The sequence below is a fragment of the Ruegeria sp. CDSA034 genome (assembly GCF_059612275.1).
In genome coordinates this window covers 1-225,327 of record NZ_JBXWQH010000004.1, presented here as the reverse complement: position 1 = coordinate 225,327, position 225,327 = coordinate 1, and the positions used below count along the sequence as shown (strand labels likewise).

Sequence of the window (225,327 nt, the reverse complement as noted above, 5' to 3'; positions counted from 1 at the left end):
GCAGCTTTTCGTTCAGGTAGGATGTCGTGCTTCCGCCCAACAGTTCTGCCAACAAAAACAGAGCAGCCGCTTTTTCCTGTTCGCCCGGATCACGCTCGGGTGCCAGATAGCTGCGCTGCACATAGGGCTGCGACACGCGCGCATCTTTATATGTCAGACGGCGTTCTGCCGTTTGCGGCGGTTCCTGCGACCGGACCCGTTCTGGCAAGTCAGGGTTGGCGGGGATCACGCCGTAATACTGCTCGGCCAGCGATTTGACCTCGTCAGGTTCGACATCACCGGTGACGACCAGAATGGCGTTATTGGGCGCGTAGTGGGTCTGGTAGAAGGACAGCGCGTCCTCCATGTCCAGCGTTTCCATCTCGTGCCGCCAGCCGATGATTGGCACGCCGTAGCGATGGTTGAGGTATTGCGACGCGCTCATCTGTTCGCCAAACAGGGCACGCGGGCTGTTGTCCGTGCGCTGGTTGCGTTCCTCAAGGATCACGTCGCGCTCGGTGACAATATCATTTTCGCTCAGGCGAATATTGCGCATCCGATCCGCTTCCATCCGCATCATCAATTCCAGCCGGTCGGCGGCAACGCGTTGGAAATACGCGGTATAATCATACGAAGTGAACGCGTTGTCGGTACCGCCATTGGCCGCAACGGTGGCCGAAAATTCGCCCGGGGCCAAAGTGTCAGTGCCTTTAAACAGCAGGTGTTCCAGGAAATGCGCCACGCCCGATGATCCCACGGGCTCATCTGCTGACCCTGCGCGATACCAGACCATATGCTGCACAACCGGTGCGCGGTGATCTTCGATCACGACGACATCCATGCCGTTGTCCAGCGTAAAGGTAGTGACCGCTTCGTGCCCCTCGCTTGCAGCAAGAGGGGTTGCGGCCATCAGGGCTGCCGACAATGCCAGGGCCCGAACCATAGGGCGTCCTCCGTTTGATTTATGCTGTTCAAACTACGGTGGCACCACGCGGGTTCAAGGCCAATGACGAAAAGTTAAAGATTATTCATCTACCGGTGGCGCCGATGGTGTTTCGATCCCGGCTTGGCGTGCAGCCTCATTCTGACGGTCGGGATTCAACGTTTCGCGGCGGTAGACCTGCGAATACCGATCCACGTTGAACAAGCGCAAGCGCGTCAGGCGGCTCTGCTTTCTGCGGAACTCTGCATCCTCGGCATCAACCACCTGCCGGGCATTCGCCGGAACCCCATACCGGCTGGAGGCCGTCACAAGGGCCGCGTCCGTGGACGGGATGGCCGTATTTGCGTTCAGCGAAGATTCGTTCCCGCCAAGGGCAACGACAGCTTCCGCCTTAGGGTTCGGATCGGTCAGGTTATTCCCCCCCAGCGTAGGCGCAGGCAGGAACTTGTAATCCTTGGGCTGAGTCAGCGGTTTGACAGGCAGGACCGAGAATTCGTCCGGCCCTTGCCCAGGCGCTTCAAGATGGCGCAGTCCGATATCGGAACAGCCTGCAGCCGCAAAGGCCAATGTCAAAGCAAATATGGAACGCGGCAGCCGCATCAGAGTCTCCAGCCTGTTTCAGGCGCTTTTATCGCATTTCAAATGGCGCGTCACGAGGCCTTTTTGCCTTCGAACAGCACCAGACCAATCGCTCCCGCAAAAATGAACACATCAGCAAGGTTGAACACGAAAGGGTTGTTGATGCCGCAACAGGACATGTTCAGGAAATCCAGAACATAACCATAAAGCAGGCGATCCACGACGTTGCCCAGCGCCCCGCCAATCAGCAACCCGCCGCAAACCAGCATCAGTTTCGACGGGGCTGTGCGCATCAGCCAGATCAGCACACCGATTGCGATGACTATGGAAACTCCGATCAACGCCCATCGGGCAGCATCGGTATTGCCCTGAAACAGGCCGAAATTGATGCCCCGATTCTCACCGTATTTGAACACCAGCAACGGCGGCAGGACATCGATGTTCCCATCAGCCACGCGCATCACGCGAACGACGAGATACTTGCTGATTTGGTCGATCAGTAACGCAGCCAGTGCGGCCCAGAGAAGCAGACGATAGCGCATCAGTGGCGGAAGTGGCGCATGCCGGTAAAGACCATGGCCAGACCGGCCTCATCCGCGGCTGCGATCACCTCTTCATCGCGCATCGAGCCACCCGGCTGGATAACACAGGTCGCGCCGGCCTCGGCCGCTTCCATCAGACCGTCCGGGAACGGGAAAAACGCATCCGACGCCACGGCGGACCCGATTGTCAGTGGTTGGGCCAAGCCCAGAGCATCGGCCATGCGCTCGGCTTTCTTCGCTGCAATCATCGCCGAGTCCAGGCGGCTCATCTGCCCGGCACCCACACCCACGGTTGCTCCGTCTTTGACATAGACGATGGCATTGGATTTGACGTGTTTCGCCACTTTCCACGCAAACAGAAGATCGCGCATCTGTTCCTCGGTCGGGAATTTCTTAGTGACGACCTTCAGGTCATCCAGGCCAACAAATCCGTTGTCCTTATCCTGCACCAGAAGGCCACCGGCTACCTGACGGACGGTTTTGCCACCTGTGGTCACGTCTGGCAGGCCATCGGTTGTCAGCAGACGCAGGTTCTTTTTGGCGGCAAAGATTGCCTTGGCCTCATCCGACGCACCCGGAGCGATCACAACTTCGGTGAAAATTCCGGTGATTTCCTGCGCGGTTTCGGCATCCAGCGGCTGGTTCAGCGCAATGATCCCGCCAAAGGCCGAAGTGCGGTCACAATCAAACGCGGCCTTATAGGCCTCGATCAATGTCGCGCCCTTGGCAACACCGCAGGGGTTGGCATGCTTGATGATCGCGCAGGCTGCGCCTTGCGCCGGATCGAACTCGGCCACCAGTTCAAATGCCGCGTCTGTGTCGTTGATATTGTTGTAGCTCAGTTCCTTGCCCTGATGCTGCACCGCTGTCGCCACACCGGGGCGGTTGGTGCCATCGGTGTAGAAGACCGCCTGTTGGTGGCTGTTTTCGCCATAACGCAAGGTCTGCTTCAATTCTCCGGCAAAGGCGCGACGGCGCGGGGCCTCGGCGGCCAGCGCATCGGCCATCCAATTCGACACGGCCGCGTCATAGGCGGCGGTACGAGCATAGGCTGTCTGCGCCAGGTTCTGACGGAAAGCATAGGAAGTCTGCCCATCGTTAGCCGCCAGCTCAGCCAGCAGCGCGTCGTAATCCTGAACATCCACAACCACATTTACAAAAGCGTGGTTTTTCGAGGCCGCGCGGATCATCGCCGGGCCACCGATATCGATGTTTTCGATGCATTCGTCGTAACCCGCACCTTTGGCTACCGTGGCCTCGAACGGATAGAGGTTCACCACCAGCAGGTCGATCGCGCCGATGCCATGTTCGTCCATCGCCGCCACGTGGCTGTCATTGTCGCGCAGGGCCAGCAGCCCGCCATGCACCATCGGATGCAGCGTTTTCACGCGGCCATCCATCATCTCGGGGAAGCCGGTAATCTCGCTGACATCCTTCACCGCAAGCCCTGCATCGCGCAGCGCCTTGGCTGTACCTCCGGTAGACAGCAATTCGACCCCACGCTCGGTCAGTGCCTTTCCCAGCTCGATCAGCCCGGTCTTGTCGGAAACGGAAAGCAACGCGCGGCGCACGGGGTGAAGATCGGTCATGGGGTCAAAGGTCCTTTTGGCGTCAGTCAAACTCGGGCTCGACCCGGTGTATATCCCGCACGGCATAGGCTGTGTCCTGGGCCTTGCTCAGCGTCCACCGGATGCGCGTCGCATACTCCATTGCGCGGCCAGATAGAACGATCTGTTTTGTCGCGCGTGGTTTTAAACGCCCGTTTTCCAAATAAACGCTTGGTTCTACAGACAATTTTCCGACGCCATCATGGCGGAAAACCCAGATCTCACCACTTTTCAGCGCCATCGACACCGCAGCGCCCCCCAGATCCAGTGCCGCATCCACGTCCGGATGCAGGTGAAATCGGATGTCAAAGGCGATACCCTTCAGACCCGAGGCGTCCATCGCCTTGTCAAATTGGCGCTTCGCCTTGTCGGTGGCCGTCAGCAGAATATCCTCGCAGGCCAGCTCACGCCCATCAAAGCGCAGCTCAAAGGTACGCGCATGAGTCAATCCGAAGACCTTGGTATACCCGTCATGCCCGGCCATGAATCGCGTGCCTTCAAAGGCATCCTCGAAATCAATGGGAACCTCATGCGGCGCATCCACCAGTGCCTCGCGTTCGGCGCCCTGCGTCGGTGGCGCCAGCCGAGCGCTTGAATACCCATCAAGGCACAGTGTCGAATGCGACGGTGTCGCCCGACCCGCACGCCGCCATTCCGTCCCAAAGCTTTCGCCCGATCCGCAATTGACCACCAGTGGTCTGCGGCCCGACGTCAGTTCGAAAGCGAGGGTCGAAGCATGGGCGTTGTATGACGCCGCCCCCTTGGGTGGAGTGGCGGCATCCACAATCACGCTGGTTCTGGCCGCATAAAGTCGCGCAAATCCCATGGACAGCCCCGTGGTGTGATGTGGCCTGACACCGCTTTGCGCCAGTGCCTGATCCAAACGCCCTTCGACACCGCGCCCACCGCCGTGAAACCGGGCCAAAGCCCCGTCCGCATGGCGCAGGCTGCGCAAGGTGGGGGCCATGCGTTTGATCGCACTTGCCTGCGCCCCGGGCGTGCCCCGGCCCAACGCGCTGAGCGCGGCCGAGGTCCATGAAAGCAGCATAAAGACCTCAAGCAGCTCTTCGGGGTTGCGGGTTGGGATACCGCCCTGTTCGTCTACCTGACTGTCACACTCGCGTGCCAAAGCACGAAGGGCAGGATCAGCCATTTGCTCCAACCCCTCCAGCGCCAGACCAGCCTGCACCAGCCCGGCAAGCGCCTCAAACCGGGGAAGACCGGGTGTCGCTGCCTTCCAACGCTTGGACAAAAACCATGTCTGTTGGGCCAACGAACGGAAAAACATCCTGCTTTGGTGTTCATCTGCGCCGCGCAACAGGAAAATCGCATGGTTAATCCAGCGTATGACGCGCCGGCCGGTCAGATCAGGTGCCCAGCCCGGCCCCTGACCGCGACCATGCGCGTTGATCCAGCCCCAGACCCACCGCTGGGCCTTTTCACGCGCGCGCATATCGCCAACAGCCGCCAGATCGTCGAGCCAGGCAAAGCCGTGGCGTTCATTGTCAAACCCGGTACTGGGCGCGGTCACATCCCACAGCTCGGTATCCTGAGCCTCGACCAAAAAGCCTGCGAACAGCAGATTTCCGGCGACCAACTGACGCCCGCGCGCAAATGAGCCGACCGTGCGTGGTTCCGGCTCGCCAACAAACCCCGAGACCGCTTTGCGACGCTGGCTGAGCCGCGCGTAGAGACGGTTCTGAAACCGTGTCCACTGATTGGTCATGGTATCTGTCTTCGACATGACGCTCGTTACTCTGCCCCTTGCGCTCTGCTGGCGCCTGAGACCCAACGATAGACCGGGGCGATCGTCAAGTCATCGAAAAGCGTGCTTCTACGCCGATTTGTTCAAGCGTGCGATGTAGAACCCATCCATTCCACCAAGATCAGCCCAGTAATCGGGCCGCAGACGCAGGCCGCCTTCCTCGGTGATCCATTCGGACTCGATTCCGGCAATGTTCACAGCCGCCCGATCCACCGACATATCGGGGTGTTGGTCCAGCGCTTCTTCGACCTGCACCTCGCCCTCATCCGGCAGGAGAGAACAAGTGCAATAGACCAGCCGCCCGCCGGGTTTCAGCAAGCTCCAGGCGTGGGCCAGCATCCGCGCCTGCAGCTCGATCAGCTCACCGAATTCCGATCCGTCTTTGGCAAAAGGCAAGTCGGGGTGCCTGCGGATCGTTCCCGTGGCAGAACACGGCGCGTCCAAAAGGATGGCGTCATACTGGCCCTGATGTTCAAGCGCGTCGCCCGCGACGACAGTGGCTTTCAGCCCGGTGCGTTTGAGGTTCTCATGCACCCGCGCCAACCGCGTTTCCGAGACGTCGAGCGCCGTAACATCGGCCCCAGCTGCCGCCAGTTGCAGTGTTTTTCCACCCGGAGCGGCGCAAAGGTCGAGGATCCTTTCGCCCGATTTCGGAGCAAGTATGCGCACTGGAATAGCGGCTGCCGCGTCCTGCACCCACCAATCACCTTTGCCATAGCCCGGAAGGGCAGTGACCTGACCGGCATCGTGCAGCCGCGTCGAACCGGTCGGCAGGACTTCACCGGGTCCGCTGGTGCCTGGCTTCACAGTCAGGTCAAGCGGTGCGCCAGCAAATTGCGCCTTTTCCATTCCCGCGATTGCATCCTCCCCCCAGGCCATGATCAGCGGATCACGCAGCCATTCGGGCAAACGCGGCACGCGCATTTTGGGCCATGCTTCGGGCCCTTCGGCGGCCACTTTACGCAACACGGCATTCACCAGGCCTTTCAGCCGTCCGTGCTTGCGTGAACGCCCTACAATGTCGACCATTGAATTCACCACACCATGTGCCGCTTCACCGTGGCACAGCTCGACCGCGCCAAGGCGCAGGGCGTTATGCACAGTCAAAGCGGGGGTGCGGTTCATGTGGTTTTCCAGCAGACGATCCGCACGCTCCAACCCGCGCAAGGTTTCCAGCGTCAGACGTTGCGCCCGCGCGCGATCTTCAGGGGCCAACCGGTCCAGCGCACCGGCGGCCAGACATTCGGACAGCAGGCGTCCTTCGCCCAGTATCTGATCCAGCAGATAGATCGCGCTGCGTCGGGCTGCTGTTGCGTTGTCGGACATGGAATCGCCTTTGAATAAATCCTCGCCCGCATTGCCAATGGCGGACGCGGGCGTATATCAAGCCCATGCACGGAAAGGAACCCGATGTCATGAGTGACGACCGCAAAGACCTGCCGCCTGCCGCCCAGCGCGCCTTGGCCGAAGCCGAAGAGCGCCGTCGCAAGGCCGAGGCCAAAGCGAAAGAGATGCCAAGGGAACTGGGCGGTCGCGACGGTCCCGACCCGGCCCGCTATGGCGATTGGGAGAAGAAAGGCATCGCGATCGATTTCTGATCGCCTATCCTCGCAGAGCTTCCAGAAAATCCGCTATCAGAGCGCGCTGCTTCTTTGATTTCGCCCGTTCTTCCGGCCATGTCAGCCAATACCCATCCTTCGTTTTCAGCTCGGGCAGGTGCAACCGGCGCAACCGTCCGTCCTGTAGATCCGCCTTGGCCAGTGGCACCGACCCCAACGCTACGCCCATGCCCTGACGTGCCGCGGACAACGCGTGTTCCATTGAATCGAAGCTGATGGTCGACGTCGTCACATCGCCCTGCTCTGCCTTTCGCGCCCAATCTCGCCACCCCGGCCGTTCTCCGCGCAGATCAATCAAAGGCGCCCCCCATTCAACACCCGGAGCCGCCATCGGCACCAACACTTCGGCTGCGATCAATTCGGAATCCCGCCCGGGCCAGGCATCGCGACCATAGCGGATTTGCAGCCATGTCCGCTCTTCATCCAGCGACGACCGCCGCGCCACGGAATCGGTCAGGACACGCACCTTTGGCTGCACCTCCTGAAACCGGGAAAGACTTGGCACCACAAGCGCATGGATGTGCGATGACAAACCGGCCACCCGCAATTCGCGGGGGGATTTTCCAAACAGATCCTCGGTATTGCGTTCAAGCGCCTGCAAACTGTCTTGCACCAGTGGCAGATAGCTTTCCCCTTCGACAGTCAATGACACGCCACGTGCCTCACGCACAAACAACGTGCGCCCAAGCCAGGCCTCAAGGTTACCGATGCGCTGGCTTACCGCCGCTTGTGTCAGACCAAATTCCCTCGCCGCTGCCGAAAACCCGCCCAGACGCCCCGCCGCCTCGAAAACGCGCAGCCAGTCCAAGGGCGGCAACCCGATTTTTTTCTTAGCCATAAGTTTTTCCAAGCCTCAGCAGAAAGAAGGATTAATTGTCGTAATGCCACAAGAGGCGTATCTCCTCAACCAAAGCCCGCGCTGAACAGGAGACCCCCCATGCTGCGCTCTGCCACCCATGACGCCTCGGTTGTGACCGTAGAATTCGACACCGGCACAAAGGCTCGCTTTCACGCCATCTGGCTACGCGACAACGCGCTGGACCCCGAAACGCGCGCGCCCGGCAATGGCCAACGTCTGATCACCATCGGTGATATCCACTCAGACATTTCGGTTAGCGCCGCCGAAATCAGCAATGGTGATCTGACAGTCACCTTTCAGCCAGAAGGCAAGACCGTCACCTTTCCCGCCGGCTGGTTGGCCGAGCACAGCTATGACCGCGATCAAAACCGCCCCATGGGTCGGACGGCTCCCGACATCACCACCTGGGGACGCGGCATCGACGCGCCCAGCGCTGATTGGGATGAGGTCCACGCCAATCCCAGCGCCAAACGCGGATGGCTAGCTGCGGTGGCCGAATACGGCTTTGTCAAGCTGACCGGCGGCCCGACCGAACCGGAATCCCTGCTGAAAGTCGCTGACCTGTTCGGCTATGTGCGCGAAACCAACTATGGCCCCTATTTTGAGGTCCGGACCGAGGTGAACCCGACCAACCTCGCCTATACCGGCCTTGGTCTGCAGGCGCATACCGACAACCCCTATCGTGATCCGGTTCCGACGCTGCAAATCCTCTATTGTCTGGAAAACAGCGCCGAGGGTGGTGATTCCATCGTGGTTGACGGCTTCCGCGCCGCTGAAAAGCTGCGCGAACAGAACCCGGAAGGCTTTGCCTTGCTTGCAGGCTATCCCGCCCGGTTCGAATACAAGAGCTCGGACGGTATCTGCCTACGGTCACGCCGCCCGATGATTGAGCTGTCGCCGGATGGTGAATTGGTCGGTATCCGGTTCAACAACCGCTCATCCGCGCCGTTCGTCGACGTGCCGTTCGACCAGATGGAGGCCTATTACGCCGCCTATCGCCAATTGGGCGAGATCATCGACGACCCCGCCATGGGCGTGTCGTTCAAACTGGAACCAGGCGAGAGTTTCATCGTCGACAACACACGCGTGCTGCACGCGCGTCTGGGCTATTCCGGTGCGGGCTCACGCTGGTTGCAGGGCTGTTACGCCGACAAAGACGGGTTGCTGTCCACATTGGCCGCGATGGAGATGAGCCAACCGGAGGCCGCAGAATGAAGCCCGATTTCTCGACCCTGAGCCGGGACAATATCGTGGCCTTCATCGGCGATATCTTCGACCGCCGCGGCGGTGAGGAATATCTGGGTGAGCCCGTCACCATGGCTGAACACATGTTGCAAGGTGCCACGATCGCCGAGCAGAACGGCCAGCCCGAGGAAATCATCGTTGGCGCATTGCTGCACGATATCGGCCATTTCACCTCCGAGTTCGGCACTTATCACCCAGATGACACCGAGGACCGTCATCACGAGGATGCAGGCGCTGAGGTGCTGGAACAGTTCTTCCCCTCGGTTATCACCGATTGCTGCCGCTATCACGTGGCAGCCAAGCGGTATCTCTGCGCCACCAAACCGGAATATTTCAACCGTCTCTCCACCGCCTCGGTCCATACGCTTGAATTACAGGGCGGGCCGATGAGCGCTGAAGAGGTCGCAGAGTTCGAAAGTAATCCGAACCTGAAAGAGATCGTTCAGGTGCGCTATCTGGACGAGGCGGGCAAGCGGGCTGACATGGACACACCGGATTTCACCCATTTCGCACCGATGGTACAGCGCATGGTCGACAGGCATCTGGGCACATCATGAGCGCGCCTGAATATATCTTCGAGGCCAGTTCAAAACCGTCCCTTCCCTGGCACGAGGTTCCGCTGATCCGGGCCACGGACACGTCGGTCAAAGGCTATGGCTGTCTGGTCGACGACCCCGAAACCTTCGAGATTGAAATCGCTCGCTGGCCCCAACAAGGCTGGCGGCCGATTGACGAAGGAACCGGCGACGAGGGCGGCTGGGTCGAAGGCACGTTCAAATGCGATTGGCAGGGTGACGTGCTTTATGGTGAGAACGAGGCCGTCAAAGGCCACTATGTTCTGGGTTGGTCCGCTGATCCACAACAGGCGCAGACCGACCTGCAGACGGCACCGCGCGATCAGGTTCTACTGTGGCACATGAACTACCACCCCGATGGCGGGCAGATGTTCTGGCCGCTGGACAACAAGCCCTTCATCGTGCCTGTCGCCCTGCCCGGCGACAACCTGACGCCAGAAAAGGTGGTCGCATTCTGGTGTGACGGCACGCGTGGCCTCTATATTCATCCCGGCATCTGGCACGAAGGGATATTCCCCGTCGAAGACAACCAACGCTTCCTTGATCGGCAGGGCCGGGTGCACGCCCGGGTCAGCGCCGATATCGGCAAAGAGTTCGGCGTTTACCTTGCCTGCCCCTTGCGCGCGGACAAGATACGCGATCTGTAGCCAAACCTGTCGCTTCCGGGCGGCGCTTTTCAGATTCCCTTAACCTTTGCCGCAAACTTCTGCGATACTCACCCTGTGTGTGCATAAGGGAGGCGCAGATGGGATTGAACCGTCGGAAATTGGTACAACTAGGCACCGCAGCCACCGCGAGTGCGGCGCTGCCGCGATTTGCTGTCGGCGCAACTGGCCAGAATGAGGCGTTCGAGGCAGAGTTCGCCGAAACACTGGCTGGTCTCAAAGCCGCGTTCGCCAAGCTCGGGTTTTCCGAGTCGCAGCCTTTTTCGATTGTCACCGGGAACGTCGACTATAATGGCGGGCTGCGGCACGATTTCGAGCAAAAGAAATTGCAACCAAACGCTTTCGTCATACAACCGCTGGCTCGCGTCGCAGATGTGGAAGAAAAAAACCGCCCCGGTGTCCTGCCCCTGTTTCACGAGGTTGGCTGCCATCCAGAAGGCGTGGTCAGCGGGCGTGACACCACGGAACTTATGGTGCGTCTTCTGACTGAAGAGTTCAGCCTTGACCCATCCCGCATTGCTTTTGTCAGCGTGCCTCAGGCCGATGACGTGCGCCCGGTTCTGGATGGGATGAACTTGCCGTTCTCGCAAAAGGTCCTGCTGCGCGATGAGGCCGAGGCATTGGCCGCCCGTGACGCCTCAGGTTATTTCTTTCCAGATCCTTTTGGCGAGGATTATCTGGTCACGATGGGCGTTTATTACCGCGTCGGCAATCAAACTGAACCCGCACCCGAATCCTATCCACCATCTGCCAACTGGACGGAAATCGGAGAGATCATCATCGGCGGCGAGGCCGCACCGTTAGGCATATCAATCGGAGCAGAGCGTCTGACCTATGCGTTGACAGGTCAGTTCCCGACATGGGACCAGCGTTTGGATGCTCTGTTCGCGCATATCGACTTGGGGCATGCAGAACCGCCGGGAATCGCCGCGTTCAGGTAAAATCCCTTACAGCCCCAATACATCCAGCATGTCATACTGACCGGGCGCTTTGCCCTGTCCCCACAGGGCCGCCTTCAAAGCGCCGCGGGCAAAGATGGCGCGGTCGGTGGCCAGATGGCGCAGGACGATGCGTTCTCCGGGGGCTGCGAACAGCACGTCGTGTTCGCCCACGATGTCACCGCCGCGAATAGCATGGAACCCGATATCGCCCCGCTTGCGCGCGCCGGTGATTCCGTCGCGGCCCCGATCGGACACATCGGCCAGATCAACCCTGCGCCCTTCGGCGGCGGCCTCGCCCAGCATCAGTGCTGTACCCGAGGGCGCGTCGACTTTGTGGTGATGGTGCCCTTCGATGATCTCGATGTCGAAATCTTCATCCAGCGCTGCGGCGACCTTTTTGGTCAGCTGCACCAGCAGGTTGACGCCAAGGCTCATATTCCCTGCCCGCACGATGACCGCATGGCGAGAGGCCGGTTCCAGCGCTGCGATCTGCTCATCCGACATGCCAGTGGTACCAATCACGTGGACGCACCGTGCCTGCGCGGCCAGTGCCGCAAACTCCAGCGTCGCCTCGGGCGCCGTGAAATCGATCACCGCCTGCGCCTGCGAAAACGCCTCTAGCGGGTCGTCTGTGACGTTGACGCCCAGCGCCTGACCGCCCATCGCCTCGCCCACATCCTGACCGATCCAGTCATGGCCGGTCCGCTCAACAACACCAACCAAACGCGCCTGATCGCTGTCGGTGACGGTCTTGATCAGCATCTGCCCCATACGGCCCGAAGCCCCTGTGATGACGATCCCCGGAATATGGGTCATTGCGCTGGTCCTTTTGTTGAATTCGGCTCAAAGCCTCCTACCCCGTTCGCGCCCGCTTGGCAAAGCCCTGCTTTGGGCTTAGATCGGGGATATGGCAAAGAACAAATTCCACGATGGCCCCGGCCCGTCCCAACGACAGCTCCGTGTCGGCGAACTGATCCGCCGCACCCTGTCCGAGGTTCTGGCGCGCGGAGATGTCCACGACCCCGACCTGAACCGCATGTCAATCACCGTGGGTGAGGTGCGCACCTCGCCCGATCTGAAGATCGCCACCGCCTATGTGTTGCCCTTGGGCGGCAAGGGGCAGGAGGATGTGATCGCGCTGCTGGCCCGCAACAAGGGTGAATTGCGGCGGGCGGTCGGCAAGAAGGTCGGTCTGAAATTCTCACCCGATCTGCGGTTCCGGCTGGATGACACCTTTGACCGAATGGATGACACGCGCCGCATGTTCGATCAGGACGCGGTGCGCCGCGATCTGGACGAGTGATCCGCGCATTTGTCATTTTGGGCGCGGTCTTCTGGGCCGCGCAGGCCTCAGCGGTCACATGCGAGAAGGTGACCCATGAGGACAAGCGGTACACCATCTGCGAGGTGGATGCCGCCAGCGAAGAGTTGCGCCTCTTCCTCAATGATGAAGACGGTAAGGTGCTGGGCCATTTCTCATCGGTGAACGAGACCCTGGCCCTACAGGGAAAGCGTCTGGCATTTGCCATGAACGCGGGCATGTATCATGACGACCGCTCGCCCGTCGGGCATTATGTCGAAGGCGGCCAGGAACAGATGCGGGTGATCCCCAATGCCGGGCCGGGCAATTTCGGTTTGTTGCCGAACGGAGTGTTTTGCATCCGCGAAGGCCGCGCCGACGTGTTTGAGACATTGGATTATGTGGATCAGGCCCCGCAGTGCCGTTTCGCCACGCAATCCGGTCCTATGCTGGTCATCGACGGGGAATTGCACCCGCGATTCCTGCCCGATTCGACCTCGCGCTACGTGCGCAACGGCGTTGGTACAAGCGCGGATGGGACACGGGCAGTATTCGCGATCTCGGATGACTATGTCACCTTCCACGAATTCGGCAGCCTGTTCCGCGATGTCCTTGAAACGCCGAATGCCCTGTTCTTCGACGGCAATATCTCTCGTATGTATGAACGCGCGGGCAATCGGTCGGATATCGGGTTTTCGCTTGGCCCTATTGTAGGTGTTGTCGAAGATACGCCCTGAAATTGACAGTGGCAGAACGATCCGTTAGGTCGCGCGCCTCGGTAAGATTCAGGGTGTAGAATGGGACGCAAACGCAAGGGTCGCGACATTTCCGGTTGGCTGGTGGTGGACAAGCCCGCGGGCATGACCTCGACCGCTGTGGTCAACAAGGTTAGGTGGGCGATGGATGCCAAGAAAGCGGGCCATGCAGGCACGCTTGACCCCGAAGCAACCGGCGTTCTGGCCGTGGCTTTGGGTGAGGCGACCAAGACCGTTCCCTACATCACCGATGCGCTGAAGGCCTACACCTTCACCGTCCGTTTGGGTCAGGCGACCAACACCGACGATGCCGAGGGCGAAGTGATCGCACAAAGCGACGCGCGCCCTTCGGATGACGATATCAAACAGGCGCTGGCCCCGTTTCTGGGTGATACCATGCAGGTCCCGCCCAAGTTCTCGGCCGTGAAAATCGACGGCCAGCGCGCCTATAAGCTGGCACGCGATGGCGAAGATGTGGAATTGGCCGCGCGACCGCTATGGGTCGAGGAACTGATTTTGGTCGACCGCCCCGACGAAGACCACGTGACGTTGGAAATGACCTGCGGCAAGGGCGGCTATGTCCGCTCAATCGCCCGCGATCTGGGCGCAGCGCTGGGGTGCCACGGACACGTCCGGGAACTGCGCCGCGTCTGGTCCGGCCCGTTCGAGGTTGAAGACGGGTTGAGCATCGAACAGATCGATGAAATGGCCAAGACAACCGCACTGGACGACTACCTGCACCCGCTGGAAACCGGCCTCGCCGGTCTGCCTGAATTGAAATGCACACCCGAAGGCGCAACCCGCCTACGCAACGGAAATCCGGGCATGGTTCTGGCCTCGGACGTGGAATACGGCGATGAAGCCTGGGCTTCGCTGGACGGCAAGGCCGTGGCGGTGGGGATCTACAAATCGGGCGAATTGCACCCCAGCCGGGTGTTCGTTACCTAAGCCACGTGCTAGGCGAAGGGCATGATTACCCGTTCCCACACCAAGGGCGACGCGCCCTCGACCGCCATCTATTCCGACTGCGAGAAATATCGCTATAGCCTGACCCGCATCTGGGATCCTGCGGGGCGCAAAGCGCTGTTCGTGATGCTGAACCCGTCTACCGCGACCGAGGTTCAGAACGACCCGACGGTGGAACGTTGCGAACGCCGCGCGCGGGCGCTGGGGTTCGGAGCATTTCAGGTAACCAACATCTTTGCCTGGCGCGACACCGACCCGCGCAAGATGCGCGCTGCTGCCGACCCGGTAGGACCCGAGAACGACGCGGCCATATTGGATGGTGTTCAATGGGCCGATCAGGTCATCGCCGCATGGGGCACCCATGGTGCACATCTGGACCGCGGCCCGGCGGTTGAGACGCTGCTGCGCGGCACCGGTCAGCAACTGTTTCATTTGGGGCTGACCAAGGCCGGACACCCCAAGCACCCGCTTTACATCGCCTATACCCAACAGCCCGAACCGTGGTGACCGACGGTTAACCACAAGTTCAGCTTGGCTTTGACCAACTGACTGATCACATGGGATATTTCACCCTCGGAGCAGTGCGTTCTCGGAGGGTTGCCATGTTTCTGTTCGGATTGCTGAGCCTGGCCGCAATGGGCGGAGCAGCCTATGCGATGGGCGGTATTATCGAGGCTGACGACGACACCGAAGAAGACGAGATCATCGAAGATGAACCGCAAGAGGTCTCTGACGGCAGTTATCTTGAGATTGGTGAAAACATCGACGAAGTCGAAGAGTCCTCGACCGGGACCACAGTCTCGGAATTCGAAGGCGATTTGGTTGTGGCCGGGGACAACAACACAAACATTCTGGCCGGGCAAGATGGCGACGACCAGATCAACGGCTACGGCGGCGACGACACTGTGCTGGGGGGCATGGGCGATGACACCCTGCATGGCGGCGATGGCGTTGATACAATCCAGGGCGGCGAAGGCGATGATGTTTTGCATGGCGAAGGTAACGATGACGTCCTGTCCGGTGATGATGGCGACGACAAGCTTTTTGGTCATTTCGGCGACGACAGGCTGGACGGTGGCGATGGGGATGACGATTTGTACGGCGGTCAGGACAACGACACGCTGACCGGAGGCGCGGGCGCCGATGCGCTGCATGGGGGCTATGGCGACGATGAGCTTGCTGGTGGCGCAGGTGAAGACGTCTTGTTTGGCGGCGACGGTGACGACGTGCTGACCGGTGAGGATGGCGAAAACGAAGACTCCGTGGATTTTCTGAATGGCGGTGCCGGCGACGACATTATTGCTGTCCATAGCGGTGATATCGTGACCGGAGGCGAAGGCGCCGACAGCATCCACCTGAACCCCGAGGATGACGACGATGCCGTCAAGGTCATGGATTTTGAACCCGGGCAGGACAAGCTGTTGATCTCGTGGGAAGGCGAGGAATATCCGGAGATCAACATTGAAACAGACACTGAAAACGAAAACCTGACCCGTATCATGGTCGACGGACAAGACGTCGCCCAACTGCTGGGTGCCAAAGGGTTGACCCTGGACGATATCCAATTGATCAACGGTCAGGAACTGCCGCAGCTCAATGCGCTGAGTTGAAGCAATAGAATCCCTTTGCCATTTGCCTGAAATCCGCTTATACGCGCCCATCCGCATCGGAATCGGTGCGGTTTTCTCCATGGGCCTGTGCTGGACGACATCCCGGCCTGCGCCATCAACTCTAACCTTTTAAAGGAGACCCCGATGTCGATTACTGCCGCTGAAAAAGCACGCGTCATGAAAGAATTCGGCACCAAGGACGGCGACACCGGTTCGCCAGAAGTCCAGGTTGCCATCCTGACCTCGCGCATCACCACCCTGACCGAGCACTTCAAGACCCACAAAAAAGACAACCACGGTCGTCGTGGTCTGCTGAAAATGGTCGCCCAGCGCCGTAAGCTGCTGGACTACCTGAAGGGCAAAGAAGAGGCGCGCTATCAGGACCTGATCAAAAAGCTGGGCATCCGTCGTTAATTTCGGATCTTACCGCTTTTGGATTTCGGACGCCCGCCCTAATTGGCGGGCGTTTTTTGTTGGATCAGGGAACGCGCGCTCAGAGTAGCGGTATGGTGGGGCTCAATCCGGCTTGCAGTTCACTAACTCTGTCGGCACTATCCCGGGACCTGATCAACAGCTGCTCAATACCTCAGTCCCCCAAGCACACATCCAGTGTGTGACGACAAGTAAAATGGAACCAAATGAAGCTGGAATTTCATCATATTAACCTGGTGGCAGACGACGTTGACCGCCTACACGACTTTTATACAAACGTCTTGGGTTTGGGTGATATTCCGCAGCAGAATTTCCCGCGCTCTGAAGCAACCGAAGACGCCGGTTATGACGGCCAGATTCGCTTTGCAACGGACGGCAGCATGCAGATGCACCTTGCGGAACGGGACTTTGACGTCGCTTTCAAAAATGATCAGGTCATCAATCCGGTGAGCCGCGGACACATTGCGTTCCGAACGGATGATCTTGCCGCGGTCCTGAGGATACTTGATGAAAACGCGGTTCCTTATTCGGACTATGGCACAGCCTTTTCGAAAGAGTGGCACCAAGTGTTCTTTCGCGACCCCGAAGGCAATGTTGTCGAAGTTCACCAACAGGTAGCGACTTTAGGCTGACCCTGAGCCTGAAGCTCCCCGCGCTGTTCAGCTTGTGACGGCGCGCTAGACCAAATCGTACTCTACGCTCTTTGCTCCGATGTCGCCCATGTGGCCGGTGATGCGCTGCACCAATTCCTGCCTGGACATGTCTGCAAGCGCCTCCGGAAAACTCTGAAGCTCTTCCTTTCTGGCGACAACTGTCAAAGTGCGTGAAAGGCCCGAGACCGGAAGATCTTTCAACTGCAGACTCATATTCTCGACCAAACCATCAATCAGCAATGTCGGCGTCAAAAGGCTGAACCCCTGGCCTGCGGAAACACAGGACGTAACCATGCTGGACCGGTCCGCCTGGATGACCTTGTCGGGCTCAAACCGCAATCGGCGCAGATGCTGCGCTATCTGGCGGCCCGCATTGGTTGTATCTCCGAACCGCACCAGAGGAAGCCGCTTTTGGATTGCTTCCAGGCTGTCTGTCGGGCCGTCATATGCTTCGGGAAGAACCAGAAGGTATCTTTCGGTCAGAACGTGATGACGCTCCAGACCATCCATATCCAGAAACGGGTTAGATGTGATCGCGAGGTCCGCTTGTTTCGTCCGCAGCAGGTGTTCATGGTTACCGCTTTGACCGGCGTGCAGGGTGATATCTTCGACGTTGAACTCACGCTGCGCAAAATCGACCAAAGAGGGCGTCAGCGTTGTGGCGATTGAGGCTTGAATGCCGACCCGCAGCAAGGTCAGGGATTTCTGGCCAACGTGGCGCAGTTCCGTTTCCATGTCGGAAAGTGCATCCAGAATTTTCTGCGCTTTCCCATGCAAACGCGCACCCGCATAGGTCAGCCGTGCCGGTCGCGTACTGCGATCCAGAAGCACAGTACCAAAAGCCTTTTCCAACGCAGTGACGTGCTGGGAAGCCGCCGGCTGCGACAAATTCAGAAGTTTTGCGCCCGCCCGCATCTGACCCGTTTCCGCGACGGCGACGAAAACCTCAAGTGAACGCATCAGACTTGGTGACAGTTTGCGATGACCCAGCATTACTCATCCTTAGTATAAATGATATTTATACTGTTGGAATTTTCTTGGTTTACGTCAAGCACTCGGACAACGCTTTGACCATGACACGTTCGCGCTCATCTCGACGCCGCAGGGCCGCTGGACCTCGCACTCTTCCCGAGGCGCGCGCGCCGTATATTTTGCGCAAGCTTTCGACCTTCAATGTCCTCAGCGAGGCAGGGTTGGAACAGATCGAGGCCAATGCTGACACCATTCTTGCTGAAACCGGGATGGAGTTTCAGGACGACCCGGAAATCCTGAGCATTTTTGCCGATGCAGGCTGTGACGTCGACGGCTCTCGCGTTCGGTTCGCGCCGGGGTTCTGCCGCAAAACGATCATGGCAACCGCACCGGGGCAATTTACTCAACATGCCCGGAACCCGGCCAATAGTGTTCAGCTTGGCGGCGATGCCAGCGTGCTGTGCCCGGCCTGGGGACCACCCTTTGTGCACGATCTGGACCGCGGGCGGCGCTATGCCTCGCATCAGGACTTCGTCGATCTGGTCAAGCTGCATCACAGCCTGCCCTGGCTGCACCATTCGGGCGGCGTGGTTTGCGAGCCGGTGGATTTACCGGCCAATAAACGCCATCTCGACATGCTTTATGGTCATATTCGCCATTCTGACCGCGCCTTTATGGGGGCCTTTATCGGGGCCGAACGCGCGGGCCACGCAATCGACATGGCACGGATTGTGTTCGGTGATGATTTCGTGGCGGAAAACGCCGCCCTGTATTGTGTCTCGAATACAAACGCGCCGTTGGTGATGGACAGTCACATGTCGGGCGCGCTGAAAACCTATGCCCGGGCCGGGCAACCGGTCGCTTGCACCCCTTGGGTTCTGACCGGGGCCATGTCGCCGTCTACCGTTGCCGGGACGTTGGCTCAGGTGTTGGCCGAGACCATGGCAGCGATGACGTTGACCCAACTGATAAACCCCGGGGCACCCTGCATGATGGGCAGTTTTGCCTCAACCATGTCGATGAAATCCGGTGCGCCCACTTTTGGTACGCCCGAAGCCGGGTTGATGGTTTTGGCGGCCGGTCAGCTTGCCCGCAGGCTGGGGGTGCCGCTGCACACGGTTGGCACGCTCAGCGCCTCAAAAGTTCCGGACGCCCAAAGCCAGCAAGAGGCCACATGGGGCCTGATGATGTCGATGTTCGCGGGTGCCAATCTGATCAACCATGCCACGGGATGGCTCGAGGGTGGGTTGGTGACCTCGTTCGAAAAAACGATCTTGGATCATGATCTGTGTGGCAAGGTCGGACGGTTCTTCGATGGAATCGACATGAGCGAGAACGCTCAGGCGATGGAGGCAATTGCCGCGACCGGCCCGGGGCAACACTTTCTGGGCTCTGAGCATACGCAGGCCAATTTCATGTCCGCATTGTTCCGGCCCTGGACCCCGGATGACAATTCATTCGAACAGTGGCACGCGGCCGGAGAGTTGGATGCCGCAGCCCGCGCCAATGCAATCTGGAAAGAGCGGATTGACGCATATCAAGACCCCGGTCTCGACCCCGACATCGACGCCGCGCTGCAGGACTATATCGCGCACCGTAAGGCCGAGAAGCCAGATCAGGATTACTTCTGATGAGCCGTATCTTGATCATCGGAGGTGGCGCTATTGGTCTGAGCCTGGCCTATCATCTGGCCAAACGCGGCTCGACTGACGTCACTGTTCTGGAGCGTAACCAGCTGACCTCGGGCACGTCCTGGCATGCGGCGGGGATTGTCGGCCCGCTGCGCGCAACGCCAAACATGACCCGATTGGCAATGACCGCACTTGAGGTTTTTCCGACCCTTGAGGCTGAGACTGGCATGTCCACTGGATATCGCCAAACCGCTGGCTATTGGCTGGCACGCGACCCCGCCCGCCTGGACGAGCTGCGCCGGATTGCAGATCTGGGCCAGGTGCTGGGATTGACCCCACGCATGATCGAGGCCTCGGACGTGCCCCTGTCACACCTTGATGTGAGGAACCATGTCGGAGCGCTGCATGTGCCGGAAGACGCCAATGTGAATCCGGTCGATTTGTGCATGACATACGCCAAAGGTGCACGGGATCGTGGCGTTTCAATCCGCGAACATACCGGGGTTCAGTCCCTGCGAAAAAAGGGTCAGCGGATCACGGGTGTAACTCTAACCGATGGGACGGAACTGGACGCCGATCAGGTCGTTCTTGCCACCGGCGCTTGGTCACGTGAGCTGGCCGCCAATGTTGGCGTCGCGCTGCCATTGCAGTCAGTTGAACACATGTATGTGGTGACCGGACCCATACCTGATCTGCCCAACCCGTTCCCGGTGATCCGAGATCTGGATCGGGGCATCTACATCAAGGGCGATGCGGGCAAACTGGTCATTGGAGGCTTTGAACCCAACGCCAAATGCTGGGACGCTTATGGCCCCGAAGGCGACCGACCCTTTCTTGAACTGGCTGAGGATTGGGATCAATTTGCCCCTTTCATGGAGGCCGCATTAGAGCTGTGCCCCAGCCTTGAAACGGTCGGCATTCAGCATTTCATGAATGGCCCAGAAAGCTTTACCGCGGATACAAGGCCGCTTGTTGGTGAAACCACGGTCGATGGATTGTTTGTGGCTGCGGGTATGAACTCGGTCGGGGTCATGTCTTCGGCGGGGATTGGGCGGGCGCTGGCGGATTGGATGGTCGACGGCCACCCCCCGATGGACATGTGGGAGGTCGATGTCGCCCGGGTCGACCCGCACACAGCCAGCGCTGAACATATGGCCGACCGCATGGAAGAGGCCGTCGCCGATCTCTTTGCCCTTCATTGGCCATATAAACAGCCCAACGCCGGCCGAGGTCTACGCACCACAGCACTGCACGATTTCTGGGCTGAGGCTGGGGCGCATTTTGGCCTGACGGCCGGTTGGGAACGCGGGCTGTATTACGGACCGGCACAGCCCTATTCGACGACAGATCAGGGGTGGTGGCCGCTGGTTGAGGCCGAAGCGGCGGTCTTGGATCAGGGCACTGCGCTGATTGACCTGAGCCCGTTTACCAAACTGGAAATCACCGGGCCGGATGCTCTGAAGGCATTGAACCTCCTGACGACCGCGCAGATGGACGTGCCCATTGGTCGGGCTGTCTATACGCAGATACTTAACGCGCGCGGTGGGATCGAAATGGATGTGACCATCACGCGGCTGGCTCGGGATGCGTTTCATCTGACCTCGGGCGCCGCCACGCGGATGCGCGATCGGATGTTCCTGCGCAGGCATTTGAAGGGCGATGTGTCTTTAAAGGATTTGACCGAAGCATTCTGCACAATCGGTGTAATGGGAGGTGGCAGCCGAACGCTGCTACAGGGTCTTGGCAGCGTTCCAGAAATGGCATTTGGCCATGCCGCCACAGCCAAAATGGCAGGCATTACTTGCCGCGCCACGCGCGTTAGTTTCGTCGGAGAATTGGGCTGGGAATTGACCGTGCCCAACGGTCAAACCCCGCAACTGTTCGCTGCACTGCACGGGGCAGGCGCGCGCCCTTTGGGCCACTATGCGGTGGATGCTTGCCGGTTGGAGAAGGGCTTCAAACACTGGGGGCATGAACTTGGCCCCAAGATCACTCCGCTGGAAGCCGGTCTGGGGTTCACCATCGACTGGTCCAAGGAGTTTCAGGGCAAAGCGGCGCTGGAACAACAAAAGTCCAACGGCTTGCAACAGCGCCTGATCCTTCTGCAGGTTCACGGCAATGCCCTGATGTTGCATGACGAACCGGTGTTCGAGGACGGCACCCATGTGGGGCTGACAACCTCGGGCGGGCGCGGGCCGCGTACGGGGCTGAACCTGTGTTTCGCCATGGTCGCGGTCCAATCGGGCGAGACGTTGACCCAGACATGCGATCGAAGATTCACGGTTCGGGTCGCCGGGCAGGACTATCTGGCGCAGCCCTTGCGACGTCCGCCCTTTGATCCCTCAGGCGAAAGGATGCGCGCATGATCAAGGCGCAGGTTGTCATCATCGGTGGTGGCGCAATGGGCGTGTCGCTGATGTATCATCTGATCAAGTCGGGCTGGTCCGATGTGGTGCTGGTTGAGAAAAACGACCTGACCCATGGGTCGACCTGGCATGCGGCGGGGCTGTGCACCCATTTCGCGCATAATCCCACCATTCAGGAATTGCGTGCCACATCTGTCCGACTCTATCGCGATATCTTGCCTCAGGAAACTGGACGCGATTGCGGCTTTCACCGCTCGGGGGCGATGCGGATCACACGCAACCCCGACCGGATGGACGAGTTTCGCCATGTGGCCGGTCTGTCTGAATTCACCGGCTACCCGCTGGAGGTGCTAACGCCCGACCGGATCGCCGAGCTTTTCCCTCTGGCCAAACTGGATGGGCTGATCGGTGGGATCTATGAACCCGATGACGGTCACGTAGACCCGACGCTGGCAACCCACGCGATGGCCGAAGTTGCCCGGCGCGGCGGAGCGCGGATCATGCGAAACTGCCCGGTCACCGCGATTGAGCGTCAGCGAGATCATTGGCGGATTGAGACTGCGAAGGAGATCATAGAAACCACCCACGTGGTCAACGCCGCAGGCACCTGGGGCTGGGAAATCGGGCATATGATGGGACTCAACATCCCGTCTGTTCCGGTGCTGCACCAATACCTGGTGACGGACACGGTGGAGGCCGTATCGTCCCGGATCAAAGAGGGTCTGCCCGAACTGCCGATCATTCGCGACCCTGAAGAAAGCTGGTATGTGCGGCAGGAACGCGATGGGCTGATCCTGGGGCCTTATGAAAAGGACGCCAAGGTCTGGTCCGTTGATGGTGTGCCACCCGAGTTTGGCGCGGACCTGATGCCGCCGGATCTGGACAGTGTGGAACACATCATCATGGCCGCAATGGAACGAATACCGGCGCTGGAAACCGGTGGTGTAAAATCGGTGATCAACGGGCCGATTACCTTCACCCCGGATGCAAATCCATTGATCGGACCTGCACACGGGCTGGAAAACGCCTGGATTTTGACCGGCTCGTCCATGGGGGTGATGGAAGGTGGTGGCGCAGGTTGGTTCCTGGCCCATTGGATGACCCACGGCGCGCCGCCGATGGATGCGCTGGCGGTGGACTCGCGCCGTTTTGGGTCCTGGGCAGATCGTGATTATCGGGTTGCCAAAGCCGTCGAGTGTTTCGGCCTGCAATTCGGCGTGCACTATCCGCATGAGGAACGGCCCGCAGGGCGCGGCCTGCGGCTGTCTCCGCTGCACGACCTGATGATTAAACGTGGCGCGGTGATGGGCGCGGCTTATGGGTGGGAACGCCCGAACTGGTTCTCGGATACGCACGAAGCGATTGCCGATGAAACCTTCCGCCGCGCCAATTGGTTTGAACCGGTCGCGCAAGAGGTCGAGGCCGCGCACAAGCGGGTCGCCATGGCCGATCTGTCCGTGTTCTCAAAATTCGACATCACCGGCCCGGATGTTGCGCCATTCCTCGAAGCATTGGGGACAAACCGCGCGATCCCGCCGGGACGCATCGGCTTGACCCATGCGCTGACCCCAGCAGGTGGTGTTCTGTCAGAATTTACCGTCACCCGTCTGGCGGAGGATCACGCCTATCTGACCAGCGGCGCTGCTGCTGAGCAGATCGACCATGATCTTCTGACACAGGTTGCCAGAGGCTTCGACGTCACTGTCCGAAACGTCACAGAGGATCTGGCGGTCATCGGCGTCATGGGCCCCAGATCAGTCGACGTGTTGCCCGAGCTGGATCATATGCCCTGGCTCACCGCGCAAGAGACCAATATTGCCGGGTTTCCTTTGCGTGCCCTGCGAGTGTCTTATCTGGGCGAATGTGGCTGGGAATTGCATGTAGCCAAAGAATATGCCGTGCAGCTTTTCACGACGCTGGAAGAGGTCGCCAAACCGCTTGGTCTTGGGTTCTATGGGGCTTATGCCGCAAATTCCATGCGCCTTGAAAAAGGGTATCGCGGTTGGGGTAGTGACTTGACGACCGAACGCAGCCCGCTTGAGGCTGGCCTTTCCTCATTTGTCCGAAAAGACCTGCGCGACGGGCTTGCCCGAGACAAACCGTGGGACATGGTATTGCTTGAGGTCGAAACCGGTGAGGTTAACCCGTTCTACTCCCACACGATCTGGAAAGACGATCTGCCCGTCGGGATCGCAACCTCGGGCGCCTATGGCCACCGGACCGGTAAGGTCCTGGCCCTTGCTTATCTGCGCGACGCGACTGCGCGCGAGGGGCTGACCCTTTCAATCCTGGGCCAACATCGTGCCGCATCCATTCTGCCCAACGCCCCTTTCGACCCCGAAAACTCACGCCTGAAAACCGGAGGTTCCAAATGACCAACCATCCCCTTCACAACGACTGGGACTTCTCGAACACAGCCGCGCGACGGGACCAGTATTATGCCGCCTCGCTGACGCGCTTCACGCCGTTTCGCGAACCGATCGTTTTCAAGAAAGGTCAGGGCCAATACCTTTGGGATACAGAGGGGCGGAAATACACTGATCTGTTGGGCATGAATGTCTGTATCTCGGTCGGACATTCGCATCCGCGCGTGGTGGCAGCGGCGACCGCGCAAGCGCAAGAGCTGACCCATTGCACGACAATGTTCTATCACCCGACACCTGCGCACCTGGCCGAAGAATTGGCCGCGACGATGCCCAAAGGACATGACTGGGTGGTACATCTGACCAACTCAGGGTCCGAGGCGGTTGATCTGGCGATGACCATGGCGCGCACTTATACCGGCAATCTGGATTTGCTTGCCTTGCGCACCGCTTATCACGGGCCAACGGCTGCAGCGCAGTCGATCACCGGTATCTCGGGCTGGCGCCACCCGGGCATGCCCGGCAACGTGGCCTTCGTGCCGGAACCCAATCAATACCGCGGCATCTTTGGGCCGGGCACGCAGCCCTATTTGGACGAGATCAACCGCACCATCGCCACAGCCACTTCCGGTCAGGTGGCGGGTATTTTCGTCGAAAGCGTGCAGGGCTATGGCGGCATTATTGAAATGCCGCCCGGTTATATGTCCGGCGCAGCCGAATGCGTGCGCGCGGCAGGAGGTCTCTATATCGCGGACGAGGTGCAGTCGGGCTTTGGCCGCACTGGCGAAAACTTCTGGGGGTTCGAAGCGGACGGCGTCGTACCCGACATCGTCGTCATGGCAAAAGGTCTTGGAAATGGCTTCCCGATTGGGGCGGTTGTGGCCAAGAAACATATCGCCGAACCCATGGCAGAGAGGTTTATGTTCCACACCTATGGTGCCAACCCGACCTCGGCTGCGGCAGCCCGTGCGGTTCTTGCGGTCATGCGGGACGAAGGGTTGCAGGAAAACGCCCGCGTTGTAGGGGCCGCCTTGCTGGAAAGGCTGCATGGCTTGAAAGACAAGTATCAGGTCATCGGCGATGTTCGAGGGAAAGGCCTTATGCTTGCGCTGGAATTCGTGAAAGACCGGGATAGCAAAACGCCGGACAAAGACATGACCACAGAGGTTTTCGAAGCCTGCCGCGCACAAGGAATTATCCTGTCAAAGTCCGGTCCGTTTCAACAATGCTTGCGGATGGTGCCACCGTTGTGTTTGTCGTTGGACGACGTGGATCAAGTGGCGAACAGTCTTGATCAAGCGCTCGAAACTGCAGTGAGTGTCGCGGAAGTCTAAGCTACAGGGCCTTTAGCCTTCGCCTTGCTTTTTGTCCGCGAAGTATCCGGGCTTTTTCGGTTGTCCGGCGACAAAAGAACGCCCGCCAAAAGGCGGGCGTCCGGAATGTATCAGATCAAGCCCCTACATCTTGGCTTTTTCTGATTTCAGCGCCAGCCACAAGCAGTAGCACATGATCAGAACCACCAAGGTGAACGGGATACCTGTCGAAACCGCAGCACCTTGCAGTGCAGAGAGGCCCCCGCCAAGCAACAGCGCAATGGCGACCAGACCTTCCAAAGTGCACCAGAACACCCGCTGAACCACCGGTGCGTCCATCTTGCCACCCGCAGTAATCGTATCGATCACCAGCGAACCAGAATCCGACGAGGTAACAAAGAACACCACAATCAGAACCAGGGCGATTGGCGCAACAATACCGTAAAGCGGCAGCTCCTTGAGGAATCCGAACAGCGCACCTTCAGGGGCGTAGCTGTCGATCACTGTGGCACGTACACCTTCCGCTCCACCTGCGTTCAACATGTCGATGGCGGCACCGCCAAAGGTCGACATCCACAAGGCACAAACAGCCGTCGGTGCCAGCAGGGCGCAAAGGATGAACTCGCGCACTGTGCGACCTTTTGAGATGCGGGCGATGAACATGCCCACAAAGGGCGACCATGCGATCCACCATGCCCAATAGAAGGTCGTCCAGCCGTGGAAGTAACTGGTGTCTTCGCGTCCGAACGGGTTCGACAGCGCCGGCAGGTGGTACACATAATCCACCATCACGTTGAAATACCGTGCGATGGCCGTGCCGACGCCAGTAACAACAATCACGAAGATAAACAGGCCCACGGCCATGATCATGTTGATTTCGCTCAACCGTTTGACGCCAGCATCCATCCCCATCAGGACCGAGCCCAACGCGATCAACGTGATACCGATGATCAGAAGCACTGTGACGGTTGGACTGGGTTCGATACCAAACACTTCGTTCAGGCCCGCCGCAACCTGCTGCGCGCCAAGACCCAACGAGGTGGTCAGGCCAAAGAGCGTCGCAAACACCGCCAGAGTATCGATGATATGGCCCCACCAACCCCAGACACGTTCGCCCAGGATCGGATAGAAAGCCGATCGCAGGGTCAAGGGAAGATCAAGGTTATACGCAAAGATGGCCAGGCTTAGACCAACAGCGGCATAGACCGCCCAGCCTTCCAGCCCCCAGTGATGGATTGTACCGACGACTCCAGCATATTCATTGCCCGGAACGGCGATGTCGATGCCCAATGGCACGGCGTTGCCGTCTTCGGCAAAATTGTAATAGACGGGCTCCATCACTCCAAAGAACAACAGCCCGATGCCGATACCAGCCGCGAACATCATCGCAATCCATCCGGCATAGGAATAGTCGGGCTTTGCGTCCTTGCCACCGATCCGCACCTTGCCAACCGGCAACACGATCAGAACAAGACAGAACAACGTGATTGCGTCGACCGACAGGACCAGGAACCAGTCAAACGTGCTGGTTAGCCATGGTCGTAGCCAGCCAAACAGTGCCGCGGTACCTTCTTGGTTGGCCAAAGCGATCAGAACGAACGCGAAGATCAGGATACTCGAGATCAAAAAGACCGGGTTGTGGATGTCCAGACCGAATGGCCGGACGTTGTCTTGCCCAAGCTCGTATTCGGTCTCGAAGTCATAAATCCGGGGGTCCGGATCCAGCATTTTCTTGGTTTGTGCCATTCGTCTGCCCTTCTGTTCGCTAAATGCAAACGCCAAGGTATTCGACCAGCGGACGGAAACGAGATTTTGTCCCTTGGCGTTTCTCCGTCAATTCGACCGCGGGCTTCGTGATAACAGCTTACACTGACGACATAATTTCACCAAACGCATTCCTGTTAGTGAATGCAATGGCGTTGCACTCACCCCTTGCAAACCAATCGCCTTCAGGTAGTTTTCGCGCTTTGATACTTTCGCTATATTAACAGGCCCTGCCCTATGACGCTTATCTTCAACTCTCTTCTACTGTCGATGCGGGTGATGCTGCACATGATCGTCCCCGTTCTTGTGATTAGCCTCGCCTCAGTTGTTGTTTGGACGGTTCTGGGTATTTTCACCCTCGGGATGGCCAATTACATTAGCGGACCGGTCACAACCGCATTTTTCACCCTTTTCGGAATTCGCACAGCGCTTGCGCTGAAAGGGGATAAGCGACACACGGATTACAGGGCCATGGCCCTGTATTCGGTAATGTACGGGTTGTTTTTTGCTGCTGTACTATGGGTTCTGAAACTGATTGTGGCTGTATCGGGCATTGCATATGCCCTGTGGCAGATCGGGGAACCGATATCTTGGGCCGCTTTCCAGAACGTTCCCAAGCCGGCTCTGGGCGCTTTTGGCCTGCTTGCCGGAGGTAGCAGTCTGATCGTGATGTGCTTTGTATGGGTTGCGTTCTACGCGATCATGGCCGTACCGATAGCCAGAGCCGCACAATCCGCCGGGCGCCGTGCGCCGAGCCACGCCTTCTTCAATGGGCTGGGGCGTAGTTTCATACCGCTGTTCTGCGTCTTCTTCGTTTCGATCTTCCTGCAGCTCTATTTTGGCTTCTACACAGCTTTCTACGCCCTGCTTCCGATCCTTATGTCGGTAGTCTCGATCCTGACGGCACAGAGTTTGCCAAATTTCGATCTTGAGATCATTCTTAGGGGAGCCGCCGCAGGTGGGGCTTTGCTATGGCTGAATTCGTGGCTCTGGTCAGTGTGTGCTCTGGCGTTTTTGAAATTCGAAGGGGATGACACAGTAGCCGTGACTGCCCCGTCCCCGGATCTGGAAACAGCAACGGATTTGCGGGCGTTGCGAAAGTCGCGCGAGCGTTCTTTCTGAATTCCGGCGGGAACCCTGCTGTAAGCGAGACCTCTTTCAATCCGCCCCAATCTCATGTATGCGCGCGGTATCTGAGACGTTGTGCCCTGATCCCGGCACTCAGACGAAAGCTAAAATGGGATCGGCGGCAATGGGGTCGCCATGCAAACGGGAGACCCGCAGGGGCGGGAGTGCTCCCATCTAGGATACGCATATGTTTGATGTAACGAAAAAATCTATGCAGTGGGGCGAAGAGACGCTCACACTGGAAACCGGCAAGGTTGCCCGTCAGGCCGACGGCAGCGTGATCGCGACACTGGGCGAAACCAGCGTCATGGCGAACGTGACCTTTGCACGGCAGCAAAAACCGGGTCAGGACTTTTTCCCTCTGACCGTCCACTATCAGGAAAAATACTATGCCGCCGGTAAGGTTCCGGGTGGCTTCTTCAAGCGCGAGGCGCGCCCGACCGAAAAAGAGACACTGACTGCGCGTCTGATCGACCGTCCGATCCGCCCGCTGTTCGTTGACGGCTTCAAAAACGAAGTTCTGGTGATGTGCACCGTGCTGTCCCACGATCTGGTCAACGACCCCGACATGGTTGCGATGATCGCTGCCTCGGCCGCACTGACTATTTCCGGCGCGCCGTTCATGGGTCCGATCGCCGGTGCCCGCGTTGGTTTTGAGGACGGTGAATACGTTCTGAACCCGACCGTTGACGACATGCAGGACCTGCGCCTGAACCCTGAACAGCGCCTGGATCTGGTTGTTGCCGGTACCAAAGACGCCGTGATGATGGTTGAGTCGGAAGCCTACGAGCTGTCCGAGGCCGAAATGCTGGGTGCGGTCAAATTCGCACATGAGCAGATTCAGCCGGTCATCGACCTGATCATCGCGCTGGCCGAAGACGCCGCGAAAGAGCCGTTCGACTTCCAGGCACCGGATTATTCCGAGCTATCCGCCGCTGTCAAAGCTGCCGGTGAAGAGCAGATGCGCGCCGCTTTCGCGATCACCGACAAGCAAGAGCGCACCGCCGCTGTTGCCGCTGCGCGTGAAGCAATCAAAGCAGCACTGACCGAAGAACAGCTGGAAGATGGCAACCTCGGTTCGGCTATGAAAAAGCTGGAAGCTGGCATTCTGCGCGGCGACGTCGTCAAAGGCGGCAAGCGGATCGACGGTCGTTCGACCACCGATATCCGCGGGATCGTTGCAGAAACCTCGATGCTGCCTCGTACACACGGTTCCGCGCTGTTCACCCGTGGTGAAACGCAAGCGCTGGCCGTAACCACGTTGGGCACCGGTGACGATGAACAGTTCATCGACGCGCTGCATGGCAACTTCAAATCGAACTTCCTGCTGCACTACAACTTCCCTCCCTACTCGGTTGGTGAAGTTGGCCGCGTGGGTGGCCCGGGCCGTCGTGAGATCGGCCACGGCAAGCTGGCATGGCGCGCCCTACAGGCGGTTCTGCCTGCGGCGACCGACTTCCCCTACACGATCCGTATCGTGTCGGAGATCACTGAATCCAACGGCTCCAGCTCGATGGCGTCGGTCTGCGGCGGTTCTCTGTCGATGATGGATGCGGGGGTTCCGCTGAAAGCACCGGTTGCCGGTGTGGCCATGGGTCTGATCCTGGAAGATGACGGCGACTATGCCATCCTGTCGGACATTCTGGGTGACGAAGATCACCTGGGCGACATGGACTTCAAGGTTGCGGGTACCGAAAACGGCATCACCTCGCTGCAGATGGACATCAAGGTTGCGGGCATCACGCCCGAGATCATGGAGAAAGCCCTGGCGCAAGCCAAAGACGGCCGGATGCATATCCTGAGCGAGATGGGTAAAGCCCTGTCCGAGACCAACGATTTCTCGGTCCACGCACCGCGCATCGAGACCATGAACATCCCGACCGACAAGATCCGTGAAGTGATCGGTTCGGGCGGTAAGGTCATCCGCGAGATCGTCGAAGTGTCGGGAGCCAAGGTCGACATCAACGACGATGGCGTGATCAAGATCGCCTCGCCCGATGGGGAATCGATCAAGAAGGCCTATGAGATGATCCACTCGATCGTAGCCGAGCCGGAAGAAGGTCAGGTTTACACCGGCAAAGTCGTGAAGATCGTCGACTTCGGTGCCTTCGTGAACTTCTTTGGCAAGCGCGACGGTCTGGTCCACGTGTCCCAGATCGAGAACCGCCGCCTGAACCATCCGTCAGATGTTCTGAAGGAAGGTCAGGAAGTAAAGGTCAAGCTGCTAGGCTTTGACGATCGCGGCAAGGTTCGTCTGTCGATGAAAGTGGTCGATCAGGAAACCGGCGAAGAGATCGTTCCCGAGAAGAAAGAAAAGAAAGAGGAAAGCGCAGAGTAATCTGTTCTTCTTTCAATTGATCAAGGCCCCGGTGGAAACGCCGGGGCCTTTTTTCGTTTCGAGCTATGACCGCCCAGCCAAGGACGGATCGGTCAATTATTGCCATAAATATCTGAATGTGTGCGAGTTCACAGTCAGATGTATTTCTTCATGAAAGGTTACGCTAGGGAAGCAATCCATCCCTTAAGACCACCCGTATTTCAGCGGCCGGGCAATCCGCTCGGCTGAACGGTGATCCTGTGTTTTGAAAGGCGTGACATGACCCTGAGGACCTTCAAGGAACGCGTCATCCAGACCGGCAGCTTCGAGATGATCGGGATCGCTTTTGTCTCACCCGTATACGCTTATTTGACCGGCGCATCGATGGTGCACGGGTTCGCTATGATCGCCATGCTATCGATTGTGATCATGATCTGGTGCCCGATCTTCAATACTATTTTCGATCTGATTGAGCGGGGCAAAACGGCTCGGTTGGCCTGCAAACGCCCCCAATCGGTGCGTGTTCTTCATGCCACATTGCATGAGGTTACGGCAGTCATGATCACCTGCCCACTTTTGATGATGGTTGGTGGGCATTCTCTGGGATCAGCGCTTTCGCTCAATGTCGGTCTGACACTGACTTACACGGTTTACACCTACCTGTTCCACATCATCTATGATCGCGTGCGGCCGATTAAGCCAAGCTTGGAAAAGAACGAAGCTGGCCAAAGCGAACATCTGACTGGTGAAGCCGCTGCAGCCTGATCCATGCTGACAAGTCAAATACCCAGAACGTCAGTGTGCCACGCCAGACGGCCCGTGTTTCATCACATGCCACTGCCCATAACTGTCGTTCAAATCCAGTTTGATCGCCGCATCTGCCTTGGTCGAGGCGCTGCCAATCTCGGCCAGGGTGAATTCTATACCACCGGGAATGTCGATCCGTACACGATGCGGACCACCACCATGTGGGGCCTTGATAGGACGGCCAGTTGAGCTCAGCACCTCACCGATTGAGACTTTGGCGGTGCGCCCATCCATGTCCATCTCAAAATCAATCGGCACATACAGGGTCTCGTGAACGGTGTCGCACATCGTGCGGAAGACATGCCAGTGGGTTGCCATTTCCTCGGTCTCTTCACCGTGAAAGACCTTTTCCAATGCGGCCCGTTGCGCGTCCGAGGCGCTTGGGTCGATGATCACCTGCATCTGGCCGCCGCCCTCAAAGATCGGGCCAGGCCAGGCATAGATCAGCGCAGCTTTTGTGCCCGCAAGGTCGGTGTCGCCAAAATGTCCTTTGGAAACCTCAAGCACCTCAAAGCCGCGGCAATTTCCGTGGGTTGGTAATTCTTCGAATTGGCAAGGGCAGGCATAGCCGCAATTGCAGTTCCCGAATGCATCGCCTTCAACGTACCAATCTGTGAATGCCATCGTCTTCTCCTGTTTTACACAGTCTGAACGCCCGACGTCTTGGTTATATGCCTGTAGAACTCCGCCGGTCTAAACCTAACACAATTCGGGCAAATGCAGAACCAGGCGGCCTGAAACCGCATTTTACCGGGATAAACTTTGGTCCAATTCCTTGCGTTTCAACCAAAAGCCAATCGCAGCGCACGCGCCCTGTTCCCAGTTTCACAACATCGCCACAACGCAAAAAGGAGATGCAAAATGGAAACCTTGAAACTGCTGACACTGACCGGATTGATTGCAACAGCGCCGGTTCTTGCACTGGCCAATGTCGGGCTGGGCGACAAACTGGGCACCACCGAGTCCGATATCCGCACGGCCCTGGAGGCGCAGGGATACGAAATCAAAGAGATCGAATTCGAAGATGGCGAGATCGAGGTTGAACTCATCAAGGATGGCGTGGAAACTGAACTCGTCCTGTCCGAGACGGACGGCATGGTAACTGCCATCGAACTCGAAGAGGACGACGATTGATCGGATAAAATCACAGGAGCCTCATGAAGCTTTCACAAACGTCATTGCTTTGGCTCCTTCTGGTGGTCCAGGCCGTCTGCGCCGCCTTTTTCGTGACGGACGCGATGCTGGACTGGACCGGCGGGGAAAGCGCGGGCTTTCGCCACCTGCATAGTTTCGAACTGGTTCTGGCCCTGGCATTGATCGGCGGTCTTGCCGCGACGATTGCATTGATCCGGTCCCAGAACAGGCGTGTGCGCGACATGCAGCGACAGCTGAGCGTCGCGCAGGGCGCGTTTGCTCAACTCATTGCCTCTCAATTCACTGAGTGGAACTTGAGTGATGCTGAGCGCGACGTTGCCCTGCTTTCTATCAAGGGTCTGCCAATCGCGGACATCGCGACATTGCGGCAAACCAAGGAAGGCACGGTCAAAGCGCAATGCGCGGCGGTGTATCGCAAGGCAGGAGTTACGGGACGCGTGCAATTGCTGAGCTACTTCATCGATGAGTTGCTTTCCGAACCTTTGCTTACAAACAGTTCTGAAAGGTCGAATTCGACCACATAGACCGTGAATCAAAGTGTCAGCTCGGTACTGATCTTATTCACTCACACACGCCCAATATCCTGTGAATTGAAGTGAAGGGCTGGCGCCTTTCATTCCTGCCTCTACTGCCCACATGTGCGCCATACCAATTGTGGAACAAAGGACATGGTCATGGTTACGCGTCTTCTTCTCGCCTCGACAGCTTTGACGATCAGCGCGTCCGCGCTGGCCGCACAGAGCCTGTCGGATGGTCTCTATATTCAGGGTTTTGCTGGGTACAGCCAGCTACAGGACAGCGACTTTAGCGGCACGATCAATGGATCGTCGCAGTCAGTAGATACCGATTTCGATGGTGGCTATGGGCTGGGCATCGCAGTCGGCAAAGAGATCCCGCAGTGGTCGAACGATCAGTTTGGCACCCGGATCGAGCTGGAGCTGTCCTACCGCGACAACGACGTGGATGGCGTCAATTTTTCAGGCAACGGACCCGGCGCAGAAGGCAACATTTCGGGTGACGTGTCGCAGACATCGCTGTTCGCCAATGTGCTGGTCGATTTCAAACAGGCAGGGGCCTTCACGCCCTATGTCGGTCTGGGTCTGGGTGCCACCTATTCTGATCTGGACTTTGTCTACGGGCCGGGCGTTGAACTTAACGACACCGACACCACCTTTGCTGCGCAAATTATTGCCGGTGTAGCCTATGAGATCAGCCCAAATACCTCTCTGACCCTGGACACCCGATATGCCCGCGCATTCGACGTATCCTCGGCACGTTTGGCACCAAACGGTGCGTCTACGGGTACGGTCGAGGATGATATCGACGCCTTCAGCGTCAATGTCGGACTGCGTTACGGTTTCTGATGGATCACGGGGAAGTGTTTCTTTCGGGTTTCTCTTCCCCCTTTCGTTATCGTGTTCTATGCACTGTGGCATGAGGACTTTTGTCATCCATATGACAGCAAGCACAGCGCGGCGACCCAATGCCGAAAGGCTGTGTGCCAGTCTGCCCGATGCGGAACTGTTCGAGGCCGTCGATGGGAAGGACCCTGCTCAAATCGCGGATGTACAATTGTTTCCAGGCGATCTGTATCGCCCCAGATACCCTTTTCCGCTGCGCCCAGCGGAGATCGGAGTTTTCGCGAGCCATCGGCGAATCTGGCGCAAGCTCGTTGATGAAAAGATCGACCGCGCTATCATTACCGAGGATGATTTGCGCATAGATCCGTGTCGTATGGCCTATGCGTTAGAGATGCTGGATCCGCTTGCAACCCCGGATCACTATATCCGAATTCCCGTGAAACAACGCGAGGATGCGGCACGAACGCTTATAAAGCAAAATGGATTGCGTCTGATCCTGCCAAAAGTCATTGGCTTGCAATGCGTCTGCCAGGTGGTCGGGCGGCGTGCAGCTGAGCGGTTGCTTGCCGTAACCGACCAGATTGACCGACCGGTCGACACGTTCCTGCAAATGCACTGGGTGACTGGGCAGCCGATCCTTTCCTTGCAAGGAAGCGGCAATCAGGAAGTCGCACAAGAAATCGGCGGTTCGACCATACAGGCAAGCCCGCCGCTGGCCGACAAGCTAACGCGTGAGTTCAAACGCGCTGCCTACCGTCGGAAACTGTATCAGCACCCTCAACGATACGCAGCTTAGTCACCCTTGAAGGCGGATTGGAATCGGGCAGAACTTATCGCCCTGCCCGAGCTACTTTAGCTGGGCGCTTTGGTTTTACGCAGATACGGAAAGATGGTTTCAAACTCACCGAACTTTTCTTTTGCCTCATCATTCGACACGGCCGGCGGGATGATCACGTCTTCGCCCGGCACCCAGTTCGCGGGGGTGGCCACGCCCTTGGCACTCATCTGCAGACCATCCAGCGCGCGCAGGATTTCGGCAAAATTTCGGCCCACGGTCATCGGGTAGGTCATCGACAGTTTCAACTGTTTGTCAGGGCCGATGATGAACACCGAACGCACGGTTGCACTGTCGGCAGGCGTGCGGCCATCGGGCAGGTATGCCTCGGCGGGCAGCATGTCGAACGCCTTGGACACGGCCAGACCGTCATCAGCGATGATCGGAAAACCGGGGTTGGCGTTGCCATACGCCTCGATGTCCTTCTTCCACTTCTTGTGGTCCTCGACGCCATCGACTGAGACGCCCATCACCTTGGTGTTGCGGGCTGCCCATTCATCGTTCAACTGCGCGACCGCAGAAAACTCGGTAGTACAGACCGGAGTGAAATCTTTAGGGTGCGAGAACAGGATCGCCCAGCTGTCGCCGATCCAGTCATGGAACTGAACCGTGCCCTGATCCGTTTCTGCGGTGAAATTCGGAACGGTGTCATTGATGCGCAAACCCATGGGGCATCTCCTTTTTTGTGAAACAAACCGAGTCGGTTGCTGGAAACCTAATAACTCTGCGCCATTGTTAAACCATTAGCTGCTTGAAAGGGTATTCATTTTTGAGGAAATTAATTTGATCAAATTGCGCCTTGCCACACCGATATGCCGGTGCCAGAGTGGCGCAAATTCCCGCCATCCGGGCCACGGGATCAGGAGGATACGTGATGATCGAGAAACGCAATTTCTACATTGACGGAACATGGGTCGCCCCATCTGCAGCGAAAGATTTCGAGGTGATCAACCCCTCGACCGAGGAACCCTGCGCGGTGATCTCACTGGGCACGCAAGCTGATACAGACGCCGCAGTTGCTGCCGCAAAGGCCGCCCTGCCCGGCTGGATGGCCACACCGGTCGAAGATCGCATCGCGCTGGTCGAGAAACTGATCGAGATTTACCAATCCCGGTCCGAGGATTTGGCACAGGCGATGTCACTTGAGATGGGCGCGCCAATCGACATGGCGCGCACCCAGCAATCTGGCGCGGGCATGTATCACCTTTCGAACTTTGTGCGCGCAGCCAAAGCGTTCCAATTCGACCGCCCGCTGGGCGATCACACGCCCAATGACAGGATCATCTATGAGGCCGTCGGTGTTGCCGCCCTGATCACGCCATGGAACTGGCCGATGAACCAAGTCACGCTCAAGGTTGGCGCGGCGGCGATTGCAGGCTGCACCATGGTTCTGAAACCCTCCGAACAAAGCCCGCTGAACGCGATGATCTTTGCCGAGATGATGGATGAGGCCGGCTTCCCCGCCGGTGTGTTCAATCTGGTGAACGGCGATGGCGTGGGCGTCGGTTCCCAGCTTTCCGCGCATCCGGATGTGGATATGGTCAGCTTTACCGGCTCGACCCGCGCAGGCACAGCGATCTCAAAAAGTGCTGCAGACACCTTGAAGAAGGTACATCTGGAGCTGGGCGGCAAGGGTGCAAACGTGGTCTTTGCCGATGCCGATGAAAAGGCCGTCAAACGTGGTGTTCTGCACATGATGAACAACACCGGCCAAAGCTGTAATGCGCCCAGCCGCATGCTGGTGCAGCGCCCGATCTACGATCAGGCCGTGGAAACGGCGGCTGAAGTGGCCAGCATGGTTTCCGTGGGCAGCGCGCAGGAAGAAGGCCGCCATATCGGCCCCGTCGTGAACGAGGTGCAGTGGAACAAAATCCAGGACCTGATCCAGAAGGGCATCGATGAAGGCGCCCGGCTGGTAGCAGGCGGCACCGGTCGGCCCGAGGGGCTGAACAAGGGCTATTATGTACGTCCAACCGTCTTTGCTGACGCCAATAACCAGATGACCGTCGCGCGCGAAGAGATCTTTGGCCCGGTCCTGACCATGATCCCCTTCGACACCGAAGAAGAAGCGGTCGAGATTGCCAACGACACGCCATACGGCCTGACCAATTATGTTCAGACACAAGACGGCGCGCGGGCTAACCGAATGGCGCGGGTACTGCGGTCCGGAATGGTCGAAATGAATGGCCAGTCGCGCAGTGCAGGATCACCGTTTGGCGGCATGAAACAGTCCGGAAACGGGCGCGAAGGCGGCTTGTGGGGGTTGGAGGATTTCCTTGAGGTCAAAGCCGTCGGTGGCTGGGCGGCAGAGTGACGCCAGACCAGAACTTAACAAAAGGGCGCGGCGGTGGTTACCCGCCGCGCCCTTTTCTTTACGTGGGTCGCACGATCAGTTGCGGTTGGCCGTCCGAGGTATGCCGCGTGGATCGACCATCCCAGCCAATCTCACCGGTTACGCGCTGACGATAGGCCGAGAAGCTGTTGAACTGAACGACATCCACGGGGGTGTCAAAATGTAACGTAACGCGCCGATGCGACCCGTCACCCAATAGGGTCATACCACGGATTTCCGCCCTGAAGGGCTGCCCTAAATAGAACCCTTCAACCCGGTCACCAACACGCAAATGCATGCGATTTCCGGCCATGGCGTGCAACGTATTCCAATCGCGCACCCCATGTTGATGCGCCAACAATTCCAGCGATTCACTATGCGAGAGCGTGACCCCCGCACCGCGCAACCTCTCTCTTAGTCGCTTCGCTTGCGCTTTTAGCTCCTCAAGTGGAGCAATATTTTTTGAACGTGTCATTTCTTGCCTCGTTTCCTTAAACGGGCGCCAAGTCAGGACGGGGTTCGCATTGCCATCCGCGCGCCAGGAAAGGGCAACAGATGTTCATCAACCGGGTTTCACCAATGCCAAATGGCTGCGAACGGCAGGGGACCCGAACCTGGAGGCGACATTTCGCACTGGCGGATGTGTCTGTCAATCAGGCTCTGGTACTTTTTAACTCGCTGTCCGGTTCCAGATGGATGACAAAGACTGACCCAGGAAACTTCCTGTTCAGGGCCGTCTCGATATCGTCGCAGATGTCATGCGCGGCCGCGACCGACATGGCACCGTCAACCACGAGGTGAAACTCAACGAAAATCATGTTGGCTGACCTGCGACCGCGCAGATCATGATACTCCAATGCCGGGCCCAAATTGGCTTCGATTGTTTCGCGCACAGACGTCAATTCCCCATCGACCAGCGAAGCATCCATCAATCCGTCGACCGAGCTGCGGATGACCTTCCACCCCTCCCACAGAATGTTCAACGCCACCAGAATCGCGATGATCGGATCAAGGACCAACCAACCTGTCGCCATCGCTATCAGCAACCCGACAACAACACCGACCGAGGTCATAATGTCGGTTAATATGTGCTTTCCGCTCGCCTCCAACGCCGGTGAGGATTCTCGTCGCCCAACCCGCAACAGCAGAAACGCCCAGATACCATTCAGGCACGTCGCGCCCACATTTATGGCAATGCCCAGGAACGGTTCCCCGGCCAGATGCGGATCAGGTAATGCGAAAACAGCTTCACGAATGATCAGCAGTGCGGCCAGAACAATCAGCGTCCCTTCGACCACAGCCGACAGGTACTCGGCCTTCTTATGCCCGAACGGGTGCTTTTTGTCTGGCGGCATGCCAGATATCCGCACCGCGAAAAATGCAAGCAGAGCGGCCGCCACATTCACCACCGATTCTAAGGCGTCCGAGAGCAGGGCGACCGAGCCCGTCACCCACCAGGCCAGCAGTTTCAGCAGCAAAACCGCCACTGAAACCGGAATGGCCCACGCCGCGAATGTCTGTGTGATCTGCCTGCTGTCCTGCTTCATAGAATCTCACTATCACAGGATGCAGCAGCGCAAAGTTTGTTTTTGACGTGACTATGCGTCGGCCTGAGCGGCCTCGAATGCCAGCATTGCGCGTTTGACCGGCAAGCCCCAATGATAGCCACCCAGCCCGCCGGATTTGCGTAGCGCCCGGTGGCAAGGGATCAGCCAGCTGACCGGGTTGCGGCCAACCGCAGTACCCACGGCGCGCACTGCTTGTGGCGATCCCACACGTTGCGCAATCTCAGAATAGGTGGTGACCTGACCCGACGGGATGTGCATCAGCGCCTCCCAAACCTTGATTTGCAGGGGCGAGCCAATGAGGTACAGCGGCGTAGGTTCCAACCGGTCGCTTGCCGCGCCAAAAGCACTTAGAACCCAAGGGCGCAGACGCATCGGATCTTCTATGAACTCGGCCTTGGGCCAGCGTGAGATCATATCCTCCATCGCGGCCTCTTCGCCAGTTTCGGCCCCGAAGGCAATGCCGCAGATACCCTTATCGGTTCCCATGACCAGTGCCGGGCCAAAGGGGCATTCGAACCAGCCCCAATAGATCGTCAGCCCCACGCCTCTGCGCGCGTATTCGCCGGGGCTCATGGATTCCCATTTCAGGAACAAATCGTGCAGACGGCCACTGCCGGACAGGCCGACGTTGTGTGCGGTTTCCAACGTGGTGAACCGTTCCCGCAACAATGCCTTGGCGTGGCCCAAGGTCAGATATTGCTGGTAGCGTTTCGGCGACACCCCCGTCCAACGCGAGAACAGGCGCTGGAAATGCGCCGGGCTCATATCCATCTGGCGGGCTAGCTCTTCCAGGCTCAGGCCTTCTCCGCCTCGATCAATCAGGTCGATCGCGCGGCGCATGACGTTGTAGTGGTATCCGCTTTCCGGTGTCTGGACGTTCATGGCTATTACCTCATATTCTTGACCAAACCATAGCGCGCAGGTTACGCCCTCGCGACCCGGAACTTGCGCATTGGCTTTGGACTTGTATCGACGCGCCCCGAACGGCATTAAGACGCGGATGGCAAAACAACTCGGATATCACCGGATCCGCGAGATCTTTACGCGCTTTCAGGAAGCCGACCCCGAACCCAAGGGCGAGCTTGAGCATGTCAACGTTTATACTCTGGTGGTCGCCGTGGCCCTGTCTGCGCAAGCCACAGATGTCGGTGTGAACAAGGCGACACGCGCCTTGTTCAAGATCGCTGACACACCGCAAAAGATGCTGGATCTGGGCGAAGAAGGTCTGATCGAACACATCAAGACCATTGGTCTGTTCCGCCAGAAGGCCAAGAACGTCATCAAGCTCAGCCGTATTCTGGTCGACGATTATGACGGCGAGGTACCCAATTCCCGTGCAGCACTGCAATCGCTGCCGGGAGTGGGCCGCAAAACCGCCAATGTGGTGTTGAACATGTGGTGGCGATATCCGGCGCAGGCGGTGGACACGCATATCTTTCGGGTTGGCAATCGCACCGGCATTTGCCCCGGTAAGAATGTGGACGCCGTCGAACGCGCCATCGAAGACAATATCCCGACTGATTTTCAACTGCATGCGCATCACTGGCTGATCCTGCATGGCCGCTATCATTGCAAAGCGCGCAAGCCTATGTGCCCTACCTGCATCATCCGCGATCTCTGCGAATTTGAGGACAAGAACCTATGAAAACCTACCAACTGACCGGCATCGGAAACGCAGTTGTGGACGTGATTTCCCAAGCCGACGACAGTTTCCTAGAGCTGATGGGCATTGAAAAAGGCATCATGCAGCTGATCGAGCAGGAGCGTGGCGAGGTCCTCTATGCCTCGATGGAAGGTCGGGTACAGACGCCGGGTGGTTCGGTTGCCAACACCATCGCTGGCGCAGGTGCGCTGGGGCTGGATTCAGCGTTTATCGGGCGGGTTCATGATGACGCTCTGGGCCGGTTCTACGCGGACGCAATGAACGAGGACGGCGTTGATTTCGTGAACCCTCCGGTTCCGGGTGGCGAGCTGCCAACGTCGCGGTCGATGATCTTTGTCTCGCCCGATGGGGAACGGTCAATGAATACCTATCTGGGGATTTCCTCGGAACTGTCGTCGCAGGACGTATCGGATGACGTCGCAGGCAACAGCCAGATCATGTTCCTTGAGGGCTATTTGTTCGACAAGGAAAAAGGAAAGGCCGCGTTTCTTGAGGCCGCGCGCGCGTGCCACAAAGGTGGCGGCAAGGCGGGTATCGCCATTTCCGACCCCTTCTGTGTGGAACGCCACCGTGTCGATTTCCTGCTGCTGATCGAAAACGAACTTGATTTCGTCATCGGCAACGAGGCCGAAATCAAATCCCTGTTCGAAACCGGCGATCTGGAAGAGGCGCTGGCCAAAACCGCCGCGATCTGCCCGCTTGTCGTATGCACCCGCTCCGGCGACGGCGTGACTGTCCTAAGCGACGGGCAACGCGTCGACGTACCGGTCGAGAAAGTCGTGCCCGTGGACGCAACCGGTGCGGGCGATCAGTTTGCCGCCGGCTTCCTGTTTGGCATGGCCACAGGCCGCGATCACGAAGCCTGCGCCAAGATCGGCAATATCTGCGCCCGCGAGGTCATCAGTCACATCGGCCCGCGCCCCGAGGCGAACATGCAGGACCTGCTGCGCGCCGAAGGGTTGCTGTAATCCGCTGATTAAGATCCAGCCGCCGCGTCGTTCAAAGCCCAGTCATACTGATACGCTTTGACGCGCGGCGTCTGCTGAAGACGGGCGCGCAGCTCGGGTTCCGCTGCGGTCGCGATGTAGGCCAGCACGGATTTTTCATTCGGTCCGAAATCCTCGCGGAACCAGATAAAGATCTTTGACAGGATCAATCCGCCGCGTTGGTCGAACTGCACGCCACGCGGGTCGTTGATATAGGCGTGCTCGGCAGCAGCGAAATCGCGCTCCAATGTCTCGGCCTGCCAGGCGCGATCCATCAGGTTAGGGCAGCCCACAGCGGCGCAGTTCAGCGCATAGTGGATGCGCGGTTCGCCGAATGTGGGCCGAATAATGCGGTGTTCGATGTCATTGAGGGTCAACTCCTGCCCGGCCACCCGCGCCAAAGGTTGATTCCACGGCCCAATCGATAATGGCCCATCCTTGATGTCGCGGATCGAAGCAACGGGATAGTTTTCGAGAACCACATCCGCCGTCAGCGCATTGTACAAGTTTATCCAATACGCCAGTTGCTGATCACGTGTCAGCCGCGCGGGGTCAATGGCTTGCAGATCGACCAGATATTCGTCCAGGCGCGCGCGATCTGCCTGTGTCACCTGCCCGTAAGTTACCCGGTTCACGCCCTTCCCGTCGGCTACGACATAACGGTGCAGGAAAGCTGTCCAGTCGCGGTGATCAACCTTTTCGCCCGGCGGGGACCCAAATCTGGTCAGGGTCTGTCCTGGCAATGCCTCGGGGGCGGGCAAGGCCAGACGCTCGACACTTGCGCAAGCGGTCAAAACCGGAAGCAGAAGCAGGATCAGAAGTTTTCTCATGAGACGTCCTTTTGGTTCCGGCGCGTGGCGCGCATCTGCCCCTTGAGCCGCTTGAGCGGGGCCAGACCCGGATCGCTCAGGTCCGGCAGATCGGGTCCAGCGGACAGGTGGGGGACGGCGGCGTTCCACCACCTTGGGCCAGATGACCCGTCGACCCGATCCGGTGCGGCCAGATGCATGTCACGCTGCGCGTTGTGAACGCACATGGACAACGGCCCGTTTGCGGTTGCGACCATAAAGACGCAAGAGGCACAGCGATCATCCTCCAACGCGTCGGCGGCCATGAAGTTATGAATGAAGACCGATTGCCGGCGGACAGGTCCCCGCAACAAGCCGCGACCTAAACGCAGCACGCACCTCAGCAGATGCAACCCGGCCCGCAGCGCCAAAAACGGGTTGCGCCGCGCCATACGCCGGACGCTGTCACGGGTGTCGATATGACCGTCAGTTGATTGGTCGGCCCGGCTTAGCGCGGCGATCACTTTCTGCGTCAGGCGTTTGGCGGACAGAACCGAAACCGCACGCCCGCCGGCAGTCACAACACTTGCGTAGCGATTGCATTTTGCATGGCCCACGGCGGCCGTGTCAAAATGCAGGGGCGTTTCATATCCGACCTCGACGGCACGCATGACACTGTCCTGCGTGATCGCGTCGGGACGTTCGCGTAACACCCCGCGCCCGGTATCCGCTTGCATCTGGAAGGACACAAAAGCCACCTCGGGGCGGTCTCGCATGAATCGTGCCAGCGCAGACAGTTCAGCAATATTGCCGCCGAAGACCGTCGTGTTGAACAATACCCGCAGGCCCAGTCCGCGCGTGTGGCGGACATAGGCGCGGCGCACCACATTTAACTCAGTCTCGCTGTTGAACCCCTTGCGCTCCTGCGTCATGTCGACGTGAAAGGCCACGTCATCCAACCCCGCCGCCGCAAGCCGCGTCAGAAACGCCCGGCTGGCGCGAATGCCGTTGGTCATCAGGCACGACCGCATGCCCAGGCGGCGAATTTCGCGGCACAGTGCCTCGAGGTCTTCCAACTTGCGCAGGGTCGGATCACCCCCCGTCAACTGGACCGAGACACCGGGGCCATAATGGCTGTGGATCGTGGCAAGACGCGCAAACAGAACCGACAGCGGTGGGTCATAGGTCATCTCGGCTCGGTCCGAGAGGTAACACAGTGTGCAATCCAGATTACAGCGTTGGGTGACCTCAAGCGCGACGCAGGCGATGGGGTAGAACCGGCCTGCCGTCTGCCCTGCGCCATATTCCCCGCACCCTTGCAGACCGCCGCGCAAAGGCGCGCGACGGTCGGTGCCGGTAAACTTGCGTCCGGCGGGTTTTACAGAAGAGAGAGTTGGGGCCGTGTCCTTCATACCCGTCAAGCTAGACAGGTCGATCAGATGCGGCCACGCCCCCTCACGCCAACGTGCGGCTTAGTGAGTGAATCACCCACAGCACCCGCCGGATTGTTTCACCTGAGCGGTTGCAGGCGCTTCGTTCAGGTTCGCACCCCGCCCCAACCACGTCCGGTCTGCGAGATAGAAATCGGTGAACCGGGGTACAAAATCCTCGGAAACGGTTTTCTGCGGGATGCCGGTCGCCATCAAAGCCTGTTGCCACGCTTTCACCTTAGGATAGTCAGCCAGCATATCGTGCCCGCTGTGATCGGCCACGATTGCAGCCCGGTGAAGCAACGGCAACCAAGCCATATCGACATTGCCCAGCGCCTCGCCCGCAAAGAATGGGCCACCGCTAAGCTGCTTCTCGGCTTGCGCGAACGAGGTGTTCAACTTGGTCGTCCGATCCGCAAAGATCGCCTGATCCGCGCTTTGCATTGCGCTGCACTGAACCAGATAATGCTTGCTGGCCTGATAGCTCCACGCGCGGCTCAGGGCGCGCTGTTCCGGTGTCAGGTCGGGCTGCAGCGGCGCGGTCACTTCGTCGAGGTATTCTGCAATCGCGTCCGACTCGAACAGTGCGGTGCCGCCCTCGGTCACCAGAACCGGTACCTGGCCTGTCGGCGACAGCTCCAGAAACCAATCCGGCTTGTCGCTGAGGCTTATGTAGTCGATCTGATAGGGCACCTGCTTGGCTTCCAACAGCGCAGTGACACGCTGAACGAAGGGGCAGATTTTGAAACTGATGATACGGATCATTTGTCTTTCCTTTTGCTGGTTTCATCTGTCAGACGAAGCCCGCATCAAAAAGACGACGATCAGATCAACATTTTTTGCAGGATTTCGGTTTTTTCTGCACGTCCGCGATATTGCCTCGCACATCCATTGAGATATTGCAGCAATCCACGAACGCTTTTCGCAGCTCTGCCCGGCCCTTTTGAACCCGGGATTTAAGCGTTGAATACGCCAGCCCCTGCGCCTGTGCATAATCCTGTTGGGACATGCCATTGATGTCGATCTCCATCAGCATGTCTGCGGTTTCCTGCGGCAACCCGCGAATGAAAGGTTCGACGCATCCCTCAAGGTCCTGACGCGTTTCCGGATCATCCCGGTGATACCAAAGATCATCCGGATGCGCCTCGACACGGCCGGATTTTCGGTAATGGTCGATGATCGTGCGGTCGGCCGTTTGAAACAACCACGGTTGCAGTTTGGCAGGGTCTTTCAGGTTGGACAGACCGGTGAAGACCTTGACCGAGATCTCTTGCAACAGGTCTTCCACATCCGCGGGGTTGGACACACGCGAGTGCAAGAACGCCTTCAGGCGCGCGCGGTACTTGGGCCAGATGTCTTCAATCTGCATGCCGCTTTATGACAGGTGATCGGCAAAGGCGGCAACCACCTGCTCGTACTCCGCACGTTTGTAGGAACCGATTTTGCAGGTCTGCCGGCGCGATTTTTGGCAAGGCGAGGTTGCCAGCTACAACGCCAAAAATTTGCCTCAGTGTCGATGTATCTCATCGCCAATTAGATTAATTCCGGATTTTTTATGACACTTCGCGTAGCTGTTTTGGTGGACGGCGACAATATCAGCGCCACTTACAAAAAATACGTTGGCCGGATCGCTCAGAAATATGGGCGTATCGACGTCGCACGGGTTTATATGAATGCTCAGGTTTCTTCGGCGTGGCATGAGGCCAGCGAATATCACCTGATCCATAGCGGCACGGGCAAGAGCGCCTCAGATATTCTATTGTGTATCGACGCAATCGAGTTCGCCTTGAACCGGGGCATCGATGCCATGGTGATCGTCAGCTCGGACGGCGACTTTACGCACCTGCATCGGCGGCTACGCGAATTCGGCGTCAGGACAGTCGGCGTTGGCGAAGCCAAAGCACCACAGCACGTTCGGGATAATTGCACTGTGTTTGTTGAGCTTCAGCAAAGCCGAGCCTCCGAGGCGTCCGACCTCGACAGAAAAATCCAGACTGTAATTTCTCAGGGCAGCCAGAATGGGCAAGGCATACCCATCGCCGATCTAAACGTGCGTATGCGTCGGTTACACGATATCAAGATCAGTACGTATCCCGAAAAGAACTGGCGCGGATACCTGACCGCGCGCGACGATTTGTTCGAACTGGACCCCAAAGGACCTGCCGCACGCGTTCGCTTCAAGCCCCAAGGCTTTGGTTAGCGCCCAAAGCCCAAGTAATCGGCGAAGGCGGCAACCACCTGTCGGTAAACCTCACGTTTGAACGGCACGATCTCGTCAATCAGCTGACCGGGCTCCTGCCATTTCCACTTGATGAATTCCGGGTGCTCGGTCCGGATGTCGATCTGATCGTCGCGGCCGGTGAACCGCAGAAAGAACCATTTCTGTTCCTGCCCGCGATAACGGCCTTTCCAGATTTTCGGCACGATGTCGTGTGGCAGATCATAAGGCAGCCAGCCGTCTGTTTCGGCGACGATCTCGACCAAGTCCGAGGTTACGCCGGTTTCCTCCCACAGCTCACGCAGAGCTGCGTCCCGTGGATCTTCGCCCTTGTCCACGCCGCCCTGAGGCATTTGCCATGCATCCTTGTGGCGATCATTGCGCTGACCGACGAGAATCTTGCCCTCGGTATTCATCAGCATAAGCCCCACGCAGGGGCGATAGGGCAGTTTGGCGATCTCTTCGGGGGTCATGTGCAGCCTCATAAACATGCTTTGCAGGTTCTGTAGCAAGCAGCGGAGTGAAGGCAAAGGGTGTGACGTTAGGTTTCGCGTGACAACGTTGACGCGAAGGTCAATCTAGCGTCGACAAATCGGGAGGGAGAGTTCGCCATGACTGCGTACCCAAATATGCTGGCCCCGCTGGATCTGGGCTTTACGACTTTGAAGAACCGCGTCCTGATGGGGTCGATGCACACAGGGCTTGAGGAAACCGGCGACTGGAACCGTGTGGCCGAATTCTATGCCGACCGCGCCCGTGGCGGTGTCGCATTGATGGTGACAGGCGGGATTGGCCCGAACTTTGAAGGATCGGTGCTGCCCGGCGCGTCGATGATGACCAATGACAAAGAGGTCGCGAACCACTCCATCGTGACACAGCGGGTGCACGACGCGGGCGGCAAGATCGCGATGCAGATCCTACATGCGGGTCGCTATGCCTATGGTCCGAAATGTGTGGCCCCCAGCCCGGTGAAATCCCCGATCTCGCCCTTCCCGCCGAATGAGCTGGACGAGGAAGGTATCGAGAAACAGATCAGCGACATCGTGAACGCTGCCGTTCTGGCCCGGAAAGCGGGTTATGACGGGGTCGAGATCATGGGGTCCGAGGGATATTTCCTCAACCAGTTCATTGTGAAACACACCAACAAGCGCACCGACCGTTGGGGCGGGTCCTATGAGAACCGCATGCGCCTGCCGATCGAGGTCGTTCGCCGCACGCGCGAGGCCGTGGGCACCGATTTCATCATCATCTACCGCCTGTCGATGATCGACTTGATCCCGAACGGCTCGACCCATGAAGAGGTCGTTGAACTGGCCCAGCGCATCGAAGAAGCCGGTGCCACGATCATCAACACCGGCATCGGTTGGCACGAAGCCCGGATTCCGACCATTGCCACCAGCGTTCCTCGTGCGGCCTTTGCCTGGGTGACAAAAAAGCTGATGGGCAAGGTTTCGATTCCGGTCATCACCTCGAACCGGATCAACACACCCGAGGTCGCCGAAGAAGTCCTGTCGACGGGTTGCGCTGACATGGTATCTCTGGCCCGTCCGATGCTCGCCGATGCGGATTTCGTCAACAAGGCTATCGCAGGTAACGCCGCACAGATTGCGCCGTGCATCGCCTGCAACCAGGCCTGTCTGGACCACACATTCAGCGGCAAGTTGACCTCGTGCCTTGTGAACCCGCGCGCCTGCCATGAGACCGAATTGGAAATCACCACAGCTGAAGCGCCAAAGACGATTGCCATTGTCGGCGCCGGCCCCGCGGGATTGTCCACCGCGATGACCGCAGCCCAGCGCGGACACGACGTGACCCTGTTCGATCGCGCCTCGGAGATTGGCGGCCAATTGAACATGGCCAAGCAGGTTCCGGGCAAAGAAGAGTTCTGGGGACTGGTCGATTGGTACCGCACCATGATGACCGATCTGGGTGTGAAGGTAGAGCTGAACCGCGAAGTCATCGCTGACGACCTGACCGGCTTTGACGAGGTGGTCATCGCCACAGGTGTCATGCCGCGCGATCCGCAAATCCCGGGTCAGGATCGGGACGACGTCATCAATTATATCGACGTGCTGCGCGAAAAAGCGGATGTCGGTAAGTCAGTCGCCGTGATCGGTGCGGGAGGCATCGGGTTTGATGTGTCCGAGTTTCTGCTGGAAGACGGCCACAGCGTTACCACCGACCTGACCGCATGGATGAAGGAATGGGGCGTCACAGACCCGGCCGAACACCGCTCGGGTCTGGCACCTGAGGGTCCGCAACCTGCGGCACCTGCGCGTGAGGTCACTCTGTTACAGCGCAAGAAACAGGCGCATGGGAAAGGTCTGGGTAAAACAACCGGCTGGATTCACCGCGCTACGCTAAAGATGAAGGACGTCAATTTTGTGGGCGGTGTGAATTACGAGCGCATCGACGAAGACGGCCTGCATGTCAGCTTTGGTGAGGAACGTGCCGACCCGACCGTGATAGCCGCGGATACCATCGTTCTGTGTTCTGGTCAGGTATCCGAGCGCAGTCTGGCGGACGCGCTGATCGAACGGGGTATCACCCCTCACGTGATCGGCGGCGCGGATGTGGCGGCAGAGTTGGATGCTAAACGGGCGATCAATCAGGGGACGCGGTTGGCGGCTACGTTCTGACGCCATTGTCACAATTGCTCTGACGAAAGCCGCTTCGAAAGAGGCGGCTTTTTTCGTGCTGCTTGACTCTATTGGTACTTATGTACATATGTACTTCATGAGTCAAAAAATTGAACGCACCCAAACGGGAATTCGTATCGAAAAACGCCTGCTGAAAGTCCTCAAGGGGCTGGCAGAGTCGCTGGACATGACCCTTGGCGATCTGATCGAGGGGATTGCTCTGCATAGCTTTGAGAACAAACCAGCGTTTTCCGAGGAAACGCTGGAGAAGATCAAACAGCTCAAAAGTGTCTACGACCTCGACTGGACAGCCGAGGACAGCCACCGTTTCAAGGAGGACGGAGAATGAGCACCGACATCACCAGCGCGTTTGAGGCACACGCCATCGATAACACAACGTTCGGACATGCCGAACATGTACAGGTCGCATATGACCTGCTGCGAAAGTACGATTTCATCGATGCTGCAGCGATCTACGCCAAAGGGATCCGAACACTTGCGGCCAAAGCCGGCGCCCCGGATAAGTTCAACCTGACGATCACTTACGCATTCATGAGCCTGATCGCAGAGCGTCTTGCCAGTTCACAATCCAGTACTTTCGAGGCATTCATTGCGGAAAACCCCGATTTGATGGCCAAGACCGCCCTCAGCCAATGGTATCCACAAGAACGGCTGAATTCGGCGCTGGCGCGCCGCATTTTCCTATTGCCCGACGTGGCATAGTTGCCTGAGCCGTAAAGGCACGTCGGTTACTCGACCGTAATCGTAATTACCTGGGACACAATAGGCGGGGAGTGTGGCACATGCCCGGCGTCGCCCAGCACCAATTGCAGCGTGTGCGCTCCTGGGGCCAATTCCGTTGTCACCTCGGTCTGTCCCCCGCCGAAATGCAGATGGTTGTCGTCCGCAGGCAAACCATAAGCCAGCTCATCCACACCGTCCTCGCCTTCACCAATGGGCGGGCGGTCGATCAGCAAATGGTGGTGACCGGTGTTTTCAGCTTCGGTTCCAGCGGGGGCCACGCCCATCCCGCTTAACCCAAAGACCACGGTCACCGGCGATGAAACCGTGTCGCCGTCCGACAGGTTTACAAAATTAACCCGTGCGTCCGGGTTCGACGGCGTCTCGCCACCAGCCCATGTGAAGGTCGCGGACAGACATATGGCTGCGATGGTATAAATGGCTTTCATGATCTCCTCCGTGGTCACAAATTTGCCATTGTCATCCTAGCATATCCGGCCGAAATCACCCAAAACCCTTGACTTACAGGCTTTGTGGCCATCTGGGAAACCATCGTTTCCGCGTTTCCCAATCGCAAACGATCCGAATTGAAACCCTGATATTATCCCATGTCCGCCCTGTTTCCGCCTAGATTGGACGTCAGGTTGGAAAAAAGAACTAAGACCTGGGGAATGAGAATGGACCGACTGACCGAAATGGAAGCCTTTGCCAATGTGGTGGACCAGGGTGGCTTTACCGATGCGGCCAAGAAAATGGGCATCTCCAAATCGGCCGTGTCAAAGCATGTTTCCAGCCTCGAGGCCCGTCTGGGCGCACGGCTGCTGAACCGCACGACCCGGCGCGTGTCGCCGACGGAAATTGGCCTGGCATATTACGATCGCGCGCGGCGCGTTCTAAATGATGCGGGCGAAGCTGATGCGCTTGTGACTTCGATGCAATCCGCCCCCTCGGGTCTGCTTCGGATCAGCGTTGCGACGGATTTCGGCGTCAATCACCTGTCTCCGGTTCTGTCGGATTTTCTGGCGGCCTATCCTGATATCACAGTGAACATGGTTCTGAACAACCGGTACGTCGAGTTGATTTCAGAAGGGTTCGATGTGGCCGTCCGGATTGGTGAGTTAGAAGACAGCACCCTGCGCGCACGCAAACTGACCGAAACCGTCAAGCGGATGGTCGCGGCACCCAGCTATGTCGAGAAATTCGGCCGGCCGCAGAAAATTGACGATCTGAACGAACACAAGCTACTGCATTACTCCAGCCAGTCCTCTGGCAATGTGTGGAGGCTGACCGCGCCGTCGGGTGAAAAAAGACAGGTTCGCACCGCAGGGTGGCTGAGCGTGAACGATGGGCAATCCCTGTTGAACGCCGCCATCTCTGGTTTGGGGATCGCATATCTGCCCAGCTATCTGTACGCAGAAGCGCTGAAATCCGGTGCTGTTGTAGACGCCATGCCATCGCTGCCGGACGAAGTTCAGGGCGTATACGCCGTTTACCCGCCCGGACGCTTTACACAGCCCAAGGTGCGGGCATTCATAGATTTTCTCGTCGATGCCTTTCACGAAAAAGGCCCGATGGATTGGTGAATTAACCTCGGTAAACTGTACGGCCCGCGCCAATTGCGTGGGCCCTTTTTTTTGCAAATCATGATTTGATGGGCACCCCAGGCGTCAGTTGATCAGCAAGACCGCCTCGACCCGACGATTCAAGTCGCGGCCTTCCGGCGAGGCATTCGAGGTGAGCGGGGCCAGATAGCCGATCCCACGCGCTTCGACCCGGTCTGCCGCGATCCCATGCGCCTCGATCAACCGGGCACGCACGGCCTGGGCACGGCCGGTACTGACCGAGATATTGGCATCCAGCGCGCCCGTGTCATCCGTGTGACCCACAAGTGCCAGCCGGATGTTTGGGTTTTTGTTCAGAAACTCCGCAACCAATTTCAGCGACGCAAAAGGCCCTTCGCCCAACGTCATCTCTCCGGTGCGGAAATGAAGATCTTCCAATATTGCATGGCCGTTTTGCTCCAATTCGGCCAACAGGTCGCTGGACGACGTAACCGGCTCGTCGATCACAAGCGGCGGCGGAGCCTCTGCACCCACCGGTGTGACGCGGATCATCTGCACATACCCGTCAGGCGGATTGCGGCTGACCAACAGGCTGACCACGTTGCCACCCCTAATGGCGGACAAAAAGCGATAGTCCTGAATGGCCACATACATATCCGGTGTGGGCACGACTTCGGTGCCAAATCGAAAATCGAACCCGCCACACGTTTTGGCCTGACACTCAAGCAGGATCTCGTACCCCTGCGCGGCGATCTGATCCCTTAGCGGGGCCAGTAATTGCAGCGTGGTGCTGGAGCCCGATTGCAGCCGCCAGGTAAACCGCTCGACCTTTCCTTCAACCTCTCTTGCGGGCACTGCACCGTCAGCAAAAGGACCGATTGGCAGCTCATAGCTGTCCAATTCACTCGTCCGGTCGCTGACCAGCCGTGCGCCAGAGGGCAACGTCAGGTTCTGTGCAAGACCCTGACTGGCCATCATCATCAGAAAAAGGGCTGCGGTTCGTATCATCGGGCCTGCGTATGGTATTCGTCGTTCGGGGCCATCGCTGTTGCGCTAGCCACCCGGTTCGACATGTTGAAAAAGCCGGTCACATTGGCAATGTCCCAAATGTCCCGATCGCTGAAACCAACATCGCGCAGACGTTGGCGATCAGGTTCTTCGATCTCGGTACTGGCGGTCGTCATCTTGGCAGCAAAATCCAGCATGGCGCGTTGACGATCGACCAGAGGGGCCACGCGGTAGTTCATAACCAGCATCTCGCCCAATTGCGGATTGCCCGACAATTGCCGAACAGCTGCACCATGGGCCACCAGACAGTAAAAGCATTTGTTGATCGCGGACACGACCACCGCAATCATTTCGCGTTCCAGTTTTGACAACCCGCTGTCACCCAACATCAGGTCGTTATAATTCGCCGTAAACGCGTTCAGCTTCTCGATGTCGAACGCATAAGCCTTTAAAACATTGGGCACAAAGCCCAGTTTTTCGACACAGATATCAAAGTACTTCTGCGTCTCAGGCGGCAGCGGATTCACCATCGGCAGGTCCAGCGCGGTGGGCAAGGTTTGGTCGGTCACGGTGGTCACTCTCCTTGGACAAGCTGACGGTAATGGTATTCTCCGGTGATCTCCATCCCGAGCGCATGGTAAAGACCATTTGCCCCGTCATTGGCCTTGGTGCAGATCACGCTCAGCGTTTTTGCGCCGTTCTTCTGCGCCCAGATTGCAGCCGCGCGCATAGCCCATTTTCCCAAGCCCTGACGGCGATAGGCCGGTAAGATTTCTAGCGCATGAACCATGGCGACGTCGTCGTGAATGGCGACAAAACCGGTCCCCGCCGGGTGATCGGAATGACGTAGGAATATCCCCGTTTTCGGCCCCTCGGCGCGGTCCATGATAGCCAGCCGCTCTGGCCTGATCCCGCCCTGCGCCCAGATCTCGTTCATGATCGCCAGCGGACTCCAGATGGTAAAGGCGGTGACCCGGGGGATCGGAGTATCTGTCAGGTGCTCGACCGGGCATTTGTAGATGTTGACGGGATCAAGAATGTCATAGCCCCGATCCGCAAGCTGCTGATCCAGCCGTTCGTCGCCCGGTCGCAAGCAGAATATGGGCCGCTGACCCATCGCGCGCATCGCCCCTTCAGCGGCTTCAATATCCGCGTCGGTCGCCGATGCCAGAGCGCTACCTGCGGAAACGCGTGAGCCACCACCCAACCCTTGCCGCAGGCGAAAAGGGCCAATTGTCTCGAACCGAGCCGCCGGCCATGTGCCGTCGACAACGTCGGCCCAGTTCGGGCTCAAAGCTCCAGCTCTTTCGCCAACCGGGTCGTGGCCGCATCGACCTGTGACCCATTCGTGCCCCGAACCACCACGTTAGAGCCGAATACACCATTTACCTGAAACGGATAGCTGCCGATGGCGAGATCAGGGTAATCCTCAGCCAAAGCCGACAGGGTTGAGGCGATATCACCTTCACCCCGGTTGATCCTAAGCGTCTGTGACAACAGGGGATCGCCGCCGGTCAGCCTTGGCAGAACACTGGCGACCATAGCCTGAAAAATTGTGGGGATTCCCGCCATGACGTGCACATTGCCAAGGGTGAATCCCGGCGCGGTTGAGACCGGGTTGTCTATCAATGTCGCACCTTCCGGAATACGTGCCATCCGCAGGCGCGCGGCGTTCAGTTCCAGCCCCGAATTCTCATAGTGTCGCTCCAGCAGCGCGCGGGCGTCGGCGCGCACGTCGATCGAAGCACCAAAGGCCCGGGCAATGCAGTCGGCCGTGATATCGTCGTGGGTCGGGCCTATTCCGCCACTGGTAAACACATGATCAAAGCGGTCCGACAGGGCGCGCACGGCCTGTTCGATGGCTGTGGCGTCATCGCTGACCATACGAACCTCTTTAAGATCAATGCCCTGTTTGGTCAGTTCCTGCGCAAGGTAATGCATGTTCGCATCCCGGGTGCGACCCGACAGGATTTCATCCCCGATCACAAGCATTGCTGCGGTTGGGTTCGGCATGACCTGTCCTTTCCTGATATGGCACAGGCCGCAAGATATCGTTCCTGCTGAACCTCGCAAGGCCCGTTTGTCATTCTCGCAACGCTTGGGCGGGCAAATCGGCAGTGACGCGTTGGAACAGGTCCATATCGTTCATCGACCGCGCCAGGATCATCGCCCCTTCCAGGCGGGCAATCGTTTCCCCTGCTCGGGCTTCAGGATTTGCGGCGCCAGCAGCCCGGAATACCGTTTCAAGCCATACGAGGTTGCGCTCGAAAAACTCGCGCGTCCGTCTGGCGACCGGGTCCGGCAACCTTGCGAATTCAGCACCGAACATACCGCACAGGCACATCAGATCCTGTTCAATCAGCGCTTGCCGATACGCTGCCACATATTGTTCAAGAGATTCCATAGGCGTGGCTTCGTCCAACCGCCCCAACGCCCCCAGGAACCGATCAGTGTACCGGGTCACCAGCGCCTCGCCCAAAGCTTCCTTGGTGGGAAAATGGTAGTGAATGCTGGCCGATTTGATGCCGATTTCAGACGCGATGTCGCGAAAACTGAAGGCATAATACCCGCCTTGCCGCGCCATACGCTCGGCCACATCTAAAATACGGCTGGCAGTTTCTGACAGGGGTTTTTCCGTTTTGGGCATCTGCTCATCAATCTATAATTTACCTACCACTAGATAGGGGGTTGAATTTCAATTTCCAAGCTCAATATATCTATCTATCAGTAGATAGGGAATCTAATCATGACACAGACAACAACACTTATCGTCGGCGGATCCAGCGGAATGGGTCTGGCCACAGCGCGCCAAATCATAGCAAGCGGCGGGCACGTGACCCTTGTCGGGTCATCCGCTGGCAAGCTGGACACGGCGAAAGCGGAACTTGGCGGCGCCGCGGACATATACCGCGCGAACCTGCGCGACGCGGCAGACGTCGAAAGGCTGATCAACCAGATCAAATCGGACACGCGTCACATTCAGGGATTGGTGAATGCAGCCGGGACATTCGCGCCAAAACCGTTCATGGAACACACCGCCGAGGATTACGATAGCTATCTGGACCTGAACCGCGCGACCTTTTTCATCACGCAGGCCGTGGCCGAAAACATGAAAGCCAACGGAGGCGGAAATATCGTCAACATAGGCTCTATGTGGGCAAAACAGGCAGTTCGCGCCACACCGTCCTCGGCCTATTCGATGGCCAAGGCCGGACTTCATTCCCTGACGCAGCATCTGGCAATGGAGCTGGCGGAACATAAGATCCGAGTGAACGCCGTTTCTCCGGCGGTGGTGGTGACCCCAATCTATGGTGCCTTCATCGCACCGGACCAGATAGAGGCGACCTTGACTGGTGCTTTCGACGCTTTCCACCCGATCGGCCGCGTCGGTCGGCCCGAGGATGTGGCGCATACGATCACCCATCTTCTGTCCGATGATGCGGGTTGGGTCACCGGGGCAGTCTGGGATGTGGATGGTGGCGTAATGGCGGGCCTCGTCTGACACTTCCCATACGGACGGGCGCGCGTTAAGCCGGGTGGCATGAAGTTTGCCACCCCATTGATCCCCGCCCGCCTGATCCGCCGCTACAAACGCTTTCTGGCCGATTGCCAGTTGGAGGACGGGTGTGAAGTAACCGCCCATTGCGCCAATCCGGGGTCAATGATGGGTCTGGCGGAACCCGGCGAGAAGATCTGGTTGGAACCCAACGATGACCCGAAGAAAAAACTGAAATACGGCTGGCGTCTGGTCGATCATGAGAACGGGCATTTTACCGGTGTTGACACCTCGGTGCCCAACAAAGCCATGCGCGCGTCCCTTGAGGCCGGTGAAATACCTGAGCTTGCGGCCTATGAAACCGTCCGTCCCGAGGTGAAGTACGGCGAAAACAGCCGTATTGATTTTCTGCTGACGCAACCTGGCCTGCCCGACGCCTATGTCGAGGTCAAAAGTGTGACCCTGTCCCGTGAGCCCGGCTTGGCAGAATTCCCCGACAGCGTTACCGCGCGTGGCACCAAACATCTGGGTGAGTTGTCGGACATGGTGGCGCAGGGACATCGCGCGATCATGCTGTATCTGGTGCAGCGCACGGATTGCGATCGGTTTGGTTTGGCGGCGGATATAGACGCGGCCTATGCGGCGGCATTTGAGACGGCACAGGTGAAGGGTGTCGAGCGATTGGTGTATGGTACGCAAATTTCGCCCGACGGTGTTTGGGTGGATACCACACGGTTCGGGGACTTTAACCTGCCCGGGTAATATCACTTGCCCCCGTCAGGTCCGGTTCACCCCTTGTTTCGGCATTCGAACTGGGTTGCTGAAAGGGGCATCACCATATCACTGGCCTCAAATCTGGACCGCAGCGCCGACAGCATTTCGGCCACAACCGCATCCGGATCGACACCTCCGCGCGCTCTGATTTCGTCAATCAACGGATTTCCATACACCAGGGCTGTCGCAAATTTCTCAAGGTCGGCGATTGGTTTGTTCAACCTGATGGTTTCGTGCGTAACGGTCCCCCAACCTGCGGCCGCAAGGTCCGCGTGTACGACGTCGGGGTCGCCATAGTGGAACGGGACCTTGTAGAATCCCGGTGGGTTTTCGGGAAAGAACGTCATCGCCGCTTTGTGAGCTGTCTCGGAAAACGGGTTTTCGGACATATCGCTCCAGACGTTGAAAACGTACCGGCCACCTGGCTTCAGAACACGGGCAGCTTCGCGATATGACGCAGTTTTGTCTGGAAAGAACATCACGCCAAACTGGCAAACGATCAGGTCAAAACTGTTGTCTTCGAAGGGCAGTTCCATTGCGTTCGCTTGGACAAACTCGACATTCTCACTGCCGGAGAACTTTGCTTTTGCAATCTCCAACATGGGCGGATTAAGGTCCGAAACCGTCAGCGAAACAGACGGGTTTAACGCGTTGCGCAGCTTACGGCTGACAATTCCCGTTCCTGCGGCAAGCTCCAGAACGCGACCCGTTTCAAGGCCGTCACACAGCCCGGTTAACCTGTCGGCATAGTCTACGAAAATGTTCGGTCCCAGACCCTGATCGTAATGGTGTGGAATTTCACCGATAAAACTGGCAGAATTGCTGGACATTTTGACCCTCCAAAACGATCTCACTGGGAAAGAACAACATTCTATCTGAAATTATGATTTTGAGCGAATTTGATAGACTTTGCAGCCTTGATCCGGGGGCGTTCCGCGCCATCTAACACTCGCAAACGCGCACCCTCTGGAACTTTCTGCACAAGCAGCGTAAAAGGCAGGCTGCGCGCAACATTTGGAGCTTAGCGTCGATGAAAGAACATCGTGGCCGTCTGACCAAGGACGGCATCCGCATTTACGAACAGGGTGACTTTGCCGGCATGCATGCGGCAGGGGCCTTGGCCGCGCGGATACTCGACGATATTGCAGAACATGTCTTTCCGGGCCAGACCACTGGCGCGATTGATGGCATGATCACGCAGATGGTCGAGGATGCAGGCGCGACATCGGCAACAATTGGCTACAAGGGCTATCAGCATGCCAGCTGTATCAGCGTGAATCACGTGGTCTGCCACGGCATTCCCGGCGACAAGAAGCTGAAGGATGGCGACATTCTGAACATCGACGTTACGGTCATCGTAGACGGCTGGTTCGGCGATACTTCGCGCATGTATGTTGCGGGCAAACTGCCCCGCAAGGCTGAGCGTCTGGTCCAAGTGACACATGATGCCCTGTTCAAAGGCATCGAGGCGGTCAAGCCGGGCAACACCTTCGGTGATATCGGCCACGCCATTCAGGCATATGTCGAGGCGCATCGGATGAGCGTCGTGCGCGATTTCTGTGGTCACGGCCTGGGCCGGGTATTCCACGCGCCGCCAAACGTGCTGCACTATGGCCGTCCGGGCACTGGCGCGGTTCTGGAAGAGGGCATGTTCTTTACCATCGAACCGATGGTGAACCTTGGCCGTCCTGAGACGAAAACACTGGCCGATGACTGGACTGCGGTGACCCGCGACAAGTCGCTGTCTGCGCAGTTCGAACACTCGGTGGGTGTGACGGCTGATGGTGTCGATATCTTTACCCTGTCACCGGGCAATAAATTCCATCCGACCTATTCGTCCTGATCGGCGGCCTGCTCGCGCAGCAGTTTCAGCAGCAATGTCTCCGTGCCCCACGGCGTAATCGCGTCGTGGATGAACACAGGCGCGCGCAAAGGCTTGGGCGCGGGTCCGGTGTGGGTTTCAGCGGCGTCGGAAGGGGTCCAGAGCGGTGGAGTCAAAGCGCGGTCCATAAGCCGAGCTTACCACGGTCAAGTCAAATTCCCAAAAGGGCTGGAACCTCGGCCATGTCGGTGAAAACCTCTGCTCCGAGGTCCGCCAGAAATGCACCTTTTCCATCAGGCACATAGCCCAGGCAGCGCATATTGGCACGGATTGCTGCGGTAACGCCGCTGGCACTGTCTTCAATTACAACTGGCGCGGTGGCCTCAAATTGACGGGCTGCTGTAAGGAACATGGTGGGGTCAGGCTTACCGACTCCCAAAGTGTAGGCTGAAAACATCACATCCTTGAAGCGATCCCAAAGACCATTCTGCCCCAGCGTGACTCGCATTTTGTCAGGCCCGCCATTGGACGCCACGCAGAAAGGAATTCCGCGCGCATCCAAGAGCGTCAGCAATTCCGCTACACCCGGAACAAAAGGAACACCCTGACGCAGTCGGGCGTCGGTTTCGGCATCGAATTCCATAATCCAGTTCTCGGGCAGGTCGGCCCCCAAATCGCGCGCGATATCCTGCACTTCCGGCATGGTCCTGCCGGTGAAAACCCTGTGGCACTCCTCCGCCGTCAAGGACAGTCCATGTCGGGCAAAGTTCGCAACCATCACCTGATTGGACAGGGGCTCACTGTCGACCAAAACACCATCGCAATCGAAAATGACCAGGTCGTGCATATCAGACCTCTGTCCGCCACATCAGCGAAATATGCGTGTCGCCATACTTTCGCGCATTGTGCAGGTCAAACCCTTCGGGCGCTTCCATGGGGGCGTTTTCTTCCCAGACGATCAAGGCGTCTTTTGCCAGCCACCCCCCTTGAGTGACCGTCGCAAGCGCCTTTTGTCCCAGGCTTTTGCCGTAAGGCGGATCAAGAAAAATCAGATCACAAGGCGTGCCCGTATTGTCACCCAACCGTGTCGCGTCGCGACGGATTAGATCGGTACGATCCTTGCTGTGGGTCAGATCAATGTTCTTACGGATCAGTCCCTGAGCCACACGCCCGTCATCCACGAACGTCACATGCGCCGCGCCGCGCGACAGCGCCTCAAGCCCCAGTGCTCCGGTGCCGGCGAAAAGGTCCAGAACACGCAGCCCATCAAAGTCGATCTGATGGCTCAGCACATTGAACAGGCTTTCACGCACACGGTCAGTGGTGGGACGCAGATGCGCCCCGGCATCTCCTTTGCCGACCGAGGCCAAGGCGCGACCTCGGAACTCTCCGGCGATGATCCTCACGCTTTGAGCAGCGGTTTCAGGTCTGCGTCTGGGTCGGCCACGACGGCCGGGTCGGCCGTTTTGCCCGCGTCTATCAGGCGTTTGCCGACCATGTAAGCGCGCGGGTCGTTCATGGCGTCGACCGCGATCAGCTGGTCGCCTTTGTAGTACCAGAAGGACACCGTCTGCCCGTCACCCTTACGGGTCACCACGCTGTCATAGCCGGTGTTCAGACCTGCGATCTGTAGTTTGACGTCATACTGGTCCGACCAGAACCACGGCGTCGCCACATAGTCTTTGGCGGCACCCAGCATGTTCTGAGCAACGATCTCGGCCTGATCGATGGCATTCGGTACACTTTCCAGCCGGATACGGCCGCCGCCATGCGGGAAGGACGCACAATCGCCTGCGGCCCAGATCGACGGATCAGACGTGCGACCATGAGCGTCCGTTTTGATGCCGTTGTCCAGCTCCAGCCCAGCCATCTCGGCCAGTTGGGTCGACGGTGCAATGCCCACACCAACCACGACGAAATCAACCTCAAGCTTGGTGCCATCACTCAGAATGGCCCCGGTGACCTTGCCGTCTTCGCCGACCAGACGATCCAGCCCGACGCCTTCACGAATGTCGGCACCGTATTCGGAATGCAGATCACGGAAGTAGTCGCTGGTTTCCGGTGCTGCGACGCGTTGCAAAATCCGTTCCGCCATCTCGACCAGAGTAACCTTGACCCCGCGCTTGGCACAGACGGCGGCCGCTTCAAGCCCGATATAGCCACCACCAACGATCAGGGCGCGGGCGCCCTCTTTAACGCGGGGCTCCATCTCGTCGATATGGGTCAGGTCGCGCACGACATGGACGCCTTCGAGATCACCGCCAATGGCAGCAGGCAGGTAACGCGGGTCGGAACCAGTGGTCAGGGCCAGTTCGTCATAAGAAATCACCTCATCGCCCAGGGTCACGGTCTTGGCCTTGGGGTCGATCGCAGTCACGCGCTGACCCAGACGCAGGGGGATGTTGTTTTCGGCGTAGAAACTTTCGGGGCGTAGGAACAGGCGTTCAAGCTCCATCTCTCCCAGCAGATAAGCTTTGGACAGTGGGGGACGCTGATAGGGCAGATGCTGCTCGGCACCGATCAGCGTGATATCGCCTTCAAACCCGTCCTTGCGCAGTCTTGCAACAAGAGATGATCCCGCCTGCCCGGCTCCGATCACAACAATATGGCTCATGTTCGTCCTGCCCTGTCAAATTCCCGTGGTTTCATTCTCTGGCTCACCTATATTGCGGCTGAGGCCGACTCTGCAAATCCAATCGACAGGAGGAACAAGATGATTTCAACCGGTGATACGCTTCCCGACGCAACGTTGACTCAAATGGGGGCAGAAGGGCCCGAAGAGGTTCGGATTTCAGACAAGACCAAAGGCCGCAAGGTTGTGATCTTTGCAGTGCCCGGCGCATTCACGCCGACCTGCCACTCGGCCCATGTGCCCAGCTTTATGCGCACCAAGGAACAGTTCGACGCCAAGGGCGTGGACGAAATCATCTGCGTCTCGGTCAACGACCCCTTTGTAATGAGCGCATGGGGCGAAGCCACTGGCGCGACAGGCGCAGGCCTGACCATGCTGGCCGACGCCGCATCCGAATTCACCAAGGCCATTGGCATGGATTTCGACGCCCCGCCCGTCGGCCTGCTTGCGCGCTCAAAGCGCTATGCGATGTTGGTCGAAGATGGCAAAGTCGTTGCATTGAATCTTGAAGAAAACCCAGGTGCCTGCGAGATTTCCGCGGGCGAAGGTCTGCTTGAGGCTATCTAAGTCACTCGGGCCCCGGTACAGCCGGGGCCACGTTAACCCTATTTCACTTGATGCAACTTCCTGATGTGTCGATACTTGCCCCATTCATTCAGGGAGTTTTTTGATGAAGCTCAAAGTCATCACAGTCATTCTGGGTGCTGCAGGCGCGCTGGCAGCGTGTGGCCCGGCCCCGACACCTCAACAGCAGCAAGCACGACAGCATGAGATCGCCTGCCTCGGCGGCACACTAGGCGGCGCACTGATCGGCGGGGCGATTGGCAATCAATTCGGCGGTGGGTCCGGCAAAGACATCCTGACCGCGGCCGGGGCCGTCGCGGGCGGTGTCTCGGGCCAGCGTTACACGTGCTGAGGAGAGAATGATGATGAAAACAGTTATTTTAACGACGACGATCATTCTGGTAGCCAGTGCAACCTTGGCGGAAACAGTGGCTGAACTGCACGAAAAGGAACTGAACGCCATTGATTCCAACAACGATGGCTTCCTGTCCAAGGACGAGTTCAACGCTTTTTCGGATTATGCTTTTCAGGCCATGGACGAAGACAAGAACGGAACGCTGGGTCTGGAAGAAGCTAAGCCGTTTCTGGACATAAAGCGGTTTCAAAACGTTGACCGCAACAACGACAGCTTTATTTCACGATCAGAGTATGACCAGCAGATGGGCGATGATTTCCTGGCCGCCGATCAGGACGGAAACGGCCAGTTGGATTGATCGCACGACCGGGCTGAACGATAGGAGCGTGGGATGAAAAAGTGGATAGCCATCGGCATTCTGGGGTTTCTTGCCGCCTGTGATGCGCCGCAGGCCCCCGTGGTGACCGGACCGAACGGACAGCCCCAGATCCAGATCAGTACTTCGGGCCTGACGTGCTATGATACGCGATGTTTGGACATCAATCCGGCGGCGCGCAGCGTTCGTTCGGTTGGGAATCGGACAACCGGTATTCCACGAGACATAGACGTCAGCAACGGCACGGTCACACCCGCCGATTTCCGTCGTCTGGGTGAAATAGCTTCTCTGGCCGGCGGCATGGGATCCAGAGGAGACCGTTAAACGAGGCTGTCCATTTTACGCGCCAACTTGGCATCCAGCGCTGACAAACCGCCCACATCATGGGTGGACAGGACGACCTCGACCGTGCGGTACACGTTTGACCATTCGGGATGGTGGTTCCATTTCTCGGCAAAGATCGCCACCTGGGTCATCCAGCCAAAGGCATGAACAAAATCTTCGAATATGAAGGTCTTGGTGATCGCGTCCCGGTCCGTGACCATGGTCCAGCCGTTGTCGAACAGCGGGTCAAGAAGAGGGCCGCGAGTTTCGGTCGACAATAGTTCCGTCATTGCTGTTCCTCCGGATTCGATTTTCTGAACGGACCGTAATCCGTCAGAATCTCGATCTCTTCTCCCACTGCGTGGGCCTCGGCGTCCAGATATTTCTTGATCGCATCGGCAAAGCCCGGGTCATTGACCCAATGCAAGCTATGCGTGCGCGTGGGCAAGTAACCGCGCGCCAGCTTATGTTCACCCTGTGCGCCTGCTTCTACCCGTGCCAGATCTTCCGCAATGGCAAAATCGATCGCCCTATAATAGCACAGTTCGAAATGCAGGCAGGCGTGATGCTCAGTGCAACCCCAATACCGGCCAAAAAGCGTTTCGCGGCCGATGAAATTCAAAGCCCCTGCGATAGCGTATCCGTCCCGTTCAGCCAGCACCAAGGCCATGTCGCCTGCCATGGTTTCATGCGCAATATCAAAGAATTGGCGGGTCAGATAGGGAACGCCCCATTTACGGGACCCGGTGTCCTGATAAAACTGCCAGAAGGCATCCCAGTGTTCGGGGCGCAGGTCATCCCCTGTCAGAGTGCGGATTTCGCCGCCAAAATCGATGGCCTGCGCGCGTTCTTTGCGGATATTCTTGCGCTTGCGCGATGACAACGCCGCAAGAAATCCGTCGAAATCTTGATATTCGTCATTCAGCCAGTGAAATTGCTGTGACTGGCGCAGCATAAGGCCCATCTGCTCACCCGCCAGCGCCTCGGCTTCGGTGCAGAAGGTTGCGTGGACCGAAGACACCTGATTATCCGCAGCCAATTGCACCGCCCCCTGCACCAGCGCAGACATGCCAACCGAGTCATAGCCGGGGCGCACCAGAAAACGCCGACCTGTTGCAGGGGTGAACGGTACGGCGATCTGCAGCTTGGGATAATAACGACCCCCGGCACCTTCATAGGCATGCGCCCAGTTGTGGTCGAAGATGTATTCGCCCTGACTGTGGGATTTGGCATACATCGGCGCCGCCGCGATCAGCATCCCGTCCAGATAGGCCGTCAGGTATTGCGGTTGCCAGCCAGTTCCGCGCCCGACCGAGCCGCTGTGCTCAAGTGCCAGCAGATACCGGTGGGTGGTGAACGGATCAAGCGGACGGCCGCCATCGGCAACCTCGGGGCAGGCGCAGCTGTCCCATTCCGCCGCAGATATCTGCGACAGCGAGCCCAGCACCCGAACCTCGATCTGTGCCTGATCCATTTGCCCTCCGCCTCCGATCTTTATCTGTGACGTTGCAGGGCTGGTTCAACCCGGTTGTGCAGCCAGATACCCTTCGAACGTCACATTGTTCGCAACTTCGCGGGCCTCTGCCTCTTGTTCAGGCGACCGCACAGTCCAGCACAGGATCGGTACACCGCGTGCCTTCAGTTCGGCCACGCGGGGGCGGTCAAGGTCTTCGACCTCATGGCTGATGAAACTGGCCCCGACACGGTCGAAATCCGGAATGTCGCGCAGGTGATCACAAACACTCTGAGATAAAAGCTCGACCTTGGGCTGGTACGATCCTGTCACGATGCCACGCGGCAGATGCGGTGCCAGCCGCGCCAGTTCAGCGACCGAGTTGGGATTGAACGACATCAATGCCACCGGCCCATCGTAACCTGACAATGCACGTACGGCGTCTTGTTCCAGCGGGCCCACTGATGTGCCCATCGCGCCGTCCTGATCCTTGAATTCGATCAGCAGCGGTACTTTGCCTGACACGATGTGCAGCACCTCATCCAGCGTCGGGATGCCATCGTCCGCGTGCAACAGCGTGGTGCCTGATGCCTGAACCGACGTGATCAGCTGGATCGGGCCGGGCTGTCCGGTCAGGCGGGTCATGTCATAGTCATGAAACACCATGGCCCGGTTGTCCGAGGTCCGTTGCAGATCAATCTCGATCCCATACCCGGCGTCCACGGCGGCGCGAATGGCCGCCCGGCTGTTTTCCGGGCGGTTGTCCTGTTTGTCGTGCAGCGCGCGATGCGCCAACGGGACTTGAAGGAATACGTCAGGCAGCGCGGGCGTCATTGAACTTCGAAGATACCTTCGATCTCAACCGCGACGCCCAAGGGCAGTGCCGCCGCACTGACGGCCGAACGCGAATGGCGACCTGCATCACCCAGCGCTTCGACCAGAAAGTCTGACGCACCGTTGATGACTTGCGGCTGCGCGGTAAAATCTGCCGTCGAGTTCACAAACCCGGTCAGCTTGATGACGCGCACCAACTTTTCGATATCGCCACCGCAGGCCGCTTTGACCTGGGCCAGAAGGTTGATCGCACATACCTTGGCCGCAGCAGCGCCTGCTTCGACTTCCATGTTGTCGCCCAGCTTGCCAGTGATCAGATCATCCGCCTTCGAGATCTGCCCCGAGACATAGACGATATTGCCCACGCGCACGAAGGGCACGTAGTTGGCCGCCGGCGCAGGCGCGTCCGGTAGGTTGACACCCAAGCTTTCCAGTTTCGCCGCGATGCTCATGAGGTCTCCTCCCAAATTTGAGTCGGGGCGAAGCTAACCGGGAAGGCAAGGATCGAAAAGTGCGAAAACGGCGATGTGACCTGTACCGGTTGTGGGCGTAACTTTTCTTATTCTGAACTGTTGAACCCGTGTCACTTTACGTTGACCTATTCGGCGGGTTAAACGCTATCTGTTTCATATTGGTGGCGAAACGCCTATGTGACTTTGGGTAGGCCGGGCACAACGGCCAAAAAGAGTATTGATTAAGTGTTCGGGCACGGACTGTCCGAACGTTTTGGAGTGGCAAAGACCGTGTTGAGCAGAATCAGCCTAAAACCCCTGATCGTTGTGTCCGTATTGGCAGTTCTCAGCGCCTGCACCACACGCCCTCCGGAGGGTGTTCAGCAGGGTGAAGCATTTGATCCGTATGAACGCAACAACCGGGGCATCCACAAGTTCAACCTTGGCGTCGACCGGTTTTTGTTTCGTCCGGCCTCGAAAGGGTACGTAAAGATCGTGCCCGACCCGATGGTGACCAGTTTCAACCATTTTGCCGAAAACCTGACGATGCCGGGCCAAGCCGTGGATTACCTGCTGCAAGGCAACCTTAAGCAGTCGGGCAACGCACTGCTGCAGTTTGTGATCAACACGACCGTTGGTGGTCTGGGGTTGTCAGCCCCTGCCGACGAACTGAACCTTCCGCCTGTGGATACCGATTTCGGTGAAACGCTGCACGTCTGGGGTTTTGGCGAGGGCGCTTATGTCGAGCTGCCGCTCTATGGCCCGTCAACGCAGCGGGACTCGATTGGCGTTATCGTCAACCTGTTCTCGAACCCGATCAACTTCTCTCCGGTCCGTCCGGTCGACAATATCGGTGTCTATGCCGAGGTCGTGCGCCGGATGGGCGATCGGGGGCGTTTTTCGGACACGGTCGACTCGATCCTGTATGAAAGCGCCGACAGTTATGCGCAGGCGCGGACCATTTACCTACAAAATCGCCGCTTCGAACTGGCGAGAGACGACGAAGAAACCTATCTGGGTCTTTACGACGACCCTTATGCAGACAATGGGACCGACCCTGTCAGAGATCCCTATCTAGACCCATACGAGGACCCCTATGAGGACCCCTATGCCGAGTAACCAAATGAACCGACGCGGTTTTGTCGCCACTGGCCTTGCCGGTCTGGCACTGACCGCCCTGCCTTTTTCCGCCTTTGCCCAGACTGAAGCCAGCGCCAAGGCTCTGGTCGTCAGTGTCGTGGATGACATCAACCGCATCATCGCCTCGGGCAAATCCGAAAAGGCGATGATCCGCGATTTCGAAAAGGTCTTTGTGCAATATGCCGATGTGCCGATCATGGCACGTTATGTGCTGGGGGCGGACGCCCGTTCGGCCAGCCCGTCGCAGTTGAAGCAGTTCACCAAAGCGTTTCAGGGCTATATCTCGAACAAATATGGCCGGCGTTTCCGCGAATTCATTGGTGGGCAAGTCACCGTCAGGAAGGCCCGGAAAATCAAGGCCGGTTACGAGGTACGCACCTCGGTTAAGCTGCAGGGCTCGTCCCCGTTCGAGGTGACATTCCTGGTTTCGGACAAATCAGGCCGCGACAAGTTCTTCAACATGTTCATCGAAGGGGTGAATATGCTGCTGACCGAACGAACCGAGGTTGGCGCGATGCTGGACGCCCGCGGTGGGGACTTAAACCGTCTGATCAAGGACTTGAGTTAGAACAAGGTCAGCTGACCCAGTTCAAACGCAAAGAAACGCCGCGCGAACTCAATCGCGCGGCGTTTTTTCTTTTAATTCAGGCGCTCGCCGGTTTCTTTGGCGAAGTACGATACTTTACTCATATCAAACGCCAAGTTCAGCATCTTGCCCGCTTGCGCGCTGGTTTCGGCATGTAACCTTGCGGTCACCTGCTTGCCGCCCAGTTCTGATACGACATAGGTGTCGGCCCCTGCAGGTTCGACCATATCGACCATGCACGCCGCTTCCTGCACGCCATCACCCGCACGGAAACCCGCCTCGGCGATATCCTCGGGGCGCAGGCCCAGGATTACATCCTCGGGCAACGCCAGATCGCGCGCATCGTTCAGAACCAGCGTTTCGCCGGCATCGCGCGAGATGACGATTTGTGTACCCGACCCGTTTTTGGTGACCTGCGCAGGGATCAGATTCATCGCCGGCGAGCCCATGAAATCAGCGACAAACAGATTGGCCGGGTTGTTATAAATTTCGGCCGGGCTGCCGATCTGCTGCACGATACCGCCCTTCAAGACCACGATCTTGGTGGCCAGCGTCATCGCCTCAATCTGATCGTGGGTCACGTAGACGATGGAAGCGTCCAATGTCTGGTGCAGCTTCTTGATCTCGGTCCGCATCTCAACCCGAAGCTTGGCATCGAGGTTCGACAGCGGTTCATCAAACAGGAACAGCTTGGGATCGCGCACCAGCGCCCGGCCCATCGCCACACGCTGACGCTGACCACCGGATAGCTGGCTGGGACGACGGTTCAGCAGTGGCTCGATTTGCAACAGCGAGGCCACATCGTTCAGCTTGGCCTCCTGCGTTGCCTGATCAACCCCGCGCACCTTCATGCCGAAAGTGATGTTCTTGGCCACGCTCATCGTCGGATACAGCGCGTAGGATTGGAACACCATCGCGATGTCGCGGTCCTTGGGGCTGACATGGGTCATGTCTTTGCCGCCAATCGCCAGTGTCCCGTCGGTGATTTCCTCCAATCCCGCAATGCAGTTCAGCAGCGTGGATTTACCGCAGCCCGAGGGGCCGACCAGCACCAGGAAATCACCCGGTTCGATCGAGATGTTGATGTCCTTCAGAATTTCGGTTGCGCCGTAATTCTTGTAGAGTTTGTTGATATCAAGGATGGGAGCCATGGGTTATCCCTTCACAGAGCCAGCGGTCAGGCCGCGGATGAAATACTTACCGGCAACGACATAGACGAGCAGCGTCGGCAGCCCCGCGATGATCGCGGCGGCCATGTCGACGTTGTACTCTTTGACGCCGGTGGTGGAGTTTACGATGTTGTTGAGCGCCACAGTCACGGGCTGCGTGCCCGCCTGGCTGAACGACACGCCGAACAGGAAGTCATTCCAGATCTGCGTGAACTGCCAGATCACTGTCACCACGATGATGGGCAGCGACAGCGGCAGGAAGATCGACCAGAAAATCCGCAGAAAGCCTGCCCCATCGACCCGAGCGGCTTTGGTCAGCTCGGCCGGAATGGTGACATAGTAGTTGCGGAAGAACAGCGTAGTGAAGCCAAGGCCATAGATCACGTGGACAAAGATCAGGCCCGGAATGGTTCCGGCGATCCCCATCATGCCCAGCAGCCGCGCCATTGGCAGCAGAACAACCTGAAACGGAATAAAGCAGCCAAACAGCATCAGCGAGAAGATGATGTTCGCGCCTTTGAACCGCCACTGCGCCACGACATAGCCGTTCAGCGCACCAATCAGGGTGGACAAAAACACCGCAGGCACCGCGATCAGGACAGAGTTCCAGAAGTAAGGCCGCAGACCTTCACACTGGATACCGGTACAAGCGCCGGACCACGCGGTTTTCCAGGCATCGAAGCTGACTTCGCGCGGCAGTGAGATCAGGGACCCAGTGCGAATTTCCTCAAGGCTTTTCAACGATGTGGTTAACATCACGAACAGCGGCATCAGGTAGTACAGCGCGAACAGGCCCAGCAGGACGTAAAGCAGCCAACGAAGGGCAATCTTGCCTGTGGCGCTCTGCGAGCGGGTTTGGGTTTGGGGCATCGACAGATCAGTCATTTTTCGCCCTCAGCTCTGAATAAAGATATGGAACCACGATGGCAAAGACGACCAGCATCATGATCATCGCGGAAGAGGCCGCCTGACCGATATCGCCGCGCGAAAACGCCATGGCATACATGTATGTGGCTGGCAGATCAGTCGCGTATCCCGGACCGCCACCTGTCAGCGCGATGACAAGGTCAAAGCTCTTGATCGCTAGGTGGGCCAGCACGATGAAGGCAGAAAGGAAAATCGGTGCCATCGACGGTATGATGATCGCCGTATAGATGCGCCATGTGGGGATACCATCGACTTGAGCGGCTTTGATGATTTCACCATCTACCGAACGAAGCCCGGCCAGAAACAGCGCCATAACAAAGCCCGAGCTTTGCCAGATCGCGGCAATCACAATGGTGTAGATAGCGTAATCGGGGTTCACCAGCCAATCGAATTCGAAATTCGGAAAGCCCCAGCCCTGCACCATGGATTCAATGCCCAGACCTGGGTTCAGGATCCACTTCCATGCGGTGCCGGTCACGATCATCGACAGTGCCATCGGGTACAGATAGATGGTGCGAATAACCCCTTCGACGCGGATCTTCTGATCCAGCAGGATGGCCAGCAACAGCCCCAGCACCATCGCGATCACGATGAACAGCGCGCCAAAGATATACAGGTTGTTGATTGCCGTATCCCAGCGAGGGGAATCGAACAGGCGTTCATACTGAATGAAGCCATGGATCTCGTATTTCGGCAGTAGTTTCGATCGGGTCAGCGACACCCATGCGGTCCATCCGATAAATCCGTAGACAAAAATCAATACGGCGATGAACGACGGTGCCAGCACCACCTTGGGCAGGTGGTTTTCCAGCCATTCGGACATTTTTTCCTCCGGGGAAAAGTGCTCTGCCCCTCAGCATAGGGGGCAGAGCGTTTTGGATCAGTAGCTGTTGGCCACCGCGTCCGCCAGTTGCTGAACCGCGTCAGCCGAGGACATATCCGAGTTGAAGTGCGCGGTCACAACGTCGGTGATCGCACCGGACTGCGACCCGCGCAGCGCCATGCCATGGGCGTAAGACGGCAGCAGGGAACCACCTGCCGAGGTCGTACCCATGTCTTCTGCCGAGATTTTCGCACAGATATCAAAGGCATCCAGCGCTACGTCGGTCCGTGCAGGGATCGAACCCTTGTTCAGGTTGAACACTTCCTGGAAGTTCGGTGCGACGATCAGTTTGGCCAGCAGTTCCTGGCCGGCGCGGTTGTCGTCACCTTCGACTTCGAACATGGCAAAGCTGTCGACGTTGTACAGATAACCGTCACCGGGGGTCGAGGCACACAGGAAATCTTCGCCGGGCTTCTTGCCAGCGGCCAGGAATTCACCTTTGGCCCAGTCACCCATGATCTGGAATGCGGCCTCGCCATTCATCACCATGGCGGTGGCCAGGTTCCAGTCGCGACCCGAGAAGTTCTCGTCAACATATCCACGCATGGTACGCATCTGGTCAAAGACCTGTACCATTGTGTCCGACGTCAACGCTTCGGGGTCGAGATCGACCAGGGCTTTCTGGTAGAATTCTGGTCCACCAATACCCATGACAACCGCCTCAAACACGGTCGCGTCCTGCCAGGCCTGACCACCGTGGGCCAGCGGGATCACACCAGCGGCCTGCAGTTTTTCGGCTGCTGCGTTGAACTCTTCCCATGTGGCGGGCATTTCGATGTCGTTTGCCGCCAGAACATCAGCATTCGCCCAGATCCAGTCGATGCGGTGCACGTTCACGGGTGCAGCGCACCAAGTGCCTTCGCACATCATATGGCCCGCGATCGACGCAGGCAGGACATCCGCCCAGCCTTCGGCCTCGGCAACGTTCGAAATGTCGGCCAGAACGCCTTCTTCGTACCATTCCTGAATGGCAGGGCCTTTCAGCTGAACGGCGGTCGGCGCATTACCGGAGAGAACCCGGGCACGCAGCGCGGTCATTGCCGCATCACCACCGCCACCCGCGACGGGCATGTCGGTCCAGGTGCCGCCGTTCGAGGCGAATTCTTCCTGCAGAACGGCAACCGACTTGGCCTCGCCACCCGAGGTCCACCAGTGCAGTACTTCCGCCTGCGGCTCGGCCACAACGGACGATCCGGCCACAACGGCCAAAGTCGAAACGGTGGCAAATGCAAAACGCTTCATTTTTTGTCTCCTCCCTGAGAACTCAGTGACTGCCAAAGCAGCGATGGCGCTATTACTGTGGTCTGATCGCCGTCTGGCAAAGCGGAATTCATAGTAAAGTACGGAAACGGCCCAAATTTTCACCACTTCTGTTACAGGGTGTTACGTTGGCATTGAATCTGTTTCCATTCGTTACAATGGACAACGACAGAGGGAAAAGATCGGGAGGAAAGACAGAGTGAGCATTCCGCGGCTTCTGGTGGTGGATGACGACCCTGAGATGCGGTCGATGATGACGCAGCTATTGCAGCAAAACAGCTTCATCGCCCTTCCCGCCAGTTCCGAGCGGGAAATCCGGGCGCACCTGTCCAATGGCCGGATCGATCTGATTTTGTTGGACGTCATGCTGGGGGACGAGAACGGGATTGATATCTGCGCCCGGTTACGGCGCGAACAGGACGTCCCGATCATTCTGGTCTCTGCCCTGTCCGCCGACCATCAGCGCATGGCAGGGTACGAAGTTGGGGCAGACGACTACATTGCCAAACCGTTCAACCCCCAATTGATGCTGGCCCGTGTCAGGGCAGTGATGCAGCGCGCTCGGCGGTCGTCTTCGCTGGCGTATCGCCGAAGAACCCGCACCTTCCGTTTTGACGGCTGGGTCTTTGACGGAAAGCGTGATGATTTGCATTCGCCAGAAGGCTATTTGGTCGCGTTGTCACAGCGGGAAACCGCCCTGCTCAAGGTCTTGCTGGCCAATCCACATATTCCGCTTACGCGCGATGAAATCGTCACGGCACTGGATGTCACGGGGGACAGTGACAAGTCCGAAGCGCAGGGCCGCGCCATCGACATGCTGGTCGGTCGCCTGCGATCTAAGATCGAGACCAACCCGAAAGATCCGCAAATGCTGCGCACGGAACGTGGGGTCGGGTATATCTTTGCCGCTGACATTTCGGTCGAAGAATGACACTGCGCCTGCGCAATCTGGGGTGGCTTTGGACCCTTTCAGCCTTTGCTGCCGGTTTGCTGTCTGCAGGGTTATGGTTCGCTTCGGCGCGCGCCTGGAATGACTACCTGCTGCAATCTTTTGTAGCAGGGTTCACCGTCTACGAAGAATTGCGAACAGGCATGGCCCCCTCCGAAGGGTTGTCGATTACGCCCTTGCCGCCCCAGGATACGGCCCTTGCCGATAATGGTGAATTTCAGCGGTTGCCCGGGTTTTCAAACCGCCGCTTCGTCACCAACCTTTCGATCCTGACCGACAGTTCCTCGCCGCTCAGCGGGCGTGAATTAACCGTGGCGATCCTGTCCGACCGGTTGGTTTATCCGGTGTCGGACATTGTGTCAGGCAGTGATCAAACCGGGCCTGAAAAGATGGGAAACCTGACCCGGTTGCTGGCAACATATTGCAGTGAGCCGATCCTGATTGCGAAATTTGGACGCGAGGCCTGGCATCAGGTCGACGGGACACAGATATGGGGCTGTCAGGCGGCCCCAACGGATTTACGTCTGCCCGCAATACTTATGGGGATCGTCGCAATGGCGGTCATCTTATCCGCAGTCAGTAACGTCTCAGATACCTTCACCCGGTTTGCCCGCGCGTTGCGCGAACGGCAGCGCCTTGGGGGGCCGGAAAGCTACGAGGCGGATGGCCCGGATGAACTGCGCGATATCGTCTCGGCGGTGAACGCCCATCTTGAGGCCGAGCGCGCGCAGCTTGAAAAGCGGGCAACGGTTTTGTCCGGCGTCAGCCACGATCTGGGTACCCCTGCGACACGCGTGCGCCTGCGTGCCGCTCTGATCCCCGACGATGAACTACGCGAAAAGCTCGAGGCGGATGTGGATCAGATGACGGGCATGATCGAAAGTGTCCTGACCTATACGCGATCCGAACTGGATGTTGAGGAACCGCGCCAGATTTCTCTGACCTCTTTGGTGGAGGCTCTGGTCGCCGATTATCAGGATATGGACCTGCCCGTGACACTAAAAAAGACCGACCCCGTCGCGGTCGATGGGGTTACATCGGTTTTCATGTCCCGGCGCGGACACGGACAGCTGACCGAAACACGCCGCGTTCTGGTCATGGCGCGGCCCATATCGCTTAGGCGTGCGCTGACCAATTTGATCGACAACGCGTTGAAATATGGTCGACACGCCGAAGTGCAGTTGGCGACCGATGCGACCACCGCGACGATCACGGTCGAAGATAAGGGCACCGATCTGTCGGTGGAGGACATCGAAAACCTGATGGCCCCATTTCGTCGTGGGTCCAACACCGGATCTTCTGACGGCTATGGTTTGGGCCTGACAATTGCCGCCACCGTGGCCGAACAGCATGGCGGAGAAATGCGCTTTGAGGCCGGCAACTGCGGCCTGCGCGCCTGTCTGCAAATCGCCCGGCAATAAAAACCTAGGTCGCATAACTGCGCACAAGCGCGCTGGCGATCAGGGACCACCCGTCGGCGATGACAAAAAACGCCAGTTTAAACGGCAAGGACACTGTGGCTGGCGGAACCATCATCATCCCCATCGACATCAGTACCGCCGCAACCACAAGGTCGATGATCAGAAATGGCAGAAAGACCAGAAACCCGATCTGAAAAGCGCGCGCAATTTCGGACAGCATGAAGGATGGCATCAGGATGGACAGCGGCGCGTCGGGCGACAGCGTTGTGGCATCACCACCGGGGCGCAGGGCGGCCATGGCGTGAAACGTATTGGGGTCCAATCGCGCAGCCATGAAACCGCGAAACGGCTGTAATGCACGCTCCAATGCAGGCTCGACCTCCATCGTTTCATCGACCAACGGCCGAATTCCTGTTGTCCAGGCTTCGGAAAAGACCGGCTCCATGATGAAATAAGTCAGAAACAACGCCAGGCTGACAATCAGCATATTGGGAGGAGATTGCTGCAACCCGATACCCTGGCGCAGGATCGCCAAAACGGTGATCAGAAACGGAAAACAGGTGATCATGATCGCCAATCCCGGAGCCAGGCTGAGCACGGTGATCAACAGGATCAACTGAATCGTTCGCGCAGATATCGAACCGCCCTCGCCCAGCGAGACAGACAACTCCTGCGCCGTGGTCAAAGACGGGGTCAAAACCGCAAACGCGACCGCCAGAATTAGAAATCGGCGCATCAGCCGATCCCGTTTTGCAGGTCCGCGATTTCGGTCAGACGCACAGCCAGCTGACCGGCCTGCTCGCCCTCTATCTCCTCTAGCAAACCGCGCGCGACAAGCTGGTCGCCGACATACAGGTCAACCGGATCCTCGATGCGTTTGTCCAGCATCAGCACGGCGTTTTCCCCCATGTTCAGCAGATCACGGATCAAAGGGCGCGCCCGGCCAACCGATACGGTGACTTCAATCGGAACGGCCTCGAACGGGTTGGGCTTCTCGGATTTCGGGGTTTGCGGATCACTCATTGGTCACTGCCTCTTTTGCCTGAAAAACATATGCCTGAAAGGCTTGATCGACCGCAGCAAGCAAGCCGCTGCAATCCACCTCGCGCTGGGAAACCCCGACCTTGAGCCGCGACTGCCCTACCTCAAGCGTCGGGTCTTCGATCACCTGCACAGGCGATGAAAGCTCGGCGGGGATCAGGTCCTCCACCTCGTTCACACGACCTGAGGGTACGAAGATTTGCATGGGCTGTCCGATCTGCCCGCGCGCCATATCGGTGAGCTGCTCGACAAGTCGAACGGCAAACCCTCGGTCCAGCATTTCAGGCAAAACCAGCTGTGTCAGGCTCTGAAACATCGGTTCCAGCGACAGGGCCATCCGGTTAACCGCTTCATGGTAGGTAAAAGACATATCTTCGAGCGATTTGGCCAATTCGGCCGAAACCTGCCCCCGGCTCTGCTCTTGCGCCTGGACCGCGTCTTCCCAGCCGGCGCTATAGCCTTGCTCGAACGAGGCCAGCCTTTGTTCCTCTAACGCGTCCTCATCCAGTACGTGCAGCTGTCCGCCGCCGGCCTGTATAGTGAAATCCTCAAGAAGATGGGCAATCGACATCACACACGCTCCTCACCTTCTTCCAGCCAGCTGCGCAGGATTTCGACCGTTTCTTCCTGCTTGTCGCCGATCATCGCCCTGAGCCGATCCACCGGGTCCGCCCCGGCATCGGTCGCAAGCGCCGGAACGTTCCCAGTGGGCCCCTGCCCCGGCAAGGTGGTGAATTGCCCGCCTTCTTCCGTCGCAATTTCGCCGGTCAGGTATGCGTCAGGTTCCTGGGCTGCACCTGCGGGCAGCAGTGCCGGAGCGGTTGCGGGTTGGGTCAGAATAGGGCGGATGACAAACACCCCAAGTACCAGGGAAACCAGTGCCAACACGGCCATCTGAATCAGCGAGATCGCGTCGAAATGCACCTTCTGCCACAGCGAGGCGGTTGCCAGACTGCCCTGCGGCTCGACCGCCGGCAGATCCAGCGATTTCAGTGTTATAACGTCGCCCCGCTCGGCATCGTAGCCCACTGCCGAGGCCACAAGCTCCTGCAGTGCATCCATCTCGGCCTGCGGCATCGGCGTGAATGTTTCACTGCCGTTTGCGTCCACGGATCGCGTTCCGTTTACCAAAACAGCAACCGTCAGTCGCTTGATGGCGCCGGGGCCGTTGTGAACCTCAAGCTCGGTCTCGGAAACCTCGTAGTTGACCCGTTCTCGGGTCTGGGTTGCGTTAGAATTGGATTCGTCCCCGCCCGCGCCATCGCCATCGGGCAGGTTTGACGCAACCGTCACATCCCCGGATTGGTTGCGGGCACTGTCCGAACGCTCTTCGACATCGGTGCTGATGGCCACACGGCCATTGGGATCGAAACGCCGTTCGCGGATTGATTCTGTCTTGGTAACCGTATCGACACTCACCTCGACCACCGCATTTCCAGCTCCGACCCGGGCTTCGATCAGACGCAGAACCCGTTCGCGCAGCTGGCGCGATTTATCGTCAGCGGTATCTGCGGACACCGGGTTGTCCTGTGCTCCGATCACTGCGCCATTCGAATCGATGACGGTGACGTTCTCGGGCGCCAGTCCGCTGACTGCGGACGACACAAGAAACCGGATCGCCTTTGCCTGATCCGACGTGATGTCCGTGCCCGACGCGACCAGGTAGATCGATGCGGTTGGTGCAACACTGCGTTGGAACGGATTGGCTGAACCGTTGGCAATATGCACACGTGCCTGGCTGATATGGGGGCTGCCGACAATGGTTCTGGCCAACTCTCCTTCTTTGGCGCGCCAATAGGCGGCGTCGAACATCTGCGACGTTGTGCCAAACCCGCTGAGCGAATCCAGCAGCTCGTAGCCCCGGTTTCCGGTTGCCGGCAGACCTTCGCTGGCCAGCGTCAAGCGCAGCTCATCCCGTTGTGATCCCGGCACATAAATGGAGCCGCCGCGAATCTCATACTGCACACCGCGCTGATCCAATGAACGGACAATATCCCCTGCAGCGCCGCTTTCTAAACCGGCGTAAAGCAGGGTCATCGACGGAGTTGTCACCAGACGCGACATCGCCAGGATCCCCAGAAACATCAGCACGACTGCACCCGCGACAATGATTTGTTTACGCCTATCCAAACTTGCCCAGACAGTTCCGATCTGCTGCACGATCACCTCCGACTCGCCGACATTCTGTGCGACGCATCCCTTGTTTGGATGATTGCCCTTAACAATCGGTTAGTCCCTGTCGGGTTATGACGATTGCAGATTGTAGAAATGAGGACGTCATGACCGACGCGACTGCAGAACAGGCAGAAGTTCCGGAAAAATCTGGGAAAAAGGGAATGATAGTAGGCGCGATTCTGGCGATAGCCGGTGCTGCGGGCGGGTATTTCCTGACCACCACCGGCCTGTTGCCGATAGGCGGAAAACCCGTCGTGCAGAACACCGAAGAAACAGAGAAAAGCAGACCTGCCAAGGCTCTGCCAAAGGTTGGATTCGTTGACCTAACTCCGGTCGTCGTTTCGGTAAACACCAGCGATTCGCGACATCTGAAGTTTCATGCCCAGCTCGAGGTGAACGCGCCGTACACGGCGGATGTGGAAAAGATGAAACCGCGAATCATGGACGTGCTGAACGGATATCTACGCGCGATTGAGGTTTCTGATCTTGAGGATTCGCTCGCGCTCATGCGCATCCGAGGACACCTGTTGCGGCGTATCGAAATCGTCGTCGGCGAAGGCCGCGTTCGCGATGTTCTCGTCATGGAATTCGTACTGAACTAGGAGGCGAAGTTGGAGCTGATTGCAGATATTTTGCTGGTCGCAGGTGCCATAGGTGCGGGTCTTTATTGTTTCGTCCTGTCCAAGCGGTTGAAACGCTTTACCGACCTTGAAAAAGGCGTCGGTGGTGCGGTGGCCGTGCTGTCTTCGCAAGCGGAAGAGTTGAAAAAGTCACTGGAGGCCGCGCGGGAAGCCTCGGATCAGTCTGGCGTCGTTCTTAAGGAACTGACCGAGCGCGCCGAAACAGTGGCGCAGCGGCTTGAGTTGATGATGGCCTCGATGCATGACGTCGTGCCGGACGATGAAAAGGCGACCGAGATCCCTACACCAGAGCCTGAGCCGGTTGTTTCTGAAGAACAGTCCCAAGCCAACTCAGTGCCCGTCATTGAAGAAGACGCGCCAGCCGAGACTCAGGTCAAACGTCCGGGTGGCTTGATGTTCCTGCGTCACAGCCGCAGCGAGGCCACGACATGAGGCGGAAGCAGGCAGAAAACCGTCCCAAAGGCGGCGTTCTTGCGGTGATCGCGATGCTTATGATCGGTTCCGCCGCGATCAGAATAGGATTCGAGGCCGGGCCCGCGCTGGCTAAAGGATCCGATCCCGCCCCATCGCTGGCGAGGAGCAGCCAAACCGAACAGCCCGGTGCGCAAGAATTGTTGACTGAATTGCTACGCCGCGAAGACGCGCTCAAGAAACGAGAGGCCGCGTTACAAGACAAAGAAAAGGCGCTGGATATCGCGGATCAGGCGATTGAAACGCGCCTGGCTGCCTTGCAGGAGGCAGAAGAATCGCTGCGACAGACACTGGCCTTCGCCGAAAAAGCCGCCGAGACCGATCTGACGCGCCTGACGGATGTGTATCAGAGCATGAAACCCAAGGACGCAGCCGCCCTGTTCGAAACCATGGACCCCGGCTTTGCGGCTGGCTTTCTGTCGCGGATGCCGCCTGATTCCGCCGCAGGTGTTCTGGCCGGTCTCAACCCCGAAGCCGCCTATACGATCAGCGTGATCATGGCCGGTCGCAATGCTGCGGCTCCGCAGGAGTAGCGCACATGTTTTTTACCCCCGCATCTGACTTTGCAGGAGACCACCCATGATTGGAATCATCGGAATCGTCGTCATTTTCGCCATGGTGTTTGGTGGATATCTTGCCGCCGGTGGCAAGATGACGATCATTTTGAAATCGCTCCCGTTCGAGATGATGATGATCGGCGGCGCCGCCGTTGGCGCATTCATGATCAGCAACGACTTGAGCGCTGTCAAACATACGATCAAGGACATGGGTAAAGTGTTCAAGGGCCCCAAATGGAAGCCCGAAGATTACCGCGATCTGCTGTGCCTTTTGTTTTCTCTGATCCGCATTGCCAAGGCCAACCCGGTCGAGGTGGAACAGCATATCGAAGACCCCGAGAATTCGACCCTATTCTCAGCCTATCCGAAGATTCAGAAGGACAAGGAAGCCGTCGATCTGATCTGCGACACGATGCGATCCGCGTCGATGAATTACGACGATCCACATCAAGTTGAAGAAGTGCTGGAAAAACGGATGGAGACCAGTTTTCACCACGCCATGCATTCCAGCCACGCGTTACAAACCGTCGCCGATGGTTTGCCCGCACTTGGGATCGTGGCCGCCGTTTTGGGCGTAATCAAAACGATGGGGTCCATCGACCAGCCGCCCGAAGTACTGGGCAAACTGATCGGAGGCGCTTTGGTCGGGACGTTCCTGGGCGTGTTTCTCGCCTATGGCCTGGTTGGCCCGTTCGCTGGCAAGCTGAAAGCGGTAGTCGAAGAGGACAACCATTTTTACCAGTTGATCAAAGAGGTTCTGGTCGCCAACCTGCACAACCACAACGCAGCCATGTGCATTGAAGTTGGCCGCCAGAACACGCCGACGCATAACCGCCCAGCATTTTCTGAGCTGGAAGATGCGTTGAAGGAACTCAAACAGGCAGCGGCATGATCCGGACAGTTTTACTTGCTTTGGCGCTAACCGCCGCGGCAGCGCAAGTTCAAGCACAAGATGTGCAGGTGCGCTCGGGCGAACATGAAGGGTATACGCGGCTGGTCGCACAGGTTCCGCCGGGCACTAAATGGGCGCTGTCGCACAAGAAAAATGGTGCGCGTCTGAGTGTCAAACTGGAAAAGGTGAACTTTGACACAGCAGCCGTGTTCCAGCGTCTGACGCAAAACCGCTTGGCCGCGATCTCTCAGTCAGAGCCGGGTGCCGCGCTGGATATGCAATTTGGTTGCGACTGTGTTGCCAATGCCTTTCTGTTCAAGGGCACGATGATCGTGGTGGATATTGCACCAGGCTCGGCGCTGCCCCAAATCAGCGCTGATATACCGTCGCCTGTTTTGCCCAAAGCGTCCAAAGAGAAAGACCCGTTGGTTGCGCAATATTTGCAGAGTCTCGAATTGCCACTGCTAAACCTGAACGCACAGCGCTTTGAAGAACAGCTCTCTACCCTGCTGCTGCGCGGCTCTGACCGGGAAGTCGTTGATTTGAAGCTTGCTCCGGTCGGACCACGGATGTCGGTTCCCAAGAACGATCCCTTTAGCCCCTCAGACCTTAATGCCAATATTCATGTGACATCCGTTCTGGACGGCTTGAATGAACTTTTGGGGCCATCCCTGCCACAGCTTGAGCAACGCCCACCCTGCATCTCGAGCGCTGAGCTTGGGTTTGACCGTTGGTCTGGGGCAACTCCCTTTCCGGAACAGGTGGCTTCGTTGCGCGCCGCCCTGTTCAAAGAATTCGATCATCTCGACGAAGAAAAGGCGCTGAAGCTGGCGCAGCTATACGCCTATTCCGGGTTCGGCGCAGAGGCTCTTCGGACGCTTGAATTGCTTGGGCGGCATGCGCCGGACACAGATCGGGTTACCGCCATAGCCCGGTATCTTGATGGCGCAAAGCCGTCCCATCCGAACCCGTTTACCAATCTTCAGCGGTGTGAAAGCGACGCCGCGCTTTGGGCTCTTTTGATCGAAGGAGAGATGCAGGAAGAGGCCCAGTTGCAGTCGATCGAACAGTCATTTGCGCGCTTGCCCAACCATCTTCGCCGTCAAGTTGGGCCAACATTGGCGGAAATTCTGACAGATGCTGGGAAAATTGAACCAGCAAGGCGCGTGTTACGCACGGTCGACCGCGTTGCGACTGAGGACAGCGCCGATACGTCCCAAGCCAAGGCTAAAGTCGCGGCTGCCGAAGGCGACGGCCCGAAGTCAGAAGCATTGTTGAACGAGGTCATCGCTGCGTCGGGTGCAGAGTTGGAGGCACCGCTTGCGCTTGCGCGACTGGTCGACAAGCGGTGGTCGGAACGTGGAGCAATATCCCCACAAGAGCTTGATCTTGCGGCCTCTTACGTCGTGGAGTTTCGACGGTCTGAAATCGGGCCGCGCATGCTGCAAACACAGATCGTCGCTTTGAGCCTTAGCCATGAGTTCGATAAGGCGATGGATCTGCTGGGCGCTCAAAATACACAGGACAATGCCGCCGAAACGTTGAACCGCGTCGCCCAGATCCTGACCGAACGCGCCGACGACGCGACATTTCTAAGACGGGTCATGACCCTAACGCCGGAGCAGAAACTGGCGCTATTCACAGACACAAGCGTGGGATTGGCCGAGCGCTTGGTTACCCTTGGTTTTGCGGACGCGGCGCTGGAACTGGCCAGTCGGTCACAGGACAAGGCCCGGCGCGCAGAAAGGGCACGGTTACGTGCGCGCGCTGCCTTACTGCAACACCGACCACATCAAGCGATGTTGGAACTGGTCGACGATCCATCAGACGCGGCCCAGTTTTTGCGAGGGCACGCATTGCAGATGACAGATGATTACGTGGCAGCTGGTCAGCTTTTGCGTACTGTGGGTGACGATGAAAAAGCCGATCGGTTCTTTTGGTTGGCCGATCATCCGGAAACAGTCGAGCACGAACGCGACACAAAGTTCCTCGCAGTTCAGCAAACAACGCGGCTCCTGTCCGTGCCGCCAATACGAATGCAGGACAAGCCCTTAGCTGACGCGAAGGGCTTGTTGGATGACAGCGCAAAAACACGCCAGCACATTCTGGATTTGCTTGCGAAAGTGGACCAATAGCGGATTAGGTCGGCGCCACCTGCATTCACGGTTTGTCTTTCATTAGGTGCCCACTGAGCGTCGGCCCGCAGCCCGCACCGGCCGCTTTTACGGTTCAAAGACCAACGGCATCAGGTCCGACAATCTGGATGTAGGTTCGACCCAACCCAATATGGCCGCGCGGATCGCGTCCGCGCAGTCTAAACCGACGACCGGCGCGGCAAACTCGGTGTACTTGGCGATCACATCTCCCCTGCTGAGCGGGGCCTCCGGCCCGCCGCGCGCGTGAGTGTCGCCGGATTCGAACACACGCCCATCGGTCGATTTCAAGATGACATCGGCCCACCGCCCCTGCGGGAAGCGTGCACTGTGGCGCGCATCTTCCAGAACGTGAATACGCGACACCAACTCTGCCACCGCCGGATCAGACAAACCCGAACCCGAGATATGTTCGACCCCGATCCGACCATGGATCGCCTGAACCGCCACAGCAAAAGGCAGAGAATACTGGGCCTGAGACGTGGTGTCAGGCATCCCTGCGTACAGGCAGGCCGCTTCATGAAAACTGTTGATATGGATGGATCGGATTTGGTCGTGGGCTAGGTCATTCTCCATCATCACAGCCCGAACGCCATCAATTGCCGCATGAGCCCAGCGACATATCGGATAAGGTTTTACGTATTGGTGTTCGACCTGCCAGAACTGACCTAAATCATCCCAAAACGACGCAACATCAGCATCTTCGATTGTGATGGCCGGGGCGCCCGTGAAACCACGTTCGGCCAGAATCGCAGATGATATGCCAACCATCGCGCCCCAACCCGATCCGTCGTGCAGCATCGTCGGATTCGCAATCTCGCGCATCATCTGGCTTCGGGGGCCGTGGTATTCTGCTATTCCCAACGCTTGTCGAAATTGCTCTGGCGTGTACCCGCGCATGCGCGCGGCCATGGCGACCACGCCAAGGGCATTCCAGGCGCCGGACGTGTGGTAATCGCTGACCGATGCGTGCAGCGACAGCCCGGCACGTCCTGCGATTTCATATCCCGTGACGACGGCAGCCAGGGCTTCGGGGCCGGACAAATCAGGGCAATGCGCACCAAGTGAAACTAACGCAGGCAGGACGACGACACCGATATGCCCCTTAGTCGGGTTGTAGCCGTCATGCCCGTCCAAATTGTCGATTTGTGTGGCTGCTGCGTAGGCAGCGCCCGCCGTGCTGACGAGGCGGCCATCAAACATCATCGGAACGCTGAATGCCGCATCAGTGCTTGCATAGAGCAGCGCGGCAGTATCGCGGGCGATCACGCCGGCCTCCATCGGGCCGGAGGCGATCAGGATGCCCATTGTGTCGAGCATCATCAGGGCAGCGGCCTCTTTCGCGCTGTCAGGCATCTCGTGCGCTGAAAGGTTCAGGGCAAAATCCGTGACCCGATCCAGCGTGCCGGTCATTTGGCTGCCTCCATCACCTTGGGTTGGACATCGCGCAGCCGGAGACCCGATGGATCATAGGGCGGTTCGGCCAAAACTCTGGCTTTATGCGGTTTGCCGAGGATGAAGATTTCCACCATATCCCCCGGCTTTACGACTGCCGGATTTGAATAGCCGATGGCCAGGGATTTGCCGACTGAATAGCCATAGGCCCCTGAGGTCACACGTCCGACCGGTGCGCCATCTGGTGTAAAGATAGGTTCGCCACCGGACGCGTCAGCATTCGTCACCTCGACCTCAAAAATCGACAGAACCTCGCGCGCGGCGTTGTCCTTGATCTGCACATAGGCGTCTTTGTGCAGGAAGTCCTTGTCCAGCTTGATCAGACCCGCCAGCCCGACTTCCTGCGGCCAGTATTCCTGAGAATACTCGCGGCCCCACGAGCCATAGCCCTTTTCAATCCGCAGTGACCCCAACGCGCGGCCGCCCACCGGACCACCGTCGCACTCCTTCGCAGCCTCAAGAAGCGCCGAATAGAGCCTGATCTGATCTTCTTCCGCGCAGTGCAACTCCCACCCCAAATCACCGGTAAAGCTGACACGGATCGCCAGGCAGGTCACCCCCGCAACCTCGATCGTGGCCGAGCGCATGAAGCGGAACGCCTCGTTCGTCAAATCCGCATTGGTCAGCCGCTGCAGCAGGTCACGCGATTTGGGCCCTGCGACGTTGAAGCCCGCAATCCGGTCCGTCGCCACCTCGAACGTGGTGCCTTCGGGCAGGTCGATCATGTTGAAGAACCGCTGATGATAGCGCTCGGCCATACCCGAGCCGATCATCATGTATTCGTCCTCGGCCACCTTGGTGATGGTAAAGTCGCCGGCCACACCCCCGCGCACCGAGATCAGCGGCGTCAGGCAGGACCGCCCGACCACGGTCGGCACCCGGTTGGCAACCAGCTTGTCCAGCCACTCATTGGCGCCCGGGCCCTTAATGACGTAGTTGGCAAAGTTCGAGATGTCGATCACGCCAACGTTTTCGCGCAGCATCTTGACCTCTTGCCCAACCGGTTCCCACCAGTTCTGGCGCGTGAACCCGTTTGTCTCGGTGGTGCCGGGCTGATCGGCAAACCACAGCGGATGCTCCCAGCCGCAGTTCAGACCAAAGACGCAGCCTATGTCCTTTTGCATTCCATAGGCCGGGCGCACGCGGGCCGGACGGCCTGCGCTGCGTTCCTCGTTGGGGAAGTGGATGGCGAACCGGTGGGTATACTGGTCCTCAACCCGCGCCTTGGTGAATTTCTTGTCCGCCCAATCGCCAAACCGGGCCAGATCCCATGCGAACATGTCGTATTGCGGCTCACCCTCGATCATCCACTGCGCCGCCAGCAACCCCAGCCCGCCCGATTGCGAGAAACCGGGGATCAGGCCGCCACAGAGGAAATAGTTCTTCAATTCCGGCACCGGTCCCCAAAGGGCGGAACTGTCCGGGGACCAGATCATAGGCCCATTGATCACCCGTTTCACGCCAGCCGTCGCCGCGGCGGGCACGCGCTCGGTTGCGCGGATCACGTTCTCCATGATCCGGTCCAGATCGTCTGGGAACAGATCATGGGCGAAGTCCAGCGGCGTGCCCTCTTCGGCCCAGAACTTCATGTCCTTTTCATAGGCCCCGATCAGCAGCCCGTTGCCTTCCTGTCGGAAGTAGTACTCACCGTCCCGATCGGCGATCGACGGTAAACCGCGACCCAGGTTGGCAACCTCATCAATGGAATCGGTCACGAAATACTGGTGTTCGGTCGGTTGCAACGGCAGAGTCAAACCCGCCAATGCCGCTACTTCGCGGCCCCAAAGGCCTGCGGCATTCACAACCCATTGCGCATGGATGTCGCCCTTTTCGGTACGCACGATCCACGACCCATCTGGCTGCTGTTCAGTGCCTAACACGGGGCAAAAGCGCTCAATCGTTGCACCCATGGCGCGCGCGCCTGCGGCATATGCGTGCGGCACGCCTGAGGGATCCACGTTGCCGCCATCGGGTTCAAACATAATGCAGCGGATATCGTCGAACCGCGCCAGCGGGTGCAGTTCCATCGCTTGTTCGCGGCTGACTTCGTAGAAATTCAGGCCATAGAACCGAGCCTTGGCTTCCTGCAGACGCAACTGGTGTTCGCGGTTTTCAGTCTGGGCCAGATAGAGGGAACCGGGCTGGAACACTCCGCAGCTCTGGCCGGTTTCCTGCTCCAGCTCTTTATACAAGTTCATCGTGTAATGCTGGATGCGGGTGATATTGTTGTTGTCGTGTAGCCCGTGGATATTGGCCGCCGCGTGCCAGGTTGATCCGCTGGTCAGTTCATCCCTTTCAAGCAGGACTACGTCCCGCCAACCAAGCTTGGCCAAATGGTACAGGATTGAACAGCCAGCCAATCCTCCGCCGATGACTACGGCCTGTGCATGCGTTTTCATGAACTTGATCTCCCACCGACGGAACCGAAAACGGCACCCTTTGGAGGAAGTCAGCCACATGTTTTATGTGGCTTATGCTCTGTTCCCGACGCAAAATGTCGGGAACAGAGCTTGAATGGCCGGTTTTGATTAGTACGGCGCTTCGACGTCGTTCATCGAAACATAGACCGTCTTCATCTCGCTGAAGTGATTGATCGCCAGTTTCGAGTTTTCGCGCCCGACGCCCGACATTTTGGACCCACCGAACGGGGCCTCGACCGGAGCCAGATTATAGGTGTTGATATAGCAGGTGCCCGCCTCGAACCCAGCCACAATGCGGTGCGCGCGGGTCAGGTCGTTGGTGAAGACACCGGCTGCCAATCCAAACTCGGTGTCGTTGGCGCGGGCCATCACCTCTTCTTCGGTATCGAAATCCAGTACGGACATGACAGGGCCAAAGATTTCTTCGCGCGCGATGGCCATATCGTCCGTCACATCCGCAAACACTGTGGGCTGCATGTAAAAGCCGTCACCGTCGATCCGCTCACCGCCAAATACTAGGCGCGCACCTTCAGCCTTGCCCTTTTCGACATAGCTCAGCGCTATATTCAGTTGGTTTTCGCTGACCATAGGGCCAAAGTTGACGTCCTCATCCAGCGGATCACCAATTTTCGCAGTGGCCAGACGTTCTGAGAGGCGCTTGAGGAATGCCTCTTTGACGCCTTTCTGCACAAAGACACGGGTGCCGTTCGAACAGACCTGACCCGAGGAATAGAAGTTGCCCAGGATCGCACCCGAAACAGCGTTTTCGATATCAGCGTCGTCGAACACGATCATCGGAGACTTGCCGCCCAGTTCCATCGTCACGTGCTTCATGCCGTCGGCAGCTGCGGCATAGACCTTGCGGCCGGTCGGAACGGACCCGGTCAGCGAAACCTTGGCCACACGCGGATCGGTCACAAGCGATGCGCCAACATCGCCATAGCCCTGGGTCACGTTATAGACGCCCTTTGGCGCGCCCGCCTCGATCAGGATCTCGGCCACTTGCAACGCCGAGAGGGGCGTGGTCTCAGACGGTTTGAAGACCATCGTATTGCCGCAGGCCAGTGCAGGGGCTCCTTTCCAGCATGCGATCTGGGTCGGGTAGTTCCATGCCCCGATACCGACGCAAACGCCCAGCGCCTCGCGGATGGTGTAGACAAAGTCTCCGCCGCCCAGCGGGATATGCTCACCCGTCAATGACGCAGCCAGCCCCCCAAAGTACTCCAACGCATCCGCACCCGATGTGGCGTCGGCCACCAGGGTTTCCTGCAAGGGTTTACCGGTGTCGTGGGTTTCGAGGATGGAAAGCGCGCGATTGCGGTCACGCATGATGTCAGATGCCCGTCTCAGGATGCGACCACGCTCGGTCCCGGACATTGCCACCCACTCTGCCTGAGCGTTTTTGGCACTTGTTAGAGCCTGATTTACAATATCCGGCGTGGCAGAGTGCAGCCGGGCGATGATTTCACCGGTGGCCGGGTAGATCACGTCGATAGGGGCGCCGTTGGTATCTTCAACATATGCGCCGTTGATGAAATGGCTCGCTTTGGGCTGAAACTTCATGCCGATTTCCTTCTCAGAGGTCCTTTCTTTCGCGTTTATATTTTATTGATTGACCAGTCAATAAAAGCAATCCACGGCGGACTCCCGCTGATGTGAATCGGCTCCCTCTTGAATAAAAAGCTTAATGTTCCATTTATGTTCCACATAGTCAGAGGAACAATCCGATGTCTTACCACGCCCGCAACCCGGCCATGGATGGCCCATCGAACGACTATCACCTGTTGCCCGTCACAGACCGGCAAATGCGATACGCTCGTGCAATTGCCCAGCAGTCGGCCTTGGAAATCCCAGTCGAGGCACAACGGGATCGCAAGTCGATGTCTGCCTGGATTTCGGCGCACAAGCCAGCCGATCCATCGCCCTTTGCGGACTATCCATCCGGCAAGCAGGTTGCCTTTGCCGAGCGCATTTCCCGTAGCAGGCGCAGGCCTATCCCATCCGAGTGTTTCCGCGACAAACAGATGATGTCCCGCTGGATTGATCAGAACAAATAGTGGCCGTCTAATGTTTATGGTGGCGGGTATAGAGCGCAACCGTAGCAGCAACAAACATACCCAAGAGGATGTAGCCGGTAACAGCCTCAGCGACGGCCAGCCCGCGACATAAACCTGTTGGGATCATGTCGCCATATCCCACAGTGGTGAAGGTGACGTATGAAAAATACAGGAAATCGGCTGGAGCATCTGCACCGACCACGCAATTGTCGGCGTAGCCGAAAGCGCCATACGCCGCCGCGAACAAGAACGGTACGACCTGAATGAAGGACACACCCATCAGAAACAAGCGTCGATGCGGCAGTTTCACCTGTGTCATGTAGTACCAAGATTGCGATGCGACCCAAACCACCAGGCAGACCGACACAATAGTACCGATGGTTTCGCCTGCGGCCGCCTCACTCAGGCGCGACAGACCATACCACGCGAAAAAACTCGCAATAACCAGTCCGACCGCTGCGATAAGCGTCGATTTCCACTCTTCCAGTGTTGTAGGTTCGCGGTGCATAAAACTTCCGATGGCCTAGGTTTTTCCGCGATCATCAGGGTTCCGGCCTGTACCCGCAACCTTAATCATTCACCCATCATTCAATGCTTAGGTGTTCCTGCCCGCGCTGACGTGACAGCAGGATTTGATTCTGGCGTTCGCGGAACCGCATTTTGTCCGCGTCTGATGTCTCGTTTATGCACCGATGGCAAGACACGCCGTGCTCGTATTCCGCGCGCTTCATATCCTCTGGCAGAATCGGGCGGCGGCAGCCGTGGCACAGGTTGTGCGGTCCTTCGACCAACCCATGTCCAACCGAGACGCGATTGTCGAACACAAAGCACTCGCCCTGCCAGGTGCTGTCATCGGCGGGCATCTCTTCGAGATACCGCAGGATGCCGCCTTTCAGGTGGTACACATCCTCAACCCCCTGCCCCAGCAGGTAGTTGGTGGATTTCTCACAGCGAATACCGCCAGTGCAGAACATCGCGACTCGTTTGTTGTGAAAGCGGTCTTTGTTTTCTTCCCACCAGACTGGGAACTCACGGAAACTGGCTGTTTCAGGGTCTACTGCGCCCTCAAACGTACCAATCGCCACCTCGTAGTCATTGCGTGTGTCGATCACGACCACATCGTCAGACCGGATCAGATCGTTCCAGTCCTCGGGCTCGACATAATTGCCGACACGGGCACGCGGATCGACGTCCGGCTGGCCCATGGTCACGATCTCTTTTTTCAGGCGCACCTTCATTTTGCCAAAGGGCGGGTGATCGGATGTGGCCTCTTTCCACTCAAGATCCGCACAACCGGGCAGAGCCTTGATGTGGGCCAACACCGCATCGATCCCACTACGCGGGCCGGCGATGGTTCCGTTGATCCCCTCGGCGGCCAGCAACAAGGTGCCCTTGACTGACTGCGCGCGGCATAGGTCCAGCAGCGGGTCGCGCAGGGCTGCATGATCCGAAAAACGAGTGAAGTGATAGAGAGCAGCGATCGTATACATGCGCGCGGTCTAAACCTGCTGGACAAGAGTCGCAAGAGACCGGATTGACGCCCCCCGCCCTGCCCCCTACCGATAGGACAATGCGAGGAGATTCCCGATGGCCCATGCCCTAATTGTAATCGACGTTCAGAACGATTTCTGCCCCGGTGGTGCGCTGGCGGTGCCCGGAGGTCACGAGATCGTGGACCCCATCAACACTATGATGGCAGAGTTCGACGCCGTGATCCTGACGCAGGATTGGCACCCGGCGGGACATTCGTCCTTTGCCAGCGAGCACGACGGCAAAGCTCCCTTGGACATGACCGAAATGCATTATGGGCCGCAGGTCTTGTGGCCGGATCACTGTGTGCAGGGCACCGACGGTGCGGAATTCCATCCGGATCTGAATACCCATGCTGACCTTGTCATTCGCAAAGGCTTTCGGAGCAGCATCGATAGCTATTCCGCATTTTTCGAGAACGACCAAAAGACTCCGACCGGTTTGGAAGGTTACTTGAAATCACGTGGCATCACCAAACTGACCCTGGTTGGGCTGGCCACAGATTTCTGTGTTCATTTTTCAGCCGTTGACGCTGCCCGGTTGGGTTTTGACGTCACGGTCCGAATGGACGCATGTCGGGCGATTGATTTGGATGGATCACTGGCAGCCGCCGTGGCCGCGATGCGTGAAGCTGGCGTTGCGTTGACCTAAGGCGTAGCGCCTTTTTCGGCAAGATACCTGAGCACTGCAAACAAGATCACCGCCAGTCCCAATGCAACGCCAATTCGTCCGGGCAATGTGCGGCGCTCGGGCGTTGCGGGTGATTTGTAGCGCGGGTTCGGCGTCCAATTCTCGACTTTTGGGCGTTGGTCGTTGCGCGGTTTGGCCGTTTTGACATTGTCCAAAAATCGATGGAAGTCGAATTCACCGCAGTATTCGCCCTCAATTCCCATTTCGCGAATATTGGCAAAAAGCGCATGCAGAATGCGTTTGCGTTGGTCTACGTCCCGTGACGAATAGTACCCTTGCGACAACTTGCTGTCGGTTGAATCCAGATCAAAGCCGGCTTCCTGGAAAATTTGTCGAATCTTCGGTGACGTCGCCCGAAGCGCGTCAGCCGTTTTCACGTGACGGAATCGGGCACGCGCGACGGAATTGTCCAATCGCTCTGAACCGGCGTTATCTTCCAATTCCTCATTAACAACGATGTCAAAATCGTACTCGAGAACCATTCACCAAATTAACCTCGTTCAACCATCCCTCTCTTTTCACTAAACTGTGAAAAGATCACACAATATGCTCGCAATGTGACCTGACCTTGTCATTGTTATCATTCTAGCGACTCTTGCCATTCCACGCACCGATTGATCTAACAACGGAAATCGCAGGAGTTCCCCATGGTCGATATTGCGACACGCGTGTACAATCATAAATGGAAGATTGACCCGATTGTACGGTCTTTGATCGACACTGACTTCTACAAACTGCTGATGTGCCAGTCAGTGTTTCGAAATAAGCCCCAAACGGATGTGGCTTTTTCCCTGATCAACCGGTCGAATCACATTCCATTGGCCAAACTTATCGATGAAGGCGAGCTGCGCGAGCAATTGGATCATATCCGATCGCTTGGCCTTAGCCGGGGCGAAAGCACGTGGCTGCGGGGCAATACGTTCTATGGCAAGCGCCAGATGTTCCGTTCGGATTTTATGGAATGGTTCGAAAACATGCGCCTGCCGCCCTATCACCTGGAACGGAAGGGCGATCAGTACGAGCTGACATTTGAAGGTAAGTGGCACGAGGTTATGCTGTGGGAAATCCCGGCGCTTGCGGTTCTGATGGAGCTGCGCTCGCGCGCTGTGCTGAACAACATGCGGCGGTTTGAGCTGCAGGTGCTATATGCCCAGGCCATGACCCGCGTTTGGAAGAAGATCGAACAACTGCGGGATATTGACGGGCTTGGGATCGCTGACTTCGGAACCCGGCGTCGACACAGCTTTCTTTGGCAAGACTGGTGTGTGCAGGCCATGATCGAGGGTCTGGGATCGAGTTTTACCGGTACGTCGAACTGTCTAATCGCCATGCGGCGCGAAGTTGAGGCCATCGGCACCAACGCGCACGAACTGCCGATGGTCTACAGCGCCCTTGCCAAAGACGATGCTGAACTGGCGCAAGCGCCTTATGACGTGCTGAGCGACTGGCACGACGAACATGACGGCAATCTGCGCATCATTCTGCCCGACACCTATGGCACGCAGGGCTTTTTGGATCGCGCACCCGATTGGCTGGCCGGATGGACCGGCATTCGCATCGACAGCGGTGATCCCGCAACAGGCGCGGAAACCGCGATCAAGTGGTGGCAATCCCGTGGAGAAGACCCCCTGGAAAAGCGCGTGATCTTCTCGGATGGTCTGGATGTGGATAAAATTCGGGAACTGCACACTCAATTCGCCCACAGAACCAAAGTCTCGTTCGGGTGGGGCACCTTGCTAACCAACGATTTTCGCGGGCTCGTGCCAAACGACGCGTTGGCGCCGTTCTCGCTGGTCTGCAAGGCTGTGTCCGCCAATGGCCAGCCGACCGTGAAACTGTCGGACAACCCGGAAAAGGCGATGGGACCGAAGGATCAGATCGAACGCTACAAACGAGTGTTCGGCGTAGGCGCGCAAGAGGCGATCGAGGTGATTGTTTAGGCTCTAACCATGGTACGACGCGACCGTTTTCAACTGTGAAAAGCCATATAGGGCCTCGAACCCTTTCTCGCGGCCGTGTCCGGATTTTCCGACACCGCCAAATGGTAGCTCTACGCCACCACCCGCGCCGTAGTTGTTGATGAACACCTGGCCCGAGCGCAGTTGCTTTGCCAGCCGCATCTGCCGTGCGCCGTCGCGGGTCCAGATGCTGGCGACCAACCCGTAATCGGTGCCGTTGGCAATCTTCACCGCGTCTTCTTCGGAATCGAATGGGATCAGCACCTGCACGGGACCGAAGATCTCATCCTTGGCCAGACTGTGATCCGGCGGAACGTCCGCAAAAAGGGTCGGCACAACATAGGCCCCCTCGGACGGTGCACCGTCTACGATCTGTCCTTGCCCTGCGACGGTCAGGTCTGCGCCCCTGGCCAGAAAGTCCGAAACGATGTCCTTTTGACGGGCCGATATCAGCGGGCCGACGCGCAGATCGTCTTGCGCAGGGCCAACGGTCAAATCTGCATAGGCCGCTGCCATACGATGCTTGACCTGATCATAAACCCCGCGCTGCACCAAAATGCGTGACGAGGCCGAGCAGGTTTGTCCGGCATTCTGAATGCCCGCATTCACCAGAAAGGGCAGGGCCGCGTCCAGATCGGCATCGTCAAACACCAGTTGAGGTGACTTCCCCCCAAGCTCCAGCGTCACGGGCACCACATTTTGCCCCGCTGCCTGCTGCACCAGCGCCCCAGTAGCGACTGACCCGGTGAACGAGACATGGTGCACGCCCGTATGGCCCGACAAAGCCGCCCCCGCCTCGGCCCCCAACCCGGGTATGACATTCAGGGCACCGGCGGGCAAACCGGCCTCTTGCGCGAGGTGCGCAAAGGCCAGCGCGGTCAGGCAAGCTTCTTCCGCAGGTTTCAGAACGCAGGCATTGCCCATCGCCAGCGCAGCCCCAACTGACCGCCCGATGATCTGCATCGGATAGTTCCACGGCACGATATGCCCCGTCACGCCGTGCGGTTCCCGTAAAGTATAGACGGTGTAGCCATCCAGATACGGGATGGTCTCGCCCATGACCTTGTCCGCGGCCCCACCATAGAATTCGCAATACCGTGCCAACGCAACCGCATCTGCGCGTGCCTGCGTCAGGGGCTTGCCGACATCCATGGCTTCTAGCGTGGCCAGGTCTTCAACACGCTCCAAAACCATCCTTCCCATACGCGTAAGGACACGGCCCCGCTCTAGCGCAGTCTTTCGTCCCCAATCCCCGTCAATCGCAGTCTGAGCCGCCCTGACCGCAGCATCAACATCATGCGCGCCACCCCTTGCGATCTGGCAGATCTCTGAGCCATCAGAAGGATTGATCAAAGGCAATGTATGTCCAGTGGTTGGCGGCACCCAATTGCCGCCGATCAGACACAGGCTTGGATCAAACCAAAGGGGGCTGGACATGAGATACTCCTTTATTCGGCTCTAATATGCGGTTCACGCCACATCACGACCAATGTCTGGCAGCACTGGCGCGGCATTAATCAGGTCTTTTGTGTATTGGTGTTGTGGGTCAGAGAAGACGCTTTCGGTATCGCCTTCTTCGACGATCTTTCCGGCCCGCATCACCATAACGCGGTCAGTGATGGTGCGCACGACGCTCAGATCATGGCTGATGAACAGATAAGTCAGATCATAGGCCTCACATAGTTCGGCCAACAGGTCGAGAATCTGCGCCCGGACCGACACATCAAGGGCCGAAACAGCCTCGTCAAACAAGATCAGTTCGGGCCGGATGATTAAGGCACGGGCGATGGCGATGCGCTGTCTCTGACCGCCAGAGAATTCATGAATATACTTACCAGCGTCATCCGGGCTGAGACCCACCGCTGTCAACATTTCAGCGATCCGGTCCTGCCTCTCGGACCCCGTTACAGGAGCATCGAGCAGATGGAACGGTTCAGTGATCAGCCGGGCCACGCGGTGACGTGGATTGAAGCTACCATAGGGGTCCTGAAAGACCACCTGCATCTTGCGCCGCACGGCGAGGTTGGGTTTGTGACCCGAAAAGACAGGCTGGCCATCCAGACGAATGTCACCACCCTGAACTTCTTCAAGGCCCAGAATTGCCTTTGTTAGGGTCGATTTTCCACACCCCGACTCGCCGACCAGGCCCAGACGTTCTCCGCTATTGAGCGTAAAGCTGACTTGGTCCACTGCCCTGTGGTGCCCCGGTGTATCAAACAGCCTCTTGCGAGGCAGACGATAGTCGCGAATGACATTTGTCGCTTCAAGCAAAGGGCGGGATTTCGCGGGTTCGGGCAGGGATACCTGATGCCCCGAAGCCTTGAACAGCATACGGGTATATGGATGCTGCATGTGGTGTAGCAGATGGGCAGTGGCCCCAGATTCGACCACTTCGCCATGGCGCATAACAACAATTTGGTCGGCCATATCCGCAACCACGGCAAGATCATGGGTGATCATCAACAGCCCCATGTCGTATTCCGACACCAGCCCTTTTAGAAGCTTGAGGATTTGCGCCTGCGTTGTCACATCTAGCGCTGTGGTCGGCTCATCCGCGATCAACAGCTTGGGACGCAACGCGATCGCCATCGCAATCACGACACGCTGACGCTGCCCCCCGGACAGTTCGTGCGGAAAGCGGGACAGCGGGAAGCGATCCGGCGGCAGGCCAACACGGGTCAGAACTTCCTCCGTCCGGTCACGCGCCTGTCTGGGCGGCATGGCCTTGTGGATCAGGATAGTCTCCATCACCTGATCGCCAATGGTTTTGACCGGGTTCAGTGCGGTCATAGGTTCTTGGAACACCATACCGATCGCGGCACCGCGCAAGGCACACAAATCGTTTTCATCGCGGTCTAACATATCTGAGCCGTTCAGCCGGATGGCTCCGGTTGTCTTTGCTCCGTCCGGCAAAAGCTGCATCACCGCGAGCGCGGTCATCGATTTGCCCGATCCGCTTTCCCCGGTCACGGCCACGATCTGACCGGGCGCAATGGACAGATTGACCTGTTTCAGGATGTTCGTGCCGTGAATGGACAGCGTCAGGTTTTCGATCTCAAGCAAACTCATGCGCGCGCCACCCTGATCCGGGGATCCAGCCAATCGCGCAACCCATCTCCCAGCAGGTTCAACCCAAGCACCGTGACAATGATCGCCAGACCCGGAATCAGAGCCAAATGTGGGGCAAAACTGACCATTGTCTGCGCATCTGCCAGCATCCGGCCCCAACTTGGCGTGGGCGGTTGCGCGCCCAGACCGACATAGGACAGACCAGCCTCAGCCAGAATGCCCAGAGAGAACTGGATGGTGCCCTGAACGATCAGAAGGTTGGCGACGTTAGGCAGGATATGCTCAGCCGATATCCGTGCCGCACCTTTGCCCGAAACGCGCGCGGCCAGGATGAACTCCCGTTCCCATAGAGATAGCGCTGCGCCGCGAGTGATGCGTGCAAAAACCGGGATATTGAAAATGCCAATGGCGATGATCGCATTTATCGCGCCAGCACCGAACACGGCAGTGATCAGGATGGCGATGACCAGAGACGGGAAAGCAAATACCAGATCGTTGCCGCGCATGATCAGCTCGTCCAGCCACGACCCTTTGCGCGCAGCCGCTGTCAGGCCCAAAGGCACGCCCAGCGCCATGCCAATCCCCACCGCCACCAAAGCCACGGCAATCGAGGTACGGGCACCGACCATGATCATCGAGAACATGTCGCGTCCAAAATGATCCGTACCAAACCAATGCAACGCGTTGGGAGGCTGCAGTTTGTCGGGGATGTTCAGCGCAGCGTAATCATAGGGCGTCCAGACAAATGAAATCGCCGCCGCCAACAGCACCAGCGAGGACAGACAAGCCCCAAGGATCAGGCTCCGGCTCATGTCCGGCTCCTTAACCTTGGATCAACGGCTGCATAGGCCAGGTCGACCAGAAAGTTCACGGTGATGACCGCAAAGACCAGCAGCATTACCACGGATTCCACCACAATCAGATCGCGGGCCGAGATTGCCTGAAACACCAATCGTCCAAGACCCGGCAGGTAGAACACCTGTTCGATGATGATCGATCCTGCCAAAAGGAAGGAAAACTGTAACCCGATGATGGTCAGGACCGGGATCAGCGCGTTGCGCACCCCGTGCCGCCACAGGGCCTGACGCCGCGACAACCCCTTGGCACGTGCGGTACGCATGAAATCCTCACCCAGTATATCCAACAAAGACGATCGCATCACCCGCGCCAGAATGGCCGCCTGCGGCAGGGCCAGCGCGACGGCCGGAAGGGTCAAGGAGTGTAATCCCGTCCAAAGTCCCTTATCCCAGCCTGCGAACCCTCCGGCATTGAACCAGCGCAGATTGATGGCGAAGACCAGAACCAGCATCATGGCGAACCAGAAATTCGGAACCGCAATGCCCAGCTGTGTTGCCCCCATTACCGTCAGATCGCCCGGTTTGCCCCGGCGCGCGGCGGCGTAGATGCCTACAGGAAACGCAATCGCGGTAGACAGGGTAAGCGCATACAGAGCCAGAGGCAGCGAGACCCACAGCCGATCCGCGATCATCTGCGATACTGGCGTGCGATAGGTGTAAGAGGTTCCGAAATCCCCCACCATCATCCCGCCAACCCAATTGAAATACCGCTGCACCTTGGAGACATCCAAACCCAACTCGGCCCGCAGAGCGGCAAGCGTATCTTCTTGAGCATTGACGCCCAGCATGAATGACGCAGGATCGCCGGGCGCCACCTCAATCACGGCAAATATGACCACCGAGGCGACGGCGAGGCTGATCACCAGCGATATCAGGCGTTTGAGGGCATAGCGAAGCATCGAGGCCACGTTAGGGGTGCGTGCTCTGCGGGTCCAGCACCTATGGAACCAGAAGATACGCAAAAACCGCATAGCCAACGATTGCGGCGTAACCCAGCGGGTAAATCCACTTGATGGCGTAGTTATCCAGCTTGCGCGCCCCGGATTCGCGACCCGAGACTTTGAGCCTGCGCAAGGCGACATTGAACACAATCAATGCGCCGGTCATCAGGAACATGCATTGCAGAACGAAATCCAGAAATGTCAGGTATCCAAGCTTTGGCAGATCAGCAGAAATCGCCCAGTTGAAAGCTACGAATACCAGCAAGTTTCCTCCGGCAATTTCGATCCTTTTGCGGTATTCATCAAGAAAGAACAGTGCCCAGCCAACCGAGATCAGCACCAGCATCGGCAGAAACACCCGAATGACATAGTAGGTCAGATGCCGGTGGCCTTCGAAGATCAGCGCAACCTGATCGCTGTCCTGACCGGAAAGGCCCGTGACCTGAGAGGTTTCAAGCCGCGCATTGTCCAGAATCCACTCTTCCTCGCCCAGCAGGTCACCAAGGCCCGAGAACTCGTTCATCGGATGATAGGACACATATTGGGATGGAAAGATCGAAACGACCTCGAAATGAAACTCCTGTGTGTCGAAAGGGTATTTCCGAAAATCGAAATGTGGGGCCTGTAATGTCAGCGAGGATTTCTCGACATACAACACCCGCCCGTCATATCGCAGAGAGGCGGCGGCTTCGTGAATCCACTTGTTGGATTGTTGGTTGTGAATGACGAATGCTGGTACCACCGTCCCGATCTCAGCGGCATGATCGGCCAGCGCCGGGGGGTTGAAAACCCGGAAATCGCGCCCCAGCTCTTGCCGGTCAAAAGCCAACGCAGGGTCGGCCCACTCAACACGCAGCACAACCACGGCACCGTAGTTTTCGGCCTTCTGGTCAACGCTGGTGATCTGATCGATTCGAATACCGATGCCAACATCCAGCGGGTTCTCTGGCGTCCCGATAGGTGTATCCAACCGACTGTCCAGAATGTTCTGCGCCACAACCGGTTCCACAGTCGTTGCCGCCAGGGCAACGGTCACAAAAACCAGAAACAGGACACGAAACAAATTCATCCTTGGCTCACTCGACAACATTAAATGCAAGGGCCGTGAACCAGCGGCCCCTGCCTTGAGTCACTCGGACCAGCTGATCTGCGTCAGATCGATTGCGGCCGTGGGCGCGTTTTCCCACAGGCCCCGAACTCCGGCTTTGGCCACGCCCAGCTTGGCCAGCTGGAACAGATACCCGTTGACGTAGTCGTCTGCGATCAGGCGCTGCGCCTCACCCAGCAGACGGGTGCGTTCTTCGGGGTCTGTCGTTGAATTCAGCGTGTCCATCAGCGCCTGGAAATCGGTGCTGTCATACTGGAAGTAATAGTCAGGGCGCGCATAGATCCCGATATCCATAGGCTCGGTATGACTGACGATGGTTAGACCAAAGTCCTTTCCTTTGAACACCGATTCCAGCCACTGGGCCCATTCGACGTTGACGATATTGGCCGTGATCCCGACCTCGGCCAACTGAGCGGCGACGATTTCGCCCCCGCGCCGGGCATAGGATGGGGGCGGCAAATGCAGCGTCGTCTCAAACCCGTCGGCATACCCAGCATCAGCCAACATCTTAGCAGCCTTTTGGGGGTCGTAGGCCGAGTTCCCAGTCAGATCGACATAAGCCGGATTGTGCGGCGCGAAATGGGTGCCGATGGGCGTACCGTAGCCAAACATTGCTCCGTCGATGATCGCCTGACGGTCAATCGCGTGGGCCAATGCCTGACGCACTTGGATATCATCGAAGGGTGGCATCTTGTTATTGGTGGACAGGATGGTTTCCCCTTCAGTCGAACCGACAAGCACCTGAAAGCGCGGATCAGCCTCAAATTGCGGCAGGTTTTCCGGCGCAGGGAAATTGTCGAACACGTCGATATCCTCGGCCATCATGGCCGCAAAAGCCGCCGTCGGGTCCGAGATGAACTTGAACGTAGCAGTCTCTAACGCAGGCCGATCGCCCCAATATTCTGGGTTGCGATTCAGAGTGATACTGTCGCCCTGCACCCATTCACCAAAGGTAAATGCGCCGGTTCCGACAGGGTTGGTCTTGATGCCCTCGATGCTTTCGGGCGCGACAATGACCGCATCACCCCAGGCCAGGTTGAACAGGAAATTCCCGTTTGGCTCAGACAGGGTCACCTTGACGGTCAGCGGGTCGACCACCTCGATGTTTTCAATCCCGGCAAACAGGGCTTTTTGCGCATTTGCGCTATCCTCGGATCGGGCGCGGTCTAGGCTGAACTTGACGTCCTCGGCATCCATCGTGGTGCCGTCGTGGAAGGTAACCCCATCGTGCAGCTTGAAGGTATAGACCTTGCCATCTTCCGAGATTTCCCAACTTTCAGCCAGACCAGGAACCACCGATCCGTCACCCATAAACCGGGTAAGGCCTTCGAAGATATTGGTGTAAACCACCGAATCGATGGCCTGCGCTGCGGCACTGGTCGGGTCCAGATGCGGCGGCTCTAGTTGCAACGCTATGGTAATGTCGGATTTAGCGAAAACCTGTGTACCAAACAGGCTGGCGCTAACCGCCAGCGCCGAGGCAAAGGACCGAAATGTCTGCTTTGTCATGTAAATTACTCCCCACTGAATATGGCAACCTGCGTTTTTTTGCGCCGTACTGCACCCAACTTCCCTTTAAACCTTAGGTCATTCAAGGAAATGTTCGCGCAACCGGGGTTTCTATAGCCCGCAACGATCTGTTATGCCGCGCTGCAACATGACAACCGGAGGAGCGACAATGAGCGCCACCGCCCGCAAAAAAGCCCCGAATGCACAGGATATCCGCGCCCGCAAAGGCGGCGAGCCGCTGGTCAGTCTGACAGCCTACACCACGCCGATGGCGCGGTTGATGGATGATCATTGTGATTTCGTTTTGGTGGGCGACAGCGTCGGCATGGTGTTGCACGGGCTGGAATCGACGCTGGGTGTGACGATGGAGATGATGGTGATGCATGGTCAGGCCGTCGCGCGCGGTTTGGAAAGTGCGATGATGGTCATCGACATGCCCTTTGCCAGTTACGAGCATTCGCCTGCCGAGGCATTCCGGAACGCCGCCCGGCTGATGTCCGAAACCAGCGCGGGCGCAGTTAAGTTGGAAGGCGGCGTCGAGATGGCCGAGACCATCCGCTTTCTGGTCAAGCGCGGGATTCCGGTGATGGCGCATATCGGCCTGACGCCGCAATCGATCAACACACTTGGCGGCTACAAGGTTCAGGGTCGCGACGAACAGGCCGAGGCTGTACTGGAAGATGCCCGCGCTGTGGCCGAGGCGGGCGCGTTCTCGGTCGTTCTGGAAAAAGTACCGCAGAAGCTGGCCGATCAGATCACCGGCGAAATCGCGATCCCGACAATCGGCATCGGAGCCTCAGCGGGGTGCGACGGTCAGATTCTGGTTGTCGACGACATGGTTGGCTTTTTCACCGCCTTCAAACCGAAATTCGTCAAACGGTATGCTGAACTTGGCCCGTTGGCCGAAGCCGCCATTGCAGAATATGCTGCCGAGGTGCGCGCACGAACCTTCCCGGCGGACGAACACGTCTTTTCCGATCAGGCCCCGACCAAAGGACCCAAGACATGACCGCCCCAATCTTTCGCCGTCTGGCCGACCTGCGTGCCTTGACTTCGGAATGGAAGCGGAAGGGTGAAGAGATCGGCGTGGTTCCGACCATGGGCGCGCTGCATCAGGGGCACCTGTCACTAGTTGAGGCCGCCAAGGCGGGTTGTGACCGGGTGATCATCACGATCTTTGTAAACCCCAAACAGTTCAACAACCCCGAGGATCTGGCAAAGTACCCGCGCACCGAGAACGAAGATGCGCAGAAACTGGCCCCCTACGGCGTTGATGCGATCTATGTTCCGGAGCCTGAGGAAATTTACCCGCAGGGGTTTGCCACCACCGTATCCGTCGCGGGCCTGACCGATGTGATGGAAGGTGAATTCCGTCCCGGACATTTCGACGGCGTTGCCACAGTTGTGGCCAAACTGTTCCTGCAAACGCAGGCGGATAGAGCCTATTTTGGGGAAAAAGACTATCAGCAGCTGATGATCGTGACCCGAATGGCGCGTGATCTCGACATTCCGACCGAGGTTGTTGGATGCCCCACAGTGCGCGAGCCCTCAGGTCTGGCTATGTCATCGCGCAACCTGCGACTGTCGTCCGAAGGGCTGGATATTGCCGCCCACAAAAACCGGATCATGCGGGAATTGGCGGCCGCCCTGAAAGACGGCGCGCCGTTTGATCCTTTGGCTGCACGGGCCGAGATTGATCTGCTGGCCGCGGGCTTCACGCAGGTGGAATATATTCAACTGCGGTGTGCCGAAACGCTGGACCCAATAACCCACGCAAACCGGCCTGCCCGCCTGTTCACAGCAGCCTGGGCGGATGGTGTGCGGCTGATCGACAATATTCCTGTCTGAACACTCTGGCACGTTCGTCATTGTTTGCGCTAAAGTCCCGCAAAACCAAACGACGGGGGGCGCAGGCGTGACCTACATTCTTGCCATTGATCAGGGCACCACATCATCGCGGGCAATTCTTTTCGACGCAGAGATGCAGCGCGCAGGCACCGCGCAGCACGAATTCACTCAACACTTCCCGCAGGAAGGCTGGGTCGAACACGACGCCGAGGAAATCTGGAACAGTGTTCTGCGCGTTTGCCGCGAAGTTATGGATAGCGTCGGGGTAACCTCTGATCAGATCGCGGGCATCGGCATCACCAACCAGCGCGAAACAACAGTAGTTTGGGACCGCGCTACTGGCGCACCAATCCACAACGCGATCGTCTGGCAGGACCGCCGTACCGCCGAGATCTGCGCGCGCTACAAGCAGGCCGGGTGCGAGGATGACGTGACCGCCCAGACTGGGCTGCTGCTGGACCCCTATTTCTCGGGCACCAAAGTTAAATGGTTGCTGGACACCGTGCCGGGTGCGCGGGACCGGGCCGAGGCCGGAGAGCTGATGTTCGGCACCATCGACAGCTTTCTGATCTGGCGCCTGACAGAAGGACGCAGCCACGCGACAGACGCCACAAACGCGGCGCGCACGCTTCTGTTCGACATTCACAAGGGCGAGTGGAGCGCCGAGATTTGTGATCTGCTGGACGTCCCAATGAACATGCTGCCCGAAGTGCACGATTGCGCGTCGGATTTTGGAGATACGACCCTATTTGGGGGAAATATTCCAATATTGGGCGTGGCCGGTGACCAGCAGGCCGCCACAATCGGGCAGGCCTGTTTCCAACCCGGCATGATGAAATCCACTTATGGCACTGGTTGTTTTGCTCTTCTGAACACAGGGGATAAGCCGGTCGAGTCGAAGAACCGCCTGTTGACCACCATCGCCTATCAATTGGACGGCAAACGGACGTATGCGCTGGAAGGGTCAATCTTTGTGGCCGGGGCAGCCGTGCAATGGCTGCGCGACGCGTTGCAGATCATCGAGAACGCCCCGGAAAGTGGCGAGCTGGCCCAAAAGGCAGACCCGAACCAGCATGTCGTGCTGGTGCCCGCCTTTACCGGCCTCGGCGCACCGTATTGGAAACCAGACTGCCGGGGTGCGGTGTTCGGCCTGACCCGCAACTCGGGTCGCGCCGAATTTGCACGGGCCACCTTGGAAAGCATTGCCTACCAAACACGCGACCTGTGGCACGCCATGCAGGGCGATTGGGGCGCCGCGACCGAGGTCACTCTGCGCGTGGACGGCGGTGCGAGCGCCTCGGACTGGGCGATGCAGGGGTTGTCGGATTACCTCGGTGCGGAAGTCGACCGACCAGTCATGCAGGAAACCACAGCGTTGGGCGCGGCCTGGCTGGCTGGAATGCGCGCTGGGGTTTACCCGGACCAACAGGGATTTTCGGAAACCTGGGCGCTGGATCGTCGGTTTGAACCCGAACTGTCCGCCGAAGAGCGTGATGCCGCCTATGACCGCTGGAAACGTGCGGTATCAGCTGCGATGGCGTTCTGAGAGGTATGAAGGGTCAGCTATGATCCTTCATCAACCGCTGCTTTTGTCGTGACCAGTCACGCTTGGCCTGGGTTTCGCGCTTGTCGTGGTTTTTCTTACCCTTGGCGATACCGATTTTGATCTTGGCCTTGCCCTTGTGGTTAAAATACAAAACCAGCGGCACCAGTGTCATGCCTTTGCGCTGGGTCGCGTTCCACAGGTTCGACAATTCCTTACGTGACACCAGCAGTTTGCGCCGGCGGCGTTCCTCGTGCTTGAACGATTTAGCCTGCTCGTAAGGGGCGATATAGCTGTTGACCAGCCACAGCTCGCCATCATCGACTGAGGCATAGCTTTCGGCGATGTTCGTCCCACCTACACGCAGGGATTTGACCTCGGACCCTTCCAGCATGATGCCGCACTCAAGATCGTCCTCGATTGCGTAATCGAAGCGTGCGCGCCGATTTTCGGCGATGACTTTGTAATTCGGGTCTGTCTTTTGCTTAGCCATGACGCGTTGATCTATGCGGCTTGGGCGGCCCTTGCAAGGCGTAGCCGTCAGGAGGTGGCCGAGATAATCAGATCAGGTCCGAAAATCGTATCGGCGTGATTGTGCAAATAGATCTTGAGCCACGGTGTAAATCGCTCGGGATAGCGCTGCACTTCGGCCAGAAGATCGTGGTAATCGACCCAGCGAATTTCCATGACCTCTTCCGGGTTGGGCTCAATCTTCAGCGGGCCGCGCACATGGGCCAGAAAGATGTCGACCACTTCATGCTCGATCATGTTGTTGCCGACATCGGCATGATACTCCAGCCGGTGACGGTATTCCGGGTAAAGCCCGGTAATTCCCAATTCTTCACGCAGCCGGCGCACTGCACAGACAGACGGTGTCTCGCCCCAGTCGGGGTGGGTGCAGCAGGTATTCGCCCACAGACCAGGGGTGTGATATTTTCCCAAAGCCCGACGCTGCATCAAAATTTCGGTCCCGCGCACAACAAAGACCGACACCGCCTTGTGCCGCAGGCCTTTTTCATGCGCCTCAAGCTTGTCCACTGGGGTCAACTCGCCATCAACCCAGGCCGGGATCATGATTCCCATCTGTCGTCTCCTGCTGCCGATCCACCCGAAGGGCCGGAAATTCGAAATTGGCTGCCACCGGGTCGGCTTGGCTCTGCGAATTTATGCGTGCAATGCATGAAATACCGCGCGCTTTCAAATTGGCGCTGTTCAACGCGGTTATCAAGCGCACGAAAGGCCGCAGGGGCTGCGGCCTTTTGTAACCTCAAACGGTGTTTGGTCTGCGGCTTTATTCGCCAGAAACGCTTACGATATAGGCGTAAACATCCTCGGCACCCTTCTTCAGCTTGAAAGTCATCTTGGATTTGGCCGAAGTTTCACCCAGATAATCTTTCAGAAACGCCTTGGGGTCCTTTGCATATTCAACGAATGTCGTTTCGTCCCAGACCAGACCGTTTTCACCAGCGGCAACGATGCTGTCACCATATTTGAACTCTTCAACGGTGCCTGCGGTCCGGCCTGCAACCCCATAAAGGTTCGGACCGGTTTTACCGCCCTTTACGATGACTTCACCCTCAGGATCGGCAATCTGGTGACAGGACTTACACTTGTTGAAGGTTTTCTTTCCGGCTTCGGCGTCTCCTTCGGCATATGCGGGAAGGGCCAGAAGGCCGACGATTGCGGTCGCGAGAATGCGATTCATAACTTTTGCTCCGATACGAATTGGCTGCACCGAATGGACCGTCGGCGCAAAAAAGAGTCAACGCGCAGATTGCCGCGCGAGGGCACTGTGCCACTGCGGCATATAGGCCGTCCTTAACTTAAATCATGTAAGCCAGACCAACAGGGTAAAAGATCCCCCGCCGCTGGCGAGGCAAGAAATACGGCCCGCGCGATGGCCCGCGATAGACAGATCGAAGCCACATGGCCAAGAAGCCCCAGTTCAGCCTCTGGAAGGTCGTGATTGCCTGTGCTGACGCCGAACACCAGATCGCCATCGCCTGGTGTGTGCGCGGGAACAATCGCCCGCGCGATCCCGTCATGGGCAGCCACCGCCAACCTATGGCATTGCGGCTTGGACAGCGCCGCGTCAGTGGCTACAATTGCGATGGTGGTGTTGGCCTTGTCCGGCTGGGCGGGTCGCATTGCTTTGGCCTTGCGACTGGTCAAGACACGACCAAGACCCGTGTTGGAATCAGGCCCTAATCCTCCGAATTCGTCGCCGATTTCAAACGGAGCGGCCCAGAAATGACGGTCACCCGGCGTGGTGACACTGCCGAGCGGATTGGCAGCAACCAATGCGCCAACCGTGACCCCGTTTTCCATCACAAACGAGGCGGATCCGAGCCCACCCTTTTGCATGGCAGCCAAGGCACCAGTCCCTGCGCCAGCAGTACCCAGATCGAACTGATCGGACGCGCCCTCGAATGCGTGACGCCCCAGCGCGCGATAGGGGTTCTCGGCCCAGGCTTTGTCGCCACCGTTAAGCAGGTCAAACAGGATCGCCCCCGGAACGATAGGGACCACGACATTGCCAACCTCAAAACCGCGGTGTTGCGTGCGAAGGGCGTCGGCCACCCCGGAACAAGCATCCAGACCAAAGGCCGACCCGCCGGACAATACGATCGCATCCACGCGCGATACGGATTTGTCGGGAGCCAGCAGATCGGTTTCCCGCGTGCCCGGCGCGCCGCCCATTACGTGAACGGAGGCCGTGAACGGATCAGCGGCCGTCAGAACGGTTACACCGGATTTGAGCGCATCATCCTGAGCGTTTCCAACCAAAAGGCCGGGAACATCGGTGATCAGGTTTCGGGGTCCGGAGGTCATTGCGTCTTCAGATGTTGGAACAGAAGAGCGCGCAAGCGTGCTGCCTCCGGCGGGGATATTTCTTGCCAGATGAAGAGCGGATCAGATGCAACGGCCACCGTCGACCTCCAAAGCTGTGCCGGTGATCATGCTGGCCTCGTCGGAACATAAGAAACAGGCGGCGTTGGCCATATCCTCGGGTGTTGAGAAACGGCCCAGCGGGATGGTCGACAGAAACTTGGCGCGAACCTCGGGCGTATCCTCGCCCATGAAAGACTTGAGCAAGGGCGTTTCCCCTGCAACCGGGCAGATGGCGTTTACCCGGACACCCGATGGGGCCAGTTCGACCGCCATAGTCTTGGTCGCGGTGATCATCCAACCTTTGGAGGCGTTGTACCAGTTGAGGTTCGGTCGTGGCGACAGCCCCGCCGTCGAGGCCACGTTCAGGATCGCGCCAGTACCACGCGATTTCATATGCGGAACCAATGCACGGGCCGTTAAATAGACAGATTTCATGTTCACGTTGAAAACGCGGTCGAAATCCTCTTCGCTCACATCCTCCAGCGGGGTGGGAAGGTGGGTGACGCCGGCGTTGTTGACTAGGATATCGAGATGCCCCAGTCGATCAAAGGCTGCGTCTGCCATCGCCTCAACCGATGCGCCGTTGGCCAAATCGACCTGATGTGCAAAGGCGTTCGGGCCCAATTGATTGGCCTGAACCTCGGCCGCATCACCGTTGATATCGGCGATCATGACGCGGGCGCCCTCGGACAAGAACTTGCGTGCGATCCCGGCACCAAAACCTGATGCGCTACCGGTCACGATTGCGGTTTTACCCTCTAACCTCATGATCTTGTCCTTTTGCAGCTGCGCAAAATCAGAGTAGCGATGCGCCGTAAAGATACCAGATCAATCTTCGGGTATCTTACCGCGCAGGGCTTTGACGTCTGAGCGTGCCTTTTTGGAAGCCAGACGTCGCTTGACCGAACCGTAGGTGGGTTTGGTGGCGATACGGCGCTTGGGTTTAACCATAGCGCGGGTGATCAAGTCGGCCAGCCGGTTGCGCGCTATTTCGCGGTTGCGCGCCTGGCTGCGGGTTTCGTCGCATTGAATGATGATCGCGCCCTCTTTGGTCCAGCGTCGCCCCGCCAGTCGCTTGAGCCGCGATTTGACGGGATCAGGCAAAGAAGGTGAGCGCGCCGCCTCGAACCGCAATTCGACGGCGGTGGACACCTTGTTCACGTTCTGCCCGCCGGGACCGGATGAGCGAACAAAGCTCTCGGTCATTTCCCAGTCTTGCAGGGTGATATCGTCGGTGATGCGCAACATGAGGCTGACCTTACAGGCCTGATCCGAAAACAAAAAGGGCCGCCCCGCATGGGACGGCCCTTCGAAAGCTCAGGAGGTTGGGTCGGTTAGATCAATCGACCAGCCGGAGCGAGCGCTCCGCCAAGGGCTGCCTTAACAGGCGATCCCCCCGGTTGTTCCAACACCTCTCTCCAATCCCTTTCTCGACATTGGATCACCTCCTTTCAAACTGTTTCGGTTACTGGAATCGTGCCACGAGTTGCACGAAACTCAAAACGTTTTTTTTACGCCGGCTGAGCGGTCAGTCGCGCCACGATCACCTTGAACGGGATCAGCGCGATCATCGCCAGCGACAATTTCACCAGCCAATCCGCAAAGGCCAGCGTTACCCACAGGGGCGCCATCGGACCGGTCAGCATGAAGGGTACAGGCTCCCACGCCCAGCTGATTGCGGCGTCGGCGTCGGCACCAAAGAGAGTAATCGAAGCCGAGAATGCGATGGTGAAGAACAAAGTGGTGTCCAACGCCGATCCGATCAGGGTCGAGACCAGCGGCGCGCGCCACCAACGGCCGCCACGCAATGAGTTGAACACGGTGACGTCCGTAAGCTGCGCGAGCAGGAAAGCGGTCCCGGACGCAACGGCGATTCGCAGCGGCACAGCGGCATAAGTGAAACCGTCACCTTGCAGCATGATCTGGCTGCCGATCAGCGAGCAGATGATACCGGTGATAAACCCGGCAAACACGACTTTGCGGGCGGTCGCCACGCCATAGACGCGGTTCATGATGTCGGTGACCAGAAAGGCCAGCGGATAGGTGAAAGCACCCCAGGTAAGCAGCCCGTCAAAGATCAGGAACTGAACCAGAAAATTCGAGGCCACAACAATGGCAGCCATGGCAATAATGCCGGGTATATAAGCGCGTTGCATTTTCAGATGCCCGTTTTGACAAGGTAGCGGCGACTTGGCCAAGGGACCGTCCCAAGGCAAGCCGCGCTTCTAGACCTTTGCTTTGGACGTGTCAATCGGGCAGAGCATACTCGACCAGTTCAGTACGCTGAAGCGCCAGAAAATTATCATCTGACACCATAGTGGCCCGCAAACGGCCCTCGTCGTCGCGCCAGACAGACAAACCCTCGAGGTTGTCATGTGCACCGGTCCCAGTTTGGAAAAGAACCTCTTCGGCGCTTGGGGTGTCACCGTCCAACTCCCATCGCCGCAGACGCGAACGGAACCCGATCCAACCGACATCCCGTTCCAAAACGTAAAGCCTGCCATCCGGTCCGAAATCTGCTGCAACTGGCAGAAAGTCCCCCCGTTGCGGCAAAACGAAAGGCGTCGACCACGCCTGACCGTCCCACCGATAGACAGGGATATCACCCGTCGCTGTTCGGTTTTCCTCGGGCATTGTGAAAAGGTGACCGCGTTGATCAATGGCCAACGCCTCGAGCGAGCCGTTGAGCTCAAAGCCATCAAACGCCTTGGGCCGCGGCAAAACCTGGGCTTTGGTCCCTGGCGCTAGGTAATAGGCCACCCGGTGCGTGTTTTCGAACGAGACGTACAAGCCGCCATCGGGGGCAATGGCTATGCCTTCAGAATCCCCGGCCCCACCTGTCAGAGGGCGTCCTCTGCTGGAAATGAGAGGCCAATTTTCAGTGATCTGAATGTCGGTAATTTCGTCATCATTACGCTCGACCCGTGCGGCAATCAGTGTCGAACGATCTGTCATTCCAATCAAATGGCGGCCATCATCCGAGATGTGGATGGCAGAAATCCCGCCAAACCACTCGGCCGTGTGACGCCATGTAAAACTGCCAAGGTGGTTGGGTGTCTTGAGATCAACTGCCCAAGCCGCCCCGGCCAGCAATACTGCGACGATCAGTTGGATTGCAGAACTTGTGTGCATTGCTGAGGTAGATCGGCCAATCGATATTCACGCCGTTTCTTGGGCGCTGGGGCATTTGGGTCGGGTGGGGGTGGGTTAAGGATATTATTCACCCATTGCTGCGCCTCGGCACAGCCATCCCCTTTTGGCGGAGGATCCTGATTAACGCAACCTTTAGAGCCGCGCGGGCATTTCAGACGGACATGGAAATGATAATGATGTCCCCACCAGGGCCTGATCTTGCGCAAATAGGCACGATTACCCTTCTCGTTTTTGCACATTTCCGCCTTGGCACCGGGAAAGACGAAAATTCGCGCAACTCGCTTGTCCTTTGCGGCTTGGCGCAGCACGGCATGGTGTTGTTTCGTCCAGTTACCGTTGACAAACGCGCCATTCGACCGGCGCAGGGAAATCGACGATATATTCTCACGTGCTTTGCGGCTTAAGCGCATGTTGTCGCCGGGCAGCATCCAGATATCGATGTCCAGACCCAGTTGATGGCTGCGGTGCCCGGATGTCATCGGCCCACCGCGCGGCTGGCTGATATCACCGACATATAGCCCGTTCCACCCGGGCTGCTTTGCCGCAAACCTGCTAAGGTCCTGCACATAATCAATCGCCTCAGGATGCCCCCAATTTCGATTGCGTGACAGCCGCATCGCCTGCCATGTCGGTCCCGTTTCGGGCAATTGCACCGACCCTGCAGCGCACCCACGCGAATAACTGCCGAAGGCTGCGGATTTTTGCTGCGAACTTGCTTTCTGCGCCCCGAACAACTGCTTTGCCAGAGGCTGCGCCGTAGCAGTGTTCGTCAGAAATATCGCGGCCAGTATCGTCAAAAAACGTAATAAAATCATCTGCTCTGATCCCCTTCCGGTTTCACCCAGCGCATCAGTATTAGCCCCAGAATAAACAACAGAACGATGGGTGACACCCCCAGTCTTGCACTGCCGGTTACAGTTGTGGCTATTCCGATCAGCAAGGGGGCGGCAAAGGCTGTGGCACGCCCCGACAAACCATAAAGCCCAAAGCTTTCGACCGGGGCTTTGGGGTCGGTGTGACGCACCATCATCGAACGGCTGGCGGATTGCAAAATACCGCCCATACCGCCGATCAGAACCCCACAGCCAAAGAACACTAGATCAGGCAGGCCGGATCCTTCGGGTAAAGACATGCCAAAGATCTGTGTGCGGTCCATCGACACGATGGTGATGCAAACAAAGATCAGCACCCAGATAGCCACCAAAATCACTGGTTTAGGGCCGTATTTCTTGTCCAGCTTACCGCCGACCCACGAAAACGCAGCCGCAGCCAGAACGCTGACGATACCAAAGACACCGATCTTGATCAGGTCCCATTCCAGCACCAGTCGCGCATAAACACCGCCAAAGGTGTAAAGCCCGTTCAACGCGTCACGATAGAACATGGATGATCCAAGGTAGGTGGCCAGGCTGACCCGGTGGCGCAGATTGGAAATCGACTTGACCAAAAGGCGCAGGGCGTCGCCCACATTGCCTTTTTTGTCGGTCGGCGCATCATCCCGGACCCAAAGGAAGTAGGGGATCATGAACAGAACGAACCAAACCGCCGTGAATGGCCCCACGAAACGTGTGCCCTGCTGCATTGAGGCATCCAGCCCAAACAGCGGATCCATCCCGATCAGGGTCTTGCCGTTGGCCTGCTCGACGAACAGCGCCAGCATGATCGCAAGTGAGATCAGCCCACCAAAATAGCCAAAGGCAAATCCTGACCCCGAAATCTCACCAACCTCATTTTCGTCCCCCAAATCGGGCAGCTGCGAATTGATGAAGATCAGAGCGTATTCCGCGCCAACAAAGCCCAGACCAAAGGCCGACAACATCAGCCACATATTCGACCCGTCGGGCATCGTGTACCAAAGCGCGGCGGACCCCACCGCATACATCACCGAAAACGCGAAAATCCATGGCATTCGACGACCCGAAACATCCGCCATGGCCCCCATCAACGGTGCGCCAAAGGCGATGATCAACCCAATGATGGTCATGCAATTCGCCCACACCGTCTGCGCCCGCGCATCGGCCGCATCAGCATCCAGACCAGACGTCAGATAATACTCTGCCGCAACTCCGGCGAAGTAGGGACCAAAGACAAAGGTAACCAGCAATGTATGATACGGTTGACTGGCCCAGTCGAAAAACCACCAACCCCAAATGCGCTTGCGCTTGGAAATTTCTGCCATGACTGCCCCTGTTTATCGTTGTTTTTATAAGACGGGTCTTTGGCCCATTTCGCAAGGGTTCTGTTAGCGCACACTTGCTCTTTGCCGCGCTAGCTACTACCTCTCGCGAAACGTGACTTGGAGAATACGAATATGATGGCAATTTTCGGCCCGATCGACTTGGTATTGAGCATCGCCTATTGGTTCGTCTTGATTCAGGTCATAATGAGCTGGCTGATCAACTTTCAGGTTCTGAACCTTCACCAGCAATTCGTTGCCCAGATTTGGTACGGGTTGAATCGGATTCTGGAGCCGATTTATCGCCCTATTCGCAAAGTGTTGCCCGATCTTGGCGGCATCGATCTGACGCCTCTGGTCGTGTTGATCATCATCATTTCACTGCGAAGCTACGTCCTGCCGGAACTCTTTCTGGCCCTGAGCTGAGGCTGATCCCTCTTGTTCACCGAATCTTAGTATGTGATTGTCCTGTCTTAAGAGCAGATAAACCTTAAAATAGGGCAACCCCGCACATGTTCGACGCCGCACCGATGCTGCGAGATGTCTTTGGATTCGACGACTTCCGTCCCGGGCAGGAAGAGATCGTCGATGCCGTGACCGCAGGTGAAAACGTGCTGGCGATCATGCCGACGGGTGGCGGTAAATCCCTTTGTTTCCAACTGCCTGCGTTGATGCGGGATGGCGTGACGGTGGTGATTTCCCCGCTGATCGCCCTGATGCGCGATCAGGTTCGCGGGCTGCAAGAGGCCGGCGTTGAAGCAGGTGCTCTGACCTCGGGCAACACGCCCGAAGAAACAGATGCCGTGTGGGAAGCGCTGGAGGCCGGGCGGCTCAAGCTGCTTTACATGGCCCCTGAACGTCTGGCGGCAGGGTCGGCGATGGGAATGCTGCGCCGGATCAACGTCAGTCTGATTGCCGTGGATGAAGCCCATTGCGTCAGCCAGTGGGGCCATGATTTCCGGCCAGACTATCTGCGGATCGGAGAACTGCGCCGCGCGCTGAGCGTCCCCCTCGCCGCCTTCACCGCCACCGCAGATGCCGAAACGCAGGACGAGATCGTCGAAAAACTGTTCGACGGCACGCCCCCCAACAAGTTTCTGCGCGGGTTCGACCGCCCCAACATCCATCTGGCCTTTGGCACCAAAGATGGCCCCCGCAAACAGATCCTCGACTTTGCCGAAGCGCGCAAAGGCCAGTCGGGCATTGTCTATTGCGGCACCCGAAACAAAACCGAGGTGCTCGCGCAAGCCTTACGCGCCGAGGGGCACTCTGCCTGCCACTATCATGGCGGAATGGAGGCCGAGGATCGTCGCATTGTCGAAACCCGCTTTGCCCGCGAAGACGGGTTGATCGTGGTTGCCACCGTGGCTTTTGGCATGGGCATCGACAAACCCGACATCCGATGGGTCGCCCATGCAGACCTGCCCAAATCCATCGAGGCCTATTATCAGGAAATCGGTCGTGCGGGCCGTGACGGTGGCCCTGCCGAGACGCTGACTCTGTTCGGCTCCGACGATATCCGCCTGCGCCGCTCGCAAATCGACGAAGGGTTGGCCCCGCCAGAACGTCGCATGGCCGACCATGCACGCCTGAATTCGTTATTGGGTCTGGCCGAGGCATTGGAATGTCGCCGTCAAACTCTGTTAGGTTACTTCGGAGAACAGGCAGAACCTTGCGGCAAGTGTGATCTGTGTGACACTCCGCCCGAAGTGTTCGATGGGACCACGCCCGTCCGCATGGCCTTGTCCGCGATCCTGCGCACCGAAGAATGGTTCGGCGCCGGCCACCTGATCGACATCCTGCTGGGTAATGAAACCGACAAGATCCGCGCCCGGCGCCATGACCAACTGTCGACCTATGGGATCGGCAAAGAGTGGTCGCGCCCGCAATGGCAGGCCATCTTCCGGCAGATGATGGGGCATGATCTGGTCCGCCCGGACCCCGAACGCCACGGCGCACTGCAAATGACCGAGGCTGCCAAGCCCATCCTGAAGGGTGAGGCCCGGATCAACCTGCGCAAGGACACATTGCGCAAGGCCGGACGCCGCCCGGCGGTCAAAATGATGGTGTCCGAAGAAGACGCGCCGCTGCTATCGGCCTTGAAAGCCAAACGGCGCGCTTTGGCCGAAGCCGCGCGGGTACCGGCCTATGTCATCTTCCCTGACCGCACGCTAATCGAAATGGCTGAGAAACGCCCCCTGTCGCTGGACGATATGGCCCGAATTGGCGGGGTCGGCGCGAAAAAGCTGGAACGTTATGGTGACACGTTTCTTGAAGTCGTCACCGGTGAGGTTGAAGCCGTTCATCCCGCGCGCCGCAAATTGGCTGGCCGCGATCAGGGCGATATCTATGATCAGTTGCTTGAAGTGCAGTCGCAGCTGTCACGCGGTCCGGAGGGGATCGACAAGCCGCTAACTTGCTCGGCCTCGCAACTGGCCAAGGTCGCACAGTTGCGGTCAGGTGACCCGCGCGCGATCGAACATGTTCTGGGCAACCGCCGTCACGAAAGGTTTGGAGCCGCCTTTCTGGACGTGCTGCGACAGACGGACTAGATACGGCCGAGTACAGGCAAGGAAAGAGAGCGGATATGCTGGTAGTTATTTCCCCGGCCAAGCGGCTGGACTGGGCGGAACGGGATGTCGAAGTCACGCAGCCAGACTTTCAGGACGATGCCATTCGCCTGTCGAAAACCGCCCGCAATCTGACGTTGGGTGATCTGAAAAAACTGATGGACCTAAGCGATGATCTCGCGCGCCTGAACCGCGACCGGTATCGCGCATTCTCAGACGCGCCCGAGGAGGATGTGACTCGCCCCGCCGCGCTGGCCTTTGCGGGCGACACCTATCAGGGGCTCGAAGCTGCGTCGCTGGATGCCGAGGAGATGGCCTGGGCGCAGGATCATCTTCGCATTCTGTCCGGTCTTTACGGTGTGCTGCGCCCGCTGGATTCCATTCAGGCCTATCGGCTTGAGATGGGCAGCAAGCTTAAAACCCGCCGCGGAAAGAACCTGTATGAGTACTGGCGCGATCAACTGAGCAAAGCGCTTAATGCGCAAGGTGCTGAAGTTGGATCGGACGTTCTGGTGAACTGCGCCAGCCAGGAATATTTCGGCGCAGTAGACCTTAAAGCACTGAAGCTGCGCGTTATCACCCCTGTTTTCATGGAAGACAAAGCAGGCACGCCTAAGATCGTGAGCTTTTTTGCCAAAAAAGCGCGCGGTGCGATGGCACGGTATGTCATTCAGCACAGGTTGGACGCCCCCAAAGGACTGCTGGACTTTGACTCAGGTGGCTATGAATACCGCCCCGATTTGTCAGAAGAAAACAAACCCGTCTTTGTGCGGCCCTATCAGGCCTGATCCAACATAGACGGATCATAAGCGACGAGTTCAACAGTATTGCCTTCGGGGTCTTCGGTGAAGATACCGCGCCAGCCGATCCATCCGAACTGCTCGACCCGGTAGGGTTGGCCATGGTGGTCATACCACTGCATCACTGCCTCTTGTTCGTCGAATGGCAACGACAAGGCGATATGATGCAGGGATGACGCCCCACCCGTCACCGGTTTTTGCGACCCGGTAGGATGCAACCCTGGTCGCGGGGCGGCGGTGTGGTGAAACAGGGCCAGGACCTGCGTATGGCCACCATATCCGGGCGCAATCTGGAAAAAGGTGATCGCGCTGTTGTGGTCACCGCTAAGACGCTCTAACCCGATCACGTTTTCATAAAACGCGACCATGGCGGCCATATCCACGCAGCGGATGGCAATTTCACCCAGCGCGCGGGGCTGAAATCCACGATCTTCAGACATGGGTTCAATCTAGTCAGCCCAGATTTCCTCTGCAACAACCGGGCAGCAATCATCCGGCCTATGGGTCAGAACCATCTGGTGAATCGTCTGCTTTTGCAGCGGTTTGGTCAGGTAGTGATCCAGCCCGGCTGATAAGATTCCCTGATCGTCACCAGCCATCGCATGAGCTGTAAGGGCGACAATAGGAACACGTCGGCCGGTCTCAATCTCGCGGCGCCGGATTTCGGCCGTGGCCTGTTTGCCGTCCATTTTAGGCATCGAGATATCCATAAAGATAAGGTCGGGGTCAAACTCCTGATACTCCTGCACCGCTTCGATCCCGTTGCCGGCAAAGCGCAGGTCAATGTGCAAATCCTTGACCATCTTCTTAAGGATCAGTTGGTTGGTCCGGTTATCCTCGGCCGCCAGAACACGCATGATGCGCTGCGTTCCTTCACAAGCAGGCTGGTTAAGTTCCTGGCTGATTGGTGCGGTCTCCGAAAGCGCCTCAACGCCCTGTGGGCGGCCAAGCGCTTTCAGGCGCGCGTATAGCTCGGCCCTGGGGATCGGCTTTTGTAGAACGCCTTCGATCAGGTGGCGCGCGGGGTGGGCGTGAATGACACCGGGATTGGCCGCCATCACGACAACCGGCAGAGCGCCCCACCCCCTGTCTTTCAGCAGGACAGCCAGCTCAAGCCCGTCCATGTCGGGCAGGTCATGATCGCACAGCAGAAGGTCCACACTGTCGTCCAGCGCCGTCAGCGCCTCTCGCCCCGACGTGCAAACGGTGACCTGCACCCCCAGCCGACCCAGCTGTTTGGACAGGATCGCGCAGTTGGCTGCCAGATCCTCGACGATCATCACATGGCGCAGGCGCCCGTCAAGATCGGGCGGGGCGGGTTGCGGGCCTTCAGCGGTCGGCAGTGAGACCCGAAAGCCAAAGCAGGACCCCTGCCCCGGCTCGCTATCCACCCAGATTGAACCGCCCATCAATGTGATCAGCCGCTTGGTAATAGCAAGGCCCAGACCGGTTCCTTCAAAGGCCCGGTTTCGCTCGTCTTCGACCTGATTGAATTCGCCAAAAATATGCCCGATTTTGTCTTCGTCGATGCCGATACCGGTATCTTCGATTGCAACATGCACGTCGCAGGATTGGGTATCTGGGTTAGGCACACCGGTGACACGGATCAGGACATGGCCCTCGGACGTAAACTTGACCGCATTGCCGACGAGATTGGTCAAAACCTGCCGGACCCGCCCCGGATCGCCAACAAACAATGTGGGCAGGAACAGATCGTAATCCACCAATAGCGTCAGACCTTTATCGCGCACGCTGGGTTGCAGCAGCATCGCGACTTCAAGAATGCAGCGTTCAAAGTCGAACTGTTCCGGGTGCAGGGTCAGCTTGTCCGCCTCGATCTTGGAATAGTCCAGGACGTCGTTGATAATCACCAAAAGCGCCTCGCCCGAGTTGCGGATGGTGTTCAAATACAGCCGTTGTTCTTCATCCAAAGGTGTTTCGGTCAGCAATTCAGTCATGCCCACGATGCCGTTCATCGGGGTTCGGATTTCATGGCTCATATTGGCCAGAAAGGCCGATTTGGCACGGTTTGCTGCCTCGGCCCGTTCACGAGCAGCGGTCAATTCGGCCTCATGGCGCACGGATGCCGAGATGTTCAGGGCCAGACTCACCACATCGCCACCATGACCGCGCTGGTCGATCAGCTTGATGTAATGGCCGTTCCACAGCCGGATAACCTCGGGCTGGGGGTGTGGCATGGCCCATCTCTGCAGCATTCTATCGCGCCAGCCGGGCGTCGGCTCGGACCCAAGATCAATCAGCCCCTCAGTCGTCAGAATCTCCAGAATCCTCGGATAGGTTACACCCGGCGCAACCTCTTCCAGCCCGTCAAAGACGCTTAAGTAAGCCGCGTTTGCCCCGATCAGGCGACTTTCCTCGTCAAAGAACGCGAATCCATCCTGAATGGTTTGGATTGAATGCCACAGGCGTCGCTCGGCCACCTCGATCTTGGCGTTGGCGACCGTCAGATCGGACTTAACCTTTTCATTCTCACCCCGGACCGTTTCAACCTCGGCCTGGGTTTCACCGATCCGCTTGGTCAATGCCATCGCATGCAGGCCCAGTTTGCGGTTCGCAGCCGACAGCTCTGCCTGTTTCATTTCTAACAACCGCTCGGCCGCCAGACGTGCGCGCCGTTCCTGTGACAGTTTTCCTGCAAGACTCATCTTTGGTGTTTCCGGGACAATCTGCGTCCAGCATCCGGGCAGAGAGTGAAGAACTGTTTAAGCCGTTGCCCAATGATCGAACCTCGTGCCACTCTTGCCAAAACGGAGGTGTGATATGCGGTGTTTCTTCGGCGCGTTGTTGGCCTGTGGCGTATTTGCTCATCCTGTGGCGGCGGGCTGCGCAACGGATGGCCAGATCGATCGGTTCGTCGCGGATTACCTCTCAGCTGCACGCACACCTGCCCTTTCATCTGATGGCACAATGAATGACGCGCTGTGCACGCAAGCGCGCATAGTGTCCGCATTAGAGCCACATTTAGGGCCGGTCATCGGCTACAAGGCCGGTTTGACCAGCGCGTCGGAACCGGTGCAGGGCGTTTTGTTCCGCGACATGATGCTGGATGACGGCGCGACCGTTCCATCAGACTGGGGTGCGCGACCGGTGTTTGAGGCCGATCTGGTGCTGGTTGTGGGCGACGCGGATATCAATCAGGCCACATCGCCAGAGGAGGTGCTGCAAGGCGTCTCAGCCATCCGCCCGTTTATCGAACTACCTGACCTGACCTTTGCCGAGGGTGAACCGATCACCCCGGTCACACTGACAGCAATTAGCGTTGCTCCGAAACTGGGCGTTTTGGGTGTAGAAATCCCTGTGTCCGATCCGGCAGCTATGGTGCAGGCCTTGGCTGATATGACTGTCACCCTCCGTGCCGCAGATGACGAGATTCTGGCGCAGGTACCGGGCACAGCGGTACTGGGGCATCCGGCCAATGCCGCCCTTTGGCTGATGTCCAAAGGGATTGAATTTCAACCGGGGGACTTGATTTCCGTCGGATCATTCGGGCCGTTGTTCCCGCCTGTAAAGGGTAAAGGCGGGGCATCAGTGTCCTACGACGGCTTGCCCGGCAATCCCACGGTCAGCGTGGTGTTTGACTGACCTGTCACCGCCCCTCGCGCAGCCAGCCCGCCAAAAGGAACCCGCCCGCCAGCAGCAATACAAGCCAAGGTGGCAATAGCCCGGCCTGCGTCACGTCACGTGTTTCATAGGCGTTGCGCGGGGTCAGACCGATCCATCCGCGCCCTGATGCGGGACGCCCGGCACGTACGTTGCGGATCGACGGCAAACCCTCCTCCAAACGTACCGTACCGCCGCGCAATTCTGCCGTCACAGGTTCCAGTACCTCGGCCGTTGCGATCGTGCGTTCGAATTCCTTGGGGGCAGCAGGGCCCAGCCCGATGACGGTGGATTGTTCCCCTTCCTGCAGGCGGTAGAGGCCAATTTCCGGCCCGAAATACTGTGCTTCGAACCGCCCTGGAGAGACCTCATCGAGGGTAATCTCGACCGTTTCGCCGTTCGGACGAGTTATGGTTACCGGCCCGACCTCATCCCCCAGCGTTTGACGGATGATGCGCATCACCTGACCATTGGCCTCAGCCCACAGAGCCTCTTCCTCAAGCTCCGGCTCTTTCATCATCCAATGCGCCAACCTGCGCAGTAATTCCAGCTGCGGTCCGCCGCCTTCGAATCCCCGGCTCCACAACCAGGCATGGTCCGAGGCCAGCAGCGCCACGCGCCCTTCGCCAACACGGTTGAGCACCAACAGGGGCCGGTCATCCACGCCCGTCATCAACACCTCACCCGTGCGGTGATTGACGTCGATCTGGCGCAGCCAAGCACCCCAGTTATCCGAGTCGCCAAGGTCAGTCGTAACCGGATGGCGATGCCCCAGGTCGGTGACCATCGGCACATAGCGTTCCTCGATCACCCGCGCGGTAGGTTGCGCAGGCAAGATCGGTGCCAGGGGTGAGCGGAAGATACTGTCAGCGCTGGCAAAATCTGGTCCGGCAGCAACAAGAACGGCACCGCCTTCGTTGATATAGTTGGTGACGTTGTCCAGATAGATCGCCGGTAGGATGCCGCGCCGCTTGTAGCGGTCAAAAATGATCAGGTCGAAATCGTTGATCTTTTCCAGAAACAGCTCGCGCGTCGGGAAGGCGATCAGCGAAAGCTCGTCCACCGGCACCCCGTCCTGCTTTTCAGGGGGGCGCAGAATGGTGAAATGCACAAGATCCACAGAACTGTCGGATTTCAGCAAGTTGCGCCATGTTCGCCCACCCGGATGTGGCTCTCCAGACACCAGCAACACGCGCAGCCGGTCACGGACCCCGTTCATCTGGATCAGCGCCGTATTGTTGCGATCGGTCAGCTCGCCCTCGGCCTCTGGCACGGTGAACTGAATCACGTTGCGCCCGCCATGGGGCAGCGTGACCGGCAGTTCGACATCAACACCAATGGGAATCGTGAATTGTTCGGCTTCGGCCCCGTCGACCGAAATTTCTAGTGGCGCGGTCGTGGCCCCAGTGGGTGCTGCACCGCTATCCTCAACCCTTAGGGTCAAGGTAACGGGTTCATCAATAATGGCAAAGGCAGGCGCATTGCGGACGATCAGACGGCGATCCCAATCCGTTGCACGCCCTGTCTGCAAAAGGTGCATGGGCGCAGGCAGTTCGGGGGCCCGATCGGCATCATGCACGATGCCGTCCGACACCACCAAAATGCCCGCGATCCGCGCGCGTGGTTCTTCGGCCAACGCTTCGTTCAGGGCCGCCATAATTTGGGTGCCTTCGTCCCCGTTTCCGTCACCTACGCGAATGCGGCGTAGTTCCGTATTGTCACGGGATTCAATCTCGGCCGCCAATTCCTTTGTGGCCTGTGCAGTCTGATCCGCCCGGTCCGAAAGGGTCTGACTGGCGCTTTCATCCTCGATCATCAGAACGATATCGGTCAGCGGCGTGCGATCTTCGATCTGATAGACCGGACCTGACAGCGCAGCGATCACAACCAGCGCCGCCAAACCGCGCAAAGCCCAGCCAGACAGACCACGCCACAGCGCCAGAACAACCCCAGCGACGGCAATCGCAACCACGATGGCCAGAACAGGCCAGGGGATCAGCGGATCGAAGATGACGGTTCCTGTCATTGTCCCAACCTGTCCAGCAAGGCAGGCACGTGCACCTGATCTGATTTGTAGTTCCCGGTCAGCACATGCATCACCAGATTGACACCAAAGCGGTTTGCAAGCTCACGCTGCCGCTCACCCGCATACCCGCGGCCAACCGGCAGTAGTGCCTGACCGTTGCGATCAATGGCCCAGGCCGCACCCCAGTCATTGCCGCCAATCACCACCGGTGTCACGTTGTCATTGAGGTTGCGAAACGGCATGCCTTCGATCTGTTCGGCATCCATGGGTGCCGCCTCGACCCAAACTTCGGTACCCGCATAGCGACCCGGGAAATCCTGCAAAAGGTAGAAGGCACGGGTCAGGACATGGTCACGCGGAACAGGCTCTAACGAAGGGATATTCAGCGGGGCCGCGATCTGTTGCAGCTTGCGCCCATTCGGGCTGGCGGCCCCGAAGCGGGCTACATCCGCGTCTCGCGTGTCGAACAGGATCATCCCGCCCGAGCGCAGGTAAGCGTTGAGCTTGGCATAAGCCTCAGCCGACGGTTGCGGCTGGTCGGGTGAGATCGGCCAATAAAGCAGCGGGAAAAACGCCAACTCGTCCCGTTCCAGATCCACGCCAATGGGTTCAGCAGGTTCTACCGAAGTTCGGAAAAACAACGTCTGAGCCAATCCGCGCATTCCTGCAGCCGCAATATCGTCAACCTGCTGATCACCCGTCAGAACATGCGCCAGAACCAATTCCTGTGTGGCGCTCAACGCGAAATCTGTACTTTCGGGCGTTTGGGCCTGTACTTCGGGCACCAGCAAAATTGCCCCCAGTGCGATAGCCGCTGCTCTGGCCAAACCCAGGCGACCGGACAACGCCAGCGAGGCGATCACGTCGATCGTCAGTAACAACAATGCAAGGCTCAGCAGGATGCCCCCAATCGGTGTTTCGGTGCTAACCTCCTGGCCCTTGATCGGAACATCCGACGGCCAGACCGCTGGGCTGAGAACCGTTTCATCGGTCAGAACATTACGTGCCAATTTCTGCTTGCCGCTTTCGTAAAGGCCGGGTCGCAGATCGGGACCGATCTGACCGGTCACAAGCTCAACACCATCGACGCCCGGTAGATTTCCGGCATCAGACAGAACACCAAAGCCATCCAAAACCTGAATCGGTTCCCACGTGGTGCCTTGCAACTGTGACTCCTGCCGCGATTTCGCCGCTGACGACACCGCCAGCCGGTCCAGCATTTCAACAAAAAGCCCAGACAAGGGAAGGCTGGACCATTCCGCATCCGCCGTGACATGGAACAGTACCACCTGCCCCAAACCCAACGCTTTGCGGGTCACCAAGGGCGTGCCATCCGAAAGTGAGGCAATAACCCGATCAGCCAAGTTAGGGTCTGGTTGCGCCATGACTTGCGTGGTCACTGTGACATCTTCCGGCACCTGAAGTCCGTAGAAGGGCGAGTTCTCCGGGAAAGGTGCCAGCCCTTTGGCTTCGCCCCAGCTCATCGCGCCACCGACCGAGCGTCCGCCGCTGCGCAGGCGCACCGGCAAAAGGGTGTCTTCGGCATCCCGGCCAAGATCGCTGGCCGCCATCCGCGGACCGGCAAAGCGCAGCAGCAAACCGCCCTGTTCCACCCATTCGACCAGCGCCGCTTGTTCGGACCCTGCCAGTTTCGCCACATCGGCCAGCACGATCACATCGGGATTGGCGGGCAGGACTTCCAGCAATCCGCCATCGACAAAGTCCGCCGTAGGGGTCAGAACTTGCGTCAGGTAATGCAACGGCGACAAAAGCTCTAACCCTTCGCGGTTCAGCGATCCGGCAATCAGGGCGACTTCGCGCCGCCGCAAGCTGTCATCGGTCAGCGTAACGGCCCCAGCCGAACGCTCACCCTGAATCTCAAACCGGGTGATGCGCGCGCGCAGTTCTGAAGGCAGCGACAGTTCTACCTGCGCTTGTGTCTCACCGCTGGCAAACTCCATCTCGGCCGATTGCAGAACACGCATTGCACCGGCGGGGTCACGCCCCTGAGCCAGAATCGTGATGCGATCTGCAGGACCGGGTTCCGCCCGTTGCGCGGACAATTGAATAACCCCGTCCTGATATGTAGCAGGCAGAATCGCAACCGCAGGCGACGGGGCCTGATAGACTGTCACATCACCGCGCGCGCGCAGGGCAGCCAAAATCGCCTCGTGCCCCTCGTAGGCCAGGCGGTCGCTGAACCAATGGGTGTCAAACCCTCCGTCCACCTGATCCATGGCAGCCAGCGCCATATCGACTTGCGCCCGGGTCGGTTGCCACGGTGTCGGGGTCAGCCCGGGTAAACGGCCGCGCCATGCTTCGGCGGCTTGGAAAACGGGGGCTTCAGGTTCGGTCAGGCGCAGGATAGCCACGGTGCGACCCGCGCGCCCGGCCTCGGTCAGCTGCACATTGATCTGATCCAGCGTTGTTGACCAGCGGGTCGCCCCGGCCCAGCTGGCATCCAGCACCAGCAGCAACGGACCCGAGCCTGCCTGATCGCGCGAGGGGTTCAGGACCGGTCCGGCCAATCCAATGATAATCGCCGCCGCCGCCAGCATGCGCAGCAACAGCAGCCACCATGGGGTGCGGTCAGAAACGCTTTCGTCATCCCTCAACCCCAGCAGTAGCGTCACGGCCGGGAACAACCGACGGATCGGTGCGGGTGGCACGGCACGCAAGATCAGCCACAGGATCGGCAGGGTCAAAAGACCCATCAACACCCACGGTGCGGTAAAGCCAATGCCCGCCAGAATCGTCATCCCGTACCCCCATCCAGCGCACGATAGAGCCACAACAGAGCCGCTTGCGCACTGTCATCGGTGTGATGCAGCCCCAGTTGCCACCCCGTCGCGCGGCACAGCCGGGTCAGTGCGTCCTTACGCTTGGCAAGCCGTTCCAGGTACCGCTCACGCAGATCTCCGGCCTTTAGGGTTTCATGGCGAACGGAACCGCCGACGCTTTCAAAGATCGTACGACCCCGGTAGGGAAAGGTCTCTTCTCCGGGATCGAGAACCTGCAGCACCAGGCCTCGCACCCCACGGTCGGCGGCTTTGGTGAGGGCCAGCTCAACCTCATCCAGCGGACCAAGGAAATCGGAAATGAAAACGGCGCGGGCATGCGGGATCATGGCGCGGTGTTCGGGTGGCGCATAGTCGGACTCAGCATCCTCGGACCATGCTTCTGCCAGTCGGATGACCTGCGCGTTGCCGCGCCGTGGCGGCAGGGTCGTGCCGGTCAAGCCGACGCGCTCACCCCCGCGCACCAGCAGGATCGCGGTTGCCAACCCCAGCAGACGAGCGCGGTCGGCCTTGGTGGGCAGGTTCTTGTCGGACGCAAACCGCATCGACGCGCCCTGATCGACCCACAGCATTACCGATTGCGCAATTTGCCACTCACGTTCGCGCACAAATTGCTGATCCCCCCTGGCAGAGCGCCGATGGTCGATCATCCGGCGGCTGTCGCCGATCTGAGCAGGGCGATATTGCCAGAAGTCATCACCAAGCCCCGCGCGACGGCGGCCGTGGTCGCCCAGCAGAACGGTTCCGGCCAATTGCTCAGCCCGTGCCAACAACGGCGGCAGCCGGGACGCCTCGGCTTCAGATCTTTCTCGAAGGTTTAGCGCCGCATTCACGCCGCAGCCTCGGTGCGGACAAGACCAGCGGCAGTCGAGTCGATCAGGTCAGCCAAACTGTCACCGCGCGCCCGCGCCGCAAAGTTCAACGCCATCCGGTGGCTGAGCACCGGACGCGCCATGTCCAGCACATCCTCGGAATTTGGGGCCAAACGCCCCTGCAGCATCGCCCGGGCGCGCACTGTCATCATCAGCGCTTGTGCAGCACGGGGGCCGGGGCCCCAGGCGACGGTTTCAGCCACCCGTTCGGAAACACCCGCCTCTTCGGGGCGGAAGGCGCGGACAAGATCGAGGATCAGTTCCACAACAGAGTCCCCGACCGGCATACGGCGCAACAGGGTCTGAGCGGCCAACAGCTCTTCCTTGCTGAAAATCTTGTGCGCTTCGTCCTCTTCTACGCCAGTCGTGGCCAAAAGAATATCGCGCTCGGTCTGGCGATCGGGATAATCCACGTCTATCCGCACCAAAAAGCGGTCCAGCTGCGCCTCGGGCAGTGGATAAGTACCCTCTTGTTCGATCGGGTTTTGCGTCGCCAATACGTGGAATGGTTCACCCAGATCGCGGTCTTCGCCAGCCACAGTCACAGTGCGTTCCTGCATCGCCTGCAAAAGCGCTGACTGAGTCCGGGGGCTGGCGCGGTTGATTTCGTCCGCCATCAATAGCTGACAGAAGATCGGACCGGAAATAAAACGAAAGTGGCGGCTGCCATCCTCGGCTGTGTCCAAAACCTCGGACCCCAGAATATCGGCAGGCATCAGGTCGGGCGTGAACTGGATGCGGTTACCGTGCAGACCCATCACGGTCGACAGCGTTTCAACCAGCCGCGTCTTGCCAAGCCCAGGCAGGCCGATCAGCAGGGCGTGCCCACCGCACAACAGCGCGGTCAGCGTCAGGTCCACGACCCTTTCCTGTCCGATAAAGCGACGGGTGATCGAGGCCTTGGCCTCTTGTAGCTTAATTTCCAGCGCTTCGATCTCGGACACGAGGTCGGCAGGTTCGGTCATGACTTTCCCTTCCGTGGACTATTATGGTTCAAGTGTATCGCGCGAAAAGGAAATGGCAAAAGCAATGAGCGGACAAAAACCTGTGACCCCCTCTCCGGACGGGCTGGCGGCCTCGGTCAAAGCGGCCAAAACCAGGGGTTTACCCCCTGTTCACCTGTGGAATCCTCCGTTTTGCGGCGATTTGGACATCCATATCGCAAAAGATGGGTCTTGGACTTATTTAGGGTCACCGATCAACCGGTTCGAGCTTGTGAAGCTTTTTTCCTCAATTCTTAAGAAAGAAGACGGGAAATACTACCTTGTGACCCCGGTGGAAAAGGTGGGAATCACTGTCGAGGATGCGCCGTTTGTGGCCGTGGATTTTGATGCGACAGGCGAGGGTCGGGCCCAAATACTGACATTTACGACCCGTGTTGGTGATACCGCGATTGCTGGCCCTGATCACCCAATCCGGATTGTCATCGATCCCGAAACAGACGAGCCGTCACCTTATGTATTGGTTCGCGCAAATCTTGAGGCGCGCATAGATCGCAAAAGCTTTTATCGTCTTGTGGACATTGCAACGCACAAAGATGGCTGGTTTGGCGTCTGGTCCGGTGGGCAGTTTTTCCCGCTTGTCCGGTCGGACAGCCTGACCGACTAGGCCGGTTTTGCGACCCGACGATCCTGTGCCAGAACAACAGCCATTGCCACGACCCCTGCGCCCAGCGCTCGGGTCCAGTTCCACTCTTCGCCCAGCACCAGCATGATCAGCATCACGTAGAAGGGGGCGACATTGATGTGAAAGGACGTAAGCGCGACGCCCAGTTTGCCAATCGATGCGACAAACAGGATCTGGCTGAGCGCCATGGAAATCAGCGAATAGATCGCCAGCATCCCAATTTGACGCGTGTCGATAGAAATGGACGGCACGATATCCATGCCCAGATGATGTGCGCCGGCCATCAGGATGGTTGCCATGAAGAACCCGCCAACAAATGTGACCGCTGCGCGCCCGGTCTGGCTTAATTCGGGGAAATCTCGCGAGGTTGCCTGGCTACCCCAGCAAAACAGGGCTGTCGCTGCAACGGCACAGGCCGCGCCCAAACCCAACTGTGCCGGGGCTACCGCGCTGGTGGCGATCAATCCACCCACTACCGAGATCAGAACCCCAACAGCAAAATTCCACTTGAGTCGCCGAGTACCAGACGCAAGTTCCAGCAATGTCGCAATCAATGGCGCGCATGAGGCAATGATGGCCGTTGTGACCGGGTCCGTCAGTTTTTGCGCCACGATCAGCAGAAACATCCCCAGACCGATGCCAAACCCGCCGACAACAAACGCATGTCCCCAACGGGCGCGCAGAACCCGTTCCTGGCCATCTATCATGACCCAGATCGGGAGTAGAAACGCAACAGCCATGGCCATGCGCGCAACCAACAGCGCAACTGGCGGCCATGTCTGCAACAGCACCTCGGCCGCCGGAAACCCAGCCGCCCACGTCAGCATGGATGCCACTGCCAAGCCGTTGCCGGACAAGGCCGAATTTTGCCCGGCAGACGCAGAAAGGGCGTTCCCGCGCGCGGGGTCTGGGCTCATCGCCATTATGTTCGAACCTTTTGTTGGCACGGCGTTCTGAAATGATTCGCCGCGTTGCCCCGACCCTCGCTGATTCAGTCAGGCCGATCTGGTCGAATTTCGACAAACTGTCGTTTTCAGTCTCTTTCGTTAAAATCGCCTCGCGGATAAGGTCAGCGCACCAGCTAACCAAAGGCCTCCGATGCCAAAATTCGCAGCCAATATCTCTCTGCTCTTTGCCGAGCTTCCCTACTTGGACCGGTTTCAGGCCGCCGCAGAGGCCGGGTTCAAGGCGGTCGAGATTCTGTTTCCCTACGACCTGGCCGCCAAAGAGACACACCGCGCGTTGCTGGCCAACGGTTTGGATCTGGTGCTGATCAATGCGCCCCCACCCAATTACACCGGCGGTGATCCCGGTTATGCCGCTGTTCCCGGTGGCGAAGGCCGGTTCCATTCGGATATCCGCCGCGTTTTGCGCTATGCTCAGGTGCTCCGCCCGGGGCTGATCCACATCATGTCAGGCTATTCCTCGGGACCGGACGCGTTTGAATGCATGGTGCACAACCTGCAATGGGCGGCCGACCTTGCACCGCACCAACAATTTACGATTGAACCGCTCAACCCCGTGTCTCAGCCCGATTACTTCCTCAATGATTACAACCTGGCTGCTGATATCCTGGACCGTGTCGACCGCCCAAATGTCGGCCTGCAATATGACAGCTTTCACGCCCATATGATCCACGGAGATGCGCTGCAGGTTTGGGAACAGTTTCATCCATGGGTCGTACATGCCCAGGTCGGAGCCGCCCCGGACCGCTCTGAACCGGGGCGCGGTCCGACGGATTTCGCTCAGCTTTTTAACGCTATGACGGCGTCGGGATATTCCGGTTGGGTTAGCGCCGAATACACACCGTCAACATCCAGAACCGTGCACTCATTGGGCTGGATGTGACGCCAGATTCCCTATTCCGTCTGGCAATCAGGGGGAAAATATCTAAAACCGGGGCATCGCGACCTTAAGGATGCCCGAAATGATCCCTGCCCGCTTGGCCCACGCTGTATTCGGACTGATCATGTCCGGCCTCATGTCCTGTATCGTCACTGGCATCGCCACGGTCAAAGCTGTCGGTTTCGGACCGTCCACATTTGGTGACTGGATGGGTTCCTGGGCTTTTTGCTGGCCCATCGCCTTCGCCGTCATCCTGACCCTTGGACCAACAGTAAAACGTATGGTCGAGGGCTGGGTCAGACCGCAGGACTGACCCGCTGCAAAGAGGGCCCGCCGGGCCTGATGAGCAGCGCCGCACCCTTTTGTGCAGCTAGTGTGCTTCGGCCCAATTGGCGCCCTGTCCGGCATCCACGCTCAGCTTCACATCCAGCTTCACAGCTGGATCAGATGCGCCTTCCATCACGTCGCGTGCGACATCGATCAAAGGGTCCACCGCATCCTCGGCGACTTCGAACAGCAATTCGTCATGCACCTGCAGCAGCATCTTGGCGGGCAGACCATTGATCGCGTCCGGCATCCGCACCATCGCGCGCCGGATCACATCCGCCGCCGTTCCTTGAATCGGCGCATTGATCGCCGCCCGGCGCGAGAAGCCCGCATGAGGCCCTTTGGCGTTAATCTCAGGTGTATGGATTTTACGTCCGAACAAAGTCTGCACATAGCCATGCTCTTTAGCGAAGGCGACAGTGTCGTCCATATACTTTCGAATACCCGGGAAGCGTTCGAAATAACGGTCGATGAACCCCTGTGCCTCGGCCCGCGGGATGCGCAGATTGCGCGCCAGGCCAAAGCCCGAAATGCCATAGATCACACCAAAGTTGATCGCCTTGGCCTGACGCCGGATATCCGGCGTCATCTCATCCAGCGGCACATCGAACATCTCGGACGCGGTCATGGCGTGAATGTCCAGCCCATCGGAAAATGCCTGTTTCAGAGCCGAAATATCAGCGATATGCGCCAGAATGCGCAGCTCGATCTGGCTGTAGTCGAGGCTGACCAGCACATTGCCCGGCTCAGCGATGAACGCCTCGCGAATGCGCCGACCCTCCTCGGTGCGCACGGGGATGTTCTGCAGGTTCGGATCGGTCGAGGCCAGACGCCCGGTGTTGGCTCCGGTGATCGAATAAGACGTATGCACCCGGCCCGTATCTGGATTGATATGGGTCTGCAGCGCGTCGGTGTAGGTCGATTTCAGCTTGGACAATTGCCGCCAATCCAGCACCCGCCGAGGCAATTCATGCTCGGTCGCGAGGTCTTCGAGAATGTCAGCCCCGGTCGAATATTTCCCGGTCTTCCCCTTTTTGCCGCCTTCCAGACCCATCTTGTCAAACAGGATCTCGCCCAGTTGAGCGGGGGAACCGACGTTGAAATTCTCGCCCGCCAACTCGTGAATTTCAGCCTCTAATCCGGCCATTTTCTGAGCAAAAGCATTGGACATCCGGCTCAGCACATCGCGGTCAACCTTGATACCGTGCATCTCCATCTCGGCCAGAACCGGCACCAGCGGGCGTTCGAGCGTTTCATAGACGGTTGTCACCTGCACCTGATGCAGTTGCGGTTTGAACAGCTTCCATAGGCGCAGAGTAATATCGGCATCTTCGGCCGCATAGGCGGTCGCTTCATCAATCGGCACCTTGTCGAATGTGATCGCCGATTTACCCGAACCCAGCAGCGGTTTGATCGGGATCGGCGTGTGATTCAGATAGCGTTCGGACAAGGTATCCATACCATGCCCATGCTCACCCCCATGCATTGCATAGGACATCAGCATCGTGTCATCGATGGGCGACACATTCACGCCATAGCGGGCGAAAATCTTGTCGTCATACTTCATGTTCTGCCCGATCTTCAGGATCGACGGATCCTCGAGCATCGGCTTCAGCAGCTTCAGAACCTCATTTATGGGCATTTGCTCCTCAGCCAGCGCGTCTGAACCGAACAGATCGTCGCTGGCGCTTTCGCGGTGGATCAGCGGGATGTAACACGCCTCGCCCGGCTCAACTGACAGAGAGATGCCGACAAGATCAGCTATCATTTCATTCAGGCCGGTGGTTTCCGTATCCACGGCGATCCAGCCGCGCTCATACGCCTGGTCGATCCATTTTTGCAGCGCACCCGCATCTCGCACGCATTCATATTTGGACGCGTCGAACGGGATGGCCTCGGCTTCGACCACCTCAGCAGCCGGCGCCGGCGCATCGGCAATCGCTGGCGCTTCGGCACCCAACTTGTCCGCGATCCGTTTAGTGAGCGTGCGAAACTCCATATCTGCCAGAAAACCCAGCAAGGTGTCAGGTTCGGGATCTTTCACCTCAAGATCGTCCAGCGTGAAATCCAGCGGTGTGTTCTCGTCCAGTTGCACCAGTTTCTTCGACAGCTCGATCTGGTCGCGCTTTTCGATCAGGGTCTGGCGGCGCTTTGGCTGCTTAATTTCTTCGGCCCGGTCCAGCAGCGTTTCCAGATCACCGTATTCGTTGATCAACAGGGCGGCCGTTTTGACCCCAATGCCTGGAGCCCCGGGAACGTTATCGACGCTGTCGCCCGCCAGTGCCTGCACATCAACCACGCGTTCAGGGCCAACGCCGAATTTCTCAATCACGCCATCGCGGTCGATGCGCTTGTTCTTCATCGCATCCAGCATTTCGACACCGCCGCCAACCAGCTGCATCAGGTCCTTGTCCGAGCTTACGATTGTCACACGCCCGCCCGCCTCACGCGCCTGCACAGCAAGGGTCGCGATGATGTCGTCGGCCTCGTACCCCTCCAACTCTTTGCAAGCGATGTTGAAGGCTTTCGTTGCTTCGCGTGTCAGGGGCATCTGCGGGCGCAGGTCCTCGGGCATCGCTTCACGGTTGGCCTTGTAGAGGTCATACATATCGTTGCGGAACGTGTGCGAGCCTTTGTCGAAGATCACCGCCACATGGGTCGGTGCGTCCGGGCCAGCGTTCCCTTCAACATATTTCTGCAACATGTTGCAAAAGCCAGAAACTGCGCCAATCGGCAGTCCGTCCGATTTTCGTGTAAGCGGCGGCAGCGCGTGGTAGGCCCTGAAAATAAAGGCCGATCCGTCAATCAGATGCAGGTGACACCCTTTTCCGAAATTGCTCATGCGCGCGCTCCGTTCTGGTTGGAAACGGTTCTGCCACAGGCCCGCGCGGGTGGCCAGCAAAGAAGGTGGTCAATCCACACAAGAGGCCGGAAAACTGTGCCGGAACGTCAACGCAGGCCGTCAATCACGCGACACGGAATTCCTGCCCGGTTCTGTCCCAGATCAGTCCCACACGCTCGGCGATGCCGTTCATCTGCTTGTGCAGCGACCGGTCGTTCAATCTGCGGCTCAACGTGCGCAAGGGAATTAGATTGCGCTCTCCGTAACCATCGATCAGCAGAAACATCCGGGTTTGATTGCGCAGCCCGTAGACAATGTTGGTCTCGTGAATATCGCGGGCAACAATCTGAAGCTTAAACAGTTTTTGGGCAAAGCTGTTCAATTCACTCAGAACATCAGCGCTCAGCGCTCCATCCTCGCACAGCTTCGCAAGGGGATGTGCGAGCTGTCCGTCATCGGATTCGATCCGTTCCACAATGATCGCCGGGCCAATGTCGGTTTGCGCTATGCCAAAACATCGCGCCAAAGGCAGTTGCTCGATGTCGGTGCCGCTTTTCAGCGCCGCCTTCATCTCGCCCTCGATTTCTTTTAGCGCATTGCGGAATACAGAATCGGGCAGAAGCCGCCGGATCAACCGTTTTGCAAAGGATCGGTTGGGCCGTTTGCGCGGGCGCGTCACCTTTACCAATAAGTGAGATTGCCCCGGGCACGCATACACGTCTCGATGTCCGCCGCTGGCAATCGGGTCCTGATCGGACACCCGCAAAAGCTGCACTGCAAAAAGCATCCGGCCTCCGAATTTATTGCGCGTCGTGCTCCGACAGTACGTATTTGCAATCGCAATACGGGCACTCGACCCAGCCGGTATCTTCGGGGATCTGCAACCAAACGCGCGGATGGCCCAATGCACCTTCGCCGCCGTCACAGGCAACACGTGCGGTTTCGACGATCTTGGTTTCCGGTGCATCAAGTGTCACGGCTGGCGATCCTTCATTGGTTGTCGGCCTCGCGGGCATGCATTAGGTGCGTTTATGAGCGATGAGCAAACCGGGGGCAAGGGTCTCATGACCGATGCGGCAATCAGGATCGATGGACTGCGCAAGACCTATCGGGGTGGCAAGGGCCAGCCCGAGAAACAGGCACTGAAGGGCATAGACCTGAGCATTCCACGGGGGTCGGTGTTTGGCCTGCTGGGTCCGAACGGGGCCGGTAAATCGACCCTGATCAACATTCTGGCCGGTCTGGTGGTGAAATCTGCGGGTACAGTGTCGATTTGGGGGTACGATCAGGACCGCAACCCGCGCCAGTCCCGCGCCGCGATTGGCGTGATGCCCCAAGAGCTGAACCTTGACCCGTTTTTCACCCCCCGCGGCGCGTTGGAGGTGCAGGCCGGTTTGTACGGCGTACCCAAGGCCCAACGCCGCAGCGATGAGATCCTTGAACTGGTCGGTCTCAGCGACAAGGCCGAAGCCTATGCCCGCACGCTGTCGGGTGGCATGCGGCGGCGGTTGCTGCTGGCCAAGGCGCTGGTGCATCACCCCAAGATCCTGGTGCTGGATGAACCGACGGCAGGTGTGGATATCGAACTGCGCCAGATGCTCTGGACAAATGTGCGCAAGCTGAACGAACAGGGCATGACCATCATCCTGACCACCCATTACCTGGAAGAAGCGCAGGAAATGTGTGACGAGATTGCCATCATCAACCACGGTGAAAAAATCGCTCAGGACAGCACCGCCAACCTGCTGGGCCGAATGGATAGCCGCACCATGGTCATCGTTCCTGACAGCCCAGTCGTCGATCTGCCCGCAACCGAAGGGGTCGAAGCCGCCTTGCGCGACGATGGTAACCTTGTTCTGCAATATCGCAGCGCCCAAACCAACGCCGAGCAAGTTCTGGAATCCGTCCGCGCAGCCAATATCCGCATTCGCGACGTCCGCACTGAAGAGGCTGATCTAGAGGATGTGTTCCTCGCCTTGACGTCCAGCCGCTCCGAGGACGCCCCGGCGGCTGATCCGGATCAGCCGCGCCGGGGGATGCACAGGGTCAAGCTTTAGTCTCGGTCGATTCGGGCCTGATAGCAGTTGTTTCGCGCAGATCGGACGTGGATGTAGTCCACATCTGGTCGGGCAAAGATATCTCTGACTTTTGCACCGATCTGATCCGTGGGCGTGATCGCCCCGGTGCCATAGACGATGCGGTCATCTGTGCCATAGCCCTTAATTAGGTAGTCGGGCGACGAGGTCAGGATCTCGGGCAGGTCTTGCCCCTCGTATCGCTCACAGGGTGCAGCACACAGAAAGATTGGCCCGGTTTCCGCATATGGATGTGTCTCTAAAAAGGGCCTATGGGCCAAGATCAGCATTTCTTCGCCCTCGGGAATGTTCTGCAAACAATGGCGACACGGGTTACCGGCACCCGTTGAAACGGTCCGTTCTGGCGTTGCGCCATAGGAATCCGGGTGACCGGCCTGAAGGGCGCGTACGTCCTCGGTGGGCAATGCGGTGATTTTGAACATTTCAGGTCTCCTTTTTCCCGACATTGCCCATCGGACCAAACCCAATCGACCCGTTTCCTGCGCAAAGGACTCGAAAAAGAACAAAACGTGAATATAATATGGAATCGTCATGTATGCCGAGCTGTCGATCACGTCGAATTTCACCTTCCTCACCGGGGCGTCCCACCCCGAGGAGTATATGGAGCGTGCCGTCACCCTGGGCCTGCCCGCCATCGCCATCGCTGATGATAACTCGGTCGCTGGGATCGTCCGCGCCCATACGCAGGCGCGCGAGATCACCCGCAAGGTGCGCGAACGGCTGGAGTGGGAGGCGCAGAACACGTCCATAGGCCCGCCCTGCCCCGATCACATCCCGAAACCGCCCTCATATCCCGTCCACGCGGTGCCGCGCCTGATCCCGGCGGCACGGCTGATCTTTACCGACGCACCCACGGTTACCGCCCTGCCCCTGAACCGGCAGGGCTGGGCCAACCTGTGCCGCATCCTGTCCAAGGGCCGGCTGCGCGCCGAAAAGGGCGACTGCATCCTGCACTTGTCCGACCTGCTGGAGTTTTCCGACGGCCTCCACTTGCTGCTGTGGCCACAAACGGCCCGGTCTCCGGGCGGCGCGGACGCATGGCGGACACAAGCGCAACAGCTGACGCGCCGCTTTGCCGGGCGGATGCATCTGTTGATGCACCCCCGGTATGATGGCGCAGACAGCGCGTTTTTCTCTTTATTAGAGACTGAATCAAAACAACTCGACCTTCCCACCCTCGCCAGCGCCACGCCGCTGATGCATCACGGCACCCGCCGCAAGCTGGCCGATGTGGTGACCGCCATCCGCCTGCGCCGTAAGGTGGATGATCTGGGCCGCGAGGCACTAGCCAATGGTGAACAACGCCTGCGGTCCGAGGCCGAGATGCTGCGCATCTTCAAAGGGCATGAAGGGGCCGTTGCCCGCGCGCATGAACTCAGCGAACAGCTTACATTCTCGCTGGACGAGCTGCGTTATGAGTACCCCAGCGAGGGCAGCGAGCAGGAAACCCCGACCCAACGCCTGCATCGTTTGGCGCATGAGGGGCTGAAATGGCGCTATCCGGCAGGCGCGTCGGAGAAAGCAAAAAAGATGCTGGCGCATGAGCTCGCCCTGATCGGAAAGCTGAAATACGAGCCCTATTTCCTGACCGTCCGCGACATCGTTCATTTCGCCCGCTCGCGCGACATCCTCTGCCAGGGGCGCGGCTCAGCGGCCAATTCGGTCGTCTGTTTCTGCCTCGGCATCACCGAAGTCAGCCCCGAGATGGGCACGATGGTCTTTGAGCGCTTCGTGTCCGAGGCGCGGGATGAGCCCCCCGATATCGACGTCGACTTCGAACATGAGCGCCGCGAAGAGGTGATCCAGCACATCTATGACCGCTATGGCCGCCATCGCGCCGGCCTTTGCGCAACGGTCGTGCATTATCGCGGCAAACGCGCCATCCGCGAGGTTGGCCGCGCGATGGGCCTGACCGAAGATACGATCTCAGCGCTCTCATCTCAGCTTTGGGGCTTCTTCTCCGCCGCGGGGCTTGAGGCGGAACGGATGCGCGAGATTGGCCTCGACCCCGAAGATCGCCGTCTAAAGCAGACTCTAATGCTGGTATATGAGATCGACGGGTTCCCCCGTCACCTGTCTCAGCATGTCGGCGGCTTCATCATCACCGAGGGGCGTCTGGACGAGCTTGTTCCTATCGAGAACGCCACGATGGAGGACCGCACGGTCATCTGCTGGGACAAGGACGATATCGACACGCTGGGCATCCTCAAGGTCGATGTCCTCAGCCTCGGGATGCTGACCTGCATTCGCAAGGCCTTTGACCTGATCGGTCAGCACCATCAGACCAGCTATACGCTGGCGACCCTGCCGCCCGAGGACCCTGTCGTCTACGACATGCTGTGCAAGGCGGACTCGATTGGCGTGTTTCAGGTGGAATCACGAGCACAGATGAACTTTCTGCCCCGGATGCGGCCCCGCAATTTCTATGATCTGGTGATTGAGGTCGCCATCATCCGCCCCGGCCCCATTCAGGGCGACATGGTCCACCCCTATATCCGCCGCCGGAACGGAGAGGAGGAGGTCAGCTTCCCCTCGGACGAGTTGGGCGAGGTGCTGGGCAAAACGCTGGGCGTGCCGCTGTTTCAGGAACAGGCCATGCAGATCGCCATTGTCGGCGCAGGCTTTACCCCGGAACAGGCCGACCGGCTACGCCGGTCTCTGGCAACCTTCAAGAAGCACGGCAATGTCAGCGAATTCCGCGCGCTTTTCTTGCGCGGGATGAAACGCAACGGGTATGAACAGGACTTCGCCGAACGCTGTTTTTCCCAGATCGAAGGCTTCGGCTCTTACGGTTTCCCAGAAAGCCACGCGGCCAGCTTTGCGCTGCTGGTCTATGCCTCGGCCTGGATCAAATGCCACCATCCGGGGATATTTGCCTGCGCCCTGCTGAATTCGCAGCCAATGGGATTCTATGCCCCCGCCCAGATCGTCCGTGATGCGCGCGAGCATGGGGTTCAAGTGCGCCCGGTCTGCATCAATGCCAGCTTTTGGGACAATGTGATGGAACCTGACGGTCAGGGCGGGCTGGCGCTGCGGCTGGGCTTCCGCCAGATCAAGGGCCTCAGCGAGGAAGATGCCAGCTGGCTGACAGCCGCGCGCGGCAATGGCTACCATCAGGTCGACGATGTCTGGCGCCGTGCCGGTTTGGGACCATCGGTGATCGAACGGCTGGCCGAGGCGGATGCCTTCGCCGCCTGCGACCTGACCCGGCGCGAGGCGCTGTGGCAGGCCAAGGCGATTGCCACAGTCAAACCGCTGCCGCTGTTCTCGCAGGATCTGGAGGGTGAGGCGCTGGATGAACCCGAGGCTTACCTGCCGAAAATGACCTTGGGAGAGCAGGTGGTCGAGGACTACGTCGCCACCCGCCTCAGCCTACGGGCGCATCCGGTGGCCCTGCTGCGGCATCTGCTGACGCCCAAGCTGCGCGACAAAACCACCCCTGTCGCATGACTGCAGAACGGGATATTGCCCCTGAACAGAGTCGAAACCGGACCGCGCCAATGACCAGACCCACCCTGCCCCCACGCTTTCCTGCAACGCCGGACCAGATCAACGCGCAGGTCCGCGCCTTTTACGCCCGCGTGCGTGAGGACGCGACACTGGGACCGGTCTTCAACAAACATGTCCACAACTGGCCCGCCCATGAGGAAAAGATCGCCGCCTTTTGGCGCAACGCGATTTTGTTCGAGCGCAGCTATGACGGCAATCCGCAGCGGGTTCATATCGAACGTCCCGACGTAAAGCCCGAGTTCTTCGCCCATTGGCTGGATCTGTTCGAAGAGGTCGCGACGCAGACGCTGCCCCCTGAAACCGCAACACCGTGGGTCGCGCTGGCGCGCCGCATTGGTGTGGGAATGAAGGCCGGTGTTCAATCCGCGCGTCAACCCAAGGAAGCACCCCCGATCCTGCGGTGATCCCGCGTCATAGCGGCCATGCAATGTTAGCGGTAAATTAAGGACTATGCGCGCAGCCAAAATGGGTTTACTCAAAGGCAAGCCACCCGCAACATACGCGGTGTGATGGCACAGTCACAACACCGATACATCACCCGGGGCCACAAAGATGAGCACTCAGAACTCCACCCTCCGGGGACTCGGCTATGCGTTTTTGGGCTTTGCGGTCTTTGCCAGCCATGATGCATTGATCAAAGCGCTTGGCGGCGTCTACTCGGTGATGCAGATCATCTTTTTCGCCACGCTGTTCTCGTTTGTCCCGATGGCCGTCACGATTCTGACCGACCGGACAACCGGGAACTTTCTGCCCCATCACCCATGGTTAGTTTTGCTGCGATCTGCCCTGATGGTCACTGCGATGTCCTGCGCGTTCTATGCGTTTTCGGTTTTGCCGCTGGCCGAGGTTTATTCGCTGCTATTTTCCTTCCCGCTGATCGTGACAGTCCTGTCGATCCCCATCCTTGGCGAGGTAGTCCGCGCCCAGCGCTGGGCCGCAGTCGGTGTTGGTCTGATCGGTGTCCTGATTGTCCTTCGTCCGGGGGCGACCGACATCACCCTAGGCCATCTGGCTGCATTGACGGCGGCATTCTGTAGCGCCTTTGCATCCGTGTTGGTGCGCAAGATCGGGAATGAGGAACGATCGGCCGTGCTGATCCTGTACCCCATGTTGTTGGCCATCGCGGTGATGAGCCTTGCACAGCCTGCCGTCTATCAACCACCATCCCTGCTGCATCTTGCGATGATGGCATTGGTAGGCGTTTTCTCGGTCATCGCCCAGCACCTGATCATTCTGGCCTATCGGGCCGCGCCTGCCGGGGTTATTGCCCCCAGTCAATATAGCCAGATCATCTGGGCCACGATTTTCGGCATGGCTTTCTTTGGTGAACGCCCGGACGTCTGGGTTGCAGTCGGTGCAAGCGTCATTATCGCATCCGGCATCTACGTGGTGTGGCGCGAAAGCAGAACCAACACGACCTCAGCCAACACGCCCGTCCTGAGGGTGCGGTCACCTCGGTCGGATACCGGGGCGTCACGGCCAGGGGAGTAAACGTCAAACTAAAAAACGGCGCACTATTCCGCGCGCCGTTTTCAACCGCATTATGCGGATTGTCTCGAATTAGAGTCTTAGTAAACGACGACCGACCGAATGCTTTCGCCTTTGTGCATCAGGTCGAATCCGTGGTTGATGTCGTCCAGACCCATTGTATGAGTGATCATCGGGTCGATCTCGATCTTGCCCTCCATGTACCAGTCGACAATCTTGGGCACATCGGTCCGGCCCCGCGCGCCACCAAATGCAGTGCCGCGCCACGAGCGGCCAGTGACCAGCTGGAATGGGCGGGTCGAGATTTCGGCCCCAGCCGGCGCCACGCCGATAATGATCGATTCACCCCACCCTTTATGTGCCGACTCCAGTGCTGCGCGCATCACGCCGACATTGCCGGTGGCGTCAAAGGTGTAGTCCGCGCCGCCTTTGGTTAGGTTGACCAGATAAGGCACCAGATCGCCTTCAACCTCGGACGGGTTGACGAAATCGGTCATGCCGAACTTGGTAGCCATTTCGACCTTCGACGGGTTCAGGTCAACGCCGACGATCTGGTCCGCTCCGGCCAGACGCAGGCCCTGAATGACGTTCAGGCCGATACCACCCAGACCAAACACGATGGCACGGCTACCGATCTCAACCTTGGCAGTGTTGATGACGGCACCGATGCCGGTGGTCACGCCACAGCCGATGTAGCAGATCTTGTCGAAGGGCGCGTCCTCACGCACTTTGGCCAGCGCGATTTCCGGCAGAACCGTGTGGTTCGCGAAGGTTGAACAACCCATGTAGTGCAGGATCGGATCGCCATCCAAGGTCGAAAACCGCGAGGTGCCATCGGGCATCAGGCCCCGGCCTTGGGTTTCGCGGATCGCCTGACACAGATTGGTCTTGGGGTGCAGACAGTACTCACATTCACGACATTCAGGCGTGTAGAGCGGGATCACGTGATCACCCGGTTTCAGGCTGGTCACGCCTGGGCCCACTTCAACCACAACGCCTGCGCCTTCATGGCCCAGAATCGCCGGAAACAGGCCTTCGGGGTCAGCGCCCGATCGGGTGAATTCGTCGGTGTGGCAGAGGCCGGTGGCTTTGATCTCGACTAGAACCTCGCCCGCCTTGGGGCCTTCGAGGTTCACATCCATCACTTCCAAAGGTTTGCCCGCCTGGACGGCGACGGCGGCACGGGTACGCATGGTTGTTGTCTCCCTGTCTTATTTGCCCCGACCCTGCGTCAATTGCAGGGCATTTTCAACTGCGCTTTGGTGACAAGTTGGCTAATTGTTTGATATTGCAGTAACGACATTGTCAGAAGGAGAAACGCCAATGCACCGATTTATTCCCGCTCTGGTCCTGCTGGCAGCCTGCGCCGAGACGACCGCGCCTGTTGCAACACCTGCGTCGACGGACGCCGCCTCGGTTGATCTGGCCTTTTGCCAGGGCGAAGCTTTTGCCGATTCCATTGGCCAACCGGTGTCGACCATTCAGAGCCAGCTGCCCGAACGCTCGCGCGTTCTGGGCCCCGATGACATCGCCACACAGGATTACCGCATCGACCGGCTGAACGTTTATGTGACCGGTTCGGGGATCATTCAGCGCCTGACCTGCGGGTAAGCGTGGACTCGGCGGACGATTCTGAGGTAAGAACAAAGTGAGAACATTTTGATGTCTGCCGATGCCGAAACGCCGAATACTCTCATTGTGGTTCCCCCGTCTGGGGGCTGAACGGCTGATCCGTGCTGCGCGGGGGCTGCATGCTGGCCCTTTGGCCGTGGTTGCGGAACAGTCAAACATGCAGGTGATTACCTCGCTGAACGTGGAAGCGCAGGCCGCCGGTCTGCGTGTGGGTCAACCCGTGCGTGATGCCCACGCCATGTGTGCAGCCCTGATCACGCGACACCGCAACGCCCCGGCTGAGGCTGCGTTTCTAACCGCGCTGCGCCGTTGGGCCGGCAAGTTCAGCCCCTGGGTGGCCGAAGAGGCACCGGATGGGCTGGTCGTCGATCTGTCAGGCTGCACGCATCTGTTCGGCGGGGAAGAGGCACTACTGAGCGTCATTGAAACCGACTGTGCAGATATGGGGCTAAGCGTGCAGATGGGCATCGCCGACACGCTGGGCGCGGCCTGGGCGCTGGCGCGGTATGCGGGGCAAGAGGCCACATCAGATCGCAACGGTGATGCCATCAGTCAAGAGGCCCGCGCCACCCGCGCACGGGCGGGTAAACGGCGACACTGGACCAAGGGTGGGGCTGCACCGCAAGTGATGGCCCTGGGTGGCGGCGCACGGATCGCAGCACCAGGGCAATCTTATGGCGCGCTCAGCCCCCTGCCGATTGCGGCGCTGCGGCTGGAAGATCAGGTTGTGGCACAACTGAACCGGCTGGGCCTACGCCGGATCGGCGATCTTTTGGGCCAACCCCGGGCTTCTCTCGCCCGACGGTTCGGGCGCGGGCTGGTGATGAGACTGGACCAAGCGATGGGCAGCGCGCCCGAACCGGTATCCCCCGCGCGTCCGCCGCATCACTTTGCGGTGCGGATGACCCTGCCCAACCCGATCGGGTTGATCGAGGATGTGATGGCCGCCATCGACCGGGTGTTGCCCGCGCTGTGCACGAAGCTGGAAGAGAAGGCGCGCGGCGTGCGTACCCTGCGGCTCGAGGCGCATCGCGCCGATCAGGCGGCCGAGATCATCAAGGTTGGTCTGGCCCGTCCAACCTATGACAAACACCGCATTCGCCCTTTGTTAGAGATGAAAATCGATAAGATCGACGCAGGCTATGGCATCGACATGCTGCGGCTTGAGGCGATCCAGACCGAGCCCATCCATGCCCGCACCGTGGCCGGTCACGCCGAGGCGCGCCGTGTGGCCCGCGCGCGGCTGGAGGGCAATACAGCCGTAGATGATCTGATCGGCAAACTGGGCGCCCGGGTCGGGTTGGACGTGATCACCCGGCGGCACCCGGCGGCCTCACATATCCCCGAAAAAACCGCGCAGACGTTGGCGGCGGCGTGGTCGGAACCCGCCCGTGACTGGCCTGCCCCGTCGCGCCCGCGCCCGTTGCAGATGTGGCAGCCCGAGCCGGTGATGGCCGCTGAAGCCCCGGATGTTCCAGCCGCCTTTCGGTGGCGCGGGCGCGACTGGCAGTTGGCACAGGCCACCGGTCCGGAACGGATCGCACCCGAATGGTGGCTGGATGACCCCAACTGGCGCAGCGGCGTGCGTGACTACTGGGTGGTGGTCACCGAACAGGGTGAGCGACTGTGGCTGTTTTACGGCCATGGCGGCACGATGTCGGCAGGCTGGTTCTGTCAGGGGCAGTTTGGTTAAAACGCCTGATCAGACTCTATTTTCCGCGGTAGATCAGCCAATCCGGCAGGTAATCCAGCAAACGGATCACCCAAGAGAACGGTGCCGGGAAATCGGTGCGGAACCGGCGGCGCGACATCGCCCTGACCACCCGGTCCGCCGCGTCCTCGGGTGTCATCAGCATCGGCATCTTGAAAGTGTTCTTTTCAGTCAGCCGGGTCTTAATGAAGCCTGGATTGACGATCCGCACGGTTACCCCCGTGCCGGCCAGATCAAATCGCATCGTTTCAGCCAATGAGACAAGCGCTGCCTTGCTGGCCGCGTATCCGACAGCAGCCGGAAGCCCGCGATAGCCAGACAAAGACCCGATCAGGGTAATGTCGCCCTGTCCGGCCCGTAGAAACCCTGGCACCGTCTCACCCAACACACGCAGCGCGCCAAGGTAGTTCACGTCTGTCATGGACAGAACAGCTTCAGTATCCCAATCGGCCGATTTCATAGGCTCGTAGGCACCGGCATTGTAGACCAGCCCATCCACCACGCCGACATCTGCAACGGCCCGGCGCACAGCCGCCAGATCGGTCACATCAAACGGCACCGCCCGCGCGTTCGGAAGGGTTTTGCAAATCTCGGCCAATCGCGCCGCATTGCGCGCCGAGAGGATCAGTTTTGCCCCATGTCGGCTTAGCGCCTGGGCCAAAGATCGGCCCAGCCCCTCACTGGCGCCAACGATCCAATAGGTTTTTCCGTCAAAACTGCTCATGCTTGGGCCATCCGGACTGTCGGGTACAAATGGCCCGGACATTGGTTTCGTGTTGTTTCAGACAATTTAAGGATTTTACGGATCGGCAACAAAGCTGGATCACGTTAACGCTCAAAAAACCAGGCAAGACATCACGATGTAACGCACGTTCAAAAAAAGTCCAACGTGATTGATCCGTACCCGCATCTGATGCGTAATCCTTTTAAATTGCCGAACTAAGGGGATCACATGTTCGACGAACCAAGGGGCGCACGCAAGAAAATCGCAATTGTAGGTGCAGGAATATCAGGCCTATCCGCAGCTTACTATCTATCCGAAGACAATGATGTAACGGTCTATGAGGCCGAGCCAAGACTGGGCGGCCATGCCCGAACGGTCATGGCTGGTAAAAACGGTGATCAACCGGTCGACACCGGTTTTATCGTGTTCAACTATTCCACCTACCCCAACCTGACCAAACTGTTCGATGAATTGAACGTTCCCGTGATCAAAAGCGAGATGAGCTTTGGCGCCACGATCGACAATGGTCGCCTCGAATACGGATTGAACAATCTGCGCACCCTGACAGCGCAAAAACGCAACCTGATGCGTCCGGCCTATTACAAGATGATTTCGGACATCCTGCGCTTTGGCAAAGAAGCCCCGGAAGCTGCCAAGAACAATGACACTACGATTGGCGAACTGATCGACGAACTACGTTTGGGCCACTGGTTCCGCCACAACTATCTGATGCCCATGTGCGGGGCGATCTGGTCTACCCCCGTCGAATTCATTGACCGCTTTCCCGCACGTTCGCTGGTGCAGTTCTTCCAAAACCATGCCTTGCTGGCCGGTGATCGGTCAAAGCAGCATCAGTGGTGGACGGTCAAAGGTGGAAGCATTGAATATGTCCGCCGGATCGAGGCTGCATTGCGCTCCCGCGGTTGCGAAATCCGCGTCGCCTCCCCCGTGCAGCATGTTCAGAGGGATGAACTGGGCGTGACCGTACTCAGCGAAGGCCAAGCTGACCTTTATGATGAGATCATACTTGCCACCCATTCCGACCAGTCGCTGGCCATTCTGGGCGACAACGCCACACCCGAAGAAATTGCTGCCCTTAGCGCGATCAAGTACCAGCCCAACAAGGCCGTCTTGCATTGCGATCCCGGCCAGATGCCCAAAAGGCGGGCCTGCTGGTCCAGCTGGACCTATCGTTCACAGGCCGGAAATGTCGGCGTTACCTACTGGATGAACCGGTTACAGAACATTCCGGACAGTGATCCGATGTTTGTAACGCTCAATGTTGCGGCGGATATTCCCGCAGACAAAATCTATGACGAAGTCGGATTCGCCCATCCGGTTTTCGATCAAGCCGCACTGAAGGCCCAGGGGCAAATTCGCGACATGCAGGGACAGAACAAAACGTGGTTTGCCGGTGCATATAACCGGCATGGTTTTCATGAAGACGGGATTGCCAGCGCGATGCATGTTGTCGCGCAGTTGAATGGCACCCCGCAAACCATCGGAGCTGACAATGGCATTGCCAAAAATGACCTGGTCATCCCTGTCGCGGCCGAATAGCTCGGTCTGGTGCGTCGCTCTGCTGTCGCTGACCTTGCTGGCCCCAGTCATGCTGGAAGCGTCAACCGTGTCGAACGAATTGCCGAACGCCGAACTGCGCGGGTCCGCCACGTTCCGTTACCTTGGCCTGCCGATCTATGACGCAAAGCTGTTCACGCCAGGCGGTGCCCCGTTCAGTTGGAGCGATGATTTCGGATTGCAGCTGACCTACCGCAAAAACCTCAAGCAGAAGGCTCTGGTCGAATCCACGCTGGATGAGATGACACGGCAAGGAAACAGCGGGCTGACACAAGTCCAGCTTGAACAGTGCTTTCAGGCTGTCAGCAAAGGCGACAGCTATCTGGCCATCTCGGAAGGGCCGAACAAGGTTGGTTTCTGGCGGAACGGGCGCAAAACCTGCACCCTGTCCGGGCCAGGCGTCAAAAATACATTCATGTCTATCTTTCTTGGCGACAACACCAGATCCGCAAGCTTTACGCGGCAATTGAGGGGACAGTGATGCTGTATCCCCGGGTCAGCCTCTATGCGCTGATGCTCGCAGCGGCGGGTATTCCCCTCTACATCCACCTGCCGCGTTTTGCTGCGGTTAACCTTGGGATTAGCCTTGGGGTGATTGGAACGGTACTGCTGTTGATCCGGCTTGTGGATCTTGTGCAAGACCCGCTGATAGGCTGGGCGATTGACCGATGGCCGAAGGGTCAGTTGGCGTTCGCCGCCATGGCCGCTGTTGGGCTGGCGGTCGGCTTTCCGCTGCTCTTTGCCTTGCCACAGGGCGCAAGCGTGACATCGCTGATCCTGATCCTGATCCTGCTGTTCTCGGCCTACAGCCTCGGGACCATCCTGCTTTACGGGCGCAGCGCAACCCTGGCCAAAACACCAGACGCAAAAGAGTTAATGACACTGGCAGCCTTCCGTGAAGGTGGACAATTGGCGGGGGTTGTCATTGCCGCGAGCGCGCCTGCACTGTTCGTCGCTTTAGGGGCGAGCGCACAGGGATACCCCGCCTTTGGGCTGTTTCTGGGCGTCCTGTCGATCGTAACTATCGCGCTGACATTCCCAATGTGGCGGCGCACGCCTATTACTGGCGAGGGCCTGTCTTTTGCAGGGCTGGGCCGGGCTGGAGCATTGCGACTATTGGCGCTGGCGCTGGTCAACAGCTTGCCGGTCGCCATTACCTCAACCCTGTTTCTGTTCTTCGTCGAAGACAGGCTGCAATTGCCGGGCAAGGCGGGTCCCTTGTTGATCCTTTTTTTCCTCAGCGCCGGCACCAGCGTGCCGCTTTGGGCCAAGCTCAGCAATCGCATTGGTCCGAAACAGACCCTAATCATTGCTATGCCGCTGTCTATTGCCAGCTTCATAGGTGCTGCGATGTTGCCGGCGGGTGAGCTTTTGGGCTTTGCTCTGATCTGCCTTGCCTCGGGTGCGGCACTTGGGGCCGATATGGTGGTCCTGCCGGCCATGTTCTCGGTCGTTTTGACCCGCGCCGGCCTTAACGCCTCAGCCGCGTTCGGCATCTGGTCCTTTGCGGGCAAGCTGGGCCTCGCGCTTGCCGCCTTCTTTACATTGCCCCTGCTGGAACGCAGCGGCTTTTCACCTGGCCAATCAAATTCCGCCCAAGCCCTGGAAACACTCAATCTGGCTTATGCGGTACTACCCTGCATCCTGAAACTTGGCGCGTTTGGCATGGTCCTGACGTTGCCCACGGAGGTCTCAGCCAAATGAAAACGCTTGTTGTTTTACTGTTCGCTGCTCTCGCTTTGTTTATTGCCAAGAACCGGTTCCTGAGCTTCCGGTCGCAAACACCGGCCGACTACACCGGCACTGGGCCTGCATTCAAAATGAAAGAGGTACTGAACGGAGAGATCCTGTCCGAGGGGCTGATCTATGGGCCGAACGGCAAGATGTCGAACAGCTTTGTCGCCCGTATGGTTGGGAACTGGGATGGCAACACCGGCACGTTGTCCGAGCATTTCACCTATTCCAATGGCAAACAGATGACACGTAAATGGTATCTGACGCTGGGCACCGGCAATACGTTCATCGCCACGGCGGATGACATCGTCGGTGAAGGTCATGGAACAATTTCAGGATCAACTGTCAAACTTACCTACCGCATTATTCTTCCTGAGGATGCCGGTGGGCACACTTTGGACGTCACCGACTGGATGTACCTGACCGAAAACGGTGTAATCATGAACCGGTCCGAGATGCGCAAGTTCGGCATCAAGGTCGCAGAGCTGATTGCCACGATGCGCCCCGCGCCCGAGGTTAAATCCGCACATGTCCCCAGTTCAAACGGCTATGATGCGGACGCAGAACAAAGGCCGCTGCAATGATCTCGCGTCGGGTCCTTGTTGCGGGCCTGGCAGTCGCCGGACTGGCCGTTCTGACTGCCTGTTCAGCTAAACCGCGCGTTCCCAAGACCTTTCTGTCTGATCGGCAGTTGAACCTTGAAGAGTTTTTTGAGGGCAAGACCGTCGCCTATGGCCAGTTTCAGGATGTTCTGGGCAATATCCCGCGCCGCTTTACGGTGGATATCGACGGAACGTGGGATGGTGAAACCCTGACTCTGGTTGAGGATTTTGTCTATGATGACGGCGCCACCGAGCAGCGTGTCTGGACGCTGACCAAAACGGGCGCGGACACCTGGACTGGCAACGCCCCCGGCGTTCTGGGCACCGCCACAGGGGTCGAACGCGGCGACACGTTCAACTGGACATACAAGATCGACCTGCCGGTCAAAGAGGGCACCATGCGGGTCAACTTTGACGACTGGATGTGGCTGCTGGACGATGACCGTCTGCTGAACCGAGCCTATGTCTCGCGTTATGGCGTCCGGCTGGGCGAGGTCATCCTGTTCTTTGAGAAGAAATAAGCTAGCAAAAGAAAAGGGCAGGCTCGAAGACCTGCCCTTAAACTTTGTAGTTTAGCTCAACTTAGAAGTTGAACTGAGCACCGAAGTCAGCGCGGATGCGCCCGTCTTCGTCACCCGTTTTGATTTCGCCGATACCACCACGCAGCGATGCACCGCCGCCCAGGTCGTAGATGGCGCCAATACCGATATTGCGGGTATCGTTGTCAGCCGAACCGTCACCGTAAGCAAACTGCAGGGTGGTTGCGGCGCCGAGATTGTATGCCAGCGACAGGCCGTATGCGGTACCGTTCTCGGCATCATCAACAACGTCATCGTCCGCAACAAACAGAGTACCCGAGAAGTCACCGAATTCTGCACCCAGGGTCAGAACGGTCAGCGACTGCTTTTCGCTCGCGCTGTTCACGTTCGCCTTGGTCTGACCATAGGCCAGTGCAGCGGTGATGTTGTTGAAGGTGTAAGTTGCACTGACGTCCCAGCGGTCTGCGTCCTGCGCAACACCGTCAAAAGCAATCGTTGCCTGGTCATATGACGCGCCGAATGCGAAATCGCCAACTGCGTACTGGAAGAACACAGCATTCGCGCCTGAACCGGTCGAGGTGTACTCCAGGAAGCTGTAGTTCACGCCCGAATACTGACCCAGAAACTCTTCCAGGCCCGGTTCGTTACCGAAGTAGTTTGCCAGGTTGTCAAAGGAACCTGCAACGTTGCCAGCGTCAACACGCAGACCACCGTAGATGACCGAGAAGCGTGCGCCGTTCAGTCCCGCGCTGTTCTGTTCGCCGTTGCCGGAATCGTCATCAGCCTGCAGACGCACACGTGCCTGGAACTCAACGCCGCCATCGGTTTCTGCGGTGCCGTCGATGTTCAGGCGGAAACGCGAGACCAGGATGGTGTTGTCGGTGTCGACGTTCGCGGTGCCATCAGCGACGATGTCGCCGTTTGCATCCGTGGTAAAGTTGTTAACAGTGCCGGTGCGATCTTCTTGGTAGCCAATACCAAAACGACCGTAGCCGCTGAATTTAACGTCGGCCGCTGCAACGCTTGCAGTTGCAATCAGAGCCGTCGATGCAATGAGAAGATTTTTCATGGTAAACCCACAAGTTTTGAGAGGAGTGCAGCCGCTAGGGCGACTGCTGGCCTACTCGGACAAATTCCGAGCGTGCGCAATGGTTTCGCTGCATTTCATTCTGGGCAAGGTTGGTATTTGTTGCATCTTTGCAAATGCAGAATACCGCACGAAACCCAATTTCCTGAGTATTTACGTATGTTTCGCGATCAGCAGTGTTTCGTTACAAAAAGTTGATCAAAGAAATGCGACGATGCCCCTTTAAATGCCAAAAAACGTACATGTTTGCAATTGAGACTTCCCGGGGGCTGACCCCACCTTCCGAAAATGGGCAGATTCGGGCAAAATCCCGCTCAAAACAGGTTCTGTGATGGGTAAATCGGATGATGAAACCCACCAATCAATTGCTGGTGTAGAAGAAAGACAGCTTGCGGCTGACCCCACCTGGCGGCAGCGGAAAGGGCGAAGCCGCCTGCACTTGCGCCCTTGCGGCCCGGTCAACATCGGACGACCCTGAACTGTCGATGACATCGACCCAGGCCAGCGTGCCATCGGGATTGATTTCGAAAAACACCTTGGCGAATCCCCGGGCAGCAACAAATACCGGGGGTGCGCGGTTCAGGTGGACCAAGACCTCACCCGCATAATTGGTAGTGTCCGAATTGCCGGGGCCACGCCCGCCCGAACGGCTGCCACTACTGCCAGACGTGAAGGCATCCAACCCTTCCCGCCGATAGGCGTAAAGGGGCGATTCAACCACCTCTGACGGAAACTGCAACTCGCTGAAGTCCCGCGCACCATTCAGCACGCCCCGCCGTTCCGGCGTCGGTTGGCGTTCAGGGCGCTGCGGCCGGATCGAAGACGTCACGGCCAGTTCTGTCACGTCTTCATTTGCATCCTGTTCGGTTGGATCAACCGGATCATCCGGCTCAATCGCCTCGGACTCCAACGGTACAACAGGGATCGCGGCCTCGGGCGACGGGTTGACCGGCAGCGCCGCCAGCTCTTGCGGTTGGGGCGATACGGGCTGGACCTCGGTCGCGACCTCTGGCTCGACCGCGACTGCCTCGGGGATTCCTTCGGGCACATCGGTCGCTGTTTCCGCCTCGACCGGCGGGGTTTCGTCGACATCTTCGCTGGCGGCGGCATCGCCTTCGGATGTGTTTTCGGTCTCTGCCACATCAGGCTCAACCGGTTCCGTGGCAGTCGGCTGGACCACTTCGGATTCGCCGATATCAGGCGCGTAAACCTCCCGCGGGTTTTCAGACGCCACAAGCGCCTCACTGACCGGGATTTCCGGTTCCTCAGGCAGCCTTTCAACCGGTGGCTCTGGTGCCTCGGCCGGTTCAGGTTCAATCGGTTCGGCGACAACCTCGGCAAGATCCTCGAATGTCGTGCTTAGCTCAATTGATTCAGGCGCTTGGCCGCCTGGCGCGTCTTCTGCAAGCCGCTGCCCGGTCACGCTTAACCCCATCAGGTGCAAAAACAGCGACACCAGAATGGCCACCACCGCAATCATAACCGACCGGCGGATCATTCCAGCGCCTTCTCGGTCACAACAAAGACGGATGACGCGCCCAGACGGCGTAAAGCACCGGTCACCTCGATCAGACGCGGGCCCGGTGCGTTTCGGTCGGGCACGATGCGCACGGCTTCGTCCCCTTGGCCACGCATATGCGCTTCGGGATCTGTTGGCGTTCCACGATAGCTCAGCGTGCCGTCGGCGTGCAGGATCAGCGCATCAGGTGGCTCGCGCCCTTCAAGGTCTGCGGTGTTCACGAGCTCAAGATCCGGATCCAACGGCGGGGCCAGCGTACCGGTGAGCAGGAAAAAGATCAGCATCAGGAAAACGACGTTGATCAGGGCAATCGTCGAGTCGCGTCTGCGTTTGGGGCGCCTGTACTTGATCATTCCAGCACCAGAACGCTTAACCCGTCACGCCCGCGCAGCCGGACCAATACGTCGATGACACGCTGCGCCGTTGTATCCGGGTCCAAACTGACCAGAACCTGCCCGGCCTCCAATTGCGTTTCCAGATCATTGAGAGAGACCGTTTGCCCGTTCAGCACCAGCCGTTCCGCCCCCAACTGCAGGAACAACCGCTCGGTCGGTGTCGCCGAAGTCGTACTGCCGCCCACTGCATTGCTCAGCTCGATCTCGCCATATTTGGCAAAGGTCGAGGTCAACATGAAGAACAGCAACAGCAGGAAAATCACGTCGATGAGCGGAGTCATCGACATGGGACGCCGTACGAAGGGTGCGGTGTTACGCATGTCCGGGGGCGGTCGCCACAGCCCGCACATCGTCGGCCTGCGGAACGGCCTGCCCCGGCACCAGAATTGTGCGCAGCGCCTTGTCCGCAAAGACCCGTTCGCGCGCCGTGCGACTTTCGAACCAGGACAACAGCATCGAGGTCGGCATCGCCACGGCAAGCCCCACAGCCGTTGTCAGCAGGGCAACCCAGATACCTCCGGCAAGCAGGGATGGGTCGACAGACGACCCAGCGGATTGCAGGCTGCGAAACGCCTCAATCATCCCCAGGACCGTGCCGAACAGACCCAGAAGCGGCGCAAGCTGCGCCACGGTGTCCAGCAGTCGGAAGCCGCGTTCAAGCCCGGCAAGCGCCAGACCGGCCTCGGCATCCAGCCGTTGGTCCAGACCCGGCGTGTCTGAGGCATTCATCGCAACCCGTACCAGGGGGGCAAGGTAACTGCGGCTTTTGTCCAGACGGGCGTGGGCGGTTTGCGGATCGCCAGCATCCCAGGCCGCCAGCGCCTCGGACAACACCCGGTGACGCCCGACGCCAGATGCTGCGAATTGCCAGAGTTTGTAAAGCGTGACCGCAACAGTCACCACCGACATCGCGATCAGGATCGCAACAACAGGCCCGCCCAGATCAAGGATTTCGCGCAATGCATCAAAGGGGCTCATCCAATCAACTCCACATCTGTTCGGCTTTGCAGTTTCAAGGCCTCATGACAGACCTGACTGTCCGATCCGGCAACAACGCAGGTATTTGCACCGTTGATCAAGGCTCTACCAACAGCGCCGCATGTCATGCCGGGAAGATCGAACTGGCGTACGCGTGGTCGATCGACAGGCAGATCACGAAAATTGAATAATGATAGGCTGACCACACTACCAGAGGCATCGAAAATTACGGTTTCATAGCTAACAGCATCAATTGCTGCGCCTGTTTTGTTTTCGATCACAAAGGTCAACCTACATGCCTGGCCAACATCCTGAACCGTATTGAGTTCCATGATCAAACCGGTCGGTTTGTTTTCCTCTGACTGGGCCAATGCTGCTACTGGCAAAGAGCAAAAGCTAAGAAAAACAAGTGCCGAACGGAGAAACAACATTGACACGCTCCTAGTTAATCAATGCGGAAATCTATAGACGGCAAGGCTCCGCTGGTGCTGGAGTACACATAGTCAAGACAGCAAGAGTGTCAAAGGGTTTCAACAGCTTTTCAAAGGCCCACGATCCGGTGCTCCGAGAACTTAGGTTTTATTGCGTGGGTCAGTCAGGCAGAGTTGCAAAGGCACAGGCCACCAGCCATTCCATCGCATTCGACTTGATCCCATGTTCGGCCGCGATTGCAATACTGCGGCTTTCAAAAATCTGTGTGTAGATAGGCCAGGCTTCCTGATTGGGTGGGTAGAACGCTCCGGCGGTCTTACGCTGTTCCCATTCATACAACTTCCCCCCCGCTACGCCGAAACTGATCTGTCCGGGGATTTTTTTGCCACTGAGTTCGTCCGTAAAGAGCGGGTCAGAAAATTCCCGATGCCCAAGCCCTTGCACGAAACTCACGTTGGCGGGGTTACATCCCAGTCCGAACCACATTCCCTCAACTGCAGCGTTACGCACTTCCGTGGTCGCCACACCTTCTGACGCGAAATACATTGCCATTTGCCCCGCCCGCCAGTTCGAACCGGGGCCAAAGCGTAGCCATCCCAGGCCCCAGGGATAAGCGGCAGTGTTGTGCAGCCCGAAGTCGCGCCCCATGCGCTTACCGTTCAGGGTGCGCTGCTTGATCCACCCTTCGATGGCTCCAACGATCGCGGTATTAACCTCTCGACCCTCGCGCGCGGCTCGCACATACTCAAGATAAGCGGCCGGAAACACTTCTTTTTTCAATGAAGAGTCTGGCTTCTCGGCTTGCGGCACGAAAGGGTTTTGGTCTTCAAATACCTTGCGCGCTTGAGGATCTCCGCTAGCTCGGTAGACAGTTGCGGCCGCGGCGATACGGATCTGGTTAACTCTACTAAGTGCAGAGTCAGAAAACCCGTCGGTTGGCTGTTGTTCGGCCCAATGCCAAGCGCGTGTTGCCTCAGCGACGATGGCACTTCCTAGAACGGTATCGCCGCAGACATGATGGATCACATGGCCCAGCTTTGCAGCCCCATAAGCAAAACGATAAGCAGCCCAATCCTCTGGGCCATATGCATATGCTTTCTGAACAGGGTTCCATGATACTGAGCCCAGAATTCCGCTGATGGAATACTCGACCCCTCCGATAATCGCACCATTTTCGTGCTGAGTTCGACGCCACAGCGATGCCCCCCAAAGTGCCTCGTGGATCAGATCAGGCAGAACGGTTTCGCCGTCACCCCTATCGTCATCGTCTTTGCGCGATGCGACATCTGCGTGCGAGAAGGTTTTTTTGCTTTCCGGAAGGTTCAGGTTCAGACTGCGACAATGGGGGAAGGTCTCGACGATATCGGCCATGTGGAAGACGACATCCATATGTTGAATGCGCCGATCCCAATCCCCGGCATCATGCCAACCGCCCCAAGCTTTGGGGTTGGCCTTCATAGATGAGCGCTCGGGTGCCGTGTCTGACCCGCCCAGAGTGTTTACATTTTCTGACAGCGCTTTTGGGGCCCGCACCTTGCCGTAGCCATCCCTCATATTCCCAAGCTTCAAATCCGTCTGCCAGACCGTCAGCCCATCTGCCGGATGCCCGTTGCGGGGACGGGTTCGGCCCTCACCATAAGGTGCGGCGATCTCACAGCCAGACCTTTGATGGAAATACCAACGGGCAGCCAGGCGGAGCGCTTCATCATAGGCCGCTAGGGATACGTTGAACGGGAATGACCGCCCTAATCCAGATACCTGAATCTGGTATTCACCATCAAGTTCAAGGTCGGAGAAGTCGGCCTCATAAATACTGCAACCATTGAAGTTAAGGCCATTCCGATGTGGTTCTTCGGAGGGTTTGGCCAAGGTCAAACGACCCGATCGAACAACGGCGCCATTTTGCGTAGATACCAAGCTCCATTCAGTTGCGGGTGACAACAATGCATCAGTGCTGCCATTTTTGCCGACCTGATCCTGTCCCAGCCAACTGCCGACATAAGCCTTTTTGGGCCCGGTCAAAGGATAGCCCGCCTGACACACATGGATGGATTCACTGAATACGTCTGGGTCTTTTACATATTCAGTCTCGGCAAAGGATGGACCCGTGATGCTCAGAACAGCACCTTGAGGAATGGCGCGGTCAAGTTCAAATGTCACCAAATGCCGCTTGGTGCTTTCCCACCGACGATCAGCAACGGCTAGCGTGCGAATGGGCGAAGACTTGCGCCAGAGACCGACAATGCCCGCTGGCTGTCCGTCAATCAGAACACGCCAGTTGTCGGTTCGATCCGCCGCTGCCTGCGGCTGAATCGCAGAGTTACCGATGCGAAAACCGTCCTTCCGACTTTGCTCCTGAACCTTAGGCCAGGCAGTAAATATTTGCGGCGCTGTGGTATGCGCATCGCCCGAGAAATAGCCCGGCAATCCGTTCAGCTTGCCGGACGCACCAAACCCGTTTGCCGGGTCCGGTGACCAGCGAACCCGGTCGGAACGCAACACTTCGACCGGGGTCGACATGTCCAACATCGTGTCTATCACCGTCAATTGGAACCCATTCTCTCCGACATATCCAACATCGGCCTTGTCGGCGGCGGCCGCTGTAAAACTGGGCGCCAGCGTAACCACAATTGGCGCGGCGGCCACCGCCGTGCCCCGCAACAAAAATGCCCGCCGTGAAAGTTGCATTTGCCCCATCCCCTCCATAGGCGCGAGAAAGCCCCTAGCCTAAGCTTACACCCTTCGATCCAAACTGCGCATGAACCTATAGATCAGTTTTGGGCGAAACAGGCTGTCAGGATACATAAACATCCCACAGACGCCCTCCAACAGCGCTAGCGGTTTGCGCCCATACTGATATTGGTTCCGAACCCCGGACCAGAAGATATCAATCTTCCGCGCACGCAGCAGGAATCGCAACCGCGACCCGAAGGCTTGCCGCATTGCCGGGTTGGCTGAAACCTTTTCGATGCACGGCACTCGCCGGGCAAAAGCGGGATCACGGGCTCTGAAGTTCGCTCCGCTGGCCACCTGCCGATAATACAAAAGTGGCGGTCCTTCGACTACGGCGAACCCTCCGATCAAAGCGACACGGCACCAGAACTCCCAATCCTCGCCATACACGAGGTCTTCTTCATAACCGCCGGACTGCCGCGCTGCATCGGCTTTCATCGCAAGCGCACCGCCATTCACCACATAGTTTTTACGCAACAACACAGCCAATTGGTCCTTGCTAGGAACAAGTAAGCGGTTGTCCGCGCCATTCATCTCCTGCCCCACGGTGTTGATCCGTTGGACACCGGCGATGGCTGCAACGGCGTCGGACGTTGCCAGCACATCCGAGTATCTTTGCAACGCTTCAGGGTGCAGCAAATCGTCCGCATCCAAAAACAGCACGAACTTTCCGAGCGCTAGACTCAAACCTAGGTTGCGGGCCGCACCGACACCTTTGGCCCGGCCAGTCACTGGGGTAAAACGCACGTCGCGCATAGCGAAACGCTCCAAGATCTCACGGGTGTCGTCTGTCGAGCCATCGTCAATACACAAAACTTCGAATTCCGTCATTGTTTGCCGGCATACGCTTTGTAGCGTTTCCTCGACATAGCGCTCCATATTCCGAGCGGGAATGATGATCGAAAACTCAGGTTTTGAGTTGTCCATATCAGCCCCCTCCTGCTCGGTCGAAGCGGACGGCAGCTGTATTGTATTCGTCGAAACGGATCTGCAAAAAGGCCGCCAACATCCCGGCCCCACGATAAATTTCGAGCGCTCCTTTACAGCATCTTGCCTTTGACCCGAAACCAAGGAAAACGCACATCACAAGCCCCCAACCTATAGCCGCAAAACCTTTTACCACACGTATCGGTATTCCCTTGCGACGGATTTGAGCTATCCGCGCCAGTGTATGCCCCATGCGAAACCAACGACGCCTGAGCCAATGCATCGTCGCCCGGTGAGCTGGGATATGATCCCAGACCAGAGCCTGCGCAGCAGCGCGGATAGTTCCGCCCGATTCGATCCGAAGTCGCGAAAAAAACTCCTCATCCTCTCCGCCAGTGGTGTTAAAGCGGGCGTCGAACCTCATGGTCTGTTTTCTAATGATGGCAGCATCCGCCATTGAATTGTTGGTGGCAGCTGATGGAAGTTCAGCCCCCTGCTCATAGGGACCCATTCGGAACAGGTTCAGTTGTTCGACCCAAGCGGGTGGAGCTTCGTCGTAACGCGGTTCGACAGCTCCCTGAACCGCAACAGTGTTTGGTAAAATCATGGTTCCTAATAACTCTGCCAACCAGTTTTCAGAGGCGGTTTCATCATCATCAAGAAATGCAAAATAGTCCGCATCCGGAGGGGCCTCGGCCAATGTCCGGTTGCGCGCCGATACAATCCCGCGTTCGTGTTCCAGAACGTAAATCACTGGCCAACATGACAAATCCTGAATTTCGCCCAGAACCGAACGGGCCGTCGTAGCTGGAGCGTTGTCTGCAATCACGAGCGTTACGCGCACATCGCGGGCGCCAAGCTGCTGATCGTTCAGGCTGTCAATCAATGCCCGCAATCCCTGTGGACGTTTATAGGTCGCTATACAGATCGCAACGTGGGTTCCCGCCTGAGATCGTGCGTCAACGCTCATAACCGACCATCTCTAGCGCATGCCCTGCTATTCTGTCGAACCTCGCCTTTTTTCCGTCTGACCATGATGCCCAGCGCTTGATCGGGTTGAAATCCACTGACTTGGTCTCTGGTTGCCAGCGCTCTTGATCCGAAGCCTTCGAGCGGGACGATCCACGAACGGGCATCTTGTCGATTTCATCCCAAGGGAACACGGCTTCATCCAACCCAATATGATACAAGGTTTTTCTTACGTATTCATGCGTATCGGCAAGGATATCTTCGTAGCGGACGACCATTGTATCGTCGTTACGGTTCAGGCCACCTTCGGCAAATGTCATGATGGCCTCGGCACCCAAACGCCATTCATCCGCCAGTTGGCGGAAATTTTTGCTCGTAAGTGAAAACCGAGAAAATGTCTTGAGCGAAGAGTCAACGACATCACGCCCGTCCCGAATGCACAGGATGATCTTTGCATCGGGAAAGATGTACCGCGCCAGTGACAGGTCATGAACGTGGGGGCATTTCAGCAATATGTTCTTACCATCAACCTGCGCTTGCAGTTCTCTGAACCAGCTGCCAGCAAGCATGGCCAGCACGTCATACTGGCCCAAGACTTCTTCGTTTCTTGGGAAGTATCGCAAGAAATCCCGAGTAAAAGCCGCAGCATCCCCAGCCGCGTGCAATAGAGGGAACTCATATAGACGACCCGGATCAGCCCCAACATCAGGGTGCATTGCGATGAGGTCGCGCAAGAAATTGGTGCCTGATCGCGGCATCACACCAAGCACTAAAACCGGAGTCTCGATGCTGCCACGCGCTTTTCGAGCTAATGTGGCAAGCTTCTCCCCTTTCTCCGGAGAGATAACCGGCAGAAAATCCTCGCTATCCAGAAAGCGCGCGCCCAGCAAACGCCGGGTCATCCGCACCACTTGGTTCAAGCGCATATCTCCAGCCATGTTCAAAGTGTTTGATACGCTCATAATTCACTCATTCGCTGCAGAATTGACAAAACTCATATCGCGCCAGGTCGGCCAGGGTAGAACCGCACGCCCAGTAAGTTGCGCCACATACTTAACATCTGATCGGAAATGCTCGACCAGCATCTCCCGCATTTCTGGCGTCGGAGGTGCTACCTTCGTCTTCAAGTGTTGCTTGTTCATCGAAATAGCCTGCTTGAGCCCAGGCGCTTTTTTGAGGTTTTTCACCAGATCCTGCATCCCCAGCGAGCGCATCGCATCCCCTCCGTAGCGCAGCGTTTTTTGAACTACTGGGTAAAGGTAAGTTACGTTTTCGTGATGCCGTTCTGTGAGTGACGCTGGGTGCCGTTTGGGTTCAACACCAAGATGACCACACACTTGCTCATAAATTACATTTGGATTCGACGCGATGTCCTCGGAAAACAAAACGAGCAGAGCATCGCGATCGAAATTCGCCAGCCAGGTCTCTAGAACAGCCTTGTATTGGCTTTGTAGTGAATATGCAGGATTTCGTTTCCAAGCGGCTTCGAATGTTGTTTCTGGTGGGATATGGCCTTTGCGGATCTCGTGCATATGGTTCGAAAATGCCCGTTCGATTGGGTCTCGCAATATGCATATAAGCTTCAGATCCGGGCTATACTGGGCTGCGCGTTCAGCGGCGTCACGACTAAAGAAGTAAGTCGGCGAGCACTCACCCTTGATCGCATTTTCAGAACTGCCATGGAAATAGCTCTCGTACCATGTGTATCCACGGTCATAATTCGCCGTAAAAAAATTAAGCTCCTTGGGCTCGCTGGTCGCAATCAATGGATGCTCTGAGAGAACATGATGCAACCAAGTGGTTGCAGCTTTCTGCGCGCCAATTCCTATGAAATCCACTTTCGACACATGAATTCCCTTCTGAACAACTCAACCCACTAACAAGACAAGGGAAAAAGCCCCGAGCCTTTTTAACAATTCACTTTAACTTCAAAATATCTTTCTTAAGAACCACGCTGATCGTATGGGGGTACCTGCGAAAATGCCTCTTTCGAATGTGACCGGGGCCAGTCGCGGTACGGTGAAGCCATTCCAATCCGATTTTTTGCATCCAAACAGGCGCGCGCGCATAGTCTCCGACCACATAATGAAAGCAACCGCCGCATGTCACGATCCAAGCGCAATGCTCCAGACGAGGCGTAATTTCGAGTGAAAAGAGTTGCTCCTTTGGCTTACCCAACCCAACCCAAAGAACATCGGCCTTACTGTCATTGATGTCAGCGACAACCGCGTCAACTTCAGACTCGTCAAAATAGCCGTTCCTCCGACCTGCTATGGTCAAGCCAGGATGAAGCTCAATCAGCTTTTCAGCGCAGGAACGGTTGATCTCTTCCGTGCCACCCAACAGATAGTAACTGATATCATGCTTAACGGCAGGTCCGGCTGCTGTGTGGATGAAATCTGTTGTCGCCGTGCGCTCTGGTATTGGCTTCGAACCTCGCGCAAATTTGGAAGCCCAGACAACGATCTGACCATCCGCATGCACTATGTCCGCAGAATTAATTGCCTTGGCAAATTGCGGGTCCTTTTCGTACAGCGAGATACCGTATGCATTAGCATCGAAAACAGTCAATGCGCGTTGAGCCTCACCGCTTCGCCGGCGTTTGACATCTTCGACCATCGCTGAGCTAAGTTCGGTATCGCTGACAAGCGCAACTGGCATCCCACTTACAATCACATGTGGCAAGCGCATCTTCAGAACTCGCTCCATCGTTACTCACTCTCAAAACAAATAGTACAAATACTTCTAACTTGAGCAACACTATCAAAGACCGCATTTTTTTTGAAACTAAAATTGCTCTCTGATCCGGTATTGATCTTGGATGCGCTGACAAGGTCAGCAATCAAAGCCGGCACTTTTCGATTTTGGCTTCAATATGAGCGATTCCGATACATTGTTTTTGGTAAATACAGTTTTTTCTGTTGCCGTCGCCCGTAAACCCTTATTGTCCAGTTATCGTTGTTTGAGATTGTTTATTGTTATGACTGATCAGTACCGAAAAGTTTTGGACGCAGAGCTTTCCGGTTTAGGCGTTGCTCCGGCAGGAGACCCTGAACTGCGAGTGATTTCGAGTATTGCTTGGGCGATCAGACGCTCGATCGGTTGGATTTTCCTGGCAGCCTTTGCAGTCGCGTTTGCCGCCTATGTTCTGACCTACACTTCCGATACCAAATACACCTCGAGTGCGAAGGTGATGATCGACACCCGCGTCCAAACCGAGACGCAGTTCACGACGCAAGTGTCCGGACTTCCATTGTCATTGACCTCTTTGGAGAGTGAGCTTGAACTGCTGCGCTCCACCGACATCATCGAAAGCGTTGTTGATCGTCTGCAATTGCAAGACGACCCCGAGTTTTCGGGCGCGGAAGCTGGGTTTTCCCTAAACCCAATCTCGTGGGCCCGCAGCTTGAAAGATGTGATTGTGAACGCGATCGGCGGAGACAATGGTGCGGCAGGCGATCTAGAACCCGAGGAACTGCGTGAAATTCAGCGCGCGGCAACTGTTGAAAAACTTCTTGAATCCAGGCAGGTAGAGCAGATCGGGGAGATATCAGCGGTTTACAGGATTAGCGTCACTTCAAAGTCCCCGCAAAAAGCAGCAAGTATCGCAAACTACTTGGCCTCTGAATACTTGACTGTTCTTACGCGAATGAAGCGCGATGACCTTGACCAGGCACAGCAATGGTTGTCGACACGGATTAACCAGATTCGCGAGGATCTTAATGTTCTAAGCTCCGAACTGGAGTCGCATTCGATCGAGACACCGTTCTCGCCTGAGGAATATGCAACGATCAAAGCGCAACGCATCAAATCAGAGAAACGGGCGCAGCTGGTTGACGCAGAGATCGTCGCGCAGGACGGGCACCTCAGTACCATTCAAAACCTGATCAACGAGGGAAAAACACAGGAAGCCATTTATTTTGCTTCCGAAGTCGGTTTGATATTCCCTTCTGAAGCAATGGACACACCGGAGGAACAGGCCGAAGTGCTGCACACCGGAGTCAAGGCTCTGGAAACCAAACTAGAGGTCCTCAACGGCCAGAAGGTAACCCTCGAAAAGAGCATTGAAACCTTCAAGGAACAGCAGGTGCGTCAGGTCCAGCACGCTTCGATCACGAAGAGGATAGAAAATGAGATCCTTGTCGTTGAGACAATCTACAGGGACTTTGTTGCCCAACTTGGTCGCAGAGCCGAGCAAAGGAATTACCTTGATGCGGGAGCCCATATTATTGAACGGGCTCGCGTGTCCGTTGACCCATCTGCCCCCAAGAGGTCGTCCGTCGCTCTAACGACCATGTTTGCAGTTATCTTCTTGGGCCTCGGTTTTACCGTGGTTCGCGAACTGCTGCAAAAACGCCTTAGAACCACGTTTGAATTGGAGAACACAACGGGAGTAAAGCTTTCGGCGATCATTCCGGAGGTCAAAAACGAACCGCCGTTCGAAACTTTCTTTATGAACAACGGAAAGCTTGATCCGACGTTGATGCACTACGGCCGAAAACTTTTGGCCAGCAGCGCCATCGGCCTGCGAACAATGCGACCCGATGACGAAACTGCGACACCGCAGTCGGCCGATTTATTTGCCAAAAACTCGGACAACAAGCATAGAAAGCGGGTCGCCGAAGAAGGATGTACTATCTTATCTGGTGCAGCGGCTTTGCCAGATGAGGGAAATACCTCAACTCTTCTTCTGATCGGATCAGTGTGTGCGCAAGCAGGATATCGAACGCTAATCATCGATTGTGATACATTAACGTCCACTTATCGCGACCTGTCTCAGATGACAGCAGAGTCGCTGAAACTTGCGACAACTCATCCTCTTTCACTGGAAAACTATATCGTTGGAACACCTCAGGATGGTCTGGACATCCTTCCCTTGATCGGTGCCCAAGAGAACGAAGGTCAAATAAAGTCCGTGGAGGACTTTCTGTGTTCTACAGCTTTTGTTAGCCTACTCCGTTCACTTTCCGGAACCTACAATACCATCCTTCTGGATACGCCGCCGCTGTTGAGCGCAGTGGAATCAGGCTATCTATCGCAGCTCTCTGATCGAGTGATCCTGTTTGTTCGATGGAACGACACGCGGCGAAAGTCCATCCTTCAAGCCATGCGTGAACTTGAGAACGCCGGTGTACGACCCTCAGCCTTAGTCGCTACACGCGTAGACATGAAACGCGTCAAGCTCTACGGGGATCCAATTCTTGGGTAATCGCATTTAATGGTATTGCTGGGCACGCAGTTCACTAAAGTTTTTTGATATGGTTAGCGAAAGATCTGGCGCTCGCCAATCAGCACACTAATTTGCGAACTGTTGTCTGATCTCGGAATGCCACCGTCGACGCCATTCCTCATTGATGCGCTCGAAGCCTTCCAGCCGTTGCAGGGCAGCATCCCGCAGCATTTCACGAGTTTCATCGGGCATAAACATCTTCTTACCCTTAAAAACCCTAGGCGGTGCGTCGACTGCCGCGATCCGCTTCACAGCACCCTTCGCCGGGTCAACGAAGCTGACAATGCGGCTAAGTACTTCCGCCGGGTCCGCGCTCAGGCTTTCCAAGTAATCTATAATCACATTATCGGGGCCATAGGCGTTCTGCCACCTTTCAACCAGATCGACATAGCGCCGGCAAATATTCATCTGATACTCGACTTTTTCCCTGTAAAATGCGACCTCATCATCGATTCTGACAGCACGAGTGGACATTCGACAATGCGACCACAATTGCTCAAAAGGGTTTCGCAGAAGGATCACTATTTTCAAGTTCGGTAAATGTTTTTTGAGGTTTTGAACCTCGTCGTCGTCAAGCATATGGTAACAAGGCGAGATGTCACCGCTTATTCGGTTCTTTGGAAAAAGGTTAAGATACCAGTCCAGGTCCCGCTGAGCAGTAGCAAAACTGACAGCCCAGTTTAAGCGCTTTAGATCCTCTTTCCCTGTTGCAACTTGTTTGGCTATCTGAGCAACTGCGCGGCGCTCTTGACGGGCCGCCCAGTGTTTCGAGAACAGAAAGTTCCTGAGACCCCCATCGTAGCCGATTTTATTGTGCGCAAAAAATTTGATTTCTTTTACAGGTGACACGTAAATCTCGGTACGTTCCTTAAATAGAACCTGCAGGGTCGATGTACCGCATTTTGGCATCCCGATGCACAGAAAATCGGGTCCGCGCCGAGACCTGATCGTCGCACTCATGTTTGTTTCATAACCCATTTCAAACGCCTACTGCCGTATGACGTCGCATACCCGTCAGGTTTTTTCGAACGTCAGTCCAACAAATTGGGGCACCGGGTTGCTGAACTCTAGGGCCTAAATACGCAGGAGGAATTGTACACAAATGCATAAACTTAACTCGTCAACTTTGAACTCATAAAATTTGGATTTGATGATCTACTAACTCACGTTCTATGGGGCATTACGTAGCCAGAATCTCGCTACGCTCACTCGGTAAGTGGTGCATCTTCGGTGATTTCCTGAACAGAAATCTCCAGACTGTCACCCGGTCGCAATTGCGTCAGTTTGTCTGCGACAAGTTGCTGAAGCTGGCCGTCTTCGGTTCGAAAAATTGTGACCGTATAGTCGATATCGGTTATGAGGCTTTCCGTTCCAATCTCATTGGATGCACCTGCCAAGTATTTCGAAATTGTGTCCAATTGATGCTTGGCGTCGCGTACGGATAGGCTTGCAACCCGGCGCTCTTGCAGCAATCTCAACGTCCGTTCTTGTTCGAATTGTTCCTCATCGCGGATTAGCCGGGTCAAAATGAGACTGGTTCCTGCCAGATCTTCTTCAACTTCCAGTAGCCGCGTCGCGGACAACACCGTTGTACGACGCGTATCCGCCAGCCGCGATCCGGGTGCTAATCCTTTGTCGACCAAACTGACCACGCGAGCCTCTTCTTCTTCATCAGCTTCCAACGCCTTCGCCAGTTCAGTTATTTGCTCTTCCAGAATTCTGACTCTCTCGGCCGCCTGCTGTCTCGCATCTTCAAAGAACTCGCGTTCACCGGCCTCGTTTTCCTGGTTGATACTGCGGATCCTGATTTGCTCGGCGACCAATTCGGCCAGAACACTAGGCGATACTGTGACGGACTCGGGAACTGGCGGCTCAAGATCCATGTCCTGTGCGAGTTCACTCGAGCTGCGCCAAGATTGGACAAGCGCTTGCGCATGTTGAAGGGCAGCCTGGCCATACGCAGTCTGCCAGCGCAGCAACTGGATTGGGTCGATTGTCACATCATCGGCCAGCAACATGCTGCGGACCCCACCCGCCAAGGCGACAGCCTCGCGCACGGTTATTGCTGGTCTGTAGTCTATTTCGCCGGTTCGAGCGACGTCGCCGCCGATTATGATGGGCCTGTATCCATTTCGAGCAATCTCAATCTCATCACCAGCGAGCTGGATTATGTAGATGTCGCCGTTAAGGTCGTACTGTTTGACGATTTTACCTGCGGCATCTTGCCGGACGAGCAGTTCCAGTCTCTCCAGAGATAGCCCTTGCGTACGAAATTGCCCCAGCCATTTCAGGTTTACATCGCCATGAGCGTCTATTGTGGCGTCAAAGGACAGGTCATCCAGCCCCGTTAGCGAAACGCTGACTTGATCTCCTGGTTCAAGGTCAAAGTCCGCCATCGCCGCTGTGGCTAGCATAAGGCAGGACAAACCAAGTGCGCATGCTGTGAATAGCTTCGACAAGTACCGGATCGGTTCAAGCATCCCAAACCACCTTTGCTACTTAATCTTTTCACCCATTAAGCCAAAATAAGCTCAGTCAAGGGCTCCGAATTCACTGTCCTGTTCCGTTGCACACCACACCAATGGTTCGAAACAAAATCTTAAGGTCGAACCAGAAGCCGACTTTTCGCACATACTCACTGTCGAAGATTGCGCGATGAGCAAACTCGACATCGTTGCGTTCGGACACCTGCCATGGACCGGTAATTCCTGGCTTCATCAGGGTGTAATCCCCGCCCGGATACAGCTTCCGCTGCTCCGGCATCATCGGCCGCGGGCCAACAAGGCTCATGTCGCCGATCAAGACATTCCAAAGTTGAGGCAGCTCATCCAAAGACGTCGCTCTAATAAAACGGCCAAATTTTGTAATGCGGGGATCGTTGTCCAGCTTCTGCTTTGTTTCCCATTCGACGACAGCAGATTCATTTTCAGCCAAATGTTGCCGCATAATTTCATCCGCGTCTTCGACCATCGAGCGGAATTTCAGGAAATCAAATTCGTCACCACCGATACCAATTCGTTTCTGGCGGTAGATTGCAGGACCGCCATCAAGCCTAATCAAAAATCCAATGGCAAGCATGAGCGGCAAAACAAAAGGAGCGCCGATCAATACCAGTGCAAGATCAAGCAGGCGCTTACCTTTCAACGCGTAGAAGCCCTTTAGCCTTTGGCTGACATCACTCTTTACGCTAGATGTCTGATTTTTATTATAAATTCTAGGTTCTTCAAATCTAAACGAACCGGGAATATCACTCATATTAACCCCCTAACACGCAGGACAGCGACGTCCCCACACTAATAACTCGCGAATGGCCAAATAACGCTGTGACCTAAAATGAGGCCAGAACGCTGCTGCCTAACTATTTTCTACTCAATAGACTTGGACCTGTAACCGCCTTAAACAGCCACCCACCCATAGTTATTACTCCGATTCGCACAAAAAACCGTACCGGAATTGCCCTGGCGACGAGCATCGCACTAAAGGCAACGTGAAACAACTTTTTTGTTGCTGAGGCTGAGCCCGCGAATACGCAATCGCACAAAAATTGTTCACAGGTCCACCATGCCCTTCCCTGCGTTGCTATCTCCTAAAGCAGCAGGGACGAGGCGGCAAATAAATGTGAATTCACCACCAAGTCGGCACGTTCCGGCAATTTTGGCTAGCTGCCGGATTTCAAAGGGAGCTTACCTGCAAGTTTCAAGCGCAGCTTGCTCCCCCACAAGATTTTGAGCCCCATGATCAGAAGAGGAGTGCACATCCCGATCAAAAAACCAAAAAGCAAGGCTGAACTGACCCCCATGCCGTTGAGGATGAACGCCACAAAACAAAATGCGGCGACCAAAGGTCCGGACAGTAAGTAAACAATGACCATGTTCAGTGTTTGCTCTCAGTGTTTGTCATTTAGCCGGTACTTATCGATGCTCAGTCCAATTTGTGGTCTTTTTAAGGCAACCCCAGTGTTGTTGCTGTCGCGACGTCTTTTTGGTCGAACACAGAAAGGCGACACGCACTCGATTGCCATCGATCGCCTACATAGTATTGACGCGCCCTGACTGCGACAGGTCTGACGAAGAAACCAAATCCACTCGGCAAAAAAATGCCAGAATTGCAACACCCAGTCTACTTTAGGGTGTCCACCTGCCGCTGGGATTGAGCTACTTGGACGAAGGAAATCCACCGATCAGCAAGCGCCGCTTTAGCTTTCGCACGACAGCCAATGCGGCGGTCTGGCCGACATACAGTAATGCAACGAACATTATCGTCAGGCCAAGGGCCAAGATCGCAAATTGCTGCATCAAGCCCGTCGATGCGTTCGCCCACAACCCTAAGGGCGCAAATGCAACTAAGCCCGCAAGTGCTTTGCCAAATTCTGCCAACGGGATGCTGATACGGTCAATCCGACGCCCGTATTGAAAATAGACCAGAAAGCTCAGAATTGCACTCACAAGAAATGCATAAGCCGCTCCTTTTGCGCCCAGCCAATATATGAACAGATACGATATCACCGCATGACCAAGCAGCGTTGTCACCGAGATAATCAGCTGCAGGACCGTCTTCTTTGATCGTGTAAACGCGAAACTAAGGTAGGCACCCTGTAATCCAAACACAAATGATGAGAGCGTCAGGATACGAATGTATCCGGCGGTCTGGTCTGCAAAGGCAGGCTCGAACAGAAGATTGGCAAAAACGTCCGCCGAAAATATCAACACGGCAAGGATCGGCATTGAGATCAGCATCAAAAACGAGAAGTACCGGTAGAGAACCGCATCTGACGAGGCTTTCCCCTGAACTTCTTGGGCCTCGAAGACCGATGGGCCAATCACACGTGACAGCGTTCCCATTGGCAGGCGAAGTGTCCGTGCCGCAAGGGATTGTGCAGCGGCGAAGTATCCAACAGCCTCCATCCCCGCCAAAATCGCCAATATCGACTGAGAAAACATCGCGAAGAATGTTGCGCTGGAGGACACAATGGCCAAAGGGAAGCCGAATGAGAGGTATGTTTTCAATTCGGCTAATTTGGGAACAACGATGCCTGAACGCCGAAACGCGATGAGCAATGCGTAACCTCCGGTCACAGAAGCCCCAATCGACATTCCAATCACGGCACTTTCGTAGCCCCCTCCGTTCAGGATAAAGCCAACCGCCAGCGCGACCCCTAATGCGTGTCGCAACAAAGTCACCGCAGCATATTTTGGACCTTCGTGATACTGGCGCAGGCAAGCTGCCCCAAGCTCATGCATCCCGTGGCTGATACAAAAAATCGCCGCAAATTTTAGGTTTTCGACCCATTCTCCGGGCAAGACCAGCGTTACGAGGCTGGACAAAACCACAAGAATAAATGCCAGCACAACCGATGCCCCCATAACGGTGGCAATTGTCCTACCCTCAAACTCCTTGGCGTGATGAAACCGGGCGATCGCAATAACCAGCCACAAAAACGAAAATGAAAACAGGATCGTTCCGACCAAAAGTGTTAAGTTGTATCGTCCAAACTCTGCCGGGCCCAAAACTTTCGTCATAACCATCAAAATGGCTATCGCAAAAACCGCAGACAGAACTCGAGGGACAAAAAACCACGTCATTTCAGAACGCCTTACAAGAAAAAAACTTTAAACATAGCTAGATACAATCGCCCATTTCGGAGCAACCAGGAGAATTGAATCGGCACAAATCGTTGGACCGGTAATCGTGAACGACAAACGCGGACCGTTCGTCGCAATACCCTATGCGTGATCTGAGTGTATAACATCCGAATTTTTTAATCTTACATTTGGGATTAACTGGTCACTATTGTCTATGGGAACGATATCTGAGCCTACGACCGTGCAGCGAAGCGGTGCTTGTAGACAAGCGTCCGCCATCTTTGTACGGTTTTGTGGCTTCAGCAGCCCTCTTCTGCTAAGTGATCCTTTTTTGTGAACGTCTCTTTCGTCGACCAGTTTTTGCCATGAAACCTGTTACCCGCAGCTTACCGTATCAATATCACGCAGGAACATCGTTTAACCACCTTGTGCTTGCTTTTTGCCTGTGTGTTCTGGTGGTGATTGGCACTCACTTTCTGGCAATCGTGTTCTGGCAGAAAGGCATCGCAAACAAAATCGGAGTTCTACTGCTAGTTCCTGTACTTACGATCACCCTATTGTATTTTCGGCACCTTATCCGCGGTGCGGTTTCATCCCCCGAAATCACACTGCTAGTTATTTTTGCATTTTTTTCAGTGCTTTGGAGCGACTTCCCCAGACATTCTTTCGAGCGCGCGGTTCCATTGGTCGTAACAACCGCGCTTGGACTAGTGCTGGCCAGTGTTATGTCCTTACGGGGATTGCTTTTGTTTTTGGCGACGTTCTATGGCATCGTGATTTTGCTGGCTATGGTGGCCATCATAGCCTTGCCCCAAGCACGAGGCATTCCACCGTGGGGGAATACATGGAACGGGATTTTCCTGCATAAGAACGGCCTGGGAACTGCGGGGATGTTCGCGTTGCTAACGTGTTCCTATGCATCTGGACAATTCACTGGCAAACTAAAGACTGTCTTTGTTGCAACGGCAATTTTGGGACTATTCCTATTGATTGCCTCAGAATCACGGTCATCTCAGATCATCGCCCTGTTCTCTGTGACAGCGCTGTATGTTAGCAAAATTATGCCTCGAATGGAGACAATTTGGGGTATGGGATACATACTGTTCTCAATGATCTTTGTAGGCATGGTCGCATTTGTACTTGCCTCGACACTTGCAGAGCCTCTGTTTTCACTGATCGGACGAAAGCCCACGTTGTCGGCCCGGATTCCAATTTGGGAATTGGTCTGGCCCAATATTATGGATCGGTTCTGGGTCGGCTACGGATATGCCGCCCACTGGTATGAAAATGCTTCGCACCTGAGTGTGTATTCGAGCAAGGCCAATTTGGGCTTCCTGCCCCACTATTCCCACAATGGGTTGCTTGAAACATTTCTTAATGTGGGTTTTGTGGGAATTTCTCTTTTGCTTCTAGGGTTGTTTCGCTTTTTCTTCTCGATGTTTTATGGGCTACGCTTCATCCCGGACCGTGAACCCATAGTCTTCGTTTTCATTTTGGGGATGGTGTTCATCTTCTCAAACATCACTGAGAGCATGGTGATGGAAAGGATGAGCGCCAGCTGGATTTTCTTCGTTGCATACACCACAAAGATGAACCTTGTCGCGAAAGCGCTTAGGGCCTCGGCGCGGGCGAACTATGCCGCCGCGCATTAGTTTCGGTTTATGTGGGCGGACCAAAACCTGCGATTTCCTGCGACCGTTTCTTTAACGACAACCATTTCAGCAATATTTGGATCCAAGCGAGATTGACAGCTACGGCTGAGTGGTATGGAATTTAGGCATTATCTTTTTAAGCCTTAACGAGTTCCTATTCGGTGGGAGACCCACATGAAAACAGCTATTTTTGCAGGCGGCAAGGGCTCGCGCCTAATCGAAGAAACACGCGTTCGTCCCAAGCCTTTGGTTGAGATCGCGAACCGCCCTATCTTGTGGCACATCATGCAGCACTATTCGACCTATGGTCATCACGATTTCGTACTGGCCCTGGGGTACATGGGCGATCTGATCAAACAGTACATATCGGATCTTTGTCAGCATGACGGAAATCTGCGCGTCGATTTCGCCAAGCGCGAACTGTTTGGCGAGCCAGAGTATCGGAATTCGGCCATAGACACCCAGATGCCGCCCTGGACTGTCGATCTTATTGACACGGGCACCGAAACGATGACCGGGGGTCGGCTGGCCCGTTTGCAACCTTACCTTGGCAATGACACGTTCATGCTGACTTACGGCGACGGGGTTTCGAATGTTGATCTGGACGCGTTATTGGCTTTCCACAAATCTCATGGCAAATTGGCAACCATAACCATGGTCCGGCCGCTAACGACCTTCGGTCACCTTCAGGTGCGCGAAGATGGGCTTGTGGAAGGTTTCATGGAAAAACCAGAAGTAGCGACTGACTGGATCAATGGCGGCTTCTTCGTGCTCGAACCCGAAGTTTTCGACGCGGTTGCAAGCGTCAATGGCGACGACATCATGTGGGAAGAGGGGCCTCTTCCTAAATTGATGGAGCTGGGCGAATTGATGGCCTATCGCCATTCCGGTTTCTGGTACTGCATGGACCACCTAGCAGACAAAAGACGGTTAGAAGAAATGTGGAAAAGCGGGAACCGTCCGTGGGCGACTTGGGAAGAAAAAAATGGCGCTCGGGACGATGTGTCGGGGCAGAATGGAGACAGACACCGGCTGGGTATTGGTCGTGGCGCGCATCCCGGTGATTGGGTGCGATATAAATCACTTTAGTGCCACCTGCCCTCGGGCTGCACAATGCTTCAAGTGGTTTCACTTATGCCAGACACCCATTGCTCCCTGCGGTACAGTATGGACGATCACTCGTCATTGAGCGTCGTTTCGGACGGGTGAGAGATTTGTTAATTTTGTGTTTAGTAGGAGTATTAGGTTGACGAGTTCTATGAATTTCAAACAAGCCCGACGAGATGTCTTGATTTTCTCTCAACGCAAGTTGAACACAGGTATTTCACGCTGCTCTGGGTACGAATTCGAAGATGTGGTCGCTCAGGTTGAGGGCGCGGATATCTTGATGCCAGCCCGCGCCCAACAAACGCGCGTTCAGGTTAATCCCAAAAGATGGCTGTCGAAACATACGGGTCTTTTCAAATATTGGACATCTGGCGTGCCGAAGACACGGCTTGAAAAAGACTATGATGTCTTTGTTTGCAATGTTCAAAAACCAATTGAGCTGCTTGCCTTGGATGCCATCCCGAATTGGCGCGAAAGAACGGGTGTAGCAATCTGCGTTCTCGAAGAGGTCTGGGCTGCTGACGTCGCTCTTTATTCCCCTTTGATTAAATCCTTGTCCGAATTTGATCTGATAACCTGCGCGTTTGCCGAAACCTGCGAACTATTACACCGCTTGACGGGTAAGCCCGTTATCCAAATGCCTGCAGCTGTAGACATGGTGCGATTTGCACCGGCTGCGTCACGTGTTGAAAGGCCTGTTGACGTCTATTCAATGGGTAGAAGGCGTCCAGAGCTGCATGAGAAGCTGGTAAAAGCAATGAAAGCCCGTGGCGGCTTCTACCTGTACGACACGGCGACTAAACCTCCGGTCACCGAGCAGCAATCCGCGCACCGCGAACTACTGGCCAGTATCATCCAACACAGTAAACTTTTCGTAGTAGACATCGCAAAATTTGGCCACAAGGACCAATGCTCAGGACATCTCGCATGGGGCCCCCGACAAATCGAAGGAATGGCGGGCGGTGCAGTTCAGGTTGGATACGCGCCAGAAACACCTGACTACTATCAGTACTTTGATTGGCCCGAAGCAGTGTTCCGTTTGCCTGAAGACTCGGACGAGGCCTTGGAAAGCCTTCTGGCGTTGCTGGACAACCCGGCTGAACAACATCGTAGGCGGAAAATAAACTTCGCCAATTCGCTGCAAAGGCACGACTGGGTGCACCGCTGGGCCAGTGTATTAGAGTATTTGGATCTGCCGGAAACCGTGGCCATGATAGATCGCCACAGTCGCCTGAATGACATGTCCCGACAGCTAGGTATAAGCCAGCCAGAACAGCCCGACCTCGAAACGATTTCCTAAAACGACTTCAAGCCAAGCAGTTTCGGGCGTTTATTCACGATCCAAACTGTGGACCACTTTGCGTTCTAGGCAATAAGTACGGCCATATTCCCTTGGGAACCCTCTTGCGCTCTCCACTCTCTCTGGATCGTTTGTCCGGCCAGGTCGCCTTCGGACGTTTGGGCGATCAGCACACCAAACCCTGCAGCCCAATTCCTTCGTAATTCGCGACACTGTCTTTCGGGATCATCCGACGTCCGTCGATGACCAGCGGTTGTGGGACAAACGTTTTGACCAATTCGGGCAATTTTGAAAACTCGGGCCATCGGGTCACTATCATCAACGCGTCCGCACCTTCGATCGCCCGGCTCAGTTCGTCCTCATAAGCAATTGAGTCGCTAAAATGAGCTTCAGCTTCGTGGCGCGCAACCGGATCATAGGCGACGACCTCAGCCTGTTCGGTCAGTAACTTGTGGACAATGGTCAAAGCTGGGCTTTCTCGGATATCATCAGTTCCCGGTTTAAAAGCCAGGCCCAAGACAGCAATCCGCTTGCCGCGAAGGTCAGGGAAATGAGATTTCAATCGGTCCAGCATCTGGCCGGGTTGGTTATTATTGGTCTGCATTACTGCATTCAGCAAAGGCATCGGAGATCCGGCGTTTTCTCCATACGCAATCAGCGCCTTTACATCTTTGGGGAAACAGCTGCCACCAAAACCGCAACCGGCCGCCAGATAAGTTATGAAACCGGGCCAGATGCGCTCCGCGTTCTCCGGTAGGATAGGAGTAAACCGTTTGTCCAGATGCATACCCTCCATCGCCTCGACTACATCAACTCCCACTTTGGCGCAGAGATTTCCGATCTCATTCGAGAATGAGATCAAAGTCGCCAACAAAGAGTTCGCGGTGTATTTTATCATTTCCGCGGTAGCAGGGTTTGTCCTTACGATATCAACATTAGGAAAAACGGAGTAAAGCTCGTCCATCGCGGCTATCGCACGGTCATCACCTCCGCCGATAACGATGCGGTCAGGATGCATGAAGTCCGTGATGGCTTCGCCCTCTTTGAGAAACTCAGGGTTCATGCCAATACCGAAATCTTGGCCCGCTCTTTTGCCCGAAGCCTCCTCCAGAATTGGCGTGACAACCGTGTCGGTTGTTCCCGGAACGACTGTGCTTTTTACCACTACGACGTGATAGGCATCCTTGTCCTTGATTACCTCACCAATCTGGCGCGACACGTCGCGGATATACCTCAGGTCGATTTCGTTGCCATCGAACGGCGTGCCAACAGCAATCAGCGAAATGTCCGAATTCAAAACCGCATCGCGCAGATCTGTCGTTCCGTGCAGCGTTTGGCCTACAGTCTGGCACAAGAGATCTGCCAACCCGTCTTCGTGAATAGGTGGCGTGCAGGCGTTGATCTGACCTATTTTCTGCTGAACCTTATCGACACAGACCACGTCGTGACCCTTCATTGCCAGACAAGCGCCCGAGACCAACCCAACATATCCCGTTCCTATGACTGATACACGCATCACATATCCTCTGCGTCTCGATTGCCGCTGTACCAAATCATTGCGCGACGCAGCCCCTCGTCCACTCCGATCTCAGGGTCGTAGCCAATATCGGACCGGGCTTTAGCGATGACCGGGCAGCGACGATTGGGATTGTCGACAAGGTAGTCTTTGTCTTCCGAGACTTGAAAAACCGCTTTGCCCTGATAGCCAAATTCGTCGCGGGCAATTGCGATAACACGCTCGGCCAAATTAGCCATAGAGATTTCGGGGTCTTCAATACCAATGTTGTAGGCTTCGCCCGGCTTTCCGTTCAACAGAATCTTGTAGTAACCGCAGACGGCATCCGCGACATAGCAAAATGTCCGAGTGGGCGCGCCATCGCTGAACATCACGATATCGCGTTCAGCAAAGATATCGCGGGCAAAATCCGGCAGCACTCGGCGGTCCGAAATTTTCAGGCCTGGGCCGTAGTTATTGAACGGACGCGCTATCGTTATCGGCAGATCGTGTTGTTGGGCGAACACTACGCAAAGCGTTTCGCCGTATCGCTTGGACTCGTCATAGCAAGCTCGCGGGCCAGTGCACGACACATTTCCCCGGTACGTTTCCGGAGTTGGAATGTTTTCGGGGGTTGGATCACCGTAGATTTCGGATGTTGAAAAAAAGAGAAACCCTTTGATCGGTTTTTCCTTTGAATGCTGCGCCAAAGCGTAGTCCAACATATACCGCAATCCACCGACATTGGCGTCCATCGTCTTCAGCGCGTGTTGGCGGTAATAGATTGGCGAAGCGATCGAGGCCGCGTGGATGATGTAATCGAAATCGGCCATGTCATCCGGCAACGGTTCCGTAATGTCATGGGTTACCAGTGCTAGGTTGTCATCATCCTGTATGGACTTCAGCCAATCCGGTACGCCGCGCATGTAATTGTCAAACACTGTTATCTTGATCGGTGCTTGACCCGAAACGTTGTTCCAATGGACCACGGATTGCACCAAATAATACCCCAAAAAGCCTGCCCCTCCGATAATCAAAAGGCTTCGGCCTGACATGGTTTCAAATTCTGGTCCAAGCTTGGAAGCGATATATTCCAAATCGGTGAACACAACTTCTTGAGCGGTTTTCACGAGGCTTCTCTCTGCAAACTCAATGATTGGTGATACGGAACTTTGAATCTCGCGATGAACACAACGCTGCTTACTGCAGGCAAATTCTTTCTGGTTCGAAGTCTTGAAACCAAACGGAGACCTGGGTTGGTGTCGACTGTATTCAACTTGATTCACCGAAGAAAAATTTCATTTAGATCTTAGCATGCACCGCAGTGGATGAAGCAAAAGATTGTTAAGTGAATTCAACTTGCGACCCCGCCAAGTCAAACGGAGTGAATGCTGCAACTATCCAAGTTGCATTGTTGCAGCTTGGTTTTTTACCTGGACGGCTAGAGCTTTTTAGCCGGGCGCACATGAATGTCGGTCACTTCCGCTGTGTTTGCCGACAACAAAGACTGCAGCACAATCTGCGATATGTCATCCGGCTGCAGTAGAAGGTCTGGATTATAAGCTCGGTTCTCTTCTGCGAAAATACCTTGCTGCATGGCACTTGCCGTTCGCCCAGGAAAGACGCTTAAGACACGGACGCCGACCGGGTTCAACTCATCACGCAAGGCGTCGGCAAAGGCTTTGAGCGCGTATTTGCTGGCTGAATAGGCGCCGGTGCCACCTCGGGCGTTGTTCCAAATCGATGAGTTCAAAAATACTACCGATCCATGTCGGGCTGATAGCGCGCGCGATAACGCCTTCGTCAGAACCCAAGGCGCGCGCATATTTATTCTCCACATCCGGTCTAATTCCGTGATCGGCGCACGCGCAACGGTGCCCATGGCAAAGTCGCCAGCGGCGTGAACAAGTATATCAAGCTCATCGATAGTGGATGAAATTTTGTCGGCAGCAGCTTCCATCGCCCCGTCGTCAGAGAGGTCAACTTTATGCCAGATAAGTCGGTCACTCTGTTTCGTTTTACGCGACAATGCATGAACTTCGGCACCTTCGGCCACTAAAGCCTCGGAAATTGCGCCGCCGATTCCACCGCTTGCCCCTGTAACCAAGGCAACTTGCGACTCAAATCGAGCCAACCTCATGACGCGACTACCAGCAAGCCATGTTGCAGCAAAATTTCAGCCGCACGCGCCACACGATCAAACCCAAGTTGAGATCGCTCAGCGATATCCAAAAGACTGTGATCCCCATCCGAATAGTTCAGCACCCAAAGCAACGCCATCTGCTGCTCCTTGGAATCCGATCTGCCACCAATCGCGTCATACAAGCCACGTCGTCCAAGCATCGGTTCCCCTTTCGGGTTGAGGTTCATGAACTTTTTGTCACGCTCAAGGATATCGATTACCTTCTCCAACCTAGTCAACGAGTCTTCCAACGCTTCCGGTCTGACGAATTCGGGATTGTCCGCCGAGGTATGATACTCTGGGAAACTGGCATATGGCGTTCGGGAAAAACAGCCCATTGGCATGTCAAAGCCCGGCGAACAAAACTGCCTTTCGTCATAACCATAGGGTTCGAATTCCAGCATTTTGTGATCCGGTTGATCCTGAATCACCAATCTGACTGCCCGGTTGATTTCTGTGTCATCTCGGCGGCTTTTCTTGTAGTGAAACGCCCCCGGATCGCCAAGGTTTGCCAGCACCAGACCATGCTTGACCCGGTCAACGGTTGCAGTGTTGCGCGCGAGCCAAGTGATCGAGCCAATTGTGGCGGGGATAAACAGAACACGGATTGTGTGCTGCGGCTGCGGCCCTTCCAATAGTCGACGTGCAAGTTCAGTCGCAACCACAATCGATGATAGGTTGTCATTAGCCAAAGAGGGATGGCAAATGTGGACCGACAGTAGAATTTCATCCTTCGTTTGCCCTGGTATGACACACTCAGCGTAGGTGAGAGATCCGTCCTCAAGCGTCGCGTCCACGACGACCTCATATTCCCCTTCCTGCATAGCCTCAAGATCACGGTGTGGCAGACAAAAACCCCAGTTCTCCGCGTAGTACCCGGTTCTATAGGGAATCCATTCGGGATTCGAAGGATCCGAATGCAGGTGTGGCTTCAGTTCCGACAGTGACATACGGGTGTGCACCGGACGACTATAGCTTACGATATGCAGATTGTGCTTTTGGAAATCGATCACCCTGTTCCCGGAGGCATCAGCAACCCAAGCGTCGCGAATGGTCCATTCCTTTGGGACATGCCAATCCAGAACGGGTTCGCCTGACGGGACCTCGGTGACGGAAAGTGGAATATGCTCGCCTATCAGCGAAAGCGTTTCGCGTACACCTGGGCCCGTGATTGAACGGCATATTGGATATAGGCGAACGAGCTGAGAATGAAGCAACTCCCCGACGGGGGTATTCGTGCGATCCGCCATCATCACTACTCTAAGACCTTTACTTCGGGCAATGGAACAACAAATCTTCCGCCCCATTCGACTATGCCCTTCATCGAGTCCATGATCTCTTCTTTGATGTTCCACGGAAGGATCAGCACATAATCGGGCCGAGTCTCGAAAATCTTATCGGGCGCGTGGATCGGAATACGTGTTCCTGGCAGCAACTTGCCCATTTTGGCAGTGCTCACGTCTACGGTGTACTCAAGAAGATCCGTCTTGACGCCACAAAAGTTCAAAAGGGTGTTTCCCTTGGCGGGTGCTCCGTACCCGACGACGAATTTTCCAGCTTCCTGCGCGTCCATCAGGAACCTCAACAGATCCCGCTTTGTTTTGTGAACCTGTTTCGCGTAATCTCGGTATCGATTGAGCGACGTTAATCCCTCAGCCACTTCGCGAACTTCAAGTTCGGCCACGGATGGCAACACCGGATGATGGGTATCCACGTCCTCCGCACGGCAGGCGAACACTCTCAACGACCCACCTTGTGGCGCGATCTCTTGCACCTCGAAGATCTTGAGCTTGTGGCGTTCAAAAATCTCCCGAACTGCAATCAATGAGAGGTAGGAATAATGCTCGTGATAGATCGTGTCGTAATAGTTCTTTTCGATCAGATTCAGCAGATGCGGGAACTCCATTGTAAGCACCCCACCCTCTGCCAGGGCGGGATGGAAGCCGCTCACAAAATCGTCAATGTCCGGGACATGGGCCAGTACATTTGCACCGTGGAGAAGTTTAGCCTGCAGGCCTTCGCTTTGCAGCCACTTACCAGTTTCACGGCCGAAAAAGCGAATTTCCGTTGGCAAACCGTTTTCGCGCGCGACCTTTGCGACTCCTGCCGATGGCTCGATCCCCAGCGTAGGCACGCCATTTGCGTGAAAATACTGAAGCAGATAGCCATCGTTGCTTGCGATCTCGACAACCCGGTGTTCCGGGCCGATCCCAAATCGTTCGGTCATCTCGGCGACATAGCCTTTTGCGTGACTCAGAATCGTCGACGAGAAGGACGAGAAATAAGCGTAATCCTCATTGAATATGGTTTCGCGCTGTTCGACAGCTGGCAACTGGACCAGCCAACAGTGTGGGCAAACATATGCATGAAGCGAATAAAATGGCTCTGGCTCGAGAACTCTGGACGGATCTACATACGAATTCGCCAGCGGCGTGGCGCCTAGATCGACAAATGTTTCGGCTAAACCTTTGCCGCAACCTCGGCACGAAAGCTTGACGCTCTTTGGAAAAACCTGATCGGGCATAACAACATTCAAAACAATGAACAAACACGAATTTGGTAGCATAGATGGAACGTCACCCAAAGCCATTTTTCCTGACTAGGTAGACTCTTAGGTCGCCAATCAAACCTAAGTATCGGTTTCGTTGATCTGTGAAAAATGAGGCATATGAAACAGCTGGTCACCGTTTGTTTCTGGCTTTTCAAGATTAGTCAGGAATCATCGGCGCTTAGCGCTCTGGCCCTTAGACCGGTTTTAACACCTGCACTATGGTTGAAAATCACGACGTCAGCGCGCAAAGCAATGCGCATCGGATTTCGGCCAAACCAATAGATATGCATGCTCCCGGATCCAAAAAACGCAATTGTATCGGGCATGCCTTATTGTTTGCAAAAGTTTGACAATAAGGACATCAGGAGTGTCGGAACGGCCGAGTAGCTTGACGGGCTCAATTCATGCATTGCGTCGCCCGCCAATGTATTTGTCAACCAACGCCTTCGTCCCACGAATATTTCCCGCACTTGAAGCCCCGAACACAATCGATTCAACGCCCGGGAGCTCTGATATCCAGTGGATTGCTTCATCTGCGGGGATCGCCCCAGAGGCATAAACAGACATAGCGACAGCCCGCACACGTCCGGATTTCAATGCGTCAAGATAGGCATCAAATCCGCCAGACATACGGAAGCCGATCTTGTTGATATTCGAACAGATTATTGGGCGTTCAATGCCCTGCTTTTCCAGTATATCAAGAAGCAGGGGCATGTTCATTGTGATGTAAGCAGGCTCGGCGCCGTATTTCTCTTGGATGTGATCGTGGAAAATTCGGAAAGCCCGATGGAACCCCACGCCAATCAACAAATCAGCAAAGACGTTCTGTATGAAAACAACAGGAGTTTTTGCTCCCGTGAACATTTTCATCTCCATATCAATCATTGCCCTGGCGATGCCATCCATTTCTTTTGATGCTAGGGCTTTTGTCCCCGCAAGCGCGGTTGCAAACAGACCATCATTAGGCATGAGGTGTCTTATGGCCCCCAACATACCGTGGTCAGTTACGGCGTTGGCGTATTTATGCGCGTAGGGCATACAGGGGTAGAACTGGAAATCGCTGTAACGAACGGGATCGGCCCGAACACGATCAGCCACTTCTGAAATCTGATCGTGGGTCGTACACATGAAAGTGCGAATACCCACATCATAGGCAACATCCAGAACGTCCATAATCGCGTCAGTTCTCTGAAAACGCATCGCTTGCGCCCGCGCTTTTTCTTCGGACATGTGGTTGACGCCAAAAAACTGATTATCGCCGAAAAGCAACTTATCCACGTCATGCACTCCTTAAAGACGAAACCATCCACGCCTTTTCGCGGGCGCGGGCTGCGTGACGATCGGGGCTTCACCAACAGGCATACCGGTGTCGGCATTGGACAATATCATCGACATAGTTTTGTCGGTTTCGGTGGCAGAAGCAAAATCGTTTAAAATGAGGTCTGGTTTTCCTTGGGCCACAGCGGTGATAAATCCATCAAGCTGGGCTGAGTATTCTTCGCCTCGCAGATAGAACCACACGTCGTCCGTAAGATCTGTCGTATATCTGACGTTCCAGCCTTTGGTATAAGTCGGCAATTCAGGATCAGCATTTCGCAGATAAAGCTGACACTCCTGACGGTCAGCGAAAAGGCGTCCATTGGTTCCAATCATTGTGATCTTCGTCGACATTTTTCGATGGCTCTCGTCAGACCAGTTGACTGAAAGCTGTGCCGTGGGTCCATTATCCCATCGTAGGGTCGACATCACCTGATCATCTGCATCTTCTGAGAAAACGCGCGTGAGAACTGAGCCGGAAACCTGCGTTGGAGTACCAAAGAACCAGTTCAAAAGGTTCAAAGGGTGAGCCGCATAATCATAAAGGCAGCCGCCGCCTTCGGAATTGTCAGTGCGCCATGTGCTACGCCGATGACGCAGTACGACGGGTCCATAAGCTTCGGCCTGCACGTGTGTGATATTACCCAGTGCTCCGGAATTCAGGATTCTCCTGACTTCCTGGAACGCGCCAACATATCTGTAGTGATAGCCAACCTGCGTGACGACGCCCTTGTCTTTCGCCAACTCCGCCAAACGGAGGCTATCCTGCCAGTTAAGGCAAAACGGCTTTTCGCAAAAGACGTGCAAACCTTTTTCTAGGGCGGCGTAGGCCATGGACGCATGCAGACGTGACGGGGTCGCAATGACGACCGCATCCAAATCCTGAGTGGCAAGCATCTTTGCGTAGTCACTGTGAATTGTAACTTGCGCGTTCTTTTTCAGCACATCGCTGATGAATCTGGAATCATCACAGGCTACCGCATTGGCCATCGGATGCACATTGGCTATGGCATAGTGTGACAAGCCCATTTTACCCAGGCCAACAACGGCAATGTTGATTTTGTCCGCCATTCTCCAGTGCACCTCAAACTCATTAAAAAATTGACGCATGTCGCCACGAAGGTTGCACAAACGTAGACAATTCCAGTGTCATACACCACCGGGCGAAATTCAAATTGCAATGCTAGTACTTTTTGACGCAGTGGATCTTCAGATGGGTATGGGTGCCTCGACAATCATTCAAAATGAACCGTAACAACTTGAAGTTCTTTGTTACCAACGCTGTTACATGCTAAATTTGTTGGTGCGACAGTAAATTGAAGTCTGCAATTACAGCCTCAGAATTAACACAGACGCCGCGTTGACAGCGCTACCTTCAATAAACGCAACTCGATTAGACGACACAAACAAAATCGGTAACAGTTTGAAACCACCCTAGTGTTATGTTTCTAAATTCGAAACACTCTTAGGCAGAATCACTCACACGAAGCCACATACAATGGCGACGCCAAAGGCTCATCGACATGACGCTTGGGCAATACCTTCGATCACCCCTGTGCAAAAAGACAAATAGCAAACGCGTGTCGGTTGGGGTTGACGTGCGCATCAAACGGCCGCTGGACCAGATCCATTGAATTTGTGCATCACCCAACATCTGCTGCTTAATAGAGGCCGCTAACGTTTGGCAAAGGCCTTTTCGTATCGGGCGTCAGGCCAGACGCACAGCAGACCGTTACTTACCCGTGCCAACAGTTCGGCGTCATCTTCGTGGTCCGTCACCACTGTGGCATCATCCAATTGTCCAGCATCAAAATACGCTTCGGCATTCGCAAGCTTGCCTGCGCGGCGCCACTTCCAGCCGGATCTTAAGGAAGCTGCTGCAAGCTCAGGTCGGGTTCCGGGGTAGCATTGCAGTAAGGGCGCGATAATAGCTTCATAACCATTTGAGAAAACGACTAACCGCGCCGGCCGAGCCTTGCCTATTAGGTCCTCAAGTGCTGTGTTGGCGAAAGTGCGACCAAGCTTGGGAGCGATGCGTGCCCAACTGCGAAGGGTCCATGGCATCAACGTCGCGATGGCCATCACACGAAGCCAATCACGATAGTCTCGCGCCCGTCGCCGCCCGCCAATGACCCTCCACGGGCGTGTCAAATCAAGACCGCGCAAGATTGCCGCTGCCAAAGGAGCAGGACGCGCATGGGCCAGAAAGCACTCGGTAGAATTGCGCAACCAAAGTGTCTCATCGAAATCGACGATCAGCAGCTTGCCCGCAGCTTTTTCCATGGCATGTGTGAGCTGTTCAGGAGAAGCAGTTTCGTAAAGGGGACGCTGCATCACCATTAACTGTCCATACCGCCTGAAGACGACCATTTGTCGTGCTGTACATGCTGCATCTCACGTACCACTTTTCTTGTTTGCTTGAACCCTCGCAAGCAGAGCCACCCCAGAATAATGCCCCCGTGAATAAGGTAGCTTTCGCTCAGATTGGATGGCAACAACAATAGCCAGATCGACACGAACGAGAGTATTCGCAACACTTTAGACGGAAGTCCTACAAGGCCACTGCGTCCGTATCGGTACACGATGTATGGCACCCAACGGCGCAGGCATTGCGCAAATATGAGGGCTGCGCCCGCAGCAGGCAGGTAAAAGAACAGCAACGGAAACCCGTATTTCAGGATCTGTAAGGGTAAATAGACCCATACGCGGCTCAACTTATCGATACGGTTGTACGCATAATAGACCGCCCGAAGACAACCCAGTAAAGTGATCCAAGTAAGCAGGTATAAGAGTACAAATAGCCCGGTTGCTTCGGGTTCTGTAACCCACGCAGCCAGCAATGCCCCAGGCGCCGCAAACGCCACCGCCCACAACCAAGCTTGGCGTTCGGAGAAGTACGTCGCGGCCCTGTCAAAGCCAGGCGTTACCTTGGCTTCATGTTCAAGGCTTGCCGACACCGCGTCGTTTTCGAAGTAGCCGATCTCGTAGACGGTCCAGAAAGAAATGTGGAAGAAAAAAATGGCTAGGGCGACGCTGATTGGATCCGATGAAAATGGCACGAATGCCAACAGAACCAACAGCAAATCATCGCCAAGATTATCGAGAAAAAACGGTAGGCCGGTAGACTTGTTGCGTTTGAAGCGAAACGAGTAGTCTAGCGGAACATACCTGCGCGGACTTTTTACATTGTTATCCATAAAGAACCTTTTACCGGGGCATTAGACGCACACGCATATCAATCACTATTCGATTATATTTTGACGACTCTACGATTTTTTGACGTGGTCGCAAAACAGATCAAGTTTCGACATAAGACTGCTGCCGCATTTGCGAATAGATGCTGTTTCCCTAAATCATTGGAAGCAGAACGTTTCTTTCAGATGTGAAGAAGGACAGTTTTTGACGTCTCGAGACCTTTTTGGATGTCGACTGCACATCAGTTCGGGCGGCAGGACGGTGCTTTGCGCGTCAACTCTGGGCCCCTTTCAATCTAGATACCAACTTTCACAATCGCGCAAACCAAAGTCCGAGGCGCATGAAATTATCCCTTGGAAAAATCGCGCGCGACCATTTTCACCAATGCGAGTGGATATCTCTCTCCAATCCCGACCCGGCAACTGCGCCGCAAAATATCCAGTGTTCGCGGGCACATGTCCGGAGCATATTCGATCGGCCGTTGCGCCCATGCCCAAGGATCGACCTTTGGATGGAAGGTCCTTTTTTCCAGGATCGGATCCCAGTTTGAATAAACGTGTTTAGTGCTGTCAAAAACACGACTAACCCCGCGGCGTTCGGCAAAAGCCTCGGCTTCGTTTTCCGTATCAAATGTAACGACGACACCAAGTGCATTCTCGGGGTCATTTTGTGGAGTGAGGGGGAAGCGACCTTTTTCTAGTGCTTCTGTCACCACCTCGTATCGCTTCTTCATACGTGAGATAACGCGGTGCAGTTTAGACAGTTGCGTATTCATCATGGCACCAGAAATCTCGTTTGCCCGCAGATTCAGCCCAATGAACAAAGGAGAGGGTTCGGTAAACGCATCATTCCGATAGGAAATCCCGATGTCGTGGTAGTTAAACGCACGAAAGTAGTCGTGATCGCTGCTTAACAAAACTGCGCCGCTTTCGCCGATGGTTATGTTTTTGTGCTGATTGAAACTGAAGGCGCCAGCGTCGCCAATTGCTCCGCAGTACTGACCCCTGTACTTTATCCCGACGGCCTGGCACGCATCCTCTACAACCAATAAACCGTGTTTCTTCGCGGTTTTAAGTATTGCGTCCATGTTGCACGGGCGGTTGCTCATGTGCACCGGCAAAATCGCCCGTGTGTAGGGTGAAATTTTGTTTTCTATGTCCTTTGGATCAATCGCCAGCGTCTCATCAATTTCGACCAGAATTGGCACCGCCCCAACGTGGACGACTGCCGCCGCGCTTGCCATCCATGTATATGCGGGAACCAGCACCTCATCACCGGGCCCGACACCCAAAGATGCAAGGGCCACGGTAAGGGCCGAGGTTCCGCTGTTAACCATCAGCGTTTGTTTCGCACCGGTCAGTTCGGACAATCGTTGCTCAAAACGGCGACAGTATTGGCCAGACCCAGAGTTTCGAAGCAGATCACCCCGAGCGATCGCTGTTCCCGCTGCCAACCACTCTCTAAATCCCAAACGCTGCACGCGACCGTCCCCCTGTCCCTGTTTTCAGATGGCCGTGCGAAGGTTTACAGATCGCTAAAAAGATGTTTCCAATATTCATCTCTAATTTACTCGCAAAATTCACCAAGTAATTTTTTCCAATCGCGCCAGATAAAAAGCGCTCCGACACAACAATATGGAAATTATTCAACTCCAAGAAGTACCGCATGAACAGGTGATTCGAACAGACGTACTGATCGTCGGCGGCGGAGCCTGCGGTTTGACCATTGCCCGAGAGTTGATCGGGTCAGGTCTAAATGTGGTCGTGGCTGAAAGCGGTCTGCAACAAGAAACACCTGAACATTCAGCGCTCAACACCGTGGACATGCCCGATGGAGTTCGATCCCAAGCTCGGGCCAAATTCAATTCAGGTCTGGCGACTCATTGGGATCAAGACAGCCAGCCATTCGGCGTCCGGTGTCGCGGCCTCGGTGGGTCCACATTGGCGTGGGCTGGGAAGTCTGCAGCTTTCAGCGAAATCGACTATCAGCAGCGGGAATGGGTTATCGGCTCGGGTTGGCCGATTTCACAGCGCGAGCTTGCACCATATATCGAGCGAGCCGGACAAATACTTAACCTTGGTCCACAGGTATACAACTCTGCTTTGTGGGAGCTTTTAGGGACGACTCCGGCGCAACCTTCAATCGACCCGGCGGTATTCGAGGATTGTTTCTGGCAGTTTTCGCGTGGCCGAGAAAACCCTCTCGACCTTTTGCGAATGGGGAGCGAATTCGCCAATTTGACCGCCAAAAACGTGCGTGTTCTGCTCAACGCTACTGCAACTAAGATAAACGTCGACACTACCGGAACCCGTTTCGAAAGCGTGAGTTTTGCAACGCTGTCGCCAGAAATCCGTAATGTTACAATCCATGCGGAAAAATGCGTCCTGTCGGCAGGAGCAATCGAAAACGCAAGGTTGCTACTGGTGTCCAACGATGTTCACCCAAATGGCTTGGGCAACCGTTTCGACTTGGTCGGACGCTATCTTTGTGACCATCTGCAGGCGGAACTCGGTTATTTTGACGCCTCCGACGCACAGAGAATGACGCAGCGATTTGGCTTTTTTGGCCTCCCCACAGATGGGCGCACGCATATGTACTCTAGTGGGCTTGCAACCTCCCCGGCAATTCAGCGAACCGAAAAGCTGTTAAACGGCGCTATCTTTTTTCTGGAGGAACGTTCTCAGGAAGATCCGGTCAGTGCGTTAGGGCGGTTATTGGGCGGCAAGAGCCAATCCAGATTGCAAGACGTGATGGTTGTGGCGCGAAGCCCGGTTTTTGCTCTTAAGGCCGCTGGAATGAAAGCACTGAATAGCGGAAAGCTCCCCAAATCCGTTCGCAATCAGATCGCCGAAGCTGCTGATGCACTCTTTCCAAATTCCTCTGTCCGCGAATTTCGTTATCGAGGGCTCCCACACAAGCTGGATGGCATCGTGGCCCATGCAATAATCGAACAAGCGCCCAATCCTGAAAACAGAGTCGTGCTTTCAGATCGTCAAGATCAACTGGGACAACACCTACCCAAGGTAAACTGGTCGACCGGTTTTGAAGAGCGCCACACACTGCTTCAAATGGGGAAGAACTTTGTATCCGAGTTCAAGAAATGCGGCTTACCACCCCCTCAGGTTTCCGAGTGGCTGCGCAATGGAAAGCCGGATCAGGCGGATATGTTTGATGTCGGGCACACCATGGGGACCACGCGAATGTCACTGTCACCAAGGGAAGGGGTCGTTACAACTGATTTGAGAATTCGAGATATTGAGGGACTTTATGCTGCCGGCGGTTCCGTTATGCCAACGACGGGACACGCAAATCCAACACTTATGATGATGTCCCTATCGATTCGCCTTGCAGATCACTTTAAGCAAAAGGGGGCTTCTTAGGCTGAATACTCGTTTCGCAGGTGTTCAGGATGAGTCCATTCCCAAGCGGTGAACGGACGAACGATCCACTATTTTCTTTCGGCTGAAATCAGATCCCTACATACAATGAATGCTACGGTGCTTCTTTGATCACTTTGTAGCAAGGATGGATAATTAAAAAAGTGGTGAGCCGTGCAGGATTCGAACCTGCGACCCACTGATTAAAAGTCAGTTGCTCTACCAACTGAGCTAACGGCCCACTCTTTTGTTGGATCTTGTCGATCCGTGGCGCTCTTTAAGTCATTTTCCCGACCGGGTTCAAGACCTTATTTGCACCTCGTTTCGCCAAAGTAATCAGTATTTCCGGCGACCCGATAGGCGGCCTAATTAGGCAGGTGGCGCTGGGGGGTCAACCCCCTTTTTAAAGGAATCTGCGTCGCAGGGTGGATTCCTTTCAGGCGCAGGGTTATATGCGCGCCATGCAAGGATTACAGAACACTGGTTTGCCCTTCATGAAGATGCACGGGCTGGGCAATGACTTTGTCGTTGTGGACGCGCGCGCGTCTGCGACGCGGATTAGCCCGGCACTTGCGCGGGGAATCGGGCATCGTCAATTCGGCGTAGGTTTCGATCAGCTTGCCGTGATCGAAAACGGCAGGTCGGATGCGCATCTGGTGTTCTACAATTCAGATGGATCTACCTCGGCAGCATGTGGAAATGCCACCCGTTGCATCGCCCGTTTCCTGATGCAGGAATCGGATAGATCCGACCTGACACTGACGACCGAACGCGGCACTCTTTACGCCAAGGACGCCGGAGACGGCCTGACCTCGGTCAATATGGGGCGCCCCCAACTGAACTGGAACGAGGTTCCGTTGTCTGAGGAGGTCGACACGCTGGAACTGCCCATCGAGGGAGCGCCGACGGCCACCGGGATGGGCAATCCGCATTGCACCTTTTTTGTTGATGATGCCGAGGCTATCCCTCTGACCGAGTTCGGTTCGCGTTACGAGAACCATCCACTCTATCCTGAACGAACCAATGTCCAAATTGCGCAGATCATTGGACCGGACCACATCCGCATGCGCGTGTGGGAGCGTGGCGTGGGCATCACCCTGGCTTCGGGATCATCCTCATGCGCCACAGCCGTTGCTGCTGCGCGTCGCGGCCTAACCGGGCGCAAAGTACAAATTGAGCTGGACGGCGGGACGATCTGGATCGACTGGCGCGACGATGGCGTTTGGATGACCGGACCAACCCGCCACGTCTTCTCGGGCACGTTGACACCGGAATTTCTGGAATCACTGGAATGAGCGCGCCGAAGTTCACCACCCTGGGCTGCCGCCTGAACGCCTATGAGACCGAGGCGATGAAAGAGCTGTCAGCGCAGGCCGGGCTCACCGACGCGGTGATCGTGAACACCTGCGCCGTCACGGCAGAAGCGGTGCGCAAAGCCCGGCAAGAAATTCGCAAGCTGCGGCGGGAAAACCCTGACGCGCGGCTGATCGTGACAGGCTGCGCGGCCCAAACCGAGCCGGACACCTTTGCCCGAATGGATGAGGTCGACGCGGTCATTGGCAATACCGAAAAAATGCAGCCCGAGACCTGGAAAGGCATGGCGGCGGACTTTATAGGCCAGACCGAAGCCGTGCAGGTCGACGACATCATGTCCGTCACCGAAACCGCAGGCCACCTGATCGACGGTTTTGGCACCCGCTCACGCGCCTATGTTCAGGTTCAGAACGGCTGTGACCATCGCTGCACTTTTTGCATTATCCCCTATGGCCGTGGGAACTCGCGCAGCGTCCCTGCCGGCGTTGTTGTGGATCAGATCAAGCGGTTGGTGGATCGGGGTTATAACGAGGTCGTACTGACCGGCGTTGACCTGACCTCTTGGGGCGCCGACCTGCCTGCGCAACCCAAGCTGGGCGATTTGGTCATGCGGATTCTGAAACTGGTGCCCGACCTGCCACGCCTGCGGATCAGTTCGATCGACTCGATCGAAGTGGATGAGAACCTGATGCAGGCCATCGCGACCGAACCGCGCCTGATGCCGCATTTGCACCTTTCCCTGCAACATGGCGACGATCTGATCCTGAAACGGATGAAACGCCGCCATCTGCGCGATGACGCCATCCGGTTCACCGAAGAAGCCCGCAATCTGCGCCCCGAAATGACCTTTGGCGCCGATATCATCGCTGGCTTCCCGACCGAAACGGATGATCATTTCGAAAACTCGCTGAAACTGGTGACCGATTGCGATTTGACTTGGTTGCACGTGTTCCCTTACTCCAAACGCGACGGCACGCCAGCCGCCCGCATACCGCAGCAGGTGAATGGGAACGTCATCAAGGACCGTGCCGCCCGCCTGCGCGCGGCCGGTAACGCGCAGGTCACGAAACACCTGCAGACCCAAATCGGCAAAACTCATCACATCCTGATGGAAAACCCGCATATGGGCCGCACCGAACAATTCACCGAGGTCGCTTTTGAGGCACCACAGCCCGAAGGGCAAATCGTGAAGGCAACAATCACAAGCGTCACCGGCACGCAGCTACAAGCCTGATCCGGCCTTCATCTGGCCCCCTACCCGATTGCTACAAAAAAACCCCCGCAGCCGGTGGCGCGGGGGTTCAAACATTTCGGGCCTGTGAAACTCAGTCTCGTTTCTTGCCTTTGACACCCGCCCACAGGCGCTTGTTCACAAGGTACAGAAGCACCGACAACAGCGACAGGAACAGCACGCCGACAAAGCCCGAGTATTTGCGCTCCATCATCTTCGGCTCGGCCGTCCACATCAGGAAGGCTGCGATGTCTTCGGACAAGGCTTCGACAGTGGCCGGGTGGCCATCGGCGAATTCAACCTGATCTTCGGACAGCGGCGGTGCCATCGAGATCCAGCCTCCGGGGAAGGCCTTGTTCTCATACAGGATGGTGCCTGCTTCTTCTTTTTCTTCACCGGTATAGCCGTCCAGCAGCGAGGCGATGTATTCCGCGCCACCCATGCCTTTGAAGAACTGATTGATCCCCAGACCATAAGGCCCGTGGAATCCAGCGCGGGCCTTGGCCATCAGGCTCAGGTCCGGTGCGCCAACACCGTCATTGACCGGGAAGTGGTCGGTCGGGATGGCCGGACGGAAATCGTCCAGCTCGGGATCGAACACTTCGAAGTTTTCTGCCGAATAGGCGATGACTTCTTCTTCCGAATAGCCCAGCGCTTCGAGATCACGCAGAGGCACATAGCGCAGGCCGTGGCAGGCTGCACAGACCTCGGTATAGATCTGAAGGCCGCGCTGCAGCTGGTTTTGATCCCAGGTGCCAAAGGGGCCTTCAAACGAGAAGTGGAAGTCTTCGATGTGCTGCTCGCCCCCACCTGCTGCGAAGGACGCAGCAGGGGTAAGGGCCAAAGCAAACGCGGCACCGATTGCAAGTTTCTTGAACATGTTTCCGGTCCCTCTTATTACTCGGCCGGCGTGGCGTCAGCGTCAGCCTTGCCATAATGCGCGTTGAAGTCTTCTTCGATGGTCTCTGGCTGTGGCAGCGGTTTTTCGATGACACCCAGGATCGGCAGGATCACGAAGAAATAGGCGAACCAGTAGGCGGATGCGATCAGCGAGAAGGTCGCATAGGGCTCTTCCGCGGGCATTGCACCCAGCCACATCAGGGCAAAGAAGTCGATGATCAGCAGATAGAACCACCACTTGAACATCGGGCGGTATTTACCCGAACGCACGGTCGACGTGTCAAGCCAGGGCGCCAGCGCCATTGCCAGGATCGCACCGAACATCGCAATCACACCAAAGAACTTGGCGTCAACGATGCCACCGGTGATGAAGCTGGCAAATTGTACAACCCAGACCTCACCGGTGAAGGCGCGCAAGATCGCATAGAATGGCAGGAAGTACCATTCGGGAACGATGTGTGCAGGCGTTACCAGCGGGTTGGCTTCGATGTAGTTGTCCGGGTGGCCCAGATAGTTCGGCATGTAGCCGACGATGGCCCAGAACACGACCAGGATCACGGCCAGAGCGAACAGGTCCTTGATCACAAAGTACGGCCAGAATGGCAGCGTGTCTTTCTCGGCATCGGCTTTCGACGTGCGGCGAACTTCAACACCTGTGGGGTTGTTGTTGCCGGTGGTGTGGAAGGCCCAGATATGCACGATGACCAGAGCCGCGATAACGAACGGCAGCAGATAGTGCAGCGAGAAGAAGCGGTTCAGCGTGGCATTGTCCACCGCGGGTCCGCCCAGCAGCCAAGTCTGGATCGCGTCACCCACAAACGGGATCGCGCCAAACAGGCCGGTGATCACGGTCGCACCCCAGAAGGACATCTGACCCCAGGGCAGAACATAGCCCATGAAGGCAGTACCCATCATCATCAGATAGATAAGCATACCGATGATCCACGTGATCTCACGCGGGGCTTTGTACGAACCGTAGAAAAGGCCGCGGAAGATGTGGATGTAAACCGCAACAAAGAACAGCGACGCGCCGTTCATGTGAATGTAGCGCAGCATATAGCCGCCATTCACGTTGCGCATGATGTGCTCGATGCTGGCGAAGGCCAGATCGACATGCGGGGTGTAGTGCATCACCAGAACGATACCGGTGACGATTTGCAACGCCAGGCAGAACGCTAGGACGATGCCCCAGATCCACCACCAGTTCAGGTTCTTGGGGGTGGGGATCATGATGGTGTCGTAAATCAGGCCGACGATGGGCAAGCGGCTGTTCAGCCACTTCTCGCCGTTTGTCTTCGGCTCGTAATGATCGTGGGGAATTCCGGACATAAGTTTGGGTCTCCCTTAGCCGAGTTTGATGGTGCTGGCGTCGGTCCACTCAGCGGGCGGAACGGGCAGGTTTTCAGGTGCGGGACCCTTGCGGATACGTCCGGCCAGATCGTAGTGCGATCCGTGGCAGGGGCAGAACCAGCCACCAAAGTCGCCAGCATCGCCCAGCGGCACACAGCCGAGGTGCGTACATACGCCCATCTGAACAATCCACGCGCCCGGCGCTTCGCCCTCGGGCGACGGCATCACGCGGTTGGCGTCGGTTGCCGGAGCATCCGCGTTCAGGTTGGAGTTGCGGGCCAGCGGATCAGGCAGTGCATCAACGCCTTCGGCGTCCTGTTCCTGCGCTTCTTGAATTTCGGCACCTGTGCGGTGGCGGACAAACACAGGTTTACCCAGCCATTTCACGGTCAGCTGCGTACCTGGCTCAACGCCGCTCACATCCACGCGGATCGAGGACAGCGCCTGAACGTCTGCCGATGGGTTCATTTGATTGATCAGGGGCCATACGGCTGCACCCGTCGCGACGACACCTGCGCCGCCTGCGACGTAGTAGAGGAAATCTCTGCGGGTGCCTTCGTGGTCTTCTGCGTGGGACACGAGGTTTTCTCCGATTCCGGCGCCCGGGGGTAACCCGAGCAAACATGCATCAGCACCGCATCAAAGCGGCGTCTCATCGCGGCTATCTATCCGGGAGAATTCGGTTCGTCCAGCGGTCATAGGCGCGCAGTGCGCCACAACAGGGCATTCATGTCACAACGAGGGGCGAAAGTTTCAAGATACGGACCTGTTTTTTGGCGAAAACACTCCGGTCCCCCGGCTTTTCCAAATGTGATTCGATTCGCTTCGGCGGGGTAGAACGGTGCTGAACAGACCCAGCCCCACAAGGTTTTGCATAATGCCGATCCGCCCACCTTGAACTTTTCGTCATATTCGGGAATATTTCCGTATATGAGAAGCTCCATGGAAGCCACCTCTGACAAACTGGCCACGCATTTGCGTGGATTGCGAGAGCAGCACGGCATGACCCTCGATACTTTGGCTGGAAGAACCGGTCTAAGTCGCGCCACCCTGTCGCGGATCGAGAAAAACGAAGTCAGCCCGACCGCCGAGACGCTAGGCCGTCTGGCAACGGTTTATGCAGTGCCGATCTCTCAGCTACTTGCCTCGCTGGAGCAGGGTTTCCAGCCAATCGTCCGGCGGCACGACCAGCCGTTCTGGACGGATCGTGGGCGCGCGTTTCAACGTCGCAGCGTTTCGCCCCCCAGTGGGCACCTTTCGGTTGAATTGATCGAAGGAACCCTGACCGCGCGGCAGCGCATCGCCTATGATGCACCCGCAGTTCCTGGGCAAGAGCATCACCTGTATGTCTTGTCCGGGCAGATCGAAATCACGGTCGAGAGGAAAGCTTATGACCTTCGACAAGGGGATTGCCTGCGGTATGTTTTATTTGGCGAGACCATATTTGAAACGACCCATAATCCCTGCACTTACGTGATCGCATTGTCATGACCGTTCAGACACCCAACGTCTCCCGTCTTACCCCGGCGGATATCGACAACAATCTGACAGATCTATGCCGCACGCTTGTTGACAGCGTTGCCGACGGTGCCGCGATCAGCTTCATGATGCCGCTCGACCATGGCAGCGCCGCGCGGTTCTGGACGGATGACGTCAAACCCGCGATCGAAACAGGCGAGCGGCACTTGTTTGGCGCATATTATCAGCGTCGTATGATCGGTACGGTCCAGCTGTCGCTTGCCATGCCCCCAAATCAGCCCCACCGGGCAGAAATCTCGAAGATGATCGTTCACCCTGATGCCAGGCGTCGCGGTTTGGGCAAGGCCCTGATGCAAGAAGCCCTGAAATCCGCACAAGAAGCCGGGAAGACACTCATCACACTAGACACGCGCACCGGAGACGTCTCGGAATCCCTTTACAGGTCTGTCGGGTTCAAACCGGCAGGTGTCATCCCCGATTTCGCATTCGACCCGGACGGAAAATCCCGTCACGCGACGACCTATATGTACCGATACCTTTGACTTAAGCTCGAATTCACGGTGACGCCCGACATAGTAAGACGCGCCGCTTCTGCAGGGCATATAGATGTAGAAAATCTGGGTTAAAAATAGATATTTTACAAAGGCTTAGTCATGTTTGATTTCGATTGAACTTTAGACGCAAATGATCGAAATGCGGGAAATCCCAATCTCTGCAGGACGTCTCTCATGTCAAAGCTCTTTGCACCAACCCTGATCCTCGCACTGACCGTGCCCTTTCAGGCGATAGCGGCCGGTGATCCGGCGAAAGGCGAAAAACTCTACAATCGCTGCTCTTCTTGCCACGCAATCATCAAAGATGGCCAAATTCTGGTCAAAGGCGGCATCACTGGCCCGAATCTTTACGGCGTCGTCGGTCGCGTCGCAGGAACCGAGTCAGATTACCTGAACGGAAGCGAGCGTTTGCCCATCGGAATGTTCACCGACGACATGATCCGGGCGGGCCAGGAAGGGCTGGTCTGGACGCAAGAGAATATCGCCACGTATTCCAAAAACCCGATCGCATTTATTCAGGAGTATCTAGATGACGAAACCGCGCGCCCAAACATGAGCGTCAAACTGAAAAAGGGCGCCGATGACATCGCAGCCTATCTGGCGACGTTCAACGAATGATGTCTGTCGCTGGTCGTTCTGCCATCAAAGCGACCAGCGCATTGATCCCCGATCAGGCCGGCGGTTGCGTTGCGGCCATGCTGGGACGCTCGGCAAATTTTTCGTACCAGGCGGCCAGCGCGTCATTTCCCTTGCGCCATCCGCGCGCATCGTGACGGAAATCGACGTAGCCCAGCGCGCAGGCCACTGCGACCTGCCCCATACCCAACGGTCCGGACAGATGCGCCATCCACCGCTGGTTCAACGCGGCGCAGGCGCGTTCTATCTTGTCCCATTGCGCATCGGCCCAGCCCTCCCATTGCTTGTCTTCGGGCCGCATCCGAGCCTCATAGGTGATCAGCAACGCCGCATCCAGAATACCATCCGCCAGCGCCTCAAGCGTCAGCACATCCCAATGCCGGGCACCGTCCTGATAAAGACCGGCCTGCGCGCGCGCGTTCAGAAACGCACAGATAACGCGGCTGTCGAACAGGGTCGGTCCATCTGGGCGCTCTAACGCGGGCACTTTTGTCAGCGGAGCTTTGGCCAATAGCGACTCGGCCGGGGACATTGGCGTCGTTGCAACGTTCAGCAGTTCGACATCCTGTAACTGGTCTGTTTCATGCAACAAAACCATAACCTTACGGACATAGGGCGAAGTGGGACTGAAATAGAGTTTCATAAGAGATCTCCCTGAATTGCCGGAACTCTACAGCACCAAATTTAAAACAAAACCCGTCAATTGGTGCGCCAACCTCACCCTCTCATCAATTTTTGCAGAGCATCAAGCTCGGACCCGATCCCGTCGTTTGCGATGTGTTCTGCCGCGCTCAGGCGGACTGCATCGGGCTTGTTTTGATTCAGCTTCCAGGTGCCTTGAATGTCGTCAATGCGAAACCGGAACGGCACAATCATACGCATCATCTTATCCAACGCGTCCTTGCTCATCTTGCCGGTAGTCCAAGGGGATTTGGGCAGCAGACGCGCCTCATAAAAGGCGGACTGGCGATTTAGCAGGTCCAGCAACTCTTCTTGCGGGCGCTGTTCTAACTCACCGATCAAATGCACAGCGACATAGTTCCATGTCGGAACCTGGTCGTCGATCCCGTACCAATCCGGCGATACGTAGCCATCTGGCCCCGTGACAGCGATTCTGGCTGGTTTAGGGTCTTTCAGCATGCGGACGATCGGATTGGATCTGACAAGGTGCAGCTCGGCCAGCGCGCCATCCTCAGACAGCAGAAACGGCACGTGGCTAATCAACGGCGCTTCATCCGTCGACACCGCAAGAACCCCGAACGCGCGGTCACGCGCAAAGGCAACATGGCGCTCGGTCTCTTCCGCGCGAAATGCTGGATTGGGATGCATGGCTGTCCTCCTGCGAAATCTCTTGCAGAACCGGCCGCACCTTGGCAAGGTCCGCCCGTTCTCAGGGCGGGGTGAAATTCCCCACCGGCGGTATGCGGGCGATGATCCGTAAGCCCGCGAGCGGCCCCGGTGTGCGGGGTGTCAGCAGATCTGGTGAGATGCCAGAGCCGACGGTTAAAGTCCGGATGAAAGAGAACGTGCAGCGCGTCGGCCCTGGCTTGCGCCTGCCCGTGATCGCCTTGGGTGACGTGTCTGTTGCGAAAGGAGATCATGATGACACACACCCGCTATGCTTTTGTGAAAGCCAACTGGCATTCCGATATCGTTGACCAGGCTCTCGAAGGGTTTCTGGAGCTTGTCCCCGCCGAACAGGTTGACGTTTTCGACGTCCCCGGCGCATTCGAAATGCCGCTGCTGGCCCGCGATCTGGCCCAAACCGGGCGCTATGCCGCGGTCGCCTGCGCGGCGTTTGTCGTGAATGGCGGCATATACCGGCACGATTTCGTCGCGCAAGCCGTAGTCGATGGGTTGATGCGCGCCAGTATGGACACCGGTGTTCCGGTACTGTCAGTCTCGCTGACGCCGCACCAGTATCAGGAAACCGATCACCACAATGCCATCTACCGCGCGCATTTTGTCGAAAAGGGTCGCGAGGCTGCGCAGGCGGCCCTGAAGATCACCCAAACGCGTGCGTCGTTGACGCGTGCCGCATAGGCACAGTTGGTTGGGGTTCCCCTGCCCCAACCGCAAATCCGCTTGAGGCCAAGGGCCTCGCCCGCTAATCACGACGCGCAAAGGAGCATGCCCCATGTCGATGAACAGTTTTGGCCACCTTTTCCGCGTCACCACCTGGGGTGAAAGCCACGGGCCCGCATTGGGTGCGACCGTCGATGGCTGCCCTCCGGGTGTTACGATCGACGAGGCGATGATTCAGCAATGGCTGGACAAGCGCAAACCGGGTCAGAACAAGTTCACCACCCAGCGGCGCGAGCCAGATCAGGTCAAAATCCTGTCGGGCGTGTTCGAAGGGCAAACCACGGGCACACCGGTGCAGCTGATGATCGAGAACACGGATCAGCGCTCGAAAGACTACGGTGATATCATGGACAAGTTCCGTCCAGGGCACGCCGATATCACCTACTGGCAGAAGTACGGCATCCGCGATTATCGCGGCGGCGGGCGCAGCTCGGCCCGGGAAACTGCGTCGCGTGTGGCCGCAGGCGGGCTTGCGCGTGAGGCGATCAAACAGATCGCATCGAATGTGCAGATCACCGGATACATGACCCAGATCGGCCCGCACAAGATTGACCGGAGCAATTTCGACTGGTCCCAGATTGAACAGAACCCGTTCTGGACCCCGGACGCACAAGCCGCCGAAGACTGGGCCAACTACCTGGACGAATTGCGCAAGTCCGGGAACTCGGTTGGTGCGATTGTCGAGGTTGTGGCCCGTGGCGTCCCAGCAGGCATCGGTGCGCCGGTTTACGCCAAGTTAGACACTGATTTGGCCGCTGCGATGATGTCCATCAACGCCGTCAAAGGTGTCGAGATCGGCGAAGGCATGGCCGCTGCCGAACTGACGGGCGAAGCCAATGCGGACGAGATTTTCATGGGCCAGAACGGCCCGCAATACAGCTCAAACCACGCGGGCGGTATCTTGGGCGGTATCTCGACTGGGCAGGACATCGTTGTGCGGTTTGCGGTCAAGCCGACTTCGTCGATCCTGACCACGCGCAAAACAATCACCAAATCGGGTGAAGAGACCGAGATCATCACCAAGGGCCGTCACGATCCCTGCGTCGGCATCCGCGCCGTTCCGGTGGGTGAGGCGATGATGGCTTGCGTGATCCTCGACCACCTGCTGCTGCATCGCGGCCAGATCGGAGAGAACCGTGGACGAATCGGCTGATCTGCGCACGCGCCTGCGCGCCGTCGTTGCGCAACGTATGGAAACCGACCCTGCGCATGATCTGGCCCATCTGGACCGGGTCTGGGTAAACGCGCAGGCCATTGCAAACGACCAGACTGACATGCCGGTGCTGTTGGCCTCCGCTTATCTGCATGATCTGGTAAATTTGTCCAAGGACGACCCAGACCGCCATTTGGCATCGCGCCGATCGGCCGAAGAATCAGAGTCTATTTTGCTAAACTTGGGCTATTTTGCAGGTCAGATCCACGCAATCAAACATGCTATCGAGGCACATAGTTTTTCGGCCAACATCACGCCGGAAACGCTCGAAGCCTGCATTCTGCGCGATGCCGACAGGCTGGACGCGCTGGGCGCGATTGGAGTTGCCCGGAATTTCTCAGTCTCCGGTGCTTTGGGACGGTCGCTTTATGACCCGGCAGATCCCTTTGCTGCCAGCCGCCCGCTGGACGACCTGCATTTTTCAATCGACCACTGGAAGGTCAAACTACTGGGCCTTCCTGGCGATATGCTGACCGAGGGTGGCAAAGAGATCGCGCAGCGCAGAATCGCACGCATGATCCGCTTTCTGGAAGAGTTCGCGCAAGAGATCGGCAGCCCACTGCCGACCGATTGGACGAATCTGTAAACGACGCGTTGATCTTTCCCCGCCAAAAGCGCAGGTTCGCGCCGATGGCAAAACCCTTAACATCGCATCGACCTTTGCTGGCCGTCGCTCTGAAAACGAGCGCGGTGTTTTTGTTCACGGTCATGGCGGCGATTGTCAAAGCGCAGTCCGATCACTTCCCACCTGGCGAGATGGTGTTTTTCCGGTCCCTTTTTGCCATTCCGGTGATTGTCATCTGGCTGATGGCGCGCGGAGAATTGGCGCAAGGGTTCAAAGCCCGCAAACCTTCGGGTCATTTCTGGCGCGGCGTGTTGGGCACCACGGCGATGGGGCTTACATTTACCGGCCTTGGCTTGATCCCGCTGCCCGAAGCGACGGCGATTGGCTATGCCACCCCGATTTTCACCCTGATCCTTGCCGCGGTGATGTTAGGCGAACGCATCCGTAAGATCAGAATCGCGGCTGTGTCCATCGGGCTTTTGGGTGTCCTGATCATGATCTGGCCCAGACTGGGTGGCAACAACATGGAAGCTGCTGCCACCTTCGGCGCATTGTGTATTCTGGGTGCGACCGTTGCCAGGGCCTTTGTGCAGATCCACATCCGGCAGCTGGTGCAGGTCGACCATCCTGCGGCCATTGTCTTCTATTTCTCGATGACGGCGACCATCCTGTCCGGGCTGACTATTTTTTGGGGGTGGGTCATGCCCACATGGGAACAGGCAGGCTTTTTGATTCTGGCTGGTCTGATCGGAGGTGTGGCGCAGATTCTAGTGACTTCGTCCTATCGGTTTGGGCAGGCTTCGATGCTGGCGCCCTATGATTACACCTCGATGCTGTTTGCCATCGTCATTGGCTATGTCTGGTTCAGTGAACTGCCAACGCTGGTCATGCTGGCCGGAGCGGCGCTGGTGATTGTGGGGAACGTCGTGGTGATCTGGCGCGAACATCAACTGGGCTTGGAGCGCGGCAAGGCGCGCGCGGTCACGGATCCCAAAGCCTGACCTTTACCTTTGCAGAACTTCCCCTAGGGTGTGCCCAACACAAGATGAGGGTTTCCCATGAGCGACGCACAGGACCACAAGGAAAAGATGCAAAAGGTGCAGGCCCAGCACCGCAAGAAAGTGTCCGAGGCAGTTGATCCGGACCGCGGGCTGGTGCTGATCAACACTGGCAAGGGTAAGGGTAAGTCCTCGGCCGCGTTCGGGGTCGTGATCCGTGCGCTGGGTTGGGGCCAGAAGGTCGGCGTTGTTCAATTCATCAAAGGCAAGTGGAAAACCGGCGAACGTCGCTTTTTCGAAGAACGCGATCTGGTTACCTGGCACACAATGGGCGAGGGGTTCACCTGGGATACCCAGGACCGCGAACGCGACATTGCTGCCGCAAACGCCGCCTTTGACAAGGCACGCGTCCTCATGTCCAGCGGTGACTACGATCTAGTCGTTTTGGACGAGATCAACATTGCGCTTCGGTACGAATACCTGTCGGTTGAACAGGTGATCGATGGGCTGAAAGAACGGTCTGACAAGACCAGCGTGTTCCTGACGGGTCGGGATGCGCCGCAGGCGTTGCGGGACTATGCCGATCTGGTCACCGAGATGACCGAGGAAAAGCACCCGTTTCAGGCCGGAATCAAAGCCCAGCGCGGCGTGGATTTCTGAGCATCAGGGTCTAAACAGCCCCCCCCCCTCAGGGGCTGTTAAGCTGGCGGGTTTTCGTTGAGAAACCTGACCGATCCGCGTCGACACGCAGCGCTGTCCGGCACCGGTTGTTCAGCCCTGTCGCCCTGGGCTGCCTTGGGTTTGTCGACATAGGCGCAGTAATCGTCGTCACAGCAACATCCGCAAGCGGTGGCCGCTTCGTGTCGTGCCATGATTTCATCAAGTGAGTCACCCATCGTCATTTCCTATTGCGCGTGTCGTTTCCGAGGCGGTGGCGCGCTCTCACCAGGCTATACGCTAAGCCCGCAGACCGCCTCGAAACCCCGTGCTGGATGCTAACACATCTGGCCTTGATCTTTATCTGATTATTTTTGTCGGAATTTGCAAGATCAAAATAACACTTCCTGGATAGCCCCACAGTTGATCGGCTTGGAACGGAGTTACTTCAGGCGTTTTGAGAATACCAATTTCCTGAAATCTCCCTTTTTAGGTTCACATATGCTGATACACGGCGCGAACAAACAGATCAGCAAGCCGCTTGTCGGCTGGACAAGCGGCTCTGGTTTTTTGAGAATTCACCTTGTTGTGGTGAACACAAGGTGCGTCAGGTTCAGGCCGTAACACCCTGCTCTGGTGCGCTAAGCGAGATGACGGCGACCACCGCAGCCCCGTTCAGCCAGTAGAAAATTGCATCCAGGCCAGAAAACCCAAACAGGCTGGGCGCAGCCAGGAAAACGACACCGACCAGAAGATCGACCGCCAAGTGAAAGTTGTAGGGAAGAACACGCCAGATCCCCAAATGGTGATCCGTCAACACCGTCAGGACAAACGCCGCGACGCCGGTGACCACCGACAGCCACAACGCCATCGGGTTGGATTGCCCCAGTCCAAGCAAAAAGGGCAACCCCATCAGCGCAATGGCAACAGGATAGTCCAGATAAGCGTGAATATTGCGGGTGACAAAGCGGAGAGACATGAGAGTTCCTTTCCTGATATGGGATGACCTCAAACTAGGAAAGGATCTCGGAACGTTTAATTCTGGATCGTCCGTGAAACGTTGCAGATCGTCCAGAGTTTCAATTCGATCAGTGCATTGATCGATAGGCGGCTGGCGATACGCCAACCTGCTTCTTGAACACCCGCGAAAAGGCGGCTTCCGAAGCATAGCCGACCTCGGCCGCGGCATCGGCCACGTTCCAGCGGGCCTCAGTCAATCCGTGACACGCAATCTGCATCCGCCAATCGGTCAGATACTGCATGGGCGTTGTCCCCATCTTGTCTGCGAATAGCTGTGCGAACGCAGTGCGAGACATTCCGGCCTCACGTGCCAGAGACTCGACGCTCCACTCTTGCGCGGGCGAATGGTGAAACGCAGTCAATGCACGCGAAATGCGGGAATCGGCGAACCCGGCAAGCGCGGTTTCGCTGGGGCTTTGATGTTCAAGATGGGCCCGAATGGCCTGCGCAAACAGGACCTCGGACAGTTTCAACGCTATGAGGTCACCACCGATCCGCGCGCCGTTGATCTCGGACCCGATCATACGCAAGGTGGCTTCGATCCAGGCCCCGGCTTCCTCGCCATAGTTTTCGATCAGGATGTATGGGGGAAGCCGATCAATCAGCATATGCCCTGTTCCCTGTCGCCCCGGCGGCCCGGTGAAAGAGAAATGACCGCAGATCAATTGCGTATCGCGGCTTTTGTCTTCGCCGCCATAAATCAGAACCCCGTCGCCCTTGTACCCGGCCTCTTCCAATACGTGTTCAAGCGGCAGGGCATCCAGCGGTTGAACCTCATTGCACAATAACGCATGGGCTGATCCGTGCGGGATCACGATCAGGTCGCCTTGCTTCAATCGCAAGGTTTGCCCTGTGTTAGAGAGAAATACTTTCAACTCTCCGCGTTGTACAAAGTGAAATCTGGCCACATTTTGATAGGCCGGCACCTGTATACCGAAGGGCGGCGTGAAAGAGGTTCGAAAGTAAAACGTGCCCTTCAAGGACAGGCGGGTAAGTATATCGCTAAGCAGATCCAACATTGGATTAAGATAGCCGCGGCTGCGCGTTCGTCCAGCCATGCGGACGATCTGCAAGTCATTATGAACAAATGGCAATGAAAAAGCCCCCGCGATAGCGCGAGGGCTTCTGTCAATGCATCTGAGTGTTATCAGGCGCGGACCAGTGCCTCATAATCGGCGGCGATCTCGCGGGTCAGGTCTCCGACCTCAAACGTATAATCGCCGATCTGGCCCACCGGGGTCACCTCAGCTGCGGTGCCGGTCAGCCAGCACTGTTCGAAATCCGCCATTTCCTCGGGCTTGATGCGGCGCTCGTGGACGGTGATACCTTTGTCTTTCAGCATCTGAATGACGGTCTGACGGGTGATCCCGTTCAGGAAGCAATCGGCCAGAGGCGTATGAACCTCACCATCTTTCACGAAGAACACATTCGCACCGGTCGCCTCGGCCACGTAACCGCGCCAATCCATAAACAGCGCGTCCGAGCAGCCCTTGGCCTCGGCCTTATGCTTCGAGATGGTGCAGATCATGTACAGACCCGCCGCCTTGGCGTGCACCGGAATAGTTTCCGGGCTGGGGCGTTTCCATTCTGCGATATCCAGCTTGGCACCCTGCATCTTGGCGTCACCATAATAGGCACCCCAAGGCCACACGGCGACGGCCATCCGGACCGGGTTCTTGGCTGATGCCACACCCATGTCTTCCCCGGAGCCACGCCAGACCAGCGCACGGACATAGGCGTCCTGCAGACCGCTGGCTTTCAGCGCTTCGTCCTTGGCGGCCTCGATGTCATCCACCGAATAGGGCATAGGCATGTCCAGCGCTTCGGCCGAGGCAATCAAACGCTCAGAATGTTCGCGACTTTTGAAAATCTTGCCGTTATAAGCACGTTCACCTTCGAACACCGAAGACGCATAGTGCATCGCGTGGGACAGGATATGCACATTGGCTTCGCGCCAGGGCACAAGTTTGCCATCCAACCAGATGACGCCATCACGATCATCATACCCCGCCATGCGAAACCTCCTGACATGGGATCAATTTCCGATTATTGCGTAAATTAAGTCCACATCGGACATAAAGTTGCGCAAAAACTGCGATTCGATACCCGTCCACTCTTGGAATGTCAATAACGCTGACATAAACTCGGGTCGAGTAACGAATGAGGCATACTATGTCGGATACCCGCCCCGCCCCAGCCTTTGGTGGCGAGAGCCTGTTGTTTTTGACCGACGAACAGTTGCGGCAGGGGATCGAGGCGATGTTTTTCGCCTATCGCGGCTTTACCGCAGATCCTGATCGCATACTGACCGAAATGGCCTATGGACGGGCGCACCACCGGGCAATCCACTTCATCAACCGCGCGCCGGGTACGACTGTCAACAACCTTCTGGCCATTCTGGGCGTAACAAAACAGTCTCTGAACAGGGTTTTGCGGACGTTGATCGACGACGGTCTGGTCGAAAGCCGGGTCGGATCAGTGGACAAACGCGAAAGACACCTATTTCTGACAGAACAGGGCAAGGCGCTAGAGGCCAAACTGTCTGAGGCCCAGCGCGTCCGAATGCGTGCGGCGTACAAAAAGGCGGGACCCGAGGCTGTGTCGGGGTTTCGTAAAGTGCTTGAAGCAATGATGGATGCTGATATGCGTCATGCCTATACGAAACTGCGGGATACCACCTCATGAACGAAATGGATGCCCATCTGCTGATCGTCGACGATGACGAGCGCATTCGCGATCTGTTGAAGAAGTTTCTGATGCGGAACGGATTTCTGGTCACGGCTGCAAGGGATGCAGCACATGCACGGCGGGTGCTTTCGGGGTTGGATTTCGACATGATCGTGCTGGACGTGATGATGCCCGGCGAGGATGGGGTCAGCCTGACCAAGGCGCTGCGCGAAACCCATACCACTCCTATCCTGCTGTTGACCGCGCGCGGCGAAACCGAACATCGCATTGCCGGACTTGAGGCCGGTGCGGATGACTACTTAGCCAAACCGTTCGAGCCAAAAGAGCTGTTGTTGCGGATCAATGCAATCCTGCGGCGGATGCCGGAAACGCCTGCGCAGGACGCGACGGCGAAGATACTGCATCTTGGTCCGATCCGGTACGATATCGAGCGTGGCGAGATGTGGCAGGGCGAAGACCCGGTGCGCCTGACGGCGACCGAAAGCCAGTTGATGAAGATTTTTTCGGCCCAGCCCGGAGAGCCGATCAGCCGAACCAAACTGGTCGAAGATCTGGGCCGCGACAAGGGTCAGGCGCAGGAACGCGCGGTGGACGTTCAGATCACCCGTCTGCGCCGCAAGATCGAACAAGACCCCAAGCAGCCGCGTTACCTGCAGACCGTCCGCGGCGCCGGATATATGCTGGCACCTGATTGATTCAGCCGCGGCGCTTTCTTGCCTTGGGCGACGATATTTTTGGCCAGATGAAGATGGGATCCCGATGACAACCGCCCTTTTGACCCACGCAGATTGCCTTGATCACGTGACACCGCAAGGTCACCCCGAGAGGGTGGCGCGGTTAGAGCATATTCTGCATGCGTTAGAAGGCTTGGAACTGACACGTATAACCGCCCCTTTGGCGGCGGATGACGACCTGCTGCGCGTACATCCGGAAAGCCATATCCGTGAAATCCGAAATAACAGACCCTCCGATGGCTTCAAACAGATTGACGGCGACACCTTCATGTCTCCGGGGTCGGTGGATGCGGCTTACCGGGCAGCCGGTGCGGTTGTGCGTGCAGTAGACATGGTCTTAGGCGGCGACGCACAGAATGCCTTTTGCGCGATCCGCCCGCCCGGTCACCATGCCGAAACGGAAACAGCGATGGGCTTCTGCCTGTTTGGCAATGCAGCGCTGGCGGCCAAGCACGCATTGGATCATCACGGATTGAAGCGTGTGGCTGTCGTGGATTTCGACGTTCACCATGGAAACGGAACGCAGGATTTGCTGTGGGACGAGGCCCGCGCGCTGGTGATCACCAGCCAGCAGATGCCTTTGTGGCCCGGATCGGGTCGTCCGGATGAGACCGGTGCCTTTGAGACGGTTCTGAATATCCCTCTGGCCCCCGGCTCTGGCGGGGCCGAGATGCGCGCCGCGTATGAGACGCAGGCCTTCCCGCGCCTGCGCGCATTCAAGCCGGAGCTGATCATCATCTCGGCAGGTTTCGATGCGCATCAGGACGATCCGCTGGCCAACTTGAACTGGTCTACAGGCGATTTTGCATGGATCACCGCCGAACTGTGCAAGATCGCCGATGACCTGTGTGAAGGCCGTATCGTCTCGACTTTGGAAGGCGGGTATGATCTGAACGCACTTGCCGAGGCCTCTCGTGCCCATGTGGAAGAACTGATGAAGGCAGCCCGATGACCGATACTCCTGTTGATCAGATGACATTCGAACAAGCGATGAAAGAGCTTGAGGCCGTTGTCGGCCAGTTGGAGCGTGGTGACGTGGCGTTGGATCAGTCCATTGCGCTGTATGAGCGCGGTGCCGCGTTGAAGAAACGCTGCGAAGACGAATTGAAGCGGGCTGAAGAAAAGGTCGCAGCCATTACTTTGGATGCCAATGGGCAGCCAACCGGGACGACGCCTGTCGAAGGTCAGTAAATGTTCAAGGAAATTCTGGCGCAGGATGCCGCGCGGATTCAGGCTCAGCTCGATCTGGTCCTGAGAGCGCAGGACGAATTGGCTGTTACCCGGGCGATGGCCTACACCACCCAGGGCGGCAAGCGATTGCGCGGGTTTCTCGTGATGGAAAGCGCGCGGATGCATGGCATCGACTCAACACAGGCAATCTGGCCTGCGACAGGCATCGAAGCCCTGCACGCCTATTCTCTGGTCCATGATGACCTTCCCTGCATGGATGATGACGATCTGCGACGTGGACGTCCGACCGTGCACGTAAAGTGGGACGAAGGCACCGCCGTTCTGGCCGGTGATGCCCTACAGACATTGGCCTTTGAGCTGTGTACCCGGCCCGAGGTCGGAAATGCAGAAATTCGTGCTGAATTGGCTCTAACCCTAGCCAAAGCAAGCGGTGCGCAGGGAATGGTGCTGGGGCAAGCGCTGGATATGGCGGCTGAAACAGCGGTCGCGCCCCTGACACTGGAGCAGATCACCACGCTTCAGGCTGGCAAAACCGGTGCGCTGATTGAGTGGTCCGCCTGCGCCGGTGCGCGATTGGCCCAGGCAGATCCCGAACCCTTGCGCCAATATGCCCAGGCGCTTGGCCTTGCTTTTCAGATCGCTGATGACATTCTGGATGTAGAAGGTGATGCCGAAAAGGCTGGCAAACGATTGCAAAAGGACGCCGAGGCGGGCAAAGCCACGTTTGTTTCGCTTTTGGGCCTGAACGCCGCGAAATCCCGCGCCGCAGAACTGGTGGATCAGGCCTGCGCCGCGCTGGATGGATACGGTGCTAAGGCTGAAACCTTGAAGGACGCGGCACGCTTCGTTATTGCCCGGGACAGCTAAGCCAGGAACGCCACATGTCTGACCGCCCGAATACGCCCCTGCTGGACCTTGTGAACCGCCCTGCGGATCTCAAGCAGTTTTCGGACGCACAGTTGCATAAGTTGGCGCAGGAATTGCGGACCGAGACAATATCGGCCGTGTCTGTCACCGGTGGGCATCTGGGCGCAGGCCTGGGCGTGGTGGAATTGACAACCGCTCTGCACGCCGTGTTCGACACGCCGCGCGACAAGATCATCTGGGACGTTGGTCACCAGTGCTATCCGCACAAAATCCTGACCGAACGGCGCGATCGCATCCGCACCCTGCGGATGAAAGACGGGCTGAGCGGCTTCACCAAGCGCAGCGAAAGCCCCTATGACCCGTTTGGCGCGGCGCACAGTTCGACCTCGATCAGCGCTGCGTTGGGTTTTGCCGTCGCTCGCGATCTGGGCGGCGTGACGCCCGAGGGGTTGGGTGACGCGATTGCCGTGATCGGTGACGGCTCAATGTCTGCAGGCATGGCCTTCGAGGCGATGAACAACGCGGGCCACCTGAAGAAACGCCTGATCGTCATTCTCAATGACAACGAGATGAGCATCGCACCGCCCGTCGGCGCGCTGTCCAATTACCTGTCGCGCATTTACGCCGAAGAACCATTCCACGATCTGAAAGCCGCCGCCAAAGGTGCAGTATCTTTGTTGCCGGAACCCTTCCGCGAGGGCGCCAAGCGCGCCAAGGAGATGCTCAAGGGCATGGCCGTTGGCGGCACATTGTTTGAGGAGCTGGGCTTTTCCTATCTCGGTCCGATCGACGGGCACGATATGGATCAACTTCTGCCTGTCCTGCGCACGGTCAAGGCCCGCGCCACGGGCCCGATCCTCATTCATGTGCTGACAAAGAAGGGCAAGGGGTATGCACCAGCCGAGCAGGCCCGCGACAAAGGCCATGCGACAGCGAAGTTCGACGTCGTCACGGGCGAGCAGAAGAAAGCACCCTCAAACGCACCGTCTTACACGTCGGTCTTTGGCAAAACCCTGGTGGAAGAGGCCGCACGCGATGACAAGATCGTTGCGGTCACCGCTGCGATGCCCGACGGAACCGGGCTGAACCTGTTTGCGGAACGCTATCCGTCGCGCTGTTTCGATGTGGCGATTGCCGAACAGCACGGCGTGACCTTCGCCGCCGCTCTCGCCGCCGGCGGGATGAAGCCCTTCTGTGCAATTTATTCCACGTTTTTGCAGCGCGGGTACGATCAAGTCGTGCATGACGTGGCCATTCAGCGCCTGCCGGTTCGATTTGCGATCGACCGTGCAGGGTTGGTGGGCGCGGATGGCGCGACCCATGCGGGGTCGTTCGATATCGCCTATTTGTCCAACCTGCCCGGCATTGTGGTCATGGCCGCAGCGGATGAGGCCGAGCTGGTGCATATGGTGGCCACAGCCGTCGCGCATAATGATGGCCCGATTGCGTTCCGCTATCCTCGCGGTGAAGGTGTCGGCGTCGACTTGCCGGAACGTGGCGAGGTTCTGGAAATCGGCAAAGGCCGGATCATCCAAGAAGGCGCACGGGTCGCACTGTTGTCCTTCGGGACACGGCTGGCCGAAGTGCAGAAAGCGGCCGAAGCTTTGACCGCGCGTGGGATCACCCCCACTATCGCTGATGCTCGATTTGCCAAGCCCTTGGACCACGACCTGATTTTGGATCTGGCCGCCAACCACGAGGCGTTGATCACCATTGAAGAAGGTGCCATCGGCGGCTTTGGCAGCCATGTTGCCCAACTTTTGGCCGATGAAGGCGTCTTTGACCGGGGCCTCAAGTATCGCTCGATGGTTCTGCCTGATACCTTTATCGACCAGGCCAACCCCGCAGATATGTATACAGTAGCGGGCCTGAATGCCGAGCAAATCGAGGCCAAAGTGCTATCCGTTCTGGGTGTAGCAACCATCGGCGAAAAACGCGCCTGAGGCACGACGCTAACCAACTGAATTTCACCGTTGTTTGAAAATCCGTAAGTACCGTTTTTGGCGTAGTTTTCGGAAAGCCGTCGAATTCATCCGGTTTCGGGTGAGTCCTTGAGAGCACAGAAACCACTTGCGTCCCGGCGCGCCGTTCCAGCACGCCCGCTTTTCTGATAATGATAAGAAAAACGAAAACTCCACCCTTGAGCAGGCGGGCGGATGAGAAACACGATAGCAGCGTTGGCGACGCTCGTTCTGATGAGTATGCCGGCAAGTTCAAAAGAGATTCAGGTTGGCAATGATCCGGGTGGGCGGATTGTGGATCGCATGGTTCAGATCGAAATCGCCAACCGGACAAACGCGCAGTTTCAAATCATCGGAGATTTTTGCCACTCTAGCTGCACCATGCTGCTGGGTGCGGACGAAGTTTGCATTTCGCCCGAGACGATCTTTGGTTTTCATGGCCCCCATCGCTCGAACCGAAAGAAAATGACGGCAGATGAGTTCGACAGGAAAAGCGCGTCTCTGTCCAGCTACTACCCAAACCCGGTCAGAAACTGGTTCATGTCCAAAGCGCGGTTCGCCGGACCAAATGAGCTTTTGTTCGTGACCGGTGAATACCTGATAGGTCTCGGCGTGCAGGAATGTGTTTAGGGCAACGACGCCCTAATCCTGCAGCCTCCCGCTGATAGGAACCCCAATACCCGCGACCATCGTCGCCAACACGACCACCTATTCGGCGTCTTCCATTTTGGTCGCATTGAGTTGCGCGAAAAGTTCGGGCCCGACGCGATCATACAGTTCGATCTGAGTCTCCAGAAAGTCGATATGACCTTCTTCATCCGACATCAGGCTTTCGAACAATCCCATCGAGACATAGTCTCCGGCCTCTTTGCAGACATCCCGCGCCTCTTTGTAAAGCGCGCGCGCGCTTTGTTCCGCCGCAAGATCGCATTCCAGCGTTTCCCGGGGGTTTTCGCCGATCCGCAGGGGATCAAGTTTTTGCAGGTTGGGATGACCTTCCAGAAAAATGATCCGTTCGATCAGTTTGTCGGCGTGTTCCATCTCTTCAATGGATTCTTCTCGACTTTTCTTGGCCATGCTGCCAAGGCCCCAATCGTCTTGCAGGCGATAATGCAACCAGTATTGGCTGACGGCCGTTAGTTCGTGGCGCAGAGCTTTGTTCAGGTATTCAATTACCTTTTTGTCACCTTTCATGATGAAACTCCTTGGCTATGTCTAAGAACTGGCGTGGAAACAACTTTTAAAGCTGAATGCTACCACCAGAGCGGCTTAACCCAAAACCTTCAAATATCTATCTTAAAACAGGTATTTGCAAGTTTCCTGACGATTCTCGTTTGAATCAGAACCCGTCACTTGAAAGCGGTTTTCCACCGCACATACGATTCCCTGATACCTGCTTACCGATCGGAAGCATGGCCCTTGCGGATGAAAATCACGCAAGCAAAAAGCTACGGAGATTGAGCTGCGCTAGCATCCGATGATAGCCCGCAGGATCGAACCAAAAGTGAGATACGAGGTAGGCCGCTAGTTTAGCTTAACTATCCAAGGGAAAGTGGTGCCTCAAGAGGGACTCGAACCCCCGACCTTGTCCTTACGAAGGACCTGCTCTACCAGCTGAGCTATTGAGGCAAGCGACGGTTCCTTTAAACCCTCGGGCAGATGCGTGCAAGTCTCGATATCCTCGGACGCCTACCGGTGTGTGATGGTGATTCCCGCAGCTCAGATCGCTTGAAGCCCATTCCATCACCACGCTCCAGCAAGAATATCACGCCTGTTCCAACGCTTACGCTCACCTTCGATGGCCATGTATTTTCGGTTGACTGGGTTGTCTTATTTTAATATTTCATGAAATATGATAGAACAGATAACAGACCAATTGGCCATCCTGGGTCATCCGCAGCGTATCCTTGTGTTTCGCATGCTCATGCGACGTTTTCCTGACAGTGTTCCGGCGGGCGAGTTGGCGGCGGAGCTCGACGTGAAGGCCAGCACCTTGTCGAACTATCTGAACGCGCTTCAGCGTTCGGGGCTGGTCAAGCAGGAACGTTCCGGGACATCTCTGCTCTATTCGATTGAAATGAAAAACGTGCAGCAGATGCTCGATTATCTGATTGTCGATTGCTGTCGCGGTCGCCCCGATATCTGCATGCCATTTGCACAGGGAAATAAGGCGGCGACGGATCGGAAATTCAACGTCTTGTTTTTGTGTGTGGGCAATTCTGCCCGGTCGATTTTTGCGGAATCCCTGCTGCGCACGTTGGGGGGCGACCGGTTCAACGTTTTCTCGGCCGGCACGCAACCCACATCCGAGCTCAACCCGATGGCCGTGCAAGTTCTGGACGACAAAGGACATGACACATCCATCCTGCGGTCCAAGAACATGTCCGAATTTGCAACCCCCGGCGCGCCCGAGATGGATTTCGTCTTCACGGTCTGCAATCAGGCCGCGAATGAGGAATGCCCCGCTTGGGAAGGCCAGCCAATCAGTGGCCATTGGGGCATGCCGGACCCGGTCAGGGCCGAGGGCACGGATGCTGAAAGAAGCCTTGCATTTCAACATGCATATGGCGCGCTCAAGCGACGGATTGAGGCCTTTACGTCTTTGCCGGTCGAAAGCCTCGACCGGATCGCACTGCAAACTGCTGTTGATGACATCGGTAGGACGCCCACTGAGGACATGAAATGACGACTTATGCTGTGAACGGATTGGGCCGGATGGGGAAACTGGCCTTGAAACCGCTGCTCGACAAAGGCGCAAAGATCGCCTGGATCAATGATGCGGTGGGCGACCCCGAGATGCACGCGCACCTGCTGGAGTTTGACACGGTTCATGGGCGTTGGGATGCCACGTTCGCGCATGATGCCGACAGCGTTACGATCAACGGCACGCGTCTGCCCTTTATCGGCACCAGGGATTTGGCGGAACTGCCGCTGGACGGTGTAGATGTGGTGATCGACTGCACCGGTGTTTTCAAGACTCAGGCCAAGCTGGCCCCCTATTTCGAAGCGGGTGTTAAGAAGGTTGTTGTCTCGGCCCCGGTCAAGGATGGCCCGACCGCCAACATCGTTATGGGCGTGAATGAGGACACTTATGATCTGGATGTCCACAGCATCGTGACGGCGGCCTCGTGCACCACGAATTGTCTGGCCCCAGTGGTCAAGGTCATCCACGAAAACCTTGGTATTCGCCACGGGTCGATGACCACTATTCACGATGTGACCAACACGCAAACCATCGTGGACCGCCCCGCCAAAGATCTGCGCAGGGCGCGATCTGCTTTGAACTCTCTGATCCCGACCACCACCGGGTCGGCCACGGCAATCACGCTGATCTACCCGGAACTCAAGGGGCGGCTGAACGGTCACGCCGTGCGAGTTCCCTTGCTGAATGCCTCGCTAACGGATTGCGTATTCGAGGTTGAGCGAGAAACCACCGTCGAAGAGGTCAACGCGCTTTTCAAGGCCGCTGCCGAAGGTGAGTTGAAAGATATCCTTGGCTATGAGACGCGGCCGCTGGTTTCGACCGACTACACCAACGACGAAAGGTCCTCGATTGTGGATGCGCCTTCGACCATGGTGGTGAACGGCACGCAGGTGAAGATCTATGCGTGGTACGACAATGAAATGGGTTACGCCCATCGTCTGGTCGACGTTGCCCTGATGGTTGGTGCATCGCTGTGACCCAAAGGCCCGAAGGTATGTCGGCCTATATCACGGTCACAGCAGCCTATTGGGCCTTCATGCTGACCGACGGGGCCCTGCGTATGCTGGTGCTGCTGCACTTTCATAGCATGGGATTCTCGCCGGTTCAGTTGGCATATCTGTTTGTTCTGTATGAGATCGCCGGCATGGGCACGAACCTTGCCGCCGGTTGGATCGCGGCGCGGTTTGGGCTGACCTCGACGCTTTATGCAGGGCTGGCACTGCAGATTGCAGCGTTGCTGGTTCTTACGCAACTAGACCCTAATTGGGCGATCCCAGTAAAAGTTGGCTTTGTGATGATTGTGCAAGGGGCCAGTGGGGTTGCAAAGGACCTAGCCAAGATGTCCTCAAAATCCGCCGTCAAACTGCTGGCCCCGACCGAGGGCGGAGGGTTGTTTCGCTGGGTCGCGATTTTGACCGGCTCGAAGAACGCTGTGAAAGGGTTTGGGTTTCTGCTTGGGGCGGCACTGTTGGCGACAGTGGGCTTCATGTGGGCTGTTCTGGCAATGGCGATCATACTTGCCGCATTCCTCGTCGCCGTCATCCTGTTCATGCCGACCGGCCTGCCCAAAGGGCGCAAAAGCGCCAAATTCTCCGAGGTCTTCTCAAAATCCGCCAATGTGAACTGGCTATCCGCCGCTCGTGTCTTCTTGTTTGGGGCGCGGGATGTGTGGTTTGTAGTCGGCATCCCGATCTATTTCTACGCGGTGCTTTCGGATGGAACTGAGGATGGCAACCGTGCCGCATTTTTTATGATCGGCACATTCATGGCCGTTTGGGTCATACTTTACGGAGCAGTTCAGGCCAGCGCGCCGAAAATCCTGCGTGCAAAGGAACGCTCGGAAGGGGATCTAATCCACGCTGCCAAGAATTGGGCCGCGGCGCTGTTTTGCGTGCCTGCTACCCTGACCATCGCGGTTCTTCTCTCATCCGGCCCCGAGACATGGCTGACCGTCACGCTGGTTGTGGGCCTATTGGCATTTGGGGCAATCTTCGCCGTCAATTCGGCGCTGCACTCATACCTCATCCTGGCTTTCACCAAGTCCGAGCGTGTGACGATGGATGTGGGGTTTTACTACATGGCCAACGCGACTGGCCGCCTGGTCGGCACTGTCCTATCGGGACTTACCTATCAGATTGGCGGGCTTTCACTGGTTCTGGGCACCGCTGCTGCTATGGTCGCGCTGGCCGCCCTGACATCCGGCAAACTAACCGACCAGACGAATGAGGCATATACATGAGCATCTTCGAACGCTACCTGACCGTCTGGGTCGCGCTGGCCATGGTTGGCGGCGTATTGATCGGACTGGTTGCACCCGGCCTGGTTCAACTGATCGCCTCAGCCGAAGTGGCCAGCGTCAATCTGGTCGTGGCCTTGCTGATCTGGGCGATGGTCTACCCCATGATGGTCGGCGTCGACTTCGGCGCAGTGGCGGGCGTTGCACGCCAGCCACGCGGGCTGATCGTGACGCTGGTGGTCAACTGGCTGATTAAGCCGTTCACCATGGCCTTTCTTGCGGTTCTGTTCTTTGAGCACGTCTTTGCACCATGGATCGAACCTGAAGACGCGGCTCAATATACGGCCGGGCTGATCCTGCTGGGTGCTGCACCGTGCACCGCCATGGTGTTCGTCTGGTCTCAGCTGACCAAGGGCGATGCGACCTATACGCTGGTGCAGGTTTCCGTAAACGACTTAATCATGGTGGTGGCATTCGCCCCAATCGTGGCCTTTCTGCTGGGCGTGACCGACCTTCAGGTTCCATGGCAGACACTGGTTCTGGCGACTGTGTTGTATGTGGTATTACCGCTGATCGCCGGCCTGATAACGCGCCGTACATTGGGATCGCCCCAGGCCATCGACGCATTTTCCGCACGTGTCAAACCGTGGTCGGTCATGGGCTTGATCGCCACTGTCGTCATCCTGTTCGGCTTGCAGGGACAGACCATTCTGGCCAAACCACTGGTGATTGTCCTGATCGCGGTACCCATCCTGATCCAGAGCTACGGTATCTTTGCCCTAGCCTACGGCACAGCCTTTGCGTTGAAAGTGCCGCACCGGATCGCCGCACCTTGCGCCATGATCGGCACGTCCAATTTCTTTGAGCTGGCTGTCGCTGTGGCCATCAGCCTGTTCGGATTGAACTCGGGAGCAGCGCTGGCGACGGTCGTAGGAGTTCTGGTTGAAGTCCCGGTGATGCTGTCGCTGGTTGCCTTCGCAAACCGTACACGGGCGCGGTTTCCAGAAGTCGAAACGCAATACTCTAAAAAAACACTCAATTCCAACTGACAAATAGTCAGTCGCGGAGATCACCCAAAAGCGTAAAGTGAACCGAAAACTCGGGTTCACTAACGCTTTGTCTCGAAGTACTACTCGTGCTTCAGCAGCTGTCGAAAATGGACGAAGTTCAATTTCAGCTTGATAAGTCGTCTGCATTAACCGAATTTCTGCGCAAGAGTGAGTCAGTGCTTTTGTCGAGCCCTGACGCAAGCATCAATTCAGACAAACCTAGTTAGCGTGAGACTATTTTGGCATTAATAAGCAATCGCAGAAAAACAATGAATGTGTCTTCCAGTAGCGCAGTGCTTTCCAAGATCGGAGATTACGATTTCCTGTCTGTTGACATCTTTGACACCCTCCTTTTTCGCCATTGCAACTCTCCCATTGATGCCTTTGGTTTCATGGAGGAGCACATAGAAACAAGGCAGGTGACCGAGTATTTTAAGGACTATCGGGTCGCAGCCGAGCAATTGGCTCGGGAAGACGCAGACCAGAAAGGACTGGAGGACGTTTCGTTAGACGAGGTTTATATTTGTTTTCAACAACTCACGAATTGTAGCGGTACGCAAACTGAGCAGATCAAACAGCTCGAACTAGAAACGGAAATGGACCTGCTTCACGCCACCAATTTTGGAAGAAAGTTGGTGGCCAAGCTAAAAAACACAAAGAAACGACTTGTCATCACGTCGGATATGTACCTTCCCCAAAACTTTCTTGAGAAAGTGCTGGAGGCAAAAGGAATTATCGGATGGGAACGCGTCTTCGTTTCGAACGAGCAAGGAAAGACCAAACATACTGGCAACTTGTTCGAAGAGGTGGTTGAGTACTTTGGTGTTCCACACGAAAAAATTTTACATATCGGTGATAACAAACATGCCGATGGCAAAATGGCTGCCAGCGCAGGTATGCAGTCCCATGTAGTCTTGGCTAGCAAGGACGTACCTGCCAGATCTCCAAAACCAAAGCACCATTCCAATATTCTTGCAGGAACCCGCCCAGTCTCTCAGATTTTTTCCGCGAATTTTCTGGAGACACATCATTACGATGCTGAAAAGTTAGACTTCCGTACATTATCCGAGGACCAGTACTTTGAGGCCGTCGGGGCCGTATTGGTCGCGCCATTGATCACATCAATGCTTATCTGGATGAAGCAGGTGATGGACAAAAAGGGCATCTCGCGCATTGCATTTCTTGCACGCGATGGGATGTTTCCCAAAGCTGCGTTCGAACTGCTGTGGCCAGACAAATATGACACGCAGTACTTAGCTGCGTCTAGGCGATTGCTCACGCTGCCATTCACTGTTCTGGAACCCGACACTATTGGTGGTATGCTTCATACGACCTTGGCGAATTCGGAAACATTGCAAGAATTCCTGAACAAGATCTCAGGCGGACCAAGCCTAAAAGGAATCTTTGCAAATCACGGCTTGAGTGAAACAGAGCCACTCACGAGAAATACACGCAAACAGGCCTTGGGTCTTCTCAGGGAAAACCCCGAGGCTTTTTATCAATCTTTCGCGCATGAGCGCGACCTGCTGACAAAATATTACCGTTCAGCTTTTCCTGTAGGCACGAAGACCGCTGTGTTTGATGTCGGCTGGCGCGGTAGCCTACAGCGTTCAATTTGCGAGATCGTGGGCACGGAAGCGGATGTCGTCGGTCTGTATTTCGGAACAAGTCCTCACGCCATATCAATCCTAAGGCGCGGCGGTCTGGATTATGAAAGCTATACAGCATCAAATGGGCTTCCGTCCCAATTGGCCGCCTGGTTTACCGATTTTCGGGATATCGTTGAGTTTTTCTGTTCAGCAGATCATGGCAGCGTCCTTGGATTAAAAGAAAATGACTCAGGTGAGATATCTTGGAGCACTGCTGATGTCAGCGACTTGGAAGCAGCCAACCTCCGGCGCGCGAAAATAATTCAAGATGCCGCGCTGAATGCTATCGAGTCTGTACTTCAGGCAATGTCGGCCGAGACGATATCTAAATTTACCAGACCGAAAGATGAACGCGACTTGCGTCAATTTCTGAGAAAGCCGCACCGCCTGGACGCCCATAGATTCAAGAATGTCAGAATCTTCGATGGAGTGGGAGACACAACTGGTGAGAGCCTGACCCGAATTGGTGAACGTAACACACATTATAGCAACGCCAAAAATAGTCGGTGGCGAGCAGCATATGCATCTCAACTCAACCCCTTTTCGTACGCCATACTGAAGTTTGCGTTACGAAAAAGAAAGAAAATTAAACTATAGCTACCCACATTTTTCGAAAACTCCACCGAGATTGCAAATGTGGGTGTTACTTGCGTCTTTCTTTGGCTAGTAGCAATGAATGTCATACGGGGCTTAATGACCTGCTACGTATAACCGCCAATTAAGGGCGTTTTCTAAATAATCGCAAAGCCTTAAAATAGTTTCGGTTTTTCTTCGCGGCTCTTTCACGCCTTTTTTTTCTGTTAGCCGGAATATCATAGGTATAGTGGGTTTCAAGCTCTTGCGACTTCCCCCCAATAAACGAACAACTTCCGGGAACACCAACATTTGGGTATTTTTCGCCCAGATGTTTTATTCCACGCCAATAACGCTCTGTAACATATCCCTTGGAGTAGTGCTGAAACTCAACGGGCAAAACCATGACAGGAACGCCAAAATTCTCCTGTGCATTGATACAAAAGTCTTCGGCGTAAAGGTCGAACGTTAGGGCCTCATCAAACCGCAACCTAGGTCGATCCCTTAACAGCCGAGTGTGTATTAAGATCGCCACGCAATCCAATGTTTCAACCCAAGTCGGTGACGTAACCGGCAGACCAACCTGTAGCACCGAAGAGCCATCTTTTTCACTACATTTATGCTGCCCAAACCCGACCGGCGCATGCCCGTCCAGCCTTACTCCAAAGGTCCCGTAGACTGCTTCGTGTGCCAAGTTCTCTGTGCCAAACAACTCTCCCTGAACTTCAAAGTCTTCATGAACGAAAAACAGCCACACATCCTCATTCAAGTGGTTTTCTATGATTTCGTTGTATAGCTTCGGCAAGCCTGCCGATCGACCGCGATTGTCAAATAGGTGAATATCCATATTCAACAAAAACTTGTTTTCAGAGAACAGTTCAGTTGCCATCTTTTCATTCACAAACGGAACGAAAATCTTCAACGGGTCACCGTTTGAAACTGTCATTCCTGACCCAGTTCATTTTGTTTTTGACGCTGAAAACGCCGCACTGAATTCCAGTACGAGATTTTCAGCGGGTGGCGGTACATTATGCGGCGCCAATCAAGTTGCCCTATGTCGTCTCGCATAGATAAATCCTTAATGGAATTTGGCAGCATACGGTCGTAGTTGTGTAGCTGCTGCTCGTGAATCTGCCGACGAAAATCGGTCAGATATCTTGACGAGATTGACACAGGCTTCCAGTAAGACTCGATCGTTCTCCATTCAGTCTCACCCTTGCACCACGGAAACGGAACGTTTTCGAATGTCCGATATTCCCGTTCAGTTGGCGTTGTGACTAGGCGCGTAAGGCAGAAAAGATTGAAATCCTTCAGTTCCCGGCGATCTAACGTATCCTTTATCGGCGCGATCATACGGAGGAAATCGAGAGCCCCTCGTTGGACGCAAATAGAAGCGAGGAGTCCAACATCGGTGATCGCTTCAGCCTCGCCATTCAAAACCACAGATATGTCTTTCCCAGAACTCAAATCGGGAAAGGATGCTTTAGGGTTGGCAAACAGCAAGTCAAAAAGCACTGTACCTCCTATTACCGACACATCGGTGTTCGTCGCGATTGAACCGTCAAGCAAATACGCTGAAGCTCTTTCCTGGCGAACCGGAGAACTTTGACCAAAAATACAATACCGATGCACTTGTGGCGAAGTTAAAAAATCAAAGTCCAGAGCGCTGCCATCGACATCCACAATAGCAATGTTATTTAAACCTCGGGCTTTCCATGCTTCAATACGATGCCATAACTGTTTGCGTTCTTCGGAAGGGACGTTCGAAAGATCACTGGTTAAAACTTCTATCACTTCGCTGATCGAATAACATGATAATGGCAATTTCAGAGTACTTAGCGATTGCTCAATAATCTGGACTTGGCCAGGCGGAAGAAGCAGTTCATCGAACCCATCTTGTATTGAACGTTCCGCAATATAGTCACAGAACCCCAGCAATACCGGCCCGCAAACATTGAAGCCGAAACTATAAAGATCGGGTTCCTCGGGATCGACATGAGGCATTCGCGCTGCGATCTGGCCGAAAATCAAGTCCGAGGCGAACGTATATTCTCCGCGGTCTTGATCAACAAATGGAGCATCATCCTGCCTAAGGCAATCGCTGTGTTGGTTTACATGAATTGCTGTCAAAGCGCAGTCCACGTCAACGTTCATGTTCGTGAATTCGCGCTGGCAAAAATGCAGGACACGGTTCGGTGCGACCTCCTCATTAGCTGCAACTTTCAAAAGAAAGTGACGGCCTTCCGTAGAGCTAATGAGCGCATCCAGTTCAATCCCATGTGATTTTAATAGCCTCGATAATTGGTCTTTATTCAGTCGCGTGTCATTAATACCGACCAATTGCTTCCCTTTGGCCTGAGCAACTGTGGCAATCATAACAAAGGCTTGATTTGAAAAGTGGAACTTTTCTTCGAACTCTCTTTCATCGTCAGGCGTCACGGTGTTGTCCGGCAGAAGGACTGCAAGAAGACTATAAATTTCGTTTAGACTGATCTCGGATGCTTCATTGGTTCCAAAACGCCGCTCGGCAAGCTGCTCCGCCTTTAGTCTTGCGCCACAGAAACCTTCGACACCAAGTGACTGCTCCATGAAACGGAAAACGCCATCCGAGCTTAGCATGCAACGCGACAGCAATGTTTTAGAAACATCGAACGCGATGACGTCGTGGTTTTCGATGAGGTTCGAAATTGTCGAAAACGCGTACCCCGTCCGTCGAACGACTTCGGCCTTGTTTCGTTCCTGCGACAGCATAGACCCTTCCAACACGAGGTGAGTAAAATTTCAGCGCTGTTGATACCAAGCATCGAACTCGACTGCCAGTAGTCTATTGAATTGACTGAAACCAAATCCTCGATGACCTCGGGGCCTCCAATCCAGAGAACAGGAGCACATGTCAATTAAGTGCTGTAACCTGATATCAAGCATTTGATAACTGGCAAAACTTGAGGCATATCCCTCTACATAGCTCAATGCCTCAAGAAGTGCTCCGAACACACTAACTGCTTAGTTGACGGCAAGCGGTCTGCCGCTTGGTGGCCATCTGACTTGCAGACAGGCCAGCGAACACGCAACTTTCTACATTGAGACTTTCCCGGCCTCCATTTTCGAGTATAAGCCTATTTGGATATTGTCCAGCGATGGCGATTGAGCTAGCGCATTCTTGACCCTGCGCGCTCCGTAGGATGGCACTATAGGTAATGTCTATTATGGAATTCATAACCCTCTCTATACCAGAGGTGAAGCTGATTACGCCAAAGCGATTTGGCGATCACCGAGGTTTTTTCGAGGAGACTTACAACAGTGATCAGTTCTCTTCTGCCGGGATCAAGACGGTTTTTGTCCAAGACAATCACTCTGTGTCCAGTGAAATCGGAACGGTGCGAGGCCTGCACTTCCAGGCGCCACCGAAAGCGCAGGCTAAGCTTGTTCGCTGCGGACGAGGAAGATTCTTCGATGTCGTGGTGGATATTCGCAAGGGGTCTCCGACATTTGGTCAATGGGTCGGCGAAGAGCTAAGTTTTGAAGATGGGCGCATGCTATTCGTCCCGGCTGGTTTTGCTCATGGTTTTATGACATTGGAGCCGGACACCGAAATTGTATATAAGTGTTCGGACACTTATGCGCCAGAAACTGAGGGTGCTGTTCACTGGAGCGACCGCGAAATCGGCATTGAATGGCCACTCAAATCAACCGAAATAAAGCTGTCTGATAAAGATGCGGCTGCGCTGCGCCTGTCAGAGCAGGAATCCCCTTTTATATTTGAGGACACCAAATGAAACTTTTGGTCACCGGAGGCGCCGGATTTATTGGATCCGCGGTTGTCCGTCGTGCAATTGCCCAAGGTCATTCCATAATCAACGTGGATTCGCTGACTTATGCGGCTTGCCTCGACAACGTTGCAACAGTTGCTGATGCGGATGGTTACACGTTTGAACACGCAGACATTCGCGACCCGTCGGCGATGACGTCTGTGCTTAAGAAACACAATCCAGATGCGATCATGCATCTAGCTGCTGAAAGCCATGTTGACCGTTCAATCGACGGCCCCGCTGCGTTTATTGATACAAACGTAACTGGTACATACGTTCTTTTGGAGGCGGCGCGCGCTTACTGGACTGATGCGGGCAAACCATCTGGATTTCGCTTTCACCATATCTCGACGGATGAGGTTTTTGGAACTCTGGGAGAAACCGGATATTTCACAGAAGAAAGTCCTTACCAACCTAATTCGCCTTATTCGGCCTCAAAGGCGAGCTCGGACCACCTTGTTCGCGCTTGGCACGAAACATATGGATTACCAATTGTTTTGACAAATTGCTCAAACAATTATGGTCCATATCAGTTTCCCGAAAAGCTGATACCGGTCGTTGTCCACAAGGCATTGTCTAGGCAGCCGATACCTATCTACGGTAATGGAGACAACATCCGCGACTGGCTGCATGTCGAGGACCATGCAGAAGCGCTGTTGCTTGTTCTGGAAAAAGCGGCCGTCGGTGCAAGCTACAACATTGGTGGCGAAAACGAGATGACAAATCTTGAACTCGTCAAATTGCTCTGCAGTATCCTGGACCGGCTTCGACCGGCAGAGAAACTTTATGCTGAACAGATCACTTTCGTGACTGATCGCCCTGGCCACGACCGCCGTTATGCGATTAATCCAACTCGAATTGTTGAAGACCTTGGCTGGCACCCAACCTATACTCCTGAGACGGGATTGGAACAGACCGTCCGATGGTATCTGGACAACGAAGCTTGGTTGAATGCGCTTCTGGCGCGCGATGGTGTTGGTGATCGTCTTGGTATCGCCAAATGAAAATACTCGTCTTCGGTCGAAGCGGGCAGGTCGCTACAGAATTGCAACGGCAAGCGCCTGCGCGTGGTATCCTATTGGAGGCGATGGGTCGCGAGGACGCCGACCTTTTACATCCGGAAAATTGCGCTGACCACATTAGGAAAACCAACGCTGATGTGGTCATCAACGCCGCTGCTTTTACTGCGGTCGATAAGGCTGAAGACGAGAAAGATATCGCTCGGCGCGTTAACGCTGATGCGCCCGGTTCTATGGCCCAAGCGGCGGCCGAACGTGGCATTCCGTTCATTCACATCTCGACGGATTATGTCTTTGATGGATCAGGGACGCTCGCACGAACTACAAACGACCCGACTAGCCCGCTTGGCGTATACGGTAGTACTAAACTGGAAGGCGAAGTTAAGGTCGCGGCGGCCGGAGGCTGGCATGGTATTCTCCGTACAAGTTGGGTGTTCTCGGCGCATGGAAACAATTTCGTCAAGTCGATGCTTCGATTGGCGGAAACACGAAACCACGTAGCCATAGTTGCCGATCAGGTTGGGGGCCCCACGCCTGCAGCGGACATCGCAGCTACATTGCTTAGAATGGCCGAGGCAGGGTCCAGTGTGGAGGGTGGCCTGTTTCATTATGCAGGAAGCCCAGACGCAAGCTGGGCAGATTTCGCACGCGAGATTTTTTTACAGGCAGGCTTAGATATTTCGGTTGAAGATATCCCGACCAGCGCATACCCGACGCCTGCTGCCCGCCCAAAAAATTCGCGGCTGGACTGTTCCCGGCTTGAAAAAACTTATGGGCTTCTTCGCCCTGACTGGAAAGCCGGGCTAACCAAGGTACTGAGGCAATTAGGTCAGACCCCAAAAGGCCAATTTTGAAAGGTTAACGCATGCAACGTAAGGGAATTATTCTTGCCGGAGGCTCTGGAACGCGGCTTTACCCGATTACGATGGCCGTGTCCAAACAGCTGCTACCAGTTTACGATAAGCCAATGATTTTCTACCCACTCAGTGTATTGATGTTGGCGCAGATCCGCGAAGTTGCAATCATCACAACACCACAGGACCAGGAGCAGTTCATTCGCCTCTTTGGTGATGGCAGTCAGTATGGACTATCACTGACGTGGATCGTGCAAGACTCTCCTGACGGGTTGGCGCAAGCTTATACACTGGCGGAAGATTTCCTCGCTGGCGCTCCTTCGGCATTGATCTTGGGAGACAATATCTTCTTCGGCCACGGTCTTCCAAGCCTGCTGGCCCAGGCAGATGCCAACAAGCAAGGCGGTACGGTTTTTGCATATCGCGTCGCCGACCCGGAGCGGTATGGCGTTGTTGCTTTTGAGGACCAAAAGGTTCGTCAGATTATTGAAAAACCACAAAACCCGCCGTCAAACTACGCAGTCACCGGCCTTTACTTTCTTGATGGTGACGCGCCGGCGCGGGCTAAAGAAATCCAACCGTCTGAGCGCGGCGAGCTTGAGATTACTTCGCTTTTGCAAATGTACTTGGACGAAAACCTGCTCGATGTTCAGACTATGGGTCGGGGCTTCGCTTGGCTGGATACTGGGACACACGGCACTCTGCTGGAGGCAGGAAGCTTTGTAAGAACGCTGACAGAACGTCAGGGTATGCAAACCGGTAGCCTTGATGAGATCGCCTGGAGCAATGGATGGATTGATGATGCCGCTCTCGAGAAGCGCGCGAAACTGTTCGCAAAATCGACTTATGGCGCCTACCTTCATTCGCTTCTGAGCGATTAAAGCTAGCACCGAGTAAGTGAGCCTGACGATCCGGAATAAATTGCATCCAAGCTAGGGCCGTCACAAAGACATTCCGTCCGATCAGCCAGAACGCGAATCGAGTAAGCACTGGACCGAAACGGCCCGGCGCTCGCGCCTAAACTGGCGCGGTATAAAATGGTTTCAGGGCTTGTTTCGCTTCGAACGCGGCTAAAAAAACGCGCGCTGTGTCGAGGGCTTCGCGGATCGTGACGTCCATATCCAGATAACGGTAAGTACCCAAACGGCCAACAAAAGTTACCTTCTCTGTCTTGTCGGCCAGCGCAACATACTCACTCAGCAATGCTTTTTCTTTTACCTGACGGATCGGGTAGTAGGGAATGTCATCCGGACCCGCCGCGCGGGAAAACTCGCGATAACAGACCGAGCCTTCGTGCGACTCCCACGGTGCAAAGTGCTTGTGCTCGGTGATCCGGGTAAAGGGCACCTCTTCCTCGCCATAGTTCATCACCGCGCAGCCTTGGTAGTCGCCGTCATAGGTGAACCGTTCGAAATCAAGCGTGCGATAACCCAGGCGCCCAAGCTCGTAGTCGAAATAGCCATCCAGCGGGCCAGAATAGAACACATGATCGAAGCCATCCGCCATGTTGCGATCGAAAGTGGTATTCAGCTTCACCTTGATACCCGGGTGATCAAGGATACCGGCAATCATGTCGGTATAGCCGTTCTCGGGCATGCCTTGGAATTTATGGAAAAAGTAATTGTCGTCGTAGTTGAACCGCACTGGCAGACGCTTAAGGATCGACGCTGGCAGCTCGGATGGGTGACATCCCCACTGTTTGATCGTGTAGCCTTTGAAAAACGCCTCATAAAGGTCGCGACCGACGAACCGCATCGCCTGTTCCTCGAAACTCTGCGGGTCGGTTATGGATGTATCGGCTTGCTCTTCACTGACAAACGCGCGCGCCTCGTCCGGGCGCATGGTCCTGCCAAAGAACTGATTGATCGTATGCAGGTTCACTGGCAACGAATAAACCTGCCCCCGCGAGGTGGTTTTGACCCGGTTCTTATAGGGCAGGAAGTTGGCGTATTGGTTCACATACTGCCAAACCTCTTCGTCATCCGTATGGAAGATATGTGGCCCGTACACATGGACCATGACGTCGGTATCGGCATCCCGTTCTGTGTGGCAGTTTCCACCGATATGGTCACGGCTGTCGACCACGGTGACATCATGCCCTTGTTCCGCAAGTTGCCGACCGATCACGGCTCCAGACAATCCGGCCCCAACCATCAAGAACTGCATATCAGGGGCTTTCCTGTTTCATCGAAATCGTCGTCATGTCGAGGGGTTTGATCAGCTGACGGCGGGCAATTTTGAAAATCCCCGACCGCGCCTCGCTGGCACTTCGGAACTTAGGCAGGACCGACATCCACGCCCGGCACATATGCCACCCCAGCTGCAGACGACCCGAGATGGGTTGCCCTCCCTGCAGGATCGCGGCAAAGACGACCGGAACGGTACGCCGCGACAGATCAAACATCTGCTTTAGAACGGCCTCTTCTTCCTCTGAGCTGAGGTTATTCGACTCGGCCATCGCAGCTTTCAGGTTCTTTCCGATCGGCCGCGTGTGGTGCATCGCAATTTCGTCCAGAATGGCAGTTCGAAACGCGCCAGCCTCGGCCCATCTGCACCAGATATAATCCAGGCCGTAGCCGCTCATGGTGCCCTGGAAAAGCGGCAGTGCTTTCTTCAGGATATCCTTGTGCAGGCACGGGGCCATGATCTCGATATAGTTCGTGTAGCGCAGTACGAAGCCCGGGCATTGGCTGAACACAAAATGCGAGAAATAGCTTTCGGGGGTCAGTGACGGTTGCGCAATACGCAGGCCGTGAACCTGCATGGCATCAAACAGCGCATTTACCGCCGTGGCGCTGATGTCCAGATCATCATCCGGCAGCCAATAGTAGTCATATTGATCCAGGTCACGATCCACCAGGGATTTGAACAACCCGTCCCATTTGCCGCCTTTTACCAGCACGGCCTCAACACCGGGTTCAGGTTCGAATGCCGCAAAGGCCTCGTCCGAGAAATAGCTGATCAGAAGATCGTAGCTACGATCTTCATAGGGGATTTCCTGCCACCGATGGTGCAATGACTTGTTGCCCGCACGGACAACCACAAGGCTATTCTTCATGCGCGGTTCCGAACCCGATTGCCGGCCTGCATCAGGGGGCCGAGCCCTTCGATCATGTCCGGGTTCAGCGGGTGGCTCAACCGTCCGTACGTGTACTTTGTCTGGTACATTAAGTTTCGAACGAACCTGGCCATGGATGAACCCGGCTTGGTTTTGCTTCGGCAGTGATCGATGGTGCTGTTGAAGTCTTCGCGCTCTGTAATCATCTTTTGCCCAAGGGTCAGGATGGGCACGTTATGCTCCCAGTAGAACTTTAGGTCGATGTCAATTGGTCGCGCGATCGGCGCATTCAGCGCCAATAGGCGCTTGGCGGCGCGCCTGCCGATGATGTAGCCAGTAGTTCTCGGCGGTAGACGGTCAGACAGGATAAGGTACTGATCTGCAACGGATTTAATCACCTGCCCATTGTTCCTCGAAATGCCATCCAACTTGATCATAACGTCTTCGAAACACTTACCACATTCCAAGAGCTCTTCCAAAAAAGGTCTGGGGTCCTGAACAAAGGCGGCGTCATCCTCTAAAACAAGACTGACATAGTCTTGAGATTTCACAATCTCTTGCCATATCTGACGATGTCCCAACGTGCAGGCGACTTCATTTCGGCTGAGGGGACGTTTGAACTTGATGCGGTTCATGTCCGCGTCATAAAATTTCCGCAGCTCCGAGTTGCTTATCTGATCGCCGGCAATGGCATCGCTAAATTTGTGGCACAGGCCAAAGCGCGCAATTTCGCTTTCGCAGAAACGTCGCCTTTCTACATCGTTCGGTAGACTCAAAATGACGGTCTTGATGGACACGAAAATAATACCAATATTTTTTCACAGAGTTACTATGAGCCGTGTTTACCAGTTACAAGTGCAATCGGTCGATCCCTATCTACAGTGTTGCATTGACGCTTTCCCGCAGCAAAAAACCGCTCAAGGTAAACAATCAGACATACGCTACAATGATCTTGCAGAAAAAGCAGAACATTATAGTGGCTCCACACTGAGTATCACAATGAAACTAAAAAGAAAATCATTTGACGACACCTAATCTCCCAGTCAGAGATTCTACCCGCCCCCGGTTTGCTCTGGTTGTTGCATTGCAGTCGCAATCAGATCGCGGAACTCCATAAATTTGTGGAGACACGGTGTAAGCAAGACAAATTCGCTAAAACAAGTATGTCGGAATCCAAACTGCAGCGCGTGTCGCGTGATCCCATACCGGAATACGCGGCATCGCCAGCCTTCTATTTTACAGCAGACACTTGCTCATTCCGGCGCCCAAGCCTATTTGACTTGGACAATTGCGCAACCGTTCGAATGGGCAACTCTTTCGCGCCATTTGATCTGCCCTTTAGACAGGATTGAATATAGGTTATCTGAACGAGCGCATGATTTCACGATCTGGAGAATGCAATGATTAAGCGTGCCTGGACCAGTTGGCGATCAGGCCATATGGGCCGCCTCATTACCGAGAGCTTTTTTGCCCAAGGCCCCCTTTATGCCGTTGCTATCGTTGCGATGATCGCTGTTGCCGCAACCACTGCGGGCTCTGCTTTCATGATGGAATACATCGTTGACGCGATGACCAGCCCTGAAATGCGTGAATGGGCAGCCGTGATTGCTCTTAGCGTTGTCTTGCTATTTCTAGCCAAAGCGCTCGCCTCTTATATCCAATCTATCTACCTCGCTCGCGCGGGCAACCGGATCATCGCGATGCAACAAGACCGCTTGTACCGCAAGCTGTTGCGGCATGGCGTTTCTTTCTTCGCAGAGATGGAATCCTCTGACCTGCTCATGCGAACGACCCAAGGCGCGCAGGCTGCCCGAACCCTGATTGATGTTCTCGTCACCGGATTCGTTCGGGACGCTTTGACCTTAGTAGGCTTGGTCACGGTCATGGTGTACCAACAGCCAGTACTTTCCATCATGTTCTTCGTTGTCGGCCCTATTGCTCTCTTTGGCGTACGTCATCTGTTAAAAAGCGTTCGCGCCATAATGCAGCAGGAATTCAAATCGCTGGCAGAGATTATTCGCGTGGTTCAGGAAACATCTGCCGGCATCAAAGTGATAAAAGTGTTCTCGCTGGAAGATCGTATGATCAACCGTATGGAAACCGCAATCCTTAAGGTAGAAGAACGCTCGAACGACATTGCAAAGCTAGCGGCGATCGCCAGCCCACTTATGGAGTTTCTGGCAGGTCTCGCAGTTGCTGGCGTTCTGGTCGTCTCGTCGCTGGGTCTTGCAGGCTCGGAACCACCCACGGCCGGCCAATTGATGTCTTTCATAACGGCGCTACTGATGGCGTATGAACCCGCTAAGCGACTTTCAAGAATGCGCGTTCAGATCGAAGCAGCCATGGTTGGCGTCGGGCTTTTGTTTGGGCTTCTGGATCAAGAAGACACGATGAAAGAAAGCCCCGAGGCGCGAGACCTCTTCGATGGGCCAGGTGAAATCGCTTTACGAAACGTCACATTCGGTTATACCGGATCAATTCCCGTAATCGAAGACATGAACGTCACGTTTGAAGCTCAGAAAACAACGGCTCTAGTCGGCCAGTCCGGGGGTGGAAAGTCCACCATATTCGGCCTGATCATGCGCTTCTATGACCCCGATGAAGGAACCGTCGAAATCGATGGTCAGAACTTACAAGACGCCCGCTTCTCTTCGATTAGACGAAAGATCTCGTATGTCGGCCAAGACACGTTTTTGTTCTCGGCCTCCGTGATGGAAAACTTGCGCTGCTCGGCGCCTGAAGCATCAGACGAAGAGGTTGTCGAAGCTGCGAAGGCGGCATACGCGCATGACTTCATCTGTAGTCTGCCTGATGGCTACAACACACATGTCGGAGAAAACGGGTCCTTTTTATCTGGCGGTCAAAAGCAACGGATTGCAATCGCAAGGGCTATCTTGCGCAATGCTGAAATATTACTTCTGGACGAGGCCACCAGTGCCCTGGACGCGGAATCTGAGGCTCTTGTAAAATCCGCACTAGACGCTCTGACGCAGAATATGACTGTCATTGTCATCGCCCACCGGCTTTCAACCATCCTTGAGGCCGACAAAATCATGGTCGTACAGGATGGTGCCGTCGTCGAACAAGGCGACCTAGACGAGTTGATGAAACTCGATGGTCAATTCAAAAAACTCTTTGATCAACAATTCAAAAAAACATCAACCTGAAGCCATGGAGTGAGTTCCAAACAGGGGTAAGCTTTTGGCCAGCGTGCTTTCTACATGCCCTTTGGATTGGCAGATTCCTAATCTCTACAGAACCCGGGAGCGAGATTACTGCGCCAATTTGCCGTTTCCATTTACTCAAATGCAAACTGACCATTCTGTTGGTGTAATCTGTGCCCAAGATTGCCTGTCCGTCATCGAATGATTTGGAACACGAGCGTTTGATTGGCTTAGGAGGATCAGGCTCGCCGTAGTTTCAATCTAC

At 56.7% G+C, this 225,327-nt stretch carries 224 protein-coding genes, 2 tRNA genes and 1 riboswitch (1 of these 227 only partly in view); of the genes, 103 read left to right on the top strand and 123 right to left on the bottom strand.

Annotated elements, in window-relative coordinates; translation table 11 throughout:
* The 6 genes from AC2FLJ_RS10365 to AC2FLJ_RS10340 form a co-directional block, all read right to left on the bottom strand.
* Nucleotides 1–922, bottom strand: the 5' portion of a protein-coding gene (locus AC2FLJ_RS10365) for a M16 family metallopeptidase (protein WP_496705652.1). The gene continues 419 nt to the left of window position 1, outside the view; only the first 922 of its 1,341 coding nucleotides appear in the window; its start codon is at nt 920–922; its stop codon lies beyond the left edge, outside the window.
* Nucleotides 923–1,003: 81 nt separating this feature from the next.
* Nucleotides 1,004–1,522 carry a DUF3035 domain-containing protein gene (locus tag AC2FLJ_RS10360; protein ID WP_496705650.1) on the bottom strand — a complete coding sequence of 173 codons (519 nt, stop codon included), beginning with the start codon at nt 1,520–1,522 and terminating at the stop codon, nt 1,004–1,006.
* Nucleotides 1,523–1,572: 50 nt separating this feature from the next.
* A complete protein-coding gene (lspA, locus tag AC2FLJ_RS10355; protein WP_496705649.1) occupies nt 1,573–2,043 on the bottom strand; it encodes a signal peptidase II in 471 nt (156 codons plus the stop codon).
* Entirely contained in the window at nt 2,043–3,632 is a 1,590-nt protein-coding gene (gene purH, locus AC2FLJ_RS10350; protein ID WP_496705647.1) for a bifunctional phosphoribosylaminoimidazolecarboxamide formyltransferase/IMP cyclohydrolase, read from the bottom strand. The genes lspA and purH overlap by 1 nt, the downstream gene beginning before the upstream one ends.
* 22 nt (nt 3,633–3,654) lie before the next feature.
* The gene (locus AC2FLJ_RS10345; RefSeq protein ID WP_496705646.1) at nt 3,655–5,394 is read right to left on the bottom strand and encodes a heparinase II/III family protein; all 1,740 of its coding nucleotides are present in this window, start codon (nt 5,392–5,394) and stop codon (nt 3,655–3,657) included.
* Nucleotides 5,395–5,484: 90 nt separating this feature from the next.
* The gene (locus tag AC2FLJ_RS10340; protein ID WP_496697186.1) at nt 5,485–6,741 is read right to left on the bottom strand and encodes an RsmB/NOP family class I SAM-dependent RNA methyltransferase; all 1,257 of its coding nucleotides are present in this window, start codon (nt 6,739–6,741) and stop codon (nt 5,485–5,487) included.
* Between the two features lie 89 nt (nt 6,742–6,830).
* Here AC2FLJ_RS10340 and AC2FLJ_RS10335 point away from each other — a divergent pair, with 89 nt between their 5' ends.
* Nucleotides 6,831–7,013: a DUF1674 domain-containing protein gene (locus AC2FLJ_RS10335; protein WP_058275228.1), complete on the top strand. Its 183-nt coding sequence runs from the start codon at nt 6,831–6,833 to the stop codon at nt 7,011–7,013.
* Between the two features lie 4 nt (nt 7,014–7,017).
* Here the strand turns inward: AC2FLJ_RS10335 and AC2FLJ_RS10330 are convergent, their stop codons facing one another.
* Nucleotides 7,018–7,872 carry a LysR family transcriptional regulator gene (locus AC2FLJ_RS10330; RefSeq protein WP_496705643.1) on the bottom strand — a complete coding sequence of 285 codons (855 nt, stop codon included), beginning with the start codon at nt 7,870–7,872 and terminating at the stop codon, nt 7,018–7,020.
* Nucleotides 7,873–7,971: 99 nt separating this feature from the next.
* On the opposite strand from AC2FLJ_RS10330, the gene tmpA reads away from it, so the two are divergent.
* From tmpA to AC2FLJ_RS10310, 4 genes are all read left to right on the top strand, one after another.
* Nucleotides 7,972–9,108, top strand: coding sequence for a 2-trimethylaminoethylphosphonate dioxygenase (gene tmpA, locus AC2FLJ_RS10325; protein WP_496705641.1), 1,137 nt, complete (start codon nt 7,972–7,974; stop codon nt 9,106–9,108).
* Nucleotides 9,105–9,695 (top strand): (R)-1-hydroxy-2-trimethylaminoethylphosphonate oxygenase, encoded by a 591-nt coding sequence (tmpB, locus tag AC2FLJ_RS10320; protein ID WP_282170215.1) that lies wholly within the window; start codon nt 9,105–9,107, stop codon nt 9,693–9,695. The genes tmpA and tmpB overlap by 4 nt, the downstream gene beginning before the upstream one ends.
* Entirely contained in the window at nt 9,692–10,360 is a 669-nt protein-coding gene (locus AC2FLJ_RS10315; RefSeq protein ID WP_282119557.1) for an ureidoglycolate lyase, read from the top strand. Before tmpB ends, AC2FLJ_RS10315 begins: the two co-directional genes overlap by 4 nt.
* Nucleotides 10,361–10,458: 98 nt before the next feature.
* Nucleotides 10,459–11,319, top strand: a complete 861-nt coding sequence (locus AC2FLJ_RS10310) for a hypothetical protein (protein ID WP_496705638.1) — start codon at nt 10,459–10,461, stop codon at nt 11,317–11,319.
* A 6-nt stretch (nt 11,320–11,325) separates the two neighbouring features.
* On the opposite strand, the gene dapB is transcribed toward AC2FLJ_RS10310, so the two are convergent.
* The gene (dapB, locus tag AC2FLJ_RS10305; RefSeq protein WP_496705636.1) at nt 11,326–12,135 is read right to left on the bottom strand and encodes a 4-hydroxy-tetrahydrodipicolinate reductase; all 810 of its coding nucleotides are present in this window, start codon (nt 12,133–12,135) and stop codon (nt 11,326–11,328) included.
* 91 nt (nt 12,136–12,226) lie between these two features.
* Here dapB and rbfA point away from each other — a divergent pair, with 91 nt between their 5' ends.
* The 7 genes from rbfA to AC2FLJ_RS10270 all read left to right on the top strand — a co-directional run bounded on the left by rbfA (nt 12,227) and on the right by AC2FLJ_RS10270 (nt 17,014).
* Nucleotides 12,227–12,622, top strand: coding sequence for a 30S ribosome-binding factor RbfA (gene rbfA / locus AC2FLJ_RS10300; protein ID WP_058274960.1), 396 nt, complete (start codon nt 12,227–12,229; stop codon nt 12,620–12,622).
* Entirely contained in the window at nt 12,619–13,356 is a 738-nt protein-coding gene (locus AC2FLJ_RS10295) for a phosphodiester glycosidase family protein (RefSeq protein ID WP_496705634.1), read from the top strand. Before rbfA ends, AC2FLJ_RS10295 begins: the two co-directional genes overlap by 4 nt.
* A 60-nt stretch (nt 13,357–13,416) precedes the next feature.
* Nucleotides 13,417–14,322, top strand: coding sequence for a tRNA pseudouridine(55) synthase TruB (gene truB, locus AC2FLJ_RS10290; RefSeq protein ID WP_496697197.1), 906 nt, complete (start codon nt 13,417–13,419; stop codon nt 14,320–14,322).
* Nucleotides 14,323–14,343: 21 nt separating this feature from the next.
* Nucleotides 14,344–14,847: a DUF1643 domain-containing protein gene (locus tag AC2FLJ_RS10285; protein ID WP_496705632.1), complete on the top strand. Its 504-nt coding sequence runs from the start codon at nt 14,344–14,346 to the stop codon at nt 14,845–14,847.
* A gap of 95 nt (nt 14,848–14,942) precedes the next feature.
* Nucleotides 14,943–15,950 carry a calcium-binding protein gene (locus AC2FLJ_RS10280; protein ID WP_496705630.1) on the top strand — a complete coding sequence of 336 codons (1,008 nt, stop codon included), beginning with the start codon at nt 14,943–14,945 and terminating at the stop codon, nt 15,948–15,950.
* Nucleotides 15,951–16,094: 144 nt separating this feature from the next.
* Entirely contained in the window at nt 16,095–16,364 is a 270-nt protein-coding gene (gene rpsO, locus AC2FLJ_RS10275) for a 30S ribosomal protein S15 (RefSeq protein ID WP_039543122.1), read from the top strand.
* A gap of 224 nt (nt 16,365–16,588) precedes the next feature.
* On the top strand, nt 16,589–17,014 hold the full coding sequence (locus AC2FLJ_RS10270) for a VOC family protein (RefSeq protein ID WP_058274965.1): 426 nt from the start codon (nt 16,589–16,591) through the stop codon (nt 17,012–17,014).
* Between the two features lie 45 nt (nt 17,015–17,059).
* Here AC2FLJ_RS10270 and AC2FLJ_RS10265 read toward each other — a convergent pair whose 3' ends face one another.
* The gene (locus AC2FLJ_RS10265; RefSeq protein WP_496705627.1) at nt 17,060–18,028 is read right to left on the bottom strand and encodes a LysR family transcriptional regulator; all 969 of its coding nucleotides are present in this window, start codon (nt 18,026–18,028) and stop codon (nt 17,060–17,062) included.
* Between the two features lie 80 nt (nt 18,029–18,108).
* Between AC2FLJ_RS10265 and AC2FLJ_RS10260 the strand changes: the two genes are divergently transcribed.
* Genes AC2FLJ_RS10260 through AC2FLJ_RS10245 form a run of 4 tightly spaced genes read left to right on the top strand, consistent with a single transcriptional unit; the run spans nt 18,109 to nt 25,701 of the window.
* The gene (locus AC2FLJ_RS10260; protein WP_496705626.1) at nt 18,109–19,638 is read left to right on the top strand and encodes a trimethylamine methyltransferase family protein; all 1,530 of its coding nucleotides are present in this window, start codon (nt 18,109–18,111) and stop codon (nt 19,636–19,638) included.
* A complete protein-coding gene (locus AC2FLJ_RS10255; protein ID WP_496705624.1) occupies nt 19,638–22,004 on the top strand; it encodes a GcvT family protein in 2,367 nt (788 codons plus the stop codon). Before AC2FLJ_RS10260 ends, AC2FLJ_RS10255 begins: the two co-directional genes overlap by 1 nt.
* Complete coding sequence (locus tag AC2FLJ_RS10250; RefSeq protein WP_496705622.1) at nt 22,001–24,379, top strand: GcvT family protein; 2,379 nt, start codon at nt 22,001–22,003, stop codon at nt 24,377–24,379. The genes AC2FLJ_RS10255 and AC2FLJ_RS10250 overlap by 4 nt, the downstream gene beginning before the upstream one ends.
* Nucleotides 24,376–25,701, top strand: a complete 1,326-nt coding sequence (locus AC2FLJ_RS10245) for an aspartate aminotransferase family protein (protein ID WP_496705620.1) — start codon at nt 24,376–24,378, stop codon at nt 25,699–25,701. Before AC2FLJ_RS10250 ends, AC2FLJ_RS10245 begins: the two co-directional genes overlap by 4 nt.
* A 123-nt stretch (nt 25,702–25,824) precedes the next feature.
* Here the strand turns inward: AC2FLJ_RS10245 and AC2FLJ_RS10240 are convergent, their stop codons facing one another.
* Nucleotides 25,825–27,426 carry a BCCT family transporter gene (locus AC2FLJ_RS10240; protein WP_496705618.1) on the bottom strand — a complete coding sequence of 534 codons (1,602 nt, stop codon included), beginning with the start codon at nt 27,424–27,426 and terminating at the stop codon, nt 25,825–25,827.
* 255 nt (nt 27,427–27,681) lie between these two features.
* Between AC2FLJ_RS10240 and AC2FLJ_RS10235 the strand changes: the two genes are divergently transcribed.
* The 3 genes from AC2FLJ_RS10235 (at nt 27,682) to AC2FLJ_RS10225 (ending at nt 31,654) form a co-directional block, all read left to right on the top strand.
* Nucleotides 27,682–28,566 carry a hypothetical protein gene (locus AC2FLJ_RS10235; RefSeq protein ID WP_496705616.1) on the top strand — a complete coding sequence of 295 codons (885 nt, stop codon included), beginning with the start codon at nt 27,682–27,684 and terminating at the stop codon, nt 28,564–28,566.
* 193 nt (nt 28,567–28,759) lie between these two features.
* Entirely contained in the window at nt 28,760–30,910 is a 2,151-nt protein-coding gene (pnp, locus tag AC2FLJ_RS10230) for a polyribonucleotide nucleotidyltransferase (RefSeq protein ID WP_496705614.1), read from the top strand.
* 258 nt (nt 30,911–31,168) lie between these two features.
* The gene (locus AC2FLJ_RS10225) at nt 31,169–31,654 is read left to right on the top strand and encodes a PACE efflux transporter (protein ID WP_496705612.1); all 486 of its coding nucleotides are present in this window, start codon (nt 31,169–31,171) and stop codon (nt 31,652–31,654) included.
* A gap of 30 nt (nt 31,655–31,684) precedes the next feature.
* On the opposite strand, the gene AC2FLJ_RS10220 is transcribed toward AC2FLJ_RS10225, so the two are convergent.
* Nucleotides 31,685–32,320 (bottom strand): DUF1326 domain-containing protein, encoded by a 636-nt coding sequence (locus AC2FLJ_RS10220; protein ID WP_496705610.1) that lies wholly within the window; start codon nt 32,318–32,320, stop codon nt 31,685–31,687.
* A gap of 237 nt (nt 32,321–32,557) precedes the next feature.
* Between AC2FLJ_RS10220 and AC2FLJ_RS10215 the strand changes: the two genes are divergently transcribed.
* The 4 genes from AC2FLJ_RS10215 (at nt 32,558) to AC2FLJ_RS10200 (ending at nt 35,008) form a co-directional block, all read left to right on the top strand.
* A complete protein-coding gene (locus AC2FLJ_RS10215) occupies nt 32,558–32,830 on the top strand; it encodes a PepSY domain-containing protein (RefSeq protein ID WP_496697222.1) in 273 nt (90 codons plus the stop codon).
* 23 nt (nt 32,831–32,853) lie between these two features.
* Nucleotides 32,854–33,375, top strand: a complete 522-nt coding sequence (locus AC2FLJ_RS10210; protein WP_058274979.1) for a helix-turn-helix transcriptional regulator — start codon at nt 32,854–32,856, stop codon at nt 33,373–33,375.
* A 150-nt stretch (nt 33,376–33,525) separates the two neighbouring features.
* Nucleotides 33,526–34,215, top strand: coding sequence for an outer membrane protein (locus AC2FLJ_RS10205; RefSeq protein WP_282170198.1), 690 nt, complete (start codon nt 33,526–33,528; stop codon nt 34,213–34,215).
* A 58-nt stretch (nt 34,216–34,273) separates the two neighbouring features.
* Entirely contained in the window at nt 34,274–35,008 is a 735-nt protein-coding gene (locus AC2FLJ_RS10200) for a glycosyltransferase family 25 protein (RefSeq protein ID WP_496705607.1), read from the top strand.
* Between the two features lie 56 nt (nt 35,009–35,064).
* Here the strand turns inward: AC2FLJ_RS10200 and AC2FLJ_RS10195 are convergent, their stop codons facing one another.
* Entirely contained in the window at nt 35,065–35,715 is a 651-nt protein-coding gene (locus tag AC2FLJ_RS10195) for a peroxiredoxin (RefSeq protein WP_058274981.1), read from the bottom strand.
* 206 nt (nt 35,716–35,921) lie between these two features.
* Here AC2FLJ_RS10195 and AC2FLJ_RS10190 point away from each other — a divergent pair, with 206 nt between their 5' ends.
* A complete protein-coding gene (locus AC2FLJ_RS10190) occupies nt 35,922–37,361 on the top strand; it encodes an aldehyde dehydrogenase family protein (protein ID WP_496705605.1) in 1,440 nt (479 codons plus the stop codon).
* Between the two features lie 58 nt (nt 37,362–37,419).
* On the opposite strand, the gene AC2FLJ_RS10185 is transcribed toward AC2FLJ_RS10190, so the two are convergent.
* The 3 genes from AC2FLJ_RS10185 to AC2FLJ_RS10175 form a co-directional block, all read right to left on the bottom strand.
* Nucleotides 37,420–37,854, bottom strand: a complete 435-nt coding sequence (locus AC2FLJ_RS10185) for a glyoxalase superfamily protein (RefSeq protein WP_496697227.1) — start codon at nt 37,852–37,854, stop codon at nt 37,420–37,422.
* A 178-nt stretch (nt 37,855–38,032) separates the two neighbouring features.
* Nucleotides 38,033–38,926, bottom strand: coding sequence for a cation diffusion facilitator family transporter (locus AC2FLJ_RS10180; RefSeq protein ID WP_496697229.1), 894 nt, complete (start codon nt 38,924–38,926; stop codon nt 38,033–38,035).
* 51 nt (nt 38,927–38,977) lie between these two features.
* Nucleotides 38,978–39,829, bottom strand: coding sequence for a methylated-DNA--[protein]-cysteine S-methyltransferase (locus AC2FLJ_RS10175; RefSeq protein WP_058275230.1), 852 nt, complete (start codon nt 39,827–39,829; stop codon nt 38,978–38,980).
* 118 nt (nt 39,830–39,947) lie between these two features.
* On the opposite strand from AC2FLJ_RS10175, the gene nth reads away from it, so the two are divergent.
* Together nth and AC2FLJ_RS10165 are read left to right on the top strand one after the other, a co-directional pair.
* Nucleotides 39,948–40,592, top strand: coding sequence for an endonuclease III (gene nth, locus AC2FLJ_RS10170; RefSeq protein WP_282119580.1), 645 nt, complete (start codon nt 39,948–39,950; stop codon nt 40,590–40,592).
* Nucleotides 40,589–41,578 (top strand): adenosine kinase, encoded by a 990-nt coding sequence (locus AC2FLJ_RS10165; RefSeq protein WP_282170192.1) that lies wholly within the window; start codon nt 40,589–40,591, stop codon nt 41,576–41,578. Before nth ends, AC2FLJ_RS10165 begins: the two co-directional genes overlap by 4 nt.
* A gap of 8 nt (nt 41,579–41,586) precedes the next feature.
* Here AC2FLJ_RS10165 and AC2FLJ_RS10160 read toward each other — a convergent pair whose 3' ends face one another.
* From AC2FLJ_RS10160 to sigZ, 4 genes are all read right to left on the bottom strand, one after another.
* Entirely contained in the window at nt 41,587–42,426 is an 840-nt protein-coding gene (locus tag AC2FLJ_RS10160; protein WP_282170191.1) for a DUF547 domain-containing protein, read from the bottom strand.
* A complete protein-coding gene (locus AC2FLJ_RS10155; protein ID WP_496705601.1) occupies nt 42,423–43,796 on the bottom strand; it encodes a radical SAM protein in 1,374 nt (457 codons plus the stop codon). The genes AC2FLJ_RS10160 and AC2FLJ_RS10155 overlap by 4 nt, the downstream gene beginning before the upstream one ends.
* 72 nt (nt 43,797–43,868) lie before the next feature.
* On the bottom strand, nt 43,869–44,579 hold the full coding sequence (locus tag AC2FLJ_RS10150) for a glutathione S-transferase family protein (protein WP_496705599.1): 711 nt from the start codon (nt 44,577–44,579) through the stop codon (nt 43,869–43,871).
* Nucleotides 44,580–44,643: 64 nt separating this feature from the next.
* Nucleotides 44,644–45,183: an RNA polymerase sigma factor SigZ gene (sigZ, locus tag AC2FLJ_RS10145; protein WP_496697236.1), complete on the bottom strand. Its 540-nt coding sequence runs from the start codon at nt 45,181–45,183 to the stop codon at nt 44,644–44,646.
* Between the two features lie 186 nt (nt 45,184–45,369).
* Between sigZ and AC2FLJ_RS10140 the strand changes: the two genes are divergently transcribed.
* Nucleotides 45,370–46,014 carry an NYN domain-containing protein gene (locus tag AC2FLJ_RS10140; RefSeq protein WP_496697238.1) on the top strand — a complete coding sequence of 215 codons (645 nt, stop codon included), beginning with the start codon at nt 45,370–45,372 and terminating at the stop codon, nt 46,012–46,014.
* Here AC2FLJ_RS10140 and AC2FLJ_RS10135 read toward each other — a convergent pair.
* Complete coding sequence (locus AC2FLJ_RS10135) at nt 46,011–46,505, bottom strand: RNA pyrophosphohydrolase (protein ID WP_496705597.1); 495 nt, start codon at nt 46,503–46,505, stop codon at nt 46,011–46,013. The genes AC2FLJ_RS10140 and AC2FLJ_RS10135 overlap by 4 nt on opposite strands.
* Before the next feature lie 138 nt (nt 46,506–46,643).
* Here AC2FLJ_RS10135 and AC2FLJ_RS10130 point away from each other — a divergent pair, with 138 nt between their 5' ends.
* From AC2FLJ_RS10130 to AC2FLJ_RS10120, 3 genes are read left to right on the top strand one after another with little or no spacing between them, the layout of a single operon-like run.
* Nucleotides 46,644–48,671, top strand: a complete 2,028-nt coding sequence (locus AC2FLJ_RS10130) for a 2,4-dienoyl-CoA reductase FMN-binding domain-containing protein (protein ID WP_496705595.1) — start codon at nt 46,644–46,646, stop codon at nt 48,669–48,671.
* A gap of 55 nt (nt 48,672–48,726) precedes the next feature.
* Complete coding sequence (locus AC2FLJ_RS10125; RefSeq protein WP_496705593.1) at nt 48,727–49,020, top strand: hypothetical protein; 294 nt, start codon at nt 48,727–48,729, stop codon at nt 49,018–49,020.
* Nucleotides 49,017–49,394, top strand: coding sequence for a hypothetical protein (locus AC2FLJ_RS10120; protein WP_109313618.1), 378 nt, complete (start codon nt 49,017–49,019; stop codon nt 49,392–49,394). The genes AC2FLJ_RS10125 and AC2FLJ_RS10120 overlap by 4 nt, the downstream gene beginning before the upstream one ends.
* 26 nt (nt 49,395–49,420) lie before the next feature.
* Here the strand turns inward: AC2FLJ_RS10120 and AC2FLJ_RS10115 are convergent, their stop codons facing one another.
* Complete coding sequence (locus AC2FLJ_RS10115; protein ID WP_496705591.1) at nt 49,421–49,861, bottom strand: DUF4399 domain-containing protein; 441 nt, start codon at nt 49,859–49,861, stop codon at nt 49,421–49,423.
* 228 nt (nt 49,862–50,089) lie between these two features.
* Here AC2FLJ_RS10115 and AC2FLJ_RS10110 point away from each other — a divergent pair, with 228 nt between their 5' ends.
* Entirely contained in the window at nt 50,090–50,995 is a 906-nt protein-coding gene (locus AC2FLJ_RS10110; RefSeq protein WP_058275233.1) for a LysR family transcriptional regulator, read from the top strand.
* Nucleotides 50,996–51,079: 84 nt separating this feature from the next.
* Here AC2FLJ_RS10110 and AC2FLJ_RS10105 read toward each other — a convergent pair whose 3' ends face one another.
* From AC2FLJ_RS10105 to AC2FLJ_RS10085, 5 genes are all read right to left on the bottom strand, one after another.
* Complete coding sequence (locus AC2FLJ_RS10105; protein WP_496705589.1) at nt 51,080–51,982, bottom strand: OmpA family protein; 903 nt, start codon at nt 51,980–51,982, stop codon at nt 51,080–51,082.
* Nucleotides 51,979–52,551 carry a peroxidase-related enzyme gene (locus AC2FLJ_RS10100; RefSeq protein ID WP_472722684.1) on the bottom strand — a complete coding sequence of 191 codons (573 nt, stop codon included), beginning with the start codon at nt 52,549–52,551 and terminating at the stop codon, nt 51,979–51,981. Before AC2FLJ_RS10100 ends, AC2FLJ_RS10105 begins: the two co-directional genes overlap by 4 nt.
* 5 nt (nt 52,552–52,556) lie before the next feature.
* Nucleotides 52,557–53,276: a GNAT family N-acetyltransferase gene (locus AC2FLJ_RS10095; protein ID WP_496705587.1), complete on the bottom strand. Its 720-nt coding sequence runs from the start codon at nt 53,274–53,276 to the stop codon at nt 52,557–52,559.
* The gene (locus tag AC2FLJ_RS10090) at nt 53,273–53,995 is read right to left on the bottom strand and encodes a competence/damage-inducible protein A (protein WP_496705585.1); all 723 of its coding nucleotides are present in this window, start codon (nt 53,993–53,995) and stop codon (nt 53,273–53,275) included. Before AC2FLJ_RS10090 ends, AC2FLJ_RS10095 begins: the two co-directional genes overlap by 4 nt.
* Before the next feature lie 70 nt (nt 53,996–54,065).
* Nucleotides 54,066–54,629, bottom strand: a complete 564-nt coding sequence (locus AC2FLJ_RS10085; protein ID WP_496705583.1) for a TetR/AcrR family transcriptional regulator — start codon at nt 54,627–54,629, stop codon at nt 54,066–54,068.
* 99 nt (nt 54,630–54,728) lie between these two features.
* Between AC2FLJ_RS10085 and AC2FLJ_RS10080 the strand changes: the two genes are divergently transcribed.
* Together AC2FLJ_RS10080 and sfsA are read left to right on the top strand one after the other, a co-directional pair.
* A complete protein-coding gene (locus tag AC2FLJ_RS10080) occupies nt 54,729–55,484 on the top strand; it encodes an SDR family NAD(P)-dependent oxidoreductase (RefSeq protein WP_496697253.1) in 756 nt (251 codons plus the stop codon).
* Between the two features lie 39 nt (nt 55,485–55,523).
* Nucleotides 55,524–56,240, top strand: coding sequence for a DNA/RNA nuclease SfsA (gene sfsA / locus AC2FLJ_RS10075; protein WP_496705582.1), 717 nt, complete (start codon nt 55,524–55,526; stop codon nt 56,238–56,240).
* A 26-nt stretch (nt 56,241–56,266) separates the two neighbouring features.
* Here the strand turns inward: sfsA and AC2FLJ_RS10070 are convergent, their stop codons facing one another.
* Nucleotides 56,267–57,082 carry a class I SAM-dependent methyltransferase gene (locus AC2FLJ_RS10070; RefSeq protein ID WP_496705580.1) on the bottom strand — a complete coding sequence of 272 codons (816 nt, stop codon included), beginning with the start codon at nt 57,080–57,082 and terminating at the stop codon, nt 56,267–56,269.
* Between the two features lie 200 nt (nt 57,083–57,282).
* On the opposite strand from AC2FLJ_RS10070, the gene map reads away from it, so the two are divergent.
* Nucleotides 57,283–58,095 (top strand): type I methionyl aminopeptidase, encoded by an 813-nt coding sequence (gene map / locus AC2FLJ_RS10065; protein ID WP_058274999.1) that lies wholly within the window; start codon nt 57,283–57,285, stop codon nt 58,093–58,095.
* On the opposite strand, the gene AC2FLJ_RS10060 is transcribed toward map, so the two are convergent.
* The 4 genes from AC2FLJ_RS10060 to AC2FLJ_RS10045 are packed head-to-tail and all read right to left on the bottom strand — an operon-like array spanning nt 58,083 to nt 60,688.
* Nucleotides 58,083–58,250 (bottom strand): hypothetical protein, encoded by a 168-nt coding sequence (locus AC2FLJ_RS10060; protein WP_496705578.1) that lies wholly within the window; start codon nt 58,248–58,250, stop codon nt 58,083–58,085. The genes map and AC2FLJ_RS10060 overlap by 13 nt on opposite strands.
* Before the next feature lie 35 nt (nt 58,251–58,285).
* Complete coding sequence (locus tag AC2FLJ_RS10055; protein ID WP_496705577.1) at nt 58,286–58,921, bottom strand: HAD family hydrolase; 636 nt, start codon at nt 58,919–58,921, stop codon at nt 58,286–58,288.
* A 1-nt stretch (nt 58,922) separates the two neighbouring features.
* Complete coding sequence (gene rsmD / locus AC2FLJ_RS10050) at nt 58,923–59,480, bottom strand: 16S rRNA (guanine(966)-N(2))-methyltransferase RsmD (protein ID WP_058275002.1); 558 nt, start codon at nt 59,478–59,480, stop codon at nt 58,923–58,925.
* The gene (locus AC2FLJ_RS10045; protein WP_496697261.1) at nt 59,477–60,688 is read right to left on the bottom strand and encodes an NAD(P)/FAD-dependent oxidoreductase; all 1,212 of its coding nucleotides are present in this window, start codon (nt 60,686–60,688) and stop codon (nt 59,477–59,479) included. Before AC2FLJ_RS10045 ends, rsmD begins: the two co-directional genes overlap by 4 nt.
* Before the next feature lie 99 nt (nt 60,689–60,787).
* Between AC2FLJ_RS10045 and AC2FLJ_RS10040 the strand changes: the two genes are divergently transcribed.
* The 4 genes from AC2FLJ_RS10040 (at nt 60,788) to AC2FLJ_RS10025 (ending at nt 62,325) form a co-directional block, all read left to right on the top strand.
* Nucleotides 60,788–61,273 (top strand): peroxiredoxin, encoded by a 486-nt coding sequence (locus AC2FLJ_RS10040; protein WP_058279067.1) that lies wholly within the window; start codon nt 60,788–60,790, stop codon nt 61,271–61,273.
* Between the two features lie 103 nt (nt 61,274–61,376).
* Nucleotides 61,377–61,622, top strand: coding sequence for a glycine zipper 2TM domain-containing protein (locus tag AC2FLJ_RS10035; RefSeq protein WP_496705574.1), 246 nt, complete (start codon nt 61,377–61,379; stop codon nt 61,620–61,622).
* 10 nt (nt 61,623–61,632) lie between these two features.
* Nucleotides 61,633–61,983, top strand: a complete 351-nt coding sequence (locus AC2FLJ_RS10030; protein ID WP_496705572.1) for an EF-hand domain-containing protein — start codon at nt 61,633–61,635, stop codon at nt 61,981–61,983.
* 33 nt (nt 61,984–62,016) lie between these two features.
* Complete coding sequence (locus AC2FLJ_RS10025; protein WP_496705570.1) at nt 62,017–62,325, top strand: hypothetical protein; 309 nt, start codon at nt 62,017–62,019, stop codon at nt 62,323–62,325.
* On the opposite strand, the gene AC2FLJ_RS10020 is transcribed toward AC2FLJ_RS10025, so the two are convergent.
* The 4 genes from AC2FLJ_RS10020 to AC2FLJ_RS10005 are packed head-to-tail and all read right to left on the bottom strand — an operon-like array spanning nt 62,322 to nt 65,064.
* A complete protein-coding gene (locus AC2FLJ_RS10020; RefSeq protein ID WP_058275007.1) occupies nt 62,322–62,615 on the bottom strand; it encodes a 4a-hydroxytetrahydrobiopterin dehydratase in 294 nt (97 codons plus the stop codon). The two genes, AC2FLJ_RS10025 and AC2FLJ_RS10020, sit on opposite strands and share 4 nt — an antisense overlap.
* Nucleotides 62,612–63,799, bottom strand: coding sequence for a GNAT family N-acetyltransferase (locus AC2FLJ_RS10015; RefSeq protein WP_496705568.1), 1,188 nt, complete (start codon nt 63,797–63,799; stop codon nt 62,612–62,614). The genes AC2FLJ_RS10020 and AC2FLJ_RS10015 overlap by 4 nt, the downstream gene beginning before the upstream one ends.
* Nucleotides 63,800–63,844: 45 nt before the next feature.
* Complete coding sequence (locus AC2FLJ_RS10010) at nt 63,845–64,612, bottom strand: glycerophosphodiester phosphodiesterase family protein (RefSeq protein ID WP_496697268.1); 768 nt, start codon at nt 64,610–64,612, stop codon at nt 63,845–63,847.
* Nucleotides 64,609–65,064 (bottom strand): RidA family protein, encoded by a 456-nt coding sequence (locus tag AC2FLJ_RS10005; RefSeq protein WP_058275010.1) that lies wholly within the window; start codon nt 65,062–65,064, stop codon nt 64,609–64,611. The genes AC2FLJ_RS10010 and AC2FLJ_RS10005 overlap by 4 nt, the downstream gene beginning before the upstream one ends.
* 291 nt (nt 65,065–65,355) lie before the next feature.
* On the opposite strand from AC2FLJ_RS10005, the gene AC2FLJ_RS10000 reads away from it, so the two are divergent.
* Both AC2FLJ_RS10000 and AC2FLJ_RS09995 read left to right on the top strand, forming a co-directional pair.
* Nucleotides 65,356–66,183 carry an MlaA family lipoprotein gene (locus tag AC2FLJ_RS10000; protein WP_082649379.1) on the top strand — a complete coding sequence of 276 codons (828 nt, stop codon included), beginning with the start codon at nt 65,356–65,358 and terminating at the stop codon, nt 66,181–66,183.
* The gene (locus tag AC2FLJ_RS09995) at nt 66,173–66,772 is read left to right on the top strand and encodes an MlaC/ttg2D family ABC transporter substrate-binding protein (protein ID WP_496697271.1); all 600 of its coding nucleotides are present in this window, start codon (nt 66,173–66,175) and stop codon (nt 66,770–66,772) included. Before AC2FLJ_RS10000 ends, AC2FLJ_RS09995 begins: the two co-directional genes overlap by 11 nt.
* A gap of 71 nt (nt 66,773–66,843) precedes the next feature.
* On the opposite strand, the gene AC2FLJ_RS09990 is transcribed toward AC2FLJ_RS09995, so the two are convergent.
* The 4 genes from AC2FLJ_RS09990 to AC2FLJ_RS09975 are packed head-to-tail and all read right to left on the bottom strand — an operon-like array spanning nt 66,844 to nt 71,011.
* The gene (locus tag AC2FLJ_RS09990) at nt 66,844–67,941 is read right to left on the bottom strand and encodes an ABC transporter ATP-binding protein (protein ID WP_058275012.1); all 1,098 of its coding nucleotides are present in this window, start codon (nt 67,939–67,941) and stop codon (nt 66,844–66,846) included.
* Between the two features lie 3 nt (nt 67,942–67,944).
* Nucleotides 67,945–68,844 carry a carbohydrate ABC transporter permease gene (locus AC2FLJ_RS09985; RefSeq protein WP_058279072.1) on the bottom strand — a complete coding sequence of 300 codons (900 nt, stop codon included), beginning with the start codon at nt 68,842–68,844 and terminating at the stop codon, nt 67,945–67,947.
* Entirely contained in the window at nt 68,837–69,709 is an 873-nt protein-coding gene (locus AC2FLJ_RS09980) for a carbohydrate ABC transporter permease (protein WP_058275014.1), read from the bottom strand. Before AC2FLJ_RS09980 ends, AC2FLJ_RS09985 begins: the two co-directional genes overlap by 8 nt.
* 57 nt (nt 69,710–69,766) lie before the next feature.
* Complete coding sequence (locus tag AC2FLJ_RS09975) at nt 69,767–71,011, bottom strand: ABC transporter substrate-binding protein (protein ID WP_058275015.1); 1,245 nt, start codon at nt 71,009–71,011, stop codon at nt 69,767–69,769.
* A 217-nt stretch (nt 71,012–71,228) separates the two neighbouring features.
* Between AC2FLJ_RS09975 and AC2FLJ_RS09970 the strand changes: the two genes are divergently transcribed.
* Together AC2FLJ_RS09970 and AC2FLJ_RS09965 are read left to right on the top strand one after the other, a co-directional pair.
* Nucleotides 71,229–71,960 (top strand): response regulator transcription factor, encoded by a 732-nt coding sequence (locus tag AC2FLJ_RS09970; RefSeq protein WP_058275016.1) that lies wholly within the window; start codon nt 71,229–71,231, stop codon nt 71,958–71,960.
* Nucleotides 71,957–73,399: a sensor histidine kinase gene (locus AC2FLJ_RS09965; protein ID WP_496705563.1), complete on the top strand. Its 1,443-nt coding sequence runs from the start codon at nt 71,957–71,959 to the stop codon at nt 73,397–73,399. Before AC2FLJ_RS09970 ends, AC2FLJ_RS09965 begins: the two co-directional genes overlap by 4 nt.
* A 4-nt stretch (nt 73,400–73,403) precedes the next feature.
* Here the strand turns inward: AC2FLJ_RS09965 and fliP are convergent, their stop codons facing one another.
* From fliP to fliF, 4 genes are read right to left on the bottom strand one after another with little or no spacing between them, the layout of a single operon-like run.
* Nucleotides 73,404–74,135 carry a flagellar type III secretion system pore protein FliP gene (fliP, locus tag AC2FLJ_RS09960; RefSeq protein WP_496697275.1) on the bottom strand — a complete coding sequence of 244 codons (732 nt, stop codon included), beginning with the start codon at nt 74,133–74,135 and terminating at the stop codon, nt 73,404–73,406.
* Nucleotides 74,135–74,422, bottom strand: a complete 288-nt coding sequence (locus AC2FLJ_RS09955) for a FliM/FliN family flagellar motor switch protein (RefSeq protein WP_282170164.1) — start codon at nt 74,420–74,422, stop codon at nt 74,135–74,137. Before AC2FLJ_RS09955 ends, fliP begins: the two co-directional genes overlap by 1 nt.
* The gene (locus AC2FLJ_RS09950; protein WP_496705560.1) at nt 74,415–75,011 is read right to left on the bottom strand and encodes a FliH/SctL family protein; all 597 of its coding nucleotides are present in this window, start codon (nt 75,009–75,011) and stop codon (nt 74,415–74,417) included. The genes AC2FLJ_RS09955 and AC2FLJ_RS09950 overlap by 8 nt, the downstream gene beginning before the upstream one ends.
* The gene (gene fliF / locus AC2FLJ_RS09945; protein ID WP_496697279.1) at nt 75,011–76,600 is read right to left on the bottom strand and encodes a flagellar basal-body MS-ring/collar protein FliF; all 1,590 of its coding nucleotides are present in this window, start codon (nt 76,598–76,600) and stop codon (nt 75,011–75,013) included. The genes AC2FLJ_RS09950 and fliF overlap by 1 nt, the downstream gene beginning before the upstream one ends.
* Before the next feature lie 119 nt (nt 76,601–76,719).
* Here fliF and AC2FLJ_RS09940 point away from each other — a divergent pair, with 119 nt between their 5' ends.
* Genes AC2FLJ_RS09940 through AC2FLJ_RS09920 form a run of 5 tightly spaced genes read left to right on the top strand, consistent with a single transcriptional unit; the run spans nt 76,720 to nt 81,311 of the window.
* Nucleotides 76,720–77,217, top strand: a complete 498-nt coding sequence (locus tag AC2FLJ_RS09940; RefSeq protein WP_496697280.1) for a flagellar basal body-associated FliL family protein — start codon at nt 76,720–76,722, stop codon at nt 77,215–77,217.
* Nucleotides 77,218–77,226: 9 nt separating this feature from the next.
* Nucleotides 77,227–77,688 carry a hypothetical protein gene (locus AC2FLJ_RS09935; protein WP_496697282.1) on the top strand — a complete coding sequence of 154 codons (462 nt, stop codon included), beginning with the start codon at nt 77,227–77,229 and terminating at the stop codon, nt 77,686–77,688.
* Nucleotides 77,685–78,260 carry a MotE family protein gene (locus AC2FLJ_RS09930; RefSeq protein WP_496697283.1) on the top strand — a complete coding sequence of 192 codons (576 nt, stop codon included), beginning with the start codon at nt 77,685–77,687 and terminating at the stop codon, nt 78,258–78,260. The genes AC2FLJ_RS09935 and AC2FLJ_RS09930 overlap by 4 nt, the downstream gene beginning before the upstream one ends.
* Nucleotides 78,261–78,306: 46 nt before the next feature.
* Nucleotides 78,307–79,176, top strand: coding sequence for a flagellar motor stator protein MotA (gene motA / locus AC2FLJ_RS09925; RefSeq protein WP_496697284.1), 870 nt, complete (start codon nt 78,307–78,309; stop codon nt 79,174–79,176).
* The gene (locus AC2FLJ_RS09920; protein ID WP_496705556.1) at nt 79,173–81,311 is read left to right on the top strand and encodes a hypothetical protein; all 2,139 of its coding nucleotides are present in this window, start codon (nt 79,173–79,175) and stop codon (nt 81,309–81,311) included. Before motA ends, AC2FLJ_RS09920 begins: the two co-directional genes overlap by 4 nt.
* A gap of 87 nt (nt 81,312–81,398) precedes the next feature.
* On the opposite strand, the gene AC2FLJ_RS09915 is transcribed toward AC2FLJ_RS09920, so the two are convergent.
* From AC2FLJ_RS09915 to betB, 3 genes are all read right to left on the bottom strand, one after another.
* Nucleotides 81,399–82,742, bottom strand: coding sequence for an MmgE/PrpD family protein (locus AC2FLJ_RS09915; protein ID WP_496705555.1), 1,344 nt, complete (start codon nt 82,740–82,742; stop codon nt 81,399–81,401).
* Entirely contained in the window at nt 82,739–85,183 is a 2,445-nt protein-coding gene (locus AC2FLJ_RS09910) for a GcvT family protein (RefSeq protein ID WP_496705553.1), read from the bottom strand. Before AC2FLJ_RS09910 ends, AC2FLJ_RS09915 begins: the two co-directional genes overlap by 4 nt.
* A gap of 129 nt (nt 85,184–85,312) precedes the next feature.
* Nucleotides 85,313–86,767 (bottom strand): betaine-aldehyde dehydrogenase, encoded by a 1,455-nt coding sequence (betB, locus tag AC2FLJ_RS09905; protein WP_496697292.1) that lies wholly within the window; start codon nt 86,765–86,767, stop codon nt 85,313–85,315.
* 164 nt (nt 86,768–86,931) lie between these two features.
* Here betB and AC2FLJ_RS09900 point away from each other — a divergent pair, with 164 nt between their 5' ends.
* Entirely contained in the window at nt 86,932–87,261 is a 330-nt protein-coding gene (locus AC2FLJ_RS09900) for a hypothetical protein (protein WP_282152256.1), read from the top strand.
* A gap of 7 nt (nt 87,262–87,268) precedes the next feature.
* Here the strand turns inward: AC2FLJ_RS09900 and AC2FLJ_RS09895 are convergent, their stop codons facing one another.
* Both AC2FLJ_RS09895 and trhO read right to left on the bottom strand, forming a co-directional pair.
* Nucleotides 87,269–87,769, bottom strand: coding sequence for a potassium channel family protein (locus AC2FLJ_RS09895; RefSeq protein ID WP_058275022.1), 501 nt, complete (start codon nt 87,767–87,769; stop codon nt 87,269–87,271).
* 76 nt (nt 87,770–87,845) lie between these two features.
* The gene (gene trhO / locus AC2FLJ_RS09890) at nt 87,846–88,751 is read right to left on the bottom strand and encodes an oxygen-dependent tRNA uridine(34) hydroxylase TrhO (RefSeq protein ID WP_282170152.1); all 906 of its coding nucleotides are present in this window, start codon (nt 88,749–88,751) and stop codon (nt 87,846–87,848) included.
* Between the two features lie 97 nt (nt 88,752–88,848).
* Between trhO and pncA the strand changes: the two genes are divergently transcribed.
* Entirely contained in the window at nt 88,849–89,442 is a 594-nt protein-coding gene (pncA, locus tag AC2FLJ_RS09885; protein WP_058275024.1) for a bifunctional nicotinamidase/pyrazinamidase, read from the top strand.
* Here the strand turns inward: pncA and AC2FLJ_RS09880 are convergent.
* Nucleotides 89,439–89,963 (bottom strand): hypothetical protein, encoded by a 525-nt coding sequence (locus tag AC2FLJ_RS09880; protein WP_108860017.1) that lies wholly within the window; start codon nt 89,961–89,963, stop codon nt 89,439–89,441. The genes pncA and AC2FLJ_RS09880 overlap by 4 nt on opposite strands.
* Before the next feature lie 165 nt (nt 89,964–90,128).
* Here AC2FLJ_RS09880 and pncB point away from each other — a divergent pair, with 165 nt between their 5' ends.
* Nucleotides 90,129–91,421, top strand: a complete 1,293-nt coding sequence (pncB, locus tag AC2FLJ_RS09875; RefSeq protein WP_058279083.1) for a nicotinate phosphoribosyltransferase — start codon at nt 90,129–90,131, stop codon at nt 91,419–91,421.
* Between the two features lie 3 nt (nt 91,422–91,424).
* Here the strand turns inward: pncB and AC2FLJ_RS09870 are convergent, their stop codons facing one another.
* Genes AC2FLJ_RS09870 through AC2FLJ_RS09845 form a run of 6 tightly spaced genes read right to left on the bottom strand, consistent with a single transcriptional unit; the run spans nt 91,425 to nt 98,923 of the window.
* On the bottom strand, nt 91,425–92,876 hold the full coding sequence (locus tag AC2FLJ_RS09870) for an aldehyde dehydrogenase family protein (RefSeq protein WP_496705549.1): 1,452 nt from the start codon (nt 92,874–92,876) through the stop codon (nt 91,425–91,427).
* Between the two features lie 33 nt (nt 92,877–92,909).
* Nucleotides 92,910–94,508 (bottom strand): ABC transporter ATP-binding protein, encoded by a 1,599-nt coding sequence (locus AC2FLJ_RS09865; RefSeq protein WP_496705708.1) that lies wholly within the window; start codon nt 94,506–94,508, stop codon nt 92,910–92,912.
* A complete protein-coding gene (locus AC2FLJ_RS09860) occupies nt 94,505–95,320 on the bottom strand; it encodes an ABC transporter permease (RefSeq protein WP_282170150.1) in 816 nt (271 codons plus the stop codon). The genes AC2FLJ_RS09865 and AC2FLJ_RS09860 overlap by 4 nt, the downstream gene beginning before the upstream one ends.
* Nucleotides 95,317–96,264: an ABC transporter permease gene (locus tag AC2FLJ_RS09855; RefSeq protein WP_282170149.1), complete on the bottom strand. Its 948-nt coding sequence runs from the start codon at nt 96,262–96,264 to the stop codon at nt 95,317–95,319. Before AC2FLJ_RS09855 ends, AC2FLJ_RS09860 begins: the two co-directional genes overlap by 4 nt.
* 40 nt (nt 96,265–96,304) lie before the next feature.
* Nucleotides 96,305–97,375: a ligand-gated ion channel gene (locus AC2FLJ_RS09850; protein ID WP_496697303.1), complete on the bottom strand. Its 1,071-nt coding sequence runs from the start codon at nt 97,373–97,375 to the stop codon at nt 96,305–96,307.
* A 60-nt stretch (nt 97,376–97,435) separates the two neighbouring features.
* Entirely contained in the window at nt 97,436–98,923 is a 1,488-nt protein-coding gene (locus AC2FLJ_RS09845; RefSeq protein ID WP_496697305.1) for an ABC transporter substrate-binding protein, read from the bottom strand.
* A gap of 169 nt (nt 98,924–99,092) precedes the next feature.
* On the opposite strand from AC2FLJ_RS09845, the gene panB reads away from it, so the two are divergent.
* The 3 genes from panB to glpK all read left to right on the top strand — a co-directional run bounded on the left by panB (nt 99,093) and on the right by glpK (nt 102,317).
* Nucleotides 99,093–99,932 carry a 3-methyl-2-oxobutanoate hydroxymethyltransferase gene (gene panB, locus AC2FLJ_RS09840; RefSeq protein ID WP_496697307.1) on the top strand — a complete coding sequence of 280 codons (840 nt, stop codon included), beginning with the start codon at nt 99,093–99,095 and terminating at the stop codon, nt 99,930–99,932.
* Complete coding sequence (gene panC / locus AC2FLJ_RS09835) at nt 99,929–100,771, top strand: pantoate--beta-alanine ligase (protein ID WP_496697308.1); 843 nt, start codon at nt 99,929–99,931, stop codon at nt 100,769–100,771. Before panB ends, panC begins: the two co-directional genes overlap by 4 nt.
* 67 nt (nt 100,772–100,838) lie before the next feature.
* Entirely contained in the window at nt 100,839–102,317 is a 1,479-nt protein-coding gene (gene glpK / locus AC2FLJ_RS09830; protein WP_496697310.1) for a glycerol kinase GlpK, read from the top strand.
* A 13-nt stretch (nt 102,318–102,330) separates the two neighbouring features.
* On the opposite strand, the gene smpB is transcribed toward glpK, so the two are convergent.
* The 10 genes from smpB to AC2FLJ_RS09780 all read right to left on the bottom strand — a co-directional run bounded on the left by smpB (nt 102,331) and on the right by AC2FLJ_RS09780 (nt 110,538).
* A complete protein-coding gene (gene smpB, locus AC2FLJ_RS09825; protein WP_058272887.1) occupies nt 102,331–102,807 on the bottom strand; it encodes an SsrA-binding protein SmpB in 477 nt (158 codons plus the stop codon).
* 47 nt (nt 102,808–102,854) lie between these two features.
* Nucleotides 102,855–103,397 (bottom strand): isopentenyl-diphosphate Delta-isomerase, encoded by a 543-nt coding sequence (idi, locus tag AC2FLJ_RS09820; RefSeq protein WP_058272886.1) that lies wholly within the window; start codon nt 103,395–103,397, stop codon nt 102,855–102,857.
* 208 nt (nt 103,398–103,605) lie between these two features.
* On the bottom strand, nt 103,606–104,019 hold the full coding sequence (locus tag AC2FLJ_RS09815; protein ID WP_496705544.1) for a c-type cytochrome: 414 nt from the start codon (nt 104,017–104,019) through the stop codon (nt 103,606–103,608).
* Nucleotides 104,020–104,132: 113 nt separating this feature from the next.
* A complete protein-coding gene (locus AC2FLJ_RS09810; protein WP_496705542.1) occupies nt 104,133–105,146 on the bottom strand; it encodes a P1 family peptidase in 1,014 nt (337 codons plus the stop codon).
* An 81-nt stretch (nt 105,147–105,227) separates the two neighbouring features.
* Entirely contained in the window at nt 105,228–105,974 is a 747-nt protein-coding gene (locus tag AC2FLJ_RS09805) for an SDR family oxidoreductase (RefSeq protein WP_109313665.1), read from the bottom strand.
* A gap of 60 nt (nt 105,975–106,034) precedes the next feature.
* On the bottom strand, nt 106,035–106,454 hold the full coding sequence (gene arfB / locus AC2FLJ_RS09800; protein ID WP_282170143.1) for an alternative ribosome rescue aminoacyl-tRNA hydrolase ArfB: 420 nt from the start codon (nt 106,452–106,454) through the stop codon (nt 106,035–106,037).
* Between the two features lie 263 nt (nt 106,455–106,717).
* A complete protein-coding gene (locus AC2FLJ_RS09795) occupies nt 106,718–107,362 on the bottom strand; it encodes a queuosine precursor transporter (protein WP_058279096.1) in 645 nt (214 codons plus the stop codon).
* Nucleotides 107,363–107,453: 91 nt separating this feature from the next.
* Nucleotides 107,454–108,338, bottom strand: coding sequence for an esterase-like activity of phytase family protein (locus tag AC2FLJ_RS09790; protein ID WP_496697317.1), 885 nt, complete (start codon nt 108,336–108,338; stop codon nt 107,454–107,456).
* A complete protein-coding gene (mepA, locus tag AC2FLJ_RS09785; protein ID WP_496697319.1) occupies nt 108,311–109,174 on the bottom strand; it encodes a penicillin-insensitive murein endopeptidase in 864 nt (287 codons plus the stop codon). The genes AC2FLJ_RS09790 and mepA overlap by 28 nt, the downstream gene beginning before the upstream one ends.
* Nucleotides 109,171–110,538 carry an MFS transporter gene (locus AC2FLJ_RS09780; RefSeq protein WP_282170140.1) on the bottom strand — a complete coding sequence of 456 codons (1,368 nt, stop codon included), beginning with the start codon at nt 110,536–110,538 and terminating at the stop codon, nt 109,171–109,173. The genes mepA and AC2FLJ_RS09780 overlap by 4 nt, the downstream gene beginning before the upstream one ends.
* Before the next feature lie 132 nt (nt 110,539–110,670).
* Between AC2FLJ_RS09780 and AC2FLJ_RS09775 the strand changes: the two genes are divergently transcribed.
* From AC2FLJ_RS09775 to yaaA, 3 genes are all read left to right on the top strand, one after another.
* Nucleotides 110,671–110,961 (top strand): YggT family protein, encoded by a 291-nt coding sequence (locus AC2FLJ_RS09775; RefSeq protein WP_108860000.1) that lies wholly within the window; start codon nt 110,671–110,673, stop codon nt 110,959–110,961.
* A gap of 86 nt (nt 110,962–111,047) precedes the next feature.
* Nucleotides 111,048–113,087, top strand: coding sequence for a DNA helicase RecQ (gene recQ / locus AC2FLJ_RS09770; RefSeq protein WP_282170139.1), 2,040 nt, complete (start codon nt 111,048–111,050; stop codon nt 113,085–113,087).
* A 35-nt stretch (nt 113,088–113,122) separates the two neighbouring features.
* Nucleotides 113,123–113,893: a peroxide stress protein YaaA gene (yaaA, locus tag AC2FLJ_RS09765; RefSeq protein ID WP_496705538.1), complete on the top strand. Its 771-nt coding sequence runs from the start codon at nt 113,123–113,125 to the stop codon at nt 113,891–113,893.
* Here the strand turns inward: yaaA and AC2FLJ_RS09760 are convergent.
* Nucleotides 113,884–114,345: a VOC family protein gene (locus tag AC2FLJ_RS09760; RefSeq protein WP_496705536.1), complete on the bottom strand. Its 462-nt coding sequence runs from the start codon at nt 114,343–114,345 to the stop codon at nt 113,884–113,886. The two genes, yaaA and AC2FLJ_RS09760, sit on opposite strands and share 10 nt — an antisense overlap.
* Before the next feature lie 9 nt (nt 114,346–114,354).
* The gene (locus tag AC2FLJ_RS09755) at nt 114,355–116,571 is read right to left on the bottom strand and encodes a response regulator (RefSeq protein ID WP_496705534.1); all 2,217 of its coding nucleotides are present in this window, start codon (nt 116,569–116,571) and stop codon (nt 114,355–114,357) included.
* A 115-nt stretch (nt 116,572–116,686) separates the two neighbouring features.
* Between AC2FLJ_RS09755 and AC2FLJ_RS09750 the strand changes: the two genes are divergently transcribed.
* Nucleotides 116,687–117,508 carry a 2-keto-4-pentenoate hydratase gene (locus AC2FLJ_RS09750; protein ID WP_496705532.1) on the top strand — a complete coding sequence of 274 codons (822 nt, stop codon included), beginning with the start codon at nt 116,687–116,689 and terminating at the stop codon, nt 117,506–117,508.
* A gap of 4 nt (nt 117,509–117,512) precedes the next feature.
* Here AC2FLJ_RS09750 and AC2FLJ_RS09745 read toward each other — a convergent pair whose 3' ends face one another.
* The 4 genes from AC2FLJ_RS09745 to AC2FLJ_RS09730 are packed head-to-tail and all read right to left on the bottom strand — an operon-like array spanning nt 117,513 to nt 124,187.
* A complete protein-coding gene (locus AC2FLJ_RS09745; protein WP_496705530.1) occupies nt 117,513–119,552 on the bottom strand; it encodes a hypothetical protein in 2,040 nt (679 codons plus the stop codon).
* Nucleotides 119,549–122,311: a DUF4159 domain-containing protein gene (locus AC2FLJ_RS09740; RefSeq protein WP_496705528.1), complete on the bottom strand. Its 2,763-nt coding sequence runs from the start codon at nt 122,309–122,311 to the stop codon at nt 119,549–119,551. The genes AC2FLJ_RS09745 and AC2FLJ_RS09740 overlap by 4 nt, the downstream gene beginning before the upstream one ends.
* On the bottom strand, nt 122,308–123,183 hold the full coding sequence (locus AC2FLJ_RS09735) for a DUF58 domain-containing protein (RefSeq protein WP_496705526.1): 876 nt from the start codon (nt 123,181–123,183) through the stop codon (nt 122,308–122,310). The genes AC2FLJ_RS09740 and AC2FLJ_RS09735 overlap by 4 nt, the downstream gene beginning before the upstream one ends.
* Nucleotides 123,180–124,187: an AAA family ATPase gene (locus AC2FLJ_RS09730; RefSeq protein WP_496705524.1), complete on the bottom strand. Its 1,008-nt coding sequence runs from the start codon at nt 124,185–124,187 to the stop codon at nt 123,180–123,182. Before AC2FLJ_RS09730 ends, AC2FLJ_RS09735 begins: the two co-directional genes overlap by 4 nt.
* A gap of 64 nt (nt 124,188–124,251) precedes the next feature.
* Here AC2FLJ_RS09730 and AC2FLJ_RS09725 point away from each other — a divergent pair, with 64 nt between their 5' ends.
* Complete coding sequence (locus tag AC2FLJ_RS09725) at nt 124,252–124,830, top strand: DUF1285 domain-containing protein (protein ID WP_496705522.1); 579 nt, start codon at nt 124,252–124,254, stop codon at nt 124,828–124,830.
* Here AC2FLJ_RS09725 and AC2FLJ_RS09720 read toward each other — a convergent pair.
* The gene (locus AC2FLJ_RS09720) at nt 124,827–125,765 is read right to left on the bottom strand and encodes a DMT family transporter (RefSeq protein ID WP_496705520.1); all 939 of its coding nucleotides are present in this window, start codon (nt 125,763–125,765) and stop codon (nt 124,827–124,829) included. The genes AC2FLJ_RS09725 and AC2FLJ_RS09720 overlap by 4 nt on opposite strands.
* A 181-nt stretch (nt 125,766–125,946) precedes the next feature.
* On the opposite strand from AC2FLJ_RS09720, the gene AC2FLJ_RS09715 reads away from it, so the two are divergent.
* Nucleotides 125,947–126,696, top strand: a complete 750-nt coding sequence (locus AC2FLJ_RS09715) for a hydroxypyruvate isomerase family protein (RefSeq protein WP_496705518.1) — start codon at nt 125,947–125,949, stop codon at nt 126,694–126,696.
* A gap of 79 nt (nt 126,697–126,775) precedes the next feature.
* Complete coding sequence (locus AC2FLJ_RS09710) at nt 126,776–127,006, top strand: DUF2798 domain-containing protein (RefSeq protein ID WP_082637211.1); 231 nt, start codon at nt 126,776–126,778, stop codon at nt 127,004–127,006.
* A gap of 57 nt (nt 127,007–127,063) precedes the next feature.
* Here the strand turns inward: AC2FLJ_RS09710 and polA are convergent, their stop codons facing one another.
* The 3 genes from polA to AC2FLJ_RS09695 all read right to left on the bottom strand — a co-directional run bounded on the left by polA (nt 127,064) and on the right by AC2FLJ_RS09695 (nt 130,839).
* Complete coding sequence (polA, locus tag AC2FLJ_RS09705) at nt 127,064–129,862, bottom strand: DNA polymerase I (RefSeq protein WP_496705516.1); 2,799 nt, start codon at nt 129,860–129,862, stop codon at nt 127,064–127,066.
* A gap of 124 nt (nt 129,863–129,986) precedes the next feature.
* Complete coding sequence (locus AC2FLJ_RS09700) at nt 129,987–130,649, bottom strand: YrbL family protein (RefSeq protein WP_282170125.1); 663 nt, start codon at nt 130,647–130,649, stop codon at nt 129,987–129,989.
* 13 nt (nt 130,650–130,662) lie between these two features.
* Entirely contained in the window at nt 130,663–130,839 is a 177-nt protein-coding gene (locus tag AC2FLJ_RS09695; protein ID WP_082637212.1) for a zinc-finger domain-containing protein, read from the bottom strand.
* A gap of 87 nt (nt 130,840–130,926) precedes the next feature.
* Between AC2FLJ_RS09695 and AC2FLJ_RS09690 the strand changes: the two genes are divergently transcribed.
* Nucleotides 130,927–131,919 (top strand): ABC transporter ATP-binding protein, encoded by a 993-nt coding sequence (locus tag AC2FLJ_RS09690; RefSeq protein WP_496705706.1) that lies wholly within the window; start codon nt 130,927–130,929, stop codon nt 131,917–131,919.
* Here AC2FLJ_RS09690 and AC2FLJ_RS09685 read toward each other — a convergent pair.
* Nucleotides 131,916–132,380: a DUF1203 domain-containing protein gene (locus tag AC2FLJ_RS09685; protein ID WP_496705513.1), complete on the bottom strand. Its 465-nt coding sequence runs from the start codon at nt 132,378–132,380 to the stop codon at nt 131,916–131,918. The genes AC2FLJ_RS09690 and AC2FLJ_RS09685 overlap by 4 nt on opposite strands.
* 109 nt (nt 132,381–132,489) lie before the next feature.
* Between AC2FLJ_RS09685 and AC2FLJ_RS09680 the strand changes: the two genes are divergently transcribed.
* The 3 genes from AC2FLJ_RS09680 (at nt 132,490) to AC2FLJ_RS09670 (ending at nt 136,959) form a co-directional block, all read left to right on the top strand.
* Complete coding sequence (locus tag AC2FLJ_RS09680) at nt 132,490–135,408, top strand: error-prone DNA polymerase (RefSeq protein WP_496705511.1); 2,919 nt, start codon at nt 132,490–132,492, stop codon at nt 135,406–135,408.
* Between the two features lie 50 nt (nt 135,409–135,458).
* Complete coding sequence (locus AC2FLJ_RS09675; protein ID WP_496705510.1) at nt 135,459–135,872, top strand: group III truncated hemoglobin; 414 nt, start codon at nt 135,459–135,461, stop codon at nt 135,870–135,872.
* A 148-nt stretch (nt 135,873–136,020) separates the two neighbouring features.
* A complete protein-coding gene (locus AC2FLJ_RS09670) occupies nt 136,021–136,959 on the top strand; it encodes a DMT family transporter (RefSeq protein ID WP_496705506.1) in 939 nt (312 codons plus the stop codon).
* Between the two features lie 77 nt (nt 136,960–137,036).
* Here AC2FLJ_RS09670 and AC2FLJ_RS09665 read toward each other — a convergent pair whose 3' ends face one another.
* On the bottom strand, nt 137,037–138,149 hold the full coding sequence (locus AC2FLJ_RS09665; RefSeq protein WP_496705497.1) for an S-(hydroxymethyl)glutathione dehydrogenase/class III alcohol dehydrogenase: 1,113 nt from the start codon (nt 138,147–138,149) through the stop codon (nt 137,037–137,039).
* A 130-nt stretch (nt 138,150–138,279) separates the two neighbouring features.
* Between AC2FLJ_RS09665 and AC2FLJ_RS09660 the strand changes: the two genes are divergently transcribed.
* Both AC2FLJ_RS09660 and AC2FLJ_RS09655 read left to right on the top strand, forming a co-directional pair.
* The gene (locus tag AC2FLJ_RS09660) at nt 138,280–138,567 is read left to right on the top strand and encodes an I78 family peptidase inhibitor (protein WP_496705495.1); all 288 of its coding nucleotides are present in this window, start codon (nt 138,280–138,282) and stop codon (nt 138,565–138,567) included.
* Between the two features lie 61 nt (nt 138,568–138,628).
* Nucleotides 138,629–140,281, top strand: a complete 1,653-nt coding sequence (locus AC2FLJ_RS09655) for a DUF6504 family protein (protein ID WP_496705493.1) — start codon at nt 138,629–138,631, stop codon at nt 140,279–140,281.
* 16 nt (nt 140,282–140,297) lie between these two features.
* On the opposite strand, the gene AC2FLJ_RS09650 is transcribed toward AC2FLJ_RS09655, so the two are convergent.
* Nucleotides 140,298–141,023, bottom strand: a complete 726-nt coding sequence (locus tag AC2FLJ_RS09650) for an SDR family NAD(P)-dependent oxidoreductase (RefSeq protein WP_496697356.1) — start codon at nt 141,021–141,023, stop codon at nt 140,298–140,300.
* 228 nt (nt 141,024–141,251) lie between these two features.
* On the opposite strand from AC2FLJ_RS09650, the gene AC2FLJ_RS09645 reads away from it, so the two are divergent.
* From AC2FLJ_RS09645 to AC2FLJ_RS09625, 5 genes are read left to right on the top strand one after another with little or no spacing between them, the layout of a single operon-like run.
* A complete protein-coding gene (locus AC2FLJ_RS09645; protein ID WP_496705491.1) occupies nt 141,252–142,583 on the top strand; it encodes an NAD(P)/FAD-dependent oxidoreductase in 1,332 nt (443 codons plus the stop codon).
* Nucleotides 142,537–143,082 carry a hypothetical protein gene (locus tag AC2FLJ_RS09640; RefSeq protein WP_496705489.1) on the top strand — a complete coding sequence of 182 codons (546 nt, stop codon included), beginning with the start codon at nt 142,537–142,539 and terminating at the stop codon, nt 143,080–143,082. The genes AC2FLJ_RS09645 and AC2FLJ_RS09640 overlap by 47 nt, the downstream gene beginning before the upstream one ends.
* Entirely contained in the window at nt 143,082–144,305 is a 1,224-nt protein-coding gene (locus tag AC2FLJ_RS09635) for an MFS transporter (protein WP_496697361.1), read from the top strand. The genes AC2FLJ_RS09640 and AC2FLJ_RS09635 overlap by 1 nt, the downstream gene beginning before the upstream one ends.
* Entirely contained in the window at nt 144,302–144,919 is a 618-nt protein-coding gene (locus tag AC2FLJ_RS09630) for a DUF3833 domain-containing protein (RefSeq protein WP_282119665.1), read from the top strand. The genes AC2FLJ_RS09635 and AC2FLJ_RS09630 overlap by 4 nt, the downstream gene beginning before the upstream one ends.
* Nucleotides 144,916–145,458 (top strand): DUF3833 family protein, encoded by a 543-nt coding sequence (locus AC2FLJ_RS09625; RefSeq protein WP_496697363.1) that lies wholly within the window; start codon nt 144,916–144,918, stop codon nt 145,456–145,458. Before AC2FLJ_RS09630 ends, AC2FLJ_RS09625 begins: the two co-directional genes overlap by 4 nt.
* A gap of 61 nt (nt 145,459–145,519) precedes the next feature.
* Here AC2FLJ_RS09625 and AC2FLJ_RS09620 read toward each other — a convergent pair whose 3' ends face one another.
* From AC2FLJ_RS09620 to AC2FLJ_RS09565, 12 genes are all read right to left on the bottom strand, one after another.
* On the bottom strand, nt 145,520–146,545 hold the full coding sequence (locus AC2FLJ_RS09620) for a porin (protein WP_113791010.1): 1,026 nt from the start codon (nt 146,543–146,545) through the stop codon (nt 145,520–145,522).
* A 379-nt stretch (nt 146,546–146,924) separates the two neighbouring features.
* Complete coding sequence (locus AC2FLJ_RS09615; RefSeq protein ID WP_496697367.1) at nt 146,925–148,061, bottom strand: energy transducer TonB family protein; 1,137 nt, start codon at nt 148,059–148,061, stop codon at nt 146,925–146,927.
* Nucleotides 148,058–148,435 (bottom strand): ExbD/TolR family protein, encoded by a 378-nt coding sequence (locus AC2FLJ_RS09610; RefSeq protein ID WP_496697369.1) that lies wholly within the window; start codon nt 148,433–148,435, stop codon nt 148,058–148,060. The genes AC2FLJ_RS09615 and AC2FLJ_RS09610 overlap by 4 nt, the downstream gene beginning before the upstream one ends.
* On the bottom strand, nt 148,432–148,758 hold the full coding sequence (locus AC2FLJ_RS09605) for an ExbD/TolR family protein (RefSeq protein WP_472722620.1): 327 nt from the start codon (nt 148,756–148,758) through the stop codon (nt 148,432–148,434). The genes AC2FLJ_RS09610 and AC2FLJ_RS09605 overlap by 4 nt, the downstream gene beginning before the upstream one ends.
* 31 nt (nt 148,759–148,789) lie before the next feature.
* Complete coding sequence (locus tag AC2FLJ_RS09600) at nt 148,790–149,455, bottom strand: MotA/TolQ/ExbB proton channel family protein (protein WP_496697373.1); 666 nt, start codon at nt 149,453–149,455, stop codon at nt 148,790–148,792.
* Nucleotides 149,452–149,886, bottom strand: coding sequence for a hypothetical protein (locus tag AC2FLJ_RS09595; protein ID WP_496697375.1), 435 nt, complete (start codon nt 149,884–149,886; stop codon nt 149,452–149,454). The genes AC2FLJ_RS09600 and AC2FLJ_RS09595 overlap by 4 nt, the downstream gene beginning before the upstream one ends.
* A gap of 160 nt (nt 149,887–150,046) precedes the next feature.
* On the bottom strand, nt 150,047–152,575 hold the full coding sequence (locus AC2FLJ_RS09590; protein ID WP_496705484.1) for a cellulase N-terminal Ig-like domain-containing protein: 2,529 nt from the start codon (nt 152,573–152,575) through the stop codon (nt 150,047–150,049).
* A gap of 45 nt (nt 152,576–152,620) precedes the next feature.
* Nucleotides 152,621–153,547 carry a glycosyltransferase family 2 protein gene (locus tag AC2FLJ_RS09585; RefSeq protein WP_496705483.1) on the bottom strand — a complete coding sequence of 309 codons (927 nt, stop codon included), beginning with the start codon at nt 153,545–153,547 and terminating at the stop codon, nt 152,621–152,623.
* A 1-nt stretch (nt 153,548) separates the two neighbouring features.
* Nucleotides 153,549–154,517, bottom strand: a complete 969-nt coding sequence (locus AC2FLJ_RS09580) for a glycosyltransferase family 2 protein (protein ID WP_496705481.1) — start codon at nt 154,515–154,517, stop codon at nt 153,549–153,551.
* On the bottom strand, nt 154,507–155,478 hold the full coding sequence (locus tag AC2FLJ_RS09575) for a sulfotransferase family protein (protein WP_496697380.1): 972 nt from the start codon (nt 155,476–155,478) through the stop codon (nt 154,507–154,509). The genes AC2FLJ_RS09580 and AC2FLJ_RS09575 overlap by 11 nt, the downstream gene beginning before the upstream one ends.
* A gap of 3 nt (nt 155,479–155,481) precedes the next feature.
* Nucleotides 155,482–156,363 (bottom strand): sulfotransferase family protein, encoded by an 882-nt coding sequence (locus AC2FLJ_RS09570; protein WP_496697382.1) that lies wholly within the window; start codon nt 156,361–156,363, stop codon nt 155,482–155,484.
* A gap of 70 nt (nt 156,364–156,433) precedes the next feature.
* Nucleotides 156,434–157,225, bottom strand: coding sequence for a WecB/TagA/CpsF family glycosyltransferase (locus AC2FLJ_RS09565; protein WP_282170106.1), 792 nt, complete (start codon nt 157,223–157,225; stop codon nt 156,434–156,436).
* A 166-nt stretch (nt 157,226–157,391) separates the two neighbouring features.
* On the opposite strand from AC2FLJ_RS09565, the gene AC2FLJ_RS09560 reads away from it, so the two are divergent.
* Nucleotides 157,392–159,725 (top strand): exopolysaccharide transport family protein, encoded by a 2,334-nt coding sequence (locus AC2FLJ_RS09560; protein WP_496705478.1) that lies wholly within the window; start codon nt 157,392–157,394, stop codon nt 159,723–159,725.
* A gap of 87 nt (nt 159,726–159,812) precedes the next feature.
* On the opposite strand, the gene AC2FLJ_RS09555 is transcribed toward AC2FLJ_RS09560, so the two are convergent.
* The 5 genes from AC2FLJ_RS09555 to AC2FLJ_RS09535 all read right to left on the bottom strand — a co-directional run bounded on the left by AC2FLJ_RS09555 (nt 159,813) and on the right by AC2FLJ_RS09535 (nt 165,328).
* The gene (locus AC2FLJ_RS09555) at nt 159,813–160,724 is read right to left on the bottom strand and encodes a sulfotransferase (RefSeq protein ID WP_282170104.1); all 912 of its coding nucleotides are present in this window, start codon (nt 160,722–160,724) and stop codon (nt 159,813–159,815) included.
* Between the two features lie 227 nt (nt 160,725–160,951).
* Nucleotides 160,952–162,226, bottom strand: a complete 1,275-nt coding sequence (locus AC2FLJ_RS09550; RefSeq protein ID WP_496697388.1) for a polysaccharide biosynthesis/export family protein — start codon at nt 162,224–162,226, stop codon at nt 160,952–160,954.
* Nucleotides 162,227–162,296: 70 nt separating this feature from the next.
* Nucleotides 162,297–163,001, bottom strand: coding sequence for a sugar transferase (locus AC2FLJ_RS09545; protein ID WP_496697390.1), 705 nt, complete (start codon nt 162,999–163,001; stop codon nt 162,297–162,299).
* Nucleotides 163,002–163,404: 403 nt separating this feature from the next.
* The gene (locus AC2FLJ_RS09540) at nt 163,405–163,617 is read right to left on the bottom strand and encodes a hypothetical protein (RefSeq protein WP_496697392.1); all 213 of its coding nucleotides are present in this window, start codon (nt 163,615–163,617) and stop codon (nt 163,405–163,407) included.
* A 283-nt stretch (nt 163,618–163,900) separates the two neighbouring features.
* Nucleotides 163,901–165,328, bottom strand: coding sequence for an oligosaccharide flippase family protein (locus AC2FLJ_RS09535; protein ID WP_496697394.1), 1,428 nt, complete (start codon nt 165,326–165,328; stop codon nt 163,901–163,903).
* Nucleotides 165,329–165,693: 365 nt separating this feature from the next.
* Between AC2FLJ_RS09535 and AC2FLJ_RS09530 the strand changes: the two genes are divergently transcribed.
* The 3 genes from AC2FLJ_RS09530 (at nt 165,694) to AC2FLJ_RS09520 (ending at nt 169,387) form a co-directional block, all read left to right on the top strand.
* Complete coding sequence (locus AC2FLJ_RS09530; RefSeq protein WP_282170099.1) at nt 165,694–166,980, top strand: O-antigen ligase family protein; 1,287 nt, start codon at nt 165,694–165,696, stop codon at nt 166,978–166,980.
* A gap of 174 nt (nt 166,981–167,154) precedes the next feature.
* Entirely contained in the window at nt 167,155–168,069 is a 915-nt protein-coding gene (locus AC2FLJ_RS09525) for a sugar phosphate nucleotidyltransferase (protein ID WP_282170098.1), read from the top strand.
* Between the two features lie 169 nt (nt 168,070–168,238).
* Nucleotides 168,239–169,387 carry a glycosyltransferase family protein gene (locus tag AC2FLJ_RS09520; protein ID WP_496697397.1) on the top strand — a complete coding sequence of 383 codons (1,149 nt, stop codon included), beginning with the start codon at nt 168,239–168,241 and terminating at the stop codon, nt 169,385–169,387.
* Nucleotides 169,388–169,553: 166 nt separating this feature from the next.
* Here the strand turns inward: AC2FLJ_RS09520 and AC2FLJ_RS09515 are convergent, their stop codons facing one another.
* The 10 genes from AC2FLJ_RS09515 to AC2FLJ_RS09470 form a co-directional block, all read right to left on the bottom strand.
* Nucleotides 169,554–170,903 carry a UDP-glucose dehydrogenase family protein gene (locus AC2FLJ_RS09515; RefSeq protein WP_496697399.1) on the bottom strand — a complete coding sequence of 450 codons (1,350 nt, stop codon included), beginning with the start codon at nt 170,901–170,903 and terminating at the stop codon, nt 169,554–169,556.
* Nucleotides 170,903–172,012 carry an NAD-dependent epimerase/dehydratase family protein gene (locus AC2FLJ_RS09510; protein WP_282170095.1) on the bottom strand — a complete coding sequence of 370 codons (1,110 nt, stop codon included), beginning with the start codon at nt 172,010–172,012 and terminating at the stop codon, nt 170,903–170,905. Before AC2FLJ_RS09510 ends, AC2FLJ_RS09515 begins: the two co-directional genes overlap by 1 nt.
* Nucleotides 172,013–172,323: 311 nt before the next feature.
* Complete coding sequence (locus AC2FLJ_RS09505) at nt 172,324–173,022, bottom strand: SDR family NAD(P)-dependent oxidoreductase (RefSeq protein ID WP_496697401.1); 699 nt, start codon at nt 173,020–173,022, stop codon at nt 172,324–172,326.
* Entirely contained in the window at nt 173,019–174,314 is a 1,296-nt protein-coding gene (locus tag AC2FLJ_RS09500; protein ID WP_496705473.1) for a DUF4910 domain-containing protein, read from the bottom strand. Before AC2FLJ_RS09500 ends, AC2FLJ_RS09505 begins: the two co-directional genes overlap by 4 nt.
* Before the next feature lie 5 nt (nt 174,315–174,319).
* Entirely contained in the window at nt 174,320–175,588 is a 1,269-nt protein-coding gene (locus tag AC2FLJ_RS09495) for a class I SAM-dependent methyltransferase (protein WP_282170092.1), read from the bottom strand.
* 429 nt (nt 175,589–176,017) lie between these two features.
* A complete protein-coding gene (locus AC2FLJ_RS09490) occupies nt 176,018–176,893 on the bottom strand; it encodes a hypothetical protein (protein ID WP_496705471.1) in 876 nt (291 codons plus the stop codon).
* Nucleotides 176,894–176,905: 12 nt separating this feature from the next.
* Complete coding sequence (locus tag AC2FLJ_RS09485) at nt 176,906–178,003, bottom strand: Gfo/Idh/MocA family protein (protein ID WP_496697409.1); 1,098 nt, start codon at nt 178,001–178,003, stop codon at nt 176,906–176,908.
* A gap of 603 nt (nt 178,004–178,606) precedes the next feature.
* The gene (locus AC2FLJ_RS09480; RefSeq protein ID WP_496697410.1) at nt 178,607–179,266 is read right to left on the bottom strand and encodes a hypothetical protein; all 660 of its coding nucleotides are present in this window, start codon (nt 179,264–179,266) and stop codon (nt 178,607–178,609) included.
* A 5-nt stretch (nt 179,267–179,271) separates the two neighbouring features.
* Nucleotides 179,272–180,129, bottom strand: coding sequence for a hypothetical protein (locus AC2FLJ_RS09475; RefSeq protein ID WP_496697412.1), 858 nt, complete (start codon nt 180,127–180,129; stop codon nt 179,272–179,274).
* Between the two features lie 344 nt (nt 180,130–180,473).
* Nucleotides 180,474–181,607 (bottom strand): aminotransferase class I/II-fold pyridoxal phosphate-dependent enzyme, encoded by a 1,134-nt coding sequence (locus AC2FLJ_RS09470; protein ID WP_496705468.1) that lies wholly within the window; start codon nt 181,605–181,607, stop codon nt 180,474–180,476.
* A gap of 154 nt (nt 181,608–181,761) precedes the next feature.
* On the opposite strand from AC2FLJ_RS09470, the gene AC2FLJ_RS09465 reads away from it, so the two are divergent.
* Nucleotides 181,762–183,507, top strand: a complete 1,746-nt coding sequence (locus AC2FLJ_RS09465; protein WP_496705466.1) for a GMC oxidoreductase — start codon at nt 181,762–181,764, stop codon at nt 183,505–183,507.
* Between the two features lie 162 nt (nt 183,508–183,669).
* On the opposite strand, the gene AC2FLJ_RS09460 is transcribed toward AC2FLJ_RS09465, so the two are convergent.
* A tRNA-Lys gene (locus AC2FLJ_RS09460) sits at nt 183,670–183,745 on the bottom strand.
* A 211-nt stretch (nt 183,746–183,956) separates the two neighbouring features.
* Between AC2FLJ_RS09460 and dapF the strand changes: the two genes are divergently transcribed.
* Together dapF and mtaB are read left to right on the top strand one after the other, a co-directional pair.
* The gene (gene dapF, locus AC2FLJ_RS09455) at nt 183,957–184,799 is read left to right on the top strand and encodes a diaminopimelate epimerase (protein ID WP_496705704.1); all 843 of its coding nucleotides are present in this window, start codon (nt 183,957–183,959) and stop codon (nt 184,797–184,799) included.
* A complete protein-coding gene (gene mtaB, locus AC2FLJ_RS09450; RefSeq protein WP_496705464.1) occupies nt 184,796–186,052 on the top strand; it encodes a tRNA (N(6)-L-threonylcarbamoyladenosine(37)-C(2))-methylthiotransferase MtaB in 1,257 nt (418 codons plus the stop codon). The genes dapF and mtaB overlap by 4 nt, the downstream gene beginning before the upstream one ends.
* A gap of 91 nt (nt 186,053–186,143) precedes the next feature.
* On the opposite strand, the gene AC2FLJ_RS09445 is transcribed toward mtaB, so the two are convergent.
* The 4 genes from AC2FLJ_RS09445 to AC2FLJ_RS09430 all read right to left on the bottom strand — a co-directional run bounded on the left by AC2FLJ_RS09445 (nt 186,144) and on the right by AC2FLJ_RS09430 (nt 189,243).
* Nucleotides 186,144–186,929, bottom strand: a complete 786-nt coding sequence (locus AC2FLJ_RS09445) for a cytochrome c1 (protein WP_058272709.1) — start codon at nt 186,927–186,929, stop codon at nt 186,144–186,146.
* Nucleotides 186,930–186,946: 17 nt separating this feature from the next.
* On the bottom strand, nt 186,947–188,278 hold the full coding sequence (petB, locus tag AC2FLJ_RS09440; protein WP_108860628.1) for a cytochrome b: 1,332 nt from the start codon (nt 188,276–188,278) through the stop codon (nt 186,947–186,949).
* 15 nt (nt 188,279–188,293) lie between these two features.
* Nucleotides 188,294–188,878: a ubiquinol-cytochrome c reductase iron-sulfur subunit gene (petA, locus tag AC2FLJ_RS09435; RefSeq protein WP_058272711.1), complete on the bottom strand. Its 585-nt coding sequence runs from the start codon at nt 188,876–188,878 to the stop codon at nt 188,294–188,296.
* A 116-nt stretch (nt 188,879–188,994) separates the two neighbouring features.
* Nucleotides 188,995–189,243: a hypothetical protein gene (locus tag AC2FLJ_RS09430; RefSeq protein ID WP_496705461.1), complete on the bottom strand. Its 249-nt coding sequence runs from the start codon at nt 189,241–189,243 to the stop codon at nt 188,995–188,997.
* On the opposite strand from AC2FLJ_RS09430, the gene AC2FLJ_RS09425 reads away from it, so the two are divergent.
* The 3 genes from AC2FLJ_RS09425 (at nt 189,242) to AC2FLJ_RS09415 (ending at nt 190,950) form a co-directional block, all read left to right on the top strand.
* Nucleotides 189,242–189,790 (top strand): helix-turn-helix domain-containing protein, encoded by a 549-nt coding sequence (locus AC2FLJ_RS09425; RefSeq protein WP_496705459.1) that lies wholly within the window; start codon nt 189,242–189,244, stop codon nt 189,788–189,790. The two genes, AC2FLJ_RS09430 and AC2FLJ_RS09425, sit on opposite strands and share 2 nt — an antisense overlap.
* Nucleotides 189,787–190,320, top strand: coding sequence for a GNAT family N-acetyltransferase (locus tag AC2FLJ_RS09420; RefSeq protein WP_496705457.1), 534 nt, complete (start codon nt 189,787–189,789; stop codon nt 190,318–190,320). Before AC2FLJ_RS09425 ends, AC2FLJ_RS09420 begins: the two co-directional genes overlap by 4 nt.
* 186 nt (nt 190,321–190,506) lie before the next feature.
* Nucleotides 190,507–190,950: a c-type cytochrome gene (locus AC2FLJ_RS09415; protein ID WP_282119709.1), complete on the top strand. Its 444-nt coding sequence runs from the start codon at nt 190,507–190,509 to the stop codon at nt 190,948–190,950.
* A gap of 52 nt (nt 190,951–191,002) precedes the next feature.
* Here AC2FLJ_RS09415 and AC2FLJ_RS09410 read toward each other — a convergent pair whose 3' ends face one another.
* Nucleotides 191,003–191,611 carry a glutathione S-transferase gene (locus tag AC2FLJ_RS09410; protein WP_496697428.1) on the bottom strand — a complete coding sequence of 203 codons (609 nt, stop codon included), beginning with the start codon at nt 191,609–191,611 and terminating at the stop codon, nt 191,003–191,005.
* Between the two features lie 74 nt (nt 191,612–191,685).
* Nucleotides 191,686–192,297 (bottom strand): FMN-binding negative transcriptional regulator, encoded by a 612-nt coding sequence (locus tag AC2FLJ_RS09405; RefSeq protein ID WP_496697430.1) that lies wholly within the window; start codon nt 192,295–192,297, stop codon nt 191,686–191,688.
* 53 nt (nt 192,298–192,350) lie between these two features.
* A riboswitch (FMN riboswitch) is annotated at nt 192,351–192,498 on the top strand.
* 72 nt (nt 192,499–192,570) lie between these two features.
* On the opposite strand from AC2FLJ_RS09405, the gene AC2FLJ_RS09400 reads away from it, so the two are divergent.
* From AC2FLJ_RS09400 to cobO, 5 genes are all read left to right on the top strand, one after another.
* Nucleotides 192,571–193,011, top strand: a complete 441-nt coding sequence (locus AC2FLJ_RS09400) for a 6,7-dimethyl-8-ribityllumazine synthase (protein ID WP_496697432.1) — start codon at nt 192,571–192,573, stop codon at nt 193,009–193,011.
* 94 nt (nt 193,012–193,105) lie between these two features.
* The gene (gene aroC / locus AC2FLJ_RS09395) at nt 193,106–194,206 is read left to right on the top strand and encodes a chorismate synthase (RefSeq protein WP_496697434.1); all 1,101 of its coding nucleotides are present in this window, start codon (nt 193,106–193,108) and stop codon (nt 194,204–194,206) included.
* Nucleotides 194,190–194,852, top strand: coding sequence for an HD domain-containing protein (locus AC2FLJ_RS09390; RefSeq protein ID WP_496705454.1), 663 nt, complete (start codon nt 194,190–194,192; stop codon nt 194,850–194,852). Before aroC ends, AC2FLJ_RS09390 begins: the two co-directional genes overlap by 17 nt.
* A 44-nt stretch (nt 194,853–194,896) precedes the next feature.
* Nucleotides 194,897–195,832, top strand: coding sequence for a DMT family transporter (locus tag AC2FLJ_RS09385; protein ID WP_058272776.1), 936 nt, complete (start codon nt 194,897–194,899; stop codon nt 195,830–195,832).
* A gap of 57 nt (nt 195,833–195,889) precedes the next feature.
* Nucleotides 195,890–196,489, top strand: coding sequence for a cob(I)yrinic acid a,c-diamide adenosyltransferase (cobO, locus tag AC2FLJ_RS09380; protein WP_282119716.1), 600 nt, complete (start codon nt 195,890–195,892; stop codon nt 196,487–196,489).
* Between the two features lie 38 nt (nt 196,490–196,527).
* Here cobO and AC2FLJ_RS09375 read toward each other — a convergent pair whose 3' ends face one another.
* The 4 genes from AC2FLJ_RS09375 to AC2FLJ_RS09360 all read right to left on the bottom strand — a co-directional run bounded on the left by AC2FLJ_RS09375 (nt 196,528) and on the right by AC2FLJ_RS09360 (nt 199,520).
* Complete coding sequence (locus AC2FLJ_RS09375) at nt 196,528–196,725, bottom strand: hypothetical protein (protein WP_496697439.1); 198 nt, start codon at nt 196,723–196,725, stop codon at nt 196,528–196,530.
* 374 nt (nt 196,726–197,099) lie between these two features.
* Nucleotides 197,100–197,465: an SPW repeat domain-containing protein gene (locus AC2FLJ_RS09370; protein WP_058272721.1), complete on the bottom strand. Its 366-nt coding sequence runs from the start codon at nt 197,463–197,465 to the stop codon at nt 197,100–197,102.
* Between the two features lie 109 nt (nt 197,466–197,574).
* A complete protein-coding gene (locus AC2FLJ_RS09365; protein ID WP_282170693.1) occupies nt 197,575–198,525 on the bottom strand; it encodes an AraC family transcriptional regulator in 951 nt (316 codons plus the stop codon).
* Nucleotides 198,526–198,653: 128 nt separating this feature from the next.
* Nucleotides 198,654–199,520, bottom strand: coding sequence for a branched-chain amino acid aminotransferase (locus AC2FLJ_RS09360; protein ID WP_058272722.1), 867 nt, complete (start codon nt 199,518–199,520; stop codon nt 198,654–198,656).
* Nucleotides 199,521–199,678: 158 nt separating this feature from the next.
* Between AC2FLJ_RS09360 and AC2FLJ_RS09355 the strand changes: the two genes are divergently transcribed.
* The 7 genes from AC2FLJ_RS09355 to AC2FLJ_RS09325 all read left to right on the top strand — a co-directional run bounded on the left by AC2FLJ_RS09355 (nt 199,679) and on the right by AC2FLJ_RS09325 (nt 205,577).
* Entirely contained in the window at nt 199,679–200,191 is a 513-nt protein-coding gene (locus tag AC2FLJ_RS09355; RefSeq protein WP_058272723.1) for a MarR family winged helix-turn-helix transcriptional regulator, read from the top strand.
* Complete coding sequence (locus AC2FLJ_RS09350; protein ID WP_058272724.1) at nt 200,188–200,889, top strand: response regulator; 702 nt, start codon at nt 200,188–200,190, stop codon at nt 200,887–200,889. Before AC2FLJ_RS09355 ends, AC2FLJ_RS09350 begins: the two co-directional genes overlap by 4 nt.
* Nucleotides 200,890–200,953: 64 nt before the next feature.
* A complete protein-coding gene (locus AC2FLJ_RS09345) occupies nt 200,954–201,880 on the top strand; it encodes a histone deacetylase family protein (RefSeq protein ID WP_496705450.1) in 927 nt (308 codons plus the stop codon).
* Entirely contained in the window at nt 201,877–202,119 is a 243-nt protein-coding gene (locus tag AC2FLJ_RS09340) for an exodeoxyribonuclease VII small subunit (RefSeq protein ID WP_058272726.1), read from the top strand. The genes AC2FLJ_RS09345 and AC2FLJ_RS09340 overlap by 4 nt, the downstream gene beginning before the upstream one ends.
* Nucleotides 202,120–202,986 carry a polyprenyl synthetase family protein gene (locus AC2FLJ_RS09335; RefSeq protein ID WP_496705448.1) on the top strand — a complete coding sequence of 289 codons (867 nt, stop codon included), beginning with the start codon at nt 202,120–202,122 and terminating at the stop codon, nt 202,984–202,986.
* Nucleotides 202,987–203,000: 14 nt separating this feature from the next.
* Nucleotides 203,001–204,929, top strand: coding sequence for a 1-deoxy-D-xylulose-5-phosphate synthase (dxs, locus tag AC2FLJ_RS09330; RefSeq protein WP_496705446.1), 1,929 nt, complete (start codon nt 203,001–203,003; stop codon nt 204,927–204,929).
* Nucleotides 204,930–205,142: 213 nt separating this feature from the next.
* Nucleotides 205,143–205,577, top strand: coding sequence for a hypothetical protein (locus tag AC2FLJ_RS09325; protein ID WP_496705444.1), 435 nt, complete (start codon nt 205,143–205,145; stop codon nt 205,575–205,577).
* Between the two features lie 78 nt (nt 205,578–205,655).
* On the opposite strand, the gene bfr is transcribed toward AC2FLJ_RS09325, so the two are convergent.
* Both bfr and AC2FLJ_RS09315 read right to left on the bottom strand, forming a co-directional pair.
* Entirely contained in the window at nt 205,656–206,141 is a 486-nt protein-coding gene (gene bfr, locus AC2FLJ_RS09320) for a bacterioferritin (RefSeq protein ID WP_108860610.1), read from the bottom strand.
* A 359-nt stretch (nt 206,142–206,500) separates the two neighbouring features.
* A tRNA-Thr gene (locus AC2FLJ_RS09315) sits at nt 206,501–206,576 on the bottom strand.
* A gap of 223 nt (nt 206,577–206,799) precedes the next feature.
* On the opposite strand from AC2FLJ_RS09315, the gene AC2FLJ_RS09310 reads away from it, so the two are divergent.
* From AC2FLJ_RS09310 to AC2FLJ_RS09290, 5 genes are all read left to right on the top strand, one after another.
* Nucleotides 206,800–207,633, top strand: coding sequence for an arsenate reductase/protein-tyrosine-phosphatase family protein (locus AC2FLJ_RS09310; protein WP_496697450.1), 834 nt, complete (start codon nt 206,800–206,802; stop codon nt 207,631–207,633).
* Entirely contained in the window at nt 207,630–208,628 is a 999-nt protein-coding gene (locus AC2FLJ_RS09305) for an ArsJ-associated glyceraldehyde-3-phosphate dehydrogenase (protein ID WP_496705442.1), read from the top strand. Before AC2FLJ_RS09310 ends, AC2FLJ_RS09305 begins: the two co-directional genes overlap by 4 nt.
* Nucleotides 208,625–209,890 (top strand): organoarsenical effux MFS transporter ArsJ, encoded by a 1,266-nt coding sequence (gene arsJ / locus AC2FLJ_RS09300; protein WP_496705440.1) that lies wholly within the window; start codon nt 208,625–208,627, stop codon nt 209,888–209,890. Before AC2FLJ_RS09305 ends, arsJ begins: the two co-directional genes overlap by 4 nt.
* On the top strand, nt 209,887–210,936 hold the full coding sequence (arsB, locus tag AC2FLJ_RS09295; protein ID WP_496705438.1) for an ACR3 family arsenite efflux transporter: 1,050 nt from the start codon (nt 209,887–209,889) through the stop codon (nt 210,934–210,936). Before arsJ ends, arsB begins: the two co-directional genes overlap by 4 nt.
* 269 nt (nt 210,937–211,205) lie before the next feature.
* Complete coding sequence (locus tag AC2FLJ_RS09290) at nt 211,206–213,182, top strand: HAD-IA family hydrolase (RefSeq protein ID WP_496705436.1); 1,977 nt, start codon at nt 211,206–211,208, stop codon at nt 213,180–213,182.
* A gap of 121 nt (nt 213,183–213,303) precedes the next feature.
* Here AC2FLJ_RS09290 and AC2FLJ_RS09285 read toward each other — a convergent pair whose 3' ends face one another.
* Nucleotides 213,304–214,104, bottom strand: coding sequence for a hypothetical protein (locus AC2FLJ_RS09285; protein WP_496705434.1), 801 nt, complete (start codon nt 214,102–214,104; stop codon nt 213,304–213,306).
* A complete protein-coding gene (locus AC2FLJ_RS09280; protein ID WP_472722582.1) occupies nt 214,101–215,909 on the bottom strand; it encodes a hypothetical protein in 1,809 nt (602 codons plus the stop codon). The genes AC2FLJ_RS09285 and AC2FLJ_RS09280 overlap by 4 nt, the downstream gene beginning before the upstream one ends.
* A 455-nt stretch (nt 215,910–216,364) precedes the next feature.
* Here AC2FLJ_RS09280 and rfbC point away from each other — a divergent pair, with 455 nt between their 5' ends.
* The 4 genes from rfbC to rfbA are packed head-to-tail and all read left to right on the top strand — an operon-like array spanning nt 216,365 to nt 219,721.
* Entirely contained in the window at nt 216,365–216,934 is a 570-nt protein-coding gene (gene rfbC, locus AC2FLJ_RS09275) for a dTDP-4-dehydrorhamnose 3,5-epimerase (protein WP_472722581.1), read from the top strand.
* Nucleotides 216,931–217,971, top strand: coding sequence for a dTDP-glucose 4,6-dehydratase (gene rfbB / locus AC2FLJ_RS09270; protein ID WP_496705431.1), 1,041 nt, complete (start codon nt 216,931–216,933; stop codon nt 217,969–217,971). The genes rfbC and rfbB overlap by 4 nt, the downstream gene beginning before the upstream one ends.
* Nucleotides 217,968–218,840, top strand: coding sequence for a dTDP-4-dehydrorhamnose reductase (gene rfbD / locus AC2FLJ_RS09265; protein ID WP_496705430.1), 873 nt, complete (start codon nt 217,968–217,970; stop codon nt 218,838–218,840). The genes rfbB and rfbD overlap by 4 nt, the downstream gene beginning before the upstream one ends.
* Before the next feature lie 11 nt (nt 218,841–218,851).
* Entirely contained in the window at nt 218,852–219,721 is an 870-nt protein-coding gene (rfbA, locus tag AC2FLJ_RS09260; RefSeq protein ID WP_472722579.1) for a glucose-1-phosphate thymidylyltransferase RfbA, read from the top strand.
* A gap of 136 nt (nt 219,722–219,857) precedes the next feature.
* Here the strand turns inward: rfbA and glf are convergent, their stop codons facing one another.
* Genes glf through AC2FLJ_RS09245 form a run of 3 tightly spaced genes read right to left on the bottom strand, consistent with a single transcriptional unit; the run spans nt 219,858 to nt 222,695 of the window.
* Nucleotides 219,858–221,006, bottom strand: a complete 1,149-nt coding sequence (gene glf, locus AC2FLJ_RS09255) for a UDP-galactopyranose mutase (protein WP_496705428.1) — start codon at nt 221,004–221,006, stop codon at nt 219,858–219,860.
* Between the two features lies 1 nt (nt 221,007).
* Nucleotides 221,008–221,898, bottom strand: a complete 891-nt coding sequence (locus tag AC2FLJ_RS09250) for a hypothetical protein (RefSeq protein WP_496705426.1) — start codon at nt 221,896–221,898, stop codon at nt 221,008–221,010.
* Complete coding sequence (locus tag AC2FLJ_RS09245) at nt 221,895–222,695, bottom strand: glycosyltransferase family 25 protein (protein WP_472722576.1); 801 nt, start codon at nt 222,693–222,695, stop codon at nt 221,895–221,897. The genes AC2FLJ_RS09250 and AC2FLJ_RS09245 overlap by 4 nt, the downstream gene beginning before the upstream one ends.
* A gap of 603 nt (nt 222,696–223,298) precedes the next feature.
* Between AC2FLJ_RS09245 and AC2FLJ_RS09240 the strand changes: the two genes are divergently transcribed.
* The gene (locus AC2FLJ_RS09240) at nt 223,299–225,065 is read left to right on the top strand and encodes an ABC transporter ATP-binding protein (protein ID WP_496705424.1); all 1,767 of its coding nucleotides are present in this window, start codon (nt 223,299–223,301) and stop codon (nt 225,063–225,065) included.
* Nucleotides 225,066–225,327 lie beyond the last annotated feature (262 nt).

Excerpts from the sequence above, each read along its gene's own strand:
- AC2FLJ_RS10360 (WP_496705650.1), bottom strand. The coding sequence starts at position 1,522 with ATGCGGCTGCCGCGTTCCATATTTGCTTTGACATTGGCCTTTGCGGCT.
- lspA (WP_496705649.1), bottom strand. The coding sequence starts at position 2,043 with ATGCGCTATCGTCTGCTTCTCTGGGCCGCACTGGCTGCGTTACTGATC.
- purH (WP_496705647.1), bottom strand. The coding sequence starts at position 3,632 with ATGACCGATCTTCACCCCGTGCGCCGCGCGTTGCTTTCCGTTTCCGAC.
- AC2FLJ_RS10345 (WP_496705646.1), bottom strand. The coding sequence starts at position 5,394 with ATGTCGAAGACAGATACCATGACCAATCAGTGGACACGGTTTCAGAAC.
- AC2FLJ_RS10340 (WP_496697186.1), bottom strand. The coding sequence starts at position 6,741 with ATGTCCGACAACGCAACAGCAGCCCGACGCAGCGCGATCTATCTGCTG.
- AC2FLJ_RS10335 (WP_058275228.1), top strand. The coding sequence starts at position 6,831 with ATGAGTGACGACCGCAAAGACCTGCCGCCTGCCGCCCAGCGCGCCTTG.
- AC2FLJ_RS10330 (WP_496705643.1), bottom strand. The coding sequence starts at position 7,872 with ATGGCTAAGAAAAAAATCGGGTTGCCGCCCTTGGACTGGCTGCGCGTT.
- tmpA (WP_496705641.1), top strand. The coding sequence starts at position 7,972 with ATGCTGCGCTCTGCCACCCATGACGCCTCGGTTGTGACCGTAGAATTC.
- tmpB (WP_282170215.1), top strand. The coding sequence starts at position 9,105 with ATGAAGCCCGATTTCTCGACCCTGAGCCGGGACAATATCGTGGCCTTC.
- AC2FLJ_RS10315 (WP_282119557.1), top strand. The coding sequence starts at position 9,692 with ATGAGCGCGCCTGAATATATCTTCGAGGCCAGTTCAAAACCGTCCCTT.
- AC2FLJ_RS10310 (WP_496705638.1), top strand. The coding sequence starts at position 10,459 with ATGGGATTGAACCGTCGGAAATTGGTACAACTAGGCACCGCAGCCACC.
- dapB (WP_496705636.1), bottom strand. The coding sequence starts at position 12,135 with ATGACCCATATTCCGGGGATCGTCATCACAGGGGCTTCGGGCCGTATG.
- rbfA (WP_058274960.1), top strand. The coding sequence starts at position 12,227 with ATGGCAAAGAACAAATTCCACGATGGCCCCGGCCCGTCCCAACGACAG.
- truB (WP_496697197.1), top strand. The coding sequence starts at position 13,417 with ATGGGACGCAAACGCAAGGGTCGCGACATTTCCGGTTGGCTGGTGGTG.
- AC2FLJ_RS10285 (WP_496705632.1), top strand. The coding sequence starts at position 14,344 with ATGATTACCCGTTCCCACACCAAGGGCGACGCGCCCTCGACCGCCATC.
- AC2FLJ_RS10280 (WP_496705630.1), top strand. The coding sequence starts at position 14,943 with ATGTTTCTGTTCGGATTGCTGAGCCTGGCCGCAATGGGCGGAGCAGCC.
- rpsO (WP_039543122.1), top strand. The coding sequence starts at position 16,095 with ATGTCGATTACTGCCGCTGAAAAAGCACGCGTCATGAAAGAATTCGGC.
- AC2FLJ_RS10270 (WP_058274965.1), top strand. The coding sequence starts at position 16,589 with ATGAAGCTGGAATTTCATCATATTAACCTGGTGGCAGACGACGTTGAC.
- AC2FLJ_RS10265 (WP_496705627.1), bottom strand. The coding sequence starts at position 18,028 with ATGCTGGGTCATCGCAAACTGTCACCAAGTCTGATGCGTTCACTTGAG.
- AC2FLJ_RS10260 (WP_496705626.1), top strand. The coding sequence starts at position 18,109 with ATGACACGTTCGCGCTCATCTCGACGCCGCAGGGCCGCTGGACCTCGC.
- AC2FLJ_RS10255 (WP_496705624.1), top strand. The coding sequence starts at position 19,638 with ATGAGCCGTATCTTGATCATCGGAGGTGGCGCTATTGGTCTGAGCCTG.
- AC2FLJ_RS10250 (WP_496705622.1), top strand. The coding sequence starts at position 22,001 with ATGATCAAGGCGCAGGTTGTCATCATCGGTGGTGGCGCAATGGGCGTG.
- AC2FLJ_RS10245 (WP_496705620.1), top strand. The coding sequence starts at position 24,376 with ATGACCAACCATCCCCTTCACAACGACTGGGACTTCTCGAACACAGCC.
- AC2FLJ_RS10240 (WP_496705618.1), bottom strand. The coding sequence starts at position 27,426 with ATGGCACAAACCAAGAAAATGCTGGATCCGGACCCCCGGATTTATGAC.
- AC2FLJ_RS10235 (WP_496705616.1), top strand. The coding sequence starts at position 27,682 with ATGACGCTTATCTTCAACTCTCTTCTACTGTCGATGCGGGTGATGCTG.
- pnp (WP_496705614.1), top strand. The coding sequence starts at position 28,760 with ATGTTTGATGTAACGAAAAAATCTATGCAGTGGGGCGAAGAGACGCTC.
- AC2FLJ_RS10225 (WP_496705612.1), top strand. The coding sequence starts at position 31,169 with ATGACCCTGAGGACCTTCAAGGAACGCGTCATCCAGACCGGCAGCTTC.
- AC2FLJ_RS10220 (WP_496705610.1), bottom strand. The coding sequence starts at position 32,320 with ATGGCATTCACAGATTGGTACGTTGAAGGCGATGCATTCGGGAACTGC.
- AC2FLJ_RS10215 (WP_496697222.1), top strand. The coding sequence starts at position 32,558 with ATGGAAACCTTGAAACTGCTGACACTGACCGGATTGATTGCAACAGCG.
- AC2FLJ_RS10210 (WP_058274979.1), top strand. The coding sequence starts at position 32,854 with ATGAAGCTTTCACAAACGTCATTGCTTTGGCTCCTTCTGGTGGTCCAG.
- AC2FLJ_RS10205 (WP_282170198.1), top strand. The coding sequence starts at position 33,526 with ATGGTTACGCGTCTTCTTCTCGCCTCGACAGCTTTGACGATCAGCGCG.
- AC2FLJ_RS10200 (WP_496705607.1), top strand. The coding sequence starts at position 34,274 with ATGCACTGTGGCATGAGGACTTTTGTCATCCATATGACAGCAAGCACA.
- AC2FLJ_RS10195 (WP_058274981.1), bottom strand. The coding sequence starts at position 35,715 with ATGGGTTTGCGCATCAATGACACCGTTCCGAATTTCACCGCAGAAACG.
- AC2FLJ_RS10190 (WP_496705605.1), top strand. The coding sequence starts at position 35,922 with ATGATCGAGAAACGCAATTTCTACATTGACGGAACATGGGTCGCCCCA.
- AC2FLJ_RS10185 (WP_496697227.1), bottom strand. The coding sequence starts at position 37,854 with ATGACACGTTCAAAAAATATTGCTCCACTTGAGGAGCTAAAAGCGCAA.
- AC2FLJ_RS10180 (WP_496697229.1), bottom strand. The coding sequence starts at position 38,926 with ATGAAGCAGGACAGCAGGCAGATCACACAGACATTCGCGGCGTGGGCC.
- AC2FLJ_RS10175 (WP_058275230.1), bottom strand. The coding sequence starts at position 39,829 with ATGAACGTCCAGACACCGGAAAGCGGATACCACTACAACGTCATGCGC.
- nth (WP_282119580.1), top strand. The coding sequence starts at position 39,948 with ATGGCAAAACAACTCGGATATCACCGGATCCGCGAGATCTTTACGCGC.
- AC2FLJ_RS10165 (WP_282170192.1), top strand. The coding sequence starts at position 40,589 with ATGAAAACCTACCAACTGACCGGCATCGGAAACGCAGTTGTGGACGTG.
- AC2FLJ_RS10160 (WP_282170191.1), bottom strand. The coding sequence starts at position 42,426 with ATGAGAAAACTTCTGATCCTGCTTCTGCTTCCGGTTTTGACCGCTTGC.
- AC2FLJ_RS10155 (WP_496705601.1), bottom strand. The coding sequence starts at position 43,796 with ATGAAGGACACGGCCCCAACTCTCTCTTCTGTAAAACCCGCCGGACGC.
- AC2FLJ_RS10150 (WP_496705599.1), bottom strand. The coding sequence starts at position 44,579 with ATGATCCGTATCATCAGTTTCAAAATCTGCCCCTTCGTTCAGCGTGTC.
- sigZ (WP_496697236.1), bottom strand. The coding sequence starts at position 45,183 with ATGCAGATTGAAGACATCTGGCCCAAGTACCGCGCGCGCCTGAAGGCG.
- AC2FLJ_RS10140 (WP_496697238.1), top strand. The coding sequence starts at position 45,370 with ATGACACTTCGCGTAGCTGTTTTGGTGGACGGCGACAATATCAGCGCC.
- AC2FLJ_RS10135 (WP_496705597.1), bottom strand. The coding sequence starts at position 46,505 with ATGACCCCCGAAGAGATCGCCAAACTGCCCTATCGCCCCTGCGTGGGG.
- AC2FLJ_RS10130 (WP_496705595.1), top strand. The coding sequence starts at position 46,644 with ATGACTGCGTACCCAAATATGCTGGCCCCGCTGGATCTGGGCTTTACG.
- AC2FLJ_RS10120 (WP_109313618.1), top strand. The coding sequence starts at position 49,017 with ATGAGCACCGACATCACCAGCGCGTTTGAGGCACACGCCATCGATAAC.
- AC2FLJ_RS10115 (WP_496705591.1), bottom strand. The coding sequence starts at position 49,861 with ATGAAAGCCATTTATACCATCGCAGCCATATGTCTGTCCGCGACCTTC.
- AC2FLJ_RS10110 (WP_058275233.1), top strand. The coding sequence starts at position 50,090 with ATGGACCGACTGACCGAAATGGAAGCCTTTGCCAATGTGGTGGACCAG.
- AC2FLJ_RS10105 (WP_496705589.1), bottom strand. The coding sequence starts at position 51,982 with ATGATACGAACCGCAGCCCTTTTTCTGATGATGATGGCCAGTCAGGGT.
- AC2FLJ_RS10090 (WP_496705585.1), bottom strand. The coding sequence starts at position 53,995 with ATGCCGAACCCAACCGCAGCAATGCTTGTGATCGGGGATGAAATCCTG.
- AC2FLJ_RS10085 (WP_496705583.1), bottom strand. The coding sequence starts at position 54,629 with ATGCCCAAAACGGAAAAACCCCTGTCAGAAACTGCCAGCCGTATTTTA.
- AC2FLJ_RS10080 (WP_496697253.1), top strand. The coding sequence starts at position 54,729 with ATGACACAGACAACAACACTTATCGTCGGCGGATCCAGCGGAATGGGT.
- sfsA (WP_496705582.1), top strand. The coding sequence starts at position 55,524 with ATGAAGTTTGCCACCCCATTGATCCCCGCCCGCCTGATCCGCCGCTAC.
- AC2FLJ_RS10070 (WP_496705580.1), bottom strand. The coding sequence starts at position 57,082 with ATGTCCAGCAATTCTGCCAGTTTTATCGGTGAAATTCCACACCATTAC.
- map (WP_058274999.1), top strand. The coding sequence starts at position 57,283 with ATGAAAGAACATCGTGGCCGTCTGACCAAGGACGGCATCCGCATTTAC.
- AC2FLJ_RS10055 (WP_496705577.1), bottom strand. The coding sequence starts at position 58,921 with ATGCACGACCTGGTCATTTTCGATTGCGATGGTGTTTTGGTCGACAGT.
- AC2FLJ_RS10045 (WP_496697261.1), bottom strand. The coding sequence starts at position 60,688 with ATGAGCCATATTGTTGTGATCGGAGCCGGGCAGGCGGGATCATCTCTT.
- AC2FLJ_RS10040 (WP_058279067.1), top strand. The coding sequence starts at position 60,788 with ATGATTTCAACCGGTGATACGCTTCCCGACGCAACGTTGACTCAAATG.
- AC2FLJ_RS10035 (WP_496705574.1), top strand. The coding sequence starts at position 61,377 with ATGAAGCTCAAAGTCATCACAGTCATTCTGGGTGCTGCAGGCGCGCTG.
- AC2FLJ_RS10030 (WP_496705572.1), top strand. The coding sequence starts at position 61,633 with ATGATGAAAACAGTTATTTTAACGACGACGATCATTCTGGTAGCCAGT.
- AC2FLJ_RS10025 (WP_496705570.1), top strand. The coding sequence starts at position 62,017 with ATGAAAAAGTGGATAGCCATCGGCATTCTGGGGTTTCTTGCCGCCTGT.
- AC2FLJ_RS10020 (WP_058275007.1), bottom strand. The coding sequence starts at position 62,615 with ATGACGGAACTATTGTCGACCGAAACTCGCGGCCCTCTTCTTGACCCG.
- AC2FLJ_RS10015 (WP_496705568.1), bottom strand. The coding sequence starts at position 63,799 with ATGGATCAGGCACAGATCGAGGTTCGGGTGCTGGGCTCGCTGTCGCAG.
- AC2FLJ_RS10010 (WP_496697268.1), bottom strand. The coding sequence starts at position 64,612 with ATGACGCCCGCGCTGCCTGACGTATTCCTTCAAGTCCCGTTGGCGCAT.
- AC2FLJ_RS10005 (WP_058275010.1), bottom strand. The coding sequence starts at position 65,064 with ATGAGCATCGCGGCGAAACTGGAAAGCTTGGGTGTCAACCTACCGGAC.
- AC2FLJ_RS09995 (WP_496697271.1), top strand. The coding sequence starts at position 66,173 with ATGCCGAGTAACCAAATGAACCGACGCGGTTTTGTCGCCACTGGCCTT.
- AC2FLJ_RS09990 (WP_058275012.1), bottom strand. The coding sequence starts at position 67,941 with ATGGCTCCCATCCTTGATATCAACAAACTCTACAAGAATTACGGCGCA.
- AC2FLJ_RS09985 (WP_058279072.1), bottom strand. The coding sequence starts at position 68,844 with ATGACTGATCTGTCGATGCCCCAAACCCAAACCCGCTCGCAGAGCGCC.
- AC2FLJ_RS09980 (WP_058275014.1), bottom strand. The coding sequence starts at position 69,709 with ATGTCCGAATGGCTGGAAAACCACCTGCCCAAGGTGGTGCTGGCACCG.
- AC2FLJ_RS09975 (WP_058275015.1), bottom strand. The coding sequence starts at position 71,011 with ATGAAGCGTTTTGCATTTGCCACCGTTTCGACTTTGGCCGTTGTGGCC.
- AC2FLJ_RS09965 (WP_496705563.1), top strand. The coding sequence starts at position 71,957 with ATGACACTGCGCCTGCGCAATCTGGGGTGGCTTTGGACCCTTTCAGCC.
- fliP (WP_496697275.1), bottom strand. The coding sequence starts at position 74,135 with ATGCGCCGATTTCTAATTCTGGCGGTCGCGTTTGCGGTTTTGACCCCG.
- AC2FLJ_RS09955 (WP_282170164.1), bottom strand. The coding sequence starts at position 74,422 with ATGAGTGATCCGCAAACCCCGAAATCCGAGAAGCCCAACCCGTTCGAG.
- AC2FLJ_RS09950 (WP_496705560.1), bottom strand. The coding sequence starts at position 75,011 with ATGTCGATTGCCCATCTTCTTGAGGATTTCACTATACAGGCCGGCGGC.
- AC2FLJ_RS09940 (WP_496697280.1), top strand. The coding sequence starts at position 76,720 with ATGACCGACGCGACTGCAGAACAGGCAGAAGTTCCGGAAAAATCTGGG.
- AC2FLJ_RS09930 (WP_496697283.1), top strand. The coding sequence starts at position 77,685 with ATGAGGCGGAAGCAGGCAGAAAACCGTCCCAAAGGCGGCGTTCTTGCG.
- motA (WP_496697284.1), top strand. The coding sequence starts at position 78,307 with ATGATTGGAATCATCGGAATCGTCGTCATTTTCGCCATGGTGTTTGGT.
- AC2FLJ_RS09920 (WP_496705556.1), top strand. The coding sequence starts at position 79,173 with ATGATCCGGACAGTTTTACTTGCTTTGGCGCTAACCGCCGCGGCAGCG.
- AC2FLJ_RS09915 (WP_496705555.1), bottom strand. The coding sequence starts at position 82,742 with ATGACCGGCACGCTGGATCGGGTCACGGATTTTGCCCTGAACCTTTCA.
- AC2FLJ_RS09910 (WP_496705553.1), bottom strand. The coding sequence starts at position 85,183 with ATGAAAACGCATGCACAGGCCGTAGTCATCGGCGGAGGATTGGCTGGC.
- betB (WP_496697292.1), bottom strand. The coding sequence starts at position 86,767 with ATGAAGTTTCAGCCCAAAGCGAGCCATTTCATCAACGGCGCATATGTT.
- AC2FLJ_RS09900 (WP_282152256.1), top strand. The coding sequence starts at position 86,932 with ATGTCTTACCACGCCCGCAACCCGGCCATGGATGGCCCATCGAACGAC.
- AC2FLJ_RS09895 (WP_058275022.1), bottom strand. The coding sequence starts at position 87,769 with ATGCACCGCGAACCTACAACACTGGAAGAGTGGAAATCGACGCTTATC.
- trhO (WP_282170152.1), bottom strand. The coding sequence starts at position 88,751 with ATGTATACGATCGCTGCTCTCTATCACTTCACTCGTTTTTCGGATCAT.
- pncA (WP_058275024.1), top strand. The coding sequence starts at position 88,849 with ATGGCCCATGCCCTAATTGTAATCGACGTTCAGAACGATTTCTGCCCC.
- AC2FLJ_RS09880 (WP_108860017.1), bottom strand. The coding sequence starts at position 89,963 with ATGGTTCTCGAGTACGATTTTGACATCGTTGTTAATGAGGAATTGGAA.
- pncB (WP_058279083.1), top strand. The coding sequence starts at position 90,129 with ATGGTCGATATTGCGACACGCGTGTACAATCATAAATGGAAGATTGAC.
- AC2FLJ_RS09870 (WP_496705549.1), bottom strand. The coding sequence starts at position 92,876 with ATGTCCAGCCCCCTTTGGTTTGATCCAAGCCTGTGTCTGATCGGCGGC.
- AC2FLJ_RS09865 (WP_496705708.1), bottom strand. The coding sequence starts at position 94,508 with ATGAGTTTGCTTGAGATCGAAAACCTGACGCTGTCCATTCACGGCACG.
- AC2FLJ_RS09860 (WP_282170150.1), bottom strand. The coding sequence starts at position 95,320 with ATGAGCCGGAGCCTGATCCTTGGGGCTTGTCTGTCCTCGCTGGTGCTG.
- AC2FLJ_RS09855 (WP_282170149.1), bottom strand. The coding sequence starts at position 96,264 with ATGCTTCGCTATGCCCTCAAACGCCTGATATCGCTGGTGATCAGCCTC.
- AC2FLJ_RS09850 (WP_496697303.1), bottom strand. The coding sequence starts at position 97,375 with ATGAATTTGTTTCGTGTCCTGTTTCTGGTTTTTGTGACCGTTGCCCTG.
- AC2FLJ_RS09845 (WP_496697305.1), bottom strand. The coding sequence starts at position 98,923 with ATGACAAAGCAGACATTTCGGTCCTTTGCCTCGGCGCTGGCGGTTAGC.
- panB (WP_496697307.1), top strand. The coding sequence starts at position 99,093 with ATGAGCGCCACCGCCCGCAAAAAAGCCCCGAATGCACAGGATATCCGC.
- panC (WP_496697308.1), top strand. The coding sequence starts at position 99,929 with ATGACCGCCCCAATCTTTCGCCGTCTGGCCGACCTGCGTGCCTTGACT.
- smpB (WP_058272887.1), bottom strand. The coding sequence starts at position 102,807 with ATGGCTAAGCAAAAGACAGACCCGAATTACAAAGTCATCGCCGAAAAT.
- idi (WP_058272886.1), bottom strand. The coding sequence starts at position 103,397 with ATGGGAATCATGATCCCGGCCTGGGTTGATGGCGAGTTGACCCCAGTG.
- AC2FLJ_RS09815 (WP_496705544.1), bottom strand. The coding sequence starts at position 104,019 with ATGAATCGCATTCTCGCGACCGCAATCGTCGGCCTTCTGGCCCTTCCC.
- AC2FLJ_RS09810 (WP_496705542.1), bottom strand. The coding sequence starts at position 105,146 with ATGACCTCCGGACCCCGAAACCTGATCACCGATGTTCCCGGCCTTTTG.
- AC2FLJ_RS09805 (WP_109313665.1), bottom strand. The coding sequence starts at position 105,974 with ATGAGGTTAGAGGGTAAAACCGCAATCGTGACCGGTAGCGCATCAGGT.
- arfB (WP_282170143.1), bottom strand. The coding sequence starts at position 106,454 with ATGTTGCGCATCACCGACGATATCACCCTGCAAGACTGGGAAATGACC.
- AC2FLJ_RS09795 (WP_058279096.1), bottom strand. The coding sequence starts at position 107,362 with ATGCAACGCGCTTATATACCCGGCATTATTGCCATGGCTGCCATTGTT.
- AC2FLJ_RS09790 (WP_496697317.1), bottom strand. The coding sequence starts at position 108,338 with ATGCACACAAGTTCTGCAATCCAACTGATCGTCGCAGTATTGCTGGCC.
- mepA (WP_496697319.1), bottom strand. The coding sequence starts at position 109,174 with ATGATTTTATTACGTTTTTTGACGATACTGGCCGCGATATTTCTGACG.
- AC2FLJ_RS09780 (WP_282170140.1), bottom strand. The coding sequence starts at position 110,538 with ATGGCAGAAATTTCCAAGCGCAAGCGCATTTGGGGTTGGTGGTTTTTC.
- AC2FLJ_RS09775 (WP_108860000.1), top strand. The coding sequence starts at position 110,671 with ATGATGGCAATTTTCGGCCCGATCGACTTGGTATTGAGCATCGCCTAT.
- recQ (WP_282170139.1), top strand. The coding sequence starts at position 111,048 with ATGTTCGACGCCGCACCGATGCTGCGAGATGTCTTTGGATTCGACGAC.
- yaaA (WP_496705538.1), top strand. The coding sequence starts at position 113,123 with ATGCTGGTAGTTATTTCCCCGGCCAAGCGGCTGGACTGGGCGGAACGG.
- AC2FLJ_RS09760 (WP_496705536.1), bottom strand. The coding sequence starts at position 114,345 with ATGTCTGAAGATCGTGGATTTCAGCCCCGCGCGCTGGGTGAAATTGCC.
- AC2FLJ_RS09755 (WP_496705534.1), bottom strand. The coding sequence starts at position 116,571 with ATGAGTCTTGCAGGAAAACTGTCACAGGAACGGCGCGCACGTCTGGCG.
- AC2FLJ_RS09750 (WP_496705532.1), top strand. The coding sequence starts at position 116,687 with ATGCGGTGTTTCTTCGGCGCGTTGTTGGCCTGTGGCGTATTTGCTCAT.
- AC2FLJ_RS09745 (WP_496705530.1), bottom strand. The coding sequence starts at position 119,552 with ATGACAGGAACCGTCATCTTCGATCCGCTGATCCCCTGGCCTGTTCTG.
- AC2FLJ_RS09740 (WP_496705528.1), bottom strand. The coding sequence starts at position 122,311 with ATGACGATTCTGGCGGGCATTGGCTTTACCGCACCGTGGGTGTTGATG.
- AC2FLJ_RS09730 (WP_496705524.1), bottom strand. The coding sequence starts at position 124,187 with ATGACCGAACCTGCCGACCTCGTGTCCGAGATCGAAGCGCTGGAAATT.
- AC2FLJ_RS09725 (WP_496705522.1), top strand. The coding sequence starts at position 124,252 with ATGAGCGGACAAAAACCTGTGACCCCCTCTCCGGACGGGCTGGCGGCC.
- AC2FLJ_RS09720 (WP_496705520.1), bottom strand. The coding sequence starts at position 125,765 with ATGAGCCCAGACCCCGCGCGCGGGAACGCCCTTTCTGCGTCTGCCGGG.
- AC2FLJ_RS09715 (WP_496705518.1), top strand. The coding sequence starts at position 125,947 with ATGCCAAAATTCGCAGCCAATATCTCTCTGCTCTTTGCCGAGCTTCCC.
- AC2FLJ_RS09710 (WP_082637211.1), top strand. The coding sequence starts at position 126,776 with ATGATCCCTGCCCGCTTGGCCCACGCTGTATTCGGACTGATCATGTCC.
- polA (WP_496705516.1), bottom strand. The coding sequence starts at position 129,862 with ATGAGCAATTTCGGAAAAGGGTGTCACCTGCATCTGATTGACGGATCG.
- AC2FLJ_RS09700 (WP_282170125.1), bottom strand. The coding sequence starts at position 130,649 with ATGCTTTTTGCAGTGCAGCTTTTGCGGGTGTCCGATCAGGACCCGATT.
- AC2FLJ_RS09690 (WP_496705706.1), top strand. The coding sequence starts at position 130,927 with ATGACCGATGCGGCAATCAGGATCGATGGACTGCGCAAGACCTATCGG.
- AC2FLJ_RS09685 (WP_496705513.1), bottom strand. The coding sequence starts at position 132,380 with ATGTTCAAAATCACCGCATTGCCCACCGAGGACGTACGCGCCCTTCAG.
- AC2FLJ_RS09680 (WP_496705511.1), top strand. The coding sequence starts at position 132,490 with ATGTATGCCGAGCTGTCGATCACGTCGAATTTCACCTTCCTCACCGGG.
- AC2FLJ_RS09675 (WP_496705510.1), top strand. The coding sequence starts at position 135,459 with ATGACCAGACCCACCCTGCCCCCACGCTTTCCTGCAACGCCGGACCAG.
- AC2FLJ_RS09670 (WP_496705506.1), top strand. The coding sequence starts at position 136,021 with ATGAGCACTCAGAACTCCACCCTCCGGGGACTCGGCTATGCGTTTTTG.
- AC2FLJ_RS09665 (WP_496705497.1), bottom strand. The coding sequence starts at position 138,149 with ATGCGTACCCGTGCCGCCGTCGCCGTCCAGGCGGGCAAACCTTTGGAA.
- AC2FLJ_RS09660 (WP_496705495.1), top strand. The coding sequence starts at position 138,280 with ATGCACCGATTTATTCCCGCTCTGGTCCTGCTGGCAGCCTGCGCCGAG.
- AC2FLJ_RS09655 (WP_496705493.1), top strand. The coding sequence starts at position 138,629 with ATGCCGAAACGCCGAATACTCTCATTGTGGTTCCCCCGTCTGGGGGCT.
- AC2FLJ_RS09650 (WP_496697356.1), bottom strand. The coding sequence starts at position 141,023 with ATGAGCAGTTTTGACGGAAAAACCTATTGGATCGTTGGCGCCAGTGAG.
- AC2FLJ_RS09645 (WP_496705491.1), top strand. The coding sequence starts at position 141,252 with ATGTTCGACGAACCAAGGGGCGCACGCAAGAAAATCGCAATTGTAGGT.
- AC2FLJ_RS09640 (WP_496705489.1), top strand. The coding sequence starts at position 142,537 with ATGGCATTGCCAAAAATGACCTGGTCATCCCTGTCGCGGCCGAATAGC.
- AC2FLJ_RS09635 (WP_496697361.1), top strand. The coding sequence starts at position 143,082 with ATGCTGTATCCCCGGGTCAGCCTCTATGCGCTGATGCTCGCAGCGGCG.
- AC2FLJ_RS09630 (WP_282119665.1), top strand. The coding sequence starts at position 144,302 with ATGAAAACGCTTGTTGTTTTACTGTTCGCTGCTCTCGCTTTGTTTATT.
- AC2FLJ_RS09625 (WP_496697363.1), top strand. The coding sequence starts at position 144,916 with ATGATCTCGCGTCGGGTCCTTGTTGCGGGCCTGGCAGTCGCCGGACTG.
- AC2FLJ_RS09620 (WP_113791010.1), bottom strand. The coding sequence starts at position 146,545 with ATGAAAAATCTTCTCATTGCATCGACGGCTCTGATTGCAACTGCAAGC.
- AC2FLJ_RS09615 (WP_496697367.1), bottom strand. The coding sequence starts at position 148,061 with ATGATCCGCCGGTCGGTTATGATTGCGGTGGTGGCCATTCTGGTGTCG.
- AC2FLJ_RS09610 (WP_496697369.1), bottom strand. The coding sequence starts at position 148,435 with ATGATCAAGTACAGGCGCCCCAAACGCAGACGCGACTCGACGATTGCC.
- AC2FLJ_RS09605 (WP_472722620.1), bottom strand. The coding sequence starts at position 148,758 with ATGACTCCGCTCATCGACGTGATTTTCCTGCTGTTGCTGTTCTTCATG.
- AC2FLJ_RS09600 (WP_496697373.1), bottom strand. The coding sequence starts at position 149,455 with ATGAGCCCCTTTGATGCATTGCGCGAAATCCTTGATCTGGGCGGGCCT.
- AC2FLJ_RS09595 (WP_496697375.1), bottom strand. The coding sequence starts at position 149,886 with ATGTTGTTTCTCCGTTCGGCACTTGTTTTTCTTAGCTTTTGCTCTTTG.
- AC2FLJ_RS09590 (WP_496705484.1), bottom strand. The coding sequence starts at position 152,575 with ATGCAACTTTCACGGCGGGCATTTTTGTTGCGGGGCACGGCGGTGGCC.
- AC2FLJ_RS09585 (WP_496705483.1), bottom strand. The coding sequence starts at position 153,547 with ATGGACAACTCAAAACCTGAGTTTTCGATCATCATTCCCGCTCGGAAT.
- AC2FLJ_RS09580 (WP_496705481.1), bottom strand. The coding sequence starts at position 154,517 with ATGAGCGTTGACGCACGATCTCAGGCGGGAACCCACGTTGCGATCTGT.
- AC2FLJ_RS09575 (WP_496697380.1), bottom strand. The coding sequence starts at position 155,478 with ATGAGCGTATCAAACACTTTGAACATGGCTGGAGATATGCGCTTGAAC.
- AC2FLJ_RS09565 (WP_282170106.1), bottom strand. The coding sequence starts at position 157,225 with ATGGAGCGAGTTCTGAAGATGCGCTTGCCACATGTGATTGTAAGTGGG.
- AC2FLJ_RS09560 (WP_496705478.1), top strand. The coding sequence starts at position 157,392 with ATGAGCGATTCCGATACATTGTTTTTGGTAAATACAGTTTTTTCTGTT.
- AC2FLJ_RS09555 (WP_282170104.1), bottom strand. The coding sequence starts at position 160,724 with ATGGGTTATGAAACAAACATGAGTGCGACGATCAGGTCTCGGCGCGGA.
- AC2FLJ_RS09550 (WP_496697388.1), bottom strand. The coding sequence starts at position 162,226 with ATGCTTGAACCGATCCGGTACTTGTCGAAGCTATTCACAGCATGCGCA.
- AC2FLJ_RS09545 (WP_496697390.1), bottom strand. The coding sequence starts at position 163,001 with ATGAGTGATATTCCCGGTTCGTTTAGATTTGAAGAACCTAGAATTTAT.
- AC2FLJ_RS09540 (WP_496697392.1), bottom strand. The coding sequence starts at position 163,617 with ATGGTCATTGTTTACTTACTGTCCGGACCTTTGGTCGCCGCATTTTGT.
- AC2FLJ_RS09535 (WP_496697394.1), bottom strand. The coding sequence starts at position 165,328 with ATGACGTGGTTTTTTGTCCCTCGAGTTCTGTCTGCGGTTTTTGCGATA.
- AC2FLJ_RS09530 (WP_282170099.1), top strand. The coding sequence starts at position 165,694 with ATGAAACCTGTTACCCGCAGCTTACCGTATCAATATCACGCAGGAACA.
- AC2FLJ_RS09525 (WP_282170098.1), top strand. The coding sequence starts at position 167,155 with ATGAAAACAGCTATTTTTGCAGGCGGCAAGGGCTCGCGCCTAATCGAA.
- AC2FLJ_RS09520 (WP_496697397.1), top strand. The coding sequence starts at position 168,239 with ATGAATTTCAAACAAGCCCGACGAGATGTCTTGATTTTCTCTCAACGC.
- AC2FLJ_RS09515 (WP_496697399.1), bottom strand. The coding sequence starts at position 170,903 with ATGCGTGTATCAGTCATAGGAACGGGATATGTTGGGTTGGTCTCGGGC.
- AC2FLJ_RS09505 (WP_496697401.1), bottom strand. The coding sequence starts at position 173,022 with ATGAGGTTGGCTCGATTTGAGTCGCAAGTTGCCTTGGTTACAGGGGCA.
- AC2FLJ_RS09500 (WP_496705473.1), bottom strand. The coding sequence starts at position 174,314 with ATGGCGGATCGCACGAATACCCCCGTCGGGGAGTTGCTTCATTCTCAG.
- AC2FLJ_RS09495 (WP_282170092.1), bottom strand. The coding sequence starts at position 175,588 with ATGCCCGATCAGGTTTTTCCAAAGAGCGTCAAGCTTTCGTGCCGAGGT.
- AC2FLJ_RS09485 (WP_496697409.1), bottom strand. The coding sequence starts at position 178,003 with ATGGCGGACAAAATCAACATTGCCGTTGTTGGCCTGGGTAAAATGGGC.
- AC2FLJ_RS09480 (WP_496697410.1), bottom strand. The coding sequence starts at position 179,266 with ATGCAGCGTCCCCTTTACGAAACTGCTTCTCCTGAACAGCTCACACAT.
- AC2FLJ_RS09475 (WP_496697412.1), bottom strand. The coding sequence starts at position 180,129 with ATGGATAACAATGTAAAAAGTCCGCGCAGGTATGTTCCGCTAGACTAC.
- AC2FLJ_RS09465 (WP_496705466.1), top strand. The coding sequence starts at position 181,762 with ATGGAAATTATTCAACTCCAAGAAGTACCGCATGAACAGGTGATTCGA.
- dapF (WP_496705704.1), top strand. The coding sequence starts at position 183,957 with ATGCGCGCCATGCAAGGATTACAGAACACTGGTTTGCCCTTCATGAAG.
- mtaB (WP_496705464.1), top strand. The coding sequence starts at position 184,796 with ATGAGCGCGCCGAAGTTCACCACCCTGGGCTGCCGCCTGAACGCCTAT.
- AC2FLJ_RS09445 (WP_058272709.1), bottom strand. The coding sequence starts at position 186,929 with ATGTTCAAGAAACTTGCAATCGGTGCCGCGTTTGCTTTGGCCCTTACC.
- petB (WP_108860628.1), bottom strand. The coding sequence starts at position 188,278 with ATGTCCGGAATTCCCCACGATCATTACGAGCCGAAGACAAACGGCGAG.
- AC2FLJ_RS09425 (WP_496705459.1), top strand. The coding sequence starts at position 189,242 with ATGGAAGCCACCTCTGACAAACTGGCCACGCATTTGCGTGGATTGCGA.
- AC2FLJ_RS09430 (WP_496705461.1), bottom strand. The coding sequence starts at position 189,243 with ATGGAGCTTCTCATATACGGAAATATTCCCGAATATGACGAAAAGTTC.
- AC2FLJ_RS09420 (WP_496705457.1), top strand. The coding sequence starts at position 189,787 with ATGACCGTTCAGACACCCAACGTCTCCCGTCTTACCCCGGCGGATATC.
- AC2FLJ_RS09415 (WP_282119709.1), top strand. The coding sequence starts at position 190,507 with ATGTCAAAGCTCTTTGCACCAACCCTGATCCTCGCACTGACCGTGCCC.
- AC2FLJ_RS09410 (WP_496697428.1), bottom strand. The coding sequence starts at position 191,611 with ATGAAACTCTATTTCAGTCCCACTTCGCCCTATGTCCGTAAGGTTATG.
- AC2FLJ_RS09405 (WP_496697430.1), bottom strand. The coding sequence starts at position 192,297 with ATGCATCCCAATCCAGCATTTCGCGCGGAAGAGACCGAGCGCCATGTT.
- AC2FLJ_RS09400 (WP_496697432.1), top strand. The coding sequence starts at position 192,571 with ATGACACACACCCGCTATGCTTTTGTGAAAGCCAACTGGCATTCCGAT.
- aroC (WP_496697434.1), top strand. The coding sequence starts at position 193,106 with ATGTCGATGAACAGTTTTGGCCACCTTTTCCGCGTCACCACCTGGGGT.
- AC2FLJ_RS09385 (WP_058272776.1), top strand. The coding sequence starts at position 194,897 with ATGGCAAAACCCTTAACATCGCATCGACCTTTGCTGGCCGTCGCTCTG.
- cobO (WP_282119716.1), top strand. The coding sequence starts at position 195,890 with ATGAGCGACGCACAGGACCACAAGGAAAAGATGCAAAAGGTGCAGGCC.
- AC2FLJ_RS09375 (WP_496697439.1), bottom strand. The coding sequence starts at position 196,725 with ATGGGTGACTCACTTGATGAAATCATGGCACGACACGAAGCGGCCACC.
- AC2FLJ_RS09370 (WP_058272721.1), bottom strand. The coding sequence starts at position 197,465 with ATGTCTCTCCGCTTTGTCACCCGCAATATTCACGCTTATCTGGACTAT.
- AC2FLJ_RS09365 (WP_282170693.1), bottom strand. The coding sequence starts at position 198,525 with ATGTTGGATCTGCTTAGCGATATACTTACCCGCCTGTCCTTGAAGGGC.
- AC2FLJ_RS09360 (WP_058272722.1), bottom strand. The coding sequence starts at position 199,520 with ATGGCGGGGTATGATGATCGTGATGGCGTCATCTGGTTGGATGGCAAA.
- AC2FLJ_RS09355 (WP_058272723.1), top strand. The coding sequence starts at position 199,679 with ATGTCGGATACCCGCCCCGCCCCAGCCTTTGGTGGCGAGAGCCTGTTG.
- AC2FLJ_RS09350 (WP_058272724.1), top strand. The coding sequence starts at position 200,188 with ATGAACGAAATGGATGCCCATCTGCTGATCGTCGACGATGACGAGCGC.
- AC2FLJ_RS09345 (WP_496705450.1), top strand. The coding sequence starts at position 200,954 with ATGACAACCGCCCTTTTGACCCACGCAGATTGCCTTGATCACGTGACA.
- AC2FLJ_RS09340 (WP_058272726.1), top strand. The coding sequence starts at position 201,877 with ATGACCGATACTCCTGTTGATCAGATGACATTCGAACAAGCGATGAAA.
- AC2FLJ_RS09335 (WP_496705448.1), top strand. The coding sequence starts at position 202,120 with ATGTTCAAGGAAATTCTGGCGCAGGATGCCGCGCGGATTCAGGCTCAG.
- dxs (WP_496705446.1), top strand. The coding sequence starts at position 203,001 with ATGTCTGACCGCCCGAATACGCCCCTGCTGGACCTTGTGAACCGCCCT.
- AC2FLJ_RS09325 (WP_496705444.1), top strand. The coding sequence starts at position 205,143 with ATGAGAAACACGATAGCAGCGTTGGCGACGCTCGTTCTGATGAGTATG.
- bfr (WP_108860610.1), bottom strand. The coding sequence starts at position 206,141 with ATGAAAGGTGACAAAAAGGTAATTGAATACCTGAACAAAGCTCTGCGC.
- AC2FLJ_RS09310 (WP_496697450.1), top strand. The coding sequence starts at position 206,800 with ATGATAGAACAGATAACAGACCAATTGGCCATCCTGGGTCATCCGCAG.
- AC2FLJ_RS09305 (WP_496705442.1), top strand. The coding sequence starts at position 207,630 with ATGACGACTTATGCTGTGAACGGATTGGGCCGGATGGGGAAACTGGCC.
- arsB (WP_496705438.1), top strand. The coding sequence starts at position 209,887 with ATGAGCATCTTCGAACGCTACCTGACCGTCTGGGTCGCGCTGGCCATG.
- AC2FLJ_RS09290 (WP_496705436.1), top strand. The coding sequence starts at position 211,206 with ATGAATGTGTCTTCCAGTAGCGCAGTGCTTTCCAAGATCGGAGATTAC.
- AC2FLJ_RS09285 (WP_496705434.1), bottom strand. The coding sequence starts at position 214,104 with ATGACAGTTTCAAACGGTGACCCGTTGAAGATTTTCGTTCCGTTTGTG.
- AC2FLJ_RS09280 (WP_472722582.1), bottom strand. The coding sequence starts at position 215,909 with ATGCTGTCGCAGGAACGAAACAAGGCCGAAGTCGTTCGACGGACGGGG.
- rfbC (WP_472722581.1), top strand. The coding sequence starts at position 216,365 with ATGGAATTCATAACCCTCTCTATACCAGAGGTGAAGCTGATTACGCCA.
- rfbB (WP_496705431.1), top strand. The coding sequence starts at position 216,931 with ATGAAACTTTTGGTCACCGGAGGCGCCGGATTTATTGGATCCGCGGTT.
- rfbD (WP_496705430.1), top strand. The coding sequence starts at position 217,968 with ATGAAAATACTCGTCTTCGGTCGAAGCGGGCAGGTCGCTACAGAATTG.
- rfbA (WP_472722579.1), top strand. The coding sequence starts at position 218,852 with ATGCAACGTAAGGGAATTATTCTTGCCGGAGGCTCTGGAACGCGGCTT.
- glf (WP_496705428.1), bottom strand. The coding sequence starts at position 221,006 with ATGCAGTTCTTGATGGTTGGGGCCGGATTGTCTGGAGCCGTGATCGGT.
- AC2FLJ_RS09250 (WP_496705426.1), bottom strand. The coding sequence starts at position 221,898 with ATGAAGAATAGCCTTGTGGTTGTCCGTGCGGGCAACAAGTCATTGCAC.
- AC2FLJ_RS09240 (WP_496705424.1), top strand. The coding sequence starts at position 223,299 with ATGATTAAGCGTGCCTGGACCAGTTGGCGATCAGGCCATATGGGCCGC.